This window comes from Sorangium sp. So ce281 (assembly GCF_051527395.1).
GTDB lineage: Bacteria > Myxococcota_A > Polyangia > Polyangiales > Polyangiaceae > Sorangium > Sorangium cellulosum_B.
In genome coordinates this window covers 10,186,156-10,416,841 of the sequence record NZ_CP150322.1, presented here as the reverse complement: position 1 = coordinate 10,416,841, position 230,686 = coordinate 10,186,156, and the positions used below count along the sequence as shown (strand labels likewise).

Genomic DNA, 230,686 nt, shown 5'->3' with positions numbered 1-230,686 from the left:
GACGCGCCGGGCAGCGTGGTCATCATGATCGAGCCCGTCTCCGTCTGCCACCAGGTGTCCACGATCGGGCAGCGGCCGCCGCCGATGGTCCGGTGGTACCAGATCCACGCCTCGGGGTTGATCGGCTCGCCGACCGAGCCGAGGAGCCTGAGGCTCGACAGATCGCTCTTCGCGGGCCACTCGTCGCCCTGCCGCATGAAGGCGCGGATGGCCGTGGGGGCGGTGTAGAGGATGGTGACCCCGTGCTTCTCGATCAGCCGCCAGAAGCGGCCCCAGTCAGGGAAGTTCGGGGCGCCTTCGTACATAAGGCACGTCGCGCCGTTCGAGAGCGGGCCGTACACGATGTAGCTGTGACCCGTCACCCAGCCGACGTCGGCGGTGCACCAGTAGACGTCGTCGTCGCGCAGATCGAAGACGTACTTCGTTGTGACGTGCGCGCCGACCAGGTAGCCGGCGGTCGTGTGGAGCACCCCCTTGGGCTTCCCGGTCGAGCCGCTCGTGTAGAGGATGAAGAGCGGGTGCTCGGCGTCGACGACCGTCGGCTCGCAGGCCGGGGCGGCCCCGGCGAGCAGGTCGTGCCAGAAGACGTCGCGGCCCTCCGTCATCTGCACCTCGCAGCGCTCCTTGCCGATGTGCTGGTACACGACGACGCGCGTCGCGCTCTTCGCCTCCGGCTGCGCGAGCGCCTTGTCGACGGTCGCCTTCAGCGGCACGACCTGCCCGCGCCGGTACGCGCCGTCCTGCGTGATGACGAGCTTGGCCTGGCTGTCGTGGATGCGGTCGCGGAGCGCGTCCGCGGCGAAGCCGCCGAACACGACGGTGTGCACCGCGCCGAGGCGCGCGCAGGCGAGCATCGCCACGGCCACCTCGGGGACCATGCCCATGTAGATCGCGACCCGGTCCCCCTTCTCGATGCCCAGCCGCTTGAGCGCGTTGGCGAGCAGCAGCGTCTCGCGGTGGAGCTGGGCGTAGGTCAGCGTGCGCGTGGCGCCGTGCTCCCCTTCCCAGATGATGGCGGCCTTGTTCTTGGTGGCCGTCGTCAGGTGTCGATCGAGGCAGCTCTCCGTGACGTTGAGGGTGGCGCCGAGGAACCACTTGGCGTGCGGCAAGGACCAGTCGCTGGTCGTGGTCCACGGCGTGCGGAACACGAGGTCGCTCGTCTCCCGGCGCCAGAACGCGTCCGGCTGCTCGATGCTCTCGCGGTAGAGCGCCTCGTAGGTCGCCTGCGCGCCGACGCGCGCGCGACGCGCGAACTCGGCCGGCGGCTCGAACCGGCGCGTCTCCTTGAGCAACGACGTGATGGCATCCTGCGACATGGTCACCCCTTGAGGGGACGGCGGCAGCCGATCCCCGGCTGACGTTGAAGTGGACGGCGTGAGCCGATCCCCGGGCCCATGCTCTCCGCTGGAGAGCGCGGCGAACCCTCGACGACTCGCCGCGAGGGCGTGCGAGGATACATCCGTCAAGCGTCAGAACAAGGATGGAACGAGCGGCCGGGATCGGCGGAGGCCGATCACCAGAACGCATAGCCGGCGTGCAAGCTGCCTCCCAGCTGCAGCAGCACGGCCGAGTAGAGCGTGACGTCGTCCTGGTCGGGGTTCTTGTAGCTGATGCCGCGCGACGACTGGAAGTAGCTGTCGAGCGAGAACCCGAGGAGCACACCCCCGAGGTCCAGCTCGACGCCCACCTCGGAGAACACGAACGCGTTCACCCCGGCGGCCTTCTGGCACAGGCCATTGCAGATGTCTCCGTCCTGCGTCTTGATGCTGTCGAACTTCACCGAGTCGTAGGTGAGACCGCCCCCGATCGAGCCCACGAACCGCCAGGTCTGCCCGGGGGTCATCAGGCGGACGTTCAGCCCGAGGCGCGTCGAGCCGAGCGTGTAACTGGCGTTCGGGTAAGCGGGGTCGTCCGAGCCGGTCGCGATGTTCGCGTACTGGAGCATCACGTCGAACGCCGCGGGGGTGTTCACGCGGTATCCCACCCGGATCGAGCCAGCCCCGCCGCTGTTCGCCTCCGGCGCCGGGAAGGCGCGCGGGTGGCCGAGCGGCCAGAGCAACGACGCGGCGCCGATCACATAGTAGCCCTGCGGCGGGAGCGACAGGGGCACCGGCTTCGGCGGAGGGGGCAGGGGCGGCGTGAACGGCTGGGCCGCCGGGGTCGCGGGGGCTCTGTCCGGGACCAGCGCGAGCTTCACCTTCTTGTCGCGCTCGCCGCTCACCACGGTGACGCTCTCGTCAGCGCTCGCGTGCCCCTCGGCGCGCGCGCCGATGCGGTGCACCCCCGGCCCGAGCTCCACGACCCGCGTCCCCGAGGACGAGGGGGGCTGCTCCTCGCCGTCGATGATCAGCGTCGCGGTCTGTGGGCTGAGCTCGATCGTGAGACGGGCGAGGAGCGCGCGCATCTCCTCGATGGCGCTGCGCGCCGTCTTCTCGTCGCCCTCATCCATCGTGTCGCGGTGCTGCGCGAGCGCGCGCTCGAGCGCCGCGATGGCCCTCGGGTAGTTGAAGAGGGCCTTCTCGGCGAGGGCGATGTTGAACAGCGGGCTGGCCTTCGGCTTCTCCTTGTAGGCCGCCTCGAACTCGACGACCGCGGCCCGGTAGTTCCTGTCCTGGAACAGCTTGATGCCGTTCTCCATGTGCTGCCGGTACGGCTCGACCTGCGCGAGCGCCGGCGAGAGCTGCACGGCCAGGCCGAGCGTCGCCGCGCAGAGCGCCAGCGTGAGTCGTCCGTGTGAGCTGCCCAATCCCGCCTCAGTCGACCTTGAGCTGCAAACCTGCCGCGACCCCCGCCGGCTTCGACGTGGCAACCGCCGGGGTGGCCTGCGCCGGACCGGCGGCCTTCGCCCCGGCGCCCGGGCCCCTCGGGCGCGCCGCGAACGGGAGCGCCGTCGCCTTCTTCGGGCTCGGCTCGGCCTTGGGCGCCGGGGCGGGCGCGACGGGCGCCGCGGTCGCGGCCTCGGCCGGAGGCGGCGCCGGTGTCACGGCCGCCGGCAGCGGGTGGAGCAGGACATCGATCGGGGAGTTGGCGTCCTGGAGCGTCACCTCTTTGTCCACAGGCGTGTAGCCGGAGGCCTCGATCCGCACGCGCTTCGTCTCGCCCGCGCGGCCGCGCAGCGTGCGATCGGCCAGCGCCACGCCGTCGACGGTGAAGAGGGCGCCTTCGGCGTTCGTCCGGAGCTCGACGGAGACCTGGGTGGGCAGCGCCGGCGCGGCGGCCACCGTGCCCGCCTCCGGCGAGCGGCGCGCGTGGAGGACCGCGCCGGCGAGCCCGCCCATCAGCGCGACCAGCGCCACCGCGGCGAACGCGAGCCGCCGCGGGCCGCGCGCGCCCGTGGGCCCGCTGCTCGACCAGCCCACCTTCGAGCCGCTCCCGTGCACCTCGAGCGTCGGATCCAGCCCGATGCTCGGATCCCCCGGCGCCTGCTTCGCCGGCGTCTGCCCGAGGGCGCCAGGAGCGCTCGTCGTGTGCGCTCCGAGCTCGTCGCTCGAGCTGCGCCGCGACGCGAGGAGCCCGCCGGCGCCGGCGACCAGGGCGTCCAGGAAATCTCGCGCGGAGGAGAACCTCGCGTCCCTGTCCCGCGTGAGCGCTTTGGCGATCACGCGCGCGATCGGCTCGGGGACGGCCGGGTTGCTCATCCGCACGTCGAGGGCGTCCTTCATGCAGATGTTGACGATCACCTGCTCGTACGAGCCGCCGCTGTGCGGCGGGTGCCCCGTGAGGCACTCGTAGAGGATCGCGCCGGCGGCCCAGAGATCGGTCCTGCCGTCCACGTCGGGCATCGCCTGCGCCTGCTCCGGCGACATGTAGAACGGCGTTCCGAGCACCGTGCCCTGCCGGGTCAACGTGTGCGCCGGAGCGCCGTCGGCGCGGCGCATCTTCGAGATGCCGAAGTCCAGGATCTTGGCGAAGTTCGGGTCGTCGTCGCGGTCGACCAGGAAGACGTTGTCCGGCTTGAGGTCGCGGTGGACGATGCCCGCCTCGTGGGCGCGGTGGAGGCCGCGGAGGAGCTGCGCGGTCACGTGGAGCGCCTCGCCGAGGTCGAGCCTGCCGCAGCGCCGGATGCGGTGGCCCAGGTCCTCGCCCCGGAGCAGCTCCATGACGAGGAAGGGGGTGTCGTCGGCGAAGCCGGCGTCGAAGATCTCGACGATGTGCGCGCTCTCGACGGCGCTGGCCGCCTGCGCCTCGCGGTGGAACCGTGCCACCGCATCCTTGTTTTGCGCGAGATCGCCGTCGACGAACTTCATCGCGACGCGCTTCCCGATGGCGGTATTCACCGCCTCGTAGACCGTGCCCATCCCGCCACGCCCGATCGTCCGTACGATTTCGTACTTCTGAACCCGCTTTCCGACGAGCGCCCCCTCGACCGGCTGGGTCGCTGCGGCGGTGGTGTCGGTGCTGCTAGGCATGGCGGTTCGACGTGGGGGAAGCGGACGAAGCCCGTGAAGCCCTTTGGACGAACCGCATCAAAGAAAGCTGCGCCCCGTCCCCGCGCGGCAGCTTATCACCTCCTCACGCCGAGGTGCACCTTCGCCGGCAGGGCCCGAGGGGTGCGTCCGACGAGGATTCTCCGTCGTACCTCAGCCACCCTCCTCCGCCTCAGCGCGGCATGGGAGGTGCGTCCGCGCTCGGCGCCTCACCGAGGCGCGGATCGAGCCCCCCCTCCTTGTCGAGGGCCGAGAGGTCGCTGAATCCGCCGATGCTGGCTCCATTGATGAAGATCTGAGGGACCGTCCGCTGCCCGGAGGCCTTGACCAGCCAGGCGCGGAGGTCGTCGCGGTTCTCCACGTTGATCTCCGTGAAGCGCGCCTGCTTCTGCGTCAGCAGGCGCTTCGCCATGGCGCAGTAAGGGCAGTAGTCGGTGACGTAGATGGTGACTTCGGCTGCTTGCATGGGCATCTCGTCCTCTTTCCTTTCCCGGTCAGGCCAAAGATGCAAGCGCACAGGGCTCCACCTTGCGGTAGGCTGCGCGCATGGCCGAGAAAGAGGGGACGATTCACCTCGATCGCTATACCAGCGACGCGAAGCAGGTCGTCGCCGGCGCACAGCAGATCGCGGACGAGCGCCAGCACGCCGAGGTCACGCCGCTGCACCTGCTCATGAGGTTGCTGGAGCGCGACCGGGGCGTGTCCGAGGTCTTTCGGCGGGCGGGCGCCGACCCGAACGAGGTGCTCCAGCTCGCCGAGAACGCCCTGAAGAAGCTGTCCAGGGCGGGCAGCAGCGGTGTTGCGTACGTGAGCCCTCGCCTGCTCGATCTGCTCGGGCGCGCCGAGCGGGAGGCGACCCGGGACAAGTCGCAGAACGTGGGCATCGAGCACCTGTTGCACGCGCTCGCCCAGGAGATCCGCGGGCCTGCCGGGGAGATCCTCTCTTCGTTCGGCGTCGGTCCGGGCGCGTTCCGGCCGCACCTCGGGGCGCTGGAGGCGGCCTCGCGGGAGCCCTCGCCCGCGCCGGCCAACGCGGCCGAGCCGGGTCAACCCGCGCCCTACACGCGGGACCTCGTCGCCGACGCGCGCGAAGGGCGGTTCGACCCGGTCATCGGCCGTGACGTCGAGGCGCGCCGCTTGCTGCAGATCCTCGAGCGGCGGTTCAAGAACCACCCCCTCATCGTCGGCGAGCCCGGCGTGGGCAAGACCGCGCTCATCCGGGGCCTGGCCGACCGGATCGCGCACGGCGACGTGCCCACGAACCTCGCGGGCGCCCACCTCTACGAGCTCGACACCGGCGCGCTCGTCGCCGGGGCGAAGCTCCGCGGGGAGATCGAGCAGCGCCTCAAGGTCCTGGTCGATCGGCTGCGCGGCGAGCAGGACGCGGAGAGCATCCTCGTCGTCGAGGATCTCGACGCGCTCTTCGGCCAGGGGGTGCAGGGCGCCGGCGTGGGAGAGCTCCTGAAGCCGCTCCTGTCGCGCGGGGAGATCCGGATCATCGCCACGACGACGCCCGAGGGCGTGCGCAAGATCAACGAGCGCGATCCCGGGATCATCCGGCGGTTCTCGACGATCACGCTGGAGGCGCCGAGCATCGATCAGGCGACGGAGATCCTGCGCGGGATCGCCACGAAGTACGAGGCCCACCACCGCGTCCGGGTGGGGGAGAGCGCCATCACCTCGGCGGTCGCGCTGGCCAAGCGGTACATCTCGGACCGCGCGCTCCCCGACACGGCGGTGGACCTGCTCGACGAGACGTCCGCCCGCAAGCGGGTGGAGGTCGACGGCGTGCCGGCCGAGCTCGACACGCTGACCCGGCGTGTCGACGCGCTCCGCGCCCAGATCGCCGCGCTCGCGGACGACGACGACAAGCTCAGCGTGCAGACCCGCACGCGCCTGGAGGCGGAGCTCGCGGAGATCGAGCCGAAGGCGTCGTCGATGCGCAGCCGCAACGCGTCGCGCCGCGGCGTCGTCGCGGCGTGCCAGTCCATCCGACGGGAGCTCGTCGCCGCGACGGAGGCCTTGAAGGCCGCCGAGCGCGACAAGGCGTTCGCCAAGATCGGCGAGCTCGAGCACGTCACGCTCCCGGAGATCAGGCGGCGGCTCCAGGCCGCGGAGGAGGCCGCGCAGCGGGAGGGGGTCGCGCCGACCTCGAACGTCGTCGGCGAGTCGGACGTGGCGGCGACGCTCAACGACTGGACCGGCATCCCGGTGGCCAAGATGCTCGAGGGCGAGGCCGAGAAGCTCCTCAAGATGGAGGCGCGGCTCGCGCAGCGGGTGGTGGGTCAGGACGAGGCGGTGCGCGCGATCGCGAAGGCGGTGCGCCGCGGGCGCGTCGGCCTGCGCGATCCCGGCAAGCCGATCGGCTCGTTCCTGTTCCTCGGGCCGAGCGGCGTCGGCAAGACGGAGCTCGCGAAGGCGCTCGCCGAGTTCCTGTTCGACGACGAGCAGGCGCTGACGCGCATGGACATGAGCGAGTTCATGGAGCGCCACATGGCCCAGCGCCTGATCGGGGCGCCCCCGGGCTACGCGGACAGCGAGCAGGGCGGCTTCCTCACCGAGGCCGCCCGGCGCCGGCCGTACAGCGTGCTCCTGTTCGACGAGGTCGAGAAGGCGCACGCGGACGTGTTCAACCTGCTGCTCCAGATCCTCGACGACGGCCGGCTCACCGACGGCCGCGGGCGGCTCGCCGACTTCTCGAACACGGTCGTCATCATGACCTCGAACATCGGGTCGAAGCGCGTGCTCGAGACCGACGCCAAGCTCTGGACCACGGAGGACGGGCGCGAGGCGATCCGCGACGTCCTGCTCGAGGAGCTGCGCGGCTTCTTCCGCCCCGAGTTCCTGAACCGGGTCGACGACATCGTCGTCTTCAAGGCGCTCAGCAAGGAGGACCTCCGGGGCATCGTCGACATCCAGCTCCGTCGGCTGGAGCAGCTGCTCACGGACAAGGACATCCGCCTCGCCCTCACGGACGCCGCGAAGGTCCGGCTCGTCGAGCTCGGCTACGAGCCGAGCCTCGGCGCTCGCCCGCTGAAGCGGGCGATCCTGCGCGAGCTCCAGAACCCGCTCGCCGAGACCATCCTCGCCGGCCGGTACCAGCCCGGCCAGACGATGCAGGTCGACGTGGTCGACGAGAAGTTCGTCTTCACCAAGGCGTGAGCGCGAAACAGGCGCTGGGCGTGCGGCGAGCGCGACATGCGCCGCGACCGGGCGCGCGGCCCGGGCTGCGCTCTGCCCGGGGCTTTCCAGGGCCCTGCCGCCCGAGGAGGCCGCGGGCGTCGCTCCAGGCGAAGAACCTGGGCGACGCCGCTGCGAACCACTTGCCAAGCCGGAGAAGGTCCGTATACTGCCGCTCCCTCGCTCACCGGGTCCTCCGATCGAGGGCCATTTGCGTGGCGTATGGCGAGGGATCGCGGTCCCCAGGTTGAGGAAGACGCACCATGTACGCGGTCATCAAGACGGGCGGCAAGCAGTATCGGGTCGCCGAAGGTCAGAAGCTCCGGGTTGAGAAGCTTGTCGGCAATGCCGGAGACAAGGTCACCTTCAGCGAGGTGCTCCTCGTCGGCGGTGACTCTCCCAAGATTGGCAAGCCCCTCGTGAGCGGCGCCTCTGTCGCTGCCGAGATCACCGGGCAGGACCGCGGCAAGAAGATCGTGGTCTTCAAGTTCAGGCGCCGGAAGAACTACCGCCGCAAGAACGGCCATCGCCAGCCGTACACCGAGCTCAAGATCACCGGCATCACCGCCTAGCAGGAGAAGTAGAGATGGCTCACAAAAAAGGCGGCGGCTCCTCCAGGAACGGCCGTGACTCGAACTCGCAGCGCCGTGGGGTGAAGGTGTACGCCGGGGCGCCCGTGCGCGCTGGCAACATCCTGGTCCGGCAGGTCGGCTCCTCGATCCACGCCGGCCACAACGTCGGCACCGGCCGCGACTTCACGCTCTTCGCCCTCGTCGACGGCGTCGTCACGTACGAGTGGAAGTCCAACACCAAGAAGCAGGTGTCGGTCTACCCGGCTTCCTGAGCCTTCCTCACCGGGAGGGCGCCCTGATCCGCCTCATCCCGTCCCGCCTGCTGCGCTCCACGCGCTCCCGAGCTACTCAAGCGCGGTGACGACCTACAAGCTCCTAGCCCTCGACGTCGACGGGACCCTCGTCCGTCGTGATGGGTCCATCCACGACGAGGACCTCCGCGCCATCCAGCGGCTCCAGGATGCCGGCGTCCCGGTCTCGATCGCGACCGGGCGCCTGTACTCGGGGACGCGCGAGGTCGCGCGGCGGATCGGCGTGTTCGGCCCCATCGCGTGCGTCGACGGCAGCCACATCGTGCACACCGAGGGCGACGCGCACCTGTACTCGCGTACGATCTCCGGCGCCGAGGCGTCCCTCCTGCGCTCGATCACCGAGCGGCATGCGACGGCGTCGTTCCTCTTCGCGCAGGACAGCATCGTCCACGACGCGACGGGCGCGCCGCACGTCCACTATGTCCGGGGCTGGTCGCCCGCCATCGCCGAGGTCGAGCGCGTCTCGTCGCACCCGTACTGGGAGCACGAGCATGGCCTGCTCGCGCTGGTGGCGCTCGGGACCGAGCTCCAGGTCACGGCGGCCGTCGAGGAGGTCCGATCCGAGCTCGGCGAAGCGACCTTCGTCGTCTCGTTCCCCCTCATGCGGGACGCCCAGACGAGCCTCTTCGCGATGATGGTCCGGGCCGCTGGGCCCACGAAGGGGACGGCGATCGCGTGGCTCGCGGAGCACCACGGCTGCGCGCTGTCGGACGTGGTCGTCGTCGGCGACTGGCTCAACGACGTGCCGATGTTCGAGGTGGCGGGGCGATCGTTCGCCATGGCGCAGGCGCCCGAGCAGGTGAAGCAGGCGGCGACGGACCGCCTGAAGGCCGACGGCCTGGTGGGCGGCGGCATCGCCGAAGCCATCCGCCGCGCCTTCGGTCACTGAACGCTGACGGACGGCGAGCGCCGGGCAGCGGGGGAGCGCCGCTCAGCGCTCCCCCACGCCTTGTTGCGCGTCAGGCCTTGCGCTGCGCCGGCTGGGCCGCCGCGGCGAGCTGCTGCTGCTGCTGCTGCAGGTACTGAGCGACGGCGCGCGACCGCTCGATGGCGAACTGCTTGACCTCCTTGTTCGGAGAGCCCGCGAGGGCGTTCAGCAGCTTGGTCACCTTCTCGAGCTGGCGCGACTGGAACAGCGCCTCGAAGTAGTTGTTCGCCAGGCGCACGTCGCGGCTCATCTTCGCCTCGTGCGGCTGGAGCAGGCGGACCACCGCCTCGAGGTCGTTCTTCTGCCCGTAGAGCGCCGACAGGCAGAGCAGCGCCAGCGGGTTGTCCGGGTTCTGCGCGACCGCCTTCTTGGCGTACTCGACCGCCTTGTCCCGCGTCTCCTCGTTGGCCGCGTAGAAGCCCTGGATCGCGATGTACGGAGCGGCCGTCTTCTTGTCGGCCGAGAACTTCTCGATCGCGGCGACCGCGCTCGCCTCGTCGCCGCGCTGCTTCTCGTACTGGAAGAGGTAGGCCCACGCGTCGATACAGTCCACGTCGATCGAGAGCGCCTTCTCGATGAACTCGCGCTCCTTCGCGTCGTCCTTCTTCGCCTGGTAGAGCTTCGCGAGGTGCAGCGAGGGGTAGGGGTTGTCCTTGAGCAGGTTCTGCGCGCCCTTCAGCGTCCCCTCGGCCTTGTCGTGCTTGTCCTGCGAGAGCTGCGCGATGCCGAGCGCGAGCCAGTCGTCGCCCGTGCCGCCCTTCGCGACCACCTTCGAGAGCACCTGCTCGGCGCGCGCCAGCCGGTTGTGCTTGAGGAGCTCCTGCGCGTAGATGCGCCCGCGGTTCAGGTCGTCAGGCTGCTCGGTCCAGTGCTTCTCGAGCCCCGCGAGCAGGTCCTCCAGGCCGATCGCGATCGGGCGCCCCTGATCGTCCTGCACCTGCACCGCCGGCCCGTTGAAGCCGAGGAGCTGCCACATCTGCTCGAGGGTCACCGCCGCGGGACCCTGCTCGAGCAGGCCCTTCAGCTCGTCCGTCGGCTTGTTCATCGGGATGACGATGAGCGCGTTCCCCGGCACACCGTTCGGAAACGCGCTCACGGGCGCGACGATCGCCGCCCCTCCGGTGATGTTGAGCCCACCCGCCTGCTGCTGTCCGTTGGTCGTCATCGTCGATGCTCCGAGATCTCTCCCCCACGCGCGCCGAGGCGCAGGCATCACCCAGCCTCGCCCCGGTACCCTGCGCGCTGTAATGATGGGGGCAGTAGTTCGTGTAGAAGGGGCGCGAACGCTAGCAGGGAGGGCCCAGCCGGGCAACGGGGGAGCTCGGAGCGCGCGCGGCCTCATCGCGGCCATCGCGTTCGGGTCAGACGCGCTTCCGCCGCTTCCACCGCTTCCACCGCTTCCACCGCTTCCACCCGTGAATCCGCGCGTCGCGACCGTGAACCTCGCCGCGGTCCCCGCGCTCGAAGCCGGCTGCGCCGCTGCGGTTCGCGTCGCCGTCGCCGCCTCGCGCTCGCTCGTGTGATCCCTGTCGTGCTCGCTGTCGCTATCGCCGTCTCGGACGCCCATCTCGCTCGCCCTCTCCCTCGCCGCGCGCCGTCCTAGTCGAGTCGTGGGCCGGCGGCGAGGGGTGCCTCGAGCGCGCGCGCCGATCCAGCGCGCGCCGGCGCGCCGCCGCGCAGCCGCTCCGCGAGGTGCGTGCGGCGCTCCTCGCGACGGGTCTCCGCCAGCGCCAGCGACACGGCCCGCGGATCCGCGACGAGCACCACGAGCCGCTTGCCGCGCGTCACCGCCGTGTAGATGAGGTTGCGCGACAGCATCACGAAATGCTGGGTGAGGATCGGCACGATCACCGCCGGATACTCGCTCCCCTGGCTCTTGTGGATGCTCGTCGCGTAGGCGAGCGTCAGCTCGTCGATCTCCGCTTCCTCGTAGCTGACCTCGCGATCGTCGAAGCGCACCTGGAGCTTCCGCTCCTCGGTGTTCACGTCCGTGATGAAGCCGACGTCGCCGTTGTACACCTCGCGGTCGTAGTCGTTGCGGAGCTGCATCACCTTGTCGCCGAGCCGCAACGTCCTCGCGCCGCGCGTGACGCTCGGGCCCTCGGGGTTCAGCGCCGCCTGCAGCCGCGCGTTCAGCGTGATCGCCCCCGCCTCGCCCTTGTGCATCGGCGTCAGGACCTGGACGTCGCGCCGCGGATCCAGCCCGAACCCCTTGCCGATGCGCTCCGTCACGAGGTGGAGGATCAGATCCGCCGCCGCCTCGGCCTCGATCCGCTCGATCACGTAGAACTCGCCGCCGGGCCCGCGCGCGCCCTCCGGCGGCTCGCCGTCGTGGATCCGGTGCGCGTTCCGGACGATGAGGCTGCCCTCGGCCTGGCGGAAGATCTGCGTGAGCCGCGCCGTGGGCACCTCGCCGGAGGCGATCACGTCCCGCAGCACCGCGCCCGGCCCCACCGACGGGAGCTGATCGACGTCGCCCACCAGCACGAGGCGCGCGGCGTCGGACGTCGCCTGCAGGAGCGCGTCGGCGAGCGCCAGGTCGAGCATCGACGCCTCGTCGACCACGATCGCCCCCGCCTCGATCGGCCGGCCCCGCTGGCGGCCGAACTTGCGCTGCTTGGGATCGAACTCCAGCAGGCGGTGGAGCGTGACGGCCTCGCGCCCCGTCGCCTCGCTCATCCGCTTCGCGGCGCGGCCCGTGGGCGCGGCGAGCCGCACCGGGAGCCGGGCGCGGTCGAAGAGCGCCAGGATGGCCCGGACGATGGTCGTCTTGCCCACGCCCGGGCCGCCCGTGATGACCAGCACCTTGTTCCGCGCCGCCTGCGCCACGGCGTCCCGCTGGGCAGGCGCCAGCGAGACCTGCGTCTTCGCCTCGAACGCGGCGATCGCCGCGTCGACGCCCTCCACGAGGCGCGCCTCGGGCGCCGCGCCGTCCTCGTCGTCGCCCAGCAAGGAGCGCATCCGGCGCGCGAGCCGCACCTCGGCCTCGTGGAGGTCCTTCGGGTAGACGGCGACCTCGCCGGTCTCGAGCGTCTCGACCCGCACATGGCCGCTCGCCACGAGCGCGTCGATCGCGCTGTCGACCTCGGCCGCGTCGCGCTCGAGCATCGCCGCCGCGAGCTCCGCGAGCTCCGGCCGCGCCGCCAGCGTGTGGCCGCGCGTCGACAGATCGACCAGCGTCTGCAGCACGCCCGCCTGCGCCCGCTCCGGCGAGTCGGCCCGGACGCCGATCGAGCGCGCGATCCGGTCGGCGGTCTTGAAGCCGATGCCCCACACGTCGAGCGCGAGCCGGTACGGGGAGCGGGAGACGATGTCGATCGCGTGGGGGCCGAACCGCTTGTAGATGCGGCTCGCCAGCGCCGGGGAGGCGCCGTGCGCCTGGAGGAAGATCATGATGGCCCCGATCGCCCGCTGCGCCGCCCACGCCTTCGCGACGGCCTGCGCCCGCCGCTGGCCGAGCCCGGGGACCTCGGCGAGCCGCTCGGGCGACCGGTCGAGGATCTCCAGCGTCTCGGTGCCGAACGCCTCCACGATCCGCTTCGCGTACGCCGGGCCGATGCCCTGCACCATGCCGGACCCGAGGTAGCGCTCGAGCCCATCGAGCGTTGCGGGGGCGATCGGCAGCAGGGTCTCGACCTTGAGCTGCTCGCCGTGCTTCGGATCGCGCTCGTAGCGCCCCGTCGCGCGCACGCGCGTGCCCGGCCCGACCTGCGGGAACACGCCGACCCAGACCTCCGGCGGGGCGCCGGGGGTGACCTCCACCCGCAGCACCCGGAAGCCGCTCGACTCGCTCTCGTACGTGACGCGGACGACCTCTCCCTCGACCGTCGCCGCCCCGTTGCCCGCCGCCTCCCGGGCCGAGAAGAGCTTCTGCTGGCCCCCGCCGCCCGGCTGCCGCTCGCCGGTCCCGCCCGCGCGGCCGTCGTGGTGCGGCGCGTTGTCCGGCGCCGGCGCCGGCGCGGCTGCCCCCCGGGCCGCCTGATCGGGGCGGCCGCTCCGCTGGGACGGTTGCACGAGGGCAGCATGTAGCCGCCGGCGCGGCGGCGGCAACGTCCTCGTGCGCCGCTGCAAAACATCGCGCAACGCCGCATGGCGCCCCGTCACCTGGGCTCACGCTGAACGCGCGTCGCGTGGAGCGCGCCGCGCGCGGCCGCGGTTGGCGTCGCTCCCTCGTGTCAGTATAGTGGCCCGCGATGGGGCGCAGCAGCTTGGTTTCCGTCCTCTGCGCCCTCCTCCTCGCGGGCTGCGCCGGGAGGGCGCCGGAGGCGGCGCGGTCCAAGGATGGCCTGCTGCGCGTGGCCTCCGGGGTGTCCTCGGAGCAGGGCGGCGCCTCGCCCGCGCCCGGGACGGCCGCGGAGGAGGCCGCGCTCGCGGACGCCCACGATGTCGACGACGACGACGGTGAGGTCGACGACGGCCTGGAGCTGCCGGCGGATCCGGGCACCGGGGCGCGGGCGCACTCGCCGCTCTCGGCGATGACCGAGGCCGAGATCGAGGAGCTTTTCTCGAAGGACCCCGCGGCGCTCGGGCCGATGTCGCTGGGCGCGACCAACGCGGGCGCGCTGTTCAACGGCGTCCGGATGCCCGAGAGCGATCGGTGGGAGCTCGTCGATCCGGCCCACGCCTGGGGGACGCGCGAGACGATCGACGCGCTCGACCGGGCGATCGCCGAGGTGCACCGGCAGTTCCCGGGGAGCCCGAAGCTCTACATCGGGCACATCAGCGCCCGGGAGGGCGGCCGCCTCTCGCCGCACAAGAGCCACCAGGCCGGGCGCGACGTCGACATCAGCTATTTCCTCGACGCCCGGCACCGCTGGTACCAGCGGGCCACGACGGCGAACCTCGATCGGGAGCGCACCTGGGCCTTCGTCCGGGCGCTCGTCACCGAGACCGACGTGGAGCTCATCCTCATCGACAGCAGCGTGCAGCGGCTGCTCAAGGAGCACGCGCTGAAGATCGGCGAGGACAAGGACTGGCTCGACGAGGTCTTCCAGCTCGGGTCGAGGAAGCCGCGCCCGCTCGTCCGCCACGCTCGCGGCCACGCGAACCACATCCACGTCCGGTTCTACAGCCCGATCGCGCAGGAGTCGGCCGCGCGCGCGTATCCGCTGCTCGTGAAGCGCGGGGCGATCAAGCCCACGTCGCAGTACGTGCGCCACACCGCGAAGAAGGGGCAGACCCTGGGCTCGCTGGCCCGGCAGTACGGCACCACCGTGGAGGCGATCAAGCGGGCCAACGGCCTTCGATCCACGGCGATCCAGGCGAAGCGCGTCTACAACATCCCGCGGCCGTCCAGCGGCCCCGCCGCGCCCCCGAAGCAGGTCGTCGTGCCGCCGCGGCGGCTGCCCCCGTCGAAGGCGGCCGACGCGCCTCCGCCGCCGGCGCGCCACGGCGAGCCCGGGCCCGCGCTGGACGGCTGAGGGGCGGGAGGCGCGCCCTGTGGCTCGCCCGCGGCCCGGGGAGCCGCAGGGGGCCGTGGGCGCGGCCTCAGTGCTTCACGTCGACGACGAGCCGCGCCGGCTTGGTCAGCTCGAGGACGCGGTACCGGTTCGGCGACGAGACCCCGAGCACCCAGGTCACCTCGGCCTCGAAGTCGCACGTCCGCTCGATCTCGCGCGCCACGCCGAGCGCGAGCTTCCGCTCGCGGAACGGGACCGTGGCGTTCCCCGCGTCGTTGTGCGCCGCCGCGGGGGTCATCCGCACCGCGAGCCATCCGTCGCCCGCGATCTCCGTCGCCTCGCCCGAGCCGCACTGGCGCACCGGCTTGTCGATGTAATCGATGTGGTAGCCCGGCACCGCGTCCCCCTCGAACTCGAACACGACGCGGTCGTAGTGCTCGTGCCGGGCCGCCCGCACGTCGCGCAGGACCGCGACCTTCGCGCCGGCGCGCGGCTTGTCGGTGGCGCCCGCGGTGCCCTCGAACGCGTCGGTGCTCGTGGGATCGGCCTCCTTCGGGGGCCGCGGCGTGGGAGGTTCGTCGTCGACTGTCGGCTCGGCGGAGGCGCGCGTGTCGATCGGCGTGACGTTCGGCATGGGCTGGGCAGGCTCGCTGCCGGCGCCGTTGCGGCAGCCCGCAGCGAGCGACACGGTGGCGGCCGCGAGCAGCAGGGCGGCGGTCCTCATGAAGTCCCTTCCATGGTGCCGCGGCCTCCGCGCGTCCACCGAGACGCCGACGCGCACCGCGACGCGGCGGCGCTCGCGCGGGCAGGGCGAGAAGCGCCGTCCCGGCATGTTTCCCTCCCATTTCCCTGGTTTTTGGGCGCCCTTGGCGCGTCATGGCGGTTCGCTTCCCCCTCCGGCTTCCCGCAGCAGCGCTAGCTCCGCCGAGGCGGTCTCGTCCTCCGGCCGCACGACGAGCGCGGCCGGCCTGTAGCCGGGCATGGTCAGCTGGAGCCGGTGCTCGGCCCTGCTCCCGGCGCCCTGCAGCACGAGCCGGCACGGCGTCGCCAGGCAGACCTCGGTCCCGCGGTCGGAGACGCGGGCGCCGGGCGGGGCGCTCTCGATCCTCACGATCCTGAACTCGGCCGCCGCGCCCGGCTCCGTGCCCGCCGATGCCTCGACGGGCACGGCGACGGGCATGGGGGCGGCCTGGGCGGCGGCAGGGGTGCTCGTGGCGTCCGGCCCGCGCCAGCCGAGCGCCAGCACCAGGCCCCCGCCGACGATCGCCGCCACGAGCGCGACCAGGTAGAGGGATACGGTCGCGTGACGGGGCGGGGCGACGGAGCCGCTGAAGGTCGCGGGAGCCTGCGGCGGAGAGAGCGAGTCGAGCTGCGCCGAGCGAAGCGACACGAGCGGCTCGCTGGGAGAGGGCGAGAAGGCCGAGATGCGGAGCTCCGAGATCGACGACGCGGAGGGCAGCGCGCCCCGGGGCTGCGCCGGGGACAGGCGGTCCGGGACCGAGGCCCGCGAGGCGTGCGAGACGTGCGAGACGTGCGAGACGTGCGAGACGTGCGAGACGTGCGAGACGTGCGAGACGTGCGAGACGTCGAACGGCTCGCCCGCCGCGCTCTTCAGCGCGGTGAGGCACTCCCTCATCGACTGGAAGCGCCTGTCAGGGCTCTTCTCGAGACATCGCATCACGATGGCCGTCATCGCCGGCGACACGAGCGGGCCCTGAGCGTGATCGGCGAGCGGCGGCGGCGGCTCGCTGACGTGCGCCATGAGCGTCGCCGAGGCCACCTTCCTGTCGAACGGCGCCCTGCCGCAGAGCATCTCGTAGAGCAGGACGCCGAGCGCATAGATGTCCGCGCGCGGCGAGAGATCGTGGCCCATCGCCTGCTCCGGAGCGGTGTACTTGGGAGAGCCGATGAACAGGCCCCTCTGCGTCAGCTCGTCCAGCTGCCGCCCCGAGACGTCCTTGACCAGGCCGAAGTCGAGCACCTTGACGAAGTCCTTCTCGTCCTCCCGGTCGACGAGGAGCACATTGCCCGGCTTGAGATCCCGGTGCACGAGGCCGAGGCCGTGCGCCTCGGCGAGCGCGCGGCAGATCTGCCGCGCGATCCGGCCCGCGCGCGCCTCCGGGAGCGCGCCCTCGTCGTGGAGCACGCGGTGGAGCGTGCGCCCGGCGATATACTCCATGGCGATAAAGTAGATCCCGCGCGGATCGTCCCGGCCGTAATCGAAGACCGTGACGGAGTTCGGGTGGGTGAGCCTCGCCGCGGTCGCGGCCTCGCGCGAAAAGCGTCGAAAGAACTCCGGATCTTGCTCGAGGCGCTCATCGGGGAGGAGCAGCTTGAGGGCGCAGATCCGGCCCAGCGCGAACTGCTCTGCCCTGTAGACCCTGCCCATCCCCCCTCGCGCGATGAGCGAGATGATCCGGTATCGATCGGCGATCGCCGCGCCGATGAGGGGGTCTTGACCGTTGCTCCTGGCCGCACCCATGGTCTTTACTATATGCGCGATGACGGGCGCACCGCCACCGCGACTCGTGTGTTCTGGCCGACTGCGCGGCTCCGGATCAACGATGCGGCCTGGATCGCACGGCGGTGGAGCGCGAGCGACACGGCGAGTTGCCGGCACGTTTTCCTGACGGCCTCGTCCCATGGGTCCGCCGCGTTACCCGGCGAGCGCCGAACCATTGCGATCCGGTTTCGCGCGGCCCGCGCCCGCGCGCTGTCCAGGGCGGGGCGCCTCTCCTCCGGCGCGCCCGTCACAGCGCGGCGACATCGATGTCGACCTCGCGCGGCTCCTCGGTGACGCCGCTGCGCGTGGCCTCGGCGCCCAGGATCGCGCCCACGGTGAGGGTCAGGGTCACCTCTCCGCTCGTGAGGGGCGTGGCGACGTACTTCCAGCGCAGCCGCACGCTGCCGCCTCTCTCCCCCTCTGCCGAGAGCGCCTCCACGGCGCGCCGCTCGATCTCCGGCGCCGTGAGCGCGGTGCGGAGCCGGTGGCCCGTCGAGGCGATGGCGGGCCAGCGGATGAGGGCGCGGTTGAAGGTCCCATCGAGCGTGTGGGTCACGACCGCGCGGTGCCCCTGGACCCGGACGCCGTTCACGGCCCGGAACACGAACGTCTTGTAACGATGGACCTCCGGGGCGGAAGCCGCCGTTCCGTCCTGATCCTCGCGCAGCGTCCTCCGCTGCACCACGGCCCCGATCTCGTCGTTCGGTATGCCCCAGCTGTTCAGCCGCGCCAGCGCGTTCCGCCGGAGGAGCGCTTCGTCCGGCGAGATCCGCGGCCCGCTCGGCGTCTTTCGCAGGACGAGCACCTGGCCGTTCGACGGGTCCTTCTCGTAGGTCCAGTCCGCCGACTCGTGCTCCGTCCGGCGCCCCAGCTCGCCGAGCGGCGTGAACTGCTGATCGGCCCCGATGAGCGAGCGCTGGATGAGCGCGTCATCGAATGAACGCAGCGTCAGCCGGGCCGCCGGGAGCCTCGCGGCGGGCGCCGTGGCGAGCTCCCGCGCGTCGAACGTGAACCCCTCGAGCGCCTGCGGGGCCGCGGCGATCTCGCCGTCGTCGCCGCCCCCTTCGGTCGCTACCTCCGGCGCCCCGCAGGCGATGAGGGTCATCGAGAGCGCGGCCCAGAAACCGATCGTTCGCGTCGTCATCGTCATGTCTCCTGTCGTTCGAATCTTTCGGGCAACACGCGGCGTTCGTCGTTCATCCGCCGGGCAGCACGCGCCCGTTCGAGGGGTCGCAGCCGGCGATGTAGTAGATGGTCGAGCCGGTCTTCAGTCCGGTGTTCTTCCGGTCGCGCCACCCGCCGTACTCGTACATGAGCTCCCGCGACGCGAACGACGAGCCGAACACGATGGAGACGGGGCAGTCGTCGTCGTTGCTGAACTGGCTGTCGTCGTAGGCCTCGTCGATCCAGTTCTCTCCCACCCCGTTGGAGATGGAGCTGATCGCGTAGTCACCCACGTAGTCCTTCACGTGATTGCCGCACGACGAGTCGCCGTGGAACGCGTTCCACATCGTCATGGTGCTGTCCGAGGTCGTGATCTGCTGCCGGTATCCCCCGTTCTTCCACACGTCGTAGTCGCCCGACTGGCACGCTTTGACGACCGCGATCTCCAGATCCCCGCCCGTGCCCGGGTTGCCGAAGAGCATGTTCTCGTTCGTCAGCACGCGGCAGTCGTAGCTGCCGTTGCCCATGACCAGGCCGCTGTAGGCGGGCGCCGACGAGCTCCCGGCGTCGTGCCAGCCGTGCGTGTGGATGAAGACGACATCGGCCTCGTCCGCGCCCGAGCCGGACGCCATGTCGTTCGCCGAGCAGGCGCAGGACGCCGCCTGGCTCGAGTCGGTCCAGTAGCTCCCCCGGGCGCTCGTGTTGTTGCGCGTCGAGACCTCATCCCAGAGCGAGACCATGCGGAGGAGGTTGAACGTGCTCGCGAAGGCGGCGGCGGTGCTCGTGTGCACCGCGTGCGACAGGCTGGTGTCGTCCTCGCACTCCCCCGTGTGTCCGAAGTTCGCGACCCCGTAGACGTGCGTCTCGTGCTGCGCGCGCGCCGACGACGGCATCGCAAGGAGGCACCCGAGCACCGGAACCCCTGCGAGGACATGGAACGATCGCCTGTTGCTCATACGCTCGACTCCTTCGTTGTCTCGATCGGTGGAGGTTCGCCGCGGCCCGCCGCCCGGCGCGCTCCACGGGCGCGCCGCCCGTGGACCTCGGGCGTGGACCGGCGCCGGGCAGCGCCGACGGGCGCGGGCGTCAGCGCGCCGCGCTCCGTTCAGCGCGGTCGCGCGTCGTTGACGTCGACGACGGCGTCGACCTCGACGACGTCGCCAACGCACCCAGCGTCATTCGCAGCTTCCGTGCCATCGCCTGGCGTCCTTCAACGGGGGCGTCGCGCCACCCGGGACTTCAGCGATCTCCCTGGGATGCGCGGGGATCGTGCCCGCGCGGGCGCCGTCGGCCGCCCTGCGGTTCCGCTCGAGGTGGCGGCGCGATCCCGCGGGGTGATGGCGCGGGCCACCACCACCTCGACGCGCCGGGCGGCGGTCCAGAGACTTCAACCCCCCGGCGCGCGGATGGGCCGCTGAAAATCGCGGCGCGTCTCCGGAACCTCGGGCGGGCGGCGCTGTCGATCCCTGGCGTGGACGCGGTGCTCCGCGGCGCACGCAGAGAGCGGTGAAGCTCGCCGCGCGTGCGCCGGGGCGCGCCGAGAGAGGCGGGCCCTCGAGGGCTCGCTCCATTCAGACCGCTCGCCGCGCGGACATGCGCGCGAGCGCGAGCAGGGAAAGGGCTGTTCTCCGATGGACACGTTCAAGATGGCTCCGGGCATCGCACCCTCGAATCCGTTCCTCAGCAACCTGCCCTTCAGCCCGTATCCGGCCATCGAGGCCGACGTGCCCGCGGACGCGCCGGAGGGCTCCTATACATACGCGCTCGTCAAGAGCGCGCCGGACGTCCCCGCCGACGAGTGCGAGACCGACGCGCTGTCGCTCGAGGTGATCATCCGGTGGGGGAACACCCCGCTTCACGTGGCGCACCTGACGCCGCCGCGCGCCTTTCATGTCGGCGAGGCGGAGGGCCCCGGGGGCGTGTGCGACTTCTTCCTGCCTGCGGAGCGCCTCGGCGCGGCGCGGGCGCCGCTCGTGCTCGTCGGCGAGGGCGGTGAGGTGAGCGCCGTCATCCCGCCGGGCGCGTCGGGATCCATCGAGTTCGGCAGCTGCAGGATGACCATCGCGCAGGCGATCGCCACCGGCCGCGCGGCGCCGTGCGCGGAGCTCGACGGGGCGCGGCGGATCGCGCTGCCGCCCGGCGCTCGCGCGAGGCTCGAGCTCGGCGATTTCGGGTTCGAGGTGGCGGTGGGCAGGGCGGGCCGCCGCGTCGCGGGCAAGGCCGGCATGGACCGCCGCAACCTGCCGTTCACCGCGCTCTCGACGCTGCTCCACGTCGGCCTGCTCGGGGCCATGGCCGCGTTCATGCCCCCGCTCGCCATGGCCGACGACGGCGGCGTGAGCGCGGAGCAGGCCTACCTCATGGCGCAGGCGATCGGGGCGATCGCCGAGAAGGAGCTGCCCGAGGCGAAGGACGTCCCCGACGCGAGCGGCCAGACCGAGCGCGTGGGCGGCTCCGGCGCGGCCGCGATGGGCGAGTCGGGCAAGGCCGGGAGCGAGACGAGCCGGAAGACGGGCGGGCGCTTCGAGATCCAGGGGCCGAAGGACAACCGCGACGTGCGGATCTCGCGGGCCCAGGCGCTCGACGACGCGGCGCGCTTCGGCATGATCGGCGTGCTCCAGGCGGGGTCCGGCGGCGATCCCAACGCGCTCTCGGCGCCCTGGGGCGGCGCCGACACGCTCGGCAACGGCGAAAGGAGCGTGATCGCCAACATGTGGGGTGAGACGATCGACGAGTCGGGCGGCGTGGGCGGGCTCGGGTTGACGGGCGTCGGCGAGGGCGGCGACGGGCGCTTCACGGGCATCGGGATCGGGTCCATCGGCACCATCAATCACGGGAGCGGCGTCGGCGACGGGCAGGGCTTCGGCCCTGGCGGCGGCGCGTCGCGCTTCGCCAACGGCCCTGGCCACAGGGTGAGCGCGCCGCGCATGCGGGTCGGCTCGCCCTCGGTGTCGGGCCGTATCCCGCCGGAGGTCATCCAGCGCATCGTGCGCCAGAACTTCGGCCGCTTCCGGCTCTGCTACGAGAACGGGCTGCGCAGCAGCCCGAACCTCACCGGGCGCGTGTCGGTCGGCTTCGTGATCGGCCGCGACGGGGCGGTGTCGAGCGTCCACAACGGCGGCTCCGATCTGCCGGACGCCGGCGTTGTCTCTTGCGTGGTGCGCTCGTTCTACGGGCTGTCGTTCCCGCCGCCGGACGCAGGCATCGTGACCGTGACCTATCCCCTCCTCTTCAGCCCCTCTGGCGGCTGATTCCTCGCCTCCCGCTGAAGTCGGTGAGCCGCGCGGCGACGCGGATCCCGGGGTGATTGAAGAGCGCCTGCGTCCCCGTGACGAGCGTGACCCCGACGGCCTGCGCCGCCAGCGCGCGATCCGGATCCCCCCCGCGCCCCGCTGCTACCCTCGCCGCCGATGGCCGCCACGACGATCCCCCCGCTCTCGCGCCGGCGCGCGCTGCTCGGCCTCGCCGCGCTCGCCGCGCTCGCCGCGCCCTCGTGCCGGCGAGGCACCTCACCGCCGGCGCCGGACGAGGCGGCCCCCTCGGCCTGGAAGGATCTCCGGTTCGAGCCCGCCCCCGAGGGCGAAGGCCCGCAGCGCGCGCTGCTCCTCGCGCCCGAGGCCGCGCCGGCGCCGCCGCTCCTCGTCGCGCTGCACGGGCGCGGCGAGGCGGTGCGAGGCCTCGAGGTCGGCGCGCGCGGGTGGCGCGACGACTACGGCCTCGACGCGGCCCTCCGGCGGCTCCGCTCGCCGCCGCTCGCGCCGGACGATCTCGGGCAGATGGTGACGCCCGAGCGGCTCGCGCAGCTCAACGCCTCGCTGAAGGAGCACCCCTACCGCGGGCTGTGCATCGCCACGCCGTTCACGCCCGACCTCCGCGACCGCTCCGTCGAGGCGGCCGCCGGCTTCGGCCGTTTCCTCGTCGAGCGCCTCCTGCCGCGGGCGCGCGCCGAGGGCGGCTGCCAGGCGGCGCGCGAGGCCACCGGCATCGACGGCGTGAGCCTCGGCGGCCGCCTCGCGCTGCTCGTCGGCCTGTCGTTCCCCGACGTCTTCGGCGCGGTCGGCGCCCTGCAGCCCGCGGTGCGGGCGGGCGAGGCGGAGATGTTCTCCGCGCTCGCGCGCCGGGCCATGGAGCGCCGCGCGGTCGCGCTCCGGCTCGTGTCGAGCGAGGCCGACCCCTTCTTGCCCGCCATCCAGGCGCTCAGCGATCGGCTGCGGCAGGACGGCGTGACCCACACCCTGCTCGTCGTTCCCGGCCCGCACGACTACGCCTGGAATCGGGGGCCGGGCGGCGTTGAAATGGTGCTCTGGCATGAGCGGATCCAGCGCGGTTTGCCGCCTCCGTGATCGCGGCGGCCCGGCCGTCACATGCCCCTGACCCAGGCCGCCGAACCGTGTTACTCCCTCGGCATCGACGTGGCCGACCCCACACGCACCGCCCGCGCCGACGGCGCGACCGACCCGCCCACCGTGCGCGAGTGGCTCAAGCCGCTCGAGAGCGCCGGTCTGCGCCGCCACACGAGCGCGAAGCGCGTCGGCGGCAAGGCGGCCTCGCTCGGGCGCCTGCTCCGCGACGGCTTCCCGGTGCCGCGCGGGTGGGTGCTCGACGCGCGGTACTTCACGGAGCTCGTCGACCGGCAGCTGCCGCCGGGGCACGACCTCGCCACGCTGATCCGGCTCTCGGGCACGAGGGCGGGCGTCGACCGGGCGGCGCGCGCGCGCGACCGCATCCTGAGCGAGCCGCTGCCCGAGGCGCTCTCGACCGCGCTGCAGGCGCTCTGGCAGGCCGTCGAGCAGGAGGCGCCGTGGGGCCTCGCGGTGCGGTCCAGCGCCACGTGCGAGGACAGCGAGGAGACGTCGATGGCCGGTCTCGCGACGTCCGTGCTGGGCGTGCGCGGCGAGGCCGGGCTCGACGCCGCGATCCGGCAGGTCTGGGCGAGCGCCTTCCTGCCGCGCGCGCTCGCGTACCTCGCGCACGCCGGCGTCCGCGACGTCGCGATGGGCGTCGTGCTGCAGGTGATGGTGCGCGCCGAGGCCGCGGGCGTGCTGTTCACCGCGCCCCCGCCGGGGCTCGAGGGCGAGCACTGGCACGCCGGCGAGCGGCTCGTGAACGCGACGCTCGGGCTCGGCGCGCCGGTCGTCGACGGCGCCGCGGCGGCCGACACGATCCGGCTCGCGCGCGACGGCGGCAGGGTCGTCGCGTCGGCGGTGGCGCAGAAGCGGCGCGCGCTCGTCGTGGGCGCGGCCGGGCTCGAGGAGGTCACGGTGCCCGAGCCGAGCGCCGAGCAGCCGGCGCTCGGCGAGGCCGCGCTGCGGCAGCTCGCCGAGCTCGCCGAGCGGCTCGAGCAGGGCGGCAAGGGCCCGTTCGACGTGGAGTTCGCGGTCGAGGTGGTCGAGGAGGGCCCGCCCGGCGCGGCGCTCGCAGTCGACGGGGGAGCGCCGTCCGACCCGCCGGAGGCCGCCGCCGCGGCGGGCGCGTCCGCCCCGGTGGCGCCGGAGGGCGGCGAAGGCGCGCCCTCCTCGGTGGCGCGGCGCGTGTGGCTGCTCCAGGTGCGCCCGGTGAGCGGCGGCGGCTTCCCCGAGGGCGGCGACGCCGACACGATCTGGTCGCGCGCCAACGTGGGCGAGGCGCTCCCCGGCGCGGCGACACCGCTCACCTGGTCGGTGGCGCGGGCGTTCTCCGACCGGGGCTTCCGCGAGGCGTTCGCCGCGCTCGGCTGCCGCGTGCCGCGGGGCGCGCGCCTCGTGGCCAACGTGCACGGGCGCTTCTACCTCAACCTCACCGCCTTCATGCGGATCGCGGCGCAGGTCCCGGGGCTCTCGCCGCGCGCGCTGCTCGGCATGAGCGGCGGGGCGAGCGAGGCGCTCATCGCGCGGCTCGCCGAGCAGAGCGAGGGCGTCTCGCGGCGCGGCTTCTATGCGCGGCTGCCGCTCACGGGGCCGCGGCTCCTCCTCCGGCAGGCGCGGCTCGAGCGCGAGGTGGCGGCCTACGAGGGCGAGGCGCTCTGGGCGCAGCGCGCCCTCTCCGAGCTCGACATGACGCTCCTGCCGGACGACGCCATCGGCACCACGCTCCGGAGCGTCTTCCTGCTGCTCGAGCGGACCGGCACGCGGATGCTGCACTGCGCGTCGGCGTCGCTCGCGAGCCACCTCGCGCTGTGCAAGGCGCTCGAGCGCATCGCGGGCCGCCGCGCCTCCGCGCGCTCCGCCTCCGGGGAGGCGCACCTCGACGCGCCGGCCGGGCGCGCGGAGACGAACGTCGAGCACCTGGCGCAGGTGCTCGCGGGCGGCGTACGCGAGCTCGACAGCGCGGGGCCGGGCATCGCGCTCGCGCGGGTCGCCGAGCTCGTCATGCAGGATCGGACGGCGCGCGAGCGGCTCCTCGCCGGCGGGGTCCTGTGGCCGCGCGACCTGCCCGAGGGGCCGGCGCGCGACGCGTACGCGCGGTTCCTCGACGCTTACGGCGATCGCGCGGTGCGCGAGGCGGAGCTCGCGACGCCGCGCTGGCGGGAGGACCCGTCGCCGGTCGTCGCGATGCTCACGGCGTCGCTGCGCGGGGCGCCGGGCGATCCGGAGCGCGCGCTGGCGCGCGCCCGGGCGCTCGCCGATCGGGAGATGGCGATGCTCGAGACGCGCGTGCCGCGGCTGGAGCTCGCGCTCCTGCGCACGCTCGTCGGCCGCGCGCAGCGCTACGTGCGCCTGCGGGAGCGCATGCGCACGTGGGTGACGCGCGTCCTCGGCATGCTGCGCAGGGTCGCGCTCGACATCGACCGGCGCCTCCGGCGCCTCGACCCCTCGCTGGAGCCCGGGAGCGTCTTCTTCTGCACCTACGAGGAGCTCGCGACGGCGCTCTCCAGCGGCCGCGCCGACGTGGGCCACCTCGTCCGGCTGCGGCGCGCCGAGCACCTGCGCGACGCCGCGCGCCCCGATCCGCCGGCCACCTTCATCGGCCGGCCGCCGCCGGTCGTGCTGCCGCCCGCCTCCGGGGAGCGCCTGCTCGGGCTGCCGGCGAGCCCTGGGGTCGTCGAGGGGCGGGCCCGCGTGCTCGAGCCGGGCGCCTCGGCGCTCGACGCGGTGGCGCCGGGGGAGGTGCTGGTCGCGCGCACGACCGACGTCGGCCTCTCGCCCCTGTTCCTGGTGGCCGCCGCGGTCGTGACCGAGCTCGGCGGCCCCATGTCGCACGCCTCGATCGTCGCGCGGGAGTACGGCATCCCTGCGGTGGTGAACGTCCCCGGCGTGACGCTGGCGATCAAGACGGGCGATCGGCTCCGCATCGACGGCGATCGCGGCGTGGTCGAGCGCCTGGACGAGCGCGCCTCGCCGTCGTCGCCGGGCGTCGTTGCCGGGGAGGCTCCTGGCGGCGGCGCTGCCCCGCGCGTGGCGCCGCCGGGATGACGGCCGCGCGCTTCCGCGTCGGGCCCTCGGACGGCCCCACGGTGGCCGACGTCCTCGAGCGCGCGGGCGGCGCGTCGCGGGGCCTCGCGGGCGCGGCGGCGGAGGGGCGCGCGTTCCTGAACGGCCGGCGCGCGCGGCCCGGCGACGCCGTGGCCCTCGGCGACGAGCTCGCCGTGTGGCCGGCGCGGCGCGACGCGCCGGGGGCGCCGCCGGTGGAGGTGCTGGCGCGCTGGGGGGAGCTCCTCGTCGCGTCGAAGCCTGCGGCGCTGCCGACGGAGCCGGAGCGCCGGGGCACGCGGTCGCTGGTCACGGAGGTCGCGGAGCTGCTCGGGCTGCGCGACCTGCCGCACGCGGCCTCGCGGCTCGACGTCGGCGTGAGCGGCGCGGTGCTGTGCGCGACAGGCGCGCGGGGCCGGCGGCACCTGGCCGCGATGCGCGAGGCGGGGCGCATCGCGCGGGTGTACGTCGGCGTCGCTGGCGGGCGCGTCGAGGGGTCGGGCACGTGGGATGCGCCCATCGGCGCCGCGCGGTCGCGGGGCGGGCGCAGCCTGCCCGCGGTGGGCGGCGCCGGGGCGAGGGACGCGGCGACGCGTTACCGCGCTGTCGCCTCGGCGGGCGGCGGCGCGTCGCCGGCCACGCTGCTGCGCCTGGATCCGGTGACGGGCCGCACGCACCAGCTCCGGGTGCACGCGGCGCACGCGGGGGCGCCGCTCCTCGGCGATCGCGACCATGGGGGGGCCCGGTCGGTGACCACGGCGAGGGGCCGGGTGATCCCGCTCTCGCGCGTCGCGCTGCACGCCTTGCGCGTCACGGTGCCGGACGAGCGCGGCGAGCTCTGCGCGGCGGTCGCGCCGGTGCCGGACGAGCTCCGCGAGCTCTGGGTGGCGCTCGACGGCGGCGGCTCGGCGTGGGAAGAGGTGCTCTCCGCGACGCTCGAGGCGGCCCTGCCGCTCGGGCCTCCTTCCGGTACCAGATGACCTCGCCTCGCCCTCTCACCCGCGCCGCCCTGGGGCTCCTCGCCGGCCTTGCGCTCGCCGCCGCCGGCGTGGTCGCCGTGGCCGAGCCGGAGGCTCCGCCGTCCCGCGCGGGGTATGCGCCGGACCCTGCCCCGCGGCCCAGCGCGAAGCAGTGGGTCTTCGACGTGCAGTACGCGAAGGGGAGGGGCTCGATCGTGCGGGTGCGGCCGGTGGCGCTCGACCGTCCTCTGGCGACGGCGCGTGTGATGGGCCGGTTCGCGATCGAGCTGTACGTGGGCCAGGAGCTGCTCGATCGGGTCCGCTTCAACGTGCCGCTGACGGGGGACGCGCCGGAGCGGCCGCCGGGCGCGCTGCTCCGCCGTCCGACGTTCGACAGCGGCGTGACGGCGCGGCTGCGCGTGCAGATGGCGGACAACCCGCGCGCGAGCTGGGCCAAGCTGGTGGACCGGAAGACGGGCGCGGAGGAGCGCTTCTTCTGGCCGCCGGAGCCGGACGGTCGGCTGGTGTCGCTGAGCGCGCAGGGCGGGGTGGCGATCGACGGGGGCGCGCCGGGGGATGCAGGGAAGCTGCCCGTGGACGCTGGGGGACCGGCGGACGCGGGCTGGCCGGACGCTGGCCCCGATGGGGGCTCTCCGCCGGTGGACGCGGGGTGGCCGGATGGGGGCTTTCCGCCGGTGGACGCGGGGTGGCCGGACGCGGGCTGGCCGCCGGTGGACGCGGGGCGGCCTCCGGATGCCGGGTTGCCGCCGGATCCGTTCAGGCCGCGGCGGAAGTAGCGCGCCCTGCCCGAGCTGCGGTACCTTGGCGGGCATGCAGGACCGCTCGCTCGCTGTCGTCGCATCGCTCGCCCTCGCTGTCGTCTTCTCCGCGGCGCCGGTCGCCGCCCAGCCGCCTGCGGGCAACGAGAAGCCGCAGGCGGCCGCGCCCGAGCCGGCGGCGGCCGCGCCCGACGCTGCTTCCTCGCAGCGCAAAGATCCCAACGGGCACACCGGCATCAGCCCCTACACGGAGCAGGTCCTGAAGGGCCAGGCGTCGTTCGTTGCGCGCGACATCCCCGGCGCGATCGCGGCGTTCCAGGAGGCGATCAAGCTGGATTCCTCGAAGATGCTCGGCTTCTACCTGCTCGGCGAGGCGATGCTGGAGTCCGGCAACATGGCGGAGGCCGAGACGGCCTGGACCACGGCGATCGGCAAGAAGGGCACGGAGGAGCTCCACGCCAAGGTGCTCTTCTGCCTCGCCGATCTGCGCGAGCGTCAGAAGAGCTGGCAGGCGGTGAAGGAGGCGTGGGCGGCCTACAGCGCGTTCCTGACGAGCAACCCCAAGGCGACCGGCTATCCGGCGACCGCGGCGGAGCGACAGAAGCAGGTCGACCGGCGGATAAAGGACGAGAAGGACTACGCCGCCGTCAAGGAGCGCATCGTCCAGCGCGAGGCCGAGCGCCAGAAGGAAGCCGAAGAGAACGCCAAGAAGGACAAGCGGAACCGGTAGCGCGCCCTCGGCCCCGATCGCGCCGTCGACGCGGAGCGCCCGGCGCGTGGCGAGACGACGCCGTCCCGCACCGCCTCAGGGGGCGGGCGAGTCGACGCGCATGAACGAGAGGGTGCGGAACGTCCGCTTGCTGAGCTTCCACCCGGAGGGCGTCCGGACCGCCTCGTTCTCGTACGTGCCGTGCGCCACCTGGGCGCTGCTCAGGGGGTCATAGACGTGCGTCGCGATCAGGTACGAGGTGATCTTCGCCCGGTTGCCGCCGGGCAGGATGTCGACACGGACGTTGCTGATCAGGTGCTGCGTGCCGACATAACCGGAGTCCGCGAACAGGACATCGATGAAGTCGGCCCAGGCCTCGGCGCTGGGCACCGAGACGACCGGCGGATCATCCGGAGCGGCGCCGGCTTCCCAGATGAGGACCGGGGCGTCCGGCGTGAAGCACCTCGAATAGATCTGCTTGCCCGTCGCCAGATCACCGCGGCCGATCGCGTCGGTCCCGGCCGCGTAACAGTATTCTAGCTGCTCGATCTCCCGCACCGCCTGGAGCTCGGGCACGCCGTTCGGGGGCGTGCCCTCCGCGGGCCCCGCGAGCGACACGGTGACGGCGCCTGCCAGCGCGAGCGCGGAGACCAACGGGAAGACACGACGCACAATGCCGCTGAGACTATCGCTGTTCGTACTCAAGGAGCTCACCCCTTTCGTTGGGCTCCCGAGTCGTCAAGGACCAACCTGACAATATAAATGTGTGAACGGGCCCCGTCAAGCACGGCCAGCGAAGGGCGTTGCGTCGTTACGCATTCTTCAATTCTTCTTGAAGACGTGCTTGTCGGTCCGAACGAGAGGGCCGAGGTTGTCGTCGACGCAGCGATAGGACGACCTCCCTCTCTCTTGCCTTTTTGCGTCTTGGCGTCTTGGCGCCTTGGCGTTAAAATCCGAGATCATCGACGACGTCGGCTGGAGGTACGATGATGCCCCCCAGAGAGCGTATCGATCTCGGACGCACGAACACGCGGAGAGCACCCTCTACCTACCGCGCGCCCGGGAACCTGCCGGAGCCGCCTTGGCTCACCCACGTATTCTTTCGAGGAACCGTATTCTGAGGACGCGTATCAATCGACGAGCTGGCGCCGCGCTCCCTACCCGCGACGCCAGGCGTCGCTGGGCTGGGCCCCCGCCTCCGTCCACCGATAGAACCCTTCGCCCGTCTTCTTCCCGAGCTTCCCCGCCCGCACCATCTGCCGCAGGATCACCGGCGGCCGGAACTGCTCCCCCACCTCGCGGTGGAGGTGCTCCAGGATGGCGAGCCGCACGTCGAGCCCCACGAGGTCCGTCAGCTTGAGCGGCCCCATCGGGTGCCGGTACCCGAGCTCCATCGCCCGATCGATGTCGACGGCCGACGCCACCCCGGCCTCCAGCATCCGCATCGCCTCTGCGCCGAGCGCCACGCCGAGCCGGCTCGTCGCGAAGCCGGGCGTGTCGTTCACCACGATCGGCGTCTTGTCCAGGCGCCTCGCCACCGAGAGCGCCGCCGTCACCGTCGCCTCGTCGGTCTCGAGCCCCCGCACCACCTCGAGCAGCTCCATCACCGGCGGCGGGTTGAAGAAGTGCAGGCCGATCGTGCGCCCGCCCGCGCCGAGCCGGCGCCCGAGCTCCGTGACGCTCAGGCTCGACGTGTTCGTGCCGAGCAGCGCCCGCTCCGGCGCTGCCGCCTTCACCCGGCCGAGCACCTCGACCTTGAGGTCCATCCGCTCGGGCACCGCCTCGATCACGAGATCGGCGTCCGCCGCCGCGCGCTCGAGATCCGGCGACGCCACGAGCATCCCGATCATCTCGCTGCGCGCCTCGTTGAGCATCCTGCCCTTCTGGACGAGGCGATCGGTCGCGCGCTTGATGTCCTCGATCGCCGCGCCGATCCGCGCGGCGTCGACGTCGTAGAGGCGCGTCACGTAGCCGGCGACCGCCGTGACCTGCGCGATCCCCTGGCCCATCGTGCCCGCGCCGAGCACCAGCACCGTGCGCATGCGCGCTGCGGCGGGGGCCATTGCGATCGCGCTCACTTCGACGGAGCCGGGGCGCCGTCCTTCTGCCGCGCCTCCATGCGCTTGCGCACCAGATCCACCTCCTGCGGCGTCAGCTTGCGCAGGTTCGCCGGGCCCGGCGCGGCGGTGCCGGCCGCGCCGGCGCGCAGGGTCTCCGCGGCCGGCCCTGCCGCGGGCCCGGTCGGCGCCGCCGGGCGCGCGCCGGGCTGAGCCGCGGGGCGAGCCGCGGCGGCCGCGGGGCGAGCGCCGGCCGCGGCCGGACGAACCTCGGCCGCAGCCGGGCGCGCGCCCGCCGGCGCGGCCTGCCCCGCGGCGCCGTCGTCGTCGCTGTTCATCGCGAGACACGTGACGCCAGCCACCACGAAGACCGCGAGCCCCAGCGCAGGGACCCAGTTCGGGGTGGGCGGCTCGTCCGCCGGCAGCGCGCGGGCGGGCTCCCCGTCGAAGCCATGGTGATCGCTCACGTCGTGCGCCGGGGCCGCGTGAGCCTCGTGATGGGCCGTGCTCATGCGCGGACAGTTGCCGCACTTCGAAAGCGGCGTCGAGGGGTTCCACGCGCTTCCACCTACCGCCCACGTACGGCCCGCGCCCCGCCGGCCGGGCGCGCTCAGCCCGCGAGCCGCCGGTGGCTGTCGAGCGCCGCGCGCTGGTCCTCGAGATCGTCGCCGTAGACGGCCTCGATCGCCTCCGCCGCGAGGCGGTGCTGCCGCTCCGCCGACTCCTCCGGCTGCATCCCGTACGCGGCGTCGCGGATCAGCACCGTGCAGAACTCGAAGCGGTGCTCCCCCATCCGCGACCAGATCCGCTGCGCCTCGCCGAAGCGCAGGTGATCCACGAGCGCCGAGGCGTCCGGGATCATCCGGGCGAGCACGCGCGTGTCGAACTCGCGCCCCAGCACCGCGGCGGAGATCACCGTCTGCCGCGTCCGCGGCTCGAGCCGCTCGAGCCGCGCGACGAGCAGGCTGTTCACGGTCCGCGGCGGCATGAACCGGCTCGAGCGCGCGGCGTCGTGGGCCGACCCGTACCGCCCGTCCTCCAGCCAGTACGCGAGGATCTCCTGCGCGAAGAACGGGTTCCCCCCCGCGGTCTGGCCGAGCAGCGACCCGAGCATCGTGGGGAGCGGGCCGCCGAAGAACGGCTCCGCGAGCGCGAGCAGCCGCTCCGCCGGGAGCGGCGCGAGCTCGATCGCCTGCGACGGGATGCCGGCGTCGAGCGGGATGCGCGCGTCCACCCCCTCCCCCGAGGACGCCGCCGGCCGCGCCGAGCAGATCACCGCCAGCGGCAGGTCCCTGCAGGCGGCCGTGATCGCGCGCACCGCGTCGAGCGAGGTCCGATCGGCCCACTGCGCGTCGTCGAGGTGCACCACCACCGGCTGCAGCGAGCTCTCCGCGACGAGCAGCGCGGCGAGCGCCCCGAGGACCTCGTCGGGCCCCCCGGCCTCGTCCCCGGCCTCCTGGCCGCGCAGCCTGAGCAGCCGCGCGAACGCCCCGCGCGACCTGTCGATCCCGGCCCGCACCTCGGTCCAGCTCTCGGGCAGCCGCTCCAGGAGGAGCTCCAGCGCGAGATCGAGCCCCGCCTCCTTGGCCCGCTGGCCGAGCTCCGAAGAGATCCCGAGGTACTCCTTGAGCGCGAACTCGAACGCGTAGAGCGGGGTCCTCAGCGTCTGATCGCAGCGGGCCTCGATCCACAGCAGCGGGCGCATGTCCATGAGCTGCGCGCGCTGGTGGCGGTAGCTGTGCACGAGGTAGCTCTTGCCGATGCCCGCCTCGCCGAGGATGTACACGACGCCCGCGGAGCGCCCGGTGAACAGGGGCTCGAGCGCCTGCGTCAGCCGCCCGAGCTCGACCTCGCGGCCGATGGGGCCGAGGTCGTAGAACTCCTCTTGCACGGCGATGCGCCGCCGCTCGAGCGAGTACACGAGGATCGGCAGATCGAACCCGTCGAACCGGAAGATGTTCTCCGTCGACCACTGGTGGCTCGCCTCGCCCGCGCGGAAGGCCCGCTCGTCCGCCCAGATCGACGACGGCGCGGCCTTCCGCGCGATCTGCGCGGCGAGGTGGATGGCGCGGCCGACGCACGCGAACTCGCGGCGGCCCACGGCGCCGAAGAAGCCGACCAGGCAGCGCGCGCGGGTGACGCCCACCGCGAGCCGGGGCACGCCGAGGCCGTTGCTCTTCAGCTCGAGCGCGAAGTCGAGGGCGCGATCGTGGTCGCTCTCGTGCGCGACGGGCGCGCCGAAGTAGAACTGCGCGCCGAAGCCGCGCTCCGCCACGGTCATGCCGGCGAACGTCGCGCCGTACATGGCCGAGATCTCGTGCAGCTGCTGGAGGAGCTCCGTCGGGCTCTCCACCCGATCGAGCGAGACCGACACCGTCGTCACCTCGCGGATCTCGCCCTCCGGCGCGAGATCGCCCGCGCCCGGCGGCAGGAACGCCTCGACGTCCGCGTCCGTCGGGGCCGACGCGATCGTCAGCGAGGGGGGCCCGCTCAGGAGATCGGCCTCGTCGAGCTCTGCCACGCTCTCCCGCGCGCTCGCCGCGGGGAGCCGCTCGCGGAAGCTGCGATCGAGGTGGAGCTCGCTGTCGTCCACCCCGCGGTCGGTCGCCTGGCAGGCCTCCATCGCGGGGCCGTAGATCAGGAAGTACGCGCGATCCGGGGCGATGCGCACGATCGTCCAGTGGACCGTGCCCCAGGCGAGCCCGATCCTGAACGGCGTCTGCCCGCCCCCGAGGCCCAGCGCGCGCCGCGCCGCGAGCTCCAGGAGGCTGCGCCGCATCGCGAGCGCCGCGCTGCGGGCGTGCCGGGTGACGTTGCGCCCGGGCCGATCGGGGAACAGCGCGGTGAACCCGCCGGCGGGCGACAGCGTCGCGACGAACCCGCCCGACTGGTGCACGGCCTCGAACAGCGGATCGAAGAACGAGCGCAGCGCGTCCGGATCGAGCGCCTGGTGCACGATCATCTGCTCGGCGAGCTCCACGATCGCCGGCAGCGAGACGTGCAGGACAGCCGCGTCGACCGCTCCCGCGTATTGCCCTTCGGCGTCCTGTTCGAGGATGAAGTCCGGGACGAGCGGATTCATGTCGAAACTGTATCGGGTATCTCCGCCCGACACGAGCGCGGCGGGAGGGCCGCTCGATCCCCGGGCGAGCGCACCCGGGGGGGCGATGAAGAGGTTGTTACGGAAGCGCGCTGCGAGGGTCGTTCAGGACATGTGAAGGGAGGGGTGCGCAAGAGAGCCTCCGCGCACGGGCGGAGGCCGATCCCGTCAGGTTCGTCTTCGTCGGCCCCGCCAGTTCCGCCAGTTCCGCCAGTTTCGCCAGTTTCGGTAGTTCCGCCAGCTTCGTCAGAACGGCCTGGCCGTCAGGCCGTCGACCGGCACCAGGCGGGAGGTGAAGAAGACGCGCACCGTGCCGAGCTCGAGGCGCGCGCCGTCGAGCGTGAAGGGCACCTTGCGGGTCTCTCCCGCGAGGCGCAGGGTCAGCTCGCCGCGGACCGGGCCCGGCGCGCTGGCCCCGGGGCTCGAGGCGCCGGCGCCCTCCTCGGCCGACGCGCGCGCGATCTCGACGACGTAGCTCCCCTTGGGGAGGCTCCGCAGCGCGAGGGACTCCGAGCGCGTGCTCGTCGCGTCGCGCGAGCGCACACCCACCGACGGAAGGGTCGCGCCCATCCACGAGACGCGCCGCCCCTGCGCGTCGATGAGGGAGAGGTCGAGGTCGGCCCCGCCGGTCCACTCGGCGCTGAGCCGCACGTCGCCGGGCAGGTCGGCGGCCGGCGCCGCGTCCGGCTGCGCGAGCCGCCGGTCGATCTCCGCGCGGATCGCGGAGGTCGCGTCGAGGCGGAGCTGGCTCGCGAGCTCGCTCATGCCGCCCTCGCCGGCGCACCGGATCGCGGCGGCGACGAGCTTCGCGTCGGCGGGCGCGAGGTCGGCGAGCGCCACCCGGTGCTGGCACGCGAACGCGGGCCGGCCCGCGGCGTCCCAGAGCTCGGCGAGCCGCGCCTGGGTGGCCCGGTCGCCGGGGCGCACGTCGGCGAGGCCGCCGAGGATGCGCGCGGCGCGGTCGCGCTGGCCCTGCCGCGCCGCGAGGTCGGCGCGGGCGATGAGCGCGTCGGGATCGAGCGCGTCGCGCCCGCTCCAGCGCGCGGTCAGCTCCTGGGCCTCGCCGAGGCGGCCGGTCGTGGCGTAGAGCGCGTAGAGGCCCGCCGTCCTGTCGCGGCTGTCCGGGGCCGCCGCGAGCGCCGCCTCGGCGGCCGCGGTCTTCGCGGCGCTCTCTGGCGCGAGCGTGTTCGTCGCGTCGAAGCTCACCTTGCGATCGAACACCCGGCGCATCGGGATCATCCGCCGCGACGGCGGCGGGCGCGACCACTGCTCGGCGGCGACGAGGCCGTCGTCGCGCGATCTCCGGGCGCGCTCGTCCAGCGGGGGCGCCGGCTTCGGCTCCGCGGGCGCGGCGGCCGTCGGCGCCGGCGCAGGCATGTCGTCGAGCGAGCCCGAGAGGGGATCGAGCTCTTGGAGTCGTCGCTTGGCGGGCGACGCCGGGCGGGCGCCGGCCGACGTGCGAGACTCCGCCTTCGCGGCCGACGCGGCGTCCGGCCAGCCGGAGCCGCCGCCGCCCCTGCCGCTGCCCGACAGGCCGAGGCCCCCGAGCGCGTCGCCCTTCTCCTCGGCGCCCTCGTCCGCCGCGTTGCCGGGCGCCTCCCCCTCGGCGCTCGCGCTCACGCGCTCGGCCTGCTCCTCGCCCGTGAAGGCGGAGGTGATGCCGTCTCGCTCGAGGCCGAACGCCTTGAACATCGCCTCGCTCTCCAGGACGAGCAGCGAGGTGAACCGGCTCGCCACCGAGAAGCGCCGCGACAGCTCGATGATGGCGGGCTTCTGCGCGTCGCCGCCGGTCTCCTCGAGCTCCGCGATCTTCGCCGCGGCGTAGAGGCGCGGGACGAAGGCGTTGCCCGCGCCGGTCGCGGCGACGATGTTGACGGGGTAGGTCTGCTCGAAGCGCTCGCCCGAGACGCGGCCGCGGAGGCGGATCGCGCCGGTGACGTCGGCCCCGGAGCTCATCCGGGCCACGACGAGCGCCTCACCGCCGGCGCGGATCGGGTCGAGCCGCGCCGGCGTGACCTGGGTCAGGCCGGGCGGGAGCTCGATCTCGGGATCGCGCAGCGCGAGGCCGTACGCCGCGCCGAGGACCGACTGCGCCGCGCTCGCGACCTTCTGGCCGGGCACGTAGGGGACCATCACCCCGCCGCCGCCCCGCGCGAGCGCCCTGAGCGACGTGGTGTCCGCGTCGCTCCCGAGCGCGACCGCGACCACCGCGGCGGCGCCGTCCGCGGGGACCGCGCCGCGCGCCGCGGCCTCGATGTGGGCGGGGCGCGTCGGGCCGACCGAGGGCGTGCCGTCGCCGAGGTAGATGATCCGGAGCTCCTTGCCGACGAGCGGGCCGGCGGCCGCGCGCGCCGCGATCATCGCCGCGGCGAGATCGCTGCCGCCGTCGGGCTCGATGCCGCCGAGGAAGCGCTCGACCTCGCCCGCCGAGGCGGCGCCGGGGGCCATGGGGCGCGCGGCGCCGCCCTGGCCGGCGTCGCCGAGCGAGCGGCAGAGGGTGTCGCACGCGAGCACGACGACCTCGTCGCGCCGGTCCATCTCGCGGACGAGCGACGAGGCGAGCCGCGTCGCGCGCGCGAACCGCTCGCCGACCATGGATCGGCTCGAGTCGACGACGATCGCGTGGCGCCGCGAGGTCGACTCCTGCCACCGCGGGAGCCGGGGCCGGATCGCGATCGCGACGTACGGCGACGTGTCGCTCGCGATGGCCTGCGCCGCGGCGAGGGAGGCCTCGTGCTCCGCGCCGTCGCGCTTCGGCGCGCCGGCCGCGCCGCGCCGCGCGCTGTCCACCCGCGGCGCCGCGGGTGGCGTGGCCTGCGCCGGGGCGGGGGGCATCCGGTACGCCCAGGCGGTGACGGGCCGGTCGCGATCGGGGAGCGCGTACTCGACCGTGAGGTCGCCGGCCGGCGTGAACCCGCGGGCCTCCAGCGTGCGGCGGTCGGCCGCGCCGTCCGCGGGCGCGGCGGCGAGCTCGTAGCCGCGCGTCGCGACGCCGAACTCCCGGTCGTGGCCGAGCACCTGCACGTCGAGCGAGAAGTCGCCGATGTTCGTCGTGCCGCTCTGGTCGTGCGCGAGCGGGTAGGTGAAGCGCCGGACGCCGCCGGCCTGCTCGACGAGCTGCGTGTAGGTGAGCACGACGCGCCGCGAGCCGCGCTTCGGGATGGGGAAGATGCGCAGCTCGAACCGGCCGCCCCGCTGCCACTCGAGCAGCGCGGGGTCGCGCCACGGGCCGGGGACCCAGATGATCTCCTCGCGCGGCTTGGGCGCCTTGGGGGCGGCGTTCTGGAGGACGCCGCGCCAGATCGCGGCCCCGCGATCGCGATCGACGAACGCGCCCTCGACGAGCTTGCCGTCCACCTCGAGCGCGAGCCGCTCGATCTGCGCGCCCGGCGGGAGCGGGAACCGGAAGATGCCCTCGAGCTCCTCGTCGGTGTCGTTGGCGAACGTCTCGTCGATCTCCGTCCTGGCGACGACGTCGACGATCCGCACCTTGACGGCGTGCCTGGCGAGCCGGACGGCCCGCTCCTTCTCCTGCGTCGCGCCAGGCTTGCGCGCCCTGAGCTCGCCGAGGCCGCGGAGCGCCGGGGCGTCGGCCTCCTCGGCGGAGCGGTCGCTCCACTCGAGCGTGTCGGCGAGCGACGTCGCGCTCGCGACCTCGGGCGCGGCGCCCTTCGCGAGCGTCGCCTCCTCGCCGGCGCGCACCTCGACGGGCTCGCCGCGCTCGCCGGTGACGCGCACGGCGCCGCGGGCCACCTCGACCGAGGCGCGCGCGGCGCCCGCGGTGATCGCGAGCTTGGTCCCGAGCACCTCGATCTGGCCGTGCGGCACCTCGATGCGCGCGGGCGGCGCGCCGGGGGCCGGGGTGGCGTCGAGGACGACGGCGCCCTCGTCGACGCGCGCGCGGCGGCCGTCGCCGGCGATCCACACGCGGGAGCCGCGGTCGATGGCGAGCGCGGAGCCGTCCGCGAGCGACAGGTGGGCGCGCGTCCGCGCGTCGGTGCGCAGGGTCGCGCCCTCCGGGAGCGGGGCGCCCGCGGCGAGCGGCGCGCAGGCGCCCGCGGCGTCGCACGCCTCGAGGCCGCCCGACTTGTCGGCCGACGCGCGCGACACCGAGGCGACCTTGCCGGACCACGGCGCCCCGGCCGCCGCGGCGACGGACGCCGCCGTCGTTTCGCCGCCGCGCCGCAGGGCGACCCCGGCCGCTACCGCCGCCGCCGCGGCCAGGGCGGCGGCGGCGAAGGCCGAGCGCCGCCCGAAGGCCGCGCGGCGCGCCGCCGGCGCGGTTCGCTCCGGCATCGTGGAGCGCGGTCCGCCCGTGCGCGCCTCGGCTGCGCCGGATCGCGCTCCGGACGTGTCGGAACGCGGCCTGGGCGCAGGGGAACGCTCTTCGGTGGCGCCGGATCGGACGTCGGCCGTGTCGGATCGCCCTTCGGCGATGTCGGATCGCGCTTCAGCGGTGTCCGATCGCCCTTCGTCGATGTCCGATCGCTGCTCGGTCACGCCGGATCCCGCGCCAGCGGCGCCGTGTTGCTCCTCGGCCGCCACCTTCAGGACCGCGCCGCTCGTCGCGCCCTCCGAGGGGCGCGCCGCCTCGATCCGCCGGAGCAGCGCGTCCGCGAATCCGTCTGCCGGCCGGAAGTCCGCGCCGGCCGCCGCGGCCACCTCCGCGGCGCGCGCCGCGTCGTGGCGGAGATCGCGGCACGCGTCGCAGCCGGCGATGTGCTCGTACAGCGCCGGCCGCGCCGTCCCGTCGAGCACCTCCGCGAGCTGCTCCTCGACCTCGCCGCAAAGCCCAACCGAACCCGTCTCTGTCGCGCCCATCGCCCTCACTCCTCGCCCAGCTCGGCCCTGAGCCGCGAAAGCGCGCGGCTCACCCGCTTCCGCGCCGCCGCCTCGTCGATCCCGCACGCGATGGCCACCTCCTTGAAGGAGAGGCCCGCCTCGAAGCGCAGCACCACCGCCTCGCGCTCGCTCGGCTTGAGCCGCGAGAGCGCGGCGCGGGCGCGCTCGGCCCGCTCGCGCTCCGCGGCGAGCTCGCTCGCGTCGGGCCGCGGCCGGGTGTCGTGGACGAGGCGCAGCCGCGCCTCGCGCCGCGCCCTGAGCTCCGTGTGCCGCCCGCAGAGGCGCCGCGCGATCCCGAAGAGCCAGGCCCGCACGCTCCCCTCCGCGCGGTACTGCGGGAACGCATCGAACGCCGCGAGCAGCGTCTCCTGCACCAGCTCCTCGCTCTCGGCCTGCGACCCCGTGAACGCCATGCACAGCCGGCCCAGCGGCATGGCGTAGGCCTTCGCACACCGCGACAGCGCTTCCCGGAAGTCGCCTGCCCCGATCAGCCCCTCGATCGCGCGCGCCTCGTCGGCCCGCGTGTCGCCCTCCGACCCAACGAGCGCTAACCCAGCTGCCATCGCTGCCTCATCGCCGGCCATGTGCCCCCGTCCCCCGAGTTCGTGACCGGATTTTTTTCGCCCCCCGCCCCCGGCGGACTCCGGTGCCCGATCCCACGGTACAGCGCGGTCCGGCCTTTGCCTTTTGCAATGCGATCCCCGCCGCAGCAGAATCGGCCGTTGCCTCAGGAGCCGCGCTTATGAACGAGACAAGCCCGCCTGGTGTCACAAAGGCCGCCGCGCCCCGAGGCGCGGCGCCGAGCGATCCCGTTGACAGGTCGCGTGTGAAGCGATGGAGACGGTCGCTGGCGCTCGCCGCTGCCGTGTCCGCCGCCGCAGCGCTCGCCGCCCCCGCGGCGCTCGCGCAGGGCGCGCCGGGCGAGGCGCAGGGGGAGGGTGAAGCCCCGCCGGCCGGCAAGCGGGTGGTGCTCCCGACCCGGGCCAGCGCGGGCGGGAAGGAGAAGAAGGCGGCCGCCGCCGAGCCGAGGGGGGGCCTGGCCGAGAAGGACAAGGCGGAGCCGCCGGTGGAGGAGCGCGCCGCGCGCGGCGTGGTGGTCATCGAGCGCGGCGGGCAGGTCCTCGGCCTCGGCGCGGCGCTCGCCGGCGACGGGCGCATCCTGACGGCGCTCTCGCCGCTCGGCGCGGGCAACGACCTCACGGCGCGCCTCGCCGACGGGACCACCGTGCGGGTGAAGCTCGGCCACCACGACCGCGTGTGGGATCTCGCGCTGCTCGTGCCGCAGACCGGCAAGTGGGCCGAGGGGCTCACCGCCTCGTCGCGCGATCCGGTGCGGCCGGACGCGCAGATCCGCTCGTTCTCGGCGGCGCGCGGCAAGGTCGCGGCGACCTCGCTCGTGCTGCGATCGCACCGGACGCTGATCGGCGGCGACGACCGGCCGCTCGAGCGCGCGATCGAGCTCGGCTCGCGCGTCTCGCCGCTCGATCTGGGCGCGCCCATCATCGACGAGGACGGCCGCGTTGTCGCGATCCTGGGCCGCGGCTGCGTCCCGAACGAGGGCAAGCCCTGCACGCCCGTCGCGTTCGGCGTGCCGATCAGCGCGATCAGGGCGTTCCTTCGCGCGGTGCCGCCGACGGCCGTGCCGCCCGCGGCGTGGCTCGGGATCCAGGGCGTGAGCGAGGCGGCGCCGGTCGCGAAGGGGGTCCGGGTCACCGTGGTGCACCCCGAGAGCCCTGCGGACGAGGCCCGCTTGACGGGCGGCGATCGCGCGGAGAGCGACATGATCCTCGCCGTCGACGGCGTGCCCGTCACCAGCCCCGAGGCGCTCTCCGACGCGATCCGGACGCACGCGGTCGGCGAGAAGGTCCCGCTCACCTTGCTGAGCCGCGGGAAGTACCGGCAGGTCACGGTCGTGCTCCGCGCTGCGCCGGAGCCGTCGGCCGCCGCGGCGAAGCGGCCGGAGGCCGAGCTCCCGCCGCCGAGCTCAAGCGGCAAGTCGACCGAGGAGTACCGCAAGTAAGCAAAAAATGATGCGGGGCCGCGCGCGGATTCTATAAGCTCGGCGCTCGGGCCCGACCCGGTTGACACCCCGTCGACCGAACCTCCAGGATCGGGCTCGAGCGGCTCGGACGGGCGCGCTCGCGGTTCTCATTCAACCCCGCGCCTCGCGCGGGGCCATCGATCGGGTGATCCGTGTCCCAAACGTTTCGAATCGAAGTGGCCGGCGAGACGAACGTCGGGCGCAAGCGCAACCACAACGAGGACAACTTCGGCATCATGGTGGAGTACGGCCTCTTCATGGTCGCCGATGGAATGGGGGGGCATGCGTCGGGCGAGGTCGCGTCGAAGATGGCGGTCGACGCGATGCAGGACTTCTTCGCCCAGACGCAGGACGACCCGGAGCGGACCTGGCCCTACAAGATGGACCGGTCCAAGGGCTACGAAGAGAACCGGCTGATCACGGGGATCAAGCTCGCCAACCTGCGGATCTACGAGACCGCGCAGCGAGAGGCGAAGAAGCGGGGCATGGGGACGACGTTCGTCGGCATCTTCACGGCGAACGACGGCGTGTACGTCGCCCACGTCGGCGACAGCCGGGTCTACCGCTTCCGCGAGGGCCGGCTCGAGATGCTCACCGAGGACCACTCGCTCCTCAACGACTACATCAAGATGAAGCGGCTCACGCCCGAGGAGATCGCGAATTTCCCGCACAAGAACGTGATCGTGCGCGCGCTCGGGATGAAGGACACGGTCAAGGTCGACACCCGCTTCGAGGTGCCGCAGCTGAACGACACGTACATCCTCTGCTCCGACGGGCTCTCCGGGCCGGTGAGCGATCTGGAGATGACCCAGATCCTGACGGAGCATCAGGACATCCAGGTCGCGACCGCCAAGATGATCGAGCGCGCCAACGAGAACGGCGGGCCCGACAACGTCACGTGCGTCCTCGTTCGTTGGACCCAGTGACCGCCGCTCGGCGACGGTGATCAGGGCAGGGCGCCGCCGCTCCAGGGGATGAGGACCAGGAAGACGAAGGCGATGAGCGCGAGCATGAAGAGGCTCGTCATCAGGTAGGTCGAGCGCGGCGAACGCGCGGTGCTCCAGCCGTCGCCGTAGAACTTCCCCCGCGAGCGCACCCGGATCCGGCGCTGCACGCCGCGGAGAAGGCTCGGCGGCGCCGCTGGCGGCGGACGCATCGCCCCCCGGACCAGCTCGCGCAGATCCAGCTCGTCGACGAGCGGCAAGTCGCCGTCCTCGGGGAGATCGCCGTCCTCGGGCAGGTCGCCGTCCTCGGGCAGGTCGCGCAGGGGCGCGGCGGGCGGGCGCTCCACGGGGGGCGCCGGGGGACGGCTGCCGCTCTCCGCGTCCGAAGCGGCCGGCTCATCGGCTCGCCCCGTGCGCTTCGGGTCGTCCGCTCCGCTCATTTCCCGCCCCTCACCTTCTCGCCCATCATCTTCTCGACCAGCGCGCGGAGCTGGCCGCGCGCGCGATGGATCCGGCTCTTCACCGTCCCGTCCGGCAAACCCGTGACCGAGGCGATCTCTTCGTACGACATGTCCTCCACGTCGCGAAGGATGAGCGCCTCCCGGAACTCGGGATCGAGCTGCCCGATGGCGCGCTTCACGACCGCCTCGAGCTGCATCCCCTCCACCAGCTCGTCGGGGCGGCTCACGTCGCCGACGCTCACGCCCTTGGCCGCGGACAGCGGCACCCGCTCGGCCATGGCATCGACGTCGTCCTGGGCGTCGGCGTGCCGCCGCGAGAGGTACTTCGTCCGGTTTTTGCAGAGATTCACGGCGATCCGATAGATCCACGTCGAGAGCTTCGATTCGCCGCGGAACTGATCGATCGCCTTGAAGACCTGCACGAAGACTTCCTGGGACACGTCCTCGGCCTCGTCACGCCGGCCGAGCATGCGGTAGACGAGCGCGAACACGCGGCGCTCGTACATGATCACGAGCTCGTTGAACGCGCTCTCGTCGCGCGCGACGAGCCGCGCGATGAACTGCGCCTCGCCCGCCTCGAGCGGCGCCGACGACGCGCGCCCGAGCTCAGCGCCCGCAGGGGGCGGAGAGCCGCCTCCGCGGTCCGTATCTACATGGGTAGGGGCTCCGCGTCCGCGGGCCCCTTCATCGCTCGCCACGCCGTCCGGTCCTCCAGGAGCCAGGGGCTCGCGCACGCCCCGCGGCAGGCGCAGAGCCCTCGGTGAGACCACGGTAAACAACCCCGGCTCGACCGCGCCAGACAATAGCGAGCAGGTGACGGCGCAGGACGCACCCGCGAGGCGGCGCGACCTCGCCCGAGGCGCTCTCGCCCACGCGATGAAGATCGGCCGCCATGACCCCCCTCAGAGGGCGTGAGGGCTCGATGGTTCCGGCGCGTGGATTCGAACCACGATTAGGGGATTCAAAGTCCCCCGTCCTGCCCTTGAACGACGCCGGAGTGCTGCGGGACGGAGCCGACCGCCGCGCGGCGCGCACCTTAGCGCGAGTCGCGCAGGATGGCACCCGTCCCGGTCCATGAGTCGGCTCTGCGGGCCGGATGGCTGATGCCGCGCGTGGCGTCCGCCTCGGATCGGCCTCGCCTCAGGCGGAACTGCCCGCGCTCGCGGCGACCCGCCGGCGCCGGCTTCGCGCCGGACACCGAGGCCTTCTCCGCCCGGTGGAGCGGCAGCGCGGGCGCGCCGGTGTCGTCGCCCGGGGTCGCGGCCGCTTCCTCGCGCGCCGAGGTCGCGTCGGCCGCAGCGCCGTCGCGCGCCGGGGCCGCCGCGGCGAGCGCCGCAGCGCCGGCGCGCGCCGGGGCCGCCGCGGCGAGCGCCGCAGCGCCGTCGCGCGCCGGGGCCGCCGCGGCGAGCGCCGCAGCGCCGGCGCTCGCGGCGAGCTCCGGGGCAGGCAGGGCGACCTGCGCGGCGGTGGCCGCGACGCCCTGGGCCACGCCGAGGTGCGCCGCCGGCGCGGCCGCAGGCCTCGCCTGCGAGGCCGCAGGGGCGACCACGCTCAGCACCGAGAGGCCCAGCACGAGCACGAGCGCCGCGCTGCCCGCGGCCGCTCCGGCGGCGCCGCGAGAGACGCGGGCGCGCCGCGCGAGCCGCGACCAGGTGCCCGACACGCGCCCGCGCGGCGTCTGATCCGCGTCGCGCGCGCCACGCGCCGGCCCGAGCCCGGGCTTCGCGGCGCCGGGCCTCGGCGCCACGGCGCTCGGGAGCGTGTCGGGCGGGGACGAGGGGGCCGCGGGGAAACAGGACGGAATATCAAGAGAAATCGGCTGCGAGGGGCGGTCCTGCCGCAGCACGGCCTCGGCCAGCGGGAACCGGCCGAGGGTGAAGGCCTCGGCGCGCTCGCCGCGCGCCTTCGCGGGGGAGCCCTGGTGGAAGCGGGGCGCGACGGAGCTGAGGTCGTCCGGCGTCAGCGCGAAGCTGAGCGGGCCGGTGGACTCAGGCGCCTCGCCCGCGGCGGAGAGCGCGGGCGCCTCGTCGCGCGGGGGCGGCTGGGAAATCGTCCAGCCGAGCGCCTTCACGTCGCCGGCAGGCGTCCAGCACTCGAGGCCTTCGCGCCAGACGCGCGTGCTGTGGGGGAGCTCCCCCAGCTCCAGCGCGCGCCAGAGCGCGACCGTGCTCATCGCCTCGAGAAAGTCGCCGCGGTCGATGCACCAGGGCTTCGACTCCGCCGGTGCCTCCTCCGCGCCGGCGTCCGACGTGAACGGCATCGTGGGGGCGCTGCAGAGGCTGCTCAGCTGCCCCTGCCCGCACCGCTCCGCGCCGCCCGACGCCGGCACGCCGTCGCCAAGCCCCTCCACCTTGTACGCTGCGCTCGGGCCCATCGCTGTCTCCCTAGCGAGCCGCGGCGGCCCACCCGATGCTGCTTCCGGGTGCACCTCCGCTGCTCTCGTGCGTCGGTAGCGGATGCTGGCGCGGTGGGCCAAGAAAGGTGCCGGGCGGGGCAGGCGCCCAGGCCGGGGGCGCGGCGACGCTGCGCGGGCGAGGGCGCGGCGACGCACGCTGCGCGGGCGAGGACGCGGCGACGCACGCTGCGCGGACGAGGGCGCGGCGACGCACGCTGCGCGGGCGAGGGCGCGGCGACGCACGCTGCGCGGACGAGGCGGCCGCGCAGCGTGTCGCGGCCCGACGTCAGAGGTCGGTGTAGTTGTCGGCGAACATCGCGCGCTGGCCGAGGAAGGCGATCTCGAGCGTGCCGCTGACGTCCGTCCCTCCGGTCGAGCTACGGACCACGTTGAGCGCTGGCATCAGCCGGATGAGCCCGCGGTACTCCGTCCCCACCGGCGCGCGCGCCAGCGTCACGTGGACCGGGGCGCGGAGGCTGAGGCGGACATCGGCGGGCGCCTCGTCGTTGAGCGCGACCGCCACCTTCGCGCCGAGCGCCGCGCGGAACGTGGCGTTCGCCACCTTGTCGACGAGCCCGGCGTGCGCCGTGATCGTGAGCTCCTGGCTCTGCACCGGCGCGCCGAGCACCTCCTGCCTGCAGCGCGTGGCAGGGACGAACGCGGTGGACTGGGTGACCGGATCCACGCCGTGGACGACGTCGCCCGCGGGCTCGCACCACTCGAGCGTGTCCGTCGACGCGGTCCAGCGCGAGTCGAACTTGATCTCCCCTTCGAGCGTGGGCGCGAGCTTCTTCCCGCCCTCGCCGACGTAGACCGCCGCCGCGCCGACGCTCCAGGGGACAGCGGTGAGCTCGCGCGGCGCGTAGGTCGGCGGCAGGCTCTGGTCGCGCCGCTCGGGGCCCGGACCCAGGTAGCTGAACCGGGTGCGGCCGATCGCGCCGCCGACGTAGAGGATCAGCGGGGGATAGGCCGAGCTGCCCTCCCCCTCGAAGTCGAGCCGCGCGAACGAGGCGGACAGGCGCAGGGTGCCGGTGGGCGTCTGGGCCGCGTCGCCGGCGCCGGAGAACCCGATCAGCGTGGCCAGCCCGTCCTCGGCCGCCACCTCGGCCTCGAGCACGGCGCTCACATCCCATGCCGTCGGATCCGTCACCTCACCGAACCCGGCCAGCACGCCGAAGCCGGCCCGCGCGAGCGCCGCGCCCCCGGAGCTGCTCGTGACCCCGACCGGAACGAGGTAGACGAGCTCGCGGCCCGTGGCGGCCGGCGAGATGGCCGCGCCCCCGGCAGGCGCGAGCGGCGCAATGGGGGCGATGGGAGCGCCCGACGCGGCCGGGGCGACCGGCGCAATCGCGTGGCCCGGCTGCGCGGGCGCCACGGCCGCGCCAGCGCCCGGCGCCGGCGCGGCGGGTGTGCTCGGCGCGGCAGACGGGACCGGCGCCGTGGGGGCGCTGGCCGCCGTGGGGGCGCTGGCCGCCGTGGGGGCGCCGGGCGCGGTGGCGGCCGGCGGGACGGGCGCCGGGGGCGCTGCGCCCGGCGGCACGGGAGCCGACGGCTGCCCAGCGCCCTGGGCGAGCGCGGGCGCGGCCAGCGTGAGCGAGAGCAGCGCCGCGGCGCGCTGGAGCAGCAGGGCGCCCCTCACGGCGCCACCGTGAAACGGAACGTGAGGCAGTCGGCGCCGCTCGACGTGTCGTAGTCGGCGCGGGTGCTCTGGTTCGTCTTGGGATCGAAGGCGAAGATCTGGAACTTGCCGATTCCGTTCCGGACCCTGAAGCGGAACACGTAGTTGCCGGGATCCAGATCGAACTCGGAGAAGACCGTGTTGCGGATCGAGAACGGCCTCACCCCCGCCGGATCCGCGGTGGGCGCCGGGTCCTCGAACAGATAGCCGACGGCGCTGAGGTGGTACTCGTCGCTGTGGAGCTTGAGCTTGATCCTCTTCATGATCGAGAGCGATCCTCTCACACGCGCGCGGCACGGTACAGCGGCTGGAGGGCGCGCTACATGGCATCGATCGGGCCCGCCCGCCCGTCCGGGCCATTTCTGACGAGCGCAGGTGGCTCATTTCTCGTGAGCGCCGGAGGATACCGGAGCGGTAATGTTTTCAACTGGGCATATACATAGGGGAGCGTCGGGGGCGCTCGGGTATCCGTGATAGTTTTGACTTCAGGTGGTACCGGTCATCGGGTGGTGGGGGCATTTGCCCAGAGAGATGTCCCATGAAGGCGGGAAGTCGGGAAGATCATTGATGATTTTCTTCCCGCCTTGATGTTCAAATGACCCCACCATCGGGAGGAGCGTAGCGCCTCGAGGCGCTCAGCCGCCGCTGGCGCGCCGCACGGCGACGCCGACGCCGGCGGTGCTGTAGCAGCCGCTCACCGTCCAGGAGATGGTGGTGTTGGAGTTGGCCACGAGATAGCCGGCCAGCGCGACCATGGTCGTCGGATCGGTCAGGCGCCGGGTCATGGTGGAGGTCGCCGCGGTGGGGCTGATGGTGGCGCCGGTGTTGGCGGCGCGCGCCGCCATCACCGTGTACACGAACGAGCCGCTCGCGCTGAAGGTGGTGGTCACCCCTCGGGGCACGGCGCCGGCGCCGCAGTCCGCCGCATTGGTGTGGATGCCGGTCGTGGTGGCGCTCGCGAACGGGTTCGACTGGTGCACGGCCTTCAGCTCCACCACGTTGGCGAAGTACACGCCCCAGGTGTTCGAGCTCGCCATCTGCACCACCACGGGCTTGTTGCCGGTGGCGGCCGGAAGCTGGCTGTCCAGGAGGTAGTAGATGTGCGCGGCGGAGTTGTTGTCGGCCTGCCGCGAGTTGAAGAGCGTCATCGGCGTGCCGTCGTAGGTGACGCTCACCGGCACGAGCGAGTTCTCGGAGGCGACGATCCCGACAAGGACCATGCGATCGTTGTCCCGCGGTGTCTGCAGGGCGTGGGTCACGTTGATGATGGGCGCCGAATTCCCGATGGTGCTCAGGGTGCCGGTCGTGCCCGAGTTGACGACGACGATGTCCGGCGAGACGACGCAGTTGCCGTTCGAGCAGATGGACCTCGTCCCCGAGCACACGTGGCCGCAGTCGCCGCAGTTGCTGGCGGTGCCGAGCTGGGTCGTGCAGCCCTCGCGGGGGTCGCCGCAAGCCTTCCAGCCCGGGTCGCAGGTGGGCACGCAGGTGCCGGCCGTGCAGGCGGTGGCGCTCGCGTGCGCCTGGAGGCACTGGGTGTTGCAGGCGCCGCAGGCGTTGACGTCGCCGGAGACGTCCTTCTCGCAGCCGTTCATGCCGTTGCCGTCGCAGTTGCGCCACAGGCCGCTGCACGCCGGGGTGCAGCCCGACGAGCTGCATTGATTGCTGGTGACGTGGGCGCTGGCCCCGCTCTGGCACACGAGGTTGCAGCCGAGGCAGTTGCTCTCGTCGTCCCACAGGTCGATGTTGCAGCCGTTCCTCGGTACCCCGCAGTCGTCGTACTGCGCGCTCGTGCACACCGGGTTGCAGGTGCCGTCGAGGCACAGGTTGCTGGTGGTGTGGATTATGTTGCACTGGGTGCCGCAGGCGCCGCAGTTCCCCTCGTCGGTCCTGACGTTGGCCTCGCAGCCGTCGGTCAGCGAGCTGTTGCAGTTGCCGTAGTCCGCCTTGCAGCCGGCGAAGGAGCACGCGCCGCCCTGGCAGGTCGCGGTGGCGTTCGCGTAGATCGTGTTGCAGTTGACGCCGCCGGCGGCCGCGCAGGCGCCGCAGTGGGTCTGGTTCGAGTTGACGTTCGTCTCGCAGCCGTTGTCCGGATTGCCGTCGCAGTCGCCCATCCCGCTGTTGCACGTCCGCACCTTGCAGTCGCCGCCCTCGCACTTGGGGGTGCCGCCGGCGATGGTGCAGGTCTCGCCGCAGGCGCCGCAGTGGCTGAGGCTCGTGTCCGTGCTCGTCTCGCAGCCGTTGTCGTAGCTGCCGTCGCAGTCGGCGAAGCCCGGCTCGCAGCTGCCGATGGCGCAGCCGGTGGCCGTGCACTTGCCGGTGCCGTTGGCGACCGTGCACAGGCCGCCGCACGTGCCGCAGTTCTCCGGATCGGCGGCCAGGTTCACCTCGCAGCTGTCCTCGGGGTCGCCGTTGCAGTCGCCCCTGCCGGCCGGGCAAATCGTCTCGCCGCAAACGCCGTCGCGGCACCAGGGCCTGCCGCCCGCCTCGGGCACGCACTCGATGCCGCACCCGCCGCAGTGCAACACGTCACGGGTAGTCGCCCTCTCACAGCCGTCGACGACCTGGCCGTTGCAGTCGGTGAAGCCCGCGTCGCACTCGACCTTGCACTCCGACGCCTCGCAATACGCGTCGCCGTTTGCGGCCGGGCACAGCTCGTCGCACCCGCCGCAGTGGCTCGAGTCCGTCGAGGTGTTCACCTCACAGCCGTTCTCGGGATTGCCGTCGCAGTCGGCGTAGGGCGCTTCGCACGCCTTGACCTTGCAGGCGCCGCCCTGGCACTCGGCGGTCGCGTTCGGCAGCGCGCACTTCAGGCCGCAGCTGCCGCAGTTGTCCGTGTCGGTGCGGACGTTCACCTCGCATTCGCCCTCGGTCTGGCGATCGCAGTTGGCGTAGCCGTCCGAGCAGGTGGGGCCGCACACCCCGTCGATGCAATCGTCGCTGAGGCAGTCCACGCTCGAGCGGCAGCTCTTGCCGTCCTGGCAGCCCCCGCAGTCGGCGCCGCAGTCCACGTCGCTCTCGGTGCCGTTGGGCACCCCGTCGGTGCACGTCGGCGCGACGCATTGGCCGTCCTGGCACACGCCGCTCTCGCAGTCGCTGGCCCGGTTGCACTTCTTGTCGGTCGCGCACTTCTTGTCGCAGCTGCCGCCGCAATCGATGTCCGACTCCGAGCCGTCGCGGGCGCCGTTCATGCAGCCCGCTTCCTGGCAGACGCCGTCGATGCACTCGCCCTCGGCGCAGTCGCGGCTCGCGGCGCAGCCGGAGTCGAGCGGGCATGGATCACACTCGCCGCCGCAGTTCAGGTCCGTCTCGCCGTCGGACTGCACGTCGTCCGTACAGTGCGCCGGCGGGCCGGATACCGACGCGAACTGGAAGTCCGGCACGCTGCACGAGGCGGCGGCGGCGAAGATCCCCGCCGTCAGCGCGGCGGCCGAGAACGCGCGGAGCAGCGCGAAGCGACGCAGAAAGCCAAAGCTAGGGGTCGACATCCAGCGACAAAAGTACCATTCGCGGGCGGATTTCGCGGCCAGAAATCGAGAAGACGGCGTCAGGATCCGCGCGTTGGACCTCCGCCGGCGCGCGCACCTCCGACCACGACGCGGTGCGGCGTCGTGCGTGGCCGAAGGCCGCGCCGCCGCGTTGACGCGCGTGGCCGAAGGCCGCGCCGCCACGTTGACAGGAGCGGAGGCGTCAAGTCACCATGGCAGGCGCCGCATGAGGAATTTTCCGCGAATTTTCCGCGTCGCAGCGGTGCTGCTGCTGCTGCTCGAGGCGCCCGCGCTCGCCCAGGACACCGACGAGCTCAAGCAAGCCCGCGCGCAGTTTCAGCAGGCGACCGAGCTCGAGCAAGCGGGCAACTGGGCCGCGGCCCTGCAGCAGTTCCGCGAGGTCGGCCAGGTGCGGATGACGCCTCAGGTGCGCTTCCACATCGCCGTGTGCGAGGAGAACCTGGGGCGGCTCGTGACCGCGCTCGGTGGCTACGAGCTGGCGCTCGCGGAGGCCGACACCGTGGGGCCCGATTTTCGGACCGAGGTCGAGCAGTCGATCGGCCGGCTGCGCGCCCGGATCCCGAAGCTCGTCATCGTGCGCGGCAAAGGGGCGGCCTCCGCGGCCATTGCGCTCGACGGCGTCGCCCTCGGCGGGACGTCCATCGGCGTCGAGGTGCCGCTCGATCCCGGGCCTCACGCGCTCACCGCCAAGGCCCCGAATTACAGGCCGTTTCAACAAACGGTGGAGCTGAAGGAGGAGGGGGTGACGCGCGTCGAGGTGTCGCTCGAAGCATTGCCGCAAGAGCTGCTGATCCAGGCGGGCGCCTTGCGGGAGAGGCCGCCGTCCAAGGTGGTGCCGTACGTGATCGGGGGCGTCGGCGCCGCGAGCCTGATCGGCGCCGGGGTGCTGTTCGGGCTCCGCCAGGGAGCGCTCCAGGATCTGGAAGACGCCTGCGGCCCGGACGGCAAGTCGTGCCCGCCCTCCCTGCAGTCGCGCTACGACGACCTCAAATTCTATCACTACGGCGCGCAGGTCGCGCTCGGCGTCGGCGTCGCCGCGCTCGGCACGGCGACCGCGATCTTGCTTCTTCAGAACAGGAAGCCAAAGCAGCCCGAGAAGACCTCGCTCCAGCTCGTGCCCATCGCGGGCGGATCCGAGATCGGCGCCAGTCTCTCAGGCACGTTCTGAGGGAGCCGAGTTCGTCCAGAGCGGGGTGCTAGAACCCCGGATCGTGCTTCCACGACTTGGGCGTCGTGGGGGCCGGCGCCGGGCTCGGCGGCTTGCTCGGCTCGGCGGGCTTGTTCTGACGGCGGGGCGCCGCGCGCGCGGGTGACACCGGGGGCGGAGCCGGCGTCGGCGCTGCGCTGGCCGAGACCGAGGCAGAGGTCTCGCCCGGGGGCGCGCCGGGCTCGGTCGCAGGGGGCGCCTCCGCCTTGGAGGGCGCGGGCGTCGGGGCGGCGGACGCCGGGGCGGCGGGCGCGGCGACGGAAGGAAGAGGGGCGGGCGCGTCGGCGCTCCGGAGCAGCATGGCGAGCACGCCGGCGGCGAGGAGACCGAGGATCACGACGACGGGCAGCGCGCGGCTCCTGGAGCGCGCGAACGGCGGGATCTCGTCGTCGAGCGCGCTCATTCCGGCCACGTCTCGGGCCGCGCCGCGGAAGACGACGGTCCTGAAGGCGCTCACCGACGAGGGGCCCGCGCCGGTCACGTCGGAGCTGCCCCGGTTGTTGCTCAGCTGATTGCGGTCGGCGCGCTCCAGCGCTTCGGTGAGGGCCGCGCGCGTTTGCTCCTGCTGGTCCTCGAACAGCTCGCGGACGAAATTGGCGACGTCCTCGTCGGTGGCTCGCTGGTTCGGCGGAAGCGCCTTGTCGAGCGCTCGCATCAGCTCGTTGGCCGTGGCGTAGCGCTCGTCGCGCTCCTTTTCGAGCGCGCGCATCAGCACGGCCTCGAGCGACGCCGGGTAGTCGGCCTGGAACTCGTGCGGCGCCTCCACCGGGTCCGTGGACGAGATGGCGAACAGCGTCGCGCCCTCGGATTCCCTGCGGAACGGGTGTTTGCCGGTGGTGAGCGTATAGAGCACGATGCCCATCGCGAACACGTCGACGCGCCGGTCGATCGCGTCGCCGCGCACCTGCTCCGGCGCCATGTAGCTCACCTTGCCCTTGAGCTGCCCGGCCTGCGTCGTGCTGTCGTTGAGCGCGGTGGCCTTGGCCACGCCGAAGTCCACGACCTTGGCCAGGCCGTTGTACGTGACAAGGATGTTCTGCGGGGAGATGTCGCGGTGCACCAGGCCGACGAGCTTGCCGCTCTTGTCCTTGAGCTCGTGCGCGGCGTGCAGGCCGGCGCAGGCCTGCGCCACGATGCGCACCGCGATCGGGATCGGCATGCCGCTCTGCCGCTTCGCGACCTTCATCACGTGGTTGAGCGGAATGCCGTCGATCCACTCCATCGCCAGGAACAGCACGCCGTCCTGCTCGCCGAGGTCGAGGATCTCGACGGCGTTCGGGTGCCGGATCTGGGACGCGAGCGACGCCTCCGAGAGGAACATGCGCTCGAACTGGTCGTCCTCGGACAGCGTCGGCAGCATCGTCTTTACTGCGACGATCTTCTGGAAGCCGCGCGTTCCCTTCAGCCGCGCCGCCCACACCATGGCCATGCCGCCTGCCGCGATCGGCAGCAGCAGCTCGTAACGACCCAACACGGACCCGGGCCCGAGCTCGGCCGGGGTGTTGGGCAGGAGGTTCGGCGCAGGATTCACGCTACTCGGAAGGTTTGTTAAGTGCCCTGACCGTACGAGTGTGCGGCGTCACGGAGCGAGTGACTAGCGATAAGAAACACCGCGGAGACGAATTGCGGCTATCGCACCAATGACCCCACCTCCTTACATCTGCCGACGGCTGCGGCGGCGCTTCGTGGATGGGCAGCTGCCGCCAAAACGTCGTTAGGAAGTCCAAACGCCGTCCGGAAGTCAAGCTGCTCTTATCCGCCTACCATCGTACAAGGACGGCGGACGGGCGCGCCGTCACGCGCCGTCGCGCGTCGTCATCGCCGCACGACGAACATCGCGGCGAAATACCCGTCCGTGCCGTGCACGTGCGGCAGCAGCCGGAACGCGTCGCCGCCGCCCGCGAGCTCGCGCGCGAGCTCCGCGTCGAACGGCGCCGGCTCCAGCCGGACGCCGAGGCCGTCGTCCGCCGGGGCCGCGAGCCGCGCCGCCACGGCCTCGCACTCCTCGCGCAGCACGCTGCACACGGCGAACACGAGCCGGCCGCCGTCCCGGGCGCGGGTCGCGGCGCGGCGCGCGATCGCGACCTGGAGGTCGGCCAGGCGCGGGAGATCGTCCGCCTCACGCCGGAGCGCGATCTCCGGGCGCCGCCGCAGCGTGCCCACCCCGGAGCAAGGGGCGTCGACGAGCACCCGGTCGTAGCCCTCGGGGACGTCGCCCGCGCCGACCGTCCAGTCGACGGCGTAGGTCTCGCGCACGGAGGCCGCGGCCCGCCCGAGCCCGCCGCGCGCGCCGGCCTGCGCATCGCCGGCCTCCGCGCCTGCGCCCTCGCCCTCGCCCTCCGCGCTCGCGGGAGGCGCGCCCAGCGCCGCGCGGAGCTGCGAGAGCTTCGCAGGGTACAGATCCGCCGCGTCCACCGCGCCGGAAGGCAGCACCGCGCGCGACAGGAGCCACGACTTGTTGCCCCGGCCGGAGCAGGCGTCGAGCACCGCCTCGCCGGGCCGCGCGCCGAGCGCGAACGCGAGCGCCTGCGCCCCCTCTTCCTGGCCGATCCACGCGGCGCCGAAGCCCGGGAGCCGCCGGAGATCGCCCGCCCCCCGCGCGACGATCGCGGCCGGCGAGACGCGCCCCGCCTCGAAGGTCGCGGTGGGCGCGGCGGCCCGCAGCGCCTCGAGCCACGCGCCGCGGTCCTCGCCAGGGGCGAGGCAGAGGCCGGTCGGCGGCGGCACCGGGCCGGCCGACAGGAACGCCTCGGCCGCGGCCCGGCCGAGCGAGCGGCGCAGGGCGCCCCGCAGCCACCCCGGCGCGGAGGCGACCACCGCGCTCGTGAGCGGCGGGCGACCGCCGGACTCCACGGCCGCCGCGAGCCGGCGCAGCACGGCGTTCGCGAACGCGCCGACCCGCGGCCCGCCGGCCGCCTGGGCGCCGTCCACCGCCTCCGAGACCGCGGCGAACGCGGGGACCCGATCGAGGAAGCAGAGCGAGTACGCCCCCATCAGCACGTGGGCGCGCACCAGCGGGTCGGCCGTCCAGCGGCTCTTCGCGGCGAACTCGGCGATGCGCGCCTCGAGCGCCGCCTGCGCGCGCAGGACGCCGTAGACGAGCTCCGTCGCGAGGCCTATGTCCCGCGGGTCCAGCGCCGGCGCCCGGCGCAGCTCGGCGTCGAGGGCCGCCGAGGCGAAGGCCTCCGAGCCCCACACCCGCGCGAGCACGCGCGCCGCGACCGCGCGCGGCGCGCTCTCGGCCGGATGCGGCGGGCGCGCCGCGCCGCGGCCCCCGTCGCGCCCGTCACCTTGACCCCGGTCAGCCAACGAGCTCCTTGAATTGCCCCTGGATCACGTCCCAGCGGCGCTCGACGTCGTTCTTGAAGGCGATGCCCATCAGGCCGATGAGCACCACGAGCCCGACAAGGCTCGCGATCTCGCGGACGCGCAGCGGCAGCGGGCGCCGCAGCACGGCCTCGAACGTGAAGAACAGGAGGTGGCCGCCGTCGAGCACCGGGATGGGCAGCAGGTTGATGAGCCCGAGGTTGATCGAGATGACCGCCATCGCCCAGACGAAGTAGCTGACCCCCTTCGCGCCCTCCTCGCCGATCACGTCGTACACCGTGATGGGGCCGCCCAGCGTGGAGATGCTGACCTTGCCCTCCATGATGCGGACGATCCCGACCACGATGAACCGGATGACGTCGTACGTCTCGTCGACCGCGCTCTCCAGGGCGAACTGGAAGGCCGACGGGCTGTCGACGAACGGCTCGGCCACCATCGGCGACCAGTTCGACGCGCGCAGGTAGAAGCGCGGGCGGTGCTGGCCGTACTCGTCGATCCAGTCCTCGCGGCGGAGCTCGATGGTGCCGCTCTTGCGCTGGCCCGAGCGCTGCCACGTGATGACGTGCGGCCTGTCCGGGGCCGCGAAGAGCCGCTCGACGAAGGTCGACCAGGCGGTGACCTCGACCCCGTCGACCTCCGTGATGCGATCGCCCGGCCGGAGCTCGGCGTCCCACTCGGCCGAGCCCTGGGGGACCTCGGCGACGTAGAGGTCGGCCGGCTCGATGCCGGTCCGCGCGAGCAGGTCGCCGTGGCCGCTCTCCGGCGTCAGCGCGGCGACGCCCGACTCGTAGACGGCGAGCTCGGCCAGGCCGCCGAGCGCGCGCGGCACCGTGATCGGCCGCAGGTACGTGACCGGCACCGTGGCGCCGCGGCTCTCCTCGAGCGCGAGCTCCAGGTCGGCGAACGTCTTCACGGGCGTGCCGCGCACCTCCGTCACGACGTCGAAGGTGCGCAGCCCCGCCCGGAACGCGGGCGAGTCGGGCCGCGAGACGCCCACCACGGCGGCGGGGCGGCTCGGCCGGATGCCGATCTCGCCCACCCGATCCACGATCTCGAGCGGCTTCTGGACGACCTTCTCCTCCGGGACGACCGTCACCTCGACGTGCGTCTTGTTGCGGAACACCTTGAGCCGGAGCTCCTGGTTGGGGCTCTTCGTCACGATCCGGTGCAGCTCGGCGAAGGTGCTGACGCGCTCGCCGTCGACCTCGAGGATGCGATCGCCCGGGACCAGCCGGCCCTCGGCCGGGTGCCCCGGCAGGACCACGCCGACCGTCGGCGGGACGAAGCGGGTCTCCCCGATGAAGACGGCGAAGTAGAGCAGCACCGGGAAGAGCACGTTCATCGCCGGGCCGGCCATGACGATGATCACGCGCTTCCAGAGCGCCTGGGACTCGAAGGTGCGCTTGCGATCCTCGGGGAGCACGGCCTCCTGCCGGTTCTCCTCGAGCATCTTCACGAAGCCGCCGAGGGGCAGGAGCGCGACGCAGTACTCCGTCTCCCGGCCCCGCAGGCGCAGCACCCGGGGGCCGAAGCCGATCGAGAAGGTGAGGACCTTCACGCCGAAGATCTTCGCGCACACGAAGTGGCCGAGCTCGTGCACGAAGATGAGCACGGAGCAGAGCAGCGCGAAATACAGGAGGTCCACGGCGGCGGCTCTCTTTACGCGAGGCCGGGCTCGGTGACCACTGGCCACTGAGGGGCGCAGGGCCGCGGCGCCCCTGCGCGAAGGGCGGCCTCCGGCGCAGGGACGGCGTCCGGTCCGTGGAGAGGCGCCCTCCGGCGTGACGATGCCTTCACGGTGACGGCCCCGGCCGGCCGCCCACAATCACCCGCAGCGCCGCCGCGTGGCGAAATGTCACAGAGCGGGCGCGCCATGCGCGATGCGCGATGCGGACGAGCGCCAGAGGGCCGCAGGCGCCGCCCATCCGTGTTATCTCACCGATGGAACTCGGCCGGGCGCCGCGCCCGCGAGCGACGCCTCGCGGCGCGCGATCCCCTGGCCGGTTCTCGCGATGTGCCCTGATACGAACTGCGAGGTCCCATCATGAAGCACACGATTGAGCACGACCTGAGCGACAGCGAGGCAAAGCTGGCCACCGAACGAGCTATCGCGCAGTACCGAGCGCGGTACGCCGAGTACGAGCCTTTCCTCGTGTGGCGCGACGCGCGGCGCGCCGAGCTCGGCTTCTCGGTGAAGGGCGTCAAGCTGAAAGGCAGCATGGAGCTCCGCCCCGGCGCCGTGGACGTGGATCTCGACGTGCCTCTCCTGATGCGCCCCTTCAAGGGGGTAGCGATCGCCGCCATCGACAAGGAGGTTCGTCACTTCATCGCAGAGGCGCACCGCGAACGGGCCCAGGGAGGCGGCAAAGCCACCTGAGCGAGCGGGCTGTTCCACTATGGACATGAGCGCCGGCCGGCGCTATGTTGCTCCAACAGTATCTACTTCGCCGGCCGAAGTACGCCCCGCGACACGACTCACTCCAGTGCTCGGCCGGCAGGGGGCTGTCTCCTCGCTGCTCACCTGCCGGTCTCGTCGTCGCGCTCACGGAGCGAGCGCCTTCACGGCCGTCAGCTTGTGCGAGGCCAGCACGGAGTGGATCGCCGTGATGAGGCCGCGCGCGTCGATCTCGCAGCGCATGACGAACCGCGGCGCCAGCTTCTCCACGGTGGTCGTGCGCTGGATGACGACCGCCGGGAGGCCGTTGATGAGGCGCAGCTCGTGGCGGAGCGCTCCGGGGTCGTCGAGCCTCAGCAGGCCGACGTAGAACCGCGCGACGCGGTTCGGGCCGACGACGATCCGGCGCGCCGCCTTGAACTCGCCGTTCGCGTCGTTGACGACCCGGACGCCCTCGCTCAGGAGCGCCTCGATGGCGGCGACGTCCTGCGTCGCCAGCGTCTGCAGGAAGCGCACGAGCGCCGCGCCCGAGCGCTCGACGAGCTCGGGTGAGGGGCGGCAGCGGTCGCGCTCGTACGGCTCGAGGGCGCGGCGGGCGCGGTGGTGGGTCGTCTTCACGCTGGCCTCCGACAGGTCGAGCGCGGCGGCGGTCTCCTGCACCGAGTAGTCGAAGACGTCGCGGAGCAGGAGCACCGCGCGCTGCTGCGGGGTCAGCGCCTCGAGCGCGATGAGGAAGGCGAAGGAAGCGCTCTCGAGGAGGTCGTAGCGGCCCTCGGTGCCGTCCTTGCCCGGGATCTCGAACGACGGGGGCTCGGGCTCCGCCTCGATCGGGGAGGGGAGCCACGGTCCGTCGTAGGCGAGGCGCTTGCGGCGCCGGAGGGCGTCGCGGCCGAGGTTGAGCGCGACGCGCGCGAGCCAGGGGCGGACGGGCTCTCCGGTGCGCGCGGGCGGGCGCTCCAGCGCGCGGACGAACGTCTCCTGCACGATGTCGTCCGCGTCCGCGGCGCTGCCGGTGAGCCGGTAGGAGAGGGCCCAGAGGAAGCGCTCGTGCTCGCGGTAGCTCGCGGCGACGAAGCCGGGGGCGGCGAGCCCGGCGCTCGGGGCAGGAGAGGCCGTGGAGCTGCTCATGGAGCGTCGGGTAACCCCGTCACGCCGCGCGGTCGAGCGCGCGGCGCGAGAGGATGGCCCGCGCGGCGTCCCGCGCGCTGGCGAGGCTCGCGTCGGCGAGCATGCCCGTCGGCCCGACCCAGTCGCCCGCGAGGAAGAGCCCGTCGAGATCCGGGACGCGGGCGCCGGGGCGCCCCGCGGGGCCGCCGCCCTCCGCCGTGACCACGGCATTGGAGACGACGAGCGAGGGCAGGAAGCGGCGCTCGACGATCGCGCCGCGGTAGCCGGGCTGCGCGCGCTCGAGCAGATCCTCGAGCTCGCGCTCGGGGTCGCGGCCGGCGAGCTCGGGGCTGTACTGGGCGGTGTGGATCACGGCGCCGCCCGCGGGCGCGAGGCGCGCGGCGTCGGTGTGGACCGACAGGTAGAGCGGGCGGTCGATGCCGAGCACGAAGCCCGGGCGCGGGCGAGGGAGCCTCGACAGGGCGACGTCGAGGCACGCGGCGCGGACCGGGAGGGCGCGCTCGGCGTGCGCGGCGAGCGCCGCGCTGGCGGGCGCGAGGGCGGCCGCGGCGCGCGGGCTCGCGGCGACGAGCACGGCGCCGGCGCCGAGGCGGTCGCCGTTCGCGAGCTCCACGGCGGAGACGGCGCCGCCCTCGGCCGCGATCTGCGCCGCGCGCGCGCCGGTGAGGATCTCCACGCCGGCCGCGACGGCGGCGTCGCGCAGGCCGGCGACGAGGGTCCTCCAGCCGCCGTCGAGGTAGAGCACGCCGTGGCTCAGGGCGAGCTGCACCTGCGCGAGCGCCGCGCCGGCGCTCTGGCGATCGTCGTCGGCGCAGTAGGTCGACAGCCGGACGAGCGCGCCGACGAAGCGGCGCGCCTCGGGCGTCCGGAAGGCGTCGCGGAGCCAGGCCGAGACAGGGACCGCCGCGAGCGGCGCGGGGTTCGCCGCGGCGAGGCTGCCAAGGACGCGCCCCATCTCGATCTTCGCGGCGAGGGGGAAGAGGCCTGTCGTGAGGAGCGACAGGGCGCCGGACGGCAAGGTGTGGAGGGCGCCGCGGTCGAGCGCGAGCGCGCCCGACTGGGACGGCGCCGCGCCGGTGAACCGGACGCCGAGCTCGCGGAGCACCTCGTGCGCCGCGCCCCCGCGGTAGAGCGCGTGGGCGCCGAGGTTCAGCGAGAAGCCGTGGCTCTCCTGCGTGGAGGCGCGGCCGCCCGGCGCGTGCGCCTTCTCGACGAGGGCGACCGACCGGCCCGCCCGGCCCAGGTACGCCGCCGCGGCCAGGCCCGCGAGCCCGCCGCCGATCACCACCACGTCTTTTGTAGTGCGCATCCCATGATCCCTTTCCTGGCGGTACCACGATCGGGGCGCCGGAAAGGTTACGCGCGCCCCGTCGAATTCTCGGAGCGGTCTCCGCCAGGGCGAGGGGAAGGGCGACGGCGGAGCGCCCCTGCGCGCCGCTGGCAGGCGCGGCGTCGCGGGTCGCTCAGGTGGCGCGGACGAGGGGCGTCTCGACGAGGTGCTCCGAGAGGAACCACACGTGCATCTCGTTCACGCGGAGGACTTCGCCCATGAGCAGGTCGGCGGTGCCGGCGTCGTCACCCGTCGCCGTCGCCTTCAACGCCTCGTGCGTGTCCGCGAGGACCACCTCGTGGGCGTCGAGCAGGCGCGAGATCTGCACCGGCACCTGCTCGCGGCCGCGGGCCGGCCGCTCGACCCTCGTCATCTCCACGACGTCGTGCGCCATGGCCACCGCGATGCCGCCCAGCGTCTGCACCCGCTCGCCGAGCAGATCGATGAGCGTGTTCTGCTCGTTGAAGTGCTTATCGAAGAGGAGGTGGAGCTGGTAAAAGGTCGGTCCGGACACCTGCCAGTGGTGCTTCTTGTACATGTCGCGCAGGACGAGCGTGTCCGCCAGGATCTGATTCAACGCGCTGACGCTCGCGCTGCGCGTCTTCACGCTCAGCGCCAGCTGATACTCCACGAGCGTCCCGAAAGGCTGGATCTCGGGGCTTCGTTGCCGGAGTAGCGGCTGGGCCTCGTGGATTCGCGTCTGTCCATCCTTGCCACGTTGTTGCTGGTGCTTCGATGACATGATCCCCTCCTCGTCGACTGGTTCACTGCGTATCTAGGGCTGCGGCCGGCTCCGTCCACGGCCGCACGTCCGGTATCGTGTCCGCGCGGGGCAGCTTTCCGCGCGCGTCCGCTGGATAGCGCGCGCCGCGCCGCATCGGCCGCTCGCATCCGGCCGGGATTTCGTGCAAAGTCCAGCGCAGCATGAAACGGCTCCTGCTCACCAGCGCGCTGCCCTACGCCAACGGGCACATCCACATCGGCCACCTCGTCGAGTACACCCAGACCGACATCTTTGCCCGTTATTGGCGGATGACCGGGCGGAGGTGCATATCCCTGTGCGCCGACGACACCCACGGCACGGCCATCATGATCCGCGCTCGGCAAGAGGGGCGGAGCGAGGCCGACGTCATCGCGGACATGAGCGCGGCGCACCAGCGCGATTTCGCGGCGTTCCAGATCCGGTTCGACCACTACGGCAGCACGAACTCCCCCGCGAACCGCGCGCTGTGCGAGGAGATCTGGGCGTCGCTGCGCGAGCGCGGCAGGGTGACCACGAAGGAGGTCACGCAGCTCTTCGATCCGCAGGAGGGCATGTTCCTGGCGGATCGCTTCGTCAAGGGCACCTGCCCGAAGTGCGCGGCGCCGGACCAGTACGGCGATAGCTGCGACCGGTGCGGCTCGACCTACGCCGCGACCGATCTGGTCGAGCCGAGGAGCGCGCTCACGGGCGCGCGGCCCGAGGTGCGGAGCGCGCAGCACCTCATGGTGGCGATCGAGCCGGAGCGGCCGTTCCTGTCGACCTGGACGCAGAGCGAGGGGCGGATGCCGAAGGAGATCGCGAACTACCTCGCGGGCCACTTCCTGTCGGAGCCGCTCCGCGACTGGGACGTGTCGCGCCCCGCGCCGTACTTCGGGTTCGAGATCCCCGACGCGCCGGGGAACTACTGGTATGTCTGGTTCGACGCGCCGATAGGGTACATGGCCGCGAGCAAGGAGTGGTGCGACCGGGAAGGCGAGGCGTTCGACGACTGGTGGCGATCCGAGGAGACGGAGATCGTCCACGTCATCGGGAAGGACATCGTGTATTTCCACACGCTCTTCTGGCCGGCGATGCTGAAGAGCGCGAGGTTCTCGCTGCCGTCGCGCGTGCAGGTGCACGGGTTTCTCACCGTGAACGGAGAGAAGATGTCGAAGAGCAAGGGCACGTTCGTGCTGGCCTCGACGTACCTGAAGCACCTCGACCCGGCGTACCTCCGTTATTATTACGCGAGCAAGCTGAGCTCGAAGGTCGACGACATCGATCTGAACCTGGAAGAGCTCGTGAACAAGGTGAACGCCGAGCTCGTGAACAAGGTCGTGAACCTGGCGAGCCGGTCGTCGCGCTTCGTGGCGCAGACGGGGCTGTCGGCGGTTTACCCCGAGGACGGGGGGCTGTTCGCGGCGGCGGCCGCGGAGGGCGACGCGATCGGGGCGGCGTACGCGGCGTTCGACTATGCGCGGGCGACGAGGAGCATCGTGGCGCTGGCGGACCGGGCGAACGAGTATGTCGACCGGATGCAGCCGTGGGCGCTGGCGAAGCAGCCGGAGAAGAAGGCGGAGCTGCAGGCCGTCTGCACCGTGGCGCTCAACCTGTTCCGGCAGATCGTGCTCTACCTGGCGCCGGTGCTCCCGAAGCTGGCCGACGACGTCGCGCGGCTGCTCGGGTGCCCCATGGACCGGTGGGCGCTCGCGAAGACGCCGCTTGTGGGCACGCCTGTGGCCGCGTATGAGCACCTCATGAAGCGGGTCGAGCCGGGTGCAGTGGAGAAGATGATCGCGGAGGGCCGCCCTGCCGAGGAGGCGGCGGCGCCGGGCGGCGCGGCGGGGGCGCCGGCTGCTGCGGCGGGCGCGCCAGCGGTCGCGGACCACGCGGCGGGGGCGGCCGCGGAGGACGACGGCGCGGCGCTCGCCAAGGAGCCGCTCGCGCCGGAGTGCACGATCGACGATTTCAGCAAGGTCGACCTGCGCGTCGCGCGCATCGTCGCGGCGGAGCACGTGCCCGAGGCGAAGAAGCTGCTCAAGCTGACCGTCTCGCTCGGCGGCGAGGCGCGGAGGACGGTGTTCGCCGGGATCAAGGCGTATTACAAGCCGGAAGATCTCGTCGGGCGGCTCGTCATCGTGTGTGCCAACCTGGCGCCGCGGAAGATGAAGTTCGGCCTCAGCGAGGGAATGGTGCTCGCCGCGGGGGACGAGACGGTGCATCTCCTGTCGCCGGACTCGGGGGCGAAGCCGGGGATGCGGGTGCACTGAGGGAGCTCACGGAGGTCCTCGCCGGCGGTCGCGTGCCGCCCGCGAGGACGGCCCTGCCGATGTGAGAGCCGCCGGATAACGAGCGGGTGTCGATCGTCGCCCGGATATCGGCTCGCCAACGTATCCTCGGCGCATGGCCCGTACCGCCCCGGTCCCGAACATCCCTGCCATCCCTGGCATGAACCCTGGCGTCTTCGTGATGGGGGGCGGCGGCGGTGGTGGTGGCTCCGGCGGTCGTGGAGGCAATGGCGCGGGCGACGGCCAGGGCGGCAGCGGCAGCAACGGGGGCGACGGCGCGGGCGGCGGCGGCAAGGGCGCCGGCTCATGCGGCACCGGCTCGACGGACGGCGGCGGCTGCCCGAACCACCATGGCTCCGGCTCGAGCGGCAAGATGTCGCGCGGCGATCCTGTCGATGTGGTGACCGGACGCGTCTTCACGGTACCCGCCGTCGATGTCTGCTTTCCCGGCCCTCTGCCGCTCGTCATCGAGCGCACGTATTCGAGCAGCGCGCGCGACCGCGATGTCGGCCTCGGGTTCGGGTGGACCCACTCGCTCGCCTGGCAGCTCCTCCAGCGCCGCGGCTCGTTGCACATTCTCTCGTTCGACGGCGTCGAGCACGACCTCGGCAAGGTGCTGCCAGGGACGGGGGTCATCGGCCCCCACGGCTGGATCGTTCACCGCGAAGGCAACGGGTTCCGGCTCGATCTCGTGGATGGGCAGTACCTGTTCTTCGGCGAGCACGTCATCTCCGACGAGGGCGAGCGCTACCTGCCGACGGTCATCGGCGACCGAGCCCAGAACCGGATTGTCCTCACCTACGATCGTGGCGTCCTCGCCGAGGTGACGGACGCCGCCGGGCGTATCGTCCGCGTGCTGCGCGGGCGGGACCGCCGCATCGCCGCCTTCGAGGCGAAGAACACCGTCGCTCAGGGGAGGTGGGTCGCGTTTGCCCGCTACGCGTACGACGAAGGAGGCAGGCTCATCGAGGCAGAGGACGCAGACGGGTACGTGACGCGTTACGAATACGACCCGAGCCATCGGTTGACGTCCGTCACGGGCCCGACGGGCCTCATGTTCTCCTTCCGATACGACGCCCAAGGCCGGTGCATCGAGACCTGGGGTGAATACCCCGGCAAGGCGGATCCGAGCCTGATGGACGACGTCCCCGAGATGCTCGCCGATCATGTCACGCGGGCCAAGGGGATCCTTCATACGAAGCTCGAGTACTCAGGAGACGGCTACTCCGAGGCCGTCGACTCGGTGGCGCTCCATCGGTACTTCGGCAACGCGCACGGGCTGGTCGAGAAGGCGGTGACGCCGCTTGGCGTCTTCGGCCGCACCTACGACCGGCGGGGCTTTCTTGCCTCGTTCACCGATCCGCTCGGGGCGCGGACGACCTGGAAGCGCGATGTCATGGGGCGCGAGACGGAGGTGGTGGACCCGCTCGGCCGGCGCACCGTGATCGAGCGCGACGCATCGGGAGAGATCACCGCCGTCACCGGGCCGGACGGGGAGACGACCCGCGTCGATCGCGCGGGCGACAGCCTGTTCTGGACCGATCCGATCGGCGCCGTCTGCTCGGCGCGCTTCGATGCGCGAGGTCTGCCCATCGAGGTTCGCTGGCCCGACGGCAGGACGATCGTCTTCCGCCGCGACATGCAGGGCAACGTTATCGAGCATATCGACCAGGCCGGAGCGCAAACACGAGCGCGCTACGATGCGTGGGGCCGGTGCGTCGAGCTCTGGGACGCGCGGGGCGGGCGGACGGCGTTCACGTACTCCACGGGGGGACGCGTCCTGTCCGTGATCTCGCCGGACGGGTCGGTCGAGCGCTACGAGTACGACGGAGCGGGCAACCTCATCAGCATCACCGAACCCGATGGTCAAACGACGCGAATCACCTATGGAGGACTCCACAAACCCGTCCGTGTCGAGAGGCCAAACGGCGAAGTGACCGAGCTGAAGTACAACCGCGAAGGGTGGCTCATGCGCGTCATGAACGGCCGCGGTGAGGTGCACAGCTACGAGCGGAACCTCGCCGGGCTCGTCGTCGCCGAGCGCACGTTCGACGGCCGCGTCCTGCGGTACGGCCACGACGCGATGGGCAGGGTGGTGTGGTCCAAGAACGGGCTGGGACAACGCACGGAGAACAAGCGCGATCTCGCGGGCCAGATCATCGCGCGGATCTTCGACGATGGAACCCAGGAATCGTTCGAGTACAACGGGCGGGGCGAGATCGTCTTCGCCGAGAATGCCGCGGGTTGCTTCGCGTTTAACAGAAACGAGAAGGGATGGATCGTCGCCGAGACGCAGGACATCGCGGGAGCTCCTGTCACGGTGCACACCGATTATCGGAACACCGGGGAGGTCGCCGCACGCCGCACCTCGCTCGGGCATACGGCGCAGTGGTCCTATGACTTCGCGCGGCATCAAGTCGCGCTGTTGCTCGACGGCCAGGCCGAGGCTGTGTCGATGCGCGACGCTTGGGGGCGTGAGCTGACGCGCTCGCTCAAGGGCGGAGCGCGGATTGACATGGCGTACGATGCGTTCGGGCGGCTCTCCGAGCGGCGGATCGCCTCGAGCACCTCCGGCGTGAGGGGCGGTGATCTCTCCATGCTGCCCGACTGGGTCGGGCGCCTGCCGCCGGGGACGGTGCACGCCGAGTGGCGTCGTTATACGCCGACGGGCCTTCTCCAGGAGCACTGGAGCGCTCGCGGTGGGGTAACGCAGTACGGCTACGATCCAGTCGGCCAGCTCGCCGGGGTGCTCCGTGATGGGCGCGAGGTGGCCTCGTTCCGGTACGATCTTGCGGGCAACCTGCACGACGCCACGCCCGGAGCTCCGCCGCGCTCGTACGCGGTCGGCGGTCGGATCCAGCGTGCTGGAAATACCGACTACACGTGGGATGACGACGGCCGTCTCATCACGAAGCGCACGCGCTCCACGGCAGGCGAGGAGGAGGTCACGCGTTATCTCTGGTCGGCGTCAGGCATGCTGGCGAGGGTCGAACGCTCCGATGGCGAGGTCGTCGCGTTCGAGTACGATCCGTTCGGCAGGCGCGTTGCGAAGCGGCTCCTGGACCGCGCGGCGGACGGCTCCGAGCGGCTGGTCGAGGCGACGCGCTTCGTCTGGGATGGAGGGGCGCTCGTCCACGAGATCCGCCGCAAGACCGACGCCGGAGGCGACCCCATCGTGGACGAGCGAACGTACGTGTTCGAGCACGACAGGACCGTCCCCGTCGCGCACCGAGAAGCCCGCGCCGAGGGCGGGGCGCGCACCGTGTCGGCGTGGTGGCATTATCTGACCGACGACTCCGGTGCGCCCGAGATGCTCGTCGGACCTGACGGGCAGATCGGCTGCGAGCTCGCGCGCGACCCGTGGGGATCGGCGACGGCGGTGGAAGGCGCACAGACGAGCACGCCGCTGCGCTTCCGGGGGCAATACGCGGACGAGGAGACCGGGCTCTCGTACAACAGGTATCGCTATTACGATCCCGAGCTCGGCCGGTACATCAGCGCCGATCCCTTGGGGATCGAGGGCGGCCTGAACGTCTTCGCCTACGCGGCCAACTGCCCCACCTCGGCGGTCGACGTCGAGGGGCTGATGTACTCGATCATCAAGGACAGGGCGGGCAACATCGTCGCTGATGGCCACAATCAAAATACGGGTCGGCCCCTTCCGGCGCCGCACAGCGCCGTCCCTGGGGTCAAGCCCTGCGCCGAACGATCGGCGCTCACCAACCTGGCGCACCGTCTAGGCCCTGGCGCCACGAAGGCGGACATTGCCAAGCTCTTCCAGGAGGAAGGCTACACGTTGGAGACGTACGAAGGCAACGCGGATAGCTACAAGCGTGGACCGCGCGTGGCAGCCAATCCCTGCCCCGCCTGCAAGGCGATGCTGAAAGAGATGGGGATCCCACACACCTCCGTCCAAGGACACCCTCCGACCAGACCAGGGAAAACCGCTCCTTGGAACGGCGAGTCGACCTACAATCCTGCAACCGCGAAGATTTTTCAGGGTTCGCGATGAACACACGTAGTTGCGCAGAGCGGATCGACGACTCGACTGGCGGTCGGGAGCTCGCCGCGAAGCGGGATGCTCTCCAATCCTTGCGCGGCCCGGAGGGAGGTTATGCGCGATCACATCGCGGGCTTGCCACATTCTGGCGGACCATCGCCGAAGAGGTTCTCGTTCGGCCGACTCCGCCGGAGATCCTCCCGTTGTTCACACAGCTTGACGAATGGCTTGCCAGCGGGCCCGCCTGCGCCCTGGTGGTGAGCGCGGATCCCGGGGCACGTACGGCCCTCCTGGCGCGATGGGCTCTATCGATCGTGGAGCGCAAGGCCGCCGAGGTGATCTTCGTGCCGGTAAGCCCATGCTTTGGAACCGCGGTCGAACGCGACATGCTGAAATTGTTCTTCGGCCTATTTCGGAGCTCAACAACGGCGGTCTTCAGTCGACCGCGGAGCCCCGAGGAGCTGATGTTGTCAATCCGAATGGCACTGCGGGGTGTCGACTGGGTCTCCTCGGTTCCCAACGAGGAGTGTCCCCAGTTGCTCGTGATCGTGGACGGGATCGAACGGGCAGCGGATGGATGGCCGCATAGGCGAACGCCCTTCTTGGGCGAAGCCTACGATGGGGCACACATCATTGTATCAACCAGCCCGGAGAGTTCTTCCGCGCGCGGTCCAGGTTTGCATGAACGCCTCGCCTGGTCTCCAGAGCAGACGAGCCATTTCTTGCTTGCCGGCGAGAGCGACTCTTCGGAAGGAACGACGCAGGCGCGGCGAACCGTTGAAAAAGCTGGCGACCTGGAACCCTCGTTGGTCCGCTTCTTCGATGCGCTTGGGACGGTGCTCGCTCCCGTGTCGAACGATGATCTCGTCTCGGCAGTGGGTTTGGACGCGACCGAGCTTGACGCTTTCGAGAACGGGCCGCCTTCGGTTCATAGGCTTGTCCAGTTGAGCGACGATGGAAGATATTCCTTCCGCGATGACGCGACCCGTGCGCACTGGACGATGGAAGCGGGCAAGGTCGCATCCGCGGAAGACGCTCTCATACGGAAGGGGCTGGCTGCGCTTACGTGCGGAGAGCTCGCACCCGACGCGTGGCCATCCTATCTCGTGGAATACCTGGGCGCTCACATGAAGCGGCGCTCGGCCTCTGTATCCGATTTGATGAAACTTGTGTCGCCCGAGTGGCTCCGGATCTGGATGAGCCGTCCCGGAGGCCTGGTCGGCTTCACCACCGACGCTCGTCGCGCCCGCTACGTTGCGGAGGACGCACTCATCGAACTCTGCCGTCCAGAGCGCGCTGGATTGGCCGAGCAAGAACGGTCAACGCTGCTCTGCGCCGTTGTTCGGTGCGCCTTGGCCGAAGGAGCTCTGTTCGCGAAAGAGGGAAGTCGCGAAGAAGAAGACTATCGCACGGAGCCTTATGTAGAACCAACCGTCGATCTGAAGAAGCTGACGGGCGCCGTGCGCGAGCGCGCCGAGGCTCTGGTGACGCTCGCCTCCGTGTTGACAGGATCGGAACGGCAGCTGATTCAGGGATGGGCAACGGATGCATGCGCAGGTCTTGACGAGATCCTTCCCCGACCGATCCCTCACGTGGCAACGGACCAGAGCGCGGCGAATCCCGAACGCACCCGTCGGATCCGCGCGGGCGCGACGTACGACGAGGTCGACGAGTACCTGTCGAGGGACATGGTGATTCGCCCCACGGACCTCTCGCCCGACGAAGCTTGGCGCCTCGCGGAGAGCCGAGAAGGGGAATCGCGGATGGTCAGCTTCGCAGGCATCTTGCCCGATCTCCCCGAGGAAATGCGCGAGAGGGCCGTACGAGAGGTCATGTCCGCATACTGGGCCCATGGCGATCGGGAGGCGCTGCGTGTCCTTTCGGCTTGCGCGCCCTGGATGGCCCTTACCGATGCAGCCAGCGTCATCTGCAACACGCTCGGCAACGACTGGACGGACGAGCTCCCTCGAATGCTGGTGGGGTACGGCAGCCTCACCGAGCTCTCTCCGCTCTTGCAACGGCTGGGCGGGACGGCGGCGATCGTGGGGGTCGCCCGTGCCATCGCCGAGGTGGGCCAGTGGCTCCCGTAGCTCCGCGTTTCACAAATCCCCCCAGAAACTCCGGTCGATGGCGCATGCGCTCGTCGAGCGCTGCGGTATCGGGCACCAACACGACAGCGGACCCCGGAATGCCGGAACGCCGGCCCGTCCAGTCATAGCGGCGCCCGAGCCTCGCAGCTTCCCCTGCCGCTCCTGCTGCAATCGCCGGACGAGACGACGTGTGGACCCCGGCGATGTGCGCGGTGCTCGATCCAGCGTCGCGCGTGACGCGACCGATGAACGGCGGCTCACCATCAGGCTTGAAAGGCGCGCACGATGCGTGTACCGTGGGCACACTGAACCCAAATCTCGCCTCGGCAAGGACGGGATTGACGAAGGGCTGACAGGCTCGTCGCGACGAATCGGCGGTCGGTCGGAGCGGCGCAGCGGCATTGCGTTGCGCGCGCCCTGCCGGGTGGCCAGCTATTTTGTATTCATGAGGTGAACATGGCGATGCTGCGCGCGAGCCGACAGCTCCGGGCGGGAGCTATCGGGCTCCTTTGTTTACTCACGAGCGCCTTGTCGCTCTCCTCGTGCACCGACGGCGAGTCTCCGAGGCCGAGGGAGCGACCGACGCTCCGGATCCTCCCGGAAGTGACGTGCTCGTCCGAGGCGGCGCGGCGCGTCTACGTGCTCCTGGAGCTGCGCCAGCCCGATCTCGGCGAGGCTCCTTTGAGGCCCGTCGTCATTTATTTGAGGGTCGACGGCGCGACGGTGGACATGCTCCCGGGGCCGACGTTCTGCCACGCGCCGAGCAACGACGCCGGCGGGGCGGGCGGCGGAGGTGGCGGTGGGGCGGGCGGTGGAGGCGGCGATGCCGGAGCGGCGGGCGACCCGGGCGATGGTGGGAGCAGCGGCCCCGGAGGCGAAGGCGGCGGGGCGGGCGGGGCAGACCTCGTGATCCCGAGCGCGGCGCTCCTCGTCAACGACGCTGCCGGCACGCGCGATTTCGCGTTCCTGATCGATTTGCCCAAGGGGGAAGACCTCGTCTCGATCTACGCCACGGCGTATTCGCACGAGGGCAAGCCCGGCGATTGCGAGGGCTTCAACCTGCGGCCGATCGCGGTAGGTCGCCAGGAAATAGAGCGCATCTGCGGGCGTGATGGCGCTGACGACGGCGACCAGGGCGGAGGTGGTGAGGGGGGCATTCAGGGGAGCGCCGGCGGCGAGGGCGGCGCCGGCGCTGGTGGCGGTGGCGGCGATGACGGGAGCGGTGGCGACGGCGAGGGAGGCGGAGATGGCGGGGGAGCCGGAGATGGCGGGGGAGCCAGGGATGGTGGTGGTGGTGGTGGCCAGGCGGGCGGTGGCGGGAACTAGCCGGTGAGCGGAGCGAACACCGAGGGACGGTGAACATCATGAAGCGAGTGTTTGGGATAGCTCTTGTTTCAATCGCTGCGTGCGGAAGCCTATTGTTGGCCACACCCAGTGCCGACGCGGAAAACTCGACCTACGCAATCTTGGATCTTTCGTGCGACGCGAAGACAGGTCAGCTCGTTGCCGCGAAGGGCGCGACGCTGGCGAGCGACGTCGAGAACTACTACGTCCGGCGGGATTGCCCCAACCGTCAGGGCGATGGTCTGCTCATGAACCGCGAGCCCCTCGCGCAGCAGGACTGCCCCGAGGCGGCGAAGAGTAAGGACGCTACGGACCCGTCCGACGTGGACGCACGCGAGTGCTTCAAGCTCGCGCTAGACGTGCCTCGGCTCACGAGCAGGCCGTCGACCCTCTGGTTCTCCTCTCGCGACGACGATCCCCAGGCAGCGCTCACGCTTACGCGCTCGAGCGCATCCGGTAAGATCGACATCAGCGAACCGACGTGGACCGTCGCGCTCGAGCTCGACTACGCGCCCGACGGCTCGCTGCGCCTCGTTCACCCGGCGGCCTTCACGAAGCAGTTGGCGAACGCGCCCTATGCGGTCGCGCGCTATGCGGTCGCGGTCTACAACGCGCCGCCCCAGGGGCTCGATGTGTTCATCGAGGGCGAGCAGGCCTTTCCGGCCAAGTGCGAGAAGGAGAAGGGCAATGGCGCCACGTGTTTCGATGTTCCGATGCTCGCGGGCGTGAATGCCGGTTACAAGACCCAGCTCGATTTCTCGACGACCAGCGCCGGGGCGTTCACGAGGTTAGCCTTCGAGCTCGACGCGGGCGAAGAAATCCGGGCCACGCTTGTGGCCGGCTCGTACGACTATCATCAGGCGCTGCAGAGCGCGTATGCACAGGTAAGAAAGAGGATTACGAAGGGGTGGATTGACGGTTGCATCGATAAGAGCAAGACGGATGCGCCACAGAACATCTATTGTCCGGAGCGTAATTTTGCCATCTTGTTCTTCGACGAGACGGGCGCTTCGCCGTTCGCCATGGAGCGCATCGATGAGGACGACGAGGTCGTCATCGTGGTGGTCCCCCGGAACGGGAAGCCCATTCAGGAGCTCGCGCTGACGACCTGCGGCAACGCCGACCAGGCCCGCGTCGTCGGCAACGTCGTCGCCGTCAACGGCGCGCTCGCGCGAGGGACTGAGGCGCTGGGACGCGGGGCGCAAAGCGCCGACGCGCCGGAGAAGATCGCGCAGGCAAGAGAGGTGGTCAGCGAGCAGAAGGCCGAGGCGAAGAAGAACCAGGAGCGCGCGGCGGAGCTGGCGTCCAGGGCAGCGTCGCTCTCGACTCCGACGGATGGAAGGGCCGGTCCCGAGGAGGAGGCCACTGCGCTCGCTCAACAGCTCGAGCGTCTCAGCCGTGATCAAGATGTGAGCGACGCGCTGAAGGACGAGCAGGCCAAGGTCAAAGACATCAAGGATAGAATCGCGAACGATCGGCAGATCACGGCGGACGAGAAGAACGCCTACAAGAAGGAACTGGATGCCCAGCGAGAGAGCGCCCAGAAGGACATCCTCGCCGAGCGGTATGCCTTCGAGCAGAAGGCGAGGCAAGCCGAGCAGAACGCCGCGAGCGCGGAGCGTGAAGTCCGTACCCTTCAGGCGCAGCTTCAGGCGAACACCGCCGTGCGCATGCTCGTCGCGAAGCACTGCGCATCGCCGAGGATGCAACTCACGGTGCGAGGGGAGGGGCAGACGCAGTCGTCGCAGATCTCGATCGAAACGCTCCCCATCTACAAATTCTCGGTGGGGCTTGCGCTCATCGCCGATTGGTCGACCAAGGTCGAGTACCGCTCTACATCCATGAAGGGAGAGACGGTCCCCGTGATCCGGAGGTTCGAGAAGACCCAGGGGATCGCGCCGCCCATCCCGTTCATCGCCTGGCGGCCCTGGGGGACCAACATTGACCGGAAGCGCCGGGCCCTCTCGCTCGAGGGGATCGGCGTGGGGGTCGGCATCTCCCTGGTCGAGCCGCTCGAGCACATCTATCCGGGCGCTTTCTACGAGTTCGTACCCGGCTTCGGCCTGCTTGCCGGGGCCCATTGGCAAACCGTGCCGGAGCTGACCGGCGGCCATAAGGAGAACGATCGCGTGCCGGCGGGGCAGTTCGATGTGGAGCGGAAATGGAAGGCGGCGCCCGGGTTCTTCGCGGGTGTCAACCTGGATGCAGCTCTGTTCCTGAAGCTCGTCGGCGCTGTCGGCGCCGGCCGGTAGTGTGCGCCTAGGGAGCGTGGAAGCTGGAGGACGTCGGGTCGGCGGCGCGGAGGCGGCCCGCTGCGCTCTCGTGGACCCGTCAGCACGTCATCGACGCCGAACGCGACGTGCTGCATGGCCATCGCCCGCTCCGAAGCTCTGTACGAGGGGCAGGAAGAGCTCGTCCACGATGGACTGGATGCGCGCGGGCTTCAGCGGCTTGAGATCCATGAGCAGGTCGTGCCGCACGAGGTCGTACGGCAGGGCGAGCACGGCCGAGGGGATGCGCTCGAGGTTGATCTCACCGCGGTCGTGGGCGCGCTGGTAGGGGACGCGGACACGCGGCTTCTGGGTGCCCATGACCTTGTCGCGCACCTGCGAGGGGGTCAGGCCGGTGCCGGCCAGCAACCCCGAGAAGGCGGCGGCCGCGGCGATGGCGAAGAAGCCGGCGAGGGCGTCGCTCAGGGCCGTCAGGTGGGCGAGCAGGTCGCTGCGCAGGGCGCCGGTGTCGGGGACCGCGACCGGGCTTTCGTCCCGGCGGTGCTGGATGGCGGCGAGCACCAGCTCGTCCTTGTTCGCCCAGCGACGGTACAGGACCGCGATCCCCGTGCGAGCGCGCGCCGCGACCGACTCCATCGTCAGGTTCGCGAAGCCGACCCCGACCAGCTCCTCCCAGGTCGCGTCGAGCAGATCGGCCTCGAGCTCCGCGCCGCGTCGCCTCTGGCGCACCCGCGTCCCTGTTCCCGTCGTCATGGCCCCGATCGTTTAGAGAGATTTTCATTTCTTATCAAGGCCGCGGGTGATAAGAGATGGATCACTCTCTTCAACCGGAGGCTGACGATGGCGGATCCCGAGGCGTGCGCAGTGCTGATCGTCGGCGCCGGCCCGACCGGGCTGACGCTGGCCTGCGAGCTCGCCCGCAGCGGCGTGTCCTTCCGCCTGATCGACGCCGCCCCAGGCCCGCGGCCCGGCTCGCGCGGGAAGGGCATCCAGCCGCGCACGCTCGAGGTCTTCGACGACCTCGGCATCGTCGATCGCGTGATCGCCCACGGCCGGATGGCGATGCCGATCCTCTCCACGGCTCCCGACGGCCGGGAGACGCTGGGCGGCGCCGTCCCCGAGGCGTTGAAGGGTCGCTCCGACATCCCCTATCCGGCGAGCCTGATCACGCCCCAGTGGCGCACCGAGGAAGCGCTGCGGCTGCAGCTCCTGGAGCTAGGCGGCGCGGTCGAGTTCGGAGCTGCGTTCGCGAGCTTCGAGCAGTCCGACGAAGGCGTGTCGGCGGTGGTCGTCAAGGGCGGTGAGGCGGAGACGGTCGCCGCACGCTGGCTGGTCGGCTGCGACGGCGGCCACAGCATCGTCCGCAAGCAGGCCGGCATCGCGTTCGAGGGCGAGACCCGCGAGGAAGTGCGGATGATCGTCGCCGACGCCGGCGTCGACGGCCTCGACCGCGACGCCTGGCGCATCTGGTGGCACGAGGAGGGCGTCGTCGGCCTCTGCCCGCTGCCCTCGACCGACGTCTTTCAATACCACGCCGTCGTCGCGCCGCGACAGGACCCCGAGCTCGGCCTTGCGAACCTGCGGGCGATCCTCGAGCGGCGGAGCGGCCGCACCGACCTCCGGCTCCACGAGCCGACGTGGTCGTCGGTGTGGCGCGCGAACGTCCGCCTCGTCGACAGATATCGTGAAGGTCGCGTGTTCCTCGCGGGCGACGCGGCGCACATCCACTCGCCCGCCGGCGGCCAGGGGATGAACACAGGCATCCAGGACGCGCACAACCTCGGCTGGAAGCTCTCGGCGGTCGCGAAGGGCGCCTCGCCTGCATTGCTCGACAGCTACGAGGCCGAGCGGCGGCCGATCGCGGCCGGCGTGCTCGCGCTCTCGAACTCACGCCTCCAGCAGGTGCTGGAGCGGAAGGACGTCGCCCTCCGCCGCGATGCGAGCATCACCCAGCTCGACATCCACTACCGCGGCTCTTCCCTGGCGCGCGACGACCGCGACGAGACTGCCCTGCTCCGCGCCGGCGACCGCGCCCCCGACGCGACGAAGCTGACCACGGTGGCAGGTGAACGCCGGCTGTTCGAGCTGACGCGCGGCGGGCGCTTCACGTTGCTGAGCTTCGGGCCCGCGCCTGCGATCGGCGCCTCAGCTTCCGACCTGAGGACGCTCCATGTCGTCGGACAGCCGGCGGGCCCCGACGACGTCGCCGACACCGCTGGCCATCTCGCCCGCGCCTACGGCGCGACGGAGCGCACCCTCGTGCTCATCCGCCCCGACGGCTACGTCGCGCTGATCTCCGACGCCGGCGACGCCTCGGCCGTCTCGGACCATCTCGCCGCATTCAGCTGAGCGTTGCGACGGCGGGTCTGTGGCGGGCGCGGGGGTGCGATCCGTCGTCATGCTCTCCTGAAATCCCGGAGGATTCGACGGATCGCTCCCGCGGAATCGTCCCGCAGGGATCTGTCTCGCAAATGAAGGGAGAATTTGACGCAAAGACGCCAAGAGCGCAAAGACGCAAAAATACATAAGAATCTGTTCTTTTTTTTGCGTCTTTGCGTCTTTGCGTCTTTGCGTCTTTGCGTTGAAATCTCTCTCCGGACCCTGGCCGGACCTCTGGCGGGCGGAACTGCTTCTCTTCACCGATAAGGTCCTGCCGCCGGCGCTCCCGGCAGCCGGCAGGAGCCGCTCGCGCAGGACGGGTGGCCGAACCAGCCCGCGAGCCACTTCCTGTTGCCCGACAGCGCGTGGAAGAAGCGCTCTGCCATCTTCGAGAGCGTGTCGCCGCTCAGCCGGTAAGACCACTCGCGGTACCCCTCGAGCGCCCAGAGCGCCACGATGAAGGCCGCGGGGCCGGCCCAGACCTCGCCGCGATCGCTGATCACGACGAGCTCCTCGCCGAGCCACGGCACGGCCCCGTACCGCTCCGCCGCCTCGGGTGAGCCGGCGGGCAGGAACTCCATCTCGACAAGCGCCGTCTGGTGCTCCATCCAGTGGCGGCACCGCGCGCACAGCGCGCACTCGGCGTCATACAGCACGGTGATTCGCTCGATCATGGCCTGTTCTCCTCGCAGCGCGGAGGCCAGGGCGCCTGGCCGCGCCGCCAGCGCGAGGCGCCACGGCGCCTCACGCCCGCGTCTGCGCTCGTCACGCCGAGACCTCCGCGACGGCCCGCCGGCGCTGTCGCTGCGTGGCCATCTCCTCTTCCGCGCGCTCCGTGCGCGGATCGATGTGCATCTGCGGCGCGACCGGAGGCGGCAGGACCGCCAGCTTCGCGCGGCGGCGGATGCGGTGGAACACGAGGAGGTTCATGAAGTGCATCAGCGCGAGCGAGAGCAAGAGCAGGCCCAGCTTCGACGACAGCACCTCGACCGCTTCCGTTATCGTCGCCGAGCCTTCCGCCTTCAGGATCAGCGACGCATACCCCAGGTTCACCAGGTAGAATCCCACCACGAGCAGGCGGTTCACCGCCTCGGCCATCCTCGGGTTGTCGGCGAACACCTCCTCCAGGAACACCGCTCCATTCTTGAACAGCGTGCGGGCGATCCAGATCGTCAGTCCGACGCTGATGACCGCATAGGCCCCGTACACCGCGATGAGATAGCTTTCGACCGCGTCTGCCATGGTTCGTCTCCTCGACAGGCCTCTCAGCAGCGCCCGTGCCATCCGCGGGATCCGCGCGGATCGGCTGGATCGAGGCGCGGCGGCGGGCCGCGGTGCCCAGGCCCTGGGCAGGCCGCTGTCCACGCCGTGGACACCTCGCGCCCCCGGGGCCTCTGGCGCTATCGTCGGGGCTTCCTACCCTGCCGAGGCCGTGTGAGACCCCTGGTTGCTCTCGCGTACTACCCGCTCTGGGCCGCTGCCGTGACCGTCGCGGTCACCGCGCTGCGGCTCGGGCGCAACGTGGGCCGCGGCCTCGTCGCGCTCTGCTTCTTCCTCGCCTTCTGGGTGACGGGGCTCATCCTGCTCGAGACCGACGGCTCGCTCGTCCTCGCCGAGCACGTCATTCCGAGCGGGATCATCGTCGCCGCGGGCCTCGCCCACGCCTACGCCGACGTCGCCGGCGCCTCGCGCCGCCCCGTGGTCCTGGCCTATGCCGTGAGCGCCGCGGTCGCGTTGCTCGGGGCCGTGGACCCGCGCCTCCTCTACGGTCCTGGCGCCCGCTCGCCGGGACCGCTGTTCTTCCCGCTCTCGGTCGTCATGGGCGTCGCCTGGGTCGTGGTCGGCGTTCACATCGGGCGCGCGGCGCTCGCGGCCCGGGGGCTCCAGCGGCGGCGCATCGCCGCGCTCTTCTTCGGCAGCGTGCTCGCGACGCTCGGGGGCGGCTTCGTCGTGGCGCTGCGTGTGCTCCGGCTCGGCGACGTGCTCCTCGGCGCGCCGCTCCTGCTCCTCGCCATCCTGCTCGTGGCCTACGCCGTGCTCATCGGCGAGCTGGGCCGCTCCCGCCGCGTCTTCGCGCAGGGGCTCGCCTACGCCGGCCTGACAGCGCTCCTCTCGACGCTCGGGCTCGTTGTCTTCTTCAAGGTCCTGCCCGCGCTCGCGCCGGGCGGCGGCGCGTCGCTCGGCTGGCTCGCCTTCGTCGTCTTCCTCGCCGCGCTCCCGTCCGATCCGCTGCGCATGCTCGTCGTGGAGCACCTCGGGCGCCGGCTGTTCTCGAGGCCCATCGGCGTCCGCGACCTCGCCGACGAGATCGAGCGCGTCGAGGTGCGCGCCGACCAGGCCGAGCGGCTCGCCGAGCTCGGCCGCCTCGCGAGCGCGGTCGCGCACGAGATCCGCAATCCGCTCGGGGTCATCGCCGCGCAGGCGAAGCTGCTGGAGCGGCAGGGCGCCAGGCCCGAGACCGTGGCGTCGCTGCGCGGCCAGGTCGACCGGGCGAGGCGCTTCCTCGACGATCTCCTCCGCTACAGCCGCCCGAGGCCGCTCGAGGTGAGCGAGGTCGACGTGCTCTCCACGCTGCGGCTCGCGGCGAGCCAGGTGCGGCAGATCGTCGGCGAGGGCGCGCCGCCCATCGAGGTGGCGCCCGAGGCAGGCGGGTCGATCTTCGTCGAGGCCGACCGCGGGGCGTTCCTCGACGTCGCCACGGCGCTCCTGCAGAACGCGGCCATCGCGCTCGACGGGAGCCCCGAGGGGCGGATCCGGGCGGTGGTCACGCGCGGCGAGGGCGGCTTCGTTGTCGTGCGCGTGGAGGACAACGGCCCGGGGGTGCCGGCCGAGATCGAGGCGATGCTGTTCCAGCCGTTCGTGACGGGGCGGGGGCGGGACGCGAAGCACCCGGGCACGGGCCTCGGCCTGGCCGTCGCGGCGCGCTGGCTGGAGCGGCACGGGGGAGCGCTGCGCTACGAGCGCGCCCCGGGGGGCGGCGCGCGCTTCGAGGCGCGGTGGCCCGAGAGGGCGGCGGAGGCGGCGGGGTGAGGTGAAGCGGATGACCGCGGCCGGGTAGGTCTCGGGATCGGGACCGTGGAGCTTGCAGCTCGCCACGAGCGAGAAGAGGTTGGCCGCGGCAGAGGCGTGGTCGAACACGCGCTTTGCGGAGATTCCGGTGGAAAGTCTGGATGTGCTCTCGAAGGAGGAGCATCAGCGCTTGTGGGCCGAGATGGCCGTGCGACGAGGCGCGGAACTCGACGCCGACGCGTCCCGGGGGCGACCTGCCGAGACGTCTCTCATGATGCGCGCGCACAGTCACAGCGGAACGCCCAGGAGCCGTTCGCCGGGAGTATGACGACCGGGTACCCCCCTGCCGGGGGGAGAGCCTCGGATGGCCTCGCAGAGACGGAACTCCACGGCGGGCACCGGGCCGGCGGGACCAACCCCGGGTCCGAACCTGCGTGCTGGCGCAGCCTGGAGCCGAGCAAGCGGGCACGGCTGCTTGAGGATGCAGGCGGCAGGTCGGGTCCCTGCCCTGCTGCGTAGCCGGCCCCTGCCCTGGCCGAAGTTCCGTGCCGAGCGGCCTCCTCTTGACACGGGACGGTACCTCCGCTGGCCTCGCAGAGTGGGGTGGTCATGGGAATAGCTGGAGCAGCGGCGAGGACCAGAGAGATGCCTCTGGACGCCTGCGTGAGGCGGCGGGCAGGTTACACAACCACGCCACCGAAGCGGCCGAGCCCACGAAATGTCAGAGAGAGCAGAGCATGACGGCCCTGGTCTCGTTTGCCTAACACTCGGACCCGCACACACCCAATTAGCCCACTCAAACGAGCAGGATATCATGGCATCAGCAAAGGAAGTATATAACGAGTTAGGCAGTCTACAGAGGACAATCGAAACATGTATACGGCGCTGCGACGCAGCACCATTCCCCAGCTTTGATCGCGAAAAGCGAATCAGCTCCGCACGCCAAGAGCTCTCCGACATCCTCCGGAGAGCTGGCACGATCTACGAGAACATCACCAAAGAAACAAAATCTCCCGCGCTGGCCATAAATGCAGAGATCGCGGCAACACAAGCGGAATTATCTCGAACGCAGAACGAACTACATCTAACCCAGGAAGCGTTCAACTCCAAGAGATCCGAATTACAGAGACGCAGAAGCGCTTCCAACAACGACCAGGAAAAGAAGGAGTTTTTGGCGCAAGCGCAAAAATTAACAAACGAATTCGAACCTCAGCATCTAGCTACTTCCGCGGAGGCCTCTCGGCTTCAGTCACTCGTCACGCAACTCCAGCGCGAGCAGAAGGCGCTCAACACCAAACTTGAAATAGCTGCCGAAGAGCTTCTGGCAAAAGAATGCCCGGAAGACCTCGCGAAGGTCGTCGACGAGGCTAAGGCCCTGGTCGACAAGGTTGGTCTCCTAGAGAAGGAAATAGGCGCAGGAGCGAACGCCGCACTCGTTCAAGAGGCTAAGGCGGGATTTGCGACGAACGCCAAATCTTTCAAGGCGGCAGAATCGTTTCACAGAAGTCAAGCCCGTCGACTATTTTGGGCGATGCTGTTGGTTGCCGCAAGCACCTGCATCCTCATATACTATTTGTTCGTCTCGGCGACGCCAACCAATCCCAAGCCCGAGCCAGGTGTGCCACAAGCGCTTCTGATTATCGAACATATCGTACTGATTGCTACAGGGCGTGTTGCCTTGCTTATCGTGGCAGGTTATGCCCTAAAATATCTTGCCACTCTACATAAGATGCACGCTGAACAGTCGGTCATTTATCGAGATCGCCTCGCCGCGCTCGGCATCGCAGAGAACCTTCTAAACGCAACGCCGGAGATCGAACAGCGGCGCGACATGTTAAAGTCTCTAGCAAACGTGTACCTAAGTTTCGACGAGAGCGCCTTCGGAAGATACCGCAAAGATACGGAACGTGCAGAAGCGCAGGGCGGCGTCGAGAACCAAATAAGACGGATAAAAATGCTGACCAGTGCTGTTGCGCCGCTTCTTGAGCCGGCCACAAAAGCGATCGACAAGGCTAAAGAGGGCTCCAAATAATATGGTTGAGCGGAACCCGCTCAGTTTTTCGGAGCAGAGCGCTAAATCTGGGTGATTTTGCTCGCCTACTTGCCGTTGCCGGCAGCGAGTGACGCGACGCAACCGGCACTCCTGTCCCGTCGATACCTTGGCCATGATCGACCCTGACGAGCTCGACGCCATCGCTGACGCTGTTCTCGCCGAGGAGGCCGAGACCCTCTCCCTAGTGCCGCCCCTCAGTTCTGACGATCCGTTTCGCCCAGCTCGTGCGTCTAGGCTGTCGTGAGTGACGAACGAATGCAGCCGAGGCCTAGGTTCAAGGGGCTATTACCCCGCAACTTGGTTGACGCTCCGGACTGGCGCATATCGGCCGTCGGCGTTGTTCGTATCGCGGCCATCATCGCGTGCTACCGATACAGCGGCTTTGGGCGGTAGCGGCTCTCCGGCAGTGGTGCACACGGTCGTGACTGCAGGGTCGAGCCGGGCCGCACTGGAGCGGTGGCCGGTGTAGAGCGGCCATAGGCCTTGGGCAGCGGCTCCTAGTCCTGGCGCGCTGGTGTTGACGCTCCCGTTAGATGATGGGTAGGGGCCGCTTCTCGCTCACGCAGGATGATGGCTCGCTCACGCGCACGATGGCCATCGCCCCTATCCGGTGCCCGGAGCCTCCGCCGGAGGCTCCGTCCGCCCATCGCCCGCGCGACGTGGCCGCCGGGGCGCGCAGGGCGCGTCAAGGGCGGCGCAGCCGCCGAGCCCTGCGAGGGAACCCTTGACGCGTCCGAGCACCCCGGCACGCTCAGGACGCGATGAGCCGACCATCACGCCCGTGACCGGGGCCCGCTCACCGTCGCGATGGTCATCAGCCAGCCCGAGCGAGGAAGCATCAACCAGCTTGATTCTCAACACGCTCATCCTGAGCACGCTCGTCGACGAGGGGCGCATCGATCCGGGCCAGGTCTCGGCGCCGACCGTGCGACGGTTGTATGCGGCGGCGGGTCTGTCGCGTCGGGCGGCGCGCTCGGAACAACAGCCGAGGACACGGCTGCGCTGGCAGGCCGAGCGGCCCGGAGCGCTCTGGCACGGTGACGTCTGCCACCTGCCGCAGTGCAACATCGGCGGTCGGACGGTGCCTGTCCGCATCCATGGCTTGCTCGACGATGCATCTCGCTACGTCGTCGCGCTCGAGGCGCACTCGACCGAGAGGGAGGTCGACATGCTCGGGCTGCTCGTGGACGCGCTTCGCCGTCACGGCAAACCGGATGCCCTTTACCTGGACAATGGCTCCACCTACCGGGGCGAAGTCCTCCGGACGGCGTGCTCGCGACTCGGTATCACCCTGCTGCATGCGAAGCCCTATGACCCGCAGGCGCGCGGCAAGATGGAGCGCTTCTGGCGGACGTTGCGCGAGGGGTGCCTGAGCTTCCTCGGCGAGGTCGCGTCGCTCAAGGACATCGACGCACACGGCTCAAAGCCTTCCTCGAACGACGTTATCACGCGGCACCGCACGCCGGGCTGATGGGCAAGAGCCCCGCGAAGCTGTACGCGCAAAAGCCCGCCGGCGAGGGCGCGATCGAGGAGCGGGCGCTGCGCGCCGCGCTGACCGAACGCAGCCGGCGGCGCGTGTCCAGCGACAATGTGATCTCCATCGACGGCGAAGCGTGGGAGCTCGACCAGGGCTACCTGGCTGGCCAGCTCGTCACGGTGGCTCATTGTCACGTCGCCCCGGACGCGACCCCGTGGGTCGAGCACGAGGGCAAGCGCCTGCCGCTCCGCCTCCTCGATCCGGCGAAGAACGCGCGGCGCCGGCGGCCGCCACGCGGTGGTCCGCTCGCACAAGGGCCGAGCCGCCCCACCGACTTCGCTCCGACGAGGGCGCTGCTGCGGGCTGGAAGCGAAAGGCCGCAGGCCTCACAGCCCGACGACAGCTCCGAGGGAGGTGCTCGATGAGCGAGTCCTTCGTCCGATTCTTCGGGCTCTCCGAGTCGCCCTTCTCCAAGGAGATCCCGGACGGCGATCTCTGGCTGCCGCCCTCGAAACATGAGCTCGTCGAGGAGCTGTGCGACGCGGTTCACGAGCGCTCCCAGGTGTTGCTCGTCGGCGAGCCGGGCGCCGGCAAGACGTGCGTGCTGCGCGCGCTGCGCCATCGCTTGCCGCAGGCCGGATTCCGCCTGACCTACTGCCACAACGCCACGCTCGGACGCCGCGACTTCTACCGGCAGCTCTGCCAGGCCCTCGGCCTGACCCCTGCCGCGACCGCGGCCGCCGTCTTCTACGCAATCAGCGCGCACGTCGAGAACCTCGGACGAGAACGGATTCACCCGGTCTTTCTGCTCGACGAGGCGCACCTACTTCATCAGGACACGTTGGACCATCTTCACATCTTGGCAAATTACGAATGGGACAGCCGGGCGCTGCTGAGTCTGATCCTGGTGGGGTTGCCCGACCTCAAGGACCGGCTTGAGCTGCGCAAAAACCGCTCCCTGTACTCGCGGATCGACCGGCGCCTGTCGATCGGACCGATGACGGCGGATGATACGAGCGAGTATGTCCGCCTGCGGCTCGGCCGTGCCGGCTGCGATCGCGATCTCTTTACCTCCGAGGCGCTGACCTCGCTGCACGAGGCCGCCGGCTCGAGCCTGCGCGAGATCGACCGCGTGGCCACCGCCGCGCTGCGCGAGTCGGCTCGGCGGAAAAAGAAGCTCGTCGAGCGGGACGTCATGGCCCGGGTGATCAACGACGTGATGAGTGACGCCGACTGAACAGCGTCTACGCTCACGCGTGGCAGGCGCCGGCAGCCATCGCGCCGTCGGCGCCTACGAGTCATCCGACGCGATGGCCATCGCGCGTTGAGCGCCCCCGTGCGCCGGAGATGGCCATCGTCCAGCGGCGCGGCCCGCGCAGGCGGGTGATGGCCATCGCCCTCCTCGACCTCGCCCGCGCAAGCTCGTGATGGCCATCAACCAGACGGCGCGCAACGCCATCAATCAGCCTGAGCGTCAACAGCCGGTCAGGGAGCGGCTCGGTCGAGGTGCTCACGCTCCGGCGTGCTGCCGGTCGACCCGGCGCCGACCGCGCGGTTGGGGGGCGCCACGAGGGCGAGCCGAGCGGCTGGGAGGTGCGCTACCCCGACCGTGGCGCCGGGCAGGGGGCGATGGCGGGGCCCTCTATAAATCGTGCTGCTCGAGATCGAGGGTGCTGTGATACCTCGTGGTGCTGAGACCTAGGGTCCAGCGCCTCGGTCGAGGTCCCCCAAGCTCCGGTCGACGCCGCGCCCCGCTGGGATCGGGAGCGCGCCACGAGGACGAACTGCGCGGCGGGCAGGTCGTCAGCTCAACACCGGGTTCGATTCCCGGCGCCTCCACCAAGAAGACACGGCGAGAGCCGTGTCTTTTTTTTTGCGTGTGCGCTGCGTGTGACCTGACAAAGATCAGCAGGGGTGGATCGCTGCGCGACCGGATGTAGGCGGAATCACCGGGAGCGAGCGCGACGGGTGACGCCAGGGTACGGGGCTCCACGGAGCTCCACGGCGGGCACCAAGCTAACGGGGCGGATCCCGGGTCCGAGTCTGCGTGCTGGCGTGCTGCGCAGCCCGAGCTGAGCGAACGGACGCGACTGCGCGGGCGGAGGTAGGCGGCCGTAGGATCCCTGCCGTACCGGCCTGCCCTCCGGCAACCCTGGCCGCGGCACCCTGCCGAGCGCATGCCCCGTCTTGACACGGGACGGTATCTCCGCTGGCCTCGCAGAGGGTGGTGGCGATGCGGGTAGCCGGAGCAATAGCGGGCACCGGAGAGATACCTCCGGGCGCGTGTGCGAAGCAGGGTGCAGGCGCGGTAACCTCCGCCGCCTTCAACACCTTTACGATATCCGACTCCGCAGAGGCTGAAGCTAAGCATCAAGACCCCTCCAGGAGCGCGATCAACATGACCTTGGGCGTTCACGCATTTGCTGATGAGTACGGTGACACCAACCTCGCAACCGAGAAGTCCGGCGTAACGGACTTCTTCATTATCACAGCGATTTTGGTCGACGATCACAGTGTTGATGCGTTGAGAAGCCATGTCGACGAGGTGCGCCGATCGAAGTTCGGCAATGGCGAGATGAAATCGAGCTCCATTGGCTCGGACGACGCCCGACGCATCAAAGTGCTCGAAGCGGCCACGGCGCTACCCTACAAGTCATATAGCCTGGCGGTAGACAAACGAGAACTAGACCGCGAGAGCGGGCTCGCATACAAGCGCTCTTTCTTTAAGCATCTAAACAAGCGCTTGTATGAGAGGATATACAGAATCTTCGACAACGTTACCACCATCGCAGACGAGCACGGGACCGAAGCGTTCATGGAAGGATTCAAGAGGTACGTAGATCGAGAATTACCGCCAAATCTATTTTCACGCAGACGCTTTGAGTTCAGAAGCAGCCATTCAGAACCATTTTTACAGCTCGCCGATGTAATCTCCGGGAGTATCGCCCGCGGCGTGGATCCCAAGAAAAAGTCGCCAAATTCGAAGGAGATCCTTGATCTGGTCGCCAAGCGATCCATCGGCATAGAGTTCTGGCCGCCAATGTGGGTCACGGAACCGGAACAAATCCTAAACGACCCAAGTCAGAGCAAGCATGACAAGTTGGTAGAACGACATTGTCTGCGCCAGGCGAAGCTTTTCTTGCAAAAAATCGGGGGGACGAGCGAACTATCTGAAGCCCTCCAGGCACAGGCAGAAATCCTTCAATTTCTTTTGTTTAATATTCAATTTGTGAGCGATTCAGACTTCGTCGCCACAGGTGCAATTGCCGACCGGATCAATTCTAGCATCGGCCTGACAGTGACCCACCAGCAGATTAGATATTATGTAGCATGCCTTCGAGATGCAGACGTGATCGTCGCAAGCAGCCCCAAAGGGTACAAGATACCTGTTTCGGTCGCGGACATGGCATCTTTCGTTGCTCACGCAAACACGATCATCCCGCCCATGCTTAAACGACTCGCTCGAGCTCGAAGCGAACTTCGCCTGGCCAGTCTAGGCGAGTTAGACATATTACGAAACGAACATTTCGAAATATTGCGTCAGCTCCTGGAGGCCGTCGACAAGGACCCGGCATAGAATGACCTACGGTCGATGCCGGCAGTCATGGCTCCTGTCCCTGCCCATCGCTCCCGGCCTCTTGCTGGAGCTCGCCTACGACAGCTCCGGCCTGTTCGCCGCGACCTGGCGGGCGGGGCCCTTGTGGCGGGCGGCCGAGATCGGGGAGGCGTGATGCCTCGCGGCAGGCGTGCCTCGCGGCAAGCGTGCCTCGCGTACCTGCAGCAGGGAGGACCGGGGACCTACGTACGCCCACAGCGGGAAGACCCAGGAGCCACTCGCCGGGAGCACACGGCAGCCGGGCGCCCTCCCCCTGTCGGAGGTACCGGAGGCACGCGCCTCTTGACACGTGACGGTACTTCCGCTGGCCTCGAAAGGGGAGATGGCCATGCGGGTAGCTGGAGTAGAGGCGAGGAGCAGAGGAATACCTCCGGACGCGTGCGCGACGCAGCGCATGGCCTGCAACATGGCACCTTAGGTAATATATGCGAAGAGCCAGACCCAAGTACCAAGTATTTATAAGCTCAACCTACCAAGATCTCCACGAGGAGCGATCAGCCGTAACTTGGGCAATCCTGAATGCCCGTCACATTCCTGCGGGAATGGAGAATTTTACGGCAACCAATGACAGGGGATGGGAAACCATCCAGCGGGTAATTGACACGTCTGACTACTATATCGTCATTATCGCCGGGATGTACGGCAGCGTCGATCCAACCACTGGCATCAGCTGGACCGAACGCGAATACAGGTATGCGATCGATAAGAACATACCGGTGTTGGCATTCATAAGAAAAGACAGCGCAGTTACACAGAACCTGGCCGAAAGAAACCTCGACAACGCCCAAAAGTTGGCCGACTTCAAGAAAAAACTTCGAGACAGTCATCTTGTTCGCGACTGGTCACAAGACTCAGATTTAGTACACGCGGTAGTCGAATCTCTGAGAAATCATATAGCAGATGACGAGGACAAGGATCGCGCTAGGCCCGGCTGGTTCCGTGGCGATTCGATCGATGCATCTCCGAATGTCCTCGAAGAACTCGCCAGGCTCTCACGCGAAAACGAAGACTTGCGTCAACGACTAAAATCCATCGAAGGCGGCACTGCGGCGCTAGGCGTGGTGGACGAGCATGGAGCTCCGCTTGCGGGTATTCAATACGACAGCACCATGCACGCGTTAAGTAGCGATTCCTCCGGATCACTTAGCAGGAAACTCTTCGATGCCAAAAAGCAATTTCTTGATAGATACAATCGCCTCGTGTACGTAGAGCTTCACATAAGCAACTCAGGTGCTCGCGCCGCCAAAGACGTACTCGTTGACCTTTCTTTTGAACCGTGTGAGGACATACAACTCGTACGTGAACGCGTTCCGTCTCACATAAACGATTACTCCGCAGTCTCACCCACGCTGATTCCAATGTGGATGACATCGCCAACCGAACACGTCTACATCGATCGACATCGCGTGCAGAATGGGCGCGGAATCGTTCGTCAGCGTATTAAAAGCGTTGCCCCTGGCACCACTGAACGTACTGTAGGATTTTGGGTTCTCCTGGCGCGCAGCGAGAATGGGACATCTTGCGTCTGCTCCTACCATCTCACAGCAATTGACGGAGAGAAGGTTTCCGGAGAAATACCACTCAGCATTAATTATGCCAGATCGAAGGTAGTTGATCTGGAACTGCTTGAATCGCTGGTTGATGACGCGTGACCGCAGCAGTGCGACATCTGCACGAGATCTTCTGCATCCGATCTGAAGACACTCAGCACAGATGGCGCCTCTTGAGCACAATAGCAAGGATGCTTCCATCCTCGGCGGGGCCGTCAGAACGCCGTAGCGACCGGCATCCCGAGGCTCCGGGCGATCTCGCTCACCTGCTCGCCCACGCCGACGAGGATGAGTCCCCCGCGCTCCCGCGGATGTACCTCCCAGAGCAGCTCCAGCAGGGCGCGCGCCTCGACCTTCCCGTGAGGCGACGGCACACGCTCCCGGCCGGCGACGCAGGCCAGCGGGTCGGGGACGGCGACCGCACGGCGGCGGTACGCCTTCTCGCGCCACATTCTGGCCTGGTGGCCGGCGACAGCGTCGCGGGCGGCCGCGGTGGCGTTCAGGATGGGCTTAAGATCGCGCGCGCCGGGCGCTAGCGAGGTCGACGACGGGCGCTCCCCGGGGTGTCGCCAGCGGGGCAGTGAGGAGCTCCGAGAGGGTGCGAGCGGCGATCTGCGCGGTCGCGAGGTCACCCGCCGCATGGGCAGCGGCGATGGTCTGCGTGAGGGTCGCGACGAGCACCTGGCGCGGACCGCTCGCCAGGGGCGTGGTCGGGGCTGCTGCGGGTCGGGGAGAGGTCGCCAGTACGGGCGCCGAGGGCACCGCCGCAAGCGTCACGGAATCGTCCGGCCGACCTGAGATCGCGGGGTTAGCGCCCGCGATCGGCGTGTTGACGTCGGCCTCGACCCCCTTAAAACCCGCGGAAACCCGCCCGATCGTGCCATCCCGCTCCCCCTGGAAAAGCGACGCTATATCAACAGCTTATCCATGGATCGAAGGAGCTGCCTTCACTCCACAGCCTGCGGGGCGCACAGCGACGTACCTCAGACGTCCCGCTCCTGAAGTCGGCACCCACGGTGTCGAGGCGGCAGCTATGATGTTGCCCCGCCACGGAGCCTGGGCGCTGCGGGGCAGCTGAACGGAAGGCAAACGACGTGAGAAGCAGGCATTACATCGGCTCGTCCGCCGCGCTGGGGGCGGCAGCGTTGATGCTCGCCGGCTGCGGCGCAAGCGAAGGCGACGGCCTTGGCAGGGCACACTTGGCCATCGGGCAGGAGCTCGCCGAGGAGGCGGAGCCCAACGGGACGGCGTTGCAGGCGAACGCCATCTCCAGCGACACGGTCGTGCGCGCCAGCCTCTTTCCAGACGGCGACACGGATCTCTTCTCGTTCCAGGCGCCCGCCGGGAGCCGTGTCTACGCGGCCGTGATGACAGCGTTCTCCACCGCGTCGCAGGACGCCGACCTCGACATCCTCGATCAGGACGGCACGACCGTGCTGGAGACCGACGTCTTCAACGGGTCGTTCGGGGGCTTGTCGCCGAGCATCGCTGGCACGCCCCTCGCGACCGCGGGAACCTACTACGCGCGCGTGCGCGTGCCCTCCGCGACCATCCAGCTGCGCCCCTACGACCTCCACCTCAAGGTGCAGAGCGGCGTGCCCATGGCGGAGGTCGAGCCGAACGACACGACGCCGCAGGCGCTCCCCGTGACCGGCTGGATCGCTGGCACGCACAGCGGCGCGAGCGATGTCGACAGCTACTCGCTCTCCCTCAACGCCGGCGACACCCTCTTCGCGAGCCTTGATCAGGACCCGACGCGCGACCTCACGCAGTTCGCCGCCGCGCTCGCGATCGGTCCCTTCGGGTCCGGGTTCGACATCCAGGTGGACAACCAATCCGGGCCTGTCGAGACCCCGTATTCGGACGCCATCTTCGCGACGGTGAAGGCAGCGGGTACCTACAGGGTGACCGTGACCGGCTCGGTGACGGCGGGGGATTACGGGCTCAGTGTGAGCGTGCATCCGGCGGCGTCGAGCGTCGGGTGCACCACGTACGATAGCGCGAACGTGCCCCGGGACATGGTCTTCGGCGCGCCCACGACGTCGTTCATCGACGTCCCGGGCGCGCCCCGTATCGGTGACCTGAACGTGAGCGTCCGGCTCAGCCATCCCATGCCCCCCGACGTGGACGTGTACCTCGTCTCGCCGGCCGGCAACACCAACGGTCTCTTCACCGATATCGGCGATAGGACCTACCCGAACCTCGAACTCACGATCGACGACGAGGCTGCGTTCCCGGCCGGACACTTCACCCTGCTGAACGGCATGATGGTGCAGCCGGAGCTCGACTACCGCTTGCACTGGTTCGATGGGGAGAACGGCGGGGGCCGGTGGACGCTCACGCTCGGAGACGATACGGACAACTCGAACAACCTCGGTGTGTTGTCCGCGTGGAGCCTCAGGATCTGCGACGCGCCGATCCCCGCGCTCTCGTGCTCGAGCGGCGACGCCCCGTCCACCCGGCTGTCGGCGGACTTCGAGCGCGGCGCGCAGGGCTTCACGCACGCCGGTACAGCCGACGCGTGGGCGCTCGGCACACCGAGCGCCGCGCCGATCGCGACCTGCAACGGCGGGACGCAATGCTGGAAGACGAACCTCTCGGGCGCGTACAACGCGAGCTCGAATCAGGACCTCGTCTCCCCGCCGATCGACCTGTCCGGGGTGCAGGCGCCCATCCAGCTCCGCTGGGCGATGAAGTACCAGCTCGACAACGCCTCCTCGGATCACGGGTGGGTGGAAATCAGAGAGGTCGGGGGGGCGAACGCCAGGCGTCTCTGGGAGTTCCTCGACGCATCGATGACCACGACCGTCGGTAGCTCCAACCTGGTGCTCCAGGAGAGCGCGGGATGGGGCACGCACTACGCCGACATCAGCGGATACGCCGGAAAGCAAGTCGAGGTGGTGTTCCACCTCGACAGCGACGCGAGCGTCCAGCTTGCCGGCCTCGCGATCGACGACGTGTCGGTCCTGGGCTGCCCACGCAGCAGCACGGGCGAAGGCGGCAGTCCCGGCGGCGGAAGCACCACGGGTGAGGGCGGCGCGACGGGCAGCGGCGGTGGCGGCGCGGGGACGGGCGGTGCCACGGCGACCAGCGGCGCCGTCACGAGCGGCGGCAGCACCACGGGTGAAGGCGGCGCGACGGGCAGCGGCGGTGGCGGCGCAGGGACCGGCACCGCCACAGCGGCCAGCGGCACGGGCGCGAGCGGGGGCAGCACCACGGGCGAAGGCGGCGCGACGGGCAGCGGCGCTGGCGGCGCGACGGGCAGCGGCGCTGGCGGCGCGGGGACCGGCACCGCCTCGGCGGTCACCGGCGCTGGCACGAGCGGCGGCACCACCACGGGCGAAGGCGGCGCGACGGCGAGCGGCGCTGGCGGCGCCGGGACCGGCACCGCCACGGCGGCCAGCGGGGCCGGTGCTGGCTCGAACGACGACCCGCTCGCCAGCACCGACACGACGGGCGGCTGCGGGTGCCGCTTCGCTGGCAGTGACGAGCCCCCCTGGCCATGGCCCGCGGCACTCGCGCTCATCGCGCTGCTCAGAATGCGTCGCAAGCGGTTGCGCTCCCGCAGCTCCTGAGGAGATCCTCCCCAGATGACCCCTCAAACCGTCGATGTCCTCGATCCGGACCTCTACCTCGCGGGCGCGCCTCACGATCGCTTCGAGATCCTCCGCCGGGAGGCGCCCGTCCACTGGCACCCCGAGCCGGCGGGCAGGGGGTTCTGGGCGATCACGCGGCACGCCGACGTCGCCCGCATCTCGCGCGATCCGGCCGCGTTCTGCTCGGGGCGCGGCCTCTTCATCGAGGATCTCCCGCCGGGGGACATGCGCGACAACCCCGATGTCATGATCATGATGGATCCGCCCCGGCACGCCCGGTTCCGGGCGCTGGTCAGCAAGGGGTTCACGCCCCGTGTCATCCAGCGCCTCGAAAGCCACGTGCGGGAGCTCGTGACGAGGCTCATCGACGACGCCTGCGAGCGCGGCGGGTGCGACTTCGCCAGCGACATCGCGGGCAAGCTGCCGCTCGCCGTGATCCTCGAGGTGCTCGGCGTCCCCCGCGAGGATCAGGAGCAGATGCTCGACTGGACGACGCGGTTCTTCGGGGCCAGCGATCCCGCCTATGGCGTCACGCCCGAGGAGCTGAACGCCGTGCTCCACAACATGAACGCCTATGCGCACGGGCTCGCCGAGCAGCGGCGGAAGGAGCCCAAGGACGACATGCTGAGCCTGCTCATGGCCGCCGAGGTGGACGGCGAGAAGCTCTCCTACACGGAGTTCGGCGGCTTCTTCAACTTGCTGCTCACGGCCGGCCACGACACCACGAAGAACCTCATCTCCAACGGGATGCTCGCGCTCCTCGAGCACCCCGACCAGCGCCGGCGCCTGCTCGACGATCCCTCGCTCCTCCCGACCGCCGTCGAGGAGATGCTGCGCTTCACGCCGCCGGTCTATTACTTCCGGCGCTCCGCGGTGCGGGACATCGAGCTCCACGGGCAGCGGATCGCCGCCGGCGACAAGGTGGTGCTGTGGTACGTCTCGGCCAACCGCGATGAGGCCGTCTTCGGCGATCCGCAGAAATTCGATGTCGGCCGGACGCCCAACGAGCACCTCTCCTTCGGCATCGGCCCGCACGTGTGCCTGGGCCTCGTGCTCGCGCGCCTGGAGGCGCGGGTCGCCTTCGAGGAGCTCCTGCGCAGGCTCCCCGATCTCGAGCTCGCCGGGCCGGCCGTGCGGCTCCGCTCGAACTGGGTGAGCAGCGTGAAATCGATGCCGGTCCGGTGCGCGCGCCCCGCCAGGTAGCCCGGCACGGGCGGCGAGAAATAGGCATCCCGTGCTGGGAATGGGCACGCGCGACGGCGAACGCGCACGTCTCCGCGAACGGCGCGTCGGGGAATGCCAGGGCGGGCGGTCGGTCGAATGCCGTAGCCGGCACCCGGTGCGCCGGACGCAGAATGGAGAGGCTTCCTTGCTTGTGCGGCGCGGCCGCCGCATCGAAAGAGCCCCTGGGCCAGCTACGAGGAGAAGCCTATGGGAGACCAGGTGTACCCGCTGCAATCGAAGGAGACCTCGCAGAAACGGCACGAGCTGGCGCCCGGGCCGGACGAGGCCTTCCGCGAGTTCAGCAAGCGCGTGTTTGCCGAGGGCGCCCTGCCGGCGAAGGTGAAGCAGCTCATCGCCGTCGCCGTGGCGCACGTCACGCAGTGCCCGTATTGCATCCGCGGCCACACCCAGGGCGCGCTTCGACACGGAGCGAGTGAGCAGGAGATCATGGAGGCCATCTGGGTCGCCGCCGAGATGCGCGCGGGCGGCGCGTTCGCGCACTCGGTCATCGCGATCGACGCGATGGGGGAGTCGCCGACCCGATAGGCCGGCGTCGAGGCCCATGTTCGAAGGAGGAGGGCCATGAGCACCGGGAAGGCGGAGTCCACGGATCACCGGCAGATTGGCCGGGAGACCGTCGTGCTGCGCGAGGGCCTGGAGGATCTTGCGCTCGTCGTGGTCAAAGCGCGCCTCGCGTCGTAGGGTTTGCAACGAGAAGGGAAGAAGAGGGCATGGCCAGCGTGAGGCGACGAACGGCGACGGAGAGGGCGCGGACTGCGCGCGTCGGCGCCGAGACGGCGAACGCGGTGCTCCTCAAAAGGGCTTACGAGCAGCCCGAAGCGGCCGACGGGTACCGTGTGCTCGTGGACCGGCTGTGGCCGCGAGGCGTGCGCAAGGACGCGCTCGCGATCGACGTCTGGATGAAGGAGATCGGGCCGAGCGACGAGCTCCGCCGCTCGTTCGGTCACGACCCTGCCCGGTGGGAGGAGTTCGCGGCGCGCTACCGCGAGGAGCTCCGCCGCCAGCCGGCCTCGGGGCTCGTGGACGAGCTCGTCGCGCAGGCGAAGCGCGGGACGCTCACGCTCGTGTACGGAGCCAAGGACGAGCTCCACAACCAGGCCGTCGTCCTCCGCGAAAGCATCAAGCAGCGGTTGCGCAGCGCTCGCACCCGTGCGCCGGCCGCCCACGTCCCGGCAGAGGCCGCCCCCCGGGCGCGAAATCGAGCCCTCGCGGCGCCACACCCTACCTCGTCGAGGGGGCGGGCCCCGGGCGCGACGAAGGCGCGTGCGTCGCCTGCGCGGCGCACCGGCCCACGCGTGCGCTCGCATTGAGCTCGGCACGATGTCGCACCGAGCCGCGGCCCGAACGACGAAGATCACCGTTCCGGTGAGGACGCCCTTCCGCCTTGCGCTCACCGTTGCCGCGCTTCAGAGGCGCCCCGAGAACCCGGTCGACACGTGGTCCGAGGACCGCCGCTACCTGCGGGCGTTCGACACCGCGCGCGGTCCGGTGGCCTGGGCGGTGACCGAGGAGGCAGGCGGGACGCGGCTCCGCGTCGAGCTCTTCGGGGACGTCCACGATCCGAGGATGTGGCGCGGCCTGGTGACCCGGCTGCTCGGGACCGACATCGATCTGGCGCCGTTCTACGCGCGAGCGGAGCGGTTGCCCGCCGTCGCCGCGCTCGCGGCACGGTTCCGCGGGGTCAAGCCTCCACGCTTTGCCTCGCTCTGGGAGGCGATCGTCAACTCGGTGGTCTTCCAGCAGCTCAGCATGGCAGCGGCGATGGCGGCGGTGCGACGCCTCGTGCTTCGGTTCGCGAGCCCCGTCGACCTCGCGGGGCAGCGGCTGTTCCCGTTCCCTCCGCCCGAGGTCGTGGCGAGCTCGACCCCGCACGATCTGCGCACCCTCGGGCTGAGCGGAGCGAAGGCGGACGCGCTGCGGACATGCGCGCGGATGATCGCGGCGGGCGAGCTGCGGGAGGACGAGCTCGAAGCGCTGCCCAAGGGTGAAATCGAGCGGCGCCTGCGCGAGCTCCCGGGCATCGGGCCCTGGACCGCTTCGGTGATCCTGCTCCGTGGCTTTCGCCGACTCGATGTCTTTCCGGGCGGAGACGTCGCGGCCGCTCGCGGCCTCGGCGCCATCGCCGGCGAGCACGGGGGCGAGCTCGTCGAGGCACTCGGTCCCTATCGCGGGATGTTGTACTTCCATCTGTTGCTGAGCTCGCTGGCCGCGCGCCGGTTCGGTGCCATCCCGCCTCGATCCGCCTGACGCCGGCCCCGCCCGCCGCCCCGCCCCGCGCGACCCTGGATCCGCGCCCGGGTCACGCGGTACGGTCACCCGTGACCGAGACCGTCCTGCTCATCGACGACGATCCGGGGTTCCGCGACGCCTACCGCGAGCTGCTCGCGCTGGAGGGGTACGCCGTCGCCGAGGCCGGCGCCGCCCCGAAGGCGCTCTCGGAGCTCCGCCGCACCAGCGCGCGCCTCGTCGTGCTCGACCTGATGCTCCCGCCGACGGGCCGCGCCGAGGAGGGCGCGGCGCTCGCGGACAAGATCCTCGCCGAGCGGCCCGCGGCCAAGGTGATCGTCGTCTCGGGCGCGGGCGAGACCCCGCTCGCCCTGCGCCTCGTCGAGCGCGGCGCGTACGACTTCCTGGCCAAGCCCGTCGACCCCGACGTGCTGCTCTCCGTGGTCGCCCGCGCGGCCGCGCGCCTCGCGCTGGAAGATCGGGTGGCGGAGCTCGAGCGCTCGCTCGCCGCCCGCGAGGGCGACGCCTCGGCGATGCTCGGCCAGTCGCCGGCCTTCCTCGAGGCGAGGACGCTGTGCGAGCGCGCGGCGCCGACCGACGTGCCGGTGCTCATCACCGGCGACTCGGGCACGGGCAAGGAGGTGTTCGCCCGCTACCTGCACGCAAGGAGCCGCCGGAAGGACAGGGCCTTCATCGCGGTCAACTGCGGCGCGCTCGCGCCGACCCTCCTGGAATCGACGCTGTTCGGCCACCGGAAAGGCGCCTTCACGAGCGCGATCAAGGACGCTCCCGGCCTGTTCGTCGAGGCGGACGGAGGGACCCTGTTCCTCGACGAGATCGGCGACATGGAGCCGGCGCTGCAAGTGAAGCTCTTGCGCGTGCTCGAGACGGGCGAGATCCTGCCGGTGGGCGCGGCGCGCCCGCTGACCGTCGACGTCCGTGTCGTGTCGGCCACCCACAGAGCGCTCGAGTCGATGGTGGCGGACAGGACCTTTCGCGACGACCTCTACTGGCGCGTGCGCGGGATCGAGATCGCCTTGCCCCGGCTCGCGGATCGCGTGGGCGATCTGCCGCTCCTCGCGCAGCACTTCCTGAACCTGTCGCGGGCGCTCGTGCCGCGCTCGCCGGCGACAGCGATCTCGCCCGGCGCGATGCGCCGGCTCGAGGCCTGCGACTGGCCCGGCAACCTGCGAGAGCTCCGGCACGAGATGCAGCGCGCGCTCGTGATGGCCGGGGGCAGGGGAGAGATCCTCGAGGAGGACCTCTCGCCGGCGCGGCGAGGCAGCGCGCCCGCGGCGCCGGCAGGCGACGAGCCGGCCGAAGGGGCGACGCTGGAAGAGAAGATCGCGGCGCTGGAGCGGCGCGAGATCGCCGCCGCGCTCCGGGCGACCCAGGGCAACAGGAGCCAGGCCGCGGCGCGGCTCGGGCTGTCGCGGCAGGGGCTGCTCAACAAGATGGATCGTCACGGGCTGAAGTGATCTCGGTCGCTCGTGTGCTGATGAAGGAAAAATTCAATCGATCGAGAACGACACGGGATCAAAAAGCACCCACAAAAACATGAGCCGCGCCGAGCGCAGGCCGGCACTGAAGGAACCGAGAGCGCGGCTCCTCATGGGCTGCAGCTGGGGCGGGTGGATCGAGAACATGATCCCACCGGCTCGGGGTCGCCTGTGCGCCCCGATCCGGCGCGATGCCCGCCGCCTGACACGCGCGATGTCGCTCGCTCCTCGCGGGGAGCGCCCATCGCGCGATGCGCAACTTCAGGAGGAATCATGACGCTTGGCAGGTTGGTGCTCGTGGGGTGTCTGTCGCTGGTTGGCTCCGCTCTCGTCGCCTGTGGGAACGGCGACCCGGATCGCCTGGGCGAGGGGAGAGGCAACGTGGTCGGGACTCCGCCCCCGTCCGAGGGCGACGGCTGTACGCTCACCCAGGGCTACTGGAAGAACCACGAGGAGAGCTGGCCGACATCGAAGCTCACCATCGGAGGAGTCGAGTACTCCCAGGCGGAGCTGCTGGAGCTCTTTCGGAAGGCGCCGCGGGGCGACACCAGCCTGATCCTGGGCCACCAGCTGATCGCCGCGCTGCTGAACGTGGGGAGCGGCGCGAGCGACGCGGCCCTGGGCGGGGCGCTCGCGGACGCCGAGGCGTGGATGAAGGACAACAAGGACGCCGACGGCCGGCTCCCCTACGGTATCAAGCAAGGCGACGCGGCCGAGGATGCCGTCGCGCTGTCCGGTGCGCTCGCGGACTTCAACGAGGGCGGCATCGGCCCTGGCCATTGCGACGGCGGCCCCGGCAGCGGCTCCGACGACCCCGGGGGCAGCAGCTCCGGCGATCCTGGCGGCAGCGACGACGGCGGGCACGATTGCCCCGACGACGGAAGCACGGGCGAGGGTGATGGCGGCGGCGGCTCCGACCCCGGCGGCAGCTCCGACCCCGGCGGCGGCGAAGGCGGGTCGGCTCCGACGTGCGCGGATCCTTGCAGCGACGGCTGCGCCGACGGCTACATCTGCGTCGTCGGGTGCTGCGCGTTCATCGCCAACTGAGCCGGGAACGACGAGCTCGCGCGAGCCGAGCTCCGATGACAGCTCACGCGGGTGCCGCGGCTGCCGCCGTTGCGCACCCGCCGGGATCAAGGCGGGCGTCGCGCCGGTCCAATTTGATTGACGCCACCCATGTGAGCGCTCACAATCAACCTGTCGATCCTTCTTCCGCTTTGCCACGCATCGGCGTGCCATGCGCACCGGCCTTTCGTCCTTCTGCGCGTTCGCCGTGACGGTCGGGCTGGTGCCTCCATGTGAGGCGCGTCCTCGCCCGAGATCATCGCGGGATCGGCACGCGGCGAGCGCGGATGGGCGAATCGGGCGATCACGAGAGGGTCTGGACGATGCCGAGATCTGCTGCTTATTTCTCTTTTCCTGCCGTCGCTTTGATCTTCCTCGCTTGCTCGTCCGAGACAGGCTCGCCCGGCACGGGAGGCGGCGGAGCCGGTCAGGCCACGGGCGGCGCAGGCGGGGCCCACACGTCTGCGAGCGGCGGAGAGACCACCTCGACAGGGGAAGGGGGAACGAGCGATGACGCCAGCTCCTCCAGCTCCAGCAGCGGCACGACAGGTGGTGGGTCGACCGGGGGCGCGCAGGCCGGGGGCGGTGGCATGGGGACCGGCGGCACGGAGCCGCCGGCGGGCAACCGGAGCCCAGGCTGCGGCAAGGCGGGGCGGCCCGAGAGCGGAACGGTGAAGGTCGACGGCGATCACATCTACACGTTCCCGGACAGCTACGATGGCAACACCCCTCTCCCCCTCTTGATGGGCTTCCACGCCTGCGGCAACCCGATCGACCAGTTCATCAACCTCACGCGGGGGTCGGCCTTCGAGACGGAGTACGTGCGCGCCGTGGGGAGGTCGTCGGACGGGGGTGGATGCTGGAACTACAACAGCGACATCGCCAAGGTCCTGCGGATCTACGACGACCTGATGGACAACTACTGCATCGACATGGACCGCGTGTTCGCCACCGGCCACAGCTCCGGCGCGCAGATGATCGTGCAGATCTTGGCGCACAAGTCCGATGCCGAGCACCTGAACTTCAGGGCGGTCGCGCCCGTCGCGGCCTCCGATTACGGCGCGCTCCAGGTGCCCACGCCCGTGATGTACATCCAGGGCAAGAACGACACGGTTCGCGGGGGAGACGGGGCGAGCACGGTCGCGAGGTTCCGCACCGCCAACAAGTGCGAGATGAGCTCGACGCCGTATTCCCAGGTAATGGGCTGCCAGAGCAGCGGCAAGGCGGTGAACCCCGGCTGCATCTCCTACAGCGGCTGTTCGGAGCCGACGATCTGGTGCTCCCACGACGATCCCGCGTACAGCAACACGAGCCACGGCGTGCCGTGTTTTGCCATCGAGGCGATGTACGACTTCTTCACGGGCATGCCGTGAGGACGCCCCGAGCCGCGATCGCGCGCGCCGCCTGAGGGCCGCCGCCCCGAGCTCACGGGTTCGGTACGAACGCCACGCGGACCGTCACCGCGGCGGTGACACGGACGTCGCCGGGCTCGACGGGGAAGCCGTCCGCGCCTCCGAGCCCCTTCATCTGCTGCGCGAATGCATAACGCTCCTGCTGAGCGACCGAGATCGACTGCAGCTCGACGATCCTGACGTTCGCCGCCTTGGCCACCGCCTTGGCGTTCGCCTGCGCGTCCTGCACGGCAGCCGCGATGGCGCTGCGGCGCGCCTCGGCGCGGTCGCTCAAGAAGAACTCGAGCCCGCCGACGTCATTGGCGCCCGAGGCGAGCGCGGCCTGGAGGACCCTCGAGCCTGCGGCCTGGAGCTCGGCCGGCGACGCGCGCCGCAGCGTGACGGAGAGCCGGCTGGAAGCCGAATAGCCGATGATCCTGGGCTCGGTGACGTCGCCATGCGCCACGTGCGACTCTCGGATCGGCGAGAGCGAGATGTCGACCGTGCGGATCTCCAGCCCGGGGATGGCGAGGCCACGCAGGGCGGCGAGCACGGCCTGCGACCTGCACGCGGCCCTGTCGCGCGCGGCCTCGAGCGTCTTTTCGCGCACCTCCACGCCGATGCTCGTGCGCATCGAATCCGCAGGCCTCGCGACCTCGCCGACGCCGCCGATCGTGATGGTCCGGTTCTCGTCATTCTCCGCCGTGGCGCCGGGTTCCTTGGCTGCGAGGCGATCCGCCGCGAAGACCTCGGCGACGGGGCGCCCGGCCAGCGCGGTCGACGAAACGCAGGTCATGACACCGAGCGCGAGCCCTGCGATCAGGCTTCTCGTGAGGGTCGGCATAATAGGACGCATCGCGATTCTCCTCCTTCGAGCGGATCGGCTGCCCTGGCAGTCGAATTGGCTGTCAGCGCACCGGATCTAGGGCCGGGGAGGCTCGACCGCGAGGGGCGGGCCCAAGGGCCTTCGCATCGGTAAAGTGCGGCCTCTGCCCGCGAGGCGCCCGCATGCCCAGCTGCGGGCCTGCCCCGGGTTGACAGGACCTCCTTCTCTGCCCGGTTCGCGCCTCGCGCGCCCAGCTCGAAGAGCTGCAGAGCAGCGACGGCATCCTCGACCACGCGCAGCGCGGGGCGCTCCACCGGGGCGACGACGGGGCCGCGCACCTCCGCTCGCGCCGGCGCGCCGCCGCTCGTCCGGCGGGCGAACACGCCTCGATCGGCGCATGCCTTCGCTCATGGCGCCGCGCGGCCGTGAACGCGAGTTGACAGCGCTGCGATCGGCGAAAACGTGCGTCTCTTTGCACTTCATCACACGACATCGGTCGATGAGTTTTTTCTTCGACGGAGCTTGACGGTGGCGCTCACCTCGAACACTGTTCTGCCTGTATCGAAGCTGACGCTGCTCGGGTTGCTCGCCGCCGCCTTCATGGCGTGGCTTGAGCTGGGCCGCGCCGAGCGGGAAGCTTGCTTGGGAGAGCAAAGACGAATCATGAAGAAGACGATGGGATTGGCCGTCCTGCTGCCGTTGCTGATCAGCTGCGCGGCGCCGGTTGGAGACGAGGGCTATCAGGAAGGGGAGGAGGTCTCGGAGATCGATGTCGGCGTCGCCGAGCAGCGGTTGATCCAGCCTGGGATCATCAACTGTGACACGGGCCCTCAAGAGGTCAGGTCGTTGTGCAAGATGGCCCTGGACCGCGTGAACTCGGAGCTCGACGCGAGAGGCATCACGGTCGACGGCGAGGGGATCCTCTTCGAGCTCGACGACCCGACCGACAGGAAGATCGACACCGGGCACTCGTGCACGGTGAGGGCCGAGCAGCGGCACGCCACTTACTCGGCGCGCCTCAAGCGCTCAGCGAGCCTGGACATCACGGGGGACTCGCTGACTCGACCGCTGGCCGTCAAGCTGTCGCTGCCTGTCGAGTACTCCGCGAAGATCGACGTCAACCAGACGTTCGGGTACAGGGTCCTCGGCTCCTGCAACAAATCGGGGAGCGACAGCTACAGCCTGCGTGGCAGCCTGGCGACCACGGCGGACATCGTGCTGGGCCTGGATCTGAACCCCACGTTCGGGGTCCGAGAGAACGGGGACTACGCGATCACCCTGGAGCCCAAGGTCGCCGTCGCGACCGCGCTCCGGAACACCAACGTCGATCTGCGGGTGTCGGGCGTCAGTCCGATCACGCCCGTCGTGACGTTCGCGACCGGCTTCAGCTCGACCGTGGCCAAGTCGGCCACGGCCCTGTTCAGCGGGGACAGCGTGTCGCGCATCGTGGAGGGGAGCGCCGCCTGGGATTTCGGGGTTCCCGTCCTGCTGGGTATCGGGGCTCTGCCCAGGCCGCTCGAGGACGCGATGTTCGGCGTGATCGAGTCCCGGGCCGCGCGCGAGATCGAGCGGTCCGCCGCGCGCTTCGGGCCAGGCTTGCAAGGGGCGCTGCAGCAGAAGCTGAACGCGGCCCTCAAGCTCGAGAACGGCAAGCGCGTGCTCATCGTGAAGCGGGATTTCTTGGCGCAGCTGGGCGCCGGGGCGGCCCCGTCCTCGCAGTTCGTCGAGGTGTGGCGCCCGCAGAACCCGCGCGCGGCGTGTGAAGCGCGGGCCAATGAGCAGTGCCGGTACGGCGGGGCGAGCTGCGAGGCGCTCTCGCGCCAGTGCCACGCGGAAGAGCAGGAGTACCTGCGGCTGTACCCGCCCGTCGCGTCCACGATCATCGGCGCGAGCCCGATGCAGCCGCGCTACGTGCCGAGCTCGCGCTAGGCGCTGTCTGACGTTTGCGCAGGCGCGCCGTCCCGGGTTGCGGCGGCGCGCCGGTCAGGGCAAGGCGGTGGTGATCACCTCCTTCGTGGTCGCGGTGCTCTGGCCGGGGCGGTCGACGCAGGACGGGTAGTACTGGCCGGCCCCGTTGAGCTTCTGGCAGACCTGGCTGCAGGGGCCGACCATGCGGATCACCCCGCACCCCACGAGCTGGCCGTCGGACATCAGGTGGCCCGCGGCGCAGTCGCGCTGGTAGGCGCGCGAGTTGTCGACCGTCGCGCTGTTGTAGCAAGCGTTGAGGTAGGGCTGTGCGGCGAACAGGTTGCCCCAGAAGGCCCCCTCGACGTCCGGATAATCGATGAGCTCCCGGCTGGAGGACAGCGTCTTCAGCGGATCCCGCAGCGAGCGGGCGGAGAGGAGGACCGGCACTTGATAGTAGTTCACGCGCGCCGCCACGCAGCTGGAGACCATCCGCTGCCCGGTCTCGTCGAGCGGCCCGGTCGCCCAGGTCGGCGCGGCGCCGAGCAGCCCGGGGTAGCGCTCGTCGTGAACGGCGCCGCTGGCGTCCGTCCACGAGAAGTCGAACGACGCCGTGCTGCGCAGGGCGCAGCTCGTCGCATACCGCATGAACTCGCGCGCCAGCGCCCCGCTCGGGCCTGGATCCCGGATCGCGGCGAGGTTTTGCGCGCTGAGACCGTTGAGGTTCAGGGCGTTGAGGTTCAGGGCGTTGAGGTTCAGGGCGTTGAGGTTCAGGGCGTTCGCGCTGAGCGCGTTGCCGCCCAGAAGGGCCCCCTGGGATTCCCCCACGCGCTCCTCCAGCGACTCGGTGTCCCCCACCTCCGCGGCGCAGCCCGACAGCACCCCAGCCCAGACAAGCACGATGAATGTCTCCTTGAGCGACATGGGTTCCCCCCCCCATTTCTGGCGCATCACCCGGCGGCTCCCTGCGCGCGGCGCGCGAGCGCGGGCTCACCAACATCGCCCATAGGTCAACTATGGGTTCAATATTCTATCTTTTCGCATTGTCACGCTCGTGCAAGGTGATTCAGCGGCGACGAGGGTGGGTGTCCGGGGCGCCCGATCCTGACAGCGCCGTCAGCTCCGTGTGCCAGCGGCGGAGGCGACTGCCCATGACGGTCGGCGTGGCGGAGGCGGCCGCGAGGGCGCGCTCGATCTGCAACCGGGCATCGACGTACCGGCCGCGACGGAAGGCGGCGAGGGCCCGCGCCTCGAGCACCTCGATCCGCTCCTGCCCTACCGAGCAGCGCGCGGAGCGCTCCTCGAGCGCGGCCCACGCGGCGCCGTCGTCGTCGCGGGTCGCGAGCTCGATCATCGAGCAGAGCACGTCCTCCGAGGGCTTCAGCGCGTCGCCGCCGGCTTCCTCTTGCGCCGCGCGCAGCCGCAGGGCGATCCCGCGAGCGCCCGCCTCGTCGCCCTGGTAGAGGCGCAGGCGCGCGGTCAGGAGCGCCACGGCGATCGGCGCGTGGTGCTCGCCGCAGCGCGGCTCCATCGCCTGGACGGCGCGCGCGTGGGGCGCCGCGGCCTCGAGATCGTCCATCAGGTACAGGTACTCGGCGAGGTTGTAGCGGCCGATGAGCTCGAACGCGGGCTGGCCGAGGTCGTGCCCGAGCGCGATCGTGCGCTCGAGGTCGGCGATCATCCCGGCGCGGTCGCCCCGGAGGGCCCGCACGAGCGCGCGGTTGTTCAGCGCGGCGCCGAGGTGCATGAGATCGTTGCGCTCCTCGCAGCTGAGGATCACCTCGTCGAGGTCCCGCGCCGCCTCGTCGACCCGGCCGAGGCTGGCCAGGATGAAGCCGAGCATCAGCCGGGCGATCATGTGGGTCTCATAGCCCTCGTCCCCGAGCCGCGCGGCTTGCTCCGCGGCGCGCGACAGCACCATGGCGGCGTCGTCCTCGCGGTCGTCCCGGTGGAGCGAGCGGCCCACACCGAGGAGCAGGCGGGCGCCGAGCAGGGGGGAGTCCACCCAGTCGGCGAGGCGCTCGGCGGCCTCGACCCGCCAGCTCGCTGCCCGGTAATCGCCTGTCCAGTCGAGGATCATGGCCTCATCGAGGAGGAGCTCGATCTCCGCCGCCGGCTCCGACGCCGCGGCCGCCTCCTCGCGCGCCGCGGCGAGGTCGGCGAGGGCCTCGGTGTGGCGCCCGAGCCGGAAGCGAGCGAGGCCCCGCGCGTGGCGCGCCGCGGGGAGCAGCGCGCCGACCAGCGCCTCGGCGCGCCCGTAGCAGCCCTCGGCGTCGAAGTAGGCCCGGCGCGCGGCCGCGAGCTCGGCGCCTCGGACGAGCAGCGACGCCGCCCGGGCGGTCAGGCCGCCGCGCTCGCAGTGCGCCGCGAGCACCAGCGGATCGGCCTCGCCCGCGGCCTCGAGCCACTCGGCGGCGAGGCGGTGGCCGAGCGCTCGATCCTCCTCGGTGAGCTGCGCGTAGGCGCCCTCGCGCAGGAGCGCCTGGCGGAAGCAGTACTCCTCCTCGCCGGGGAAGCGGCCCTCGCGGCGGCGGACGCAGAGCTCCCCGGTGACGAGCGCGGAGAGGTGATCCGCGAGCAGCGCGGCGTCGCCGCCGAGCAGGTGCGCGACGGCGCCTCGCCAGAACACCTCGCCGAGCACGCTGGCGGCGCGCAGGATCCGGCGCGCAGGGGGCGGGAGCGCCTCCAGCCGGACCTGCACCATCGCCACCACGGTGTCGGGCAGCGCTTCGCCCCGGCCTTCCGCCGTCGCGCGGATCAGCTCCTCGAGGAAGAAGGGCTGCCCCTCGGACTGGGTGACCAGACGATCGACGAGCGCCCCGTCGGCCGCGCCGCCCAGCGCCTCCCGCGTGAGCTGCGCGCACGCCTTCGGCGAGAGCTGCCTGAGCCAGAGATCCTGCCGCCCGCGCTCGCCCCAGAGGTCGGGGTAGGCTTGCTTGATCTCGGGGCGCGCCGTGGCGAGCACGACGAGCGGCTGGTCCGCGAGCTCGCGCAGCGCCGCGTCGATGGCCGCGACCGAGGCGCGATCGGCCCAGTGCACGTCCTCCAGCGCGAGCACCACCGGCTGGGCCGCGCACTCGGCGCGCAGAAAATCGCGCAGCGCGCGCTGCATCTGCTCGCCGAGCAGCTCGGGATCCTGCCGGGCGGCGCGGAGCGGGAGGCTGTCCTCGTCGCGGAAGGGGACGCCGGCGAGCTCTCCGAGGAACTCCTCGATCCGGCGCCGCTCCGCCTCGGGCGCGCGGCGGGCGACGCGGGCCCGGAGGAGCGCGCGCCGCTCCTCGATGGGCTCGCCGCCCTGGATCCCCGCCGCGCCCCGGATCACCTCCGCGAGCAGGCCGCCGATGGAGCCCGCGCGCAGCGGATCCCCGAGCCCCGCCCAGATCTCCGCGGGCGCGCCGGCGCGCCGGAGGGCCGCGAGGTGCTCCTGGAGCAGGCGGGACTTGCCCATGCCCGCGGCGCCGATGACGAGCACCGCCCGGGCGGCGGGCTCGCCGGCGCAGGCCGCGAAGGTCTGCTCCAGCACGCGGAGCTCGTGATCGCGGCCGACGCAGGGCGTGGGCCTGCCGAGGAGCGGGCGCCACGGCTCGGCGGCGCTGCGCTCGCCGCGCAGCTCGACGGCGCCGGACGCGGTGATCGCGGCCTCGAAGCGGGCCTCGAGCAGCCCGGCGGTGGTCTTGTCGAGGAGGATCTGCGGCGCGCCCGCGCGGCCCGCGCTCCGGAGCAGCCCCGCCGCGCGCTGGATCGCGTCGCCGACCGGCAGGCCGCGCCCGAGCTCGCCCCAGCCGACCGTGATCGCGATCGGGCGATCGGGGACGCGCTCCCGCAGCGCCAGCGCGCAGCGCGCGAGCTGCGCGGCGACGTCGGTGGGCACGTGCGGGCGGCCGGCGATGAGCACCGCCGTCCCGTCGGCGAGCAGCTCCAGGCGCCCCTCGAAGCGGGCGGCGGCCTCCCGGAGCGCGCCGGCGTCCGCGTCCGCCTCGCAGCGCGAGAGGGTGGCGTCCAGCGCGGACGCCGGCGCGCGGCCGATCACCGCGACGCCGTGGAAGCGGCGCTCGCTGCTGGTGAGGGCGGAGCTCGTCGGCCCCGAGCTCGACCCGCCGTGGACCTCCTGCGCCGCGAGCGCGGCGTGGGCCGCGGCCCCGTCGCGCGGGCGCCGCGCCGGATCCTTCTCGAGCATCCGCGAGACCAGCGCGTCGAGCCACGGGGGCGCGCCGGGGCAGCGCTCCGCCAGGTGCGGCGGATCGTCGAAGATGATCCTGGCGAGGAGGGCGACCAGGTGATCGGCCTGAAACGGCGGCGCGCCGGTGACGCACTGGAAGAGCACGCAGCCGAGCGAGAAGATGTCGGCGGGCGCGCCGACCTCATCGCCGCTGCGCGCCTGCTCCGGGGCCATGTAGTCGGGCGTGCCGACCAGCATCCCGGCGCCGGTGATCGGCGCCATGTCCGGGAGGCGGGCGACCCCGAAATCGAGGAGCCTGGGCTCCTCGATCCGGCCGCCGACGAGGAAGATGTTGGCCGGCTTGAGGTCGCGGTGGACGATCCCCAGCGCGTGGGCGGCGCCCAGGGCCGCGGCGACGCGCGCCCCGAGCTCCACCGTCTCGGCGACCGAGAGCCGCCGGCGCGAGAGGAGCCGGGAGAGGTCCTCTCCCTCCAGCCACTCCATGACCAGGAAGGGCGTGCTCTCGCGCGCGGCGCTGTAGGCGACGTACCGGACGATCCCGGGGTGTGCGAGGCGGGCGAGGAGCTCGGCCTCCCGCGCGAAGCGCGCGAGGTGGTGCGGCGACGGATCGTGCAGCACCTTGGCGGCGACCCGCCTTCCGGTGGTGACGTCCCAGGCGCGGTAAACCGCGCCCATGCCTCCGCTCTCCGCGAGCGCTTCGACGCGGAAGCGCCCCCCCAAGAGCTCCCCCGAGCGCACCGCTCAAGGATAGACGGAGAATGCCGTTCGTCCAGCGATCCCCTGGATTCAGGCCGCGGATCCTGCGCGCGCGGCGCCCCGGACGCATCGATGGTTTGCCCCGATTACGACCCTGGCCGATGTCGGCCCGGGCTCGCCGGGGAGGCGCCGATCGGGAGATCGGCGCTTCTGCCTGGACGTCCCTCCCGAGAGATCGAGGAGGGGCGCGGCGTCACTTCTCGAACGTGATCAGACCCAGCTTGTACGGCAATCTTTCGTAAGCCCCTCCGGCGTTCGGATCCCTGCCCTGGTAGAGGAACTGCATGTTGCACGCGTTGATGGTCATTCGCTCGTCGCTCCCGGAGCGGACCATCTCACCATGGCTGATGTCGTCGCTCCACTTTCCGCCTTCGAACGTCACGTTGGCAGGGCCGGCGAAGGGCTTCTGCTTGGTGTCCGCCAGGGGAGCCCAGGGGCCGTCGAGGCTCTCGGAGGTCCACGACCTGAAGAAGCGAGGGCTGTTGTCGAACGCCTCGACCATGAGCAGGTACTTGTTCGTGCCATCCACCTTGTAGACGTTGCTGGCCTCGAACAGGAGCCCCGAGCTGGGGGCCGACATGACGGTTTCGTAACCGTCGAAAGCCGGGAACTTATCGATGCTGACCTTGGAGCGGTAGAGCTTCCCGTCGTCCCGCGAGAAAAACAGATGGCAGTTCTTGTCGTCGCAGATGTTCCAGAAGTCCAGCGCGCCAAGGGTGTTCCCCATCTGGCCTGGCTCGCCCTTGAGCAGCGACTGGGGCCGGCTCCAGCCGTTGACGTTGTTGATGTCGTCGTTGGTCGAGTACCTGCCGTTCCACTGGAAGATGAGGTACCACTTGTTGTGCGGCCGGAAAAAGAAGACCTGGGGCGCGACCGTGCCGCCGGTGGGCCAGTTCGCCATGTGCTGCTGCTGCGCGGAGGCCGCCTGAGCGAAGTCGGTGAAGTTCAAATACACGGAACTCCACCCCCCGTTGCCCGCCGTGTCGTACACGGTGGCAAATACGTGGTACTTGCCGTCGTGGAACACGATCGTCGGGTCCTTGATGGAGACGAAGGTGCGACCGGCAGCCGACTTGGGGTTGATCACCGGAGGCCCCGACTTCCACTTGAACGTGGTGGGCAGGTCGCAGGTCACGGGCGAGCCGCCCGCGCCCGTGCCCGCGCCCGCGCCGCCGCCGCCGTCCCCCGGATCGCCGCCGCTCCCCCCGGCCCCGGACGTCGGGTCGCCGCCCGTGCCCGGGTCGCTTCCGCTGCTCGTGCTCGTGCTCGTGCCGGGGCCTGATCCACCCGTGCCGCTTGCGCTCGTGCTCGCGCCCGCGCCCGCGCCTGTCGTGCTGCTGGCGCTCGTCGTCGGGTTCTCCGAGCCACCCGTACCACCACTGGACGGCTGGTCGTCCCCCGTGTCGCTGGCGCAACCGGCGAGCGCGGCGAGCACGCAGCCGAGGGCAGAGAGACGAAGGAGGGAACGGGAAGGAGTCAGGGTCTGACGGTGCAAATCGAAGGGAGTGATCATGCTGGTCTCCAGAGGGATGCCCGAGCGGGCGGCGAGCTCCTCAGAGCCCGACTGTCAAGGTTGACGCGCACGAGGACGAAGGGCCCGGTGCCGCATGGCGGCCTACCGAGGGCAAAGCGGAGGAATCTCCGAGCCAAATTGTGAGCGCTCACATCTACGGCGTCAATTGAAAACCGGCGCGCGGGACCCGCCGGCCACGATGCCGATCGCCGGAAACTCCTCAGAACGCGCTCCCGGCGTCGCTCTACCAGGCACCGACGATCAGGGCGATTGGCTCGCCCGGTCCGTGCACGCCCTGAATCAGGATGCCCTCCACGTCGGCCGTCTTGGATGGCCCCGTACACCTGACCACGTAGGGGGCGCCGCCGAGCGCGGAGATTTCGGCGCAGAGCGAACGGTGGATGTCGGCGCGGCGAACGATCGCCACGTGGATCCAGGGGGCGAGCGCGCTGAGGCGCGTCGAGGTGGTCGCGTCGTCGAGGATGACGGTGCCCGTCTCGGCGATCGCGCCGGCGGCGCGCGTGATGCCGAAGTCATCGGCGTCGATTCGAGCGCGCGCGAGCGTGGAATCCAGCTCGAACGCGCCGAGCGACCGGGTCGACGTCGCCGGGGGCGAGCCATTGCGGCAGGATCTGGACCCGACCTCCGGGCGCGAGCGCCGCGCGCCAGACGGTCGGCTGGCTGAGGAAATCGAGGAGCTCCCAGGAGCGGGCCGCGAGCTGCCCGGCGCCCCGCGCGGCGGGGCCGCCGTCATTCACGCTTCCCCTTCGGAGACGACGTGGTTTTCGAGCACGCCGATCTTCTCGATCTCGATCTCGACCCGATCTCCCGGGCGCAGCCAGCGCGGCGGTGTTCGGGCCATGCCGACGCCATGCGGCGTCCCCGTGAGGATCACGGTGCCCGGCAGCAGCGTCGTGCTGCCGCTCAAGAACTCGATGAGCTCGGGCACGCCGAAGATCATGTCGCCGGTCGTCCAGTCTTGCACGCGCTCGCCGTTCAGGAGGGTGGCGATGCGGAGCGCTCCTGGATCTCCGACCTCGTCCGCGGTGACGAGGCGGGGGCCGAGCGGGGCGAACGTGTCGAACGTCTTGCCGCGACACCACTGCCCGCCGCCGCGCCGGAGCTGCCCGTCGCGAGCCGACACGTCGTTCGCGCACGTGTAACCGAGCACGTGCTCGAGCGCAGCGGTCCTGCCAGACCTGCCCGCCGGGGAACGTGTGCGCCGCGAGCGAGTCGGCCTTCATGGTGATCGATGTGCCTGGCGCCGTGGGGGCGAGGTAGCGCCCGCCGCGCCGTCGATCATCAGCGTGTGCTCCGGCCCGATCATGTCGCGCACGAGCGCCGTACGCCGCAGGTCGTCCCCGAGATCCAGGCCGACCTTGAGCTTGAAGCGCGAAAACCCCTGCTCGATACCTTCGCGGCACGCGCGCCGGATCTTCTCGTCCGGATAGCCGAGCCAGTCCACGGAGGTCGTAAAACCACAACTGGAGGGGAGCGGAGCTACTTCTGGAGCGTCAACATCCCGAGCCTGTAGGGCAACTTGCCGTAATCACCCCCGACTTTCGGATCTCTGCCCTGGTAGAGGAACCGCAGGTCGCACGGGTCGATGGTCATCTTCTCGTCGTGCCCGGAGCGGATCAGCTCGCCGTGGCTGATGTCGTCGCTCCAGTCCTGGCCTTCGTAGGTCACGTTGGCAGGGCCGGCGAAAGGGTTCTGCTTGGTGTCCGCCAGGGGAGCCCAGGGGCCGTCGAGGCTCTCGGACGTCCACGACCTGAAGAAGCGAGGGCTGTTGTCGTACGCCTCCACCATGAGCAGGTACTTGTTCGACCCATCCACCTTGTAGACGTTGCAGGCTTCGAACAGGAGACTCGCGCTGGGGGCCGACATGACGGTTTCGTAACCGTCGTAATTCGGGAACTTGTCGATGCTGACCTTGGAGCGGTAGAGCTTTCCGTCGTCCCGCGAGAAGAAGAGGTAGCAGTTTTTGTCGTCGCAGATGTTCCAGAAGTCCAGCGCGCCGTTCGGCTCGCCTCGGAGCAGCCCTTGGGGCCGACTCCAGCCGTTCATGTTGTTGATGTCATCGTTGGTCGAGTACCGGCCGTTCCACTGGTAGATGAGGTACCACTTGTTGTGCGGCTGGAAAAAGAAGACCTGGGGCGCGACCGTGCTGCCGGTGGGCCAGTTCGCCATGTAGTGCTGCTCAGCGGCGTTCGCCTGAGGGATGTCCGTGAAGTTCGAGTACATGGACTGCCATCCGCCGTTGCCCGACGTGGTGTCGAACACGGTGGCAAACACGTGGTACTTGTTTTCGAAGAACACGATCGTCGGGTCCTTGACGGATGCCCAGCTGCGGCCGGCAGGCGGCTTGGGGCTGATCACCGGAGGCCCCGACTTCCACTTGAACGTGGTGGGCAAGTCGCAGGTCGGCGGGGAGCCGCCTGCGCCTCCACCACCGTTCCCTGGGTCGCCGCCGCTCCCCGAGGCCGACGTGCTCCCGCCGGTACCCGTCGTACCGCTTCCCCCGCTCCCGACGGAGCTCGACGTACCAGTGCTCCCGCCGGTGCCCGTCGTACTGCTGGCGCTGCTGGCGCCCGTCACCGGATTCTCCGAGCCACCCGTCCCATCAGGGGAGGGCTGGTCGTCGGTCGTGCCGCTGCTGCAGCCGGCGAGCGCCGCGAGCACACAGCCGAGAGCAGAGAGACGAAGGAGGGAACGGCACGGAGCCAGAGCGTGGGAGGGCAAATCGAGGTGAGTGATCATGCTAGTCTCCAGAGGGATGCCCAATCGGGCCAGCGAGCTCCTCAGAGCCCGACCGCCAGGGTGAACGCGCATGAGGACGAGAAGCCGGGGCGCATGACGTCCTACCCAGGGCAAAGCAGAAGGATACCCGGAGACCAAATTGTGAACGTTCACATTGCCGGCGTCAAACAAAAACCGGCGCGCGATCCTCCTCGTGGCGGCTCGCGCACACCGGCGCGGAGCACCGGGAAGCGCGGCGCATTTTGGCACAAATTTGAGACGAATTGTGCCGCTGTGCCTGTGCGCCAGGCGCGAGGTCCAGAGATCTCGTGCATCTCCGCACTGGCGCACGCGTTGCTTGTACGTGACGGCATGAAGCGCACCTCCTTCATGCTTTCTCTTGCGGTGATGTCTCTCGTCCCCCTCTGCATGACGCCCGCGTGTGGTCCTGGCGAGTCGACGGGTCCAGACGAGCCGTCCGCCTGCGAGCCGCGGCAGGCCGGGATCTCGGCTGATTTCGAGCTCACCGTCGAGAATTGGCCGGACGAGGGGTCCGATTCCTACGATTACATCGTGGCCGCCCCATGCCAGGTGGAGGCGGCCAGCTCGACATCACGCTCCCTTGCCTGCACGGACCAGGACGGCGCCGCGCACAGCGTGACGATCGCTGTCTCGGATTCCGACATCCTGGGTGCCGTTCCCGAGAGCGGTGCCGTGTTCCTGCGGGCGGCGCGCTACTCGGATTACGCTCCTGTCGTTGATTATCAATGGTTCGAGGTGCGCGCCGGCTCCGATGTCACAGGCGCGCTGCTCGCGGGAGGCGTCCGAGGTCCCGACCCGTGGCCTTACCCGCCTGTCGAACCTTATTTCGCGCCGATCAGGATGGCGATGAGCCCCGAAGAAGGATGTCCCGAAGAACTTCGAGATAGCTGCGTGGCCTACCGCAGAGGTCGGATCGATTTCTGGATCGACGAGCTGCCGGCCGGCTCGATCCTCGACGGGCACGAAGGTGAGCTGGGCGCGAGCGGGGCATATCGTGTGATCGTGGGCGCGAGCGTGGATCGCTCCATGGGAGGGGACCCGAACCTCTGCGGCGGTGACAACCCGGAATACCTTGACGATTTGCGCATCCTGATCGGAGCGAGAGCGCCCTCCGTCGGCGCCCTGTAGGCCATGGGCTGAACGTGGCCGTCTGAGAGGATTGGCCGGACGAGTCGTCCGCTCCTCGTGAGACGCTCTACCGTGATCCCGCGGCTGCCGCCGGCGCGGCGGCGCGGCCGGGGAGGAGGAAGGCGCAGCCGATCGTCAGGAGCAGCGCCGCGCCGAAGATGGACGTGGCCATCGTGTGCTCGCGGTTCACCACATCGACCGCCGGGCGGTCGGTGAGGACGAGGCCGAGCACGGTGAGGCCGGCGATGCCCCCCATGTAGCGCATCGTCGACGTGAGGCCCGCGGCCATTCCGCTCTTCTCGCGCGGGACGTCGCTCATCGCCGCGGACTGCGCCGGCGGGGACGTCAGGCCGAGGCCGGCGCCGAGCATCACGAGCGCGGGGATCGCGTCCGTGAGCGCGCCCAGAGGCCGCACCGCGAGCAGGAGCATGCCGGCCAGGGCGAGCGAGCAGCCGGCGAGCGCCAGCGCGCGCGGCCCGAAGCGATCGGAGCCGCGCCCCGCGAGGGGCGAGACGACGACCATCGTCCCCATCATGGCCAGCAGCGTCGTGCCGACGTCGCGCGGCCCGACGTGGAACAGCCGCCCCGCCACCTGCGGCAGCTCGAAGATCGTCGCGTACATGGCGAAGTTCTGGAGCGCGATGAGCAGGCTGCCGCCGACGAACGCGCGCCGCCTGAACAGGGAGAAGTCGATGACGGGGTCCGCCGCGCGCCGCTCCCAGAGCACGAAGGGCACGAGGCCCAGCGCGCCGAGCACCGCGGCCCAGCGGAGGTGCGCGGACTCCAGGCCAAGGACGAGCCCGATGAGCGACCCACCCAGCAGCACCGAGCCCACGACGTCGAACCGCGGTCGCGGCGCGGCGGGCGTCACGGCCGCGGGGCGCGGCGGCGCGCCGATGTGCGCGAGCGCGGCGGAGAGGAGCAGCACCGGGACGTTCGCGAGGAAGATCGACGTCCACCCGAAGGTCCCCACGAGCAGCGCCCCGATCGTCGGTCCGGTGCCCGCCGACAGCCCCATCACCGCCCCGAAGGCGCCGAAGGCGCGCCCGCGCACCTCGGGCGGCAGCTCCGTGCGGAGCATGGCCGTCGCGCTCGGGACCACGATCGCGCCGCCCGCGGCCATCACGACGCGCGACACCGCGAGCACCGGGAGCACCGGCCAGAGGTAGGCGAGCGCGGCCCCGACCGCCAGGAGGAGCTGGCCCAGCCCGAGCGCGCGCCGGTGGCCGAGGCGATCTCCGAGCTTCCCACCGGGGCTCTGCAGGACGATGTTCGTGAGCAGGTAGCTCGTCACGAGCGCCTGCCGGAGCGCGCCGGAGTCGACGCGAAGCGTGCGCGACATCTCCGGCAGCGCCACGGCGACCATCGTGGAGTTGAGCGGCGCGAGCGCCGTGGAGAGGGCGACGGCGGCGAGGAGCCGCACCGGCAGGCGCGACGAAGGCTCAGGCACGGGCGAGCTCGCCCGCGCCGTCCTGACGGTCGCCCCGGCGCAGGAGCGCCACCCGGCCCTCCGTCCCGTCCACGAGGATCTCCTGGCCATCCGTGATGCGCTCGGTCGCCCCGGCGGCCCCCAGCACCGCCGGGATCCCGTACTCGCGCGCGACGATGGCCGCGTGGGAGGCCGCGCCGCCGACGTTCGTCACGACGCCCGCGGCCAGCGTGAAGAGCGGCGTCCACGCGGGGTTCGTGTAGCGGCAGACCAGGATCTCCCCCGCCTTCAGCCGCTCGAACTCCCGCTCGTCCCGCACGATGCGCGCCTTGCCGCGGACCACCCCGGACGACGCGCCGATGCCGCGGAGCTCGTCGCCCGAGGCGCCTGCCGCGCCCGCCCCGAACGACCGCTTCTGCCACTCCGCGTTGACCACCCCGTACGTCGCGCGCCGCCGTCGAACGAGCCGCTCCACCTCGTCGAGCGGCGGCGCCGGCCCCTCCAGCCACCCCCGGAGCTCGGCTTCCGTCAGGTAGAAGACGTCGTCGGGGCGCGGCAGGCGCCCGCGCTCGCAGAGGCGACGCGCGATCTCGGCGACGATCGCCTGCAGCGCGGAGAACGAGCGCACCAGATCGAAGTGCGTGCGCTCCCGGAACACGATCGCGCTCCGCAGCCGCTCGAGGGTGCGGCGGAACGCGTCGGGAAGACCGGGCACGAGGCGAAGCGCGCGGGTGACCTCCTCGAGCGCCGCCCGGTAACGCGCGAGCCCGGCCTCCTCGGACGGCGGCTCGGCGACGTCGAGCAGGCCGCGAAGGAGCCCCCACAGCGGCGCGGGATCCTGCCGCCACGTCGGCGCCGAGAGGTACAAACCGGTGCTCTCCCGGTGCCCATGCTCGTCCAGGAACGCGTCGACCTCGGCCAGGTAGGCCCGGCCGGCCTCCGATCCGCGGAGGGCCTCCGGGCGCCCCGCCCGGATCGCGCCGGCGACCTCAGGCCCGGCGCTCACCGCCCTGCGCGCGAGGTGGAAGAGCGCGAGGTTCACGTCGGACGTCCGGGTGCGCAGGCCCGAGACGAGGTCGCGCATGACGGTCGCTGTCCGCTTCGGTCCCACGGCGAGGGCGATCGGGACGCGGAGGGCGATCGCGGCAAGCTGGCTGGCGCTCCTCTCGAACCGCTCGCCCAGGACCGCGGTCGTTGTCTCCGTGATCCGGTCGGCGCGGCGGAGGAGCGCGGCGTCGTCCAGCGCGCGGAGATCGACCGGCGCGCAGGCCTCCTGGAGCCGCTTGAACCCGTCGCCCTCCCACCACGCCATCGCGTCGTCGCGCAGGCTGGCCGCGACCTTCTGCGGCAGCCGGAGCAACCGGAGGGTGGGTCGCGCCCGCGGTGGGACGAAGATCGGGCGCCACACCTGGTCGACCCACGCGCGCTCCTCGGCCTCGTCCACGTCGAGCCCCAGGAAGCGCACCATGCGCACGAGCGCGGGGAGCGTCGCCCGGAAGCCCCATTGATCGAGCGGCCTGGGGGCGACGGGGAACCGGTCGTTGTCGTTGGCCTCGAGCATCCTTCGCTGCATGCGGTTGAGCCGCGGGGGCGGAGGGAGGGGCTCGATCTCGGCCGTGCCGAGCGTGGTGATCGGGCGCGACTGGAGGAGGTGAATGGAGCCCCCGGCGAAGGCGAACTCCACGTCCTGCGGGCAGCCGAAGTGGGCCTCGAGGCGGAGCCCGATGCGGCCCAGATCGAGCACCAGCGCGTCGCTCGGCGCGGGACGGCCGGCCTCCCGGCGGTCGCGGTCGTCGATCGCGAGGTCGTTCGTCCCGGGGCCCGCGGCCCCGTTCGGCTGGTCCGGGCCGGGCGCCGCGGCCCCGGCGAACGGCGCGCGCCGCAGGCGGTACACGTCGCCGGTCGTGTGTCCTGACACCACGGCCTCGCCGAGGCCCGGGGCGACCTCCAGGAGCATGCGGTCGGCGCGCTGGGCCACCGGGTCGACGGTGAACAGGACGCCGGCGAACTCGGCCGGGACCATGCGCTGCACCACCACGGCGATGTTGACCCCCAGGTGATCGATGCCCCGCGCCGCCCGGTAGCCGAGGGCCCTCGGGCTCCAGAGGGACGCCCAGCACCGCCGCAGCGCGAGGAGCAGCCCGTCCTCTCCCGCCACGTCGAGGTACGTCTCGTGCTGGCCCGCGAACGAGGCGTCGGCGAGGTCCTCCGCCGTCGCCGAGGAGCGAACCGCGACCGGCGGTGCGCCGAGCTCGCGGTACGCGTCTCGGACCGCGCTCTCCATCCCGGGCAGCATCGCGCCCCGTTCGAAGAGCTCCGCGGCTTCCGAGGCCGCCGCCTCCCAGCGGCTCGCGGCGAGGTGCGCCGAGAGGCGCTCGGCGAGCCCCCATGCGCGCGCCTGCTCCGCGTACGCGTCAGCGCTCACCACGAACCCGGGCGGCACGGCCAGCCCGAGCTGCATCAGCTCACCGAGGTTGGCGCCCTTGCCGCCCGCCCTGGCGAGGTCGGCTCGGGATAGCTGGCTCAAGCGATGAACAAGCATCAGGCATCTCCTTCGGCGAAGAAAGGCTGCTGCACTTCCGGCCGTTCCACCAGCCCCTCTCGAACCAAAGGTTCGATCGGTCCGAGGGCCAGGCCTACATCACGTTCGCGATCGACGCGATTCACCGGACGCTCGTGCCCGCGGCGGAGCGACCGTGACGCGCGGCCCCGTCACGCCGGTGCGCCTGCCACGCCCGGCAGCAGCGACGGCCAGCTCCGCGGCGGCTTGAACCGGTGGGTCGGCGCGGGCCCGTCGATGATGTGCTCGACCTCGTCGAGGTGACTGCCAGGGAGCAATATTCCACCCAGCGACTCCCGCACGAGCGGTATTCGCGCCGGATCGAAGCCCATCACCCGCGAGGCGATCGCGTCGACGAGGCCCGGATCGAACCCGCCGAGCAGGAGCCCTGCGCGCACGGGCGTCGCCCCGAGCGGCCCTTCGCCCTCGCCCGCGACGATGCCGTCCACGATCGTCAGGTACCGCCGCTGCGGCTCCCCGCGCAGCGCGCCGCCGCGGTCCGCGAAGAACAGGATGCGGTTGAGATCCAGGATCGTCCGCCAGAGCGTGTTGTTCCCCTCCCAGCTGCCATCGATGACCTTCGGCGGCGCCCCGAGCCGCGGCGCGCGCGCGACGAGCGAGTGATCGCCGGGGAGCGGGAACCGGCTGAGCTTGTTCTCCACCGCGTCTCCGAGACCCTGAGGCCGATCGAACTCGTCGCCGCCGACCGATGGATCACCCTCGGTGAAGTGCGGGAGCCAGTACTTCTCGTTCGTCAGGCCGATCACGCTCTTCAGCGAGAGCGTGATACCCGTCTTCTTGTGCGTCTTCAGCTTGGGGAGGTTGATGACGACATCCGCGTCGAGGAGCGTCTGGGGAATGCTGTACTCGTGCCGTTGCCCGGTGTGGTGCGGCACCGGCGTCGCGTAATGGCTCCGGTGGAAGCGGAGTGCGGCGCTGCGCGGGGCGCCCGCGCCGGCGAAGAAGCTGCTCGAGCCCAGATCGACGACCCGGTAGCCCCGCGGGTCGCCGGGCAGGCGGCGGCGGAGGAGCAGGCCGAGGTTCCAGGAGCGGCCGAAGCGGCGCACGTCGTCGAGCGCGAACACCGGCGCGATCCGGAAATACCGCAGGTCGATAAAATCGACGTCATGCCCCTGGGCCCTGAGGTGATCGATGACGTCGAAGATGCCGAGCGGGCCGGCGACCTTCTCGATCTCGCAGCCCTCGACAGGGGAGTCGACGACACGCACGCTCCCGCGCGGGCCGGCCGCGCGGAGCGCGTAGTCGAGCACGGGCCGGAGCAGCGAGCCGTGCGTGCTGGAGGCGGCGAGCCGCTCGCCCGTGATCTTCTGGTGGAGGTTCTTCGAGGAGACGAGGTTCGGCTTGACGACGACGCGGTCCCCCGGCGCGATCAGGTCGCCGAGCGGGTTCCACGCGGGTGTGCCGGCGCGGGCCGCGTCGAGGCCGAGCCGGCGGAAGAGCGCCTCGACGGCCTCGTAGACCGGGCTCGGCGGGCCATAGGGCGCGCTGCCCCCGTAGCTCACGCCAGGCCGAGAGACCGTCACCACGCGGCGGCTCGTCGCTGTCATCGGCAGCCCCCGGTCAAGCGCCCGGGCCGCTCAGGCCGGACGAGAGGATCTCCGCCGGCGCGGCGCGCTGGAAATCGACGTTGAGGCGCGAGACGCTCGCGAGGTGCTTGCCCGTGCGGACGAGCGCGATGTCGTCGGCGAACTCGACGTCGATGCGCATCCGCTCGCCGAGGTGACGGCGGAACGTCGCGAGCACCTCGTCCAGGACCTGCTGCGAGAACCGGCCCCCCTTGACCACGCGGAAGGTGATGGCGTCGCGCTCCGCCTGCACCACCTGGAAGCGCTTGATCGCGTAATCGAACTCCTTGAGGTAGTGCGCGAAGAACGTGCCGGGCAGATAGCGCCCGTCCGTCCCGCGGATGATGGACTGGACGCGCCCCTCGATGCGGCCGACGCGCGGCGCCCCGCGGCCGCAGGGGCACGGCGCGGACGGGGACATCGCCTCGGCGAGATCGCCGATGCGGTAGCGGACGAACGGCATGCAGAAGTTGTTGAGATCGGTGATCACGACCTCTCCGATCTCCCCCGGCTCGGCGGGGCGCCCGTCGCGCAGGACCTCGACGATGTAGCCCTCGGCCACCACGTGGTGGCCCTCGTGCGCGTCGCACTCGTACGCGATGCCCGAGAACTCGCGGCTGCCGTACTTGTCGAAGACCTTGCAGCCGAACGCCTCCTCGATGAGCCGGCGGCTCGGCAGCGGCAGCGTCTGCGCGCTCGACATGATCGCGCGCGGCCGGGCCGCGACCTTTCCTGTGCTCTTGACGTAATGGGCCAGGAAATCGAGCGCCTCGGCGTAGCCATCCATGAGCACCGGCCGCGCGCCGGCGATCCTCGCGATCGTCTCGCCCAGGTTGTCGTCGGACAGCTCGAAGATGGGGATGAACGTCCGGTTCGACAGGACGGCGTCCGCGCGCTCGCGGGCCGCCTGCCACTTCGTCATGCCGATCGTCTGGTGCCAGAGCCGCACCGTGGGGTCGCCGAAGCGGTAGCCCGTCCACTCCTGCGCCCGGAGCGTCGCCGCCCAGCGGAACTCGAGCTGAGCCCGGTCCGCGTAGCAGACGAAGGGCTCGCCGGTGGAGCCGCTCGTCGTGATCTTGAGGACCTGCGCCTTGTCGTGGTTCTCCGACATGATGTCGAAGTAGAGGTGGCGCCGGATATCCGCCTTGGTGAGGAACGGCAGCTTGTGGAGGTCCTGCTGGCCGCGGACGTCCTCGGGCCGGAGCTTGAGCTCCTGCATGCGAGCGCGGTAGTAGGGCACGTTGCGGTAGCAGTGGCGGAGCAGCCGCCTGAGCTTCTCGTCCTGGAGCTCGCGGGTCTGCGACGGCGTGAGCCACTGCGTCCTGCGCAGCGTCTCGTAGTAGTGCTCGACGTCGCGCGTGATCATCCAGTGGGTGTGGTTGAACGCGGCCAGGTACGCGCGCCACCTCGCCGTGGAGAGCGGGTCGCGCTCCGGCGAGCGGTCGACCACCGGGTTGCGGCGGAGGTACTGCGTGGCGATGTCCGCCGGCTTCCGGCTCACGCGGTATTCCCAGCTCGCCTTGCCCAGGTCGTAGAACGACTTGACTACGGCGCGCGCCGCGGCCCCGTCGAGGAAGGAGACACCCTGCCGGCGCTGCTCGAACAGCGTCTCGACCTGCTTGTACGAGTAGCCCTTGGCGTGGGCGGCGACCAGGACGAAGGACTGCCAGTAAAAATAGCTGCCCTTGTACGTCAGGAGATCCTGGAACACCTCGCGAGCGCACATCACGAAGCCGCTCTTGTTGTCCTGGAGCGACATCCCGAAGGTGGTGTTCAGCAGCGTGTTGAACCCGCGGCTCAGGTGGTACCGGCGGTCCCTGCGGCGCCCGACGGCGCTCCGCCAGCCCTGGACGACATCGACGCTGTGCTCGTAGAGCTCGCGCCGGAGGCGCAGGAGGTCCTCGGGCTGGTACTGGAGATCGGCGTCGATGGTGGCGACGAGCTTGCCGCGCGCGGCGGCGGCGCCGGTGCGCCACGCCGCCGTGATGCCGCGGTTCTGCGGGTGGAAGCACCCCACGACGAGCCCCGGGTGCGCGGCCATGAGCGCGCGGATCGTCGTGGCGGTGCCGTCGGTCGAGCCGTCGTCGACGAGGATGAGCTCGCCCGTGAGCGCTCCCTCGCGGAAGACGCCGAGGATGCGGTCGGTGAGCTCGGGGATGTTCAGCTCCTCGTTGAGGCAGGGCACGAGGACGGAGAGCTCGATCGGCGCCTCCGGAGCGAGCTCGGTTCGGGGTTCGGACATGGTGTGTTCGCCTATCTTGCCTTGAAGGAGACACCGCAGCAGGGCGAGGGGCGCGCCCCGCGGCCCGGGCGCGCGGGAGCGTTCACCGGGGGACGCAGCGGAAGCACGCGCGGATCGGCAGCGCGCCGTGCGGCGCCGCGCGGCGCTCGGTCACGCGGAAATGGCGGTCGAGGAGGCGGCCGAACTCGTCGGGGGTCCACTGGTGCAGGTGGTAGGCGTCGCCGCCCCAGTGGATGCGATCCCGCAGGAGGTAGCCGACGGGCGTGCGGCGGACGATGCCCTTCAGCCGCCCGATGAGCGGGTCGTTCGGCACCGTGATCGCGGCCACGCCGCCGGGGCGCAAGAGGCGCGCGATGGCCCCGAGGACGGCGGCGGGATCCACGGTGTGCTCCAGGACCTCGGTGCAGACGACGCGATCGAAGCTCGCGGCGGGGAGGTCGAGCCTGTCGACCTCGCCCTTGAGGAAGCGGGCGTCGTAGCCCGCGAGGTTCTTGCGGGCGGTGTCGAGGAAGACGTCCGAGACGTCGATCGCCGTGATGCGGGCCCGCGGGAACATCCGGAGCACGTGCCCGCCGCCCGAGCCGACCTCCGCGAGGTCGAGGCCGGCGCAGTCGCCCAGCATGCCGCGGATGATGGCGAGCCGCTCGCGCTCGATGAGCCGGATTGGCAGCGGGGCGCGGTCGTAGTAGTCGTCGATCGGGTGCTCCCGCGCGAGGCGGTCGTTCAGCGCCTCCACGTCGATGTCGCCGGCTGTGTTCGGCATGGCGGCCCCATAGCACGGGTGCGGCGGAGCCTCACCCCGGCGGCGGCCCCGCGCCCGGCGATGGGACCGCGCGGTCATCCTCCGCCGTGAACGTCCGGTCGGCGGCGGCTCCCTGGTCGCGTGAGAGGCCGCTGACGATGCTGCGCGGCGCGGATCGAGCTCGCCCGCCGGCAGACGCTGCTGAGCGCCCCCGGACGCATCACGCGCCCATCCCGTGATCGCGCGCTGGTTGCCGCTACGGGCGGAAAGAAAGAGAGAAGATTGCCGAGACACTTCTTGCTGATGGCGCCACAAGGGAGTAGCTTGGGCCCCTCACGACGTCACTGGCTCTCGACACGATGCGTTCTCTCTCTCCTCGACGCGAGGGAGATCGTTGCTCGCGCGGATGACTGGACGACGCACCGTGTGCCTGCGCAGGTTCGCTGCGCGGCACGTCCCCGTTCGATCCGCGACGGCTTCATCGAATGGCAGGCGAAGAGCGCTCACGAGCGCAGCTGCAAGCCGTGAAAGTAACGTGTCATGGGTAATCGTCTCTACGTCGGCAATCTCTCCTACAGCACCACCCGCGAGTCGCTCGAGGCCGCGTTCGCTGGCAGCGGCGAGGTCCGCGAGGTCTCGATGCCGACCGATCGGGAGACCGGCCAGCCGCGCGGGTTTGCGTTCGTCACGATGGGCTCGGCCCAGGCGGCGAACAACGCCATCTCGCAGCTCAACGGCATGATGCTCGATGGGCGCTCGCTCAAGGTGAACGAGGCGCAGGAGCGTCCGGCAGGTGGCGGCGGCGGTCGCGGTCGTTACTGATCGCTCCTTCGTCGCGCCGGAACATCGCGGCGGGTCATGTAGGCCCGCCGCGTTTATTTTGTCTTCGAGACGCCCGAGCCGCGCGCCGGTGCGCGCGAGCGCCGCGCCAGCGCCGCGCCAGGCGAGAGGGCCACGGGACCATGGGGCCGCTGCGCGGCGCCATCGTGAGCTCGTGCGGCCACCGCCACGGCCGACTGGAGCTTCAGCGACGACGACGGCTCGCGCGACACGCTGGCCCTCGATAGCGTGACGCTCGGCGAGCTCTCCCCGAACGACCGCCACGAGTCCTCGATGAGCCCGAGCTTCGCGGTGCGCTGGTTCGAGGTCGACCCGGCCTATCAGGTCGCCCGCCTGGAGCCCGCGGCCGCGCCTGCCGAGGGGGCCACAGTCGTCTCTGGCCGCTGGTGCCTGAAGCGCAGGATCGTGAAAAAGCCCCGCATCGGCGAGATCGGCCTCTATATTATCATGGTGCCGCGGCTCGTTTTCTGGTACAGAATGACGCTCGCGCGGCGAAGTTGGACGCTCGCGCAGCGAAATCGATAGCGATGCCGCCTGGACCCGTTGGGCTCGAGCGACAGGCAAGGCCGTAAAGCGCCGCTCGAGGCAGCTCCTGCAAGCACATGCGGAAGCGCGCGCCCGGCGTGCCTTCCGCGTCCGTGCGGCTGAGCGCAAGGAAAGTGGTCGCCATGAAAGCGTGTTTATCGCGGGTCGTGGATGGCGTGGAACAGAGGCTCTGCTGGCGCTTCCAGGTGCACGGGAGGAGCGAGGCCCTGTACGAGCCGGCGGACGGCTCGCACGGCCCGTTCGATCGCGACCGCCAGCGGAACCTCAAGCTGGGCGAGACGTTCCAGCGGCTGGACCGCTCGGGATCTCCCCGGAAGTACGATGGGCTCTTCTGGCAGCCAAAGAGCTCGATCGACGGGTTCGGTCCGTGAGTGAGAGGCTGGACCGTGGAGGCCAGAAGCGAGGACAGCATCCATCTCTGGTACGACACGGAATCTTGAATTTGTCCCCGAGCTAGCAACCGAGTCGCGCAATACAGCCATGTCTACCTCCCAGAAGCCCGTCCCCTCCGCCACCTTGCTCGCCACCGCTGCTCACCTCAACTTCCGCGCGACGTCCCGCGACCGGAGCGGCTCGACGCTCGGCGTGCTCGTCGACGCGTCCGGCGCTCAGCAGTACCTCGTGATCGCCTCTGGCGGCGCGGAGGGCACCTGGACGCTCGCGAGCGAGCTGCCCGTCGGCCTCGCGCCCTTTCTCCTCTACGAGAGCGCCGCCAACGTGCTGCGCGGCGGAAGCTTGAGCGAGGACGGGAGCATCTCCTTCCATGGAGCGCTGTATACGATCGAGTCATCGGTCGACGGCAGCACCCGCACCGCGAAGGTGAGCGGTAGTGTTTGAGCGCTGTCGCGCTCGGATGCCGCTCCGAGGACCTGGTTCAGCGCGGCTGCAGCGCTGAGGGTCGAGCTCGCCTGCCATCAAGGCTCGACGCGGCACCTCGCGCTGCACCCGTCGCCAGCCGCCGTGTTGCCGTCATCGCACGTCTCGAGCCCCGCGACGTCGCCGTCGCCGCAGACGATCGCCGGATCGACCAGCGTGCGGCGTAGCTTCAGGTCGCTGCGCAGGGCGCCCACGTGCGCCTTGAACTCGCTCAGGTCACCGCGCGTCGCGTCGCCGGCGCTGGCCTTGCCGAGCACCTGCTCCGCCTGATCGATGGCCGCGAGCACGGCGCCCTCGTCCCACGCCGCGCTCACGACGCGCGTGAGCTCGGCGCGATACCGCTCGTCGAGCGCCGGGATCTCGCGGATCCGGCGCGGGAGCACGGCGACGGGCTCCGTCTCGGTGTCGAAATGCGGGTCGTCGAGGATGCGGTCCATCCCGTGGGGGATGAACACGAAGCGCCCGTCGGCCGGGTTCTCGTACAGATAGTAGTTGTTCGCCCGGTAGGCGTAGCCGTCCCAGTGGCCGAGCAGCGCCTCGAGGGCGTAGGTCGTGAGGAACCGACTCAGGTCGAGGCGCTCGCTCACCTCCGCGGCGAGCTGCTCGTCCGGCGCGTCCTGGATGGCGGCGGCGAGAGAGCGGAGCTCTGCCCCGCCGCCGTCATCGCCGCCGTCGAGCTCCACGGCGTCGATGTCCTCGGCGAAGTCGCCGCAGCACGGGCCCTCGTAGAGCGCGCCCTCGTCGTTCACCTCGCCGAAGTGCCGCCGCAGGAACCGCTTGTCGATGGCCTCGGTGACGACGTAGATCCCCCTGTCCACGCCGTTGACGCTCACCACCGCGTGCGCGGTGCGCGCCGCGGGCACGCCGGCGCGGTCGTGCAGAACCTCGCCGATCTGCTCGCGAAGGAGGCTCGGGTCCTGCTTGGAGTTGTTCAGCAGGAGCTTCTTGAGCCCGTGCAGGTTCGCCTCTTCATCGAACTCGTCGAACTTGACGCTGAAGCTCGGCTTCTCGGACAGATCCACGGCCGAGTTGCCCTTCTGCCGGATGCCAGCGCCGCTGACGACGTCGCCGTCGTAGACGATGGTGCACGGGACGCGCTCGTCGAGGTCCGTGCGGAGCTGCCCCAGGTGGGCCTCGTCGATGGTGATCGCGATCTCGTGCAGCGCCGTCCGATCGAAGACCACGTCGCTGCCCGGGTCGAGGGGCACGCAGCCGCCCTGGCTCGCCGCGACGAGCGCGAGCGCATGAACGGATCTCCTCGTTCCCGGCTTACGGTTGAGCATCTCGCCCGCTCTCCGTCTTCCGGCGGTGGGCGCCCGCCTCGGCGGGGAGCCGGCCGCCGACCGCGTGCCGGAGCTCGCCGACCGCGGTCCAGTAACGGCGCACGAAGCGCAGCAGCCGGAGCTCCAGGCGCACGCGGCGCTCGTCGACCTCGAGCACCCGCCCCACGTCGACGCTGCGGCCCTCCATCGCCCGCTGCGCCTCGACGCCCGCGCGCTCGGCGGCAGGGGTCATCCGGCGCCGTAGCTCGGTCACGAGGGCCCGGGTGGCCTGGGCCTCGGCCAGGCTCGTCCGCACCTCGCGTGTCACGAGCTCGACCGCGGCGCCGAGCGAGCGCTGCTCCGCCTTGCGCGCCGCGTCCGCCGCGACGACGGCCGGGCGGTGCGTGTCGAACACCGGCAGCTCGATGGCGAGCCCGAACGTCCACCCGAGGCCGAGCACGCTCTCGGGCCGGAAGTCGTAGCCGACCTCGACGAAGGAGAGCCAGGGCCACCGCGCGGCGCGCTCGGCGTGGAGCGTCGCGTCCGCCGCGTCGCCCTGCGCGGCCGCGAGCTCGATCTCGGGCCGGCGCCTGAGCGCGAGCTCGACGGCCTCCTGCTCCGTGGGGAGCTCCGGGGGAGGCCACGCGCTCTTCGGCGCGCCGAGGAGGCGCACGGGCACCGCAGGATCGAGCCCCACGCGCGAGAGGAGCGCCGCGAGCGCCGCGCTCCGCTGCGCGCGCAGATCCACGCCGTCCTGCTCCGCGTCGACGGCGGTGAGCTCCGTCACCGCCTCGTCCACCGCCGTCGTCCGCGCGGCCGCGAGCTGCCCCTTCATCCAGGTGGCGAGCGACCGGCGCGCCTCGGCCACCGCGTCGGCGGCCGCGATCTCGGCGTCGAAGAGGAGCACCTCGTCGAACAGCGACCGGATGTCGGCCTCGAGGGCGATCTCGATCTCGCGCGCCTCGGCGAGCTCCTTGGCCTCGTCCGCGCGCGCGGCCGCGACGTTCGCGTCGACCTCGCCCGGACGGGCCACCGGGAAGCGGAGCGCGGTGCTCACCCTCGGCTCGCGCTCGATGATGCGCTCGAGCTCGATGTTCGTGATGCGGAGCTCCGGGTTGTCGAAGTGGTCCTCCGCGTCGACCTGCGCCGCGGCCGCCTCGGCGCGGGCGTTCTGCGCGGCGAGCTCGGCGCTGTGGTCCCTCGCCCAGGCGATGGCGTCCTCCACGGTCATCGCGAGCGGCCCCGCGCTGGACGCGCCCGGGCCCGCGTGGCGGAGCGCCGTCGCGCCGGCGGGCGCGCGGCCCTCGCGGTAGAGGGCGATCGCGCGGTCGGACGCCGCCGGCCTCGGCGAGGAATAGCAGCCCGAGAGGGCCGCGCAGAGCCACATGACGGGGATTGCCGCGAGGCGGCGGCGCTGGCTCACGGGCCCCACGGGAGCTCCTCGAACGAGGGCGTGGCGCTGCCGGCGTCGAACACGATCGTCAGCGAGCCCGGCGTGAGCGACGGCGTGATCCCCTCGGGCTTGAGCCCCGGGAACCGCTGGACGAGGCGCGGCGAGAGGACGCCGCCCTCGGGGCGATCCACCCGCCACAGCGCGCCGGCGTCGCCGTCCGCCGTCGACGGCGTGGACGTCACGGCGAGCGCGCCGTCCGGCATGAACACGAGCTCCGAGATGCCGCCCGGCGTGGGCTTCCCGGCGAGCTCCACGTCGACGCGCGCGCGCGCCCACAGCGAGACGCGGGCCGCGTCGAAGCGCGCCGCCTCGGCCGTGATCCGATGCTTCTTCTTCGCGCTCGCGGCCTCGACCGCCGCGGCCCGCTGTTCGCCGGGGAGGCCGCCGAACAGCGCGCTCGGGGAGCCGACCCGCCAGATCATCGCGTTGCCCTGCGCGTCGAGCGGCGCCTTCAGCCCGAGGTACAGGGCGCCCTGCCGGAAGGCGAGGCCCTCGATGTCGAGCGCCCGCGTCCCGTCGTGGAGGCCGAGCGCCGCGGCGCGCGCCGGGTTCGCGTCGAGGACCTCGGCCAGGTGGATCCCGCCGTCGACGCGGAAGCCCTGGCCGTCCTGGCGGAGGCGGAGGAGCGCGGTCCGCTCCGACTTGCGCTTCCCCTTCTTGCTGTAGCTCTGCGACGACAGGAGGTAGATCTCGCCCGCGTCGCCGGCCGCGATCCCCTCGACGTCGCTCAGCTCGTCGACGCCGCTCACCTGCACCGGATCCGCGGCGATGGCGCCGCCCGCGGACATCGCGAAGAGCCACGGCGCGCCCTCGTTGTTCTGCTCGTGGCCCGTGTCGTCGCTGACGAGGAGGTACCGGGACTCGCCGGGGCGCGCGAGGACACCGGACGGCTCGAAGCGCGTTCGGCTCGCCAGGGTCGGGGGCACCTTGATGGGGGACTGCGACGCGACCGCGCCGGCCTTCGGGGCGGCGCCCGCCTTCGGCGCGGTCGTGGTCGGCTTCGGCGGCGGCTGGGCGGGGGCCGCGCCGCGGCGCGCGTCGAACGTGATGTCGAAGGCCTGGCCGGGGACGAGCGCCATCGGCGCGTCCAGCGAGATGGTGACCACGCGGCCCCATGCGGGGAGCTCCGGCGTGAGCCAGCAGCGCGGCGGGAGCTGGGAGACGAGCGGGCCCACCGCGATGACCGTGCCCGGGATCGGGTCGCTGAGCTGGCCCCGGACGTAGAGCTCGGCGGCGTCCCCGTCGCTGACGCCGAGGGCGAAGCGCTCGGGGACGCAGGCGACCGCGCGCGCGCCCGTGCGCGCGCTCAGGAGCTGCACGAGGGGCATTCCGGCCGGGACCACGTCGCCGGGCTGCCTGTCGATGGAGATGACGCGCCCCGCGTTCGCGGCGCGCAGCACGTAGCTCGCGCGCCGCTGCTCGAGCATCGCGATGTTCTCGACCGCGACGCGCACGTCGGCGTCGAGCTTCGCCGCCAGCCCCGACGTCCGATCCCGCAGGCCGTTCCGCCGCCGCTCCGTCGCCTTGAGCTGCTCCGTGAGGACGCTCAGCGTCCGCGGCTTCTCGCTGGCGATCGCCGTGACCGTCGCGTGCGCCAGGTCGAGCTTCGTCAGGTCCTCGTGGACCGCCTGCCGGTCCTCGACGAGCTGCTTCATCCGCGAGATCTCGCTGTCCAGCACCTTCGCCTCGGCGACCGCCCGGCGCTGCTCCTCGCGGTGCACCGCGAGGTGGCGCTCGACCGTCTCGCGGTTCGTGTCGAGCTCCTGCTCGAGGAGGGCGCGCTCCATGTTCAGATCGGCCTCGACCTGGGTCTTCTCCGCCTTGGCGACGGCGATCTCGGCGTCGATCACCGACGTGTCCAGCGTCGCGATGATCTGCCCGGCCTCGACCTCCTCGCCGACGGTCACCTCGATGGAGGCCACCCGGGCGGTCTCGACCGGCGAGAGCACCTCGGGCAGCGCCTCCGCGTAGCCGAAGACGCGCCCGCGCGGGCCGCTGCCCACGTGGAGCCACAGGGCGGCTCCGAGCGTGAGCACGAAGGTGATCGCGGGGGCGGCGTCCTGGAGCGCCGAGCGGAGTCGCGGGTAGCTGTACATCGATGATCCTTGCGCGGTGATGACGACGGCGGCTGCGTCAACGAAGCGAGAGGGCCTGCTTGGGCGTGATCGACAGGCATCCTCCGCGATGGACCTCGGCCGCTAGAGATCCAGCGTCGGCTCCTGAAGCATGAGAGAGACATCCTGCACGCCCGGGATCGCCTGGAGCTTCGCGACGAGCGCCGAGCGGAGCTCGGGCGCGAGGATGGTGAGCTGGTAAGCATGCTCCATCACGGTCCCCTGCGCAGCCTCCCGGAGCGTCACCAGCGAGAAGGTCCGGCAGTGCGCGCGGAGCACCTTCGCGAGCGCGTCCTCCACCTCGGGCATGGCGGGCGCGGTGAAGCGGAGCAAGCCGTCCGGCTGGCGTCGCGAGCCCCAGCCGGTGAAATGGAGGAGCAGGGTTCCGGCGGCGAAGATCGCGGTCCCGCCGAGGGCCACGCCCACCGCCTGGAGCCCGCAGGCGATGCCGACGCCGAGCGCGGCGAAGACGAACATGATGTCGCGGGGATCGCGCATGGTCGTGCGGAACCGGACCGCGCTCAGGCCCACGGCGACGCCGATGCCGGCGGCGATGCTGCTGCCCACGGAGAGCATCAGCATGCAGGTGATGACGCTGCCCATCGCCATGCTGTGCACGGATGAGCGGGAGTAGGAGAGCCCGCGAAACGTGGCCATGTAGACGAGCGCGACCGCCTGGCCGAGCCCGAACGCCAGCAGGAGCGCCACGACCGCACTGCGGAAGTCCATGGCGCTCCCCTGGGTGACCCATCCGACCCAGTCTATCACGGCGAGCCGCTCTTTCTCGGGGCGATCGCCGGATGCGGCGCGCGCCCGGCGCCATCCACGCCATCCACGCCAGCCACGCCAGCCACGCGATCCACGCGCGTCCGCGTCACGGCGCCCCGGCGCTGGCCCCGCGGCCAGGGTAGGGGCGCGCTTGCTTGATGTAGAGCGTCGGCGGCTCGCCGGGGTTCGCGTCGTCGTCGAACTTGAACTCCACGTCCATCGCATACCAGCCGTCGTTGCCGCTCGCCGGCCCGTACGCGGGGGAGAACCGCTCGTGGATGGCGTCGAGCGCCACGCCGAGCTGATGGACCTGCGCCGTCGAGAGGACCGTCTGGCCCTCCGGCATGAGGCTCGAGTGCGTCAGGTAGGTGACCGGCTGGTTCGGCTGGTTGAAGAAGTAGAGGAACGCGTCGTTCGTCACGCCCGCGGGCGGGGCGACCACCTCCACGTCACCGCCGAACTGCACGTTGACGTAGAAGGCGGGCTGGACCCCGGCCGTGTCGAACGGGTTGTTGGTGATGGCCACGCCGTTCGCCTCCTCGTCCGGGAAGTTGTGGTGCACGAGCAAGGCCATCCCGATGGTCCGGTGGTCGATGCCGTAGTAGGTGCGCTCGTCGAAGGTGCGGAGCTTCCAGGCGCTCGCGTACGTCTTGCGGACGGCGTCGAGGACGTCCTCCCAGTCCGTCGGATCGCCGGTGTTCGAGTCGTAGCAGCCGGCGCACGGGAACCCGTCGAGATCCTCGCTGTTCGTGCTGGTGCGGAAGCGGATCGGGTGCCCGGCGTACTCCGCCTCGATCTTCGCCCTGAGGAGCTCCTGGAGCTCGGCGTCGACGGGCGCGGTCTTCATGGCGTCGCGGAGCGCCTTCAGCTGCTTGTCGCGGGCCGCGGCGTCGGTGGCGAACTTCGGGTCGGCGAGCATCGCGTCGATCTGCTCGTAGAACCCGTTCTGCTTCATGAACTGGTCATAGTAGTACATCGGGATCGAGAAGGCCTTCTGGATGGGGACCTCGGGGATCCTGGCCAGGATGGAGTAGTGGGCCGACTTGCCGCCGAAGGCGAGCACGGCCTTCTTGATCGCGTCCCGGAGCGGCTCGCCCTCCGCCGGATCGGGGGTCACCTCCTCGAGGTCGCGCAGATCGGTGACCGTCAGATCCATCTCGGGGAGCGTGACGGGCGTGGGTTTGTGCGCCTCCCAGAACGCCTCGGCCTCCGCCTCGGTGACCTCGCGGACGCTCCAGGACGACGGCCCCGCGGTGAGCTCGACGAGCTTGTCCTTCAGCGCGAGCAGGTCGGGGTGGCTCATGGCGTTGCGCAGCCCCATGTTGGGGGTGCGCCGGTTCTGGGAGAGCACGTTGACGTGCGAGAGCGGCGTCTGGAACTCCTCGGTGATGATCCCCTGGACGACCGAGATGTCGTTGGGCGCCTCGTCGAGGACGACGATGTCCTGGTGGGACAGGTACTCCGTGTCGAGATCCGCCGCCTTCGCGAAGTGGAGCCGGCCCACCGCCGTGCCCAGCGAGAGCGGCTGGTAGTCGATCCCGGCGTAGAGATCGCCGGTGCTGACCACGGGGATGTCGGCGGGGAGCTTCTTCGCCTCGGCCGCGACGGCCTCCGACGTCGGGTGGAAGGCGAGCTTCGACCCGAAGAAGGAGGCCGCCTTGACCGCCCTGAACAGGGTGGCGATCATGTCCGCGGACGCGGTGTCGTAGGGGGAGAGCTCGACGGCCCACACGCCGGGCCCCTCGTAGTGCGTCACCGCGCCGAGGACGAAGCGGCGATCCGGCGTGAAGTACTCGGTCGCGTTGAACTCGCCGAGGGGCGGGACGAGCGGCAGCGCGTCGCCGGAGAGGTGCGATGACACGAAGTCGTAGTGGATCAGGTAGAGAACGCTGTTCTGGAAATACAGCGCGTTCTGATCGGCTTGATCCAGCACGACCTTGACCGACCGCGCGCCGGGCAAGGTGGCGTCGATGGGCGCCGACGCGAGCGCCTCGAAGTCCGCGGCGCACCCGACGCGCTTCAGGAACTCCGTCGATTCATCGGCGTTCTTGCGTTCGCAGACCTCTCCGGTCACGCCGGGGTCGTCCGTGCCGCCGCCGCCGCACGCGCCCGGGAGCGCCGCGGCGAGCAAGGCGAGCGTGACGATCGACGTGATGCGAGTGCCTTTGTACATGATTCCTCCTGAGACAAGTAAGCTGACCGCGCAGCGGCGCGCGCCGGTCATCCCGCGTCAATCCCGCGTCAAGGTGTCAAGGTGTCAGGGCGTCAGAGCGAAGCAGTAGAACCCGCCGTAACCGCCGCCGGACCCGACGGTGACCGCGCCGGGTAGCGGTCCCCCCTGCTCCAGGAGGTTGATGCCCGGCGCGCACCCCGACTCGTCGAGCGACGACATCCAGTTGGCCATGTTGATGTTGCCGCCGGGGCCGGCGCCGGTGCTGCCGCCGCCGGTCGGGAAGCCGGCGCCGGTGCTGCCGCCGCCGGTCGGGAAGCCGCCACCTCCGAAGTTCCTGGGCCACGAGTGACCGACGCGCGGCCGCCCCTCGCTCGTGTCGCCCGACTTGGCCGTCCAGTCCTTGCAGGTCGCGGTCGCGCTGTAGAGCTCTCCCTTGTCGTTCGTCCCCGTCAGCATGTCGTGGTTGTCCACCTCGGGCTGGCTCGGATCGGGCTGGTGGTTGGGGACGCCGTCCTCGTTCGGAAAATCGTCGATGATCGCAGGGTCGGCCGCGGAGGGGCGGTCGTTGAGCAGCTCCTCTTTGTTGTTGGCGAGCAGCCGGCCGAGCCGGTCGTACCAGGGACCCTCGCCGATCCGATCGATCGCGTTGACCTGCTTGCCGTCCTCCCCTGCGACGGCGCTCAGGAAGGCGCGCCACTGCTTGCTCCCCGCGCCGGGGAGGCTCTTCTCGGCGATGGTCGCGCAGATCTTGTCCGCGCCGCGGAGCCCGGCGCCGGGGCCCGTCTCTCCGAAGCGGAGATCGCCGCCGAAGCCGTCCTGGGAGCCCGATAGCTCCTGCAGGGCAACGAGGCTGGTCACGAAGAAGCTGAATTTCTCGGTCGTCCCGCCGCCGGAGCTGGACGAGGTGGGGTTGCCGCCGGAGCTGGACGAGGTGGGGTCGCCGCTGGACGACGAGGAGGTGGCGTTGCCGCCGGAGCTGGACGAGGTGGTGTTGCCGCTGGACGACGAGGAGGTGGTGTTGCCGCCGGAGCTGGACGAGGAGGTGTTGCCGCCGGAGCTGGACGAGGTGCTTGTCGAGCTGTCGCTCGAGCCGCCCACCTCCGGGTCCGAGCTGGAGCAGCCGACCATGGGGCAGAGCAGCGCGAGGGTGAGGGGCAGCAGCAAGGGGCGATAAGTGCGTGTCATGGTCTCTGTGTCCTTTTCCTTGTTAAGCTAGACGGTCGGCCGCGCCGCGGATCGGCGAGGCTCACTTGCAGGTGAGATCGCTCTGGCAGGTCTGGCCCTCGGGGCACTGCGAGTCGTCGTTGCACGACGTGAGCCCCGCGATCACCACGGCCTGCTCGATCTGGGACGAGACGACCAGATCGACCCGGCCGGGCGGGATCGTCGTGGAGCCCACGGACCTGCGCGTGACGATAATCGTCGGGAAGCCCGCGACACCGAGGTCGAGGAGCTGCTTGACGAGGGATGCCGGGACATCGAGCGAGCCGGTGTCATCGACGTTGCACTCGATCATCCCCTTCGTGCCCCCGTGATGGCTGATGTCGAGCTTCACGTGGACCCTGGCGATGTCGGCCTGCCCCGGCGGGGTCCACTCGAGCTGCAGCGGTTGATCGGGCTCGAGCTCTATCGTCTCGTTCAGGAGATCGAGGGGGCTCACGCCCTTGGCCTCCACCGTGAAGGCGCTGAAGAAATCGCCGCTCGCCTCGAAGCGGAGCGCCTCGCCCTCGTCGACGGGCGGGTAGAGGAGCTTCACGCCGGCGGGAGGCTGGTAGTTGTTCGCCGTGGGGTTCATGACGAGGGACGCCGCGCCCGACTCGAGGTTCAAGCCGGTCACCGTCACGTTGCCGGCGCTGTGCGCGGCCGGGTAGGGCTGGCACGTGTCGTCCTCCACGCAGACGGCGCTGCCCCCGCAGGGCTCGTTGCAGAACGGGACGCGCGGCGTGAGGACCTGACAGCCCCCCTCCTCGGCCTGCACCTCCCAGATGAGCTGCGAGGGCGTGGGGCCGTCGTAGATCTTCCCGATCACCGACGTGCTGCCCGCCGCGCCCGGCTCGGCAGCAGGCAACGAGCGCACCTGGAAGGCGCCGACGAGCTTCGTGGGGTCTCCGGTCGGTTCGCCCGACCCTGTGGAGCCGCCGGAGCCGCCGGAGCCGCCGGCCGAGCCCCCCGAGCCCGACGGATCGTTGGTACCACCCCCGGAGCTCGAGCAGGCGAGCGACACGAGGGCCACGACCCCGCCAAGGACGCCGGCGCGCCATCCGCCTCGTGAGGGGAATTTTTCAATTCGGCAAAGGTTTTGCGACATGTCGATGGCCAGGTGGCGATGCGACGGGATCAGGGGTCAATCTTTTTTGAAGAAGCCCCACCGCGCGGACGCCGGCGATCCGGCGTCAGGCCCCTGCGCTCAGCCGCCGCCGAGCTCGGACAGGCGCGCGCGCAGCCGCGGCGCGTGGACGCTCTCGCCGTGACGCGCGAGGAAATCGGCGATGGCCGCGCGCTCGTCGGCCGCCCGCCCGAGCCGGCGCAGGCTCTGCACCCGGCCGACCCGGGCTTCCGCGGCGAGGGGGCCGCCGGCGCCGGCGAGGTAGCGATCGAAATAGCCGAGCGCCTCCGCCGCCTTGCCCTGGTGGAGCGCGATCTGCCCGAGCGACACCAGGGCCGCCCGCGCCTCGGGGCTCGCCGGGTACTGCGCGAGCAGGGCGCGGTAGGAGGCGTTCGCCTCGGCGCTCTTCCCCTGGCCGAGCTGGGACTGCGCGCGCAGGAGCAGCGCTTGCGGGCCCGCCGCGGGCTCCTCCGCGCGCGGCCTGGGCGGCTGCTGCGCGCGATCCCGGGCCCCGGCGGCGCCGGCGGCGCCGGCGGTCGCGAGCTCGCCGGCGCCGGGCGAGGGTTCGGCGGCGGGCGCGCTCACGCCGGGCGGCGGCTCGTCGGCGGGCTCCCCGGCGCCTGGCGAGGGCGCGCCGGCGCCTGGCGAGGGCTCCCCGGCGCCAGGCGAGGCCTCGCCTGCGGGCGCGCCGGCGCCTGGCGGAGGCGCTTGCGGCACCGAAAGCGTCGGGAGGCTCAGGACCGTGCGCCGCGCGCCGCTCGGATCGAGCGTCTCGCCCCCGCTCGGCGCCGGCGCCTGCGCGGGCCCGTCGAACAGCTCCGCCGCGAGCGCGGCCAGGAGCGTCGCCGCGACGGCGACGCCCGCGAGCGACCCGGCGATCCCGCGCCGCAGCATCGGCCGAGGCGCCGCGCGCAGCCGCGCCGTGCTCTCGGGCGCGGCCTCGGCGCGGGCGCCCCTCGGGTCGAGGCGAGCGGCTCGGGGCTCGACGCGGGCGCCCCCGGGCCCGAGGCGGGCGCGCGCGAGCACCTGCTGGAGCATGGCGGCGTCGCTGAGCTCGCGGCCGTCGCCGCGCGCGTCGCCGAGCCTGCCGATGGCGGCCCAGAGCGGCGCCTCGCCGCGGAGCTCGGGGTCGTCCTGCTCGGCGCGGCGGAGGAGCTCCGCGTCCTCGGGGCGGATCGGCGCGCCGCGCGCCTCCGCGGCGAGGATCGCGGGCAGGAGGTCCAGATCGAACTCGGACTTCTGCGTCCCTGTCATGATGCTCTCTTCCGGCCGACGGCGAGGTCCTGTCGCACCTGCTTGCGGAGCGCGCCGATCCCGAGGCGCAGCCGGCTCTTCACCGTATCGGCGCTGACCTCGGTCATTCCGGCGATCTCCTCGATGGAGTAATCGAGCGCGTGGTGCAGGAGGATCGCATGGCGCTGCGCCTCCGGCAGCTCGTCGAGGTACGCGCGCGCCTCGCGCGGGAGGGCCTCGAACGGGGGTTGGTGCGGCGCCTGGGCGATCTCCTCGTCGATCGCGCTCTCCGGGGCCACGGGCGCGCCTTCCCTGCGCTGCTGCCTGGCGTACCGGAGGATCGTCCGGACGGCGACGCGCCTGGCCCAGGCCTCGACGGCGGCGTCGCCGCGGTAGCTCGACGCGCTCTCGAGGATCGCGAGCAGGGCGAGCTGCGCGGCGTCGTCGGCGTCGGCCGCGCTGCGGAGGAACGTCCGCGCGATCCGGCGGACCCGCGAGATCACGTGCGTCATGAGCCAGGCCTGGGCCTCCGGGTCCCCCGCGCCGGCGTGGCGCATCCGTTCGAGGTCAGGCGGCGCGGACACGGCGGGTGGCGGGACAGGCGGCGGGGCGGGGACGGGGCGCGTCATGGCGCTGGCCAGGAGCGGCTCGGGCAAGGGGCCGAGGCTCCTGGAGAGAGCTCGCGCGTGCTCAGCGTCCATCGCTTCGACCTGGTGCGACGCGCGGCCCGAATCGGGTCAATTTTCCTTTCGTGTCGGGTCATGCGGCGCAGGTGGTCATTTCCTGACCATGCCCGCGGGTGCCGGCGGGGCCGGCAGCGCGAGGCCGAGCTCCAGCCCGACGCCGGCGAAGATCCGCACCGGATTGGCCGAAAGCGCGAGGGCCGGGTGTACGGTGGCGTCAGGCTCCGTCAGGAGCACGTCCACACCCAGCGTCGTCTTGAGGCGGAGCCACCCGGTGAGCGGGACGCCGAGCTCCGCGACCGGCGCGACGCTCACGAGCGCGTCGGTCCGGGCCTCCGGCGGCGGCAGCTGCTGCGGAAACATCCGCGGCCACCGCCACGGGGGGGGCGGCGGCGGGCCATGACCGGGAGGCGGAGGGAACGGGGGCGGCTCCGTGAGCGCCTGCTGGGTCGTGCCTTCCTCGGGGACGCGCTCGACGATATCGACGGTGGCGCGCGCGCCGAGCTGCAGGTCGAGGCCAAGGGGGAGCCTGAGGCGGACCTGGCCGGCCGTGCTCACCGGGTGGCGCGAGAGCTCGAACGTGGACTGCTCGTTGCCGAGGGAGATCGAGGGGATCAGCTCGTACCCCAGGCCGAGGACGGCGTAGTCCACCGGCGCCCAGGAGGCGCGGAGCGCGGCGGCGCTCTGCCAGGGCGCGGCGCTGCTGAAGCTCGCGCCGGTGTAGCCGGCGAGGAAGGCGAACGTGGGCAGCGGGCTCGCTTCGCGGCGGGCGCGCGTGGAGGGCGACGGCGGGCCCGCGGGCGGCTGCAGGTCCGGCGTGGCGCCCGCGGCCGCGGCGCCCGCGAGGGACGCGGGGGACGCGGCGAGCTCGGGGGCGGCGTCCGGCTCGGGCGGAGCCGCTGGAGCCGGCGCGACCGGGGCGATCTTGACCTCGGCCAGGCCGGCGACGTGGCCCTCGCGGAGCTCCTCGGCGACCGCGCCGGCGATGTTGGCGAGCGACTCGAGGGCGGTGGCGGTCTGCCCGGGCAAGACCGGGATGCGGCGGCCGTAGATCTGCTCGCCGTTGCGCTCGACCACATACAAGGCGAGCTCGTCGCTCGCCCCGGCGTCGATCCAGAGCACGCCCCGCGCGTCCCATGCGTCGGCGAGCGCGTTGGCCTCGGGGAGGAGCGTCTGCAGCACGGGCCTCGGCGTGCCGGTGCGGACGATCTGAAGGCGGACGCCGACGGGGCGGATATGGGCGACGACGAGGTCGATGGCGCGCTTGTCGATGCCGCCGGCGCCCGGGAAGGCGGCGAGGACGAGCACCGGCTCGCCGGCGCCGCGAGGCTCGCCCGCTGCGGCGGGCAGGGCGACGGCGGCCAGCAGGGTGCCGGCGACCGCGCTCGCGGCCGTTCGGGCAGCGCGGAGGGCGAGCGCGAGCGACGCAGCCGGCACGGGCGCCGAAAATTATCACCCTTCCCCGCGGGGCACCATCCCCCGTCGGCCGTGGCCGTTCCCATCCATCGATCACCAGCGTGAACGTTCGGATGCAGGAGACTGCGGCGCGAGGCTTCGTTGGCGCCTCTGCCCCCGCCCGGGCCCGGCGGGATGGCCGCGCGCGCCTCAGCGCGCGCCGGTCGACCGCGGGTAGCTCCCGAGCACCTTCACCATCTCGCAGCGCGCGCGGAGCCGCTCGATCGCGTCGGCGACGCGCGGATCGCTCCGGTGGCCCTCCAGATCGACGAGAAAGACGTAGTCCCAGTGCTTCTGCCGGCTGGGCCTCGACTCGATCCGGGTCAGGTTGATGCCCGCGTCGTCGAAGATGGCGAGGACCCGGCGGAGCGCGCCGGGCTCCTCCTGCACGGAGAAGACGATCGAGGTCTTGTCCGCGCCCGTGGCGGGCGCGTCGGCCGGGGCGATGACGATGAAGCGGGTCGCGTTCTCGGCGCGGTCGTGGATGCGCTCGCGCAGGAGCGGCAGCCCGTAGAGCTCGCCCGCCCCGCGGCTGCCGATCGCCGCCGCGGCGGGGTCGCCGAGGGCCTCGTGCGCCGCCGCGGCCGCGGAGACGGTCTGGACGATCTGCGCGCCGGGGAGGTGCTTCGCGAGCCAGAGGCGGCACTGCGAGAGCGCGTGCGGGTGCCCGTGGACCCGCGCGACGCCGCTCAGCCCCTCGGCCTTGCTGAACAGGCAATAGGCGACGTCGAGCACGAGCTCCTGCCGGATCTGGAGGTCGCTCTCGATCAGGGCGTCCGCCGTCAGGGTCACCGAGCCGTCGGTCGAGCTCTCGACGGGGACGACGCCGCAGGCCGCCTCGCCCGCGCGCACGGCGTCGAAGACGCCCTCGATGGTGCCCGTCTCCCGGTAGCGCGCGGCCAGCCCGAACAGGTGCCGCGCCGCGATCTCCGCGAAGGCGCCCTCCGTCCCCGGAAAGGCCACCTTCATGGGTTCTTCCAACGACAGGCAGGCGCTCATCACCTCCCGGAAGACGACCCGGATGGCGTCGCGCGGGAAGCGCCCCGCGCCCTTCGCCTGCAGGCGGGTGAGCACGCGCCGCTCCCGCTCCGGGTCGTGAAACTGCGTGGCGTTCGCGGCGCGCTTCGCGTGCGCGACCTCGACGGCCACCTCGGCCCGCTCGGCGAGGAGATCGAGGATCCGGTCGTCGATGCTGTCGATGCGCTCGCGAAGGTCGCCCAGGTTCGCCATGGTTCGTTCCACCTTGGATGGGGAAGGGCGGGCATCAAAGCGCAGGGGACGCCGCAGCGCAAGGCTCGCCTCGGCGCGGGGAATGCGGCGCGGAACGCGCGCGACGGAGGCGCACGTCGGGGGCGAAGCGGCGCCCGTGCGGGCTCGACGCGTGGCGCGGAGGGGCGAGAGAGAGCCGGTGAGGGGGCAGAGGAAGAAGACCGAATCCGCACGCCACCGTGGGGCATCAACATCGCTTCGTTTGGATCGGGCGCGGGAGCGATCGGGACGGGCGCGGGAGCGATCGGGGCGGGCGCGGGAGCGATCGGGATGGGCGCGGGAGCGATCGGGATGGGCGCGGGAGCGATCGGGATGGGCGCGGGAGCGATCGGGATGGGCGCGGGAGCGCCCTCAGAGCGGCGCTGCCTGCTCCGCGATCGGCGCCGTCTGCTCCGCGGCGGTTTTTACCTTCGCCTTCTTGGCCTTCCGACGGGAGCGCCGGCTCAGGGTCGTCCGATGGCGCGACACGAACCTGGCTGCGATCTTGGGCTGGTCGCGAAACGCGTACCGGCCGCCTTCGCGGATCTCCTTGGCGAGCTCGTCGGCGGCCCAGAAGCAACGGTTGCGCAGATCCAGCGCGTGTGCGGCGCTCGCGTCGGATGCCTCGTTGGCGGCGGCGTGTTCGAGCGCGTCGGCGAGCGCCGTGGCCCGCGCGAGATCCTTCGTCGTGATATCGGTCACGCCGAGCGCGCCCTCGTGATCGGACCAGAAGTCGACGAGATCGCGCAGGTCCTGGATGGTATCCGAAAGGCCGGAGCCGTCGGCGATGCGCGAGAGCTGCCCCTGGGCGGCGTCGTCGTTGCGGCAGCCCCAGCGGCCGCCGGCCACGAGCTTCGCGTCGAGCGCCTCGGCCTCGTCGCGGAGCTTGCGCTGCGCAGACGTGAGCGTCACGGCGCCGCGCGCCCTCTGCCACCCCTTCTCGAGGGCGCGGAGGCGCCGCGCGAAGCGCGCGAGCAGATCCACCTTGTCGGAGGTGATACCGATCCTCGACATGCGTGATTGCTGCGCGTGCGCGAGGCGCGCCAGGGAGGTGAGCTCGCGCTCCGCGACGCTCAGGGGGATATCGGGCGGGGACGCGTAGGCCGAGTCCAGCGCGAGGAGCGCCTCATCGCTGGTCGGATCGTGCGGCTTTGCGGCCGGGCGCTTCGACGTTGCGACCGGCGTCCTGCTGGACGACCTGGCCTTGGGAGACGTGGAACCGGGCGTGTTCTTCACGGTGCGTGTCGGGGGCATGAGCTCCCTCCTGGTTGAGTGGTACCGGAGGATGGTCGCTTATCGAGAGTGGCTGTCAAGGGCGTTTGGCGCGCTCGGGCGCCGGAATGCTGCTCTGCTGAGCCATTGGCGCGACACCGAGGGAGAGGCGGCCGGCGAGGCGAGGAGAGGGCGGCGCGCTGTAATCGACTGTAATCAGCGCCAGCTGCGCCAGGCAGCGTTCTGAGGCGACGCCGTCGAAGAGGGCGCGCACGTCCGTCGCGGTCGGCGACCGCGAACGGAGGGATTACCGGCTCGGGCGCGAGCGGGCCGGCGTGCGTGGCATCGCGCCCGCCGCGATGGCTTCCACCTCACGAACTAGCGCCGGAGCGAGCTCGCCGTCCGCTGTGCTCATCACTTGAAGAGCGCGGCGGGCGGTATCGCGGGCGTGGGCGAAGCCCCGGGCAGCCTGCGCGCGAGAGAGCTGCGCCAGCTCAGCTGCGAGGCCGAGGCGATCCCCCCTCTGTTCGGCCAGGTGCGTGGCACGGCGAAGCACCGGCTCTGCCTCGTGCGGCTTCCCGAGATCGATCAGCGTCCCGCCGAGCTCCGAGAGCGTCGAGAGGAGCGCCGGGTGCGCGCGACCCAGGGCACGTTCCTCGACCCGAAGCACCTCACGCAGCAGCTCTTCAGAGCTTACGAGGTCACCTCGGAGCCGGTGAAGACGCGCCTTCTCGTAGAGAGATGCGGCGTACAGCGCCCCGTACGCGGCGCCGTCCCGCCGCAGCTCGGCCAAGGCCTCATCGAGCAGCGCCTCGGCTTCGTCGAACCGGCCCTGCGCCTCGAGGCAGCGCGCGAGCTCGTGGCGCGTCGGTGCCGCGATCTTTCTCTCGGGTACTTCCGAAAGCGCCCGGCGGAGCTCCTGCTCGGCCTCTTGAAAGCGGCCCAGCTCCAAGAGCGCGCGGCCGTGCTCGTGACGAAGAAAGAGGGTCCGACGACCGAGGCGCTGGTTGCGCTCGATCGCGCTGCGCAGCAGGCGCTCCGCCTCACCGAAGCGCCGCTGCCCGATCCATGCCTGAGCGAGGCACTGCTCGAACACACCAAGGCTCGGGTGATCGTGTTCAGGCAATCGCTGGAGCACCGATTCCAGGAGTTCAGAGGCAGCGTGCGTGTCTCCGCGCGCCTGCAGCAGCTCTGCGGTCGCCCGGACCAGGAGGATATCGAGTGGCATATCGACGTACGCGCGCCGTAGCAGCCCTGTCCACTCATCGAGCAGGCGTTGCGCGTCCTTCAGGCGCCCCGCTCCGATATGGGCCCGCACCGCGGCGTCGTAGAGCTCGCCGCGCTCCTCGATCGAACGTCCGAGTCGCCGCCCCCGCTCCAGAGCATCGCGCAACGCCTGTATCGCCTCGGCGGTGCGCCCCTCGGACGACAGCAGGAGCCCCTCTGCCCGCCGCAGCTCGAAGCGCGTCTCATCGTCGATGGCATCTTCCGTTCGCGCGCGAGCTCGATCGAGCAGCGCGCGAGCCTCGCTAAGATCGCCTGAAAATGCGCGTAGGCGGGCCATCGCAGCGATCGCCCTCGCGCTGCCCTCCGTCGCCTCCACCCAGCCGGCGGCCCAGTGAGCCGCCACATCCGGGTCGTCTGCCCGGATCGCAAGCTCGATGCGTCCGGGCCAGTCGGGCAGGTAGAAGCGCTCGCTCAGCTCGGCGCCCGGCTCTTCGACGTCGGGCTCCTTCGCGGCCGCGCTCTCTCGCCCGCGCTGCTGCGCGAGGCGCGCGAGCGCACCGCCCGGGTCATCTTCCCGGAGCGCGAGCGCCGAGAGCTCTGCCTCGGACACCCCCGCGCGCGCCAGCCCCGCCGCGTCATCGATCGCGTCCGGCGACAGCTCGAGCTGCGCCGCGAGCCGCACGCAGTGTTGGATTCCCGCCGCGCGAAGGCGTCCCGCGCCGTCGTCCAGGGTCAGCGCCCGCCCATGCACCCTGGGGAGCCCCGAGAGGGTATTCGCCGGCGAGACGAGCAGAAGCCGGCCCTTGCGTCCGACCTCCGCCGCAGCCCAGCGCGAGCGTCGCAGCCGGACGGAGGTCTCGAGATCCTCCACGGCGACCCATGTCCTCGGCTTCGGCCGGAGCGCCTCGACTAGCACGGAGTACGGCTGCGCGGCCGAGACCCGCTCGACCCTCCGGCCCGGCAGCGCCCGCGCGAAGCTCTCCTCGAGATCGCCACCGAACCACCCGATGGCCGGCGCCCGCGTGCACGCCGCGCGCCGTAACTCTCTCAGGGCGAAGGAGGGCGGCCCTTCAGGACAGTCGATGCGATGCGAGATCCAGTCGTAGAAGTCGACCGCACGTCGGGCGAGATGGAGCGTCGTCTCCTCGTCGCTGAACAGCACGAGGTGCAGCGCCCGCTCCTGCACTACCGGCCGCTCTTGATTGAGCCACGCGGCGTCAGCCGCGCGCACGCAGAGGACGACGGTGCTTCCCTCCGGCAGCGACACGAGCGCCGGCGCCTCGGTCAACACGTCGGCGTCCGGCCGATCGCGGAGCAAGTGGCGCACAAGCTCGCCCAGCCGCTCGGGACGCGCCCGATCCATGAGCACGATCACGCCGCGCCCGGCGAGGCGCAGGATCCGGCTCAGCCGATCGAGCCAGGCGCCCGCAGGAGGTGCAGCGTGAGCAGCGGATGCGGGTAGTACCATTCGGACTCGTTGGGATACGGGAGCAGGTGCCCCCAATCGAGGAGCTGTCGCGCACGAGCGTCTTCAGGAAGCTGCCGCTGGACATCCTCCATCACCGCGCGCAGTACGCCGAGGTGACCGACGTCGAGCCCGCGCTCGCGGTCGCGGCGTGCTTCGTCCACGGCGTCCTCCACGATCGCAGGCGTCGCCGTGGTCACGTCCGCCGTCCAGGCGCGCTCGGCCACTCCACGCACGAGCTTGACGAAGTCCCGTGCACGCCCGCCCGACACGTACGCGAGGCGCTCCAGGGCGTCCAGGCCGAGCGCGTCAGGCGCGGGCAGATCCCGTGTTCTCCGGCGATACATGTCGGCGAAAAAGGGGACCCCTGGGCCCTGACGCTCCGGATGGACCTTGTCCAGCACGGGCTCATTCGCGAGCACAACCGTATCGAAGCGCGGGATCGCCGCGCCGACAGGCGCGCTCCGCAGCGCGAAGGGAGCACAGACGACGGTGGGACAGGCGATCTGGCTGAGCAGCTCCGAACGCAGGAAAAGGGTGAGCGCGCGCTCCTCATCGCGGATGCGATCGAGGCCATCGATGAGCAGCAAGACGCGCCGGTGGTGCTGCTGCATGTGGCCGACGAGGACGTTGACCGCTCCAAGCAGCGTCTGCATGGCCTCGTCCTGATCGGGCAGCGTACGTCCGCTGCGCCCGACAGGCACCATGCGACGAATGCCCTCTGCGATCGCCTTCGTCGCACCGACCCCCGCCGCCACGCCGGCCGCCACGCCTCCCGACAACCCGAGCGCCGGCACGAGCACCGAGCTGGCGGTTATCATGCCCGAGGCCACCTTTCCCACGTCGATCTCGGTGGTCTTCGGCGTCTCGGTGGCCTCTGCGACCTGCTCCCAGGCCTGCTTGAGATCCTCGACGTGCTGCTGCGGCACAGGGTAGGGCAATGTCTCCCGCGCCGCGCCGAGCACCGAGAGCCCCACGAGGAAGATGACCTCCCAGGACGCGACGCGCTGAATCGCCTCGCCGTCGCCCATCCACGCGAAGTGCCGGTGCAGATCGAGCAACAGGACGAACTCCTTGGTCTCCCGCGCCTCCCTCAGGCGAAGCAGCTCTGTTGACTTGCCAGTACCGACCGTACCGGCAAGGAGGATGCGCGGGTCAGCGAATGGCAGGTCGAGACGCCGCACGATGCGGTCGACCGGTGTATGCGGCCGCGGAGCGCGCCAGGCTGGGTCCTTCACGGGCTCGACAGGGTCGAAGCGACGGTAGATCTCCTCCCAGACGTCTCGCCTTGCCACGACGCGACGCTAGCACAGACCACGTCGTGCGGCGCGCGCCTGGCAGGCTGGACGGTACCCATGCGCTCCGGACCGCCGAGAGGCGCGAGAGCGCCGAGATGCCGTGCCCGTCCGGCTCGAGGTTGGCCCGGTCGAGCTTCGTCGCTTCGATGCGGGGACGCTGCGCGAGACGCTCGGCGCCATCTTGAGCGAGTTCACGGACGCGGCCGGGGTGGAGGCGGTGCGGCTGGAGGACACGGGCGCGAACAGCGTCGGCGTGGACGCGACCGTGGCCGCCGCCGGCGCGGGGTACACCTACACGACGGCACGGACGGTGATGGACTTCGAGGACGTGAACGGCGACGGGCTGCCGGACAAGGTGACGAAGGCGCCGGAAGAGCCGCGGTTCCGGGTGCAGCTCGACCTCGGGAGCCGGTTCGCGCCGGAGGCGTCCTGGCCCGCGGGGGCGTGGGGTGTGTCGATCGATCTGCCGGAGTACGCGTTCATGGGCCGCCAAGGGCGCCAAGAAAACCGGGGACTAGGGGGGATGCCCGGACGGCGGCCTTCCCCCTCTCGCCTTGGCGTCCTTGGCGGCTTGGCGGTTGTTCTGCCGCTCCGGGGCAGCTTCCCGCAGTAGAATGAGAGCGGTTTCCTGAGCTTCCGGCGAGCTGCGGAGCAGGGATCCGTCGCGCTGGAGCTCCGCATCCTGGCGCGATGCCTCACTCGCCCTGTCTCTGTCGAGGAGACACCTGGTCCTCCCGGGGCGACACCTCGCTTGAGACGACGGGCTCGCGAGGGGGCCGGAAGAAGCGCCCCTCCCGCTCCTGCGCGTCGATGATCCGCGGGGGCGAGCGCCGCCCCGACCCGGCACGTGCGTTGCTGAAGGCTGCAGAGCTGAAGAGCGAAGCGTCGCTGAAGAGGCCCGCTGAACGCCCTCCAACGACGGAGGGCGCGAGCGCGCGCCAGAGCAAACGATGCGTGTCCCCTTCGCGCGCCACCACGGCGGGCGAAGCGAAAAGGAGGGTAACGGAATGATGATTGAAGCGATGACTCAAAAGAATGCTCGTCTACGGCGCTGGCTGTGTCCCTTGCTGGCGCTTCCGCTGGCCGCCTGCGCGGCCGACGCCGGCGGGGCGGGCGACTTCGAGGAGACGGCCCAGGCCGCATCGCCGATCGTCGACCCGACGCCGGCGGGGCCCGGCGATCTGCTCGCGATGGTGAAGGTGTCGAGCTCGCAGGGGAGCTGCTCGGGCATGGTCATCGCCGCGGACACGGTCCTCACCGCCGCGCATTGCTTCTGCGAGGTGGGCTACGTCGGCGACAACGGCTGCTCCACGGACGCGACGGTGACCTTTCGCCCCGACCCGGCGACCCCGGGCGCGCGCCCGCGCGTGCTGAGCGGCGTGGCCAAGATCCAGCCGGACTACAACCCGTCCTGGACCGAGAGGCAGATCGAGCATGACGTCGCCGTCATCAAGCTGAATGGCGTCGCGCCGGCGCACGTGAAGCCCTTCGTCGTGGCCAACGATTACCCCGCCGAGGGATCGCGCGTCACGATCGCCGGCTTCGGGCGCACGGGCGCCGATTGCAGCACCCCCTTCGGCACGCTGAACTTCGACGCCGCCAAGGTCGGCGGGTACGAGGACGGCCACGACATCCTGCGCTTCAACGACCAGGTCTTTTGCAGCGGCGACTCGGGCGGGGCCGTCTTGAACGTCGGGGCGAGCCGGCTCTACGCCGTCCACTCGATGCACACGTGGACGGTGACCCACGACTGGGTCAGCAAGGGAGTCACGACGGGCTCCGAGTTCGACTGGATCAAATCGCACATGTGCCCGTCGTCACCCTCGAACGAGTGCAGCGGCCACGGCGACACGTGCGACTGCTCGGCCAGTACCAGCTTGCTGTGGCGGCATACGAATGGCCAGGTCGCCATCTGGTTCATGGACGGCGGCGACATCGTCGGCGAGGCCTACCCCGGCGGCCAGGACCCGAGCCTCTCCTGGAAGATCCAGGGCTCCGGAGACTTCGACGGCGACGGCCAGAGCGACCTGCTCTGGCGACACACCCATGGTCAGGTCGCCATCTGGTTCATGGATGACGGAGCCGTCGTCGGTCAGGCCTACCCCGGCGGCCAGGACCCGAGCCTCTTCTGGAAGGTGGCTGGCGTCGGCGATTTCGACGGCGACGGGCGCTCGGACGTCCTGTGGCGCGACGCCAACGGCCAGCTCGCCATCTGGTTCAAGGGCGACGCCGCTCAGGCCGCCTATCCCGGCTACAACAACCAGCCCGCGCCGGTCGACAACGCGTGGAAGGTGCAGGGCGTCGGCGACTTCGACGGTGATGCGCGCTCGGACATCCTGTGGCGAAACACGAACGGCCAGGTCGCCATCTGGTTCATGTCGGGCGGGACGCGGGTGGGCGAGGCCAACCCCGGCGGCCAGGACCCGAGCCTCTTCTGGAAGGTGCAGGCCATCGGCGACTTCGACGGCAACCTGCGCTCGGACATCCTGTGGCGGGACGAAAATGGCCAGCTCGCCATCTGGTTCGGCGGCGAGCAGGGCTTCGACTCACCCTCGTACAACAACGCGCACGGGCCCGGCGACCTCGCATGGCAGGTGCAGGGCGTCGGCGACTTCGATCACGATCGCCGCGACGACATCGTCTGGCGGCACACGAACGGCCAGGTCGGCATCTGGCTGATGCACGGCGCGCACTTCGTCGGCGACCTGTACCCGCGCCAGGTCGACAGCGGCTGGGCGATCAAGGGCATGCTCCACGACGCCGGGCGGTGAGCTGTCGAGGAGGGGGCCTCGGTCGCCCGGGGCCCCTCTCACAGGTGGGCGCCGCTGACGAGATCGTCGATCTCGCCGGGCGCAAACCCGACGAGATCCGGCTCGGCCGAGAGCGCCACGCCGAACCGGTCGAGCACCGCCCGCCGCACGCGCCGCGCGAGGCCGAGCAGCTCCTCCGCCGTGGCGCCGCCGCGGTTGACCAGCGCGAGCGTGTGGCGCGTCGAGATGCCCGCGGCGCCGTGGCGCGTCCCCTTCGCGAAGCCGGCGCGCTCGATCAGCCAGGCAGCGGACAGCTTCACCCGGCCGCCGTCCGCCGGGTACCGCGGGATCGCCTCGCCGGGCGCGAGCACGCCCGCCGCCTCGATGCGCGCGAGGACGGCCGCGGCGGCGCCGGGCGCGAGCGTCGGGTTCATGAAGAACGACCCCGCGCTCCGGCCGTTCTCGTCCGCCGGATCGAGCACCATCGACTTGCCGCGGCGGAGCGCGATCACCGCGCTGCGCACCTCGCCGAGGGGCGGCGCGGCGCCCCCCGCGGGCGCGGCGAGCGCCCGCTGGAGCTCGGGGTAGCGCACCGTCGCGGCGCCCCCCGGGCGCAGCGCGAACGTGACGGTCGTGATGACGTACCGCCCGCGCCACGCGCGCTTGAACCGGCTGTCACGGTAGCCGAAGCCGCACTCGGCACCGGCGATGACCACGGCCGCCCCCGTCGCGCGATCGATCGCCCGGACCTCGGCGATCGTCTCCGCGACCTCCTGGCCGTACGCGCCCACGTTCTGGATCGGCGTCGCGCCGACGTCGCCCGGGATACCCGACAGGCACTCGACGCCCGCCCAGCCCTCGGCGACCGAGCGCGCCACGAGGTCGTCCCACGCCTCGCCCGCCCCCGCGCGCACGAGGGCGCGCCCGGCTTCTCCGCCGCCGGTCTCCCCGCTGCCGCCGGTCTCCCCGCTGCCGCCGGTCTCCCCGCCGCTGCCGACCTCCCCGCGCCCGCGCAGCAGCTCGATCCCGCGGACGCGCACGCGCAGCACCAGCGCGTCGACGCCCCGGTCCGCGATCAGCAGGTTCGAGCCGCCGCCCAGCACGAAGAGCGGCACGCCGCGGGCCTCGGCGAAGCGGAACGCCTCGACCACCGCGGCCTCCTCGGCGGCCTCGGCGAAATAGCGCGCCGGCCCGCCCACGCCGAGCGTCGTGAGCGGGGCCAGCGGGACCGACTCGCGGACGTCGAGGCTCACGGCTTCTTCTCCGGCGCTTGCGGCTTCTTCTCCGGCGCTTGCGGCCGCTTCTCCGGCGCCTGCGGCCGCGCGCCGCCGACAGCGCCCGGCCCCTGCGCGCCGCCAGAGGGCCGCGCCGGCGCCGCCGGCCGCGCCACCCGGATGCCCGCCATGAAGCCGCTGTCGACCGCCTGCACCCGCTCGACGAACGCCTTGTACTCGTCGATCGACACCGTCCCCGTCGGCAAGCTCAGCGCGAAGTCCTCCTCGATCGCCGCGCCGTAGCTGCCCTTGCGCGACGCCGCGAGGCCCGCGTGCTCGACGCGCACGCCCTCGGGCGCGCGCGCGACCGCGTAGCCCTCGGGCAGCTCGATCCTGCGGCGCACGTGGTACTGGAGCGCGGTCTCGATCGCGAGCGCGCTCTTGCGGGCCCCCCGCGAGGCGTACGAGGCGCCGAGCGTGCTCGTGTACGCCCGCGGGAACACGAGGTGCACCGGCTCGAGCCCCGGCAGCGTCCACGCCGCGGCGTCCTTGCCCACCGGCTGCGCGAAGCCGTGGATCGTCACGGCGGCGCGGAGCGCGACCTCCCACGAGCCCTCCGTCGACGAGACGACGACGTCCTCGACGTCGGCCCACGGGAGCCAGCCGAGCACGACGCCCCGGAGCATCTCGCGCCGCGCCGTGCCCACCACGGTCTCGAACGCCTCCGAGAGCGCCTGCGCCGCCCGCCCGTGCAGGAGAATCGTGAACGTTCCCGTGGCGTTGCCCTGCGCGTCGACCGCCAGCCGGAGGTCGACCTCGTCGCCGGTCTCGCCGCTCGTCCCGGCCACCGTGACGAGCTCGCCGCCCGGCAGCATGGCGGCGCGGCCGCGCAGCTCGGGGCTGATGCGGCCGGGGGGCAGCGGCGGGCCCTCGACGTCGGCGTCGATCCACACGTCGCCGCTCGAGAGGCGGGCGATCACGAGCGGGTGGCGGAAGCGCCCCGCGTGCGGCGGGAAGTCCGCCGACGAGCTGAACGGCTCGGTCTCGGCGATCGCGAGATCGGCGCGCACGCCGAGCTCGCGCAGCGCGCGGTAGACGACCCACGACCGGCTGCCCTGGCCGAGCTCGATCATCGCGCGCGCCGTCGTGCGCTGCGGGCCGCCGCCGAGGAGCGCCGCCATGTCCGAGAGCTCGACGCCGCCGGCGACCTTGACCGCCTTGCCCGCGGCCGCGACGACGCGCTCGAGCAGCGCGGGCGACGGCGTCCGGTCGGCGCCCGCGGCCTCCCGCGCCCAGCGGGTCATGTACGGATCGCGGTCCTCGAGCGCGCGGACGTTCTCGTCGAGCGCCGCGGCCACGTGGTCCCAGGTCTGCGTCCCCAGGCTGACGCCGACGCCCATCTCCATGCGAGGCACGCCGTCCTCCATGCGCCGCGGCGGCTGGTCCTTGATGCGCCAGACGCTGACCGTGGAGGCGCCCTCGGCGCGCTGCTCCGCGGCGCCGAGCAGCGGGTGCGACCAGAGCGCGAGCGGGAGCGACGTCGGGCGGCGGACCTCGATCGCCGCCTCGCGGACGCTCGTGCGCTCGGGGAGCAGGTCCCACGTGTCGATGACGAGCTGGCCGCCGTCGCCCGGCAGCGCGTAGCCCTCGGTGACCTGCTCGACGTAGTCGCCCTGCTCGAGCTGGGAGAGGTCGCTCTGGTCCTGCGCGGCGTTCGACGCGGCGTCGGGCGCGAGGATGCGGCCGTCGCGCTTGTGGATGCGGCGGCGCAGGAGGCGCGTCATGGCGCGGCCCTCGATGAGCGGGCCGTAAATGGCCGCGCCCTGGGCCACGTCCGTGGTGCCGGAGACGCGGCGGAGGTCGTACGTGACGAAGTGGACGAGCCCGTCGGGCGAGATCGTGAACCGCTCGACGTGGCGGAGCACCGCGGTCGCGGCGCCGGGGAGGAACGCCTTCTGCTGGTCCTCCAGCACGAGCTTGCGGCCCTCGGCCTCGAGCGCCGGCGCCGGGTCCGGCGCGAGGCCGAGGGCGCGGGTGATGGGGCCGATCCCGGCGGGGGTGTCGCGCGCCGTCGTGCGGTCGCGGGCGAGGCGGCCCCGCACGGCGCGGGCGTCGCCGCGGCCGGCGGCGAGGCCGAGCGCCTCGAGCATCGCCCGCTGCCCCGGCGGCATGGCGTCGTACACGGCGAGCGCGCCGCGCAGGTCGCCGCGGGCGACGCGCTCGCGGAGCTCGACGTCGCGCAGGGCGTCCGGCGCGCGGCGGAGCCGGCGCAGCCGCTTGATCTCGGCGAGGACCGCGGCGCGGTCGCTCGCGTCGAGGAGCGCGCCGAGGCACGCGGCGCTCGAGCGATCGAGCCCGCCCTCGCAGGCGGCCTTCACCGCGTCGACGCCGGCGCGGCCGTGGATGCGGTCGTCGACGACGGCGAGCAGCGTCGAGCCGGGCGCCGCGGCGGCGAGCTTCGCGTAGGCGGCCTCGGCGACGTCGGTGACGTTCGCGCGGCGGGCGACCACGGCGAGCTCCGCGAGGACCATGCGATCGGCGTCGGCGACGGCGGGCGCGTTCAAGCCGGCCGGCCCGGGGGGCGCGACACGGACGCCGAGCTCGCGGAGGGCGTCCATGGTGCCCTCGCCCCGGCCGCCGCGGCGCTCGGCGAGCTCCGCCTTGTAGAGGCGCGCCTCCCAGGACGCGGGCCACGCGGCGAGCACGCGATCGACGGCGGCGCGGATGCGCTCGACGACCTCGGCCTCGGGAAGATCGCCCACGCGGCGGATGGCCCTCGCGTAGAGCAGGTCGAGGCGCGGCGAGCGCGGCGCGATGGCGGCCGGGGGCGGCGCGGCGGCCGGCGAGCGCGGCGCGGCGGCGGCCGGGGGCGGCGCGGCGGCGGCCGGGAGCGGTGCGGCGGCGGCCGGGGGCGGCGCGGCGGCCGGCGAGCGCGCGTCGCTCTGGCGGAGGCCGCCGTCGCCGTCCGGATCGAGGAGGTGCTCGGCCGCGCGCGCGTCGCCGAGCGCGAGCAGGGCCGCGGCAGCGACCTCGATGCTCCCCGCGCCGGGGCGCTGGCCGGCGGCGCCGCGCGACGCCGGGGCCGGCGCCAGGCTGACGGCGGCGGGCCGGGACGCGGACGCTGTCGCGGCGGCGCCGGGGCGCGGCGCGCGGGCGCGGAGCGGCAGGCCGTTCTCGCCCCACGCGGTGAGCTCGATGGCGTCGCCGTCGCCCTTCTGCGCCACGCGCACGACGACGCGCAGCGTCCCCGGCTGGGCCTCGACCGTCGCGAAGCGCGTGACCTGCGCGCCGCCCGCCGCGTAGTCGCGGTGGAGGGCGGGAACGCCGCCCACCTCGAGCACGGCGGCGGACGCCGAGGCGAGCGCGAAGCTCACCCGCTGGGCGATCGGGTTGTGGAGGTCGACGACCACGGCGCGTGTCCCCTGGAGGGCGCTCACCGCGTCGATGTCGATGGCGCACGCGTCGGCGCGGACGACGATGGGCGAGGCGCTCTGCGCGAACGGGGCGAGCCCCGGGTAGGCCCTGGCGAGCGGCGCGCCCGGCGCGGAGCTCACGGGGGACGGCCGGGCGAGGCCGTGGAGGGGCGCCGCGTCGAGCGGCCCGACGAGGGCGGCCTCGCCCGCGCAGCCGCGGCGCGCGCTCCAGGTCGCCGCCGCGGCCTCGTCGCCGACGAACAGGGCGATGCGGTGGAGGGCGCTCGCGAGCGCGCCGCGCACGAACGGCATCTCCGGCGCGCCGCGGCCGGCGACGTCCGCGAACGCCCAGGCGCGCTGGAGCCGGCGGGCGACCTCGGGGAGCGCCTCGCGCGAGCGAAAGGCGATGGCCGCGGCGTCGGGGTCGGGGCCGCCCGCGGTGCCGGCGCCGAAGACGAGCGCGTCGAGCGACGCGATCACGGTGGCGAGGGCGCCGTCGTCGCCCGGCGCGTCGACGGCGCGGTCGAGGGCGTCGAGGTACGGCGCGGCCGCGGCGGAGCTCGTGATCTCGGCCTCCAGCGCGGCGGAGAACGCGGCGGGGAGCGGCGCGTCGGCGGGGAGCGGCGATGCGGCGCCCCGCGGGGCGCACGCGGCGGGCGCGGCGGCGGCGAGCGCGAGGGGGAGCGCCAGGGCGGCGCGGCGAGCGACGAGGAGGGGGCGGCGAGCGACGAGGGGGCGCTCGGCGAGGCGAGGGCTCCCGGGGCGCTGGCCGCCGCGCCAGGGGCTGCGGGGGTGGGTGGTCACGATCGGCGTCTCCACGGCGCCGCGCGCGCGGTGCCTGTCCGCCGTTCCTTACGGGCCTGGGATTGCCGACGCAAAGGTGAACTTCCGCGGGCCACCGCGATCTGCCCGACCTCCGAGGCCCGCCTCGTGTCCTGGACCTCAGCGCCCGCCGCTTCCCGGGAGCCTCGGCGCCGCGCCCCCGGGGGCGCGCGACGGCGCGCTGCCCGCTGCCAGGCGCTGCATGCAGAGCTTCAGGCCCGCGCGGAGATTTCCGACGGTCGCGATGCCCGACAGATCGAGCCCGAGGGAGACCATCGTCTGCGCCACGTTGGACCGGATGCCCGTGATGACCCCCTCGGCGCCCAGGAGCCGGATGGCGCGGATGAGCTCGACGAGATAACTCGCTGTCTTCGTGTCGACGACCTCGACGCCGGTGAGGTCCAGGATCGCGAAGCGCGCCCGCTTGTCCACGATGGCGGCCAGGAGGTCGTCCATCACGTCGGCGGCCCTCCTGCTGTCGACGACGCCCACCATCGGGAGGGTCAGCACGCTGTCCCAGACCTCGATGATGGGCGTCGACAGATCGCGGATCACCTGTTGCTGGCGCTCGATGAGGTCGAGCCGCGCCCTCAGCTCGGTTTCCCTGAGCAACGCCTCCGTGGCGTCGAGCGTGAAGCTGACCGCGCCGTTGCGCTCCCCGCGCTCGTCGGTCAGCGGGACGAGCCACGTCTCCCAGGCCATCCCGTACGCCTCGACGCGGGTGCGGACGAACTCGCCCCGGACCGCCCTTCGCATCGGCTCCATGTCCATCGGCGCGGGAGGCTCGTCGAACACGTTCAGTCCGACGAACTGGCCCGGCCTGAGGCCGAGGGACTGGAGCGTCTTGCCCTCGTGGAAGGTGGTGACTCCATCCCGATCCATCCGGGTCACGGCCGTGTCCACGGTGCCGAGGATGGCCCGGAGGATCATGTCGCCCTCCTTGACCTTCTCGAAGGCCTCGACCTGCTCCGTGACGTCCTGCCCGAAGCAGAGCAGCCGGATCGGCTCGCCGCCGTCGTCGAGCACGGGTGCAACCCGCCACTCGCACACGACGGCGCGCCCGTCCTTGCGGGTATGGGTGTAGCGGCGCGGGGCGCTCTCCTGCCCGAGCGAACGCCCGAAGGTCCTGGCGTCCGGCTCGCGCACGATCATGTCCGTCAGGCGGCGGCCCACCGCTTCGTCAGCGGTATATCCAAAGATGCGTTCTGCCTCGCCGTTCCACTCGGCGACCACGAGCTCGTCGAGGTTCCCCGCGCACTCGATCACCGCGAAAGGCGCGCTGCGGACAGCCCTCATGTAGCTCGCGGCGAGGCCCGGGGAACCGGGAGCGGTCACGGTGCTCATCATTTTCGTCCAAGGTAAACTGGGCCGGCTGTCGGTGTCGAGGACGAGCGACGGGGGGCCGGCAGGGAGGACGAGGGGTAAGCCGAGCTTGTGAGATGAACTTCGTTGGGACCAAATACGGACTTCCGCAGGCGGGCGTGGCCTGACCGACGGCGGCGGGTTGCTGTGAGCTGCGCGTGGGCGCGCGCACGGGGCAGGCGCGCTTCGCCGGCGGGTGGGGCACGCTCCGAACCACGGCGGCCGGTGTGAAGAGCCCTTTCGATGGGATGGGGAAGTGGCCCTGGACCTGATTTGCGTCCCTGCTTCACGCGGTGGGGGCGATCGGGTGCCCCTGGGCGCCGGCTAGACGGCCTGGCTGGACCGCGCTCTGCAGGTGCGAAGAGCGCGCGAAGCAGGCGACCTGGGGTGTACGATAGGTTGTATGTGGAACGTCGAGGGCGCGAGGTGGTCGCGGAACGGCGGACGTTTGAGCCGATCCGCGGCGGCGACACCGGCCAGGGCTCAGGGAAATGGGTTCGATGGGGCTGCACTTCGCGCGTCAGGGCGGGTCTCGGCCGGCGGGGTTCGACCGGGCGGTCTGACGGTGGTCGGGCAGATCGTGGGCTTTCTGCTCCTCCTTTGGCAAGCTGTGCGCTTTCCACTCCTGTTCGGCGCTGCGATCATCGCGTCGGCGTGCGATCCGGGAACCCATTTGGACGGGCGGGTAACCGAACGCGACGGGCACCCGCTCGCGAACGTCGTCATTCGCACGGCATGTCCGGACCAGAGCGGCGCCATGAGCGCGACGTCAGACGCCAGCGGCAATTTCTCCGCCAGAGGCCTTGGTTGTATTCACGACGAATGTCGTCTCGAAGTGTCACGTCCCGGACACGCCACGAACGTTTTTCCCATCAGGCCTTACTGCACTGGCGCCGTCCTCGCCTGTCGTTCGGCGTGCTCGACGATGCGCGCCGAGCTCGTCTTGGAGTGATCCGCTCGCCGATCGCCGGACGGCGCGCATCGTTCAGTGCATGCCACCGCGGCGTCGCCTGCACCGAGATTCGCGAGCCGGCTTTTGCCGGAGCCGCGTGTCATTGTGTCGGAGCGGACGGATATGGGTGACATCGACGGCCAGCGCCTCGCGTTTCGGAAGCGGCTCGCCGACGCCGTCATCGCGCCCTTCGCGGTCCACCGCTGGCGGTCGCTCCGGGCTCGGTCGTACTGGGTGAGCCTCGAAGGCTGGCAGGACTCGATTGCAGGGCCACTATCGTCCATTGCGAACCACGGGACCTGCGAGTACGTCTACGCGCGCGACGACGAGTTGTTCTCGGGAATCGATCGGCCGCAAGCGCTGCGCCAGCGGCTGCTCCTCTGGCATGGAGGGCTCGCGGACGCGGTGGAACGGTTCAAGCCAACCACACCGTCACAGGTCGTCGACCTCGCCTTCCTGCGACGCTTGGTCCTCGACATCCGTGAGCTCATCGAGCGCGGCTGCGACATCGAGCAAGCGCGATGGGACGCCGCGGGCCGTGCGGGCAGGTAACGGAATTCCCGGGGCCGCCGCTGGTTCGACCGACCGACACCTGGAGAGGTGACGCACTCGGAGAGCACATGGGAGTCGACCTCTCGCTTGTTCTGGGCCATTCACTGGGAGCCGCCGAGCTGCTCGCATTCCCCGAGCGTGCGTCGGCCTCCCTCGAGATGCAGCGTGCGGCTTGGCAGCTGTGGCAGGTGATGCGCCCGCGATGGCGGAATCTGCGCCGGGAAGAAGAGTTCGCGACGTTCGTGGCCGGGGAGCGTCTCACGGAGGACGAGGTCCTGGCGGCCTGGGCCCGAGGGGACACTCTGTCGTTCGAGTGGGCGGGCTTCCATCTCTACTTCGGTAGGCGAGCTGTCGAGGCGAGCCACCTCGAGAGGCTCGCGGTGTTCGTCCTCGACCTCGACCACCTCCGTGCCCCGTTGCAGGCGTGCGCGCGAGCGCTCGCGCGCGAGCTGCGCTCGCCCAGCATCGTGTACGGTCCAGACTCGAGCTCACCGTTCGAGGCCGCTCTGGACGTCGTGGTGGGCAGCTCTTTGCCCGAGATCCTCGCGGTTGTGACGCGCAGCTGTGGCGCTCCGGCGCGCAGCGTTCGGGAGATGGCCGGCGAGGACGAAGGCCTGAATCTCGACAGAAGCTGCTATTTTGTCGAGGTCGTCGGCCTCGTGACGAAAGAAGAGATCCGCGCGTTGTGCGCGCTCGCGCTTGAGTCCTTCAAGGACGTGCTCCCCCCAGAGCGCTTCCGCGATGCGCACGACTGGGTTCACCGGTACGGGGAGTGGGGGCTCGCCATGGAGCACGTCTTCGACTGGGTCGGCGACCTGGATCTCCCGGTCGACCAAGCGCAGTTTGACGCCATCGAGCATGCCATGGCCGCAATGGGATGGGCTGAGAGCTCGAGGATGAAGTGGCTCCGTGGATATTTTACGTCGCTCATGGCGCGGAATTCCCATGAGGGTTAGTCCGCATGGAGCTTCACAAGCGCCATGCTCGTGCATGGCGCCGTACAGGAGGAAAGCCAATTGACTGAGCTCCATTTCCGCCGTGCCCATTCCGAGGACGCGGCTCGCCTTCAGGACATCCGGCGCGCGGCCTTCGCGCCCGTGTTCGCGTCGTTCCGCTCGATCCTCGGGGACGATCTCTACGAGCTGGCGCAGCGGCGAGATGACGAAGCGCAGGAGGGGCTGCTGACGTCGCTGATGGCGGCCGACTCGGGCTGGGAGCTGTACGTGGCGCAATCCGGCGACGAGGTCGTCGGCTTCGTGGCGCTTCGGCTCGCTCCGGAGACGCTTGTCGGCGAGATCGGCCTCAATGCCGTCGACCCCGCGCAAACCGGCAAGGGGATCGGCACCGCGATGTACGAGTTCGCGGCGGCGCGCCTGAAGCAGGCCGGGATGAAGGTCGCCACCGTCGGCACCGGCGGCGATCCGAGCCACGCTCCGGCGCGACGCGCGTACCGGAAGGCGGGGTTCGACATCGACATCCCCAGCGTATGGATGTACCGTAAGCTCTGATCTGGCCAGCACGACGACACGCGCGCGGCTCGCGTCGCCCTCCGACAGCGAGGCGTAGCCGAGCAGGCCGCCGCTTGGCCAGGCACCTGCTCGGGCGCGGCGGTGATACGCTTCGGCTCGATGAGCGCTCCCGCGAGCCCCGCACGCCTCCGCCTCCATCACGCTGCCCCGTCGTACTACTCCATGATCGCGCGCCTCGCGCTGGTCGAGCGCGGCGTCCCCTTCGAATCGGTGCGCGTCGACATCCACCGCAGGGCGCAGCAGCTCGCGCCGGATTACGCGCGCCTCAACCCGAACCTGACCGTGCCGACGCTGCAGGTCGACGGCCGCGTGCTCTCGCAGAGCCGCGACATCCTCCTGTTCGCGTTCGGCACGACCGAAGCCGCGCTCGACGACGCGACGCGGGGCTGGCTCGACCGCCACTACGCCTTCCCCATCGAGGAGCTCACGTTCGGGTGGCTGCTCTCGTGGAACCCGCTTGCGCGACCGGCCGTCCGAAGGACGCTCGTGGCGACGGAGAAGCGCCTGCGCCAGCTCGCGACCGAGCACGCGGACCTCGCCGACGTCTACGCGCGGCGCGCCGAGGTGTTCGCCGGGCGCGTCAAGACGTTCGACCCGGGGGGCGTGGTGGCGATGTTCGGCGAGCGCAAGCGCGCGGCGTTCGAGCTCCTGGACGCGCTCGATGATGCGCTCGCGGATGGGCGCGAGTCGCTCGTCCCCGGTGGTTATGGGCCCGTGGACGTGGTGTGGACCGTGTTCCTCGCGCGGATGGCCTTCGTGCGCTTCGACGCCGAGATCGCCAGGCGAGCACATCTCGCCCGGTATGCGAAGGCCGTCAAGGCGCGGCCGAGCTTTCGCGAGGCGGACGTCTGGGACCGGTTGAGCCCGCTGAAGTTGCTCAAACAGGTGCTCTGACGCCGCTCGTGCGCTGGTATCCGACGTTGCTGCCCGCGAGGTGGATGGCACAATGCGTTTTGCCGCCGAGCAGGCCGCTGCCGACCCGCCATGCGGGCAGTCAGGGTCCAGCCTGCTCGTAGTGCATCCGCGCGTCGGGGGATCGCATGAAGACCTACAAGAAGGCAGATTTTCCGGTGGCGAACGTCCGGCGCTTCCTGGAGCTGGAGCCAATCGACGAATGGCCTTCGAGCTTTCGTGCCTGCCTTGGGGCCTGGTCGGATGAGGCCGAGCGGCCGGCACAGGAGCCAGTCACGGGCATCAAGGATCCGTTCGGATGACGCTGCGCTACATGCTAGACACGGACGCTGTGAGCTTCGCTCTCCGCGGATTCGGTAGCGTTCCACGCGGTTGCTCGAGCATAAACGGTCTCAGCCGTCGTCGTGGACGATCGCCCAGCCGAACTCGGGTGCGAGCGCGCCGGTCGCGGCTTCCTGCGTGACGCCGAAGAGCCCTGCGACGAAGCGCAACGGGTGCTCCGTGCCGTCGCGCACATCGACGAACCTGACGGGGGCGCTGGAGATCGAGCTCGGGATCTGCAGGAGACTCGGTCCCTCGGGGTTGAAACTCCAGTCCGTGCGCTTCTCCGCGGCGCGCAGCGCCTGCTCCCACCGGCCGAAATACGGGTTCGGCCCGAGGCGCTCGCCGTTCCGATCGAACGTCTTGAGGTAGGGAAAGAGGACGAGGATCCAGCCGGTCAGCTCGCTCGGCCCGGAGCCGCTCTGGTAGCGGAAGAACGAGCGCCAGAACGCCGGGTCGACGTGCCCCTCGGCGGTGCGGACGACCTCGTCGAGCACCGGGAGGAGCGCGTCGGTCCAGGCCTCCAGGCCGAACTCGGACAGCATCGCGGCGCGCCGGCGAACGCTCTTCCAGTCGTCGACGCTGCCCAGCAGCGTGATCGCAGGGATGCCGCAACCAGCCAGCATCTCGTACTCGAAGTAAGGCTGAAACGCGTCCATGAGGACGACCTCCGAGGCGGCGCGCTCCACGGCGCCGGTCGTCGAGAAGTCGGCCACGATCAGGTCGCGCAGGCGGCCGATATGCGCGGCGATCTGGTCCGAGAATGCCGTGAACGCCTCGGGCCATGGATTGGGCTGGCCCAGGAAGAAGTCGGGTCGAACGACGACGAGCTTCTCTTTCCCTTGATGACGGACGAACCGCCCGCGCAGCGCCTCGGCGTTCAGCGCGACGTGGTGGGCGAACCCCTGCGCGAGGCAGAGCCACACGGCATCCGGCGACAGGACCAGCGGATGGTGAAGGTAAAACGCGTCGTGCGCAGCCTGCGCGAGCGCGTGGGCATCGGTCGCGGAGACGAGCGGCGCGTCGCTCGACGAGAACGCCTCGATGCGCGCCACGGGAGGTCGCGGCCTGCCCCAGGGCATTCGCCGCTGCCCCGGCGCGGCGCGCTCACCCCCGCCGAGCAGGCTCGGGATGGCCTTGGCGCGATCGAGCACCTGCATGAGTTGTTGCGGCCGATCGACCTCGGACACGGCGAAGGTGATTGACATCGATGCATCCTACCCTGCGCATCGACGACACCTCCACGTCGAGACGCTCCCGCCGGATAGAGAGCTGAACCACCTCTTGCGATGTGCCGGCCAACCCGTCGACACGACCGAGAAATCAACGTCCCCGTCGGGAATTCCCCTCAGGACGGCTCGGTAGAAGCCCTGTCCGCGCTCGCAAGAAAGTGGACCGCCCGGCGAAGGTTCTGCTAGGGGGGGTCTATCATGATCATCGCGCTCACCGGACAGAAAGGTGGGATCGGCAAGAGCACCACGGCCGTGAGCCTCGCCGTGGCCGCGCTGGCGAGCGGCCGGCGTGTGCTGCTCGTCGACGCCGATCCCCAGGGGACCGTCCGCACGTGGGGCGACGTGGCCGCCGAGGCGGGGCACGATACGCCGACCGTCATGGCCATGGGCGCCTCGATGCACAAGCCGGGACAGCTGCCGGAAGTCGCCGCCGCGTACGACCTCACCGTCATCGACTGCCCGCCGCGCCACGGCGAGATCGCGCGATCGGCGCTGATGGTCGCCGACATCGCCGTCTACCCCTGCGGCCCCACGGCCGCGGACGCCTGGGCCCTCACCGCCGCGATCGAGGTGTTCCGCGAGGCCGCCGCGCTGCGGAGCGCGCTCAAGGGCTGCATCCTCATCACACGCAAGCAAGGCCGCACGGCGCTCGGCAAATCGGCGCGCGCGGTGCTCGAGACGTCGGGCTTGCCGGTGCTCTCCACGGAGCTCGGCTATCGCATCGCCTACCAGGAGTCCCTCGCCTGCGGGCAAGGGGTGACGGGCTACGCGCCGCGGGACGCCGCGGCCAGAGAGATCACCCACCTTCTCGAAGAACTGGAGAAGCTTCACCATGGCCAAAAAGCAAGTCGCGGTCTCGCTACGAAAGCCGCCGTCGCCTGAAAAGGCCGACGCGTTCGTCGCGGGCGGCGAAGGCGGCAAAGCGGCGGTCGACGCCGTGAGGTCGAGGCCCGCCGCCGAACAGCGAGCGCACGACGGCGAGAAGCCCGTCGAGGCGCGGCAGGAGCGGGAGCGAGCGCAGGAGGCGCCGCAGGACCGAGCACCGGAGGCGCGGCCAGGCGCCGAGCCGCCCGCGGCGACGGCGCCGCAGGCAGCCAGCGCGGCCGCCGGGCCCCAGGCGCTCGCCACCACCTCGGAGCCGCACGCCGGCCCGCCGGTGCTGCTCGGCAACGACGGCCGCTCCCGGCGCGCGGTCACCGTCTACCTGCCCGATCCGCTCGCGGATCGGCTGCTGCTCCATTGCATCGAGAACGACCGCGACATGAGCAACCTGGTCGGCGAGGCGGTCGAGGTCCACCTCGACAAGCGCCTCGGGCCGGCGTCCGTCTCCGCGGCCTCGGCCGAGGCCGCCGCTCCCCGCGAGGCGCCGCCCCCGAGCGCGAGCTACCGCACCGAGCCGTTCCGTCCGGCGGACACCGGGCCGAAAGGGCGGGTCGGTCGCGTGGTCCAGGTCGGACGGGTGCTGATGACGCTCTGGCGTCAGCGGCCCCGGGCGAGCTGACCGACCAGCGCCCATCGACGCCGCCCCTATCGCACCTGCCTGGCGCGGCCGCCTCGCCGGGAGTTGACGTTCACGTCCACCTCGCCAATGAGAACCTGGGAGACAATGGACGTCGAAGAAAAGCTCTTGAACATCCTCCTCGTCGAAGACGACGACGTCGATGTGATGAATGTCCGCCGGGCGTTCAAGCGGAACAACATCTCGAATCCCCTCTGGGTCGCCGGGAACGGCGTCGAGGCGCTCGAGATGCTGCGCAGCGGCGTCGTCCCGGCCGAGCGGCGCCTCATCCTGCTCGACCTGAACATGCCCAAGATGAACGGGATCGAGTTCCTGCGCGAGCTGCGGGCCGATCCAGAGCTCGGGGCCACGTCGGTCGTCGTGTTGACCACATCGAACGACGATCGCGACAAGGTGGGAGCCTACAACCTCAACGTGGCTGGCTATCTCCTCAAGCCGGTCACGTTCCTCAGCTTCGTCGAGCTCATGGCGGCGCTCAACAAGTACTGGAGACTCGTGGAGCTACCGTAGCGAAACGCATGCTGTGGAGTACGGCCCCCCAGGGCGGCCGATGGGATCGGGGGCGGCCGGGCGGCGTCCGGCTACTTGCTGCGCTTGACGACGCCGAGCGCCTTCTGCGCCGCCTTGACGGCCGCCTGCGCCTCCTTGCCGGAGGCGCCCGAGAGCGCCGACATGAGGGCTGTCGCGACCTCGCGCCGGCTGTGCGCGTGCACGTCCGCGAGCTTGAGGTAGAGCGGCGCCTTGTCGGCGAGATCGGCGTCGCCGCGCCGCGCCTCGATCCGCTCGACGAGGCAGGCCGCCACCGCGGTGTCGTCCATCTTCTTCAGCGCGTCGAGCGCCGCCGCGCGCTTCGCGAGCTCCGGCCGCGCCTCGATGAGGTCCACGAGCGGCGCGAGCGCCACGGGGCCGAACGCGCGGATCGCGTCCGCCACGATGCCGGGCTTGTACCCGTCGGCGTAGGCCGAGAGCAGCTCGCTCAGCCCGCGGACGTCGCCGAGGAAGCCGAGCGCGTACGCGGCGATCTTCGCCTCCCGCTCGTCCACGCCCCGGCTCGCCAGCATCCGCACGAAGGTCTCGACCATCTCGACGTCGCCGAGCTGCGCGAGCGCGTAGGCGGCCTCCTCGCGCACCTCGCGGGAGGCGTCGGCGTAGAACGCGCGGCGGAACGCCGGCAGCGCGGCGAGGTCGCCCAGCTCGGAGAGCGCCTTCAGCGCCACGAGCCGCTCCTCCTTGGTCGGCGCGGCGCCCAGCGTCTTCGCGAGCTCGTGCACGCGCCCGAGCCGCGCGGCGCGCCGCGCGCGCACCGCGTCGTTCCCCGGCCCGCCCGGCGGCGCCGCGTGCGTGAGCTGCGTGACGTCGATGACGTCGAGCGCGTCGCGGGCGAGCGCCCGCAGGCCGGCGTCCTTCGCGTGCTCCGCGACCTTGCCGAGCATCGCCGTGGCCTCGGCGCGGGCCGGGCCGCCGTGCAGCACGACCGCTTGCAGCACCCGCACCGCCGTCAGCTTCGCCACGCGGCCCGCCTTCACCGTGAGCGCCTTCTCCGCGGCGGCGATCGCCTCGGCCCCGAGCGGCGCGAACGTCCTCGCGATGGTCGGCGTCGCGGTGCCGTCCGCCCAGATCGGGAAGATGCTCGCCACGAGCTCGCTCGCCGGCAGCGACGCGTAGTAGCGCGCGTGGTGGACCGCGGCGACGTAGCGGTTCATCGCGCCCGCCGCGCGCCGCCGCGCCACCTCGTCCGGGGTGAGCGTCTCGTCGGGCCGCGCCACCGCGACGCTCTCGTAGGTCGGCACGCGCTCGGTCGAGGCGCGGTCGATCTGCGTCGCGCCGGCCAGGCGGACGAGCGCCATCTCGAGCACCTGGTAGAGCTTGATGAAGTCGTCGAGCCGATCGGCCGGCTCCGGCCGCTGCGGCAGCGCCTGGAGCAGCGCGGCCTGCTTCTCGAGGCGGAGGTCGCGCAGCCGCGCGGCCAGCGGATCGGTCGCGCGCGCGCTGAGCCCGGTCAGGCCCGTGACGAGCGCCTCGGCGAGCTCCTCGCGGACCTCGCCGAGCGCGATGGCCGCGGGCGACGCGCCCGCCTCGCGGGCGGCGGCGTTCCAGGCGGAGCCCTCGAGCGGCCCGCCCCGCGCCGCGAGGCCCTGATCGAGGACAGGGCGCAGCTCCAGGCCGAGCGGCCCCTCGACGACGGCGGCGAGCGGCCACAGCGTGGGCAGCGCGGCGTCGATGCCGACGTCCCCGAGCAGCGCGCGGAGCCGCGCGTCGCGGAGCGAGCCGGCGAGCCGCTCCTCGAGCGCCGGGTCGTCGGGCAGGTGGAGCGCCTCCCCCTTGTCGTCGACCGCCGCGAGCCGCGCGCCGCGCGCGAAGAGCGTGTCGGTGAGCACCGCCACGGGCACGAGGTCGGGCGCGAAGACGTCCTTGCGGTGCTCCTGGAGCGCCGCGAGCGCCGCGCCGACGTCGGGCAGCGCCCGCGCGAGCACGGACTCGAGGGCGGCGGCGTCGAGCGGGCGCTTGTCGCCGAGATCGCTGAAGTCGACGCGGAGCGGCGGGTAGCCCGGGTAGGTCGTCGCCCGCGCCCCGGCGAGCACCTCGCCGGCGAAGCTCCGCTTCGGGTCGGTCCGCTTCGCCAGGAACACGGGGAGGATCTGCTTCTCGCTGACGTGGCGGCCCGACTCGAGATCGATGAAGCGGCTCTCCCGGATGACGAAATCGTCGCTCGTCGTCCGCGTCGAGAAGGCGTACTCGATGAGCGTGAGGCCCTCCGCGGGCTTCCTGTCGGACGCCTTCCACGTCTTGCCGACGAGCTCCTCGACGTGGCGGTCGTCGAGCGGCTCGCCCGCGAGGTGCTTCTCCAGCTTGCGGGCGGTGAGCAGGAGGTCGGCCATCACGTTCGCGTAGGCGACCGCCGGCAGCGCGCCGCGGGGGGCGCCCCGGGCCTGCCGGCCCCCCGCGGCCTGCCTGCGGAGCAGCGCGGCGAGGTCGAGCGTCCGCGCCGAGAGGCGCCGGAGGCGGTTCTCCCGGAGCGCCTCGGCGAGCTTCTCCATCTGCTCGATGCGGTCGCCCCCGATCGTCGCGACGCCGGACACGCCGAGCTCGCGCACGAGCGTGCCGACCTGCTCGACGCCGGACTTCATCATGGCCTGCGCGTTCGCGCTGCCCTTCTTCACGCTCTTGCGCGCGGTGTCCCCGCCCGGCGCGCCGGGCGGCGGCGCCTCGCTCACGGCGAACGACTCGGGCGCGCGCGCCCACGCGACGAGCAGCGCCGCCGCGTGCTTGCAGAACGCGGTGTTGAAGGTCCGCGCCGGGCAGGAGCAGCGCCCCTTGAACGCGGGCGCCGGCGCGTCGCTGTAGACGAGCGACACCTTGTAAGGCGAGGCCCCCGAGCCCTTGGCGTCGCAGAACAGCTTGTTCTCGTAGCGCGCGAGGTTGAGGAGCTGCCCGCCGTCGTAGAGCAGCGTGCCCTTCTTGAGCTCTCCCGCGTCCTGGATGAACGCCCGGAGCTCGCCGGCCCCGATGCGCTTGACGTCGCCCGGGGCCGCGCTCACGGCGCCTCCGCGGGCGAGCGCGCCGGGCGCGGCGCCGTGGGGATCTCGTCGTTCGGGAGCAGCGGATGGGCGGCCGGCATCGGCCTGGAAGGCTATCACGGGCGGCGGGCGCGGGAGCTCCTCGCCGCCTCCGCCCGCCTCCGCCCGATCGGGCCATCAAGCCATCAGGCCACCTGTGCGCCGGCGCTGGCGCGCCCCGCCGCGGCCTCGCCGAGGCGCGGGTAGTCGATGTAGCCGCGCGGGCCCTCGGAGTAGAAGGTCGCGACGTCGGGCGCGTTGAGCGGCGCGCGGCGCGACAGGCGCTCCGGAAGATCGGGGTTGGCCAGGAAGGGCGCGCCGAAGGAGACGAGATCCGCCGCGCCGGTCCGCAGCGCTGCCTCCGCGGTCTCCAGCGTGTAGCCGCCGTTCACGACGAGGGCGCCGCGGAACCGCTCGCGGAGGAGGGGCGTCACCCGCGCCGCGGCGTCGAGCGCCTGCCCCGAGAGCGGCTCCACGACGTGCAGGTAGACGACCTTGCGCGCCGAGAGCTCGGCGGCGACGTGGCCGAAGAGCGCCCTCGGATCGGAGTCGCTCATGTCGTTGAAGTCGGCCAGCGGCGAGACCCGCACGCCGACCCGGTCGGCGCCGAACACCCCGGTCACGGCCTCGGTGATCTCGAGCAGGAACCGCGCCCGGTTCTCGACCGAGCCGCCGTACCGATCCGTCCGCTGGTTCACGCCGTCCCGGAGGAACTGGTCGATGAGGTAGCCGTTCGCCGCGTGGAGCTCGACGCCGTCGAAGCCGGCGGCCTTGGCCCGGCGCGCGCCGTCCTCGAACCGCGCGACGACGCCGGCGATCTCGCCCGTCTCCAGGGCGCGCGGGGTGGTGTACGGCTGCGGGCCCTCGGGCGTGTGCGCGTGGCCCTTGCGGATGGCGATGGCCGAGGACGAGACGGGCGCCTGCCGGTTCGGCTGGAACGAGGGGTGCGACGCCCGCCCGACGTGCCAGAGCTGAAGGAAGCCGCGCCCCCCCGCCCGGTGGATCGCGTCCGTCACGAGCCGCCACCCGGCGACCTGCGCGTCCGTGTGGATGCCCGGTGTGCGGAGATATCCCACGCCCTCCGGGGTGACCTGCGTCGCCTCGGTGATGATGAGGCCCGCAGAGGAGCGCTGCTCGTAGTACCGCGCGTTGAGCTCGGTCGGCACGTTGCCCTCGCCGGCGCGGCAGCGCGTCAGCGGCGCCATCACGAGGCGGTTCGGCAGCGAGAGGGGGCCGAGCGCGAAGGGGCTGAAGAGCAGGTCTTTGGCGGTGGTCACGATCGATGCTCCTTGCAAAGAAGATGTAGCTTCCGAAAGGGAAGTGGCATCCGTTCGGCGAGCATCATGAATCTGCACTGCACGATGTCAAGTCACTTCCCTTTTGGAAGTGGATAGGTCATTCTGATGTCTGGGACGACACATGAAGCACGCGTGCCAGCACCTCTGCGAGAAGTTTCAGGTCGCGATGGACGTGCTCGCGAAGCCCTGGAACGGGCTCATCATTGCGACGCTCGAGGAAGGGGCGCTGCGCTTCGGCGAGATCGGCGAGCGGCTCGACGCCATCAGCGATCGGATGCTCTCCAGCCGGCTGAAGGAGCTCGAGGCGCTGGGCCTCGTGGTGCGGCGCGTCCTGCCGGGGCCCCCCGTGCGCGTGGAGTACGAGCTGACCGACGCCGGCCGGGGATTCGGCGAGGTGGCGCAGGCGATCTCGCGGTGGGGAGAGCGGCTCGCGGTGAGCGCGGCGCGCGGCGGGGGAGCGAAGCGCGCCGCGCGGGCGGCACGAGCGGCACCGGCGGCGAAGCGCGCGCGGGCGTCATCCACGTCATCCACGTAGCGTCCGTAGCGTCCACGCAGGTCGCGTGACGGATGTCACGAAGGAGTCCGCCCGGTCCTGAGCAACGCTCAGGCAATACCTGACGCCGAGCGCTCGTGTGGCGAGGTCGCGAGATGAGCGCCTGTGTCGCGCTCGAGGTTGCGCTTGCCGCTCAGGTGGAATGGTGATGTAATTCGAGGGCTTCGCATCTCGGTGGCTGTCAAAGCGGGGTGCAGATTCGTGGGATACGAGCTCAGCCGTTAGGCAGGCGAGTGAGGCGTACGAAAGTACGCGGCGACGAGCCGAACGACGCGGATGAGCCCGCCAGATACCCGAACACGAAGATGTATCCCGTTATAACGCGAAGCGTCAAAACGAGGGCGTCCCCTGGGGGATCGCGGTGGATCGCCGTATGGTACTGCAGCACCAGCGCCGACCGGGGGGGATGAGGCTCGCGCACCAGTTCTGGTTGTCTCTCGTCCTCCCCATCGCGATGGCCATCCTGCTGTATGGCATCTTCGCGTCGGCGCACCGCAAGCAGGTCCTGCGGGAGGAGGCCACGGCGGAGCTCCGCAGCTACGCCACCCTGCTTCAGGCGTTCGTCGAGAGCGCGCTGCAGCGCAGGGACGTCGGGCTCGTCCGGCGGAGGGCAGAGGACTTCGCGAGCGCCGAGCGCATCCTTGGCATCGCCGCGTTCACCAGCGAAGGTGAGGCGATCTTCATCACGAAGGGAGTCGAGCGCGAAGCGGAGCGCCTCGAGCAGCTGGCGCGCCGGGCGTTCCGTGAAGGCGGCGACATCGAGGAGGCCGCCAGCCTGGCCGGGCAATCCGTGCTGCTCCGCACGGTCTCCATCCGGCCGAGCAGCGCCAATCAGCCCCTGGTCGCCGTCCTGGTGCGCGATCGCCACTACGTCGAGGTGCTGGAGAGGACGTTGAACCACGGCCTCGCGGCGACCGGCGTCGTGCTGCTGCTGATCAGCGCGGTCGTCGCCGGGCTCGTCGGGCGCTTCACTGTCGCGCTCCCGGCGCGGGCCATCCTCGCCGGGGCCGAGCGCGTCGCGAGCGGCGACCTGGACGCGGCCGTGCCCGAGCGCGGCGCGGAGGAGCTCTCTCGCCTGGCGAGCGCCTTCAACACGATGACCTGCTCTCTCCGCGAGGCGCGGGAGCGCGCCATGCGGGAGGAGGCGGCGCGCGTGAACGGGGAGCGCAAGCTGCAGCAGGCGCAGGCGCTCGCCGCCGCGGGGCAGGTGGCGACCTCGCTCGGCCACGAGATCGGATCTCCGCTGAACGTGATCCATGGCCGCGCGCGTCGCGCGGCCGACCTGCCCGGCTGCCCGGAGCACCTGCGCGCCGAGCTGGAGACCATCGCGCGGCAATCCGAGCGGATCACGCGCGTCGTCTCTCGCCTCGTCTCCCTCGCTCGGCCGCCGAGACCGCAGCAGGCGGACAGCGATCTCCGGCGCGTCATCGACGATGTGGTCGCCTTCGTGGGCCCGGAGTGCAGGAGGCGCGGCATCGAGCCGAGCGTCGTGTGCGAGGGCGCCGCGAGGGCGCGCGTCGCCCTCGACTCCGATCGTCTGTTTCAGATCGTGTTCAATCTGTGCTTGAACGCCGTCGAGGCCCAGTGCCGCGGCGGCGAGCTCGAGGTGCGCGTCCTGCCCGAGTGCGATGGGCCAGCGGGCTCTGCCGTCGTGTGCTTCGAGGTCGCCGACGCGGGGCCGGGGATCCCCGGCGAGGATCTACACCGGATCTTCGACCCGTTCTTCACGACGAAGGCGGCCGGCGGCGGCAGCGGGCTCGGGCTCGCCATCGTCCGTGGGATCGTCGAGGAGGCCGGCGGCTCGGTGGAGGCCGCCGCTTCGTCGACAGGCGGGGCGTGCTTCCGTGTCACGCTACCCGCGATCGTGTCCGGTTCACCGGCGAGCGTGGAAGCGAGCTCAGAGGCGAGCTCGGAGTCGAGTAGAGGGGCCAGTCGAGGGGGTAGAGAGGAAGGGCAGAAAGCATGAGTCTCAGCTCACCGAGCGTGTTGGTTGTCGAAGATGACGATGATCTCGGCCGGTTCGTCGTTGACATCGCCAAGGACCACGGCTACCAAGCGACGCACGTGGCCGATGCGATATCGGGCCTCGGTCTGCTGCCGTCGGGGGGCTTCGATCTGCTGATCACCGACATCCGCATGCCGGGGATGGATGGCATCGAGCTGATCGCGCGGGCCAAGGAGCGCGACCCGTCGCTGGCGATCATCGCGATCACAGCGTTCGGCTCCGTCGAGACCGGGATGCGCGCCCTCCGCGTCGGCGCCTCCGACTACCTCTCCAAACCTTTCCGCTCCGATGAGCTAAGCTCTCGCATGCGACGCGCGCTCGAGCGCCGCGCTCGCGATATCGAGCATGCTCGTCTCCAGCGGCAAGTCGCAGAGGTCTTGCGCCGCGGCAAGTCGTGAAGCGGAGGTACGCCAGGGTCTCGTGACGCCGCGCTCCCCGGCGTGGACGAGGCCCGGACACCTGCAACGGGAACAAGCACTCCAGGCGCGCTATCGTCGTCAGGAAGGTGGTCATGCAATCGAACAACATCGCGGCGACCTCGAAGGACAAGCACGGGAGCGGAGCGAGCAAGAAGAAGCCGCCGCCCCGCAAGCGCGGCGCCAACGGGAGCCACCTGGATGTGCGGGAGATGCAGCTCCAGGCGGTGCTGGAGGTGCTCAAGGCGGTGAAGGCCGGCAACTTCTCCGCGCGCGTCGGCATCGGCGAGGTGCCTGGGACGATCGGTCAGATCGCCGACGAGGTGAACGACGTCGTCCAGCAGCTGCAGACCGTCGGCTCGGAGATCACGCGCGTGGCGCGCGAGGTAGGCACCGAGGGCAAGCTGGGCGCGCAGGCGGAGGTGCAGGGCGTCAGCGGGACGTGGAAGGACCTCACGGACAACGTGAATGTCCTCGCGGGCAACCTGACGAACCAGGTGCGCAACATCGCGGTCGTGACGACGGCGGTGGCGAACGGCGACCTGTCGAAGCAGATCACGGTCGAGGCGAAGGGGGAGATCCTCGAGCTGAAGAACACCATCAACAAGATGGTGGAGCAGCTGCGGGCGTTCGCGTCGGAGGTGACGCGCGTGGCGCGCGAGGTAGGCACGGAGGGCAAGCTGGGCGCGCAGGCGGAGGTGCGCGGCGTCAGCGGGACGTGGAAGGACCTCACGGACAACGTGAATGTCCTCGCGGGCAACCTGACGAACCAGGTGCGCAACATCGCGGTCGTGACGACGGCGGTGGCGAACGGCGACCTGTCGAAGCAGATCACGGTCGAGGCGAAGGGGGAGATCCTCGAGCTGAAGAACACCATCAACAAGATGGTGGAGCAGCTGCGCGCGTTCGCGTCGGAGGTGACGCGCGTGGCGCGCGAGGTGGGCACGGAGGGCAAGCTGGGCGCGCAGGCGGAGGTGCGCGGCGTCAGCGGGACGTGGAAGGACCTCACGGACAACGTGAATGTCCTCGCGGGCAACCTGACGAACCAGGTGCGCAACATCGCGGTCGTGACGACGGCGGTGGCGAACGGCGACCTGTCGAAGCAGATCACGGTCGAGGCGAAGGGGGAGATCCTCGAGCTGAAGAACACCATCAACAAGATGGTGGAGCAGCTCCGGACGTTCGCCGCGGAGGTGACGCGCGTCGCGCGCGAGGTGGGCACGGACGGCAAGCTCGGCGGCCAGGCGCAGGTGCCGGGCGTCGCCGGCACGTGGAAGGACCTCACGGACAACGTGAACCAGCTCGCGGGCAACCTGACGAACCAGGTGCGCAACATCGCCCTCGTCACGACGGCCGTCGCCAAGGGCGATCTCTCTCAGAAGATCACCGCCGAGGCGAAGGGGGAGATCCTCGAGCTGAAGGACACCATCAACAAGATGGTGGAGCAGCTGCGCGCGTTCGCGTCGGAGGTGACGCGCGTGGCGCGCGAGGTGGGCACGGAGGGCAAGCTGGGCGCGCAGGCGGAGGTGCGCGGCGTCAGCGGGACGTGGAAGGACCTCACGGACAACGTGAATGTCCTCGCGGGCAACCTGACGAACCAGGTGCGCAACATCGCCCTCGTCACGAAGGCGGTCGCGAGCGGCGACCTGTCCCAGAAGATCGCGGTCGAGGCGAAGGGGGAGATCCTCGAGCTGAAGGACACCATCAACAAGATGGTCGATCAGCTGCGCGCGTTCGCCGCGGAGGTGACGCGCGTGGCGCGCGAGGTGGGCACGGACGGCAAGCTCGGCGGCCAGGCGCAGGTGCCGGGCGTCGCCGGCACGTGGAAGGACCTCACCGACAACGTGAACCAGCTCGCCGGCAACCTGACGAACCAGGTGCGCAACATCGCCCTCGTCACGAAGGCGGTCGCGAGCGGCGACCTGTCCCAGAAGATCACGGTCGAGGCGAAGGGGGAGATCCTCGAGCTGAAGGACACCATCAACAAGATGGTCGATCAGCTGCGCGCGTTCGCCGCGGAGGTGACGCGCGTGGCGCGCGAGGTGGGCACCGAGGGCAAGCTCGGCGGCCAGGCGCAGGTGCCCGGGGTCTCCGGCACGTGGAAGGACCTGACGGAGAACGTCAACGTCATGGCCTCGAACCTCACCTCGCAGGTGCGCGGCATCGCCAAGGTCGTGACCGCGGTCGCGAACGGCGATCTCCGCCAGAAGCTCGCCCTGGAGGCCAAGGGCGAGATCGCGTCGCTGGCGGACACCATCAACGACATGACCTACACGCTCCGCGTGTTCGCCGAGCAGGTGACCACGGTCGCGCGCGAGGTCGGTATCGAGGGCAAGCTCGGCGGCCAGGCCAAGGTGCCCGGCGCGGCCGGCACGTGGAGGGACCTCACCGACAACGTGAACCAGCTCGCGGGCAACCTCACCACGCAGGTGCGCGCCATCGCCGAGGTCGCGACCGCCGTGACGAAGGGCGACCTCACGCGGGCCATCTCGGTCGAGGCGCAGGGCGAGGTCCTCCAGCTGAAGGACAACATCAACCAGATGATCTCGAACCTGCGGGACACGACGCGCGCCAACCAGGAGCAGGACTGGCTGAAGACGAACCTGGCGCGCTTCTCCGGGATGATGGCCGGGCAGCGGACGATCGAGGCGCTCTCTCGCCTCATCATGTCCGAGGTGACGCCGCTCGTCTCGGCGCAGCACGGGGCCTTCTATGTGCTCGAGTCCGAGGAGAAGTATCCGGCGCTCAAGCTCACGTCGAGCTACGCGTTCCAGAAGCGCAAGGGCATCTCCAACCGGTTCGCGCTGGGCGAGGGGCTCGTCGGGCAGTGCGGCCTGGAGAAGAAGAGCATCGTCGTCACGGATCTCCCGGACGACTACATCCGGGTGAGCTCGGGCCTCGGCGACGCGCCGCCGCGCAACATCTGCGTGCTGCCGGTGCTCTTCGAGGGCGGCCTCAAGGCGGTCATCGAGCTGGCGAGCTTCCAGAACTTCACGCCCATCCACCTCACGTTCCTCGAGCAGCTCACGCAGTCGATCGGCGTCGTGTTCAACATGATCGGCGCCAGCATGAGGACGGAGGAGCTGCTCCAGGAGCTCCAGAGGTCCAACACCGAGCTCGGCTCGCGCTCGCAGGAGCTGGAGGAGAAGGCGTCGGAGCTCGAGATCAAGAACCGCGAGATCGCGCGCGCCAGCGCCTCCCTCGAGGAGAAGGCGAGGGAGCTGTCGCGCACCTCGAAGTACAAGTCCGAGTTCCTCGCGAACATGTCGCACGAGCTGCGCACGCCGCTGAACAGCCTGCTCATCCTCGCCAGGATCCTCGCGGACAACGAGGAGCACACGCTCACGCCGAAGCAGGTCGAGTACGCGAAGACGATCGCCGCGGCGGGGCAGGACCTCCTGCAGCTCATCAACGAGATCCTCGACCTCTCGAAGATCGAGGCCGGCAAGATCGACGTGAAGACCCAGCGGGTGCTGCTCTCCGAGCTGGCCGAGTACGTCGAGCGGAGCTTCCGGCAGATCGCCGAGCAGAAGGAGCTCGAGTTCTGGGTGCGCGTCGCGACCGGCGTCCCCGCGGGGATCATGACGGATCTGCAGCGGCTCCAGCAGATCCTGAAGAACCTGCTGTCCAACGCGTTCAAGTTCACGTCGTCCGGGCGGATCTCGCTCGAGATCGAGGTGGCCAGCAAGGCGCTCACGTTCAAGCGAGAGACGCTCGTCAAGGCGAAGACCGTCCTGGCGTTCGCCGTCACCGACACGGGGATCGGCATCCCGACAGAGAAGCAGACGCTCATCTTCGACGCGTTCCAGCAGGCGGACGCGTCGACCAGCCGCACCTACGGCGGCACGGGGCTCGGCCTGACGATCAGCCGGGAGCTGGCCAGCCTGCTCGGCGGGGAGATCTCGCTGAACAGCACGCCCGGGCTCGGCAGCAAGTTCACCCTGTACCTGCCGGCGGAGCGGACGGAGCCGAAGGCGACGAGGCCGGCGCGCGCCGAGCTGCCCGAGCCGGTCGCGCCGCTCCTCACGAACGGCGCCTCCTCGGTCGCGCTCGCCGGGCGCAGCGTGCTTGTCATCGACGATGACGCGCGCAACGTCTTCGCCATCACGAGCCTGCTCGAGCGGCGCGGGGCGCACGTCGTCCTGGCCGAGAACGCGAGGCACGGTATCGAGATCTTGCGCGAGGCTGATGCGTCCATCGATGTCGTCCTCATGGACATCATGATGCCCGAGCTCGACGGCTACGAGGCGACGCGGGAGATCCGGAGCGATCCTCGCTTCAACGAGCTGCCGATCATCGCGGTGACGGCCAAGGCGATGCCGGAAGATCGACAGAAGTGCCTGGACGCCGGCCTGAACGATTTCGTGGCCAAGCCGGTGGACGAGGGGCGGCTGATGTCGACCATCCTGCACTGGGTGCGGCCGGATTGAGCCGCGGAGCCGCACCGTGTCCACCCCGCCCGCGACGACCAGCATTCTCCTTGTCGACGATCAGCCGGAGAACCTGACAGCGCTCAGGGCGATCCTGGCTGACGAGAGCTACCGCCTCGTGACCGCCGCGAGCGGCAAGGACGCGCTCCTCAGGATCCTGTCCGAGGACTTCGCGGTCATCCTGCTCGACGTGCGGCTGCCCGACATCGACGGCTTCGAGGTCGCCTCGCTCGTGAAGCAGCGGGAGCGGTCGCGCCACACGCCGATCATCTTCCTGACGGCGGCGACGGACGATCTCGCGGCCATTTACAGGGCGTACGCCGTGGGCGGCGTCGACTACCTCCTGAAGCCGCTCGAGCCGGAGATCGTCCAGGCGAAGGTCGCCGTGTTCGTCGAGCTCCACCGGCGCGGCGAGCAGATCAAGGAGCAGGCGGAGCTCCTGCGCCAGGCCGAGCAGCGGCGGCGCGACGCCGAGGTCGAGGACCTCCGGCGCGCCGCGCAGGCGAGGTACCAGAACCTGGCCGACGCCATCCCGCAGTGCGTCTTCACGGCGAAGCTCGACGGCGGCATCGATTACGTGAGCTCGCGCTGGCTGGAGTACACGGGGCTCGCGTTCGAGGCGCTCCGCGGCTGGGGCTGGCAGGCCGCCGTGCACCCGAACGATCTGAACCAGTTCGTCAGCAAGTGGCGGCGCTGCCTGGAGTCGGGTGAGCCCTTTCAGGGCGAATGTCGCCTCAGGTCGATTCACGGCGCTTACCGCTGGCACCTGTGCCAGGCGGTCCCGGAGCGGGACGTCTGGAAGCGGGTGGTCGCCTGGCTCGGCAGCTTCACGGACATCGACGACAGCAAGCGCCACGAGCAGGAGCGCCTGCACCTCCTGACGCGCGAGCGGGCGGCCCGCGCAGAGGCCGAGGCCGCGGTGCGTCGCTCGGAGATCCTCGCGGAGGCGTCGAGCTCGTTCTCGGCGTCGCTCGACGAGGACAGCGTCGTGGCGGCCCTCGTGCGCATCGCCGCGGAGCGCATCTGCACCTGGTGCGTGCTCGATCTGCGGGAGGAGGGCGGCGCGCGCCGGCTCGCGGCCGCGCACAGGGCCCGCGACGCGGCGCGGTTCATGGCGCGGTTCGGCCCGCGGGAGCTCGCCTTGACCGCGGACGGCGTCGGCGCGGTGCTCACGACCGGCCGCCCCGACCTGCGCGTCGAGTGCGCTCCGCGCGACGTGGCCGTGGCGCTCGACACCGGCGATCTCGCCGTGATCCAGGAGATCGGCGCCAGCAGCTACCTGTGCGTGCCGCTCGTCACGCGCGGCGAGGTGCTCGGCGCGCTCAGCCTGGTGTGGGTCGAGCCGGGCGAGCGCTTCGAGCCGCCGGATTTCGCGGTCGCCCTCGACGTCGCGCAGCGCGCGGCGCTCTGCCTCGAGAACGCCCGGCTGCTGCGGATGACGCGCGAAGCCGTGCAGATCCGCGAGGACTTCGTGGCGGTCGCCTCGCACGAGCTGAGGACGCCGCTCAGCGCGCTGGTGCTCCAGGTCCAGGGCCTCACCCGCGCCCTCCACCGCGCGGACGGCGGGATGCCGGCGGAGCAGGTGCTGGCGAAGCTCTCCCAGGCCGGCGGGCAGATCGACCGGCTCACGCGGCTCATCGACACGCTGCTCGACGTGGCGCGCATCAACAGCGGCCACCTCGAGCTCAGCCTCGATGACGTGGATCTGTGCGACGTGGCGCGCGACGTGGCGGGCCGCCTCGAGGCCGAGCTGGAGCGCGCCGGCTGTACGCTCGATCTGGACATCCCGGTGACCGCGGTCGGCCGGTGGGACCGCTTGCGCATCGATCAGGTGATCACGAACCTGCTCATGAACGCCATCAAATACGGGCGGGGCAAGCCGATCCAGGTGCGCATCTCGGTGGATGGGCGCTCTGCGGTGCTCCAGGTGGCAGATCAGGGCATCGGTATCGCTCAGGAGTACATCGCCCGGATCTTCGGGCGCTTCGAGCGGGCGGCGCCCACCAGCTCGTATGGCGGGCTGGGCGTCGGCCTGTACATCGTGGACCAGATCCTGAAGGCCCACGGTGGCAGCATCCAGGTGGAGAGCGCCCCGGGCATGGGGGCGAGGTTCCAGGTGGCGTTGCCGCTCCCGCCCCGAGCGGCTGGTCCGTCCGGGCCCCTGGGCGAGCGCCCTGGATCATCGTTGACCGGTCCCGCTGGCTGAGAGGCGCTCTCCCGAGCTCACCTGGCGCCCGCGAGGCAGGGAGGCGGTCGCGCTGCGCCACCGTTGCAACCGGTGGTTTCAACCGTGAAAGGCGCCTCACGGTCCCCCTGGGAAAAGCGGCGATGCCGGCATCCGTCCATCGTTGGCCTGCATCGTGCAACAAGCTCGTGACAGAGCGCCCGGTGCGACACCCGGGGGCAGTCCCTCGCCGAGCACCACGGAGACACGGAGGCACGGAGCAAACCCAGACCCGTGCCTTCGTGCCTCCGTGGTGCCCGCGTGCATCCGCCGTGAGAGGCGGAAGGCGAGTGGACCTCCCGGGTGGACAAGTTCACGTCCGGACGGGCGCTCAGGGCTCGTGATCTCCGCACTGCGACGCTGCGTAAAAGATCAAAACGGTTTATAGGTGATGAGCCCTCGCTGAGCGACGTGATCAGTCCGCCACACACATCGGTAGTTCAAGTGAAACTTTCTATCAGCCTAGTTGGCCCCTCGATCAGCGCCGCGAACAGCGCGGGTCCCCTCCTGGTCAAGACACCCTCGCTCGAAGAGGTGGTTCGGGCGGCCGGGGCCCGCCGTCGGGTCTCTGCGACCGCTGCCCGGGGCGCCACGTCCCGGAAGCGCGCCGCCGCCCGGCGGACGGACGAGCGCTCGGCGAAGGTGACCCGCCGCGCGCGGTGACAGGGCCGGCGCGGGGCGTCGCGGACGCTCTCGCTGACGCCGGCGGTGTCGAGAGAGCACGCCGCCCCCGCTTTGCGGCGCGAGGGGCCACGGAGGCACAGACGACGCAGAGGAAGGAAAAGAACCTCTGTGTCCTCTGTGCCTCCGTGGTCTTCGTGCCCTCGCTGGGCGCTCAGCGCGCCTCGGCGTCGAGCAGCGGGCCGAGGTCCTGACCTCGCATGAGCCGCTCTACCACCTTGACGAGGAGCTTCGGGGTGCAGCCGAAGCACGGGGTCCCGAGGGCGGCGAGCTTCTGCGCCATGTCGTGGTCGTACGAGGGTTTGCCGCTGTCGGACAGCGCGAGCAGGCAGATCGACTTCACCTTGCTGTCGGCGAGCTGGCGCATGCGGGCGAGGAGCTCCTCGGCGTTGCCGCCCTCGAACAGGTCGGTGATCAGGATGAACAGCGTCTTCTCGGGGCGCTCGATGAAGTTCGCCTGGGCGTAGGCCACGGCGCGGTTGATGTCGGTGCCGCCGCCGAGCTGCGCCGTGAACAGCACGTCGACCGGATCGACGAGCATCGGAGTCACGTCGACGACCTCGGTGTCGAAGAAGAGGAGCCGAGTGCGGAGGACGTCGAGGGACGCGAAGATCGCGGCCATGATGGAGCTGTAGACGACGCTCTCGCCCATGGAGCCCGACTGGTCGACGAGGATCGCGACGTCCCACTCGTGTCTCCGCGTCTGGTTCGCCCAGAAATAGAGCTTGTCGGGGACGAGGCGGCGCCGTTCCGCGTCCCACCCTCGGAGGTTCTTGCGGATGGTGCGCTTCCAGTCGAGGTTCCTGAGGACGCGGAGCGGGCTCGTCGTGTTCCGCCGCAGGGCGCCGAGGACGGCGGTGCGGATCTCGGACTCCAGCGCGCGCCGCACCTCCTCGACGACCTCGCGCACGATCTGCCGGGCGGTCTCCCGGGCGGCGTCGGGGATGAGGCCCTTCGCGCTCATGAGGGTGGCGACGAGCTCGACGTTCTTCTCGAGGAAGGGCAGCGTCTCGGGCTCGAAGAGGAGCTGCGTCAGCCCCCGTTTCTCGATGGCGTCCTTCTGGACGAGCGCGACGATGTCGTGGCTGAAGAACTCGCGCACCGCGGAGAGCCACTCGGGGACGTACGGCCGCGAGCCGCCGAGGTTGCCGGCGCGCTCGTCGTAGATGAACGAGAGGGCCTTGTCGAGGTCGCCGAGCCGCCGCGGGTCGACGTGAAGCGCGGACGCCCCGCCGCCGAGCCCCCCGAGGGAGAGCCGAGGATCGACGCGCTCTGCCTCCGGCCCGAGCGCGAGCCGCCAGCGCAGGAGGGCGTCGCGGTCGCCGTCGGTGAGGTCATCCGTCGCGCCGGCGAGGGGAGGCGGAGGGGCTTGCTTGGGGGTGCGGGCGCTCATCGCTGTGGGGTGTCGGAGGGATCGCGAGCTCTCCAGAGAGCCTGTCTGGCGGGAGCCCGATGAGCCGTCGAGCGGCCGCAAGCGCCGCGCGCGCGCCGCACAGCGGCAGGATAGGGGGCGTGGCCGCCGGGCACAAGGAGGACGGCGCGGCGGAGCGCGGCGGCGCGGCCAGGCTCCGCCGGCGCGGCGGGGCTACGCCTTCGGAGCCCCGACGGTGAACTCCCAGACGAACTTCCCCTTTCCTTGCTTCTCGTCCGGCGGGGTGAGGACGAGCCCGTCGATCGACTTCACGACGCAGCTCGCCACATCGTCCGACGCGGTGGTGCCGGCGGGGTCGACGGCGACGTTCGTGATGCGGCCGCTGTCCTCGAGCACCGTGAAAGCGACGGTGACCTTGCCCTGCGCGCGGGGGTTCCGCTCGAGCTCCGCGTCATAACACGCGCTGATCTCCTCGCGCCTCGTCTCGAGCAGCGCGGCCGTATCGTCGCGGTACATCTCGGCGTTCCGCACGGCGAAGGAGCAACCCGCGGACGCGATCGCCAGGACCATCATGGTGAGACCCGAAAACAACTGCTTCATGCTCGTCTCCTTGCGGGGAGCGCCGCTCGCGGGCGGCCTCGGAACAGCCTTCATTTCCCGGCTTCCGCGGTCTTCTGCGCGGTGTCCTGCTCGACGATGTTGAACTCGACGCGACGGTTCTTCTCGCGCCCCTCGGGCGTGTCGTTGTCCGCGATGGGCTTCGATGCGCCGAAGCCCTTGGCGGTGAGCATGCCGGCGGCGATCCCGTGGTCGACGAGGTACTTCATCACGGCCTTGGCGCGGCGGTCCGAGAGCTTCAGGTTGTGATCTTCCGACCCCTCGGCGCTCGCGTGACCCTCGATGGCGATCTTCTTGATGTGCGTGTGCTTCTTGATCGTGCCGACGACCTCGTCCAGCAAGCTGTGGGACTCCGTCCGGATCGTCGCCTGGTCGTACTCGAACTGGATCTTCTCGTTGATGACGATCTTGTCGTCCGTCACGACCACGCGCTCCGGCGGGGGCGCGGGCGGCGGGGGCGGCGCGGGCGGCCGGCCCACGACGGCGAGCGCCTTCCCTCCTTCGAACGTGGTGACGCCGCCGCAGGCGATCGGGCCCAGGCCCATCGCCGTGAGCGCGGCGCCGGCGACCCAGGGCCCGAGGCCCGTGGCTCGCCGCGCGACGAGCCAGCGGCGGGGGCTCGGGCGGCTCGTCACATCTCGTTTATCGTCGATTTCGTTCATGATCGCGTCTCCATGGCCCGCTGTCACGGGCCCAGACCACCGGGGCGCTCTGCGTCGCCCCTCGATGAAACCGCGGGGACCGGCAGGCCGGAGCGCGTCGCGCGCAGGAACTCTGCGAGCGACGTGAGCGCGTGGAGATCGCCGGGCGCGAGGGCGCTCGCCGCCGCGTGGAGCCGCTGGCGAGCCGAGTCGGCGGCGTGAGATCTCCTCGGCTCAGCGCTTTCGCCGGGCCACGCATGCTTGAACGAAGCCGGTATCAGGCCGCGGGTGTGAAACCATGCGAGGATGGTGGCACGGATTTGCGCGAACCGGAAGACGCGCCAGCGCCGGAGCTGCTCCGGCCTGCCAGCGAGCACGGCCTTGAACCGCCGAAACGATCCGCGCCCCTGGAGGCACTGCAGGAGCAGCAGCTGGAGCTCGAGGTCGTCGACCGTCGGGATGAACGCCTGCAGCCATCGGTACTGCTCCGGCGCGCCGATGGCCTCGACGCGCACGCAGCCCGGATCCGCCTCGACGCGCGCGCGCGTGTCCGGGTCGGCGAGCCCGTCGACCAGCCGGATCACCGCGCCTGTCTCGAGGTGAAGGAAATAGCGAATGTGTTGAGCGTTGTTGTCGAAGGCGTTCGCGAGGGCGTTCCAGTCGACAGGGATGCTCCGGTTCGCAGCGGCGGACTTCGGCGTGATGGTGCTCATCTGCGCGCTCGGCCCGCAGGCCGCTCGCATGCCGGTCACGCAGGAGGCGCGCGGCCGCGAACAGGCCGCTCCTGGCCCCTTTGGCGTCGGTGAACGCGCCCCGCGCGTGACCGAAGAGCTCGCTCTCGAGGAGGGCGTCCGGGACCGCGGCGCAATTGACCGCCACGAACGCGCCCTCGCTCCGCCGGCTGCGCTGGTGCAGGGCGCGGGCGACGAGCTCCTTGCCGGTCCCGCTCTCTCCCGTGATGAGGATCGACGTGTCCGAGTCGGCGATGTGACTGCTCGAGGATGATCTGCCCGCTGGCCGGCACCTCATCCCCCGTGACGTCCCCGTCCACCAGCGACTCGGAGAGCTCCAGCGCGCCGGCGCGGTCGCCGGTCACCGGCACCGGCACGCACGTGACGAGCACGTCCGCGCCTTCGTGAGGGAGCCTGTGCACGACCGCCTGCCGGATCTGCACGTAGGCGCTCAGCGCGAGCACAAGGAAGACCCCGAACACCAGGGCGAGCGTCAGCTTGCGCGCCAGCTTCATGCCCGACGTCGTAGCGCAGGTCGAGCGCGGCGAGCCAACGCGGCTCGACGCCGCCGCAAAGTACGACATGCCGCATTTTGCAGCACCGGCGATGGCCCGCGCGCGGGTCGCGCGCAGGCCGCCAGCGCGCGCTCCCCGGAGGAGCCTGGCGGGCCGCTCCGGTAGAACCTATCACCGCGGCGCGGCGGGCGCCTTCTCCGGGCAGCAGAACAGGTGATCTGGCACCAGCATGGCGCAGCCGTCTTTCCAGGGGTCGTCAGGCGCGTAGTCCGTCCGGTTCTCCGCAGGATAGAAGTACGCTTTGGGCTTCGCGGGATCCGCGCAGGCGCTGTCGCGCTCCGGCGCTGCCTCGCGGCCCTTCGGCGCGCCGGTGACCCTGGAGCAGGCCGCGAGCGCGGCGCCCGCCACGAGGAGCATGAGGAGCGCCGCGACGGGCTTATGCACCCACGGCGACGAGCGATCGGGCTGTCGCCGCGGACATGGCTGTTGTCGAGAGCTGCCCATCGCCGCGCCCTCCGGGGGCATGGACATCAGCGGGTGCATTGGGCCTGCGGGGGGGTCGATTTCAAGAGCTCGCAGGACGTCGGAGAGCAGCCGAGGCCAGCACAGGCTGCATCGAAGCTGGGGTAGCAGCAGCCGGCGGCGAAGACCTCGCGGGCGACGCAATCGACGAAGTCCGGAGCAGGTCGGGCCGGAGCAGCGCATCGCGCCGGCTTGGCGGGCGGCGGGAGGTCCGCTCTGGGCGCGTGACCGGAAGCAGGGCTCTGGTCGGGATCGGACGTCGGCGCGCTGCCGGGCGCTGGCTCGGACCCCGGCGCCGGCCCCTGCTCGGGGGCCGCCTCCGGGCCGGGCCCTCGCTCCGCGATCGCGCCAGGCCCTCGGCCGGGCGGAGCGTCCGGGGTCGCGGCTGAGGTCGTCGGGCTCGGCGTGCTCGTGCAGTGAACGAGGAGCAGAAGAAGCGAGAGCGACCGTCCGAGAGCGAGCGCCTGGAACGATGCGATCTTCCGCGTCATCGAGCGAGCATCGCACGATGGCCTGCGCGAAACCAGGGGAGCCCGCGTCGTACGCGCGCTCGTTCAGCCGTCAGGGTGGCCCCCCGCGCCGGCGACGTCGGTCAAGGCATAGTGCCTCATCTCCTGGATGCACGCGTAGAAGGGCTTCACCTTGGCGAAGAATGACGGGAACGACGCCTCCTTGCGAAACCCCTGGAGGTGGCCTTCCAGCGAGTCCCAGCGGATGCGGACGACGAAGCTCGCCGGCTCCTCGGTGCATCGGGAGATCTCGTAGTCGAGGCAATGCACGGAGCCGCGCAGCTCCGTGGCTGCAGCGCGATAAGCGGACAGGAACGCCTGCTCTTGCTCTGCGGGGATCGTGTAGCGAATGTACTCGATGATCATGGCAGCTTCCTGGGTTGGGGACTCCCTGGGGGCTCCGGCTCCGTGCGGCGGCACCTGGGGGCGTCGTGCGGCGGCACGAGCCATCTGGAGACCAGAGATACGCGCTGGCGGATCGAGCGTCGAATCGACAGTCGGTGAACCGATCCATAGACGATGTCTATGGGTCGGCGTGGTATCCATCGACCATGCGCCTGCCGTCGGTGGACACCCACCTTGTCGTGGCCTTGCACGCTCTGCTCCAGGAGAGGAGCGTCACGCGCGCTGCGCGCCGGGTGGGCGTGACGCAGCCCTCGATGAGCCACGCGCTTTCACGGCTGCGCGCCCATTTCGGGGATCCGTTGCTCGTCCAGGTGGGCAGGCAGATGACGTTGAGCGAGCGAGCGCGGGACCTCTTGCCGAGAGCAGCCGAGGCCGTCGAGCGGCTCGAGCAGGTCTTCTGCCAGGCCGAGCGGTTCGACCCGAGGCGCTCGACCCGCACGTTCCGGCTCGTCGCGACCGACAACCTGGAGCTGCTCGTGCTCCCGCCGTTGACCAGGATCCTCGCCGCCGAGGCGCCGCACGTGAACCTGCGGTGCCGCAACATCCCGCCGGATTTCGCCGAGCTCCTGCGCCGCGGCGAGCTCGACGCCAAGCTGGGGCGCGGCGGGCCGGTGCCCGACGGATGCCGGTCCACGCAGCTCGCGGCCGAGCAGCTCGTCTGCCTGATGCGGCGGGGCCACCCGGCCTCCCGGAAGGCGCTCACGGCGGCGCGCTACGCTGCTTGCGAGCACCTGATGATCTCGCCGCACGGAGAGGACCACAACGTCATCGATCAGGAGCTGGCGGCGCGGGGGCTGCGTCGTCGGGTGACCCTGACCGTGTCGCATTTCCTCGTCGCTCCGTTCATCCTCTCCGGCTCTGACCTGCTGCTCACCGTGTCCGCGCGGGTCGCCGTGGCGCTGGCCCGGGAGCTCGATCTCGTGGTGCGGCCGTGTCCGCTCGAGGCGAGGGGCTACACCTTGACGCTCGTCTGGCCGGAACGCTCCGAGGGCGACGAGGGCCATAGCTGGCTTCGCGCCGCCATCGAGCGCGCCGTCGCGTGTGAGCCCGTCGCGGGCCCGGGCGAAGGCGGCCGAGGATCCGCTCCTGACGCGCAGGGGGAGCTCCCCCGCCAGGCGCTGGTCCAGGCCGGATCGCGATGAGGCTGACCTGCCACGCGGCGTGGGCCCGCGGCGACACCGATCCTCGGCGCGGTGTGGGTTTTCCGGGGGGCGCTGCGCGGCATGTGCCGTGCTCCTCCGGCCGGCATGCCGCGCCCCCGACTCGCCACGTCGATCGCTTTGCTTGCGCTGCTCTCCGGCTGCGCCGCCCGCCCGCAGCCGGCTCTTCCCGTTGCCCTCGACGTCCCGCCCCCGCCTGCCCCGCGTTCGTCCGAGTCCACGGGCGCTGCGGGCGCCGCGCTCGGCGGGGCGCTCCTCGTCTGGGGCCGCACGGGCGATGGGCCGCCTCGGACATGGCACCTTACCGAGGAAGGCGCGGTGATCCGCGAGGAGCCCGGGATCGTCGTGGCGACCGGTCGAGGGGAGTGGCGCTGGGAGGTGCGCGAGGTGAAGGTGGAGACCTCGGCCTGCGAGTTCGGGCCCGAGGAGAAGCACGAGCCGGGCGAGGGCACCGGGAACCGCGCGGAGCTCGTGCTGCGCGGGACGGGCGCGCGCCAGCAGGTGATCGCGCCGTCGGACGCGGACGGGAGCAACGTGGTGCAGCACGAGGCGGAGGCGATCGGGAGCGTCGGGCCGTACCTGTTCATCGAGGAGCGGACGTACAACTACGCGTGCGGCGCACACGGCTTCGTGGGCGTGGAGTTCACGGTGTGGGACGCCGAGAGGGGGGCGATCGTCGACCTGCTCGCCGAGGTGTCCGGCGTGCCGGCGCTGCAGGGCGAGGCCGAGGCGCTCCTCGACGAGGACGAGGCCGACCCCGAGGCCGCCCGGCAAGAGGAGGATGCGCCGGAGCTCGTGCAGATCGCGCCGGCCTACGACGCGCGGGGGGCGCTCCGGGTGACCGCGAAGCTCGCGCGCGCCGCGTGTTATGCCTGCGGCGACGGCGCGTGGAGCTCCTACACGCGCTCGGCGGTGGTGCCCGCCAAGAAGGCGCCGGCGCGCCTCGCAGCGTGGGCGTCCCCGCCGCCCGGCATGCAGAGCTTCCTGGCGCAGCACCCGGACCTCAACGTCGGCGGCTGGTCGCGGGCCGGCCGGGAGGAGTGAGGCGAGCGAGCCCCGCTGGCCCGGCCGGCCGCGTGGTGAGGGGGGCGCGCGGCGCCGCGGTCACGGCCCCGCGTCAGAGCAGGTCGTCCAGGTCGTCCATGGCCTGCGACAGGTCCTCGCTCATCTCCTTCAGCTTCTCGCGGTCCTTCTCCAGGAGCACCGCCTGCGCCGCGCGGGCCTTGTCCCCGAGCTTCCGCGCGGCGAGCACGTTCTCGAGCAGGTACCGCCGCTCGGTCGCGCCGAGCGCCGCGAACGCGCGCCGCAGGACCGGGAGCGTGTCCTTGAAGCGCTCGGGAAGGATGCCCCCGAGGAACGCGTCGAGCGCCTCGACCACGGGGCGGCTCTTCACGAGCACGAGCGCGTTCACCTCGAGGAAGCCGGCCAGGAACGACGCCGCCGCCTCGGGCGGGGCCGCGCTCCCGAGCCGCAGGCCGACGATCCGCGCGACCGCGCCATCGTGGTCCGGGGGGCCGCCTTCGCGGTCCCCTCGGTCGTCGAGCTCCTGCGCCAGGTAGAGCAGCCCGCACGCGAGGCCCGACGCCGTGGGGTTCACCGCGTCGCTGTCCACGAGCGCCCGCGCCGCCTCGAACCACGCGGCGCGGTCGACGATCGGCTGCGACAGCGCCACGTCGTGCAGCGTGCGCAGCGCCTCCTTGGCCGGGGCGACCGCCTCGTCGCTGCCCGTGCAGCCGCCGTGGACGCGCAGGACCGCGCGCGCGAACGTCTTCTCCAGCATCGCCGCGATCACCCCGTCGCCGAGCGACGACAGCGATCGCGACGACCCGAACGACGCGAGCCCCGCGAAGGCGCGGCACGCCCGGGCGAGCGACGGCAGATCGCTGTCGCCCGTGGCGAACCGGTCGCACGCGTCGAGCGCCGAGGCCGCCGCGCGGGCGCTCGACGCGAGCACCGCGTTCAGCAGCACGTCGGCGGCCTCGCCGGTCGTGTGGCACGCCGCGAGGTCCTCCTCGAGCAGCCGCGTCGCCACCTGCTCCAGCGTGTCGCCGAGGACGATCTTCTCGACGAGCGCCACGTCGGTCGCCGGCGTCCACTGCGCCTCCCACGTCTCGCTCAGCTGCCGGAGCAGCTCGTCCGGCGGCGCCTCGCTCGCCGCCTGCCCGCGCCGCTGCCCGCGAGCGCCCGCGCCGCCCCGCCCGGCCGCCCGGGTGCCGGCGTACGCCGCGTAGGGGATCTTCGCGATGCGGAGCCGGTGCAGGAGCACGCTCGTCCCGACCTCGACCTCGTTCGTGAGCGACAGCCGGAACGACTCGGGCGCGTCGGTGGCGGGGAGCCTGCGCTCGCGCACCTCGCGCCAGAACTCCTCCTGGAGCGAGTTCTTCCCGATGCCGCCCCCGACGCGGCCCACGTTGCGCCCGATGACGGCCGGCCAGAGGAAGCCGTCGACGTGCGTGGCGTCGCCGCGGCACATCGTGGCGATCGTCGCCTCGCGCACCTCGTCGAGGCCGGGCTCCGCCTTGCCGCGGAGCTCGGCGAGCGAGACCGCGAGGCGGAAGGCCTCGATGGTGTCGGCGAGCGAGGCCATGAAGCCGCGGAGGCGGAGGTGCTCGGTGAAGTCGATCAGCACCTCGAGGGTGGCGCGCCGGAAGTCGCCGCCCGCGTCGTGCGCGCGCTGGTAGTACTGCGGCGCCCGGTTGCCCGCGCCGTAGCCGAGCTGCTCGGAGAGCCGCGGAAAGCTGAACGGGATGAGCGTCACGGCGCACGGGATCGGCGCCGGCAGCCGCGCCTCCAGCGCCGGATCGACGTCGCGCGCCGCGAACGCCGCCGCGTGCGCCGCGCCGAGCACGGCCGCGACCTCGTGCGGGGCGAGGTCCGGCCCCATGCGCTCGAGGATGCTCCGCGCCATGTACGCGTCGCGCGCCCTGTGGATCAGCCGGTCCCCGTCGCTGCGCACGAGGTCCGCGTACGCGAGCAGGGCCTCGCGGAACGGCCCGGGTTCGTAGCGGGGCGCCTCGAACGAGGCCTCCCAGAACTCCTCGAACGAGCGGAAGCCCCGGGCGCGCGCGCACGCCGCATAGATGCTCTCCTGCGCCCCCTCCGCGCTGGCCGGCCCGCCGTCGCCGCCGTCCCCTGCGCCGCCGTCGTCCGCGGGCTCGCCGGGCTCGCCGTGTCCGTCGTGTTCACCTTGCTCGCCGCGGTCCTCGTCGATCTCGCGCTCGTGGCCGCCCGGATCGTCGGCGTCGTCGTGGCCGACCTGGGCGCCGTCGAAGGGCGCGAGCGTCGTGCCGACGGGGATGTCGATGAGCTCGACGCGCACGCCGTGCTCGAAGGCCCATTTCACCGCGACGTACTCGGGCGAGTAAGCGGCGAATGGCCACAGCGACGACGCGGGCTCCCCGTCGGTGCGGTAGCCGAGGATCGCGACGGGCGGGACGGTCTTCGGGTCGACGAGCGCCTCGAGGAGCGGGGTGGCGTCGCTCGGGCCCTCGACGAAGATCGCCTTCGGGCGCACCTCGTCGAGGTAGGCGCGCAGCGTCGCGCTGGAGCGCGGCGAGTGGTGGCGCACCGGGAAGAGGTGGACGGCGGCGAGCCGGTCGAGGTCCATCGGGTCCCTTCAGGTCGCGAGGCGCTTCTTGGCGGAGGTGTAGAACTCCTTCCAGAGCCCTGCGCGGCCCTTGGCCACGGTCTCGCAGTACTCGCGGACGGCCTTGAGGTCGTCGCCGCCCTCCTTGCTCACGGCGCCGAGCAGCGAGCGGGAGAGGTCGTCGGCGGTGACCTTCCCGGTGCCGAAGTGCTGCGCGAGGATGCCGCTGTTGAAGAGCACGCTGATGGCCTCCGCGGTCGACAGGACGGAGCCCGGGGTCTTCACCTTGGTCTTGCCGTCCTTGGTGACGCCGGCGCGGAGCTCCTGGAAGAGCGTGACGAGCAGCTTGGCGAGCTCGGCGGGCGGCTCGACGCCGACCTGGTAGTCGCCGCGGAGCTCGGCCTCGCGCTTCTGCACGATGCGGATCTCCTGCTCGAGGTCGTCGACGACGGGGACGGTGATGAAGTTGAAGCGGCGCTTGAGCGCGGCGCTCATCTCGTTGACGCCGCGGTCGCGGGTGTTGGCGGTGGCGATGAGGTTGAAGCCGCGCTGCGCGGGGACGACCTGGTCGAGCTCGGGGACGGCGATCTGCTTCTCGGACAGGATGGAGATGAGCGCGTCCTGGATCTCCGACGACGTGCGGGTGATCTCCTCGAAGCGCGCGAAGCGCCCGTCGCGCATGGCGCGGAGGATGGGCGAGGGCACGAGCGCCTTCTGCGAGGGCCCTTCGGCGAGGAGCAGGGCGTAGTTCCAGCCGTATTTGACGTGCTCCTCGCTGGTGCCCGCGGTGCCCTGGACGACGAGGGCGCTCGTGCCGCTGATGGCGGCGGAGAGGTGCTCGGAGAGCCAGCTCTTGGCGGTGCCCGGCTCGCCGACGAGCATGAGGGCGCGGTCGGAGGCGAGGGTCGCGAGGGCGACCTGCACGAGGGCGCGATCGCCGATGTACTTGGGGGAGATCGCGACGCCGCCGACGGGTTTGTCGCTGCCGAGGATGTAGGTCTCGACGGCCCTCGGCGAGAGGCGCCACCCGGGCGGCCTCGGCGCCGTGTCGTGGGCGGCGAGGGCCGCGAGCTCGTGTTCGTACTTGGTCTCGGCGGGCTGGCGGAGGTCGCTCATGGGTGGCGCAGGAGATTACCGCAGAACGGGGCGGAGAGCGGGAGGGAGAACGGCGCGAGCGCTTTCGAGCTCCTCGCCGTCACAGCACCTGCTCGACGATGTGGTCGAGCTCCTCCTGTGGAAGACCGGGATCGGGCACGCGCCGCCCGAGCCGCTCGATCTGCTCGACGGTCGGGTACCTGAGGTTCCTCAAGTCGGTTGCGTTTACCTGGGTGTGCCCGTTGAACTGTCGAACGTGCGTATCCACGAGTGTCGAGTTCAAGAAGGCGACGAGGCCGCGCGCCATCACGGCCGGCAGCCCCTTGCCGCCTCGGTGGAGCACGTTGAGGTGGTTCTCGAACCCGATCCTGTCTCCCGGCGCGCTCTCGGGCGTGAAGAGGGCGGCGACGACCCGCCGCCGCTCCTCCTTCGACGAGAAGCGCTTGACGAGCACGTAGTTCCCGCTGGGCATCCAGAGATCGACGGTCCCCGGGGCGTCCACGAGGGCGTTCGGCTTCTTGCCGCGCTTGGGCCAGCGAACGACGCCCGACGCGAGGTGCGTCGGGTAGATCAGCGGACCGGTGCCCCTGTCGGGCTCCTGCCGCAAGAACTCGCGCGCTCGGAAGTCGACGACCTTTCCCGTCGAGACGCCCACATTCAAGTCCGTCAAGCGGGATGGCATGCGCGCGAACGTGGCGGCGACCTTCTCCCCGGCGTCGTCCGGCACCACGTGGACGAACAGCTCGGGATCTCCAGGCCGGACGACGTGTTCGAATGGCACGGAGCGGGCGGACAGCAGCTCGCCCTCGGGACCGTGCGACGACGAGATGGTGACAGGATCGCGCCGACCGCCCCTGACGGCGTGAATGATGACGTTCTCTTGAAGGACCTCGTCCTCCGCGAACGCCGCTTTGCGCGATTCGAAGACGTGCACCCTTCGCAGCGACATCTCCCGGAAGAACAGCTCCCGGAACGGTCGAAAGTAAGGACCATTGCAGAAGCTCCGGGGGGTGATCGCGACGAGCTCCCCGCCCGGCTCCAGGAGAAGAATCGCGAGACCAAGAAAGGCCGTGTACAGGTTGCTGGTCTCGAGGCCCACGCGCCGCAGCGCCGCCCTGGCCTCGGTGTCCGAGTTGAGCTTCTTGTAGGGTGGATTCAGGATCGCGTGCGTGAACGAGCGCGGCATGCCCGGGCGAGGCCGGCCGCCGTCGAGTTGCTCGACGGCCGACCGGATGAAATCGGCCTCGATGATGCGGGCAGCGAAGTCGATCCCGGCGCCAGCGCACTCGTCGCGACACGCGCGCGCCGTCCGACGCAGGTACGCCGCGAGCCGCGGGTCGATCTCGAAGCCAGTCGCGCGGATCGCGCTCGGGCGTATCCGGCCGGCGCATGCGCTGGCCGTGAACGCGGCGAGGAGGCTGCCCACGCCGGCGCCGGCGTCCAGCACGCGGATCTCCTCGCAGGGCCGCTCGAACAGCGACGCCATGAACGTCGCCACCGGCGGCGGCGTGAGGAACTGACCCAGCGCGGACCGCGTGCGAGGATCGAGCGCCCGCGCGGCTTCGATGCGGTGGAGGTCGACGCGGTCGAGGAGCGGCGGCAGGGCGGCTGCCTCGAGTCTCGCTGTCCGGCTCATCGATGACCTGGTTACCGCAGCGCCGCCACCGCGGCGAGCGGCGGTATCCCGAAGCCCAGGGCCGTCACGTCATCATCGACGTGACGGGCGTCGCGTCGATAGACGCCGCCACCGCCGAGCACGTCATCCGCACCCTCCGCGCCCGCCAACTCCTCGGCACGCTGGGTCTCGTCGTGGGTATCATCGCGCCGTTCCCCCACGCATTTGCTGCACGAGCAGCACGAGGTCCGTCTTCGCATCAGGCGTCACCTCGTGCGGGACGCCGGGAGAGAGCGCCACGAGGTGCTCGCGATCGATTCGCGAGTCGCTCCCGTCCGCGCGCACCGTCCCGGCGCCTGCGATGGCCTGGATGGTGACCGGCACGGGCGCCGTATGCATCGGCAGCACCGTCCCCGCGCGCAGCGTGATGACCACGACCTTCATGAAGGGGTTGTCCAGGAGAACCTTGACCTCCCTCGGCGCCCCCGGCCCGGCTTCCCGGGGGATCGTGAGCGGATCGACGCGCGCGCCCTCGGCGCTCGCGCCGCTCGCCGGAGCCTGGGCTGCGCGCGTGTGTTCGTCGTGTGCGTGCGCGTCATGCGCTGGATGTGCCGCCTCGGCGTTCGCGCACTTGACCTCGCGCGGCGGCGAGCTTGCGCAGGCGGAGACGGCGCTGGCGACGAGGATGAGGAAACCATATCGAGAAACCAAGATCATGGCGCTCGTTCCTTCCTTTTGCGTGCTTCGGTGGCTTCCCTGCTCTTGCCCGCATTTCGCTTTTCTTCGTCCCGCGTGGGCGCGCGGGGCGGCGTGCCGCGGAGCAATGTGGCAATCGAGGGCCACAGCGCCTCCGGCGTGAGGGGTGTTGCCGCGCCGGCCATCTCCCGGAATGCAGCGCCGCGAATGATCCCCGTGACGGCCCAGACCATCACCTCCACTGGCACGGCGGACGTGATGGTTCCCTTCTCCTGGGCCTCGGCGAGGCAGGCTCGGACGAACGAGACCGAGCGCTGCACGGACGCCTGCACGCGCGCTGCGCCCTCCTCGCCAGCGGCCTCGACGAGCCGGTCGTTGAACGCGAGCCGCAAGATCTCCGGGTGCGCGCGCACGAGCGAGAGGCGGCGGAGGATGAAGCTCTTCAGCCGCTCCAGCGGATCGGGATCCTCGGGCGGAAGGTCCTCGAAGAGCATCGCCTCGAAGGCGTCCACCGCGGCCGTGACGATCGCGCGCTTGTCCTCGAAGTGCCGGAAGATGCTCCCGTCGGCGATGCCGACCTCACGCGCGATCTCCGCTGCGGTCAGCCGATGGACGCCGGCTGTGGCGATGATCCGAAGCGCGGCCTCGGCGATCTGCCGCCGGCGATCCGCGCCAGGAAGACGTGTCCGCGTCATGAAAGCGAATATTTGCTTGCTTTGTGGCGATGTCAAGCCCGGAGGCCCGCGCGTTCTTCACGGCGGCGGGAGGCTCCCGGGGTACGCGAGGGAATGCAGAAGCTCGAACGAGGCGAGCTTCCAGGCGCCATTCTCTTTGCGGAGCACGGCGGAGTTCGCGGCAAAGAGCAGGACCTTGACGTCGACGGGCAGGTTGAGCTGCGGCGGCGGCTTGACCGAGTTTGCGAATTTGAAGGACGCATACGCCGTGTTTCCGTCGAGCTCCACGTCGATCGCGCTCGGCATCAGGTTGGCATCGGCCTCCTTCATGATGGGCCCGAAGCCCGTTGTCACGCCGTCCACGCCCTCGAAATGGTGCACCACGCCGTCGAAGTCGACGGCATCGAGCACGAAGTCCTCCGTGAGGTGAGGAACCAGCTCGTCGAGCCGCGCCGGATCGGCCGAATCCACGACCGTCGCGACCGCGAGGAGGATCGTGCGGATCTCCTCCTTGGCCTCGAGGGTTGAAAGGCGCAGCTCGATGGACGCCAACTCCGGTTCATTCTCCGGCAGCTCCGCGGAGGTCTCAGCCGCGGGCTCGCAACCCGCGAAGACGCCGGCGGCGGCAATGGCCGCGACAAAGACGCCTCGCGCTCCCAAGCCGCGCGCCCGCATTCCCAGCGATAGACGGTTGTCATGGCGATGGTCGTTCATACCGATCCCTTCCGTGTCGTGGTTCTCGGCCCGACTGCTTGCCGTATGCAAGCAAGTACTTACTTGCTTATGGGAAGGGAGGTGGGGTGTCAAGCCCTCCGTGAACGATTTCCAACATGCGGGAAACCCGGGTAGTGGTCAGCTTTGCCCCTGAGAGAGTCCACATGAAGGCGGGAAGGCGGGAAGATCATTCATGTTTTCTTCCCGCCTTCCCGCCTTCATGTTCAAATTTGACCACTACCGAAACCCGCATGTGAAACTGGAAATAGGGGTCCTACCGTGCGAGCCGGGGTGCCAAGTCGCACCCCCTTCCCCCGCTCACGCCTGCAGCACCCGCAGCGACCCCCGCACCACGCGCGCGCCGGTCACTTCCGCGCGCCGGTCACGTGGATCTCGCGCAGGCGCGCCCGCGCCGCCGCGTAGTACGGCTCGATCTCCTTCGCCGCCGGGGTGCCCCAGAGGTTCTTCCGCTCCTCCGGGTCGCTCGCCAGGTCGTAGAGCTCGAACCGGGCGCCGCCCGAGATCGTCAGCTTCATGTCGCCGCGGAGGAACGACCGCCGCGCGTCGTTGTAGGGCCCCGCCGGCATGTCGATCAGCACGTCGCGCGCCTGGGCCTGCTCGCCCGGGGCGAGGAACACGTCGGGCAAGAGCGACGCGCCCGACAGGAAGTCGCTCGCGGGCGCGCCCTCGGCAGGCCCGGGCACCCGCATCAGATCGAGCAGCGTCGGCGCGAGATCGATCAGGCTGCGCCGCGCCGAGACCCGGGACGGCGTCGCGCCCGGCACGTGGACGACCAGCGGCACCCGCACGAGCTCCTCCCAGAGCTCGAAGCCGTGGCGGAACATCTTGTGCTCGCCGAACGCCTCGCCGTGATCGCTCGTCACGACGATCGCCGTGCGCGCGCCGAAGGGCGCCGCCGCGATCGCGTCGAGCAGCCGGCCGATGTGCCGGTCCGTGAACGCCACCTCGCCGTCGTAGAGATCCCGCTGCGAGGCCGCGCCGAAGCCCGCCGCGCCGTCGTGCCGGAGGTAGTCGGCGTGCGGGTCGAGGTAGTGGACCCACAGGAAGAAGCGCCCGGACGTGTTGTCCGCCGACCCGAGCAGCCGCAGCGCGGCGTCGGTCAGCGCGGGGCTCGTCGCCTTGTTGTCGACGTCCCAGGGCGCGCCCTCCGGCGGCGCCGCGGACATGTCCACCACGTCGAAGCCGCGATCGAGCCCGCCGAAGCTGCCGAAGTAGCGGTGCCCGTGCACGCTCATCGTGCGCACCCCGGCGCGCTTCAGGCGCTCGGCGACGAACGTGTCCTCCTCGCTGAACTTGTTGAAATGCCCCCAGTTCCTGTGGGTCTCGCTCCCGTACTTGCCGATGAGCATCGGGCCGATGCTCTTGCCCGTGTAGGACGCGAGCGAGTACGCGCGCTCGAACACCGTGGAGCGGGCCGCGAGGCCGTCGAGGTTCGGCGACACGGGCCGCGGGTTGCCCGCGTAGCCGAGGTCCCAGCGGAGCGTGTCGACGGTGACGAGGACGACGTTCAGGTCCGCCGGCAGGCGCGCGGCGTACGACCCGCGCGAGTCGGCGCGCGGGGCCGCCTTCGGGGCGGGGGCGAGCGCGGCGAGCGCCGCGGCCGTCAGATCGCCGCCGGAGCAGTCGTCGTCGACGCCGTTGTCGAGGATCTCCTCGGCCAGCGGGTGGACGCGCGCGTCGTGGTCGTCGCAGTCCCCGCCGCCGAAGAGGGCGGCCGCGCGGTCGCCGTCGCGATCGGCGAGGCGGCGCAGGACCGCGAGGCTCTTGCCGCCGACGGGCGCGCCGCGCTCGATCGCCTGCGCCACCGCGGGCTCCTCGTTGAGCGCGGAGGCGGCGCGCGCGGTGAGCGCGAGCGGCAGGAGCGCGGCGAGGAGCGCGGCCGGCGCGCGAACCGTCCGGACCGCGACCGGCGCGAGGAAGGCGGCGAGCGCGACGACCAGGAGGAGCGCCGGGGCGCGCAGGTCGAGCTCGGGGCGCTTGAAGATGCCGTAGATGCCGAGGAAGCCGCCCTCGCCCGAGACGCCGCCCGTGGCGACCCCGAGCGCGAACAGGGCCGCGGCGATCGCGAGCGCGACGCCGCCCGTGACCGCCGGATCGACGCAGGCGGGGCGGCCGTCGCTGGCGTTGGCGAGCGCGCGCCGGAGCGGCGGCGTGAGGGCGAGGACGGCGAGGCCCGCGATGAGGCCGAGGCCGAGCGCGCCCGCGGCGACGGCGGTGCCGACCAGGAGGGGCGCGGCCTCGAGGCCGAGCAGGGCGCGGGCGAGGTGAGCGGACAGGGTCATCCAGAGGAAGGCCGCGAGCACCGCGAGCGGCACGAACGCCGCGATGTCGGCGGGCCGGCCGATCGCCCGCACCCGCAGCGCGCCGATGAGCGTGGCCGGCGACGGCGGGCTCGACGGGTCGACCACGATCGCGGAGGCGCCCGCGAGCAGGCCGACGACGAGCGCGACGGGCGCGAACACCCCGATGTCGGCGAGGTAGGTGGCGAGCTGGAAGGCGGCGTCGTCGCCGGCGCCCGCCGTGGCCCACCCGGCGTCGAGCGACGCGGCCACGACGCCGAAGACGCTGGCGCCGAGCGCGCTCCTGGCGAGCCGCCCCGCCCACGCGCGGGCCAGCGTCGGGACCGCGGGGCCCGGCGAGCTCGAGGCTCGCTTCACGTCGGGCCCCGCTTCCGCGCCATGGGGTGAGCGGCGTCGTAGACCTTGAGCAGGTGGTCGATCGAGACGTGCGTGTACCGCTGCGTGGTGGCGAGCGAGGCGTGCCCGAGCAGCTTCTGGATGGCCCGGAGGTCGGCGCCGCCGTCGAGCAGGTGGGTCGCGCAGGTGTGCCGGAGCGCGTGCGGGTGCAGGTCGGCCCGGCCGGCGCCGAGCGCGCCGTAGCGCTGCACCAGCGCCTGGACGCGGCGCACGCCGATGCGGGCGCCGCGGCGGGACAGGAAGAGGGCGCGGGGGTCGCGGGCGCCGGTCGTCGGATCGGCGAGCTCGTCGCGCCGCTCGAGGTAGCGCTCGATGGCGGCGAGGGCGTGGGAGCCGAGCGGGACGATCCGCTCCTTGTCGCCCTTGCCGACGACGCGCACCGCGGCCCTGTCGGCCGGGCGCCGGTCGACGTGGGTGAGGTCGAGCCCGCAGAGCTCGGAGACGCGCAGGCCCGCGCCGTAGAGGGTCTCCAGCATGGCGCGGTCGCGGAGCCCCTCGGCCGTCTCGGCGCCGGGGATCTCCATGACCTCGGCGGCGGCGTCGACGTCGAGGAAGGTGGGCAGCGGGCGCCGGACCTTGGGCAGGGCGAGCTGGGCCGCCGCGTTCTTGTCGACCTCGCCGCGCCGCTCCAGGTAGCGCAGCAGGGCGCGGGCGGCGCCCACCTTGCGCGCGATCGAGGCGGGCGCGTGGGTGCGCGCGAGCGAGCCCAGCCAGCTGCGCAGGAGGAGCACGTCGACGCCATCCACGGCCGTGGCCTCGTCCGGAGAGGGGGCCTCGCCGGTGGCGGGGGCCTTGCCGGGGGCCGGGGCCTTGCCGCGCGCTCGCGCAGGGCGGTGATCGGCGTTCGCGGCCGCCTTCTCGCGGGCGAAGCGGGCGAGCTGCTCGAGGTCGCGCCGGTACGCAGCCACGGTGTGGCGCGAGGCCCGCCGCTCGGCCGTGAGGTAGGTCAGGAAACGCGCGACCGCCTGCTCCAGCGTGGTCCCGCCGGATCGATCGCCGCTCCGCCGCGCGTGCATCACGGGGTTTGCCCTACCACCAGGACGGCGCCGCAGGCAAAGACTCGCCGGCGGCAGAGCTGCAGCGCCGCTCGGCCGGCGCCGCTGCGCGGCACGGCAGGGGAGGCGGGCGCTGGCCGGAGGGGACCGCGGTCGCCACGTCCCGCGGCAGGCAGGTGGAGGTCGCGAGGCGCGTCTCGCCATGCCCTGACAAGAAACGCCCCTCACGGATCACGAGCGAACCACCCACCCGGTGGGCGGCATGGCGCGAGCGCCGCTCGCTCCCGGTTCTGCTGTCCAGGATGATCCATGAGCTGCGCTGTCGAACCGTGAATCGGACTGCAGAGCGAGGCGGTGAAGACCGGCTGTCTCGACGCGCGTGAGACCGGCGCCCGCTCGCTCGCTGCGAAGGAGCTGCTCAATCGTAATTGCCCCTGACGGACCGCGGTCGGGACACGCTTGTGATCCAGGTGTGTACGCTGCTCTCGGTGTGGTACGAGGGCTTGCCCGGGGCCCGGGCGCACGAGGAACATGAAATGACCAACGCCGCCGTGAGCGAGCCGGCCGTCGAGGCGCCGCCGAAGCTTTCCTTTGCTCAGACCATCAGGAGCCTGCCGCACTCCTTCTGGATGGGCTGCACCATGGAAATGTGGGAACGGCTGGCCTACTACGGCGTGCGTGTCGTCATGCCCATCTACATCGCCCAGGCCGACGAACCTGGAGGGCTCCACTTCAGCCAGCAGGACAAGGGCACCATTTACACGGTCTGGGCCCTCATCCAGTCGCTGCTCCCGATGGTCACCGGCGGTTACGCCGACCGGTACGGCTACAAGCGCACGATCTTCATCACGGTGTGGCTGAAGATCATCGGTTATCTGCTGATGGCGACGCAGCGGAGCTTCGCCGGCTTTCTGCTCGGCGTGGTCCTCCTCGCGACGGGCACGGCCCTCTTCAAGCCCGGGATCCAGGGCACCCTGGCCCAGTCGATGGACAAGTCGAACTCGTCGGTCGGCTGGGGCCTCTTCTACTGGCTCGTCAACGTGGGCGCGGCGATCGGCCCGCCGCTCGCCGGCTACCTCCACGGCAAGAGCTGGCCGTGGGTCTTCTACGGCTGCGCCGCCATCATCTCCCTGAACTTCCTGATGCTGTTCACGTACAAGGAGGTCGACTCCGGCGCGGACAAGACCTCCGGGGCGTGGAAGGTCTTCAAGGACACGATCAAGAACATCTGGGACGCGCGGCTCATCACCGTGATCCTGCTGCTCTCGGGGTTCTGGCTGATGATGTACCAGCTCTGGGACCTGATGCCGAACTTCTACACGGACTGGATCAGCAGCACCTCCTTCGTGCAGAACAACCCCTGGCTCCCGGCGTCGTGGCTCGATATCAAGGATCCGCGCGGGGTCCAGCTCAAGCAGGAGAACGTGCTCAACGTGAATCAGGTGAGCATCGTCCTGCTCCTCGTGCCCTTCTCGTTCCTGGTGGCGAGGATGAAGGTGCTCTCGGCGATGACGCTGGGCATCCTCGTCGCCATCTTCGGCATCCTCGTCTCAGGGACCACGACGTCGCTCTACGTCCTCTTCCTGGGCATCCTGCTCTTCTCCATCGGCGAGATGCTGACCGGCCCGAAGAAGAGCGAGTATTTCTCGCTGATCGCGCCGAAGGGAAAGAAGGCGCTCTACCTCGGCTACATCAACATCCCGGCGGCGATCGGCCCTGCGATCGGCGCGCAGATGGCGGGGATCCTTTATGGGACCCGGGGCGAGAAGGCCACGCTGGCCCTGCGCTACCTCGCCGAGAAGACCGATCTCGCCAAGGGGAAGGCCTGGAACGGCGACGTGGCGTCGCTCTCGGAGCTCCTCGGGGTGTCGCGCCAGCAGGCCTTCAGGACGCTGCAGGAGACGCTGCACATCGACGCCGCCGAGGCGACGCGCCTGCTCTGGGACACCTACCGGCCTTACGAGATCTGGTATTCGTTCGCGGCGATCGGGGTCGCTTCGCTCGTGGGGATGCTGATCTTCTCCCGGCGCTCGAGGCGGTGGAAGGACCTCGACGTGTAGGGCGCGTGGGCCGCGCGGGCGCGGGCGAACTCGCTTCGGATCAGCCACTCCTCTGCTGGAGTCGCGGCGCTCCGGCCTACTCGCACGCCTCGCCGAGGACGTACCCGTGCTTGCAGATGCAGCGGCACTCGACCTCGAACTCGGGCTCGTTGCACGCCGGCCGGACCTGCCGCACCTGCTTCGCCGTCCGGCCCTCCCTGTCCTTCACCTGCACCTCGATCTCGTAGTCGTGATCGAAGATGTCGCTGCCCGACCAGTGGTTCGGGCAGACTCCCACGTTCGCGAAGGTCGAGATGTCGGCGTCGACGCTCGCTCCCCAGCCGTCGCCGGTCGGCCTGAGGTTGACCGTCCTCGCCTCGGACATCACACGCCCGGACCCGGGATCGCGGAGCGAGCCGGACAGCTGGACGCCGCAGGCGCTCAGGTTCGTCGCGCGGACGCCCAGGAAGAGCACCCGCCCGCCCTGCGGCGGCATGATGATGTCGATCCCGTCGCCGTCGCTCACCGGGTGCGCCGCGTCGCTCGAGTCGAGCGCGATGACCTCCATGCGGATGTCGGCGCCCTCCTTGCCCAGGTACCCGAGCTTGCAGGCGTGCTCGACCGGCGGGGGATCCACGCCGTTGTCGGCGCACGCCGGCGCGGCGAGCAGCAGCGCAGCGAGCCCACGGCTCGCCGCAGCGGGCCAGGCCATCAGCGGTCCCGCCCCTCCGGCGCCGGAGGATCACCCCCGTCGTCCTCCGGCTCCTCCCGCGGGATGGGCGCGCGCGGGCGCCTCGTGGCGCCGAAGGAGCTGGAGCTGGTCGGCGCCATGGTGATCGGCGCCATCACCCGCGAGTCGGGCGCCGGCCGCTGCGACAGCACGTCGCCACGCCACCTGCCGTCGACGTCCGCCTCGGCGCGCCCCGGCGCCTCGCTGGGCGCCGAGCTCCATTCATGAAGACCTGCCTGCGGGAAGGGCGTGCGCTCGGCCAGGTACGCCGCGAGCAGCCGATCGCGCTCGAGCTCTTCCGTGCTCGGCGGCGGGGGAGGATCGAGCGTCGGCAGCTCGTCGGTCCACGTCAGGTCCGCGTCGTCCAGGCTCGAGCCGGACCCGGCGCTGGAGAACGCGCGCGGCGCGTTCCGCTCCGTCGGGACAGGCTCCGGGGCGTAGCTCGGGGCACCGCCCGGCGCATGGCTGGAGGCGCGGGCGGGCGTCGGGCTGAGGGTACGGGGCGGCGCGTGGCTGGAGGCGCGGGCCGGCGCGGGGCTGGGGGTGCGGGGCGGCGCGTAGCCCGGGGCGCGGTCCGACGTGTGGCTGGAGGCACGGGCCGGCGTGGGGCTGGGGGTGCGGGGCGGCGCGTGGCCCGGGGCGCGGTCCGACGCGTGGCTGGAAGGACGGGGCGATGGATAGCGAGGGGCAGGGGCGCGGTCCGACGCGTGGCTGGAAGGACGGGGCGATGGATAGCGAGGGGCAGGGGCGCGGTCCGACGCGTGGCTGGAAGGACGGGGCGATGGATAGCGAGGGGCAGGGGCGCGGTCCGACGCGTGGCTGGAAGGACGGGGCGATGGATAGCGAGGGGCAGGGGCGCGGTCCGACACGTGGCTGGAAGGACGGGGCGGGGTGTACGTGGGCGCGTGATCGAGCGCGCTGGCGGGCGGAGGCTCGGACGCGAAGGAAGGGCTCCGCGAGGTCGGCGGCGGCCCCGGCGGCGGCGGATCGATGGTCGGGAGCTCGTCATCCCAGTCCCAGTCCTCCCGATCGACTCGAGAATCCGACCGGCGCGACGACGCGCCGAGCCGGAGATCCCCCGACCTCCGCGACGCCGGGAACGCCGCCGGAGGGCCGATCGTCGGCAGCTGGCCCACGCCCGGGTCCCGCGCCGGCGCGTCGTCCCGGCGCTCGATCTGCCGCGACGGGCGCGTCGGCTCGGGCGCCGGCACGGAGTACCTCGTCGACGCGACCTGCCCGAAGGACCGCGAGTCCCGCGGCAACCGCGGCGGAGGAGGGACGGCCATCGCCGCGCGCGCCGCCGCCGTCGAGGGGGGCGGCTGCGTCGAGATGAGGTTCTCGTCGCGACCCCGCTCGGCCGGCGCCGGGCGATCCGCCGGCGCAGGATGCCGGGGCTGCACGCTGGTCGGCGACGACCCGGCCTGCGCGGAGCCCGCGAGCGGCCTGCCGAGCCACGCGGCCTCCTTGCGCGCCTGCGCGGCGCGCGCGCCTTCCTCCGAGCGGACCGCGCGCGGCGCGAGCGTGTCGCCCGGCTCCGTCGGCGGGATCTCGTCGCCGAAGAGCGCCGGCGCGGCGGCCGTCACGCGCGACTCCACCCCCGCGGCGCCCCTCCCGGAACGGAAGCCGAACGCGGCGCGGATCGCCCGCTCGTGGTGAGGCTCGACCTCGACGGGCCGGACGATGAAGCACGGCTCCGCGCCCGGCGCCCGCACCGAGAGGTCGACGTCGAACGGCGCGCCGAGGAGCTGGCCCTGCTCGTCGAACAGGATGCGCACCGGCGGCTGCGCGAAGTGCGCGGGCGACATCGGCGTCGAGAGGACGACCCCGAGCTCGCCGGTGCTCAGCTGCACGAACGTCCCGGTCGGGATGATGCCGAGCGCGCCGACGAGCAGCTTGCCGATCGCCCGGTCGGTCGCGCTCTCGGCGCCCGTGATCATGCGCTGGAGCACGGCGTCGAGCGACGAGGCGCCGCCCGACGCGGTCTCGATCGTCGGGAACGGCGCCGTCCGGAGCTCCGTGAACTGGCGGGCGGCCGCCAGGATGCGCGCGAGCACCGTGGGGCTGCGCCGGCCGCCGTAGAGCGAGCCCTGCCGGCCGCCTTGCCGGAGCGCGAGCGCCTCGTAGGCGATCACCGTGCGCGTGATCGAGGGCGCGTGCAGCTTGCCGAGCGCCGTCAACATGACGGCCGCGCTCGCGGGCAGCCGCTCCTTCTCGTCGTCGCTCAGGCCGCGCTCGAGGAGCGAGCGCGCGACAGGCTCCCCTTCGTCGGCCGAGCCGGCGAGCACCCCCGTGAGCCGCAGCCGGCTCACGTCGTAGAGCAGCGCCGCCGTGACGAGGCTGCCGAGCATCCTCCTGTCGGTCGTGAGCTGCCGGGCGATGCCCAGCGCGACGATCGCCGTGGACACGCTGAGGCCCCCCTCGTCCGGGTCGGCGATCTTGCCGGCGGCGACCGAGAGCAGGAGGCGCGCGTCCTCCTCGGCCGCGGCGACGAGCTTCTGCGCGACGCGCTTCACCCGCTGCGGCAGGATCGCCGGGGACGAGCGCAGGGCCGCGTAGAACGACCGCATCACGAGGATCGCCGCCGCGTAGGTGCGGCTGATCCGGCCGATGCGGGTGCCGTCGCCGTCGATGGCCCCGCCAGGGAACGGGTTCGTGAGCTTGCGGACGCGGACGCCCCGCAGGCTCGACTGGAGGAGCCGCGCGGCGATGCTGCGGTCGCGCTGGGCGTCGGCGAGGAGGCGGGCGAAGGCGGCGAGCTCGGCCCGACGGACCGCCTTGTCGAGCACGAGCTCGGAGACGTCGCAGGCCTCGAAGAAGCTGCCGAGCTCCAGGGCGACCTCGTACGTCTCGCGCGACGCGCGGAGCATCTGGCCGTTGAGGAAGAGGGTGTTGCCCGCGAACACGATCGTCGCGGCCTCGCTCCCCGACAGCTCGCAGAACTGGACGATGCTGTCGATCGCGGACGGAACGAGCGACAGCACCGCCTGGTTCGAGTCGCTGTGCAGGAGGCACGCCTTCGCGAGCCGGTAGATCATCTGCACCAGGCCGAGCGCCGCCCGGCGCCGCCCGTCGGCCTTCACGCCCGAGATCGCCGTGTCGCCGGTGCTCTCGTGGAGGTTGGCTTTCTCCTCGCTCACGGCTTCCTCCCGCCGCGGGGCGACGGAGACGGCGCCGGCTTCGTCGAGGGCACCGCGCTGCCGGGCGCAGGCTCGATGGCCGTGCGGGACGGCGCGCCGAACGGCAACGAGGCGGGGCCATGCCGCACGCTGTACGGCGCGGCGCTGGCGCTCGAGGGCGGGGTGGGGGACCTCGGCGGCGTGGCCGGGCGCGGCATCGACGGCGGCATCGGCGGCGGCGCGGCCGTCGGGGTGGACGACGACGTGGAGGAAGGCGGCGGCCCACGCCGGCTGAACGGCACGGAGGTGGGAGGCGCCGAGGCGGCCCTCGCCGAGGCGGGCACCGGCGAGACGAGCGGCGGCCTGTAGGCGGATCGGCCGGCGTCGCCGCCGTTCGGGGTCATGGACCCGGGGCGCGGGGTGCTCCACGGCTCGAGCGGGTCCGGCAGGCTGAGCGGCCCGCCCGGGCTCACGCGCCGGACCGAGACGGGCGAGTACGAGCGCTTCGCGCGGGAGGGCGGCGCGCTCGCGTCCGGGTGCGCCTGCGCCGGCGGGCGCTCGCTCGGGCGGGTCGGCGCGACGAGGCGCGCGGCGATCGCGACCGCGGCGCGCGCGGCGGCGTCGCGCACCGGCGGGGTGTTCCACCAGCGCGGCTTGGTCGCCTCCTTGACCGCGCGGAGCGCCTCGTAGCTCCGCGCCTGGCAGAGGAAGTGCGCGGCCAGCTCGCGGGTCTGCTCGATCGCCTCGGACGGGATGAGCTGGCGCTTCTCGAGCAGCTCGATCGCGAGCTTCTCGGCGCGCGCGGGGTTCAGCTGCGCGACGGTCTCGAGCCACTGCCGCCGCTCTGCCCCCGAGAGGTCGTGGAACGACGGCGCGACGATCCGCCGCACGAGCGTCGGGCCCGCGGCGAGCACGCCGAGCTTGCCGATGAGGCGCAGGGCCTCGCAGCGCACCGGCGGCGCGGGGTCGTCGAGGAGCTTCTGGAGCTCCTCCCGGACGCGCTCGGCGGCGGAGCCCGCGGAGCCGCCCTCGCCCGTGGCGGCGTCGGGGAGCTCGGCGAGCGCGTTGATGCGCACCTCGACGTGCGGGCTCGCGAAGCCGGCCTCCAGCGCGGCGAGGGCGCCGGGGGTCTTGAGCTGCGCGAGCAGCTGGAGGAGCGTCAGGGCGAGGGGGGCCGGGGCGCGAGAGAGCAGGTCCCCGAGCTCGGCCTCCCGGCCCGGCGCCCACCGCCGCATGTAGGCGAACAGGACCTCGCGCAGGCGCTCGGACTGCACCGCGCCGTGGCACTGGCATGCGGCGCTGAAGAGCGAGCCGTCCTCGAGCGCGTCGAGCGCGTGGGCCAGCCCCTCGACGATCGCCGGGTCGAGCGGCGCCACGCTCCGGCTCGCGCCGGCCTGCGCCGCGCTCCGGCCCGCGCCGGCCTGCAACGTGTTCCGGCTTGCACCGGCCTGCAACGTGTTCCGGCTTGCGCCGGCCTGCGCCGCGCTGCGCCCTGGGTCGGCCTGCGCCGTGCTCCGGCCTGCGTCGACCTGCGCTGCGCTCCGGCTTGCGCCGGCCTGCGCCGCGCTCCGGCCCACGCCGGCCTGCGCCGCCACGCCTGCGGCCGCCGTGCCGCCGAGGGCGGCGCCCGCGGCCGCCACGCCGTGGCCCGCCGCGCCGGTGGCCGACGGCTCCTCCGGGTGAGCCGTCGCGAGATCGCTGAGGATCGCCCGGAGCGCCTCGACCGGGAACATCGCCTGCGCGAGCGCCCGGTCGACGGCGCGCGGCGAGAGCTGCGGCAGCGCGGCGCTCGATCGACTTGCCGCACTTGCCGCACTTGCCGCACTTGCCGCACTTGCCGCACTTGCCGCGCCCGCCGCGCCGCGCTGCATGCCGTCGAGCCGCGCGAAGAACGCGCGCCGGAGCATCGTCTGCACCTCGAACGCGAGCTCGTAGCTGTGCAGGACGATCTGGTCGGCGGTCCACGCGGTGAGCGCCCCCGTCATGCGGTCCTCGTCGCCGTGCCGGACGGCGTCCACGTAGCCGTCGACGAACGCGTCCATGTAGCGCTCGTTCCACTGCTCCGACGGCAGCGCGATCTGGGCGCCGAGGGTGCTCCGGGTCAGCGGGTCGATGGCGAGCGCCGAGGCGGCCGCGCCCGTCTCCGCGAGCGCGGCCTCGACGTTCCGCTGCAGCGCCCTGCCCGCGAGCGAGCTCTCGTCCCACAGGCTCTCGATCTGCGCGAGGGCGCGCGCCCCCACCGCGACCTCCCGGCACTGCTCCTCGAAATCCTCCAGGTCCTCGTCGCCCTCGGCGAACTGGTCGATCGCCATGTACGCGATGTGCTCGAAGCGCCGGTCCCAGAGCGCGGTCACGGCGTCGTCGTCCTCGCCCATGCCGAAGCTCTGGTCGCGGAGCAGGATGGCGGCGAAATCGCGGAGCTCGGCCTCGGTGATGCCGGCCTTGATCTGGATCTTCCGGACGCCGTCGGCGAAGAGCTGGTAGGGGATGCGATCGAACGGGGGCCTGTCGGGCTGCCAGATGGGCTGGCCGCCCGAGGTGAACGCGCTCGGGGTGACCTCCCAGCGGACGCCGAAGGGGTTCTGCGCGAGCGTCCGCGTGATCTCGTCGAACGCGAAGTGGATGCCCTTGTTCACGTGGGGGTGGTTCCACCCGTACTGGCGGATGTTGCTGAGCACGAGCGCGAGCTGCCTCCAGACGCCGACGAGCCGCTGGCAGGTCTGCTCGACGAGCGCGAGCGACGGCGGATCCTGGTCCTCGTCGATGGTGTCGTTGCCGCGGACGAGCACGCGCGGCGCCTTCTTCTCGCGCGAGGGCGTCAGCTGGCCGGCGGCGTGCGCGGCCGTCAGCCGGCGGAGCTCGCCGCGCATCGCGGCGGCGCTCTGGAAGCGGCCCCCGCGCTCGAAGGCGAGCGCCTTGTCGACGAACGCCACGATCTCGACCGGCAGGTCGGGGACCTCGGTCGCGATCGACGGCGCGGTCTGCGTCGCGGCGAGGAAATACGACTCGGACTCGCTCCGGCCGCGGTTGAGCCGCTTGCCCGACAGGAGGGTGAACAGGCTCGCGCCGACCGACCAGAGGTCGGACCGGCCGTCGATGCCGGACACGCCCATCGCCTGCTCGGGCGACATGAAGGCCGGCGTGCCGAACGTGAGCCCCGCGCGCGTGGCCTGCCGCTCGGGGTCGCGCATCCGGGCGATGCCGAAGTCGAGGACCTTCACGTGGCCGGCGCTCGTGACGAAGATGTTGGCCGGCTTGATGTCGCGGTGGACGATGCCGAGCGAGTGGCACTTCTCGAGCAGATCGAGCACGACGTCGAAGACGGGCAGCACCTGGGCGAGCGGGAGGGTGCCGCCGGCGCTGCTCGCGAGCCGCTGGAGCGTGGTGCCGGAGAGCAGCTCCATGACGAGGAACGGCTCCCCGCGGTCGCTGAGGTCGTCCTCGACCACGGCGACGCGCGCCGGGTGATCGACCCGGTTCGCGATCTTGCCCTCGCGCAGGAAGCGGTCCCGCAGCTCGCCGTTGCGCGCGAACTCGATGTGGAGGACCTTGACCGCCGCCCGCGTCCCCCTGCGGTGGGTCGCCGCGAACACCGCGCCCATGCCGCCGACGCCGAGCAGATCGTCGAGCCGCCACTTGGCGTTCAGGGCTGTCCCGATCCGCGCAGCGGCGGTGTCCACGAGGTTGGGCTCCTCGGCGTGCGGGTCGAGCGGGGCCATAGACCGGGCAGCGATCAGGGGCCGCGCAGTGCGCGGCAGAGGGCGAGCAAGCCTGGCCGAGCATACATGGTTCCCGCTGAAGCGCGAACCATGACGAGGGCATCCGCCCCCACGGAATAATGGTGGGAGAAGCATTCTGTGGGGCTGCTGCCAGGCGCCTCGCGTCGCGGTTCAAGTCTAGGCAGTGGTCAAGTTTGCCCGGAGAGAGTCAACATGAAGGCGGGAAGGCGAGAAGATCATTAAGGTTTTCTTCCCGCCTTCCCGCCTTCATGTTCCAATTTGACCACTACCCGAGTTTACGCGTGCAGCCGATAGAGACGATCTCGGCCCGCCGCGGAGCGCGCCGACACGCCCGGACAATCACCGACGATTCCCTGCTTCAGCGCACGTCCAGCCGCGGCGCTGCGCCGGCGTCCTGCTCGGGGGCGCCTGGCCACTCGGGGCACGTGGCCCGGTAGTCGATGCCGGGCATGAGCTGCGCCCACTCCTCGCGCGTGAAGTTGCGCCCGGCGTAGGCGCACGCGCGCGCCATCAGGGACTCGGCCGCGATCGAGAAGACGCGCGCCGCGCCGTCGTTCGCGGCGGTCACGACGCGGGTGGCGTCGGGGCTGAACACGGCGTCCGTCAGCGTGACGCCCTCGGCGCGGAGGGTGATCGCCTCGCCCTGCCCGTCGACGGGGAGCACCCGCGCGATGCCGTCGCTCGACACCGCGACGAGGCGCGCGCTGTCGCTGCTGAACGCGACGGTCCGGACCGCCGCGCCGAGGCCGCTCAGGAGGAGGGGCTGGCCCTGGCCGTCGACGCGGAGCAGCCGCACGCAGCCGTCGAGCGCGGCGATCGCGACGTGGCTCCCGTCCGGGCTCACCGCGATCGCGGCGATCGCCCGGTCCTCGTACCCCGACGGGAGGACGCGCGGGGCGCCGCGGCCGTCCGCGGGCCAGACCTTCACGTCGGGCCCCGACGTCGCCACGATGTGCTGGCCATCCGGGCTGAACGCCGCCCGGAGCAGCCCCGCGCGCTCGTCGCGCAGCACGACGGGCTCGCCCGGGACGCCGTCCTCGAACACGCGCAGGATGCCGTTCCACGAGGTCGTGACGATCCGGGTGCCCTCCGGGCTGAAGGCGACGCCCACCACCCGGTCGTCGTGGACCCCGAGCACGATCGGCTGGCCCCGCCCATCGGCGCGCCAGATCCGCGCCGTCCTGTCGGCCGAGCCGGTGACGAGGCGGCTCCCATCGGGGCTGAAGTCGACGCTGAGCAGGTGCTCCGCGTGCCCGCGGAGGACGACGGGCTCGCCCGAGCCGTCGGCCCGGAAGACGCGCGCGGTCTTGTCGGTCCCGGCGGTGGCGATCCTGCTGCCGTCGTGGCTGACGGCGATGCCGGTCAGCGGCCCCTCATGGCCGCGCAGGAGCAGCGGCTCGCCCGGCCCGCCGAGCCGCCACACCCGCGCGGTCCCGTCCTCCGACGCGGTGACGACGCTCGCGCCGTCGCGGCTGAAGGCGGCGCTGTTCACGACGCCCTCGTGGCCCTCGAGGACCATCGGCGCGCCCTTGCCGCCTTTGCTCCAGACGCGCGCGGTCCCGTCCGCGGAGGCCGTGACCACCGCGCCGCCGTCGGCGCTGAACGCGGCGCTGCGCACCGCGCCCTCGTGCCCGCGGAGGACGACGGGCTCACGCCGGTCCGCGCCGAGGATGCGCGCCGTTCCGTCGCCCGTCGCGAGGACGATGCGGTCGTCCACCGGGCTCGTGTCCGCGCTCTCGACGCCCGGCCCGTGCCCCTTCAGCGCCGCGGGGGCGCCGTGCCCGTCGGCGCGGACGACGTGGACGGTCCCGCTGATGGCCGTGGCGAGGATCCGGGCCCCGTCGTGGCTGAACACCGCGCGCCGGATGAGCCGCTCGCCCAGGGGCACGACGAGCGGCGGCTCGCCCTCCATGCCGGGGCGCCACACGTAGATCGCGCCGCCCGTCGTCCCCGCGACGACGCGGCTGCCATCCGGGCTGAACGCCACGCTGGTCGGCGCGGCGTCCCTCGTCCCGAGCGCGCGAACCTCGTGGCCGTCGGGGCGCCACAGGCGCACCGCGCCGTCGGTCGACGCGGTCGCCAGGAGGCTCCCGTCGTGGTTGAAGGCGACGGCGACGACGCCGGCGGAGGTGGGGGCGCGCAGCACGAGCGGCTCGTCGCGCCCGCCCAGGCGGAAGATCCTCGCGGCCCCGTCGGCCGAGGCGGTGGCGACGAGGCGGCCGTCGGGGCTGAAGGCCGCGTGGTGGACCGCGCCGCCGTGCCCGACGAGCACCTCCTGGTCGACGGCGGGGCCCCAGACCGCGTCGCCGAGCGCCTGCACCACGGCGGGGCCCGCGGGGCGGCCGCTCGCCCGGGCGGCGAGGGCCGCCTCCACGGCGAGCAGGCGCGCGCGGGGCAGCAGGCCCTCGGCGCGCTCCTTCGCCGACTGGGCCGCGAGCCGCCGGGCGCCGTTCTCGCGCGACTCCTGCTGCGCGCGGACCAGCGCCCGCTCCTCCTTCCCCATCTTCCAGAGGAGCACGAGGGTGAGGCCGCCGAGCAGCGTGACGGCGACGGCGAGCACGGTGACGAGCCGCCGCGCCGACCGCTTCTGGCCCTCCGCCCGCGCGCAGGCGGAGAGGAACGCCCTCTCCTCCGCCGAGAGGTCCGCCCGCCCATCGCACCACGACGTGAGCTCCGCGAGCGCCGCGCCGCCCACGACGTAGTCGTCCCTCCGCCCGTGCGACAGCCAGCGCGCGAGCGGCTCCCTGGTGGCCCGGTCCGCCTCCCGCGACAGCACCCACGCCCGGTCGAAGACCTGGCGGACGACGCGGTTGCGCACGTCGAGGTACGGCGCGCCCGAGGCCGCCGTCCGCTCCACGGAGAGCCCCGAGAGCAGCAGCGCCCGCTGGACCGGGTCCCCGGCGTCGACGCCCACCCGGTGGCCGTCGAGCAGCTGCTTGTAGAGCCGGAGGAGCGCCGGCGCCCGCCCGCAGCGGGGCCCCTGCGCCTCCAGGCACCGCTCCGCGTGGCGCAGGTTCGGGTCCTCGGTCCGGCCCTGGTCCAGGAACCGCCGCGCCACGGCCTCGTCGACGTCGAGATCGCGCCGCTCTCCGGCGAGATCCGCGCAGAGCCGCTGCGTCATGTAGGGGTGCCCCGAGGTCCACGCGAAGACCGCGTCGAGCAGCGCGTCGGGGTCGGCCACGAGCCCCTCCAGGCCCGCGCGGAAGCCGCGCACCTCGGCGCGGGTGAAGTCGTCGAGCCGGATCGGGCGGCCGGTGGTGAACGGCGCGCGCGCCGGATCCGCGGCGAGCTCCGAGGGCGCCGCCGCCCCGAGCAGGCAGAAGGTCAGCCGGGCGTTGGCGGGGCGCTCCGCGCGCCGGTTCACGAAGGCCCGGAGGATGGCGAAGAAATCGTCCCGCGAGAACGGGAGGGACAGCGTGGCGTCGACCTCGTCGATGAACAGGACGATCGCGGAGGAGATCTCCACGAGCACGACGTCCTCGAGCCAGCGCAACCAGCAGTGCGCCGGCCCGAGGTGCCAGTGGGCATCCCAGAACTCGTCCGGCGGCTCCAGCCCGAGCTGCTCGGCCATCTCCGACGCGATCCCGAGGTACCAGCTCACCGGCGAGGTGGTGTCGGTGCCGAGCGCCCCGAGATCGACGCTCGCGCACTCCACCTGCGCGGCGCGGAGCCGCGTCGAGACCTGGAGTCGCAGGCTGGACTTCCCGATGTGTCGGGTCGACAGCACATAGCAGAGCTCTCCGCGCAGGAGCGCCTCGAAGAGCTCTTTGTCCGCGGGGCGCTCGATATAGATCGCGCCCTCGCCCACGGTCCCGCCCGCCTGGAACCGGCGCCTGTGATCACCGGCACTGGCCTTCGCCTGATCGAGGTCGGGAGGCGCCGAGAAGGTCACGAATCTGACGGTGCCATGCGACGCCAGGACCGTCAACGGAACGACAGCCCGCGTCGCAGGCGTCCGCGGTGAAACAATAGGGCTCGCGGCGGCGCGGTGAATGTCACGCGAATGTCGCGTCGACCGGATGGGCTGGCGCTCACATGATCGGGATTCGCCGGCGAAGGCGCCGGCGACGCGCGCGGCCCGGCCCCGGCTGTGCGCCTGCGCGACGGTGTTGCGCGCGGCGCGATTGCGTGTGCGTCGGTGGTGTCGTGCCGCGAAAACCCGCTTTTACGTCCAGAAATCGTGGACCGCGCCGCTGCTGCTGGTGTAGCGTTCGCGCCGTGCGAGGGGTGTTGAGGGCGGGGCAGAATCACGTCGTGGCCGCGCTGGCCGCCGTGCCGCTGCTCGTGTGCGCATTGCGCTCCGCGGCTCGGAAGGCTCCTGCAGGCACTACGGCTTTGCCTGACATTCCAGAAGCGCCTGCCGGAGCGCGCGGGCGGCCCGGACGCGCTCGCGCCGGCCGCGCCGCTGCCCGTCGGGCTCATCCGTCGAGATGGGCTCTCGTCCGGCGCGTGTGCCGGCTCGCGTGGATGCGTGATGGCTCGACACGCGGAGCTGAGGTGAACACGATGGACCGGCGGCGATCGAGACGCTCCCTCTGGCGGACGGCGCGGGCGGCCGGGGCCGCCTCGCTCGCGCTCCTCGCGGCGGCGTGCGCCGAGCTCGACGAGGAGCCCACGCGGTCGGCCTCGCTCCGGGCCCACGCGAGCGACTGGCGGGAGGAGATCATCTATCAGGTGCTGACAGACCGCTTCGCCGACGGCGACGCGGGGAACAACACCCGGGTGTCCTCGGCGCCGGGCAGGTGGCACGGCGGCGACTGGAAGGGGCTCGAGGAGCGTCTGCCCTACCTCGAGGAGCTCGGCGTCACCGCGCTCTGGATCTCGCCGATCGTCAAGAACGTCGAGACCGACGCCGGCGTCGACGGATACCACGGTTACTGGACGCAGGATTTCACCGAGCTGAACCCCCATTTCGGCGACCTCGCGTCGCTGCGCCGGCTCGTCGCGTCGGCCCACGGCCGCGGCATGAAGGTCATCCTCGATATCGTGACGAACCACGTCGGCCAGCTGTTTTATTATGACATCAACGAGAATGGGCGGCCCGACGAGGACGCCCGCGGCGGCGGCGAGGACGGGCGCCTCCAGCACGCGGCCGTGAACGAGTACGATCCGGAGTTCGACCCCCGCGGCGTCCAGGCGCGGACGTCGCTCGGCAAGTCGCGTCCGGCGCCGATCGTCTTCCGCCACGACCCCGCGACCAACCACCTCCCGCCGCAGCCCGAGCTCTTCCAGGACCCCGAGGTCTACAACCGCAAGGGGCGCATCCTCGATTTCGAGGATGTCGACCAGCTCGTGCACGGGGATCTCCCGGGCGGCCTCAAGGACATCGACACCTCCCGCTGCGACGTGAAGCGGGCGATGGTCGACGTGTTCGTGCGCTGGGTCGAGCTCACCGACGTCGACGGGTTCCGCATCGACACGCTGAAGCACGTCGAGCACGAGTTCTGGCGCTATTTCACGCAGAACGTCCGGCTGCAGCTGGCGGCGATGGGCAAGACCGATTTCTTCATGTTCGGCGAGGCCTTCGACGGCAAGGACGACCTCGTCGGCAGCTTCACGAGGCACGAGGTCCCGGCCCACCCGCACGACGAAGCGCTCGGCGGCGATCTCGAGCGCGAGAACGGCGACGAGGCGGAGGGGGGCTGTCCGGGCGCCGCGCCGATCACGGGGGACTCGGTCGACTCCGTGCTGTATTTCCCCCAGCATTATCGGGTCTTCCGCGACGTCTTCCGGGACGCTCGGGCCACGCGGCGGATCGAGGCGCTCTGGGACGCGCGGGCGCTCAACTACGGCGCTGAGCCGAACGCGAACGGCATCGGCGTCCCGCCGCTGAAGGCGCTGGTCAACTTCATCGACAACCACGACGTCCCGCGCTTCCTCCATGTCGGCCCGGGCGCCTCGCCCTTCAAGGCCGATCCCGAGGCGGCGCTCAAGAATGCGCTCCTGTTCCTCTTCACGGAGGAAGGCATCCCTTGCCTGTACTACGGCACGGAGCAGGGCTTCAGCGGCGGCGACGATCCGGCGAACCGCGAAGACCTCTGGGAGAGCGGCTATGACACGGAGCACCCGCTCTTCCGGTGGGTCCAGCGGCTCACGGCGCTGCGCAGGGGCTACCAGGCGCTCACCCTCGGCGAGCAGCGGGTGCGCTGGTCGACGGAGCGGACGGGCGAAGGGGACGAGGACGCGGGGATCTTCGCGTTCGAGCGGGGGGAGCCGGACGGCGACTATGCGCTCGTGGTGCTCAACACGCACCCTCGGAAGCTGAGCGCCACGCGCTTCAACGGGGCGGCGATGACCACGGGGCTGGCGCGGGGGACCGTGCTCGTCGACGTGCTCTCGCCCGAAAAAAAGACATATAGGGCGGGCGCGAACGGCGCTGTCACCGTCAAGCTGCCTCCGGTGAGCGGGGCGCTGCTCATCCCGGAAGACCAGATCATCCATGGTCTCTGATCCTGCCTGGCACTCCTCCCTTCCAAGAGAGCCTCCAACATGGCGTCTGTCAAAGTGCGCGGACTCAACAAGCGATTCGGCCAGACCGACGTGCTGCGCGGCGTCTCGGTCGACGTGCCCGACGGCTCGTTCGCCGTCCTCGTGGGGCCGAGCGGCTGCGGCAAGTCGACGCTGCTGAGGCTGCTCGCCGGGCTCGAGGAGGCAGACGACGGCACGATCGCGCTCGGCGAACGCGACGTCACGCGGCTCTCGCCGCGCGATCGCGACATCGCGATGGTGTTCCAGTCGTACGCCCTCTACCCGCACCTCACGGTGCGCGAGAACCTCGCCTTCGGCCTGAAGCTCCGGAAGACGCCGCCGGCCGAGATCGAGGCGCGCGTGAAGGAGGCGTCGGAGATGCTCGGGCTCGGCCCGCTCCTCGACCGGCACCCCCGGGCGCTCTCCGGCGGCCAGCGGCAGCGCGTGGCCATGGGCAGGGCCATCGTGCGGCGGGCGCAGCTCTTCCTGTTCGACGAGCCGCTCTCGAACCTCGACGCCGCCCTGCGCGCGCAGGTGCGGGTCGACATCCGCAAGCTGCACGATCGGCTCGGCGCGACCAGCGTCTACGTCACCCACGATCAGGTCGAGGCCATGACGCTCGCCGACGAGATCTTCGTGCTCAACAAGGGCGTCGTCGAGCAGTCGGGGCCGCCCCTCGAGGTCTTCGCCCGGCCTCGCACCCGGTTCGTGGCGAGCTTCCTCGGCAGCCCGGCCATGAACTTCGTCGAGGCGCGCCTGGAGAGCCGGGGCGGCCGGTGGGTCGCGGCCCAGGGCGACCTCGCCATCGACGTCGACGCGGCCGACTTCCCCGGCGCGCTCTCGTCCGGGCGGCAGGTGACGGTCGGCGTGCGCCCGCACGAGGTGGACCTCGCGTCGGGCGACGACGGCGCCCCGTTCGAGGTGGCGATCGTCGAGGCCCTCGGGGCCGAGTCGTACGCGCACGGCACCGTCGCGGGGGCGCCGTTCGTGGCCCGCCTCGACCCGGCCGCGCGCGTCGCGAAGGGGGACACCGTGCGGGTCGCGCTCCGCCAGGTGCACCTCTTCGACGCGGGCTCCGGGCTGAGCCTGCGAGAAGCGTGAGGCGACCGTGCCGAGCCGTCGCTGTCGTCTCGCGCTCACGCTCGCTGTGTTCGCGGCGTTCGCTGCGCCCGCGCTGATCCTCCTCTCGCCCGCGCTCGCGGCCGCGGCGCCGATCCGGCTGTGGCACGCCTACCGCGACGACGAGGCCAGGGCGCTCGACGCCATCGTCGCGGCCTTCGAGGGCGAGGAGGTCGAGGTCCTCGCCCTCCCGTTCGACGCCTACGCCTCGAAGCTCCAGGCCGCGATCCCGATGGGGGAGGGGCCCGACCTGTTCATCGACGCCCACGAGCGGCTCGGCGACTTCCGCGCGCGCGCCCTCGTCGCGCCGGTGGGCGACGCGCTCGAGCCGGGCGGCGAGGCCGTGTTCCTGGGGCCGGCGCTCGCCGCGGTCCGCCAGGGGGGCGAGCTCCTCGGCCTGCCGATCAGCCAGAAGTGCGTGGCGCTCTACATGAACACCGCGCTCGTGAAGGAGGCCCCGGCGACCCTCGAGGACATCGCGGCGCTGGCCGGCTCGCTCCCCGAGGGCGTGTACCCGCTCGCGTACGAGGCGTCGAACGCCTACGCGCACATGCCGATCCTCGCGGCGTTCGGCGGCGCGATGCTGCGCGAGGACGACCAGTTCGGCTTCGTCGGCCCGGGGCCCGAGCGCTCGCTCGAGCTCGTCCGCTCGCTCATCGAGCGCCGGGTCATCCCGGAGGACGCGAACGGCGCGCTGGTGACCGACCTGTTCAACGCGGGCCGCGCCGCGTTCGTGATCAGCGGGCCGTGGTTCGCGGGCGGCCTCGGCGAAGAGGCGCGGCGGCGCGCCCGCGTCGTCCCGCTCCCGAAGGTGCGCGAGACGGGCCTCCCGATGCGGCCGTTCCTGACCGTCGAGGCGGTGATGCTCTCGCCCCAGGGCGCGCGGCGCGCCGGGGCGCGGGCGCTCGCGCGCCACCTCGCGGGCGCCGCTGCCGCGGCCACGCGGCTCGAGGTCGCGCGCACGCCGCCGGTGCGGAGCGACGTGGCGGTCCCGGCCGGCGACGCCTTCATCGCGGCGTTCACCGAGCAGGCCAGGGCGGCCATCCCGATGCCGACCTCGCCGGCGATGCGCTCGACCTGGGAGCCGGCCACGCGCGCGATCCGCAAGGTGCTCCGGGGCGACGCGCCCCCCGACGTCGCGCTCTCCGAGGCCAAGCGCCGCTTCGACGACGTCCGCCGGCCGCCCCCGCCCCCCGCCTCGCCGGCGCCGCTCCTCGTCGCGCTCGGCGCGCTCGCGCTGCTGCTCGCTCTCCGGTGGGTCCGCGCCGCGAGGGCCGCGGCCCCCGGCGTCGCGTCATGGCGCTCGCTCAGGCGCTCGATCGGGCGCTCGATCGGGCGCTCGATTCCTGCCTACAAGTACGTCGCGCACGCGGTCGTCGCGATCGGCGTGCTCGTGATGGTCCCGCTCGTCATCGGCGCCGCGACGTCGCTCTTCGCCGGCAGGGGCGAGGGCCTCCGGTACGTCGGCCTCGCCAACTTCATCAGCATCCTCACGGCGCGCGGCGGGCCGCTCTTCGCGAGCGGCTCGTTCTACCTCGTGCTCGCGGTGACCGTGCTCTGGACCGCCGTGAACCTCTGCCTCCACGTCCTCCTCGGCGTCTCGCTCGCGCTGCTCCTGCACCGCCCGACCCTGCGCCTCCGGGCGCTCTACCGGGTGCTCCTCATCGTGCCCTGGGCCGTGCCGAGCTACGTGACCGCGCTGTCCTGGAAGGGCATGTTCCACCGGCAGTTCGGGGCCGTCACCGGCCTCATCGAGGCGGTGAACTCCGCGCTCGGGACGAGCATCGAGCCCATCTCCTGGTTCTCGAGCTTCACGACGGCGTTCACGGCCAACGTGATGACCAACGTCTGGCTCGGGTTCCCGTTCATGATGGTGGTCACGCTGGGCGCGCTCACCGCCGTGCCGGAGGACGTGCTCGAGGCCGCCGAGGTCGACGGCGCCACGCGATGGCAGCGTCTGTGGAAAATTACGTTGCCTCTGATCCGTCCGGTGCTCGCGCCCGCGGTGACGCTGGGCGCGATCTGGACGTTCAACATGTTCAACGTCGTGTTCCTCGTGTCCGGCGGCGACCCGGACGGCACGACGGACATCCTCGTCTCCGAGGCGTACCGGTGGGCGTTCACCCGCGAGGCCCAGTACGGCTACGCGGCGGCGTACTCGGTGCTCATCTTCCTGCTCTTGACGCTCGCGACGCGGGCCTTTCGTTTCCGGCGGCGGCGGACGCCCGTCTCCGCCATCCCGCAGGGCGGGGCCGAGGCTGGCTCGGCGCCCGTGCCGGCGGCGGCGACGGAGGTCGCGTGACGCGGAGGCCCTCTCCTGTCGAGTCGATCGCGGTGCACGCCGCGCTGGTCGCGGCGGTCGCGTTCGCGCTGTACCCGGTGCTCTGGGTCGCCTCGATCGCCTTCTCCGGGGCGCGCCCGCCGGTGCCGGAGGTGCTGCCCATCCCGAACCAGCCGACGTTCGAGCACATCGTGGCGGTGGTCACGACGTCGAAGAAGGTCGGCGGTGAGCCGATCTGGCTCTTCCCCCGCCAGCTCGCCAACTCGATCGTCGTCGCGCTCGCGACGGCGGCCGTCGGCGTCTCCGTCGCGGTCCCGGCGGCGTACGCGCTCGCGCGCTTCCAGTTCCTCGGCAAGGACCGCGGCCTGCGCGCGCTGCTCGCGACGCAGATGTTCCCCACGGTGGCGAGCGCGATCCCGCTGTACCTCCTGCTCGACGCGCTCGGCCTGCTCAACTCGCGGACCGGGCTCGTGCTCTGCTACGCGTCGACGGCGGTGCCGTTCTCGATCTTCCAGCTCCGGGCGGCGTTCGAGGCGATCCCGGTCGACCTGGAGGAGGCGGCGATGGTCGACGGGGCGACGCGCTTCCAGGCGTTCCTCCGGGTCGTGCTCCCGGCGGCGCGGCCGGCGATCGCCGTGACGGCGCTGTTCGCGATCATGACGGCGTACAACGAGTTCATCCTCGCGGCGACGCTGCTCGGCAAGGAGGAGATGTTCACGCTGCCGGTGGTGCTGCAGCGGTACATCGGCGAGTACGACGCGCAGTGGGAGCGGTTCGCGGCGGGGGCGCTCCTCGTGTCGCTGCCGGTCATGGCGGCGTTCTATGTGGTGCAGCGCCACCTGATCGCGGGGCTGACGACGGGCGGCGTGAAGGGGTGAGCGCGCCGCGGTGAGCGTGGCTGCGGGCGCCCCGGCGCGCGGCGGCCGGGGCGCCGGCGGCGCGGGCCGCCAGCGCCGCGTCCGCCGGCGGCGCGACCCGCGCTGCCCGGCCTCGTGCTGCTCGGGGCCGAGGGGCGTCCCTCCTACTTGCCCGCTGTGCCCAGGCGCCGCCCGTCCATGGGGCCCGGCCCTCGCGGCCGTGGACGCCCGATAGCGACCCCGCTATCTCCATGAAGCCATGCCGAAGGCCGAGGATCCCCCGCCCGCCGCCGCGCCGGGGACCGCTCACGCGGACCCCCGCCCATGGGTGGGCGTGGGCGGCGAGCCCCGCGCATCCATGGGCGCGGGCGGCGACGCCGACGGCCGCGGCACGTTCCTGCCGCTCCCCACCGCGCGGCAACGGCGCCTCGGCCGGCCCTCGTGGGAGAAGGTCGTGCTCCCGCTGCTCGGCCCCGTGCTCGCGCTGCTCGTCATCGGCGCCGTCGCCACGCTCGAGGCCGCGCTCGACTGGACCGTCCCGAACCCGCCCGCGATCCTCTCGATGATCATCGTCTTCGCGGCGTTCAGCGGCGGCCTCTGGAGCGGCATCGTCACGGCGCTCATCTCGTGCGTCTTCTTCGCGCTCTACTTCTCCAAGGATGGCGTCCTTTTATCGTACGACGAAGACAACCTCCTCCGGGTCATCGTCTACGCCGTCACCACCCCCGCGATGGCGGTGATGGCGAGCATCGCCAAGCGCCGCGCGGACGCCATGGGCGAGGCCTCGCTCGAGAACGAGCGCGAGCACTCCGCGAGCCTGCGCGCCCTGCTCATGCAGCGCCAGGCGGTCGAGGAGGAGCTCCAGCAGGCCAAGGAGGCCGCCGAGGCGGCGAGCCGCGCGAAGAGCGAGTTCCTCGCCAGCGTGAGCCACGAGATCCGCACCCCGATGAACGGCATCATCGGCATGACGTCGCTCGCGCTCCAGACCGAGCTCACCCAGGAGCAGCGCGAGTACCTCGAGATGGTCAAGATCTCGGCCGACGCGCTGCTCTCCATCATCAACGACGTCCTCGACTTCTCGAAGATCGAGGCCGGCAAGCTCGAGATCGAGCCCGTCGTCTTCGACCCGAGCGAGATCATCGGCGACGCCGTGAAGACGCTCGCGCTCCGCGCCCACGAGAAGCGGCTCGAGCTCGCCTACGACGTCGGCCCCGACGTGCCCGAGGCCCTGGTCGGCGATCCGCTGCGCCTGCGCCAGGTCCTCGTCAACCTCGTGAGCAACGCGGTGAAGTTCACCGACGCCGGCGAGGTCGTCGTCCGCGCCGAGGTCGAGTCGCGCGCGCCCCTCACCGCCGAGGAGGAGGCCAGCGCGGACAGCCAGGGCACGCCGAGCCTCTACGCCGGCGAGGCGCTCGGCGACGCCGTGGTGCTCCGCGTGAGCGTGATCGACACGGGCATCGGGATCGCCCCGGAGAAGCAGCGGGTCGTCTTCGACGCGTTCGCCCAGGCGGACGGCTCGACCACCCGCAAGTACGGCGGCACGGGGCTCGGCCTCACGATCTGCGCCCGCCTTGTCGAGATGATGGGCGGCAAGATCTGGATCGAGAGCGAGGTCGGCAAGGGCAGCGCGTTCCACTTCACCCTCCAGCTCCGGGCGCTCGATGGCGCCGCCCGGTCGCGCCGCCTGGAGATCCCGAAGGACCTGCTCGGCACGAAGGTCCTCATCGCCGATGACAACGCGACCGCGCGGCGCATCCTCGCGGACACCATCGAGGGCTGGGGGATGAAGGCGGTCCCCGTCGACTCGGGGGCGGCGGCGATCGCGGCGCTCTCGGAGGACTCGGGCGTGTGGGCGCTGCCCTGGGGCAAGCCGGGGGGCAACGCGGTCGGGCCGAGCAGCTCGTTCGGCCTCGTCATCGTCGACGCCCGCATGCCGAAGGTCGACGGCTTCGCCGTGGTCGAGCACTGCCGGAAGCGCGAGATCTTGAAGGGGCGCGTCCTCATGCTGCTCAGCTCGACGTCCGCGCAGGCGGACGTCGCGCGCTGCCGCGATCTCGGCGTCTTCGCCATCGTCACGAAGCCCGTGAAGACGTCCCACCTCCAGGAGGCCGTGTTCCACGCCTTCGGCGTCCCGACGCGGACCTCGCTCCGGTCGGCCGATCCGCGCCGCGCCGCGCCCGGGCCGCGCGCCCGCGGCCTGCGCGTGCTCGTCGCCGAGGACAACGCGATCAACCAGAAGCTGATGCGCCGCTGGCTGGAGCGGCAGGGCCACCACGTGCACATCGTCGAGAACGGCCGCCTCGCCGTCGAGAAGATCGCGGGCGGGCAGTACGACGTGGCCCTGCTCGACGTGGAGATGCCCGAGATGGACGGCCTCCAGGCCGCGCGGGTCGTCCGCGCCCGCGAGCGGCGCGAGGGCGGGCACATGCCGCTCATCGTCGTGACCGCGTACGCGATGAAGGGCGACCGCGACCGCTGCCTCCGGGCCGGCTTCGACGGCTACGTGTCGAAGCCGGTGCAGGTCGAGGAGCTCTACGACATGATCGACCGGCTGGCCGCCGGGCCCTCCGCCCTGGAGATCGAGGACCCGGCGCGCATGTCGCTCGGCGCGCCGAGCTCGGACGCGTCGGCGCCCTCGCCGGCGTCCGACAGCGGGCCGCCGAGCACCCGATCGGAGGAGCGGCTTCTGCCCTCGCCCTCCTCGATCACCGCCCGGCCGATGTTCGATCGCACGAAGGCGCTGGAGCGGACGGGCGGCGACGCCGATCTCCTGCGCGAGCTCGCCGAGGTCTTCCTGGAGGAGTGCCCGCGCTGGATGGGCGACATCGACGACGCGGTGGCCGCCGGCGACGCCCGCAAGCTCCAGCGGGCCGCGCACAGCCTGAAGGGCGGGGTCGACAGCTTCGGCGCGCGGGGCGCGTTCGAGGCCTCCTTCGCGCTGGAGAAGATGGCGCGCGCGAACGAGCTCGGCAGCCTGGCCGAGGCGCAGTTCGCGCTGCGGGCGCAGATCGAGCGCCTGCTCCCCGAGCTCGCCGCGTTCGTGCGCGAGGGCGCGCCGGCGGACCCGGCGCCGCCGGCGCAGGGCGGCGAGCGGCGCTCTGATAGCGAGGTGACGCGATGGTGAGGGTGCTCGTGGTGGACGACTCCCCGATGGATCGGCGCCTCTCCGGGAGCTTGCTCAAGAAGCGCGCCGGGATGGAGCCCGTGTACGCCGAGAACGGCGTCGAGGCGCTCGAGGCGATCGCCAGGTCGATGCCCGAGATCGTGCTGACCGATCTCCAGATGCCGGAGATGGACGGCCTGGAGCTGGTCGAGGCGATCCGCCGCGAGCACCCGTACCTCCCGGTGATCCTGATGACGGCGCACGGCAGCGAGGAGATCGCGGTGCAGGCGCTGCGGCGCGGCGCCGCGAGCTACGTCGCGAAGCGGAACCTCGCGGCGGAGCTCGTGAACACGGTCGAGAACGTCCTCGCGGTGGCGCGGCTCGATCGGCGCGAGCAGCAGCTCCTCTCGTGCCTGACGGCGACCGAGTCCCATTTCGAGCTCGACAACGACGTGGCGAAGGTCCCCGCGCTGGTGGGCCACGTCGAGCAGAGCCTCGGCCGGATGCGGCTGTGCGACGAGACGGGCCGGATCCAGGTCGCGGTGGCGCTGCGCGAGGCGCTCGTGAACGCCATCGTGCACGGCAACCTCGAGGTCAGCTCGAAGCTGCTCGACGAGCAGCCGAGCGCCTTCTCCGCGCTCGTCGAGCGCCGCCGGGCGGAGAGCCCGTACCGGGACCGGCGCGTGGTCGTCGTGGCGCGCGAGACGCGCACCGAGGCGACGTACGTGGTGCGCGACGAGGGGCCCGGCTTCGACCCGCGCAACCTGCCGGATCCGACCGATCTCGCCAACCTGGACAAGCCGAGCGGCCGCGGCCTGATGCTGATCCGCACGTTCATGGACGAGGTGCGGCACAACGACAAGGGCAACGAGATCCGCATGGTGATGCGGTGCCGCTCGCCGGAGGCAGGCGGCGAGCCGGGCGACGACGGCGGCTGACGCGGTCTCCGGTCGCGGCTCGGGAAGATCAGGCGGTGAAGCCGCCGTCGATCTTGAGGTTGGCGCCCGTGACGAAGGCGCCCTCGGGGCCGGCCAGGTAGGCCACCATGCCGGCGATCTCGTCGCCTTGTCCGTAGCGCTGCACGGCGATCTGGCCTTTGAACCCGGAGGCGAGCGGGCCGTCGGCCGGGTTCATCTCGGTGTCCACGGGGCCCGGCTGGACGTTGTTGACCGTGATGCCGCGCGGACCGAGATCCCGGGCCCAGCCGCGGGTCAGGCCGGCGACCGCTCCCTTGGTCGCGGCATAGACGGCCATCCCGGGGATGAGCGCTCCGTCGCTGCTGATGCTCCCGATGTTGATGATGCGCCCGCCCTCGCCCATGTGACGGGCGGCCTCGTGCGTGGCGGCGAAGAGGCCTCTGACGTTCACCGCCATGAGGCGATCGAGCTCCTCCAGCGAGGACTGATCGAGGGGGGCGATGGCGGCGACGCCGGCGTTGTTCACCAGCACGTCGAGCCGGCCGAAGGTCTTCACCGTCTGGGCGACGGCGCTCCGCACCGCCTCTGCGTCGGCGCTGTCCGCGCGGACGGCGACCGCCCTGCCGCCTGCCGCCTCGATGGCGTGCACCACCTCGGCTGCCCTCGCGGGCGACGCGGCATAGGTGATGGCCACGGCGGCGCCCTCGTGCGCCAGCCGCCTGGCGATCGCCGCCCCGATACCCCGCGAACCCCCGGTGACCAGCGCAACCTTGCCCTTCAACGTACCCATCGAGAGGTCTCCTTTTTTTTGGAACGATCGTTCCTTAAACGGAAGCTACGTAGGTTGTCGCTGTCCGTCAAGTGATTTATGGAACGATCGTTATGAAAAAATCGGCGGGGCGGATCCAGCGAGGCCGAGGGCGGCCGCGCGCCTTCGATCAGGAGGTGGCGCTGGAGCGGGCCATGCTCCTGTTCTGGGACCGGGGCTACGAGGCGACGTCGCTCGACGAGCTGAGCGTGGCGATGGGCATCAGCCCGTCGAGCCTCTACGCGACCTTCGGGGGCAAGGAGCAGCTCTTTCGGACGGCGGTGGATCGGTATCTCGCCAGGGGGGGCGAGCGCATGAGCTGCATCTTTGCCGAGGAGCCGACGGCCCGCGGCGCGGTGCAGCGGCTGCTCGAGACGGCGGCCGACGAGTTCACCCAGCCCGATCGGCCGTCCGGCTGCATGATCGCGCTGGCCGGCACCCAGTGCTCCCCCGGCGCGCGGCCCGTACAGGACCTGATGCGAGGGTGCCGCGAGGCCTGGCATGCCTCGCTCCAGGCGCGGATCCAGCGGAGCACCGAGGACGGCGAGCTCGCGTCCGACACGGACGCCGCCGCGCTGGCCACGTTCTACGTGACCGTCTTGCTGGGGATGTCGGTCCAGGCGCGGGACGGCGCGTCACGGGAGAGCCTCCGCGCGGCCGTGGAGGCCGCGATGCGGGCATGGCCTGGGCTCGACGCCCCGCGCGGTCCGTAGGCTCCCGCGTCGTCCCGTGGAGAGCTCGTGGGTCGACGCGGTGTCGAGTCGCCGAGGACGATTGCCAGGACGGTTGTGTGGCCGGCTGGCGCGCTCAACCGATGTTGGTGCGGGTGTCGAGGACGAGCAGGCCGCGTGGCCCGATCATGGCGACCAGCGCATGGGTGTCGATGGGAAGATTGGTAGCGTCAGCGTTCCGCACGAATGGACCGAAGTGGTTTGCGAGCGAGCAATCGAGCGAGCAATTCGACATCGCCCCGTCGCAAAGGGATACGTCCGGACCGTGGTATATAGGTGGGCACGCGAGTGCAGCCGTGGGACGGGGGAGCAGGGAGACCGGGGCGATGGTTCAGGGTAGCCGGGGCAGTGAAGTCGAGTTGCCGGAGCCGCAGGGCGGCCGATCTGACGGCTCGGTCCAGGGAGATGGCGCGGACGGGCAGCCGGCCGCGGCCGGAGATGCCGGCCGCTCGACGCGTGACGTGAATCGCCTCGCGGAGCCGCCCCGCCGCGGTACAGGCGCCCGTGGGACGCCACGTGTGATGACCGTGGGCGTCATCACCCCCTATCTGGACGGCTCGTTCTGGAACCCGGTCCTGACGGGTATCCACGAGGCGGCGCGGCAGCACGGCTGTCGCATGCTGGTGATGCGCGGCACGGCCGGCTCGCTCCAGGCCCCTTCGCTCGCCAGAGAGCAGGTGGATGGGTGGATCGTCGTGATCGGCGTGGACGGCATCGAGCAGCTCGCCGCCGAGCGGGTCCCGCTCGTCGTCGTCGGCACCCATGTCCACAAGGGCGACTGCCCGTCCGTGATCCCGGACAACCACAGCGGGATCCGGGGCGCGGTGCGCCATCTGATCGGACACGGGCACCGGCGCATCGCGTTCGTCGGCTGCTTCCACGCGTCCGATGTGCGCGAGCGCTTCGACGCCTACCGAGAGACGCTCATCGAGGCGGGGATACCGTTCGACCCGGAGCTGGTCGTCCGGACCGACGACAACTGGTATACAGGCGGCGAGAACGCCGCCCCGCACCTCATCGCGCTGCGGAGTGCGTGTACGGCGGCGGTCTTCGGGACGGACAAGAACGCGATCGGGATGATGCCGTCGCTGAAGGCGGCGGGCGTCCGCATCCCCGAGGAGCTGGCGATCGTCGGCTTCGACGATGTGCCGGAGGCCCAAACCGCCGACCCGCCGCTGACCACCGTGCGCCAGCAGTTCGAGATGCTGGGGAGCGCCGCGTGTGGGCTCGTCGTCTCGATGCTCGCCGGCGAGACGGCCCCGCCAGAGCTCGTGCTCACGCCGAACACGCTGATCCAGCGGATCTCGTGCGGATGCGACGTGGTCCAGAGCTTCCTCGACGAGGACGCGGCGCCGGGGGAGCACGGCGGCGGCGACCTGGCTCGACGGATGGTCGAGCTGCTCCTCGCGCCCCGGCCCCTTCCGCCCGATACGTCGCCTGCCGCGGTATGGCCGGGGGTCGCCCTGGTGCTCGAGGCGTATGAGGCGGCGATCGAGGGCGCCGCGCCCCCTCCGGCGAAGGCGCTGGAGCGCGCCTACAAACAGGCCATCGACGTCTCGTCCGATATGGGCACCTTGATGGCGATCGTGCGCCTGCTCCGCCGGTCCCACGAGCGGCGCCGCGCGCGGCTGGGCGGGGACGCGGCGTCGGCGCAGCGGGTCGAGGCGTTCCTGGACGGCGCGCACCTCTCGATCGCTCGGGCTCGGCTCAGCGTCGAGGCCGAGTTCGTGGCGCAGCTCGGGATGCTCGTGCGGTCCAATCACGACGTGGGCCTCGCGCTGGTCAGCGGTTCCCAGGAAGAAGCCATGTCGCTCTCATGGCTCGCGAAGACCAGCGCGATCTGGGCCTGCCTTGCGCTCCGGGAGGACGCGAAGACGCTCGTCGTCGCCGGCGCCTACAGCCGTGACGGCAGCGCGACGCCCCCGATCGGCAGCCGCCATCGGCTGGAGGCGTTTCCGCCGGAGCATCTGCTGCCGCCCGCGGCCGCGAGCGGCGCGCTCATGATGATGCTGCTGCCGATCCGCACCGAGCGGCGCGACTGGGGGGTCGTGGCGCTCATGGGGCCGACCCTCCGCGAGCTGGCCGGCGACGAGGGCACCGTCGGGGTCTGGGCGTCGCTGCTCGCCGCGGCCCTCGAGCGCGGCGAGCTCGTCCAGTCGCTCTCGACGAAGAACGCGGAGCTTCAGGTGGCCTATGCGAGCGAGCGGACGCTCTCGGAGACGGTGCGCGAGCTCGGCTGCCCGCTCATCCCGCTCCTGCCCGGCGTGCTGCTCGTGCCGCTCATCGGCGCGATCGACCGGGACCGCGCCCTCCAGGTGCTCACGGCCGTGGTCGAGGGGGTGGGCCGGCACGAGGCGCGCTTCGTGTTGCTCGATATCACCGGCGTGGCGGCGGTGGACGCCCAGGTCGCCCACGCGCTGGGCCAGACCAGCCGCGCGGTCGCCCTGCTCGGCGCGCGCCTCTTCCTGGTCGGCGTGCGCCCCGAGCTCGCCAGGAGCCTCGTGGACGTGGAGCTGGGCAGTCTGGCCACGTACTCGTCGCTGGCGGGCGCCCTTCACGAGCTGACGACAGGAGGCCTCCGCCGTCGCGGCGCGAGGCGCGGCGCAGCGCGCCTCGCCTGATGGCCGGATCCGTGACGGTGTCGCCGCCTGACCTCGAGCCCCGGTGGGAGGTGATTTGTCTGTTTTCAGGGCTCCTTCTCTCAAAAAAAACAACCACGCGCCCCGGACGCGCGCAACCAGCGCTCATAGACACGAGTACACGGCCTCGATCAGCGCCGGCCACCGCGGGTCGCCGCCCTCGCCGCTCGCGATCGTCTGGTTCGGCGTGTAGCCGAACCCGAGCCCCGCGTCGGGGTCGGCGAAGCCGAGCGCCCCGCCCGCGCCGGGGTGGCCGAAGGTCCGCGGGCCGCGCCCGAAGGGGCGCAGGGCGCTCGGCAGCATGAACCCGAGCGAGAACCGGCTCTCCGCGAGGAGGACGGCGTCGAGCCCTGCCGATCGCTCCACCAGCGCGGCCTCGATCGCCTCCGGCGACAGCACGCGCGCGGCGCCGGCGAGCGCGCCGCCGTTCGCGAGCGCGCCGTACATCCGCGCGAGCGCGCGCGCGTTCGCGTGGCCGTTCAGCGCGGGGATCTCCGCGCGCCGGGCGCGGGCGGTGTTGACGAGGCCCGGCGTCACGAGGTCGCGCGGCCTGGTGAAGGCCATCGAGGTGAGCGACGCCGGGTCGCGGAAGCTCGCGCCGAACGCGCCGCCCAGGCCTTTCGCGCTCGCGATGGTCGGCGGCACCTCGGCGACCCGCCCGTCGTGCTCGGCGCCCGTGCCGATGTGGAAGTCCAGGCCGAGCGGGCCCGCGACGGCCTCCCGGAGGAACGCGCCCACGCGCTGACCGCTCGCGCGCCGGATCACCTCGCCCACGAGGAAGCCGAACGTCACGGCGTGGTAGCCGTGCCGGGCGCCCGGCTCCCAGAACGGCGCCTCCGCGGCGAGGGCGGCGGTCATGGCCTGCCAGTCGTAGAGCGCGCCCTCCTCCGGCTCGGCGCGGAGCGCCGGCAGGCCGGCGCTGTGGTCGAGCAGCTGGGCCACGAGGACGCGCCCCTTGCCGGCCGCGCCGAACTCCGGCCAGGCGGCGGCGACCGGCGCGTCCACGTCGAGCGCGCGCCGCTCCGCGAGCGCGTGGGCGCACAGCGCCACGGCGCCCTTCGTCGCCGAGAAGACGTTCACGATCGTGTCGCCGCGCCACGGCGCCGTCCTCGCCGCGTCCCGGAAGCCGGCCCAGAGGTCGACGACCACGCGGCCGCGCACGGCAACGCACACCGCGGCCCCGAGCTCGGGAAACCGCTCGAAATTCGAGGCGAACGCCGCGCGCACGGGCGCGAACGCCGGGTCGCAGGAGCCATGGATCGCGAGGTGCATCGCTCGTCCCTTCGTCCCTTCCTCGGGGCCGCTCGGCCCGGGTGCGCGGGCGAGCCGCCCGGCCCTTCGCGCCCGACCCCGACGATACGCAACCCATGTTGCGCAACCTTGGTTGATGAATAGGGCCGCCGCCCGCGGCCGTCAACGTCATTTGCGCAACCTCGGTTGCGGGTTACACGCTCCGGCCGTGAAGCCTGCGCGCCCGGACGAGGACCTCGTGCTGCTCTTCGCCGCCATCGCGGCCGCGACCAGCGACGAGGTGATGCGCCGCGTGGAGCGGGCCGGCCACGGCGATCTCCGGCCGAGCCATGGATACGTGTTCCAGCACCTCATCCCGGGGCCGGTGAAGGTGAGGGAGCTCGCGGAGCGGCTCGGCATCACGGCGCAGGGCGCCTCGAAGGCGGTGGCGGAGCTGGAGGAGCTCGGCTACGTGCGCCGGCGCGTCGCCGAGGACGACCAGCGCAACCGGCTCGTGGAGCTCACCGACCGCGGGTGGGCGGCGGTCGAGGCGGGGCGCGCCGCGCGCGCCGCGGTGAACAGGCGGCTCCGCGCGCTGCTCGGCGAGGAGCAGGCCGGCGCGCTGCTCGCGTCGCTCCAGCGCATCGCGGAGCGCACGGGAGGGCTCGAGCTCCTGTCCTCGCGCCGGCTCCGCCAGCCATAGCCCGCCCGGGTCCGAGCCGGCGGCTGCGCGGCCGGGTCGAGGGCCGACGCGTCGAGGTGCAGCGCGCGTCTCAGTCGCCTGGCGCGGCGGGCGCGAGGAGCGAGGTGTCGACGCGCAGCACGCGGGCCGTGAAGGGCCCCAGGCGTGACGCCTGCGTGCGCATGGCCACGGTGAGCTCCGTGCCGAACGCGGAGACATCGACGAGCGGGTGGCGCTGGTACACATCGCTGAAATGGCTCTCGCCTGCGATCGCGGGGAGCGGCAGCGTCACCGCGACCTCCGGCGCCCCTCCTTCGGCAGGCACGCGCACGAGGCGCAGCTCGCCGCGGCTCTCGTCCGCCGCGATGTTTCCGACGCACGTCGGCTGCAGGTCGATGTCCTGCACCTCGTAGGCGATCGTCCAGTCGATGTGGCTGATCAGGAACGCGATCCACACGTCGCCATCGCTCGTGCGCGCGGCCGCGAAGGCCGACCATTCGAGCCCGGAGGTCACCTCGTGGCAGTCGGCCGGGCAGTCCGGCCACGCGGGGTCGCCGAAGCCGCGCTGGCAGCTGTACGACGGCGTCGCTGTGCCGGGGATCGTTACCTCGTCGACGCCGTCGCCCTCGCCGGCGCTCTCCAGCCGCAGCCCGTCGGGGTGCTGCACGACCGCCGCGAAGCGCGGAATCGTCGCTTGACCGGCGGGCTTCGGCGGCGGGATGGGCTCGTAACGGACCGGCGAGCCCGAGGGGACCGGAGCGCCAAGGCTCCGCTCCTCGGCGCCGTCGAGCACCTGGAGCTGCCAGCTGTCGGAGCCCGCCTGGACCATGCCGAACGAAAGCGGCGCGTCGTCGGGCGCGAGGGCGAAGCGGGGCCAACCGCTGTCGGCCAGCCGGCTCGCCGGCGCGACGTCCCAGGCGCCGCCGGGCGTGCGCGTCGCGTGCTCGATGACCTCCGGCGCGTCCGTGAGGATCCAGATGTGCGGTTCGCCCCGGGAGTCCATCGCGACATCGAGGACCGGCACGTATTTGTCGTCGCGATCGAACACCATCTGCTTCTCGGTCGCGCTGCCGGCGAGCGGCAGGAACACGACACCGCCGGGATAGCTGTTGGGGCCGCCGTCCGTCTCATCCACCGCGGCATACGCCCTTCCGTCCGGCGAGAGCGCCACGCTCACGCTACTGCTCTGCACGTCGAAGTCGCGTTGCGTCGCCCCCTCGTCGTCGAGCTCGAACAGCCGCGTCGGGGCGTTGCTGCTCGTCACGAGGTACGTCGCTCCCGCCGCCGGAACGGCCCGCACCCCGCCCGCTGCGAAGTCATAACCGGTGCACGTCACCTCCACGTCGAGCGTGATCGCGCAAGGCGCGTCCGCGGGACAGGCATCGTCATGGTCGCCCCGCTGCGAATCACACGTCTCCGGGGCGCCGCCGGCGCCGCCTTGACCGCCGGCGCCGCCTTGACCGCCGGCGCCGCCTTGACCGCCGGCGCCGCCTTGACCGCCGGCGCCGCCGGCCCCTCCTGTGCCCGCTGGCACACTGGTGCTGCCCTGGCACCCGAGCGTCAGCGACAGGCCGGCGAGCATGCCGATCCCGAGGATTCGAAGGATATGGTTGGGCAATTCCCTGCTCATGAGCGCTCGCCTCCCAGCGATGCGCTGCCACTCAGCACCAAATGTGCCAGTCGAGCTCCTTCGCAAAAGCCCCGGTTACGCTCGATGACCTGTGCCGTTCTGTGTCGAAATGCTCGTGTGTTCGCTGCTCCCGTTGCAGGCGCGGGCCCGACGACCACGCGCCTGCTGCGAGCTCGGAGCGCCTCAGAGATTCATGCCGCCCGACGCCTCGATGCGCTGGCCGTTGATCCACTGGCCCTCGGGCGCGAGCAGCACGGCGACCGCGCCGCCGATGTCGTCGGGGAGGCCGACCCGGCCGAGGGCGGTCTGGGCGGCGATCATCTTGTTCAGCTCGGCGTTGTCGCGCACGACGCCGCCCCCGAAGTCGGTCTCGATCGCGCCGGGCGCCAGCGTGTTCACCGCGATCTTCCGCGGCCCGAGCTCCTTCGCCAGGTAGCGGGTGAGCACCTCCACCCCGCCCTTCATCGCGGCGTAGGCGGCGTAGCCCGGGAAGCTGAACCGCGTGAGCCCCGACGAGACATTGAGGATCCGCCCGCCGTCCGCGATGAGCGGAAGGAGCTTCTGCGTGAGGAAGAACGTGCCCTTGAAGTGGACGTTCATGAGCGCGTCGAACTGCTCCTCGGTCGTCTCGGCGAAGCTCGCGTGGCCGCCCATGCCGGCGTTGTTCACCAGGTAATCGAAGCGATCGCGCCCGAAGCGACCGGCGAGCTCCGCCTTCACCGCGGCGGCGAACCCGTCGAATCCGCGGGTGCTCCCCAGATCGAGCGCGATGGCCGCCGCCTTCCTCCCCTTGGCCTCGATCTGCTTCACCACATCTGCCGCCTCGGCCGCGGCGCCGCGGTAGGTGATGATGACGTCCACGCCGCGATCCGCGAGGTGGAGCGCCATGCTCTTTCCCAGCCCGCGGCTCCCGCCGGTGACGAGGGCGACGGGGCTGCGCTTGGATGTGCTCATGGTCGGGTCCTTTCGATGGCGACGCGGCTGCTCGCCGCTGTCCGTGGCGGCTGCGCGCCGCGCCTGCGACTGTGAATAGCGATCCGATCCCGGTTGCGGAAGGCCCGGGGCCCCGACACACTGTTTCGCCAGTCGAAACAATGACCGTCGATGTCGGATCGCTGAAGATCTTCGTGAAGGTGGCGGAGCTCGGCAGCTTCACGCGCGCTGGCGAGCACCTCGGCATGCCCAAGGCGCGCGTCTCGCTGCGGCTGAAGGCCCTGGAGGCCGAGCTCGGCACCCGGCTCCTCCAGCGCTCGACGCGCGTCGTGCGCCTCACGCCGGACGGGGAGGAGCTCCTCCCGCGGGCGCGGCGCCTCGCGCTCGAGGCCGACGAGCTCGGCGCGATGTTCCAGGCCGCGCGGGGCCTGCGCGGGCGGGTGCGGATCGATCTGCCGGTGAACTTCGCGCGCGACGTCATCATCCCGCGCCTGCCCGAGCTGCTCGCGCGCCACCCCGAGCTCGAGGTGCTCCTCAGCACGACCGATCGGCGCGTCGAGCCGCTCCGCGAGGGCTTCGACTGCGTCCTGCGCGTCGGCGCCCCGGGGGGCGACGGGCTCGTCGGCCGCAGGCTCGGCGTCCTGCGCATGATGAACTGCGCGAGCCCGTCCTACCTGCGCCAGTACGGTACGCCTCGCCGGCTCGAGGATCTCGATCGGCACCTCCTCGTGCATTACTCGACGACGCTCGGCGCCGACGCGCCGTCGTTCGAGTACCCCCACGACGGCGGCTACCGCGAGCGGCCGATGCGCAGCGTGGTGACGGTCAACAGCGCTGACGCCTATTTCGCCGCGTGCCTGGCGGGCCTCGGCATCATCCAGGCGCCGCGCGCCGGGAAGCTCCCCAGCATCACCGCGGGCGAGCTCGTCGAGGTCTTGCCCTCCCTCACCTGCGCGCCGATGCCCGTCTCGCTCCTCCACACGCACGGTCGAAGCGTGCCGCGCCGCGTGCGCGCGGTGATGAGCTGGCTCGTCGAGGTGCTCTCTCCGCACCTCGAGGCGCTCGACCGCTAGAGCGGCGGTCACCCGCTTCGGATACGGGCCCATCTCGACGTTTTCGGTGCTCAGCGCACATGAGTGCGCTTCCGCGCCGAAAACGCCGATCTGGACCCGTCTCCTGTGCGGGTGACCGCCGCTCTGCGACGCTCGTATCGGGGGCGGGCGGGAACCGCTCTAACCCACGCGCCCCGGGGCGATCCGGAGCCGATCGAACTCCGCCACGAAGCCCTCGCCGAGCGGGCTGCACGCATAGAGGCCGCACTCCACCTCGCGCGCGCCGTCGTCCTCGTGCAGGTGGGCCATGCGGATCTGGGTCCATGCCGCGCCGTCGTCCGAGCTGTCGACGAGGTAATCCGGGCCCTCCCGCCGGACGCGCAGCCAGATCTCGCGGCGATCCGAGGGAAATGGCTGGGTCGACCAGTCGCTGTAGCCCGCGTTCGTCACCACCGCGCCGAGCCGGCTCGGGCCGTCCGGCTCGAACTCGACCGACGTCTTCAGCCAGCACGACGCCGCGATCCGCACCATGAGCCCTGCCTGGTCGTACCGGTGCGCCGGCCGGAACCGCACATGGCATGTCATCACGAAGTCGCCGCCGGCGCGGGTGAAGAGGAAAGGCCCGTTGTCGTTGCGAAAGCCGTAGTGCGTCCGCTGCCAGTAGTCCGTCTTCGCGGCGGGCTCGACGACGAGCACGCCCCTCTCCGGCTCCACCGCCCAGCGCGCCGGCGGGTTGCGCCACGTGAGCCGCGGGTCGATTCCAGGGTTGGTAAAGTCCTCTTCCAGAAGCTGTCCTGTCATGACGCAGACCTCCGAGCGCCGCACCCGCGCGCGGGCGAGCGGCGGGAGGCTACCACGGGGCGCGCCGCGTCCGGGGGCGCCCCGCTGCGATCGGCCGCGCCGCTCACGCCGAGGGCTCGCGCGGGCCGAGCACCGCGTCGTAGAGCTGGTCGAGATCGAAGGGTTTGGCGAGGAACCGCGCGAGCCCGAGCTCCGCGGCCAGCGCCGAGACGTCCACCGCCGCGCTCACGAGCACCACGCGCACCGCCGGATCGACCCGCGCGAGGATCGCCTTCGCGCAAACGCTGGGAGAGAGCCCCGGCATGAAGTAGTCGCACAGCACCGCCCGCAGCCCGTCGCGCTCGCGCTCGAGGAGCGGGAGCGCCCCGGCGCAGTCGGCGACCTGGAGGCACTGGAGCCCCCACCCGTTCAGGCTGAGGGCGACGAGCTCCCGGAAATCGGGGTCATCGTCGATGACCAGCACGCGGTTTCGCAGCATGTTCCCTCTGCCAGCTAGCGCCTTAGTTCCAGCGAAAAGACCATGAGGTCACCGGGCCTCCGCTCGATCCAGAACCTCGCGCCGTGGAGCCGGGCGATCCCCTGGACGAGGTGGAGGCCGATGCCCGTGCTGCGCGGCTCGTCACGCCGCCCCTCGAACGCGACGACGGCGAAGGGCTCCAGCAGCTTTTCGAGGTCCTCCGGGAGATCCTTCCCGCCCCGGACCTCGATCGTGATGAGCACGCGCGCGGCGGCGCCGGCGTCGATCGTGACGAGCACCGGATCGCGCTCCAGCGCGACGGACACGGCCTGGACGAGCAGGCTCCAGAGCGCGTGCTCGATGAGCTCCGGATCGCCCAGGAGGTGCGCGTCTCCCCCGGGCACCAGGCGAATGCTGTGATCCTTGGCCACGAGCTCGAACTCTCCGATCACGCGGCGGGCGAGCTCCTCGACGTCGATCGCCTCGGGCTTGAAGGGGAGCTCGCCTCCGGAGATGCGCGCCGACCACAGGAGATCCTGGACCAGGCGGCCGAGGCGCGTCGCCTGGCGATCGATGATCGCGAGGGCGCGCTCGCGGATGGCCGCGTCGTTCCGGTGGGCGAGCGCGACCTGAGAGAACCCCTTCATGGTGGTGAGCGGCGTCTTCAGCTCGTGCGCGGCGACGGCGAGGAACCGGTCGCGATCCTTGTCGCGCTCGGCGATGGCCTTGAAGCTCGTGTTCAGCGTGTGGGCGAGCACGGCGAGCTCGTCGTCCCCCCGGTCCCCGAGCGGCTCGTAGACGCCGCGCTCGCGGAAGCGCTGGACGGCGGTCACCATCCGGTGGATGCGCGGCGCGATCGCGCCGCGCACCGCGAGGCCGAAGAGCGACGCCGCCGTGATGCCCCCGAGGCCGACGGCCATGAAGACGAGGAGGATGCGCCGCCGGATGCGGTCGAACGCGTCGTAAGCGACCTCCATGTACCGCAGGTTGATCTTGTGCAGCTTGACGAGGGCGTCGCTGAGGTGCTCCACGTCGGCGCGCCGCACGTGCGGCGCGGCGGGCGCTGGGCCCCTGAGCCCGGTCGTGCTCTCGAGGTGCATCACGACAGCGGCGATGGTGTCCGCCGCCTCGCGCTCTTCCTCCAGGAGCACGAGCGCACCGGCCCGAGCGAGCGCGGCGCGGAGGTGAACGGCCTCCGGTAGGGTCGAGGTCGCCGTCAACCACTCGCGCTGGTACCGATCGATGAAGGAGCGGAGCCGCACCATCGGCTCCCGGACCTCCACCGAGACGTCCGACGGCGGGCGAGCGAGCAGGGCATAGAGGGCGTTCGAGGACTCGATGCCGCTGCTGATGACGACGAACGGCTGGAAGACATAGTGACGCAGATAGGCTGTCTCGATAGCCAGCCGCTTGAGCGCGACGATGGACATCGTGATGCCCAGGGCGGCCAGGATCAGCTGACTCATCACGAGCAAGGAAAGACGCCTTCCTATGGACATCCTCCCCGGAGGCCCGTTGCCCCCGCCGCTCGGAGGCGAGCCCGCGTGCTGAGCACGTTGAGACCACCGGGGCATCGGCCACCTCCTCGGTGTCACCGTGGAAGCAAGGGGGGCACCACGACAAGGCCGGAGCGACCCTGGCGATCGCCCCCACCCGCTCGTTCGCTATTGAGGCCGCCCCTGGGCGATCCAGCTCTCGACGAGCTGGATCTCCTCGGGCCCGACCGCGGGCAGCCCGAGCGGCATCCCGCGCACCGCCGGCGCCGCGCGGCCCGACTCCTCCGCCTGCCGCGCCAGCAGCGCGGCGACGAGGCGAGGGGCGCCGTCGGGCCCGCGCGAGAACACGCTCCGCCGCTCGCCCTGATCGTCGACGTAGCCCGCGGCGATCCCCTCGTACGTGGCGAGGTTCAGCCCGCGCGGCTTGAACCCGAAGCCGCCCGTGTTCCCGGGCCCGCCGTCGCCGAGCGCGTAATCCGGCTCGGAGTGGCAGTGCCTGCACGTGACGCGGAACACCCGGCGATCCACCTCGGCGTAGGTCACCCGCCGCGTCAGCAGCGGCAGCCGCTCGGGCGCGCTCGCCGGCGCCCGCGGCGACAGCTCCGCCGTCACGACGAAGGCCGCGATGTCCCGCGCCTCGGCGGGCGACATCGGCACCTGGGGCATCGGTGTGCCCGCCTTGATCGCCGCGGGGTCGAGCACCCACGCGGCGAGATCGGCGGGCTCCATCCGGTCGCGCGCGTGCCTCAGATCCGGCGCCAGGGCGATCGCGGCCCGCGTCTCCTTCTCCATCGCCTTCACGGGCGCGACCGCCGTCACCCCGGCCGCCCCGGAGAAGGCGTGGCACGTCCCGCACCCCTTGGCCTCGTAGAGCTCGCGCCCCCGCGCGGCGCTCGCGCCCTCCAGCGGCGCGCTCGGACGTTCGCGCCCCTCGCGGCGATCGCGGCGATCGCGCGTGAGGTACGCTGCGATATCGCTCGCCTGCTCGGGCCCGATCGCGAGCCACGGCATCGTCGCGTGCAGGCGCGGGCGCACGTCGTGCGGCGACAGCAAGAAGGCGCGGATCCAGTCGCGGCGCAGCCTGTCGCCGGCGGCGGCGAGCGACGGCACGTCGCGCAGCTGCACGAGGTTCTCGTTCCACCGCTTCATCGCCGCGGCCGGCGCCTGGAACCGCCCCGCCGCGATGTCCTGGTGGCACTGGACGCAGTGGGCGTCGCGCGCCGCGGGCGCCTGCCCGGTCCCGTCGTGGCAGCGGTTGCACTGGAGCTCCGCGACGAGCCGCTCCCCGCGCGCCGGATCGCCGGCCGGCGCCGCGGCCACGGCGGCCGGAGCGGCCGGAGCGGCGCCCTGGTCGCTCGCGCGCGGCGCCGCGGCAGGGGCCGGTCCCCGCGCGTCCTCGGAGGTGCACCCCGCGGCGCCCGAGGCGAGCGCCGCGAGCAGGGCGAGCAGCGGACGGGCGCGCATCGGCGTCAGCTCTGCGGACCGACCGCGCCGACCGCGCCGGTCGTCCGGCAGAGCGCCTTGTTCTGCGCCATCATCTCGCACCGGGTGGCCGCGGCGTCGTGCCCCGCGTTGTCCCCCGAGAGCGCGCGCAGCCGCGCCAGCGTCGCGTACGCCTCGGGGCTCGTCAGGAGGTCCTTCTCCGCCAGATCGCCGAGCAGCTTGAGCGCCTCGCCGCGGTGCTCGGGCGCCCTGGCGAGCGCCTCGCCCAGGTCCGTCTGGAGCGCCGGATCGTTCTTCCGCTGCTCGTTCAGCCGGCGCAGCGCGCGGACCGACCAGTCGATGTTCCCCTTGCGCTCCTCGGCCGACGCCCCGCCCCACGTCTCGAGCAGCTCGCGCGGCAGCTCCGGTCCGACCTGCAGCGCCCCGCCCGCGCGCGCGGTGGCCACCGCGAGGACGCGGAAGGCCCGGTTGATCAGCGGGTCCTTGTCATAGGAAATCCGCCGGATCTCGGGGAACATCCGGATCACGCTCCCCGCCGCCGCGGTGAACCGGCCGTCGTGAAGCGCTTGTTCGGCCTGGGCGATCCCCATCACGCGGTGGTCGATCGCGGGCATGATCTCGACTCCACCGCAGGCCGATGCGTCCGCCGAAGGGACGAGGGCGGACGCGATGAGAGCACAAAAAAGCGTGAATCGAACGGCGGGACCATTCATGGAAGGACCTCCTCGGGAAGGCTGCGCTGGCGCGCTCCGTCGCTCATCGGGCGCTGCCGATCGACTGTGACAACGCTCGAGGAAAAAATGTTGCTCCGCCGATCGCGATCTCGAGGGGAGGCGCGCCGCGCTTCCGCAGATGAGAGCGCCCGGGTGATCAAAGGTGCGCCGGTGCGATGCGGTGGTTGCCTTGGTGCGCGGCCCGGTGTCCAATGCGGGCCTTCCAAGGAGATCCGCCATGTTGAAGAAGCGGCGCGTCGCGATCGCGGTCCTGCTGGCCCTCGCCAGCGCGCTCGCGGGGTGTAACAGCAGCAAGAAGGCCGACTGCGCGAGCCCCGAGGTGTTCTGCGTGGGCCTCGTCACCGACATGGGCAAGATCGACGACAAGTCGTTCAACCAGTCGGCCTGGGAGGCGATCCAGCGGGCGCAGAAGGAGCTCGGCGCCACGACGCAGTACATCGAGACGACGGATCCGAAGGACTACCCCAAGAACATCGCGACGTTCGCCGAGGAGCGGTACGACGTGGTCGTCACGTCGGGCTTCGGGCTCACGGAGGCGACGCGCGCCGCGGCGGATCAGTTCAGCGGCGTCAAGTTCATCGGCATCGACCAGTTCCAGATCGCGAACAAGCCGAACGTCGTGGGCCTGGTCTTCCCCGAGGACCACGGCGGCTTCCTCGTCGGCGCGCTGGCCGCGATGATGACCAAGACGGGGAAGATCGGCGCCGTGCTCGCCACCGACGCCGTCCCGCCCGTGTGGCGCTTCGGTGAGGGCTTCCGCGCGGGGGCGCGCCACGTCAAGCCCGACATCGAGCTCAGCGTCGTCTACCACAACGACGTCGGCTTCGATAAGACGTTTACCGATCCCGAGTGGGGGAAGACGACCGCCGTCTCGATGATCGACAAGGGGGTCGATATCGTCTTCGGCGGCGGCGGCAAGACGGGCAACGGCGCGCTGCTCGGCGCGGCCACGAAGGGCGTTTACGCCATCGGCGTCGACACCGACCAGTACTTCACGGTGCCCGAGGCCCAG

At 71.6% G+C, this 230,686-nt stretch carries 165 protein-coding genes, 1 tRNA gene and 3 pseudogenes (2 of these 169 running past the window's edge); 72 read left to right on the top strand and 97 right to left on the bottom strand.

All coding sequences use genetic code 11. The annotated features are described in order from the left end of the window. The 4 genes from acs to grxC form a co-directional block, all read right to left on the bottom strand. Positions 1 to 1,316, bottom strand: the 5' portion of a protein-coding gene (acs, locus tag WMF27_RS39785) for an acetate--CoA ligase (protein ID WP_437763680.1). 652 nt of this gene lie to the left of the window's left edge; only the first 1,316 of its 1,968 coding nucleotides appear in the window; the start codon lies at positions 1,314 to 1,316; its stop codon lies beyond the left edge, outside the window. A 197-nt stretch (positions 1,317 to 1,513) separates the two neighbouring features. Next, complete coding sequence (locus WMF27_RS39780; protein WP_437763681.1) at positions 1,514 to 2,746, bottom strand: hypothetical protein; 1,233 nt, start codon at positions 2,744 to 2,746, stop codon at positions 1,514 to 1,516. A 7-nt stretch (positions 2,747 to 2,753) separates the two neighbouring features. Continuing rightward, the gene (locus WMF27_RS39775) at positions 2,754 to 4,409 is read right to left on the bottom strand and encodes a serine/threonine-protein kinase (RefSeq protein ID WP_437763682.1); all 1,656 of its coding nucleotides are present in this window, start codon (positions 4,407 to 4,409) and stop codon (positions 2,754 to 2,756) included. 190 nt (positions 4,410 to 4,599) lie between these two features. Continuing rightward, positions 4,600 to 4,893 carry a glutaredoxin 3 gene (grxC, locus tag WMF27_RS39770; protein ID WP_044966993.1) on the bottom strand — a complete coding sequence of 98 codons (294 nt, stop codon included), beginning with the start codon at positions 4,891 to 4,893 and terminating at the stop codon, positions 4,600 to 4,602. Between the two features lie 80 nt (positions 4,894 to 4,973). On the opposite strand from grxC, the gene WMF27_RS39765 reads away from it, so the two are divergent. The 4 genes from WMF27_RS39765 to WMF27_RS39750 all read left to right on the top strand — a co-directional run bounded on the left by WMF27_RS39765 (position 4,974) and on the right by WMF27_RS39750 (position 9,379). Next, positions 4,974 to 7,589: an ATP-dependent Clp protease ATP-binding subunit gene (locus tag WMF27_RS39765; protein WP_437763683.1), complete on the top strand. Its 2,616-nt coding sequence runs from the start codon at positions 4,974 to 4,976 to the stop codon at positions 7,587 to 7,589. A gap of 281 nt (positions 7,590 to 7,870) precedes the next feature. Further along, complete coding sequence (gene rplU / locus WMF27_RS39760) at positions 7,871 to 8,179, top strand: 50S ribosomal protein L21 (RefSeq protein ID WP_012240531.1); 309 nt, start codon at positions 7,871 to 7,873, stop codon at positions 8,177 to 8,179. Between the two features lie 14 nt (positions 8,180 to 8,193). Continuing rightward, entirely contained in the window at positions 8,194 to 8,451 is a 258-nt protein-coding gene (rpmA, locus tag WMF27_RS39755; RefSeq protein WP_437763684.1) for a 50S ribosomal protein L27, read from the top strand. 85 nt (positions 8,452 to 8,536) lie between these two features. Further along, positions 8,537 to 9,379, top strand: a complete 843-nt coding sequence (locus WMF27_RS39750) for an HAD family hydrolase (protein WP_437763685.1) — start codon at positions 8,537 to 8,539, stop codon at positions 9,377 to 9,379. A 70-nt stretch (positions 9,380 to 9,449) separates the two neighbouring features. On the opposite strand, the gene WMF27_RS39745 is transcribed toward WMF27_RS39750, so the two are convergent. Next, entirely contained in the window at positions 9,450 to 10,583 is a 1,134-nt protein-coding gene (locus tag WMF27_RS39745; RefSeq protein WP_044966990.1) for a tetratricopeptide repeat protein, read from the bottom strand. Positions 10,584 to 11,017: 434 nt separating this feature from the next. After that, positions 11,018 to 13,432, bottom strand: a complete 2,415-nt coding sequence (gene recD2 / locus WMF27_RS39740; protein WP_437763686.1) for an SF1B family DNA helicase RecD2 — start codon at positions 13,430 to 13,432, stop codon at positions 11,018 to 11,020. A gap of 179 nt (positions 13,433 to 13,611) precedes the next feature. Here recD2 and WMF27_RS39735 point away from each other — a divergent pair, with 179 nt between their 5' ends. After that, on the top strand, positions 13,612 to 14,838 hold the full coding sequence (locus WMF27_RS39735) for a LysM peptidoglycan-binding domain-containing protein (protein WP_437763687.1): 1,227 nt from the start codon (positions 13,612 to 13,614) through the stop codon (positions 14,836 to 14,838). A gap of 67 nt (positions 14,839 to 14,905) precedes the next feature. Here the strand turns inward: WMF27_RS39735 and WMF27_RS39730 are convergent, their stop codons facing one another. From WMF27_RS39730 to WMF27_RS39715, 4 genes are all read right to left on the bottom strand, one after another. Further along, positions 14,906 to 15,541: an AMIN-like domain-containing (lipo)protein gene (locus WMF27_RS39730; protein ID WP_437763688.1), complete on the bottom strand. Its 636-nt coding sequence runs from the start codon at positions 15,539 to 15,541 to the stop codon at positions 14,906 to 14,908. 150 nt (positions 15,542 to 15,691) lie between these two features. After that, positions 15,692 to 17,299 carry a protein kinase domain-containing protein gene (locus WMF27_RS39725; RefSeq protein ID WP_437763689.1) on the bottom strand — a complete coding sequence of 536 codons (1,608 nt, stop codon included), beginning with the start codon at positions 17,297 to 17,299 and terminating at the stop codon, positions 15,692 to 15,694. Between the two features lie 268 nt (positions 17,300 to 17,567). After that, positions 17,568 to 18,464: a hypothetical protein gene (locus tag WMF27_RS39720; RefSeq protein WP_437763690.1), complete on the bottom strand. Its 897-nt coding sequence runs from the start codon at positions 18,462 to 18,464 to the stop codon at positions 17,568 to 17,570. 52 nt (positions 18,465 to 18,516) lie between these two features. Then, the gene (locus WMF27_RS39715) at positions 18,517 to 19,440 is read right to left on the bottom strand and encodes a hypothetical protein (protein WP_437763691.1); all 924 of its coding nucleotides are present in this window, start codon (positions 19,438 to 19,440) and stop codon (positions 18,517 to 18,519) included. A gap of 675 nt (positions 19,441 to 20,115) precedes the next feature. On the opposite strand from WMF27_RS39715, the gene WMF27_RS39710 reads away from it, so the two are divergent. The 6 genes from WMF27_RS39710 (at position 20,116) to WMF27_RS39685 (ending at position 28,340) form a co-directional block, all read left to right on the top strand. Continuing rightward, positions 20,116 to 21,735, top strand: coding sequence for an AgmX/PglI C-terminal domain-containing protein (locus WMF27_RS39710; protein ID WP_437763692.1), 1,620 nt, complete (start codon positions 20,116 to 20,118; stop codon positions 21,733 to 21,735). A gap of 159 nt (positions 21,736 to 21,894) precedes the next feature. Beyond that, on the top strand, positions 21,895 to 22,827 hold the full coding sequence (locus tag WMF27_RS39705; protein ID WP_437763693.1) for an alpha/beta hydrolase: 933 nt from the start codon (positions 21,895 to 21,897) through the stop codon (positions 22,825 to 22,827). A 21-nt stretch (positions 22,828 to 22,848) separates the two neighbouring features. Next, a complete protein-coding gene (locus tag WMF27_RS39700; protein ID WP_437763694.1) occupies positions 22,849 to 25,875 on the top strand; it encodes a PEP/pyruvate-binding domain-containing protein in 3,027 nt (1,008 codons plus the stop codon). Next, entirely contained in the window at positions 25,872 to 26,852 is a 981-nt protein-coding gene (locus tag WMF27_RS39695) for a pseudouridine synthase (protein WP_437763695.1), read from the top strand. The genes WMF27_RS39700 and WMF27_RS39695 overlap by 4 nt, the downstream gene beginning before the upstream one ends. After that, positions 26,849 to 27,628 (top strand): hypothetical protein, encoded by a 780-nt coding sequence (locus WMF27_RS39690; protein WP_437763696.1) that lies wholly within the window; start codon positions 26,849 to 26,851, stop codon positions 27,626 to 27,628. The genes WMF27_RS39695 and WMF27_RS39690 overlap by 4 nt, the downstream gene beginning before the upstream one ends. 34 nt (positions 27,629 to 27,662) lie before the next feature. Beyond that, positions 27,663 to 28,340, top strand: a complete 678-nt coding sequence (locus WMF27_RS39685; protein ID WP_437763697.1) for a tetratricopeptide repeat protein — start codon at positions 27,663 to 27,665, stop codon at positions 28,338 to 28,340. Between the two features lie 75 nt (positions 28,341 to 28,415). Here the strand turns inward: WMF27_RS39685 and WMF27_RS39680 are convergent, their stop codons facing one another. The 6 genes from WMF27_RS39680 to WMF27_RS39655 all read right to left on the bottom strand — a co-directional run bounded on the left by WMF27_RS39680 (position 28,416) and on the right by WMF27_RS39655 (position 38,881). Further along, a complete protein-coding gene (locus tag WMF27_RS39680) occupies positions 28,416 to 28,991 on the bottom strand; it encodes a nuclear transport factor 2 family protein (protein ID WP_437943441.1) in 576 nt (191 codons plus the stop codon). Positions 28,992 to 29,476: 485 nt separating this feature from the next. After that, positions 29,477 to 30,382: a 3-hydroxyacyl-CoA dehydrogenase family protein gene (locus tag WMF27_RS39675; protein WP_437763699.1), complete on the bottom strand. Its 906-nt coding sequence runs from the start codon at positions 30,380 to 30,382 to the stop codon at positions 29,477 to 29,479. Positions 30,383 to 30,393: 11 nt separating this feature from the next. Further along, positions 30,394 to 30,888, bottom strand: coding sequence for a hypothetical protein (locus WMF27_RS39670; RefSeq protein WP_437763700.1), 495 nt, complete (start codon positions 30,886 to 30,888; stop codon positions 30,394 to 30,396). 98 nt (positions 30,889 to 30,986) lie between these two features. Continuing rightward, positions 30,987 to 33,458 (bottom strand): AAA family ATPase, encoded by a 2,472-nt coding sequence (locus WMF27_RS39665; protein ID WP_437763701.1) that lies wholly within the window; start codon positions 33,456 to 33,458, stop codon positions 30,987 to 30,989. A gap of 264 nt (positions 33,459 to 33,722) precedes the next feature. After that, entirely contained in the window at positions 33,723 to 38,297 is a 4,575-nt protein-coding gene (locus WMF27_RS39660; protein WP_437763702.1) for a VIT domain-containing protein, read from the bottom strand. A 5-nt stretch (positions 38,298 to 38,302) separates the two neighbouring features. Beyond that, complete coding sequence (locus WMF27_RS39655; protein ID WP_437763703.1) at positions 38,303 to 38,881, bottom strand: RNA polymerase sigma factor; 579 nt, start codon at positions 38,879 to 38,881, stop codon at positions 38,303 to 38,305. 263 nt (positions 38,882 to 39,144) lie between these two features. Here WMF27_RS39655 and WMF27_RS39650 point away from each other — a divergent pair, with 263 nt between their 5' ends. Both WMF27_RS39650 and WMF27_RS39645 read left to right on the top strand, forming a co-directional pair. Further along, positions 39,145 to 40,338 carry a S1C family serine protease gene (locus WMF27_RS39650; protein WP_437763704.1) on the top strand — a complete coding sequence of 398 codons (1,194 nt, stop codon included), beginning with the start codon at positions 39,145 to 39,147 and terminating at the stop codon, positions 40,336 to 40,338. A 173-nt stretch (positions 40,339 to 40,511) separates the two neighbouring features. After that, positions 40,512 to 41,285, top strand: coding sequence for a Stp1/IreP family PP2C-type Ser/Thr phosphatase (locus WMF27_RS39645; RefSeq protein WP_272102167.1), 774 nt, complete (start codon positions 40,512 to 40,514; stop codon positions 41,283 to 41,285). 20 nt (positions 41,286 to 41,305) lie between these two features. Here the strand turns inward: WMF27_RS39645 and WMF27_RS39640 are convergent, their stop codons facing one another. From WMF27_RS39640 to WMF27_RS39610, 7 genes are all read right to left on the bottom strand, one after another. After that, a complete protein-coding gene (locus WMF27_RS39640) occupies positions 41,306 to 41,743 on the bottom strand; it encodes a hypothetical protein (protein ID WP_437763705.1) in 438 nt (145 codons plus the stop codon). Next, positions 41,740 to 42,462, bottom strand: coding sequence for a sigma-70 family RNA polymerase sigma factor (locus WMF27_RS39635; protein WP_437763706.1), 723 nt, complete (start codon positions 42,460 to 42,462; stop codon positions 41,740 to 41,742). The genes WMF27_RS39640 and WMF27_RS39635 overlap by 4 nt, the downstream gene beginning before the upstream one ends. A gap of 225 nt (positions 42,463 to 42,687) precedes the next feature. After that, positions 42,688 to 42,761, bottom strand: a tRNA-Gln gene (locus WMF27_RS39630). 39 nt (positions 42,762 to 42,800) lie between these two features. After that, positions 42,801 to 44,138, bottom strand: a complete 1,338-nt coding sequence (locus WMF27_RS39625; RefSeq protein ID WP_437763707.1) for a hypothetical protein — start codon at positions 44,136 to 44,138, stop codon at positions 42,801 to 42,803. Between the two features lie 307 nt (positions 44,139 to 44,445). Beyond that, a complete protein-coding gene (locus WMF27_RS39620; protein ID WP_437763708.1) occupies positions 44,446 to 45,798 on the bottom strand; it encodes a hypothetical protein in 1,353 nt (450 codons plus the stop codon). Then, positions 45,795 to 46,100 (bottom strand): hypothetical protein, encoded by a 306-nt coding sequence (locus tag WMF27_RS39615; protein WP_437763709.1) that lies wholly within the window; start codon positions 46,098 to 46,100, stop codon positions 45,795 to 45,797. The genes WMF27_RS39620 and WMF27_RS39615 overlap by 4 nt, the downstream gene beginning before the upstream one ends. A 372-nt stretch (positions 46,101 to 46,472) precedes the next feature. Further along, the gene (locus tag WMF27_RS39610) at positions 46,473 to 49,325 is read right to left on the bottom strand and encodes a hypothetical protein (protein ID WP_437763710.1); all 2,853 of its coding nucleotides are present in this window, start codon (positions 49,323 to 49,325) and stop codon (positions 46,473 to 46,475) included. 226 nt (positions 49,326 to 49,551) lie between these two features. Here WMF27_RS39610 and WMF27_RS39605 point away from each other — a divergent pair, with 226 nt between their 5' ends. Further along, complete coding sequence (locus tag WMF27_RS39605) at positions 49,552 to 50,514, top strand: PEGA domain-containing protein (RefSeq protein WP_437763711.1); 963 nt, start codon at positions 49,552 to 49,554, stop codon at positions 50,512 to 50,514. Positions 50,515 to 50,542: 28 nt separating this feature from the next. Here WMF27_RS39605 and WMF27_RS39600 read toward each other — a convergent pair whose 3' ends face one another. The 3 genes from WMF27_RS39600 to rseP form a co-directional block, all read right to left on the bottom strand. Further along, the gene (locus WMF27_RS39600) at positions 50,543 to 52,024 is read right to left on the bottom strand and encodes a serine/threonine protein kinase (RefSeq protein WP_437763712.1); all 1,482 of its coding nucleotides are present in this window, start codon (positions 52,022 to 52,024) and stop codon (positions 50,543 to 50,545) included. 344 nt (positions 52,025 to 52,368) lie between these two features. Further along, the gene (locus WMF27_RS39595; protein ID WP_437763713.1) at positions 52,369 to 53,862 is read right to left on the bottom strand and encodes an RsmB/NOP family class I SAM-dependent RNA methyltransferase; all 1,494 of its coding nucleotides are present in this window, start codon (positions 53,860 to 53,862) and stop codon (positions 52,369 to 52,371) included. Continuing rightward, a complete protein-coding gene (rseP, locus tag WMF27_RS39590) occupies positions 53,855 to 55,525 on the bottom strand; it encodes an RIP metalloprotease RseP (protein WP_437763714.1) in 1,671 nt (556 codons plus the stop codon). Before rseP ends, WMF27_RS39595 begins: the two co-directional genes overlap by 8 nt. Before the next feature lie 399 nt (positions 55,526 to 55,924). Here rseP and WMF27_RS39585 point away from each other — a divergent pair, with 399 nt between their 5' ends. Then, entirely contained in the window at positions 55,925 to 56,257 is a 333-nt protein-coding gene (locus WMF27_RS39585; protein WP_437763715.1) for a polyhydroxyalkanoic acid system family protein, read from the top strand. 165 nt (positions 56,258 to 56,422) lie between these two features. Here WMF27_RS39585 and WMF27_RS39580 read toward each other — a convergent pair whose 3' ends face one another. From WMF27_RS39580 to WMF27_RS39570, 3 genes are all read right to left on the bottom strand, one after another. Further along, positions 56,423 to 57,403, bottom strand: coding sequence for a sigma-70 family RNA polymerase sigma factor (locus WMF27_RS39580; RefSeq protein ID WP_437763716.1), 981 nt, complete (start codon positions 57,401 to 57,403; stop codon positions 56,423 to 56,425). A 19-nt stretch (positions 57,404 to 57,422) separates the two neighbouring features. Continuing rightward, positions 57,423 to 58,712: a phytoene desaturase family protein gene (locus tag WMF27_RS39575; protein WP_437763717.1), complete on the bottom strand. Its 1,290-nt coding sequence runs from the start codon at positions 58,710 to 58,712 to the stop codon at positions 57,423 to 57,425. Positions 58,713 to 58,866: 154 nt separating this feature from the next. Beyond that, positions 58,867 to 59,475 carry a Dps family protein gene (locus tag WMF27_RS39570; RefSeq protein WP_437763718.1) on the bottom strand — a complete coding sequence of 203 codons (609 nt, stop codon included), beginning with the start codon at positions 59,473 to 59,475 and terminating at the stop codon, positions 58,867 to 58,869. A gap of 182 nt (positions 59,476 to 59,657) precedes the next feature. Between WMF27_RS39570 and metG the strand changes: the two genes are divergently transcribed. The 5 genes from metG to WMF27_RS39545 all read left to right on the top strand — a co-directional run bounded on the left by metG (position 59,658) and on the right by WMF27_RS39545 (position 71,449). After that, on the top strand, positions 59,658 to 61,745 hold the full coding sequence (metG, locus tag WMF27_RS39565; RefSeq protein WP_437763719.1) for a methionine--tRNA ligase: 2,088 nt from the start codon (positions 59,658 to 59,660) through the stop codon (positions 61,743 to 61,745). Between the two features lie 133 nt (positions 61,746 to 61,878). Beyond that, positions 61,879 to 65,775: an RHS repeat-associated core domain-containing protein gene (locus tag WMF27_RS39560; RefSeq protein ID WP_437763720.1), complete on the top strand. Its 3,897-nt coding sequence runs from the start codon at positions 61,879 to 61,881 to the stop codon at positions 65,773 to 65,775. Beyond that, complete coding sequence (locus WMF27_RS39555) at positions 65,772 to 67,853, top strand: hypothetical protein (RefSeq protein ID WP_437943440.1); 2,082 nt, start codon at positions 65,772 to 65,774, stop codon at positions 67,851 to 67,853. Before WMF27_RS39560 ends, WMF27_RS39555 begins: the two co-directional genes overlap by 4 nt. Before the next feature lie 456 nt (positions 67,854 to 68,309). Further along, on the top strand, positions 68,310 to 69,179 hold the full coding sequence (locus tag WMF27_RS39550; RefSeq protein WP_437763722.1) for a hypothetical protein: 870 nt from the start codon (positions 68,310 to 68,312) through the stop codon (positions 69,177 to 69,179). Between the two features lie 38 nt (positions 69,180 to 69,217). Further along, on the top strand, positions 69,218 to 71,449 hold the full coding sequence (locus tag WMF27_RS39545) for a hypothetical protein (RefSeq protein ID WP_437763723.1): 2,232 nt from the start codon (positions 69,218 to 69,220) through the stop codon (positions 71,447 to 71,449). Between the two features lie 87 nt (positions 71,450 to 71,536). On the opposite strand, the gene WMF27_RS39540 is transcribed toward WMF27_RS39545, so the two are convergent. After that, positions 71,537 to 72,181: a TetR/AcrR family transcriptional regulator gene (locus tag WMF27_RS39540; protein ID WP_437763724.1), complete on the bottom strand. Its 645-nt coding sequence runs from the start codon at positions 72,179 to 72,181 to the stop codon at positions 71,537 to 71,539. 87 nt (positions 72,182 to 72,268) lie between these two features. Here WMF27_RS39540 and WMF27_RS39535 point away from each other — a divergent pair, with 87 nt between their 5' ends. Then, positions 72,269 to 73,777, top strand: a complete 1,509-nt coding sequence (locus WMF27_RS39535; RefSeq protein WP_437763725.1) for an FAD-dependent oxidoreductase — start codon at positions 72,269 to 72,271, stop codon at positions 73,775 to 73,777. A 287-nt stretch (positions 73,778 to 74,064) separates the two neighbouring features. On the opposite strand, the gene WMF27_RS39530 is transcribed toward WMF27_RS39535, so the two are convergent. Beyond that, positions 74,065 to 74,481, bottom strand: a complete 417-nt coding sequence (locus WMF27_RS39530; protein ID WP_012240487.1) for a thiol-disulfide oxidoreductase DCC family protein — start codon at positions 74,479 to 74,481, stop codon at positions 74,065 to 74,067. Between the two features lie 91 nt (positions 74,482 to 74,572). Further along, the gene (locus tag WMF27_RS39525; protein WP_437763726.1) at positions 74,573 to 75,049 is read right to left on the bottom strand and encodes a hypothetical protein; all 477 of its coding nucleotides are present in this window, start codon (positions 75,047 to 75,049) and stop codon (positions 74,573 to 74,575) included. A 192-nt stretch (positions 75,050 to 75,241) separates the two neighbouring features. Here WMF27_RS39525 and WMF27_RS39520 point away from each other — a divergent pair, with 192 nt between their 5' ends. The 7 genes and pseudogenes from WMF27_RS39520 (at position 75,242) to WMF27_RS39490 (ending at position 85,614) form a co-directional block, all read left to right on the top strand. After that, on the top strand, positions 75,242 to 76,837 hold the full coding sequence (locus WMF27_RS39520) for an ATP-binding protein (RefSeq protein WP_437763727.1): 1,596 nt from the start codon (positions 75,242 to 75,244) through the stop codon (positions 76,835 to 76,837). Between the two features lie 793 nt (positions 76,838 to 77,630). After that, on the top strand, positions 77,631 to 78,848 hold the full coding sequence (locus WMF27_RS39515) for a hypothetical protein (protein WP_437763728.1): 1,218 nt from the start codon (positions 77,631 to 77,633) through the stop codon (positions 78,846 to 78,848). 883 nt (positions 78,849 to 79,731) lie between these two features. Further along, a pseudogene (locus tag WMF27_RS39510) lies at positions 79,732 to 80,771 on the top strand (DDE-type integrase/transposase/recombinase); the annotation flags it as partial. Then, positions 80,768 to 81,583 carry an ExeA family protein gene (locus WMF27_RS39505; protein ID WP_437763729.1) on the top strand — a complete coding sequence of 272 codons (816 nt, stop codon included), beginning with the start codon at positions 80,768 to 80,770 and terminating at the stop codon, positions 81,581 to 81,583. The pseudogene WMF27_RS39510 and the gene WMF27_RS39505, both read left to right, overlap by 4 nt. Positions 81,584 to 82,744: 1,161 nt before the next feature. Continuing rightward, on the top strand, positions 82,745 to 83,923 hold the full coding sequence (locus tag WMF27_RS39500; protein ID WP_437763730.1) for a DUF3800 domain-containing protein: 1,179 nt from the start codon (positions 82,745 to 82,747) through the stop codon (positions 83,921 to 83,923). A 1-nt stretch (position 83,924) separates the two neighbouring features. After that, positions 83,925 to 84,077: a hypothetical protein gene (locus WMF27_RS39495; protein ID WP_437763731.1), complete on the top strand. Its 153-nt coding sequence runs from the start codon at positions 83,925 to 83,927 to the stop codon at positions 84,075 to 84,077. A gap of 310 nt (positions 84,078 to 84,387) precedes the next feature. Beyond that, positions 84,388 to 85,614 carry a DUF4062 domain-containing protein gene (locus WMF27_RS39490; protein WP_437763732.1) on the top strand — a complete coding sequence of 409 codons (1,227 nt, stop codon included), beginning with the start codon at positions 84,388 to 84,390 and terminating at the stop codon, positions 85,612 to 85,614. 113 nt (positions 85,615 to 85,727) lie between these two features. On the opposite strand, the gene WMF27_RS39485 is transcribed toward WMF27_RS39490, so the two are convergent. After that, positions 85,728 to 85,964, bottom strand: coding sequence for a hypothetical protein (locus WMF27_RS39485; RefSeq protein ID WP_437763733.1), 237 nt, complete (start codon positions 85,962 to 85,964; stop codon positions 85,728 to 85,730). Positions 85,965 to 86,606: 642 nt separating this feature from the next. Here WMF27_RS39485 and WMF27_RS39480 point away from each other — a divergent pair. From WMF27_RS39480 to WMF27_RS39445, 8 genes are all read left to right on the top strand, one after another. Next, complete coding sequence (locus tag WMF27_RS39480) at positions 86,607 to 89,087, top strand: proprotein convertase P-domain-containing protein (protein WP_437763734.1); 2,481 nt, start codon at positions 86,607 to 86,609, stop codon at positions 89,085 to 89,087. Between the two features lie 15 nt (positions 89,088 to 89,102). Further along, positions 89,103 to 90,311, top strand: coding sequence for a cytochrome P450 (locus tag WMF27_RS39475; RefSeq protein WP_437763735.1), 1,209 nt, complete (start codon positions 89,103 to 89,105; stop codon positions 90,309 to 90,311). Between the two features lie 228 nt (positions 90,312 to 90,539). Next, complete coding sequence (locus WMF27_RS39470; RefSeq protein WP_437763736.1) at positions 90,540 to 90,878, top strand: carboxymuconolactone decarboxylase family protein; 339 nt, start codon at positions 90,540 to 90,542, stop codon at positions 90,876 to 90,878. 194 nt (positions 90,879 to 91,072) lie between these two features. Then, positions 91,073 to 91,663: a DUF488 domain-containing protein gene (locus WMF27_RS39465; RefSeq protein ID WP_437763737.1), complete on the top strand. Its 591-nt coding sequence runs from the start codon at positions 91,073 to 91,075 to the stop codon at positions 91,661 to 91,663. A 10-nt stretch (positions 91,664 to 91,673) separates the two neighbouring features. Then, a complete protein-coding gene (locus WMF27_RS39460) occupies positions 91,674 to 92,600 on the top strand; it encodes a DNA-3-methyladenine glycosylase family protein (RefSeq protein ID WP_437763738.1) in 927 nt (308 codons plus the stop codon). A 71-nt stretch (positions 92,601 to 92,671) separates the two neighbouring features. Continuing rightward, positions 92,672 to 94,057: a sigma-54-dependent transcriptional regulator gene (locus WMF27_RS39455; RefSeq protein ID WP_437763739.1), complete on the top strand. Its 1,386-nt coding sequence runs from the start codon at positions 92,672 to 92,674 to the stop codon at positions 94,055 to 94,057. Positions 94,058 to 94,351: 294 nt separating this feature from the next. Then, positions 94,352 to 95,125, top strand: coding sequence for a hypothetical protein (locus WMF27_RS39450; RefSeq protein ID WP_437763740.1), 774 nt, complete (start codon positions 94,352 to 94,354; stop codon positions 95,123 to 95,125). A 341-nt stretch (positions 95,126 to 95,466) separates the two neighbouring features. Next, complete coding sequence (locus tag WMF27_RS39445; RefSeq protein WP_437763741.1) at positions 95,467 to 96,516, top strand: alpha/beta hydrolase family esterase; 1,050 nt, start codon at positions 95,467 to 95,469, stop codon at positions 96,514 to 96,516. A 52-nt stretch (positions 96,517 to 96,568) separates the two neighbouring features. Here WMF27_RS39445 and WMF27_RS39440 read toward each other — a convergent pair whose 3' ends face one another. Further along, entirely contained in the window at positions 96,569 to 97,330 is a 762-nt protein-coding gene (locus tag WMF27_RS39440; protein ID WP_437763742.1) for an SIMPL domain-containing protein, read from the bottom strand. 693 nt (positions 97,331 to 98,023) lie between these two features. On the opposite strand from WMF27_RS39440, the gene WMF27_RS39435 reads away from it, so the two are divergent. Continuing rightward, complete coding sequence (locus WMF27_RS39435; RefSeq protein WP_437763743.1) at positions 98,024 to 99,289, top strand: hypothetical protein; 1,266 nt, start codon at positions 98,024 to 98,026, stop codon at positions 99,287 to 99,289. A 54-nt stretch (positions 99,290 to 99,343) separates the two neighbouring features. Here the strand turns inward: WMF27_RS39435 and WMF27_RS39430 are convergent, their stop codons facing one another. From WMF27_RS39430 to WMF27_RS39400, 7 genes and pseudogenes are all read right to left on the bottom strand, one after another. Next, positions 99,344 to 100,189, bottom strand: a complete 846-nt coding sequence (locus WMF27_RS39430; RefSeq protein WP_437763744.1) for a hypothetical protein — start codon at positions 100,187 to 100,189, stop codon at positions 99,344 to 99,346. Between the two features lie 142 nt (positions 100,190 to 100,331). Continuing rightward, complete coding sequence (locus WMF27_RS39425) at positions 100,332 to 104,120, bottom strand: serine/threonine-protein kinase (RefSeq protein WP_437943439.1); 3,789 nt, start codon at positions 104,118 to 104,120, stop codon at positions 100,332 to 100,334. A gap of 274 nt (positions 104,121 to 104,394) precedes the next feature. Next, on the bottom strand, positions 104,395 to 105,714 hold the full coding sequence (locus WMF27_RS39420; RefSeq protein ID WP_437763746.1) for a non-reducing end alpha-L-arabinofuranosidase family hydrolase: 1,320 nt from the start codon (positions 105,712 to 105,714) through the stop codon (positions 104,395 to 104,397). A 244-nt stretch (positions 105,715 to 105,958) separates the two neighbouring features. Next, complete coding sequence (locus WMF27_RS39415) at positions 105,959 to 106,468, bottom strand: LUD domain-containing protein (RefSeq protein ID WP_437763747.1); 510 nt, start codon at positions 106,466 to 106,468, stop codon at positions 105,959 to 105,961. Next, positions 106,469 to 106,909 (bottom strand): annotated as a pseudogene (locus WMF27_RS39410) (fumarylacetoacetate hydrolase family protein); the annotation flags it as partial. A gap of 45 nt (positions 106,910 to 106,954) precedes the next feature. Then, entirely contained in the window at positions 106,955 to 107,179 is a 225-nt protein-coding gene (locus WMF27_RS39405; protein WP_437763748.1) for an enolase C-terminal domain-like protein, read from the bottom strand. A 35-nt stretch (positions 107,180 to 107,214) separates the two neighbouring features. Then, on the bottom strand, positions 107,215 to 108,129 hold the full coding sequence (locus WMF27_RS39400; RefSeq protein WP_437943438.1) for a non-reducing end alpha-L-arabinofuranosidase family hydrolase: 915 nt from the start codon (positions 108,127 to 108,129) through the stop codon (positions 107,215 to 107,217). 696 nt (positions 108,130 to 108,825) lie between these two features. Between WMF27_RS39400 and WMF27_RS39395 the strand changes: the two genes are divergently transcribed. Further along, positions 108,826 to 109,623 carry a hypothetical protein gene (locus WMF27_RS39395; protein WP_437763750.1) on the top strand — a complete coding sequence of 266 codons (798 nt, stop codon included), beginning with the start codon at positions 108,826 to 108,828 and terminating at the stop codon, positions 109,621 to 109,623. 67 nt (positions 109,624 to 109,690) lie between these two features. Here the strand turns inward: WMF27_RS39395 and WMF27_RS39390 are convergent, their stop codons facing one another. The 6 genes from WMF27_RS39390 to WMF27_RS39365 all read right to left on the bottom strand — a co-directional run bounded on the left by WMF27_RS39390 (position 109,691) and on the right by WMF27_RS39365 (position 118,203). Beyond that, entirely contained in the window at positions 109,691 to 111,073 is a 1,383-nt protein-coding gene (locus tag WMF27_RS39390; RefSeq protein WP_437763751.1) for an MFS transporter, read from the bottom strand. Continuing rightward, positions 111,066 to 113,594, bottom strand: coding sequence for a PEP/pyruvate-binding domain-containing protein (locus WMF27_RS39385; RefSeq protein WP_437763752.1), 2,529 nt, complete (start codon positions 113,592 to 113,594; stop codon positions 111,066 to 111,068). Before WMF27_RS39385 ends, WMF27_RS39390 begins: the two co-directional genes overlap by 8 nt. Beyond that, positions 113,594 to 113,719, bottom strand: coding sequence for a hypothetical protein (locus WMF27_RS39380; RefSeq protein ID WP_437763753.1), 126 nt, complete (start codon positions 113,717 to 113,719; stop codon positions 113,594 to 113,596). Before WMF27_RS39380 ends, WMF27_RS39385 begins: the two co-directional genes overlap by 1 nt. A gap of 45 nt (positions 113,720 to 113,764) precedes the next feature. Next, positions 113,765 to 115,159: a DUF362 domain-containing protein gene (locus WMF27_RS39375; RefSeq protein ID WP_437763754.1), complete on the bottom strand. Its 1,395-nt coding sequence runs from the start codon at positions 115,157 to 115,159 to the stop codon at positions 113,765 to 113,767. 34 nt (positions 115,160 to 115,193) lie between these two features. Next, positions 115,194 to 117,440 carry a glycosyltransferase gene (locus WMF27_RS39370; protein ID WP_437763755.1) on the bottom strand — a complete coding sequence of 749 codons (2,247 nt, stop codon included), beginning with the start codon at positions 117,438 to 117,440 and terminating at the stop codon, positions 115,194 to 115,196. Positions 117,441 to 117,522: 82 nt separating this feature from the next. Further along, positions 117,523 to 118,203, bottom strand: coding sequence for a methyltransferase domain-containing protein (locus tag WMF27_RS39365; RefSeq protein WP_437763756.1), 681 nt, complete (start codon positions 118,201 to 118,203; stop codon positions 117,523 to 117,525). A gap of 519 nt (positions 118,204 to 118,722) precedes the next feature. On the opposite strand from WMF27_RS39365, the gene WMF27_RS39360 reads away from it, so the two are divergent. The 4 genes from WMF27_RS39360 (at position 118,723) to WMF27_RS39345 (ending at position 120,405) form a co-directional block, all read left to right on the top strand. Next, on the top strand, positions 118,723 to 119,004 hold the full coding sequence (locus WMF27_RS39360) for an RNA recognition motif domain-containing protein (RefSeq protein ID WP_437943437.1): 282 nt from the start codon (positions 118,723 to 118,725) through the stop codon (positions 119,002 to 119,004). Positions 119,005 to 119,250: 246 nt separating this feature from the next. After that, positions 119,251 to 119,547: a hypothetical protein gene (locus WMF27_RS39355; protein WP_437763758.1), complete on the top strand. Its 297-nt coding sequence runs from the start codon at positions 119,251 to 119,253 to the stop codon at positions 119,545 to 119,547. Positions 119,548 to 119,690: 143 nt separating this feature from the next. After that, positions 119,691 to 119,939: a hypothetical protein gene (locus WMF27_RS39350; protein ID WP_437763759.1), complete on the top strand. Its 249-nt coding sequence runs from the start codon at positions 119,691 to 119,693 to the stop codon at positions 119,937 to 119,939. A 109-nt stretch (positions 119,940 to 120,048) separates the two neighbouring features. Beyond that, on the top strand, positions 120,049 to 120,405 hold the full coding sequence (locus tag WMF27_RS39345; RefSeq protein WP_437763760.1) for a hypothetical protein: 357 nt from the start codon (positions 120,049 to 120,051) through the stop codon (positions 120,403 to 120,405). Positions 120,406 to 120,482: 77 nt separating this feature from the next. Here WMF27_RS39345 and WMF27_RS39340 read toward each other — a convergent pair whose 3' ends face one another. From WMF27_RS39340 to WMF27_RS39275, 14 genes are all read right to left on the bottom strand, one after another. After that, entirely contained in the window at positions 120,483 to 121,727 is a 1,245-nt protein-coding gene (locus WMF27_RS39340; protein WP_437763761.1) for a CotH kinase family protein, read from the bottom strand. Further along, positions 121,714 to 123,129, bottom strand: a complete 1,416-nt coding sequence (locus tag WMF27_RS39335) for a TolC family protein (RefSeq protein ID WP_437943436.1) — start codon at positions 123,127 to 123,129, stop codon at positions 121,714 to 121,716. The genes WMF27_RS39340 and WMF27_RS39335 overlap by 14 nt, the downstream gene beginning before the upstream one ends. Next, complete coding sequence (locus tag WMF27_RS39330; protein WP_437763763.1) at positions 123,126 to 125,255, bottom strand: HlyD family secretion protein; 2,130 nt, start codon at positions 125,253 to 125,255, stop codon at positions 123,126 to 123,128. Before WMF27_RS39330 ends, WMF27_RS39335 begins: the two co-directional genes overlap by 4 nt. Before the next feature lie 102 nt (positions 125,256 to 125,357). After that, positions 125,358 to 126,002, bottom strand: coding sequence for a DUF4956 domain-containing protein (locus WMF27_RS39325; RefSeq protein WP_437763764.1), 645 nt, complete (start codon positions 126,000 to 126,002; stop codon positions 125,358 to 125,360). 145 nt (positions 126,003 to 126,147) lie between these two features. Beyond that, positions 126,148 to 128,214 carry a PEP/pyruvate-binding domain-containing protein gene (locus WMF27_RS39320; RefSeq protein ID WP_437763765.1) on the bottom strand — a complete coding sequence of 689 codons (2,067 nt, stop codon included), beginning with the start codon at positions 128,212 to 128,214 and terminating at the stop codon, positions 126,148 to 126,150. A gap of 84 nt (positions 128,215 to 128,298) precedes the next feature. Continuing rightward, the gene (locus WMF27_RS39315) at positions 128,299 to 129,399 is read right to left on the bottom strand and encodes a hypothetical protein (RefSeq protein WP_437763766.1); all 1,101 of its coding nucleotides are present in this window, start codon (positions 129,397 to 129,399) and stop codon (positions 128,299 to 128,301) included. Positions 129,400 to 129,460: 61 nt separating this feature from the next. Continuing rightward, positions 129,461 to 130,447, bottom strand: coding sequence for a hypothetical protein (locus WMF27_RS39310; RefSeq protein ID WP_437763767.1), 987 nt, complete (start codon positions 130,445 to 130,447; stop codon positions 129,461 to 129,463). 174 nt (positions 130,448 to 130,621) lie between these two features. Further along, positions 130,622 to 131,794 carry a tetratricopeptide repeat protein gene (locus WMF27_RS39305; RefSeq protein ID WP_437763768.1) on the bottom strand — a complete coding sequence of 391 codons (1,173 nt, stop codon included), beginning with the start codon at positions 131,792 to 131,794 and terminating at the stop codon, positions 130,622 to 130,624. Further along, the gene (locus WMF27_RS39300; RefSeq protein ID WP_437763769.1) at positions 131,791 to 132,474 is read right to left on the bottom strand and encodes an RNA polymerase sigma factor; all 684 of its coding nucleotides are present in this window, start codon (positions 132,472 to 132,474) and stop codon (positions 131,791 to 131,793) included. Before WMF27_RS39300 ends, WMF27_RS39305 begins: the two co-directional genes overlap by 4 nt. 75 nt (positions 132,475 to 132,549) lie before the next feature. Beyond that, on the bottom strand, positions 132,550 to 133,893 hold the full coding sequence (locus WMF27_RS39295) for a hypothetical protein (protein ID WP_437763770.1): 1,344 nt from the start codon (positions 133,891 to 133,893) through the stop codon (positions 132,550 to 132,552). Positions 133,894 to 134,061: 168 nt separating this feature from the next. After that, a complete protein-coding gene (pheA, locus tag WMF27_RS39290; protein WP_437763771.1) occupies positions 134,062 to 135,141 on the bottom strand; it encodes a prephenate dehydratase in 1,080 nt (359 codons plus the stop codon). 390 nt (positions 135,142 to 135,531) lie between these two features. After that, positions 135,532 to 136,413, bottom strand: coding sequence for a hypothetical protein (locus WMF27_RS39285; protein ID WP_437763772.1), 882 nt, complete (start codon positions 136,411 to 136,413; stop codon positions 135,532 to 135,534). A gap of 265 nt (positions 136,414 to 136,678) precedes the next feature. Continuing rightward, on the bottom strand, positions 136,679 to 139,066 hold the full coding sequence (locus WMF27_RS39280; RefSeq protein ID WP_437763773.1) for a tetratricopeptide repeat protein: 2,388 nt from the start codon (positions 139,064 to 139,066) through the stop codon (positions 136,679 to 136,681). Next, positions 139,003 to 140,301 carry a hypothetical protein gene (locus WMF27_RS39275; protein WP_437763774.1) on the bottom strand — a complete coding sequence of 433 codons (1,299 nt, stop codon included), beginning with the start codon at positions 140,299 to 140,301 and terminating at the stop codon, positions 139,003 to 139,005. Before WMF27_RS39275 ends, WMF27_RS39280 begins: the two co-directional genes overlap by 64 nt. A gap of 160 nt (positions 140,302 to 140,461) precedes the next feature. Between WMF27_RS39275 and WMF27_RS39270 the strand changes: the two genes are divergently transcribed. Both WMF27_RS39270 and WMF27_RS39265 read left to right on the top strand, forming a co-directional pair. After that, a complete protein-coding gene (locus WMF27_RS39270) occupies positions 140,462 to 140,974 on the top strand; it encodes a hypothetical protein (protein WP_437763775.1) in 513 nt (170 codons plus the stop codon). Between the two features lie 409 nt (positions 140,975 to 141,383). Further along, a complete protein-coding gene (locus WMF27_RS39265; protein ID WP_437943435.1) occupies positions 141,384 to 143,132 on the top strand; it encodes a trypsin-like serine protease in 1,749 nt (582 codons plus the stop codon). Positions 143,133 to 143,170: 38 nt separating this feature from the next. Here the strand turns inward: WMF27_RS39265 and WMF27_RS39260 are convergent, their stop codons facing one another. The 3 genes from WMF27_RS39260 to WMF27_RS39250 all read right to left on the bottom strand — a co-directional run bounded on the left by WMF27_RS39260 (position 143,171) and on the right by WMF27_RS39250 (position 149,904). Continuing rightward, positions 143,171 to 144,364 carry a UDP-N-acetylmuramate dehydrogenase gene (locus WMF27_RS39260; protein WP_437763777.1) on the bottom strand — a complete coding sequence of 398 codons (1,194 nt, stop codon included), beginning with the start codon at positions 144,362 to 144,364 and terminating at the stop codon, positions 143,171 to 143,173. Further along, a complete protein-coding gene (locus WMF27_RS39255; RefSeq protein ID WP_437943434.1) occupies positions 144,361 to 148,542 on the bottom strand; it encodes a hypothetical protein in 4,182 nt (1,393 codons plus the stop codon). Before WMF27_RS39255 ends, WMF27_RS39260 begins: the two co-directional genes overlap by 4 nt. A gap of 138 nt (positions 148,543 to 148,680) precedes the next feature. Continuing rightward, the gene (locus WMF27_RS39250) at positions 148,681 to 149,904 is read right to left on the bottom strand and encodes a PAS domain S-box protein (RefSeq protein ID WP_437944556.1); all 1,224 of its coding nucleotides are present in this window, start codon (positions 149,902 to 149,904) and stop codon (positions 148,681 to 148,683) included. 583 nt (positions 149,905 to 150,487) lie between these two features. Here WMF27_RS39250 and WMF27_RS39245 point away from each other — a divergent pair. The 6 genes from WMF27_RS39245 to WMF27_RS39220 all read left to right on the top strand — a co-directional run bounded on the left by WMF27_RS39245 (position 150,488) and on the right by WMF27_RS39220 (position 154,169). Then, positions 150,488 to 150,874, top strand: coding sequence for a carboxypeptidase-like regulatory domain-containing protein (locus WMF27_RS39245; protein ID WP_437943433.1), 387 nt, complete (start codon positions 150,488 to 150,490; stop codon positions 150,872 to 150,874). A 123-nt stretch (positions 150,875 to 150,997) separates the two neighbouring features. Continuing rightward, complete coding sequence (locus tag WMF27_RS39240; protein WP_437943432.1) at positions 150,998 to 151,426, top strand: hypothetical protein; 429 nt, start codon at positions 150,998 to 151,000, stop codon at positions 151,424 to 151,426. A gap of 68 nt (positions 151,427 to 151,494) precedes the next feature. After that, on the top strand, positions 151,495 to 152,382 hold the full coding sequence (locus WMF27_RS39235) for a MafI family immunity protein (protein WP_437943431.1): 888 nt from the start codon (positions 151,495 to 151,497) through the stop codon (positions 152,380 to 152,382). Positions 152,383 to 152,406: 24 nt separating this feature from the next. After that, positions 152,407 to 152,934 carry an N-acetyltransferase family protein gene (locus tag WMF27_RS39230; RefSeq protein WP_437943430.1) on the top strand — a complete coding sequence of 176 codons (528 nt, stop codon included), beginning with the start codon at positions 152,407 to 152,409 and terminating at the stop codon, positions 152,932 to 152,934. A 120-nt stretch (positions 152,935 to 153,054) separates the two neighbouring features. Then, positions 153,055 to 153,849 (top strand): glutathione S-transferase family protein, encoded by a 795-nt coding sequence (locus WMF27_RS39225; RefSeq protein WP_437943429.1) that lies wholly within the window; start codon positions 153,055 to 153,057, stop codon positions 153,847 to 153,849. Positions 153,850 to 153,995: 146 nt separating this feature from the next. Beyond that, positions 153,996 to 154,169, top strand: a complete 174-nt coding sequence (locus WMF27_RS39220) for a hypothetical protein (protein ID WP_437943428.1) — start codon at positions 153,996 to 153,998, stop codon at positions 154,167 to 154,169. Between the two features lie 90 nt (positions 154,170 to 154,259). Here WMF27_RS39220 and WMF27_RS39215 read toward each other — a convergent pair whose 3' ends face one another. Beyond that, on the bottom strand, positions 154,260 to 155,396 hold the full coding sequence (locus tag WMF27_RS39215; RefSeq protein ID WP_437943427.1) for a DUF4419 domain-containing protein: 1,137 nt from the start codon (positions 155,394 to 155,396) through the stop codon (positions 154,260 to 154,262). A 222-nt stretch (positions 155,397 to 155,618) separates the two neighbouring features. Here WMF27_RS39215 and parA point away from each other — a divergent pair, with 222 nt between their 5' ends. The 3 genes from parA to WMF27_RS39200 all read left to right on the top strand — a co-directional run bounded on the left by parA (position 155,619) and on the right by WMF27_RS39200 (position 157,449). Beyond that, positions 155,619 to 156,302: a ParA family partition ATPase gene (gene parA / locus WMF27_RS39210; RefSeq protein ID WP_437763787.1), complete on the top strand. Its 684-nt coding sequence runs from the start codon at positions 155,619 to 155,621 to the stop codon at positions 156,300 to 156,302. Then, positions 156,253 to 156,921, top strand: a complete 669-nt coding sequence (locus WMF27_RS39205; protein WP_437763788.1) for a hypothetical protein — start codon at positions 156,253 to 156,255, stop codon at positions 156,919 to 156,921. Before parA ends, WMF27_RS39205 begins: the two co-directional genes overlap by 50 nt. Before the next feature lie 105 nt (positions 156,922 to 157,026). Further along, on the top strand, positions 157,027 to 157,449 hold the full coding sequence (locus tag WMF27_RS39200; RefSeq protein ID WP_012240421.1) for a response regulator: 423 nt from the start codon (positions 157,027 to 157,029) through the stop codon (positions 157,447 to 157,449). A gap of 71 nt (positions 157,450 to 157,520) precedes the next feature. On the opposite strand, the gene WMF27_RS39195 is transcribed toward WMF27_RS39200, so the two are convergent. Together WMF27_RS39195 and WMF27_RS39190 are read right to left on the bottom strand one after the other, a co-directional pair. Then, positions 157,521 to 160,478 carry a HEAT repeat domain-containing protein gene (locus WMF27_RS39195; RefSeq protein ID WP_437763789.1) on the bottom strand — a complete coding sequence of 986 codons (2,958 nt, stop codon included), beginning with the start codon at positions 160,476 to 160,478 and terminating at the stop codon, positions 157,521 to 157,523. Positions 160,479 to 160,642: 164 nt separating this feature from the next. Then, positions 160,643 to 161,773 (bottom strand): alkene reductase, encoded by a 1,131-nt coding sequence (locus WMF27_RS39190; protein ID WP_437763790.1) that lies wholly within the window; start codon positions 161,771 to 161,773, stop codon positions 160,643 to 160,645. Positions 161,774 to 161,915: 142 nt separating this feature from the next. Here WMF27_RS39190 and WMF27_RS39185 point away from each other — a divergent pair, with 142 nt between their 5' ends. From WMF27_RS39185 to WMF27_RS39165, 5 genes are all read left to right on the top strand, one after another. Beyond that, complete coding sequence (locus WMF27_RS39185; RefSeq protein WP_437763791.1) at positions 161,916 to 162,329, top strand: winged helix-turn-helix transcriptional regulator; 414 nt, start codon at positions 161,916 to 161,918, stop codon at positions 162,327 to 162,329. Positions 162,330 to 162,720: 391 nt separating this feature from the next. Then, complete coding sequence (locus WMF27_RS39180) at positions 162,721 to 164,313, top strand: ATP-binding protein (RefSeq protein WP_437763792.1); 1,593 nt, start codon at positions 162,721 to 162,723, stop codon at positions 164,311 to 164,313. Beyond that, positions 164,310 to 164,750: a response regulator gene (locus WMF27_RS39175; protein WP_437763793.1), complete on the top strand. Its 441-nt coding sequence runs from the start codon at positions 164,310 to 164,312 to the stop codon at positions 164,748 to 164,750. The genes WMF27_RS39180 and WMF27_RS39175 overlap by 4 nt, the downstream gene beginning before the upstream one ends. Positions 164,751 to 164,863: 113 nt before the next feature. Continuing rightward, positions 164,864 to 169,198 carry a HAMP domain-containing protein gene (locus tag WMF27_RS39170; RefSeq protein ID WP_437763794.1) on the top strand — a complete coding sequence of 1,445 codons (4,335 nt, stop codon included), beginning with the start codon at positions 164,864 to 164,866 and terminating at the stop codon, positions 169,196 to 169,198. A 16-nt stretch (positions 169,199 to 169,214) separates the two neighbouring features. Beyond that, entirely contained in the window at positions 169,215 to 171,404 is a 2,190-nt protein-coding gene (locus WMF27_RS39165; RefSeq protein WP_437763795.1) for an ATP-binding protein, read from the top strand. Between the two features lie 853 nt (positions 171,405 to 172,257). On the opposite strand, the gene WMF27_RS39160 is transcribed toward WMF27_RS39165, so the two are convergent. The 7 genes and pseudogenes from WMF27_RS39160 to WMF27_RS39130 all read right to left on the bottom strand — a co-directional run bounded on the left by WMF27_RS39160 (position 172,258) and on the right by WMF27_RS39130 (position 177,377). Further along, positions 172,258 to 173,496 carry a VWA domain-containing protein gene (locus WMF27_RS39160; protein ID WP_437763796.1) on the bottom strand — a complete coding sequence of 413 codons (1,239 nt, stop codon included), beginning with the start codon at positions 173,494 to 173,496 and terminating at the stop codon, positions 172,258 to 172,260. A gap of 192 nt (positions 173,497 to 173,688) precedes the next feature. Then, positions 173,689 to 174,075, bottom strand: coding sequence for an AgmX/PglI C-terminal domain-containing protein (locus WMF27_RS39155; protein ID WP_437763797.1), 387 nt, complete (start codon positions 174,073 to 174,075; stop codon positions 173,689 to 173,691). Positions 174,076 to 174,125: 50 nt separating this feature from the next. Continuing rightward, on the bottom strand, positions 174,126 to 174,755 hold the full coding sequence (locus WMF27_RS39150; protein WP_437763798.1) for an OmpA family protein: 630 nt from the start codon (positions 174,753 to 174,755) through the stop codon (positions 174,126 to 174,128). A 23-nt stretch (positions 174,756 to 174,778) separates the two neighbouring features. Further along, complete coding sequence (locus WMF27_RS39145) at positions 174,779 to 175,447, bottom strand: UPF0158 family protein (RefSeq protein WP_437763799.1); 669 nt, start codon at positions 175,445 to 175,447, stop codon at positions 174,779 to 174,781. A 49-nt stretch (positions 175,448 to 175,496) separates the two neighbouring features. Then, positions 175,497 to 175,721, bottom strand: a pseudogene (locus WMF27_RS39140) (sigma 54-interacting transcriptional regulator); the annotation flags it as partial. Positions 175,722 to 176,151: 430 nt separating this feature from the next. Beyond that, positions 176,152 to 176,424, bottom strand: coding sequence for a hypothetical protein (locus WMF27_RS39135; RefSeq protein ID WP_437763800.1), 273 nt, complete (start codon positions 176,422 to 176,424; stop codon positions 176,152 to 176,154). A gap of 632 nt (positions 176,425 to 177,056) precedes the next feature. Beyond that, a complete protein-coding gene (locus WMF27_RS39130; RefSeq protein WP_437763801.1) occupies positions 177,057 to 177,377 on the bottom strand; it encodes a putative quinol monooxygenase in 321 nt (106 codons plus the stop codon). Between the two features lie 185 nt (positions 177,378 to 177,562). Here WMF27_RS39130 and WMF27_RS39125 point away from each other — a divergent pair, with 185 nt between their 5' ends. Both WMF27_RS39125 and WMF27_RS39120 read left to right on the top strand, forming a co-directional pair. Beyond that, positions 177,563 to 178,558, top strand: a complete 996-nt coding sequence (locus tag WMF27_RS39125; RefSeq protein WP_437763802.1) for a LysR family transcriptional regulator — start codon at positions 177,563 to 177,565, stop codon at positions 178,556 to 178,558. A 105-nt stretch (positions 178,559 to 178,663) separates the two neighbouring features. Beyond that, on the top strand, positions 178,664 to 179,620 hold the full coding sequence (locus tag WMF27_RS39120; protein WP_437763803.1) for a hypothetical protein: 957 nt from the start codon (positions 178,664 to 178,666) through the stop codon (positions 179,618 to 179,620). Positions 179,621 to 179,693: 73 nt separating this feature from the next. On the opposite strand, the gene WMF27_RS39115 is transcribed toward WMF27_RS39120, so the two are convergent. The 9 genes from WMF27_RS39115 to WMF27_RS39075 all read right to left on the bottom strand — a co-directional run bounded on the left by WMF27_RS39115 (position 179,694) and on the right by WMF27_RS39075 (position 190,689). Then, positions 179,694 to 182,183: a DUF5682 family protein gene (locus WMF27_RS39115; protein ID WP_437763804.1), complete on the bottom strand. Its 2,490-nt coding sequence runs from the start codon at positions 182,181 to 182,183 to the stop codon at positions 179,694 to 179,696. A 9-nt stretch (positions 182,184 to 182,192) separates the two neighbouring features. After that, complete coding sequence (locus tag WMF27_RS39110; protein WP_437763805.1) at positions 182,193 to 183,278, bottom strand: ATP-binding protein; 1,086 nt, start codon at positions 183,276 to 183,278, stop codon at positions 182,193 to 182,195. Between the two features lie 79 nt (positions 183,279 to 183,357). Further along, a complete protein-coding gene (locus WMF27_RS39105) occupies positions 183,358 to 184,893 on the bottom strand; it encodes an Eco57I restriction-modification methylase domain-containing protein (RefSeq protein WP_437763806.1) in 1,536 nt (511 codons plus the stop codon). A gap of 11 nt (positions 184,894 to 184,904) precedes the next feature. Further along, positions 184,905 to 185,093: a hypothetical protein gene (locus WMF27_RS39100; RefSeq protein ID WP_437763807.1), complete on the bottom strand. Its 189-nt coding sequence runs from the start codon at positions 185,091 to 185,093 to the stop codon at positions 184,905 to 184,907. Beyond that, entirely contained in the window at positions 185,074 to 185,589 is a 516-nt protein-coding gene (locus WMF27_RS39095; RefSeq protein ID WP_437763808.1) for a hypothetical protein, read from the bottom strand. Before WMF27_RS39095 ends, WMF27_RS39100 begins: the two co-directional genes overlap by 20 nt. Further along, on the bottom strand, positions 185,586 to 186,263 hold the full coding sequence (locus WMF27_RS39090) for a TetR/AcrR family transcriptional regulator (RefSeq protein ID WP_437763809.1): 678 nt from the start codon (positions 186,261 to 186,263) through the stop codon (positions 185,586 to 185,588). The genes WMF27_RS39095 and WMF27_RS39090 overlap by 4 nt, the downstream gene beginning before the upstream one ends. Before the next feature lie 57 nt (positions 186,264 to 186,320). Continuing rightward, positions 186,321 to 187,049: a nuclear transport factor 2 family protein gene (locus tag WMF27_RS39085; protein ID WP_437763810.1), complete on the bottom strand. Its 729-nt coding sequence runs from the start codon at positions 187,047 to 187,049 to the stop codon at positions 186,321 to 186,323. 272 nt (positions 187,050 to 187,321) lie between these two features. Continuing rightward, positions 187,322 to 189,634: a sulfatase-like hydrolase/transferase gene (locus WMF27_RS39080; protein ID WP_437763811.1), complete on the bottom strand. Its 2,313-nt coding sequence runs from the start codon at positions 189,632 to 189,634 to the stop codon at positions 187,322 to 187,324. After that, positions 189,631 to 190,689, bottom strand: a complete 1,059-nt coding sequence (locus WMF27_RS39075) for a tyrosine recombinase XerC (protein ID WP_437769952.1) — start codon at positions 190,687 to 190,689, stop codon at positions 189,631 to 189,633. The genes WMF27_RS39080 and WMF27_RS39075 overlap by 4 nt, the downstream gene beginning before the upstream one ends. Before the next feature lie 515 nt (positions 190,690 to 191,204). On the opposite strand from WMF27_RS39075, the gene WMF27_RS39070 reads away from it, so the two are divergent. Beyond that, a complete protein-coding gene (locus WMF27_RS39070; RefSeq protein ID WP_437943426.1) occupies positions 191,205 to 192,728 on the top strand; it encodes an MFS transporter in 1,524 nt (507 codons plus the stop codon). A gap of 76 nt (positions 192,729 to 192,804) precedes the next feature. On the opposite strand, the gene WMF27_RS39065 is transcribed toward WMF27_RS39070, so the two are convergent. The 4 genes from WMF27_RS39065 to WMF27_RS39050 form a co-directional block, all read right to left on the bottom strand. Further along, on the bottom strand, positions 192,805 to 193,419 hold the full coding sequence (locus WMF27_RS39065; protein WP_437763813.1) for a hypothetical protein: 615 nt from the start codon (positions 193,417 to 193,419) through the stop codon (positions 192,805 to 192,807). Next, entirely contained in the window at positions 193,419 to 196,574 is a 3,156-nt protein-coding gene (locus WMF27_RS39060; protein WP_437763814.1) for a hypothetical protein, read from the bottom strand. Before WMF27_RS39060 ends, WMF27_RS39065 begins: the two co-directional genes overlap by 1 nt. Further along, entirely contained in the window at positions 196,571 to 200,272 is a 3,702-nt protein-coding gene (locus WMF27_RS39055; protein ID WP_437943425.1) for a protein kinase domain-containing protein, read from the bottom strand. Before WMF27_RS39055 ends, WMF27_RS39060 begins: the two co-directional genes overlap by 4 nt. 379 nt (positions 200,273 to 200,651) lie before the next feature. Continuing rightward, on the bottom strand, positions 200,652 to 204,185 hold the full coding sequence (locus WMF27_RS39050; protein ID WP_437763816.1) for an AAA-like domain-containing protein: 3,534 nt from the start codon (positions 204,183 to 204,185) through the stop codon (positions 200,652 to 200,654). 614 nt (positions 204,186 to 204,799) lie between these two features. On the opposite strand from WMF27_RS39050, the gene WMF27_RS39045 reads away from it, so the two are divergent. The 6 genes from WMF27_RS39045 (at position 204,800) to WMF27_RS39020 (ending at position 215,059) form a co-directional block, all read left to right on the top strand. Continuing rightward, positions 204,800 to 206,743, top strand: coding sequence for an alpha-amylase family glycosyl hydrolase (locus tag WMF27_RS39045; RefSeq protein ID WP_437763817.1), 1,944 nt, complete (start codon positions 204,800 to 204,802; stop codon positions 206,741 to 206,743). A gap of 39 nt (positions 206,744 to 206,782) precedes the next feature. After that, complete coding sequence (locus WMF27_RS39040) at positions 206,783 to 207,862, top strand: ABC transporter ATP-binding protein (RefSeq protein ID WP_437763818.1); 1,080 nt, start codon at positions 206,783 to 206,785, stop codon at positions 207,860 to 207,862. A 7-nt stretch (positions 207,863 to 207,869) separates the two neighbouring features. Beyond that, positions 207,870 to 210,182, top strand: coding sequence for an extracellular solute-binding protein (locus tag WMF27_RS39035; protein WP_437763819.1), 2,313 nt, complete (start codon positions 207,870 to 207,872; stop codon positions 210,180 to 210,182). Then, positions 210,179 to 211,039 carry a sugar ABC transporter permease gene (locus WMF27_RS39030; protein ID WP_437763820.1) on the top strand — a complete coding sequence of 287 codons (861 nt, stop codon included), beginning with the start codon at positions 210,179 to 210,181 and terminating at the stop codon, positions 211,037 to 211,039. The genes WMF27_RS39035 and WMF27_RS39030 overlap by 4 nt, the downstream gene beginning before the upstream one ends. 238 nt (positions 211,040 to 211,277) lie before the next feature. Beyond that, positions 211,278 to 214,142, top strand: coding sequence for a response regulator (locus tag WMF27_RS39025; RefSeq protein WP_437763821.1), 2,865 nt, complete (start codon positions 211,278 to 211,280; stop codon positions 214,140 to 214,142). After that, positions 214,136 to 215,059 (top strand): response regulator, encoded by a 924-nt coding sequence (locus tag WMF27_RS39020; protein WP_437763822.1) that lies wholly within the window; start codon positions 214,136 to 214,138, stop codon positions 215,057 to 215,059. The genes WMF27_RS39025 and WMF27_RS39020 overlap by 7 nt, the downstream gene beginning before the upstream one ends. Before the next feature lie 28 nt (positions 215,060 to 215,087). Here WMF27_RS39020 and WMF27_RS39015 read toward each other — a convergent pair whose 3' ends face one another. Further along, entirely contained in the window at positions 215,088 to 215,828 is a 741-nt protein-coding gene (locus tag WMF27_RS39015) for a 3-oxoacyl-ACP reductase family protein (RefSeq protein ID WP_437763823.1), read from the bottom strand. Positions 215,829 to 215,920: 92 nt separating this feature from the next. Between WMF27_RS39015 and WMF27_RS39010 the strand changes: the two genes are divergently transcribed. Continuing rightward, the gene (locus tag WMF27_RS39010; RefSeq protein WP_437763824.1) at positions 215,921 to 216,559 is read left to right on the top strand and encodes a TetR/AcrR family transcriptional regulator; all 639 of its coding nucleotides are present in this window, start codon (positions 215,921 to 215,923) and stop codon (positions 216,557 to 216,559) included. A gap of 94 nt (positions 216,560 to 216,653) precedes the next feature. On the opposite strand, the gene WMF27_RS39005 is transcribed toward WMF27_RS39010, so the two are convergent. Next, positions 216,654 to 216,812 (bottom strand): glucuronyl esterase domain-containing protein, encoded by a 159-nt coding sequence (locus WMF27_RS39005; RefSeq protein WP_437763825.1) that lies wholly within the window; start codon positions 216,810 to 216,812, stop codon positions 216,654 to 216,656. Positions 216,813 to 217,098: 286 nt separating this feature from the next. Between WMF27_RS39005 and WMF27_RS39000 the strand changes: the two genes are divergently transcribed. Continuing rightward, entirely contained in the window at positions 217,099 to 219,198 is a 2,100-nt protein-coding gene (locus tag WMF27_RS39000; protein WP_437763826.1) for a substrate-binding domain-containing protein, read from the top strand. Positions 219,199 to 219,321: 123 nt separating this feature from the next. Here the strand turns inward: WMF27_RS39000 and WMF27_RS38995 are convergent, their stop codons facing one another. After that, positions 219,322 to 220,488: a serine hydrolase domain-containing protein gene (locus WMF27_RS38995; protein WP_437763827.1), complete on the bottom strand. Its 1,167-nt coding sequence runs from the start codon at positions 220,486 to 220,488 to the stop codon at positions 219,322 to 219,324. A 187-nt stretch (positions 220,489 to 220,675) separates the two neighbouring features. On the opposite strand from WMF27_RS38995, the gene WMF27_RS38990 reads away from it, so the two are divergent. Then, positions 220,676 to 221,149 carry a MarR family winged helix-turn-helix transcriptional regulator gene (locus WMF27_RS38990; RefSeq protein WP_437763828.1) on the top strand — a complete coding sequence of 158 codons (474 nt, stop codon included), beginning with the start codon at positions 220,676 to 220,678 and terminating at the stop codon, positions 221,147 to 221,149. Between the two features lie 70 nt (positions 221,150 to 221,219). Here WMF27_RS38990 and WMF27_RS38985 read toward each other — a convergent pair whose 3' ends face one another. Together WMF27_RS38985 and WMF27_RS38980 are read right to left on the bottom strand one after the other, a co-directional pair. Further along, positions 221,220 to 222,758, bottom strand: coding sequence for a hypothetical protein (locus WMF27_RS38985; protein ID WP_437763829.1), 1,539 nt, complete (start codon positions 222,756 to 222,758; stop codon positions 221,220 to 221,222). A gap of 183 nt (positions 222,759 to 222,941) precedes the next feature. After that, a complete protein-coding gene (locus tag WMF27_RS38980) occupies positions 222,942 to 223,712 on the bottom strand; it encodes an SDR family NAD(P)-dependent oxidoreductase (protein ID WP_437763830.1) in 771 nt (256 codons plus the stop codon). Between the two features lie 140 nt (positions 223,713 to 223,852). Between WMF27_RS38980 and WMF27_RS38975 the strand changes: the two genes are divergently transcribed. Then, positions 223,853 to 224,764, top strand: coding sequence for a LysR family transcriptional regulator (locus tag WMF27_RS38975; protein WP_437763831.1), 912 nt, complete (start codon positions 223,853 to 223,855; stop codon positions 224,762 to 224,764). Between the two features lie 159 nt (positions 224,765 to 224,923). On the opposite strand, the gene WMF27_RS38970 is transcribed toward WMF27_RS38975, so the two are convergent. The 5 genes from WMF27_RS38970 to WMF27_RS38950 form a co-directional block, all read right to left on the bottom strand. Next, positions 224,924 to 225,544 (bottom strand): DUF1349 domain-containing protein, encoded by a 621-nt coding sequence (locus WMF27_RS38970; RefSeq protein WP_437763832.1) that lies wholly within the window; start codon positions 225,542 to 225,544, stop codon positions 224,924 to 224,926. Between the two features lie 103 nt (positions 225,545 to 225,647). Beyond that, positions 225,648 to 226,022, bottom strand: coding sequence for a response regulator (locus WMF27_RS38965; protein ID WP_437943424.1), 375 nt, complete (start codon positions 226,020 to 226,022; stop codon positions 225,648 to 225,650). Positions 226,023 to 226,036: 14 nt separating this feature from the next. After that, complete coding sequence (locus WMF27_RS38960) at positions 226,037 to 227,467, bottom strand: sensor histidine kinase (RefSeq protein ID WP_437944555.1); 1,431 nt, start codon at positions 227,465 to 227,467, stop codon at positions 226,037 to 226,039. A gap of 198 nt (positions 227,468 to 227,665) precedes the next feature. After that, entirely contained in the window at positions 227,666 to 228,961 is a 1,296-nt protein-coding gene (locus WMF27_RS38955; protein WP_437943423.1) for a c-type cytochrome, read from the bottom strand. Positions 228,962 to 228,966: 5 nt separating this feature from the next. Then, entirely contained in the window at positions 228,967 to 229,554 is a 588-nt protein-coding gene (locus tag WMF27_RS38950) for a hypothetical protein (protein WP_437763835.1), read from the bottom strand. Positions 229,555 to 229,891: 337 nt separating this feature from the next. Between WMF27_RS38950 and WMF27_RS38945 the strand changes: the two genes are divergently transcribed. After that, positions 229,892 to 230,686: the 5' portion of a BMP family lipoprotein gene (locus WMF27_RS38945; RefSeq protein ID WP_437943422.1), read on the top strand. 237 nt of this gene lie beyond the right edge of the window; only the first 795 of its 1,032 coding nucleotides appear in the window; the start codon lies at positions 229,892 to 229,894; the stop codon falls past the right edge of the window.

Bases quoted from the DNA above. Each gene is read 5' to 3' on its own strand.
- rplU (WP_012240531.1), top strand. From the start codon at position 7,871: ATGTACGCGGTCATCAAGACGGGCGGCAAGCAGTATCGGGTCGCCGAA.
- WMF27_RS39570 (WP_437763718.1), bottom strand. From the start codon at position 59,475: ATGTCATCGAAGCACCAGCAACAACGTGGCAAGGATGGACAGACGCGA.
- WMF27_RS39330 (WP_437763763.1), bottom strand. From the start codon at position 125,255: ATGTACAGCTACCCGCGACTCCGCTCGGCGCTCCAGGACGCCGCCCCC.
- WMF27_RS39045 (WP_437763817.1), top strand. From the start codon at position 204,800: ATGGACCGGCGGCGATCGAGACGCTCCCTCTGGCGGACGGCGCGGGCG.
- WMF27_RS39720 (WP_437763690.1), bottom strand. From the start codon at position 18,464: ATGACGACGCGAACGATCGGTTTCTGGGCCGCGCTCTCGATGACCCTC.
- WMF27_RS39265 (WP_437943435.1), top strand. From the start codon at position 141,384: ATGACTCAAAAGAATGCTCGTCTACGGCGCTGGCTGTGTCCCTTGCTG.
- WMF27_RS38995 (WP_437763827.1), bottom strand. From the start codon at position 220,488: ATGCACCTCGCGATCCATGGCTCCTGCGACCCGGCGTTCGCGCCCGTG.
- WMF27_RS39695 (WP_437763695.1), top strand. From the start codon at position 25,872: ATGACGGCCGCGCGCTTCCGCGTCGGGCCCTCGGACGGCCCCACGGTG.
- WMF27_RS39550 (WP_437763722.1), top strand. From the start codon at position 68,310: ATGGCGATGCTGCGCGCGAGCCGACAGCTCCGGGCGGGAGCTATCGGG.
- WMF27_RS39685 (WP_437763697.1), top strand. From the start codon at position 27,663: ATGCAGGACCGCTCGCTCGCTGTCGTCGCATCGCTCGCCCTCGCTGTC.
- WMF27_RS39350 (WP_437763759.1), top strand. From the start codon at position 119,691: ATGAAAGCGTGTTTATCGCGGGTCGTGGATGGCGTGGAACAGAGGCTC.
- WMF27_RS39095 (WP_437763808.1), bottom strand. From the start codon at position 185,589: ATGATCTTGGTTTCTCGATATGGTTTCCTCATCCTCGTCGCCAGCGCC.
- WMF27_RS39320 (WP_437763765.1), bottom strand. From the start codon at position 128,214: ATGTACAAAGGCACTCGCATCACGTCGATCGTCACGCTCGCCTTGCTC.
- WMF27_RS39235 (WP_437943431.1), top strand. From the start codon at position 151,495: ATGGGAGTCGACCTCTCGCTTGTTCTGGGCCATTCACTGGGAGCCGCC.
- WMF27_RS39585 (WP_437763715.1), top strand. From the start codon at position 55,925: ATGAAGCACACGATTGAGCACGACCTGAGCGACAGCGAGGCAAAGCTG.
- WMF27_RS39170 (WP_437763794.1), top strand. From the start codon at position 164,864: ATGCAATCGAACAACATCGCGGCGACCTCGAAGGACAAGCACGGGAGC.
- WMF27_RS39005 (WP_437763825.1), bottom strand. From the start codon at position 216,812: ATGTCGAATTGCTCGCTCGATTGCTCGCTCGCAAACCACTTCGGTCCA.
- WMF27_RS39745 (WP_044966990.1), bottom strand. From the start codon at position 10,583: ATGACGACCAACGGACAGCAGCAGGCGGGTGGGCTCAACATCACCGGA.
- WMF27_RS39325 (WP_437763764.1), bottom strand. From the start codon at position 126,002: ATGGACTTCCGCAGTGCGGTCGTGGCGCTCCTGCTGGCGTTCGGGCTC.
- WMF27_RS39615 (WP_437763709.1), bottom strand. From the start codon at position 46,100: ATGAAGAGGATCAAGCTCAAGCTCCACAGCGACGAGTACCACCTCAGC.
- WMF27_RS39015 (WP_437763823.1), bottom strand. From the start codon at position 215,828: ATGGGTACGTTGAAGGGCAAGGTTGCGCTGGTCACCGGGGGTTCGCGG.
- pheA (WP_437763771.1), bottom strand. From the start codon at position 135,141: ATGGCGAACCTGGGCGACCTTCGCGAGCGCATCGACAGCATCGACGAC.
- WMF27_RS39775 (WP_437763682.1), bottom strand. From the start codon at position 4,409: ATGCCTAGCAGCACCGACACCACCGCCGCAGCGACCCAGCCGGTCGAG.
- metG (WP_437763719.1), top strand. From the start codon at position 59,658: ATGAAACGGCTCCTGCTCACCAGCGCGCTGCCCTACGCCAACGGGCAC.
- WMF27_RS39705 (WP_437763693.1), top strand. From the start codon at position 21,895: ATGGCCGCCACGACGATCCCCCCGCTCTCGCGCCGGCGCGCGCTGCTC.
- WMF27_RS39660 (WP_437763702.1), bottom strand. From the start codon at position 38,297: ATGGGCGCGACAGAGACGGGTTCGGTTGGGCTTTGCGGCGAGGTCGAG.
- WMF27_RS39395 (WP_437763750.1), top strand. From the start codon at position 108,826: ATGAAGCGCACCTCCTTCATGCTTTCTCTTGCGGTGATGTCTCTCGTC.
- WMF27_RS39020 (WP_437763822.1), top strand. From the start codon at position 214,136: ATGGTGAGGGTGCTCGTGGTGGACGACTCCCCGATGGATCGGCGCCTC.
- WMF27_RS38960 (WP_437944555.1), bottom strand. From the start codon at position 227,467: ATGAGTCAGCTGATCCTGGCCGCCCTGGGCATCACGATGTCCATCGTC.
- WMF27_RS39070 (WP_437943426.1), top strand. From the start codon at position 191,205: ATGACCAACGCCGCCGTGAGCGAGCCGGCCGTCGAGGCGCCGCCGAAG.
- WMF27_RS39415 (WP_437763747.1), bottom strand. From the start codon at position 106,468: ATGACGGCGGCCCCGCCGCGCGGGGCGCCGGGCAGCTCGCGGCCCGCT.
- WMF27_RS38980 (WP_437763830.1), bottom strand. From the start codon at position 223,712: ATGAGCACATCCAAGCGCAGCCCCGTCGCCCTCGTCACCGGCGGGAGC.
- WMF27_RS39560 (WP_437763720.1), top strand. From the start codon at position 61,879: ATGGCCCGTACCGCCCCGGTCCCGAACATCCCTGCCATCCCTGGCATG.
- WMF27_RS39655 (WP_437763703.1), bottom strand. From the start codon at position 38,881: ATGGCAGCTGGGTTAGCGCTCGTTGGGTCGGAGGGCGACACGCGGGCC.
- WMF27_RS39130 (WP_437763801.1), bottom strand. From the start codon at position 177,377: ATGATCATCGAGTACATTCGCTACACGATCCCCGCAGAGCAAGAGCAG.
- WMF27_RS39430 (WP_437763744.1), bottom strand. From the start codon at position 100,189: ATGTCGCTCAAGGAGACATTCATCGTGCTTGTCTGGGCTGGGGTGCTG.
- rpmA (WP_437763684.1), top strand. From the start codon at position 8,194: ATGGCTCACAAAAAAGGCGGCGGCTCCTCCAGGAACGGCCGTGACTCG.
- WMF27_RS39155 (WP_437763797.1), bottom strand. From the start codon at position 174,075: ATGAAGCAGTTGTTTTCGGGTCTCACCATGATGGTCCTGGCGATCGCG.
- WMF27_RS39670 (WP_437763700.1), bottom strand. From the start codon at position 30,888: ATGAGCACGGCCCATCACGAGGCTCACGCGGCCCCGGCGCACGACGTG.
- WMF27_RS39460 (WP_437763738.1), top strand. From the start codon at position 91,674: ATGTCGCACCGAGCCGCGGCCCGAACGACGAAGATCACCGTTCCGGTG.
- WMF27_RS39700 (WP_437763694.1), top strand. From the start codon at position 22,849: ATGCCCCTGACCCAGGCCGCCGAACCGTGTTACTCCCTCGGCATCGAC.
- WMF27_RS39435 (WP_437763743.1), top strand. From the start codon at position 98,024: ATGAAGAAGACGATGGGATTGGCCGTCCTGCTGCCGTTGCTGATCAGC.
- WMF27_RS39730 (WP_437763688.1), bottom strand. From the start codon at position 15,541: ATGAGGACCGCCGCCCTGCTGCTCGCGGCCGCCACCGTGTCGCTCGCT.
- WMF27_RS39370 (WP_437763755.1), bottom strand. From the start codon at position 117,440: ATGTCCGAACCCCGAACCGAGCTCGCTCCGGAGGCGCCGATCGAGCTC.
- WMF27_RS39185 (WP_437763791.1), top strand. From the start codon at position 161,916: ATGAAGCACGCGTGCCAGCACCTCTGCGAGAAGTTTCAGGTCGCGATG.
- WMF27_RS39420 (WP_437763746.1), bottom strand. From the start codon at position 105,714: ATGATCACTCCCTTCGATTTGCACCGTCAGACCCTGACTCCTTCCCGT.
- WMF27_RS39580 (WP_437763716.1), bottom strand. From the start codon at position 57,403: ATGAGCAGCTCCACGGCCTCTCCTGCCCCGAGCGCCGGGCTCGCCGCC.
- WMF27_RS39675 (WP_437763699.1), bottom strand. From the start codon at position 30,382: ATGGCCCCCGCCGCAGCGCGCATGCGCACGGTGCTGGTGCTCGGCGCG.
- WMF27_RS38970 (WP_437763832.1), bottom strand. From the start codon at position 225,544: ATGACAGGACAGCTTCTGGAAGAGGACTTTACCAACCCTGGAATCGAC.
- WMF27_RS39220 (WP_437943428.1), top strand. From the start codon at position 153,996: ATGAAGACCTACAAGAAGGCAGATTTTCCGGTGGCGAACGTCCGGCGC.
- WMF27_RS39450 (WP_437763740.1), top strand. From the start codon at position 94,352: ATGACGCTTGGCAGGTTGGTGCTCGTGGGGTGTCTGTCGCTGGTTGGC.
- WMF27_RS38950 (WP_437763835.1), bottom strand. From the start codon at position 229,554: ATGCCCGCGATCGACCACCGCGTGATGGGGATCGCCCAGGCCGAACAA.
- WMF27_RS39145 (WP_437763799.1), bottom strand. From the start codon at position 175,447: ATGAGCACCATCACGCCGAAGTCCGCCGCTGCGAACCGGAGCATCCCT.
- WMF27_RS39150 (WP_437763798.1), bottom strand. From the start codon at position 174,755: ATGAACGAAATCGACGATAAACGAGATGTGACGAGCCGCCCGAGCCCC.
- WMF27_RS39640 (WP_437763705.1), bottom strand. From the start codon at position 41,743: ATGAGCGGAGCGGACGACCCGAAGCGCACGGGGCGAGCCGATGAGCCG.
- WMF27_RS39360 (WP_437943437.1), top strand. From the start codon at position 118,723: ATGGGTAATCGTCTCTACGTCGGCAATCTCTCCTACAGCACCACCCGC.
- WMF27_RS39540 (WP_437763724.1), bottom strand. From the start codon at position 72,181: ATGACGACGGGAACAGGGACGCGGGTGCGCCAGAGGCGACGCGGCGCG.
- grxC (WP_044966993.1), bottom strand. From the start codon at position 4,893: ATGCAAGCAGCCGAAGTCACCATCTACGTCACCGACTACTGCCCTTAC.
- WMF27_RS39115 (WP_437763804.1), bottom strand. From the start codon at position 182,183: ATGGACCTCGACCGGCTCGCCGCCGTCCACCTCTTCCCGGTGCGCCAC.
- WMF27_RS39690 (WP_437763696.1), top strand. From the start codon at position 26,849: ATGACCTCGCCTCGCCCTCTCACCCGCGCCGCCCTGGGGCTCCTCGCC.
- WMF27_RS39365 (WP_437763756.1), bottom strand. From the start codon at position 118,203: ATGCCGAACACAGCCGGCGACATCGACGTGGAGGCGCTGAACGACCGC.
- WMF27_RS39205 (WP_437763788.1), top strand. From the start codon at position 156,253: ATGGCCAAAAAGCAAGTCGCGGTCTCGCTACGAAAGCCGCCGTCGCCT.
- WMF27_RS39250 (WP_437944556.1), bottom strand. From the start codon at position 149,904: ATGAGCACCGTGACCGCTCCCGGTTCCCCGGGCCTCGCCGCGAGCTAC.
- WMF27_RS39715 (WP_437763691.1), bottom strand. From the start codon at position 19,440: ATGAGCAACAGGCGATCGTTCCATGTCCTCGCAGGGGTTCCGGTGCTC.
- WMF27_RS39180 (WP_437763792.1), top strand. From the start codon at position 162,721: ATGGTACTGCAGCACCAGCGCCGACCGGGGGGGATGAGGCTCGCGCAC.
- parA (WP_437763787.1), top strand. From the start codon at position 155,619: ATGATCATCGCGCTCACCGGACAGAAAGGTGGGATCGGCAAGAGCACC.
- WMF27_RS39075 (WP_437769952.1), bottom strand. From the start codon at position 190,689: ATGCACGCGCGGCGGAGCGGCGATCGATCCGGCGGGACCACGCTGGAG.
- WMF27_RS39710 (WP_437763692.1), top strand. From the start codon at position 20,116: ATGGACACGTTCAAGATGGCTCCGGGCATCGCACCCTCGAATCCGTTC.
- WMF27_RS39305 (WP_437763768.1), bottom strand. From the start codon at position 131,794: ATGACAGGGACGCAGAAGTCCGAGTTCGATCTGGACCTCCTGCCCGCG.
- WMF27_RS39105 (WP_437763806.1), bottom strand. From the start codon at position 184,893: ATGAGCCGGACAGCGAGACTCGAGGCAGCCGCCCTGCCGCCGCTCCTC.
- WMF27_RS39385 (WP_437763752.1), bottom strand. From the start codon at position 113,594: ATGCTTGTTCATCGCTTGAGCCAGCTATCCCGAGCCGACCTCGCCAGG.
- WMF27_RS39555 (WP_437943440.1), top strand. From the start codon at position 65,772: ATGAACACACGTAGTTGCGCAGAGCGGATCGACGACTCGACTGGCGGT.
- WMF27_RS39725 (WP_437763689.1), bottom strand. From the start codon at position 17,299: ATGGGTGCGGCCAGGAGCAACGGTCAAGACCCCCTCATCGGCGCGGCG.
- WMF27_RS39280 (WP_437763773.1), bottom strand. From the start codon at position 139,066: ATGGTACTACCCGCATCCGCTGCTCACGCTGCACCTCCTGCGGGCGCC.
- WMF27_RS39025 (WP_437763821.1), top strand. From the start codon at position 211,278: ATGCCGAAGGCCGAGGATCCCCCGCCCGCCGCCGCGCCGGGGACCGCT.
- WMF27_RS39495 (WP_437763731.1), top strand. From the start codon at position 83,925: ATGACCTACGGTCGATGCCGGCAGTCATGGCTCCTGTCCCTGCCCATC.
- WMF27_RS39010 (WP_437763824.1), top strand. From the start codon at position 215,921: ATGAAAAAATCGGCGGGGCGGATCCAGCGAGGCCGAGGGCGGCCGCGC.
- WMF27_RS39200 (WP_012240421.1), top strand. From the start codon at position 157,027: ATGGACGTCGAAGAAAAGCTCTTGAACATCCTCCTCGTCGAAGACGAC.
- WMF27_RS39040 (WP_437763818.1), top strand. From the start codon at position 206,783: ATGGCGTCTGTCAAAGTGCGCGGACTCAACAAGCGATTCGGCCAGACC.
- WMF27_RS39055 (WP_437943425.1), bottom strand. From the start codon at position 200,272: ATGGCCCCGCTCGACCCGCACGCCGAGGAGCCCAACCTCGTGGACACC.
- WMF27_RS39000 (WP_437763826.1), top strand. From the start codon at position 217,099: ATGACCGTGGGCGTCATCACCCCCTATCTGGACGGCTCGTTCTGGAAC.
- WMF27_RS39490 (WP_437763732.1), top strand. From the start codon at position 84,388: ATGCGAAGAGCCAGACCCAAGTACCAAGTATTTATAAGCTCAACCTAC.
- WMF27_RS39485 (WP_437763733.1), bottom strand. From the start codon at position 85,964: ATGTGGCGCGAGAAGGCGTACCGCCGCCGTGCGGTCGCCGTCCCCGAC.
- WMF27_RS39445 (WP_437763741.1), top strand. From the start codon at position 95,467: ATGCCGAGATCTGCTGCTTATTTCTCTTTTCCTGCCGTCGCTTTGATC.
- WMF27_RS39425 (WP_437943439.1), bottom strand. From the start codon at position 104,120: ATGGGCGCGGTTTACCGCGCCTGGGACGTCACCACCGGAAGGCGGGTC.
- WMF27_RS39285 (WP_437763772.1), bottom strand. From the start codon at position 136,413: ATGCCCCCGACACGCACCGTGAAGAACACGCCCGGTTCCACGTCTCCC.
- WMF27_RS39300 (WP_437763769.1), bottom strand. From the start codon at position 132,474: ATGGACGCTGAGCACGCGCGAGCTCTCTCCAGGAGCCTCGGCCCCTTG.
- WMF27_RS38965 (WP_437943424.1), bottom strand. From the start codon at position 226,022: ATGCTGCGAAACCGCGTGCTGGTCATCGACGATGACCCCGATTTCCGG.
- WMF27_RS39530 (WP_012240487.1), bottom strand. From the start codon at position 74,481: ATGATCGAGCGAATCACCGTGCTGTATGACGCCGAGTGCGCGCTGTGC.
- WMF27_RS39575 (WP_437763717.1), bottom strand. From the start codon at position 58,712: ATGCGCACTACAAAAGACGTGGTGGTGATCGGCGGCGGGCTCGCGGGC.
- WMF27_RS39120 (WP_437763803.1), top strand. From the start codon at position 178,664: ATGCCGCGCCCCCGACTCGCCACGTCGATCGCTTTGCTTGCGCTGCTC.
- WMF27_RS39515 (WP_437763728.1), top strand. From the start codon at position 77,631: ATGGCATCAGCAAAGGAAGTATATAACGAGTTAGGCAGTCTACAGAGG.
- WMF27_RS39475 (WP_437763735.1), top strand. From the start codon at position 89,103: ATGACCCCTCAAACCGTCGATGTCCTCGATCCGGACCTCTACCTCGCG.
- WMF27_RS39525 (WP_437763726.1), bottom strand. From the start codon at position 75,049: ATGGCAGACGCGGTCGAAAGCTATCTCATCGCGGTGTACGGGGCCTAT.
- WMF27_RS39240 (WP_437943432.1), top strand. From the start codon at position 150,998: ATGGGTGACATCGACGGCCAGCGCCTCGCGTTTCGGAAGCGGCTCGCC.
- WMF27_RS39505 (WP_437763729.1), top strand. From the start codon at position 80,768: ATGAGCGAGTCCTTCGTCCGATTCTTCGGGCTCTCCGAGTCGCCCTTC.
- WMF27_RS39665 (WP_437763701.1), bottom strand. From the start codon at position 33,458: ATGAATCCGCTCGTCCCGGACTTCATCCTCGAACAGGACGCCGAAGGG.
- WMF27_RS39535 (WP_437763725.1), top strand. From the start codon at position 72,269: ATGGCGGATCCCGAGGCGTGCGCAGTGCTGATCGTCGGCGCCGGCCCG.
- WMF27_RS39225 (WP_437943429.1), top strand. From the start codon at position 153,055: ATGAGCGCTCCCGCGAGCCCCGCACGCCTCCGCCTCCATCACGCTGCC.
- WMF27_RS39765 (WP_437763683.1), top strand. From the start codon at position 4,974: ATGGCCGAGAAAGAGGGGACGATTCACCTCGATCGCTATACCAGCGAC.
- WMF27_RS39160 (WP_437763796.1), bottom strand. From the start codon at position 173,496: ATGAGCGCCCGCACCCCCAAGCAAGCCCCTCCGCCTCCCCTCGCCGGC.
- WMF27_RS39625 (WP_437763707.1), bottom strand. From the start codon at position 44,138: ATGGGCCCGAGCGCAGCGTACAAGGTGGAGGGGCTTGGCGACGGCGTG.
- WMF27_RS39545 (WP_437763723.1), top strand. From the start codon at position 69,218: ATGAAGCGAGTGTTTGGGATAGCTCTTGTTTCAATCGCTGCGTGCGGA.
- WMF27_RS39610 (WP_437763710.1), bottom strand. From the start codon at position 49,325: ATGTCGACCCCTAGCTTTGGCTTTCTGCGTCGCTTCGCGCTGCTCCGC.
- WMF27_RS39110 (WP_437763805.1), bottom strand. From the start codon at position 183,278: ATGAGCGACCTCCGCCAGCCCGCCGAGACCAAGTACGAACACGAGCTC.
- WMF27_RS39470 (WP_437763736.1), top strand. From the start codon at position 90,540: ATGGGAGACCAGGTGTACCCGCTGCAATCGAAGGAGACCTCGCAGAAA.
- WMF27_RS39175 (WP_437763793.1), top strand. From the start codon at position 164,310: ATGAGTCTCAGCTCACCGAGCGTGTTGGTTGTCGAAGATGACGATGAT.
- WMF27_RS39065 (WP_437763813.1), bottom strand. From the start codon at position 193,419: ATGGCCTGGCCCGCTGCGGCGAGCCGTGGGCTCGCTGCGCTGCTGCTC.
- WMF27_RS39340 (WP_437763761.1), bottom strand. From the start codon at position 121,727: ATGCTCAACCGTAAGCCGGGAACGAGGAGATCCGTTCATGCGCTCGCG.
- WMF27_RS39125 (WP_437763802.1), top strand. From the start codon at position 177,563: ATGCGCCTGCCGTCGGTGGACACCCACCTTGTCGTGGCCTTGCACGCT.
- WMF27_RS38985 (WP_437763829.1), bottom strand. From the start codon at position 222,758: ATGAGCAGGGAATTGCCCAACCATATCCTTCGAATCCTCGGGATCGGC.
- WMF27_RS38955 (WP_437943423.1), bottom strand. From the start codon at position 228,961: ATGCGCGCCCGTCCGCTGCTCGCCCTGCTCGCGGCGCTCGCCTCGGGC.
- WMF27_RS39500 (WP_437763730.1), top strand. From the start codon at position 82,745: ATGACCTTGGGCGTTCACGCATTTGCTGATGAGTACGGTGACACCAAC.
- WMF27_RS39735 (WP_437763687.1), top strand. From the start codon at position 13,612: ATGGGGCGCAGCAGCTTGGTTTCCGTCCTCTGCGCCCTCCTCCTCGCG.
- WMF27_RS39315 (WP_437763766.1), bottom strand. From the start codon at position 129,399: ATGACACGCACTTATCGCCCCTTGCTGCTGCCCCTCACCCTCGCGCTG.
- WMF27_RS39605 (WP_437763711.1), top strand. From the start codon at position 49,552: ATGAGGAATTTTCCGCGAATTTTCCGCGTCGCAGCGGTGCTGCTGCTG.
- WMF27_RS38975 (WP_437763831.1), top strand. From the start codon at position 223,853: ATGACCGTCGATGTCGGATCGCTGAAGATCTTCGTGAAGGTGGCGGAG.
- WMF27_RS39090 (WP_437763809.1), bottom strand. From the start codon at position 186,263: ATGACGCGGACACGTCTTCCTGGCGCGGATCGCCGGCGGCAGATCGCC.
- WMF27_RS39230 (WP_437943430.1), top strand. From the start codon at position 152,407: ATGCTCGTGCATGGCGCCGTACAGGAGGAAAGCCAATTGACTGAGCTC.
- WMF27_RS39215 (WP_437943427.1), bottom strand. From the start codon at position 155,396: ATGTCAATCACCTTCGCCGTGTCCGAGGTCGATCGGCCGCAACAACTC.
- WMF27_RS39440 (WP_437763742.1), bottom strand. From the start codon at position 97,330: ATGACCTGCGTTTCGTCGACCGCGCTGGCCGGGCGCCCCGTCGCCGAG.
- WMF27_RS39345 (WP_437763760.1), top strand. From the start codon at position 120,049: ATGTCTACCTCCCAGAAGCCCGTCCCCTCCGCCACCTTGCTCGCCACC.